Source organism: Bacteroides sp. OM05-12 (assembly GCF_003438995.1).
Classification (GTDB): Bacteria; Bacteroidota; Bacteroidia; order Bacteroidales; family Bacteroidaceae; genus Bacteroides.
Genome location: NZ_QSUN01000002.1, coordinates 173,015 through 403,700, shown reverse-complemented (window position 1 = coordinate 403,700; position 230,686 = coordinate 173,015). Strand labels below are relative to the sequence as shown.

Here is a 230,686-nt window from a genome sequence, read left to right as displayed (position 1 = left end):
CTTTCCTACCTTGTCCTCAACAGAGCTGGGAGGTGTATATTCCCCATTTTTATACGTTCCACCCAATACGCCTTCACAATTTTTTCCGTCAAGCTCAATCAACTTGAAAGTAATGGTGTTTGTGCCCAATCCTTTGGTGATTACTTTTACCGGACCGCTTTGCACCTGAGCAGCATTGATTTTCACCTTCTCCGGTTTATCGCCAGCCCATTCCAAACCATCTTCACTAATGTAACCTAACGCAACATCATTAAACTTAAACTCATCAAGTCCATAGATGAAACTGTTCTTTTTTACATCTTCTGCCATAATTTATAAAGTATTTAAAAGTTAATAATATCCCTGCGTCCACCATCTTCATGGCATATATTCGGATCATGTCCACAGGAAGTTTTTTGTTTCGTTTTTGATTCGTTGCAAACATACGACGATAAAAATACTTCCGTCGCCAAAGTTGCAGCCGTTGCACAGGAGTATGTAACTGTTATACGCATCCTTGCAACTATTCCATGCTTTCTTGCCTGCCCGCATCTTTAATCGCACTTTTGAGGGTAGAAAACATTTATTCATTTAAAAAAGAAGAAATATGAGAAAGAAACTCTATCAGGACATCCTGACCTGTCTGAAATCACTGACAGATGAAAACGGTGCACCTCTATTCAAAACGACCGGACTTTGGAGCGGTAATTCGGAAACAGGCACACCGTCCGTCGCTATGCCTGCCGTGTTAATGGAATGTGGAGAAAGTGTCTGGAAAACATTAGGAGGAGGTAGCCAGGAAGCACTGCTCACTCTGAAACTGCATATCCTTACTGCTCCTACCGAAGATACTTCGGAAGATACATCCACAGAGCAAATCCTAAACGCGTTCGAGCTATCCGGACGTGTATATACGGCGCTGTTATCAATGCGCATTGACAGGAACGCTCCGCACAATATGCGACGAACTGCTTCCATTGCCACTTTCTCCGCAGAAGGCTTCATGGACAACACAGACACCTATCAATTACTTACGGTAGAATGATAGAGAAGAAGTCTTGAACAGCTTCGCTTGATGGGTAAAAAGGGGTGTTAAGCCCCTTTTCTCATACTGAATCAGTCTGTTCTCCATCCTTAATTCTTCATTCTTAATTATTAATTATCTTATACACCTCTTGTAATTCCCGCTTCTTATTTTCCAATTCTACATAAAGTGCCTGTCGTCTGTCCACTAACTTCACAAAAGTAGTACGGTTCATATTCCCGGCAAATATTTGTACATGGATCTCGTCCAATTCTTCCGGGATGGCATCCAAACGTTCCAGAATCTTATTAATCCTATCGATACGATGTTGTTCTACGCTGCTCATAACTTATTCCTTTCTATTTTTAGTTAATTAATATCGGTTCTCTCCTATTATTGTTTATCACCTGTCTCTATTTGCCTGTTCTTGATTCCCCATGTTCTTTCGCCCACAGCATCGCCTGATACAATGATTTGGCATACAGGGAGAGTTCTTTTATGTTGGTGATAAACTCCACACGCAGGGCAGCGCGCATGGCGGTGGCCCACAGTTCTTTGTTCGACTTCATACTCATGATGTTTCTGTTTATTAAAAGGTTATGTTATCGGTATGTTTTTGCATAAATAGGCGTGATTGTCGGGTATTACCACTGCACTGACGGAGGAACCCGCATCTTTGCATTGTCAAAATCGCGAATGAGACAAACGGATAAAAACAATTTATGAATCAGGAGAGGCGGACGGGAAGCCGGCTACCGAAAAACGGGGATCGAGCTCCCTGCCTCTCCACAAAACTTTAAAAGATTATGAGTGTAAAATTTAGTGCAGTACCTATGAAAAACCCGCAAAAGCGGGATGAAAGTCCACGTTACTATGCCTTGGCGCAAGCCCGCAGCACGGTGGATATCAATTATATCGCCGACGAGATAGCTTACTCGTCATCACTGACCGAAGGCGATGTGCTCAACGTGTTGCGTGGCTTGATAAAGATCACGCAAAAGCATTTGGCTGACGGTGACATCGTGTCGCTGGGTGATTTCGGAACGTTCCAACTCGCCGTGTCTACCAAAACGCCGACCGACAATGAGAAGGATTTCACCGCCCAGAATATCAACAAGGCACACATCCGTTTCCGTCCCGGAGTAATGCTCAACGAGGTCACCAGCTCGAAGCATCTGACGTTTGAGAAGACCGTCACTGTAAAAGCCAGACGGGAAGCGGAAAAGAAACTCCGTGAGGAAAAAGATTCGCCGGAGGTGAAGCCTACGGAATAAAAAGCTTTATTAGATAGAGAGTTGTTCAATGGAAAATTGAAAATATGACGCCCCAAACTCCTCCTCTGTTTATAGAGGAGGTGTCGCGCAGCGACGGAGGAGTTCTTTAAGTTGAACGTTACTCAATGAAAAATTAATAGTTGAAAATTAAAGGGGGAGCTAAGGCTTCTCCTTTGTTTATATAGAGGCGTGCGCAAAAGCAAAGGTTATACATAAAGATACTTTAGGCACGAATTACGCGGATTACACGGAAAAGAAGAGAATCTATATTTTTCCGCGTAATCTGCGTAATCCGTGCCTTAAAAAAGTACACATATACTTTCAGTCAATTAACGCAGAGGAATTAGCAAGAACAAGGTTCGCGGATAACGCTGATTGGGCGGATGAAGACGGATTCTTAAATTATTAATCCGTTTTAATCAGTTCAATCCGCGTTATCAGCGAACCTTGTTCTTACATCAAATGACTTAACACAGATGCGGGTCAATATGGATTCCATGACCCTTATTCACCCGCATTCCCTATATCAATACGTACTCAAAGTACCTACTCCACTCAATTCCCAACTACTGCAACTTTCGTTCTGACACCGTTCACATCCACGATATAGACTCCCGGATGGAAAGACGACATGTTCACTTGCTTTTCCTGTGTCATCAGCAGACGTGCTCCCTCTACGCTGTAAACAGCCACTTCCACATCTCCTTCCGCACGGATATAAAGCACATCTGCCACGGGATTCGGATAAACGGAAACAGAACCGTCCACTGTATTCTTTTCTAAGCCTGTACCGGCATCCGAATAGTGATATACAAACTTCCAGTAATCCCATTCCGTACCGTCTGCCACGTAGCTGCGTGTCTCTGTAATCTTATGGTATGGTCTGTCGCCAATCCACATGATTATATTCTCAGCAGGCACGGTATAATCGAAGCTGCAACCATCTCCCCAGTTAGGAATGAAAGCCTCTCCATCCCATCGATAGGCAAGTTTTTCCACGCGAACCGTATCCTGCTCGAATTTGTAGGTAAAACGACTGACATTCACCCAATCATCTTCTGACGTTCCCTGTCCGGTCTGGTAATAGGAGTCAACGATATTCTGGTTATTATCATAAATATATTCTTCACTTACTTCAGCCAGCTTCTTATTTTCAACGGTGTACTCGTATATCCAATATCTGGAGCCTTTCAGGTTGCCAGCTTCATTGTATTCGTATTTTTCCTCGTAACAGTTTACCCATGCACCTACATCCGGATTATCCTGACGCTCGAAAGCGTAAGTAATCTGTCCGTTCGCATCAAATTCTTTGGTAAGCTCTCCCTTCAACTCCTTGTTCGTATCATCTGTATAGAAGTAAGTCTTGCGGAAAAGTTTCGTACCGCCATTATCCAGTGGTGTATAAACAAATTCCATATCCACCGCCTTTTTGTAGCCCTCCAATGTTTTTGCCGTGTAAGCCACTTCATAGATTTCGCGGTTTTGATCATCATACCGGAAGTCCGTTTTCCCGTTGTAGAGCACTGCTCCGTTATATTCTTCCACGCCTACCCAAGATTGTAGCGTCTTGTTCCAGAACTTCTCTTCCTGAACCGTAATCAGGTTATTCTCGAATGTTTGTTCCACCCGGTGATGGTTCAACCAAGTTTTTGTTTCCGGCTGCCAGATGGAGAAGCTCCAATAAAGTTGATTTCCATTATCGTCATATCCATATTCTTGCTTTTCACCTGTAGGTGTCCAGTCTGTACCGTCCCATGTATAACCTTCCCAACTTGTTTGCCGGCCTTTCGCATCATAACTCACTTTATTATGATTTGCGTAAACCCACTCGGAGTTGTCCTCATCATACCGGTAAAGCATTTCTTCTATGATATTTCCACGGTCATCATACGTATAAATACCTTTTTCGGAAGGAATCCACTTGCCGGATACATAATTGGAGATAACTTGAGATATACCCAGTTTACGGTCATTATAAGTAAATTCATACTTCTGACCTCCGTCGTTGTACATCGTATTTATACCCCACTGACTGAGACAATAACTGTCTTCATCCCACTCGTAACCGTATTCTTCGGCACTTATCCACTTTTTTGTAGCATAATCCCATACGTAATTGGTACGGAGCTTTGGCAAATTCCGCTCGTCATAGGTAAAGCACTGACGGCTAAAGTTTTCGTTCGTTGAGTTTACTACGGCCACTATGCTGTCCAAACGCTGTTTCGTAGATTCTTTTGCCAATGCACGCAAGCCTGCCTCGTCCAGCCAACTACCCAGTTGCAAGCCTTCCTTGAGGGTCTGTTGAGATTCGGAAACCATTTTGGCTTTCACATCGGCAGCCGAACGCTCTTGCCGGTTTATACCCACCCGTTCTGCGGGTTGCTGGATTTTCATTTTCAGTTTCAGAGGTTCCGACTTCAGGTTATTCCCAAACGGATTTACTGTGTTTCCATTTCCTGCCCATACAGATACTGCCAGACATACGCTAAAAAGTAAAGCTATTCTTTTCATAAGCTCAAGTTTTTAATTTTTTGAATGAAATAATTTGCTAGCAATGCATAGGGCAAACGTAGAGATTATTATTTCATTCTCCAAATCCGTCTTTTTTCAATTCATGAATTGCAAAAAGAAACACCCTCTTCCCGTGCCATTTTCTGGTAAATGGAGGGAGGAATACCCGTTATCTTACGAAAGGCGCGGATAAAAGTGGACTGTGATTTATAGCCTACGCTCTCCGCTATTGCCTGAATCGTATAGTTTCCGTAGTGCTCGGCATCCATCAGACGCACCCGCGCTTCCTGAATACGGTACTCGTTGATAAAGTCGCTGAAATTCTTCCCGCAGTTCTCGTTAATGACCTGAGAGACGTATTTATAGTTGGAGTGCACCAGTTCCGCCAGGCGTTCCAGTGAGAAGTCTTCCTCGCAGAAAGCTAGCGTCTGCTCCATCACTTCCTGAATGGACAGGAGCAGCGATTGCTTCTGTTCGTCATTCAGTTTGCTGGTCTGATACTTCGCGGATTTACCGTCCGACCCATCTCTGTCCGATTCGGAGAGTATCTCCGTCTGCCGCTCCTTATAACGCCCCAACTCCGACTGCAACGAAGCAATCTTCTGTTCATACTCTTTGCAACGCAGTTTCCTCTGCGCATCCGAGAGCAGTACCTTCTGGTTCATCTGGAAAAGGTTGTGATACGAGTTCTGGATGCTTTTCTTCTGCCGGTACACCACGAACAGCAGGGCGGAGATCAGGAGCAGACCGATTGCTATGCCCGACAAAGCCCGGCGTTGCTGACGCACTTTCTCCTCTTTTATCTTCCGTGCTATTTGCAACTCGGTAATCTCTTGGTTCGTTTTTTCCAGTTCATAGAGAAACTGCATGTTCCTGATACGGTAAAACTCGCGGACGTTGTAGATGGAGTCCGTGATAGACAGGAATTTGCTCTTGTAATAGTGGGTTTTCCGTTCGTCCTTATCCTTATAATAATCGGAGTAGACTTTCAACGTCTGCACATAAAGCTGCGTGAAATCATTCTTCCGGGCAAGCTCGTTGCACAGCCCCAAATAATGCAGGACGGAATCCTGACGCCCCAGCAATCCGTACGTCTGATAAAGTTGCTCGTAGGCGTAACAGCGATATTCCGGCAGATGGGTATAATCGGCGGCTTTGGAAAAATAACGCACCGCTTCCTCATACTTGTTCTCACTCGCCAAAATGAGTCCCCAGTTAAAGTATGAAATATAAATTTTAGTCGTATCGCCCGGTTGCATCAGCTTCTCGGCCATCTTATAATACTCTTTCGCCTTGTCCGTCTCCTTGATAAAGCTGCACATACCCGTCAGGTTCGAGAGCAGGTCGCATTCCACCTTCCGGTTGGGGTATTTCTCATGGAAACCGTAGCCGGTCTCATAATAATTGATTCCCCGTTCATAATCGCCGAAGATGCAGTAGATGTTCCCGATGTTCTTGTAAAAGAGCATCAGATCGGGTTTATTCTTGCAAGATTCACAGATTTTGAGTCCGTTGATATACATTTCCAAAGCGTTCGTATAGCTGCCCTGTTCGTAGTACACATCCCCGGCTTTCAGATATCCGGTGGCACACTCTTCTTTCTCCTCCTCGCTCATGCCCTCACGGAAACGCCCATAGACAATGGAGTAGAGCACGATTGCCGTATCCGTATGCCGTTCTCTCAGGTAGTTGTCTCCCCGTTCGATCACTTGCCCGGACGAGAGGTTCTTCACCTGATTCAACAACGTATCATAGGTTTCCTTATTCTGTGCCGAAAGATTGGTCGTCACCCATAACAGGAGAAACCATGCAAAAAAATACCTCATAGTAGTTCATTCCGTTTTACCTACGCAAATGTATAGTAAAACTTCCAATTATGAGTCGCGGAGGAGCATATTTCTTCAGAAAAAAAGCAGACTTACACCGATATGTCCCGTAAACCGCCAAAAACAAAAGCCCGGAAACGGTTCGTTGTCCGCCGTCCGTACGCCTTTCTCCATTCATTATTTTTTTGTATCTTTGTAGGTATAAAAACAACGATAACACAATTATGAAAGCAATCTATCTGAGCGACCTCGCCCTACAATATTTTCCTCACAGCACCTCTCGTAGCGCGGTAAGTCAACTGCGCCGCTGGATCGTCCTGAACTCCGACCTCACCCTCCGCCTCAAGGAGCTGCACTATCACACGCACCAACGGGCGTTGACGCCCTTGCAGCACGAAGCCGTAGTGGAGTTTCTGGGAGAGCCGTGAGAAGGAGGAAGAACCGTGACTGATTTTTCCCCTCTCCACTTTAGGAAATGTCCAAACAAAGCATAGCCCCGTCAGGGGTGAATTTCCCGTCGCTTCATTTTTCAGTATGTACCGGCAATGTTATTATGCAGCGCGTTATGCCGTATCTTATAGTCATACTCTTTCAATACTCCATCCAGCTTTTTCCTGTACACTAAGGTGGTATATCCTCTCTTAAATGAATCACGCAACACGCTAGAACCGTTTAAACCGATATATTCAACATTTGTAAAGTAGTCAATGTCTCCTATGATAATGATACAGTTTTTCAATTTATCCTTATCAGAATATGGTTTAATGCATGTCTGATTCCCGTTTTTATAATACCAAATTCCCTTTATGGTATCTATCGGTAACTCTTCCTGTTCAAAATGAGTTTTACTTATAATGCCTTCATCCGAAAATATAACATCGGTAAATGCCGGTTTATAATACTTGTAGGTAAACCATATCACACTTATAACCGATACCAGCAAAATAAGTACGGAGATAAAACTAAGTGCATTGGCAAATAGAAGTACCAAAAAGATAATAAATAAGACTATAGTCAAAATGGCTATAATGATTTCGAGGACTTTACCGCCCGGCATGTGGCTGAACTTTTGTGTGTGCATATTGTTTTAAGTTTAAGTTTTTATTCTTCGTAATACGTAAAGACACGCTCGACATAAGGTTTCAGTATACGCCCGAGTCCTGTGCCAAAATCAACATAATCTTTGAAATTCTTTGTTTCAATCCAGTTACCATTCGTATCATAGTCGTAGTCCTGAAAGTCTTTGCAGAGTATTTCAAATCCCGGTTTCTTGTCGATCGGCCTACCTTGTTCATCGTATTTTTCTTGCACGATACTATTGCGGACAACCGTTTTCAGTTTGCCATTCGGATAGTATTCACGTTTACACCAAGACTCCAGCTCTTTATTACCTTCATCGTCAATCCTGTATTCTTCCACAACACGGTTACTGTCACTGTATTCATAGATGAAGTGCGTTTCCGGCATATCGGGGCTCAGCAAATCATACACTTGAGTCTGAGCCAACAGGCCGTTTGCATCGTATTCATAGACTGTCTTTCCCGACAGCTCGCCTATACTATAAAACTCCCTTTTCTCGACCAATAAATCGTGTTCGTTATAATCATATTCGATCATAGCCGGTTTGTAAATCGTGCCGTCTACCTGTTTCGTACGGATAAGATTCCCTCTGTCGTCATAGGTATTTATCTCCCCATGCAGATCACTATACATGACTTCCAACAGCTTCCCGTCGGTATTATATTTGTAGACAACCGTATCATTACTTTTCGGAGAGCTGAGTGCACGTGTATATCCCCAATCCTCATAGGTATAACCGATCTTCCGGATAGCATTTTCTTGCTTGTCGTATTCGTTATATTGAACAAGATTGCCGTCGATATTGAAGCGTAAATGGCAGTGGTGTATTCCGTCCTCTTCCCATTTCTCACCCTTTTTGAATTTCACAGAGAAGAAAGAGGATGCATTCTCCGGGCGATAATAATAAATATCCAGCGTTTTGACTTTTCCATTCAGCCCCATCCTGTCTTTATCGTTGCTGACCGAGTCTACTGCTTGGGGAATAATATATTTTGAAGGAGACTGCCGGCATCCTGTAAACATGGACACGATAAAACTCCCAAAAATCACAAGTATAACTATTTTATTCTTCATGTTTTCTTTGTGCTACAACATTCGTATATTATCAGCAAACGAGCTCACCCATTACCGGCAGATAATTCAAAAACGAAGAAATTCGTTTGGCAATGAATTTCATGTGCAAAGGTATAAAAAGGTTATTACCTGCCAAAAGAGAGAGAGTTTTTTATGTTCCGACTATCATTGCTTGACGAATCAAAAGAGTTTTTAATACCCAAGAACTCTCTTTCTATTCATAGAGGAAGTTCCTATACATTATAGAATAGATACCACTAAACAATATTAAGCTCTTTGAGCTTGAAGTTGGCACTGCTGAAGATAGTGCTTAGCTTCTTCGTTAGGATAATTGAGGGTATAAAGATCGAATCTGTCATCGTAGGATGTGATTGTAAGAAAGCCACATTGGTAGAACATCTTAATATAGCTCAGAGATAAGTAGCTCATCATTAAGAATCCACCAACCTCTACGCCTTCCAAATCCCGAAGGTCATAGTCGCTACCCTTGAGCAGCTCCACGAGGAAGGTCGGCGTACCGGTGGCAAACCAATAGTAAGCGAATGCTTGCTTGGATAGGGCATTGAGCACGCTGAACGGGTTATAGACCCCTTCGGAGTTCTGGCAGAAGTGGTAACCGTCATACGTTCGACGCATACGGTCACGGATATTCTCGTAGGCGACGTTCATTTTCTTAGCAAGGCGTTCCATGTCGGGACGGAAGTTCGCCTCCATCTCCTCATCGGTGATACCGCAGATAGTAGCATATCGCTCATCCATACTGATGTCTTTCAGCTGGTTAAGGTCGCTGAACACGCTCACCTGTCCGAACTTGGTTACGCCTGTCAGGAAGACAAAGCGCAAGTAAGGGTCGGCACTTTTTAGTACACCGTAAAAGGCTTTGAGGGTGTTACGATAGTCATCGCCCAACGGATCGTTGCCGATGGCTTGCAGCATGGGTTTGTCATATTCGTCTACGAGGACAACCACTTGTTTGCCTGTTTGTTCATAGGCACGACGGATGATGCCGTAGAAGCGGTCGGACGGAGAAATCTCGCGTGAGTCCGCTCCATAGATGCTCTCGTAGATGCTGAGGTAACGGTTCAGAATTAGGCTGAGTCCCTCCGGGCGGTCATACTTCTCGGCATTAAGATCCATGTGCAGCACGGGATAGACCGTCCAATCCTTTTCCCACTGCTCGATGGCAAGGCCCTTGAACAGATGCTTCTTGCCCAAGAAATAGGCTTCGAGAGTGGAGAGCAGCAGACTTTTGCCGAAACGACGCGGACGACCGAGAAAGTAGGCACGACCATAGGTTGCCATACGGTAGACGTCAGCAGACTTGTCAACATACAGGAACTCGTCATTGCGTAGTTTCTCGAAACTCTGTATCCCGATGGGGAACTTGCGTAGCGGAAGGAAGTCGTTTGCTGTCATATCGATAGATGCTAATCGGAAATTTGGTTATAATTTATTGCAAAGATAACAAAAATGGTGATAGCTTGGTTCCTTCACCGAGCTTTTTTATGTCCTGTCACCACCGCCGAGCATTATCCGATAGACAGAGGAGGAGCTTTAACTTCTCTCCCTAATTTCCAATTAAAGAAAGCCATAAAGAGGAAAAGCCGATGGTTCGCGGATAACGCTGATGGAGCGGATGAAGACGGATTTCCTTTATTATTAATCCGTTTTTAATCAGCCCAATCAGCGTCATCAGCGAACCTTGTTTTCTAAAAAGCTATCGGAACTTATAAAGAGAAAAAGCCGATGGTACACGGATAACGCTGATGGAGCGGATGAAGACGGATTCCTCTTTTATTATTAATCCGTTTTTAATCAGCCCAATCTGCGTCATCAGCGAAACTTGTTTTCTAAAAAGCTATCGGAACTCATAAAGAGAAAAAACCGATGGTTCGCGGACGACGCGGATGGAGCGGATGAAGACGGATTTCCTTTATTATTAATCCGCTTTAATCAGCCCAATCAGCGTCATCAGCGAACCTTGTTTTCTAAAAAGCTATCGGAACCCATAAAGAGAAAAAGACGATGGTTCGCGGATAACGCGGATGGAGCGGATGAAGACGGATTCCGCTTTTATTATTAATCCGCTTTAATCAGCCAAACCAGCGTCATCAGCGAACCTTGTTTTCTAAAAAACTATCGGAACTCATAAAGAGAAAAAGACGATGGTACGCGGATGACGCGGATTCAACGAATAAAAACGGATTCCTCTTTTATTATTAATCCGCTTTAATCAGCCAAACCAGCGTCATCAGCGAACCTTGTTCCCTAAAAAAACGCTCCCCTAGGCACAATTCACTCTCAACTCCAAATTCTCAACTTATTTAACCACTCCTAAAACGGCTCCTCCTCCTCTCCCTCTCTCTGCATGGGCACTTTGTCAAATTCATAAAAGTGAGTGGTGAACATGTCGAAGCCGCAGATGAGTTTGAGCAGACCGATGTTTCTGCCTTTTGCCACGTCCAACATCGCCGTACCGCCGGTGACGGCATTGCGGAAAGGCTGCGGGTACTGCTTCCCGTACACCTCGGGGCGGTAGATGAGTATCACCACGTCCGCCGCTTCGGCTATCTGGCCGGAATCACGCAGACGGTTGAGCGAAGGTTGCGGATTTTGCGAGTCGCGGTTCAGCTGTGAGAGGGCTATAATCCACACGTCCAACTCCTTAGCCAAGTTCTTGAGCCGTCGCGCCACGTCCGCCATCTGCTGCTCCTTTGTGCTCCCTTTCATGTTCACATTGAGAATTTGGAGATAGTCGATTACCACGCCCGAAATGCCATATTTCAGTTTCATGCTGCGGATGGAAGTGAGGATGACATCCACGTTGGAAGTGCTGCGATCGTCAAAGTAAACCTCCCTGTCGAGTACCCGTGAGACGGTTTCGTCCACACGAGCCAGCTTCACCGGAGGGAGCTGTCCGTAGAGGATTTCGTTGGGCGGGATGCCCGACTCGATCGCCATCATCCTCGCGGCGATCTGCTCCTTTTTCATCTCCATCGAGTAAAACGCCACCCCGCATCCGGCACTCATCACCATCTTTATCGCCAACGAAGTCTTTCCCATCGAGGTTTCTGCGGCTATCACCACCAAATCCGACTTTTGCAGACCGCCCGACTTGGCATCAATCTCACGAAATCCGGTGGGATTGCCCGTCAGTGCCGACTCTCCCGCCAAATTCCGGTCTATCTGCCGGTAGACGCCTTCCACCGCCTCACGCACCGTAGCCACGTTATTGTCGGCATACGTAAGCACATCGTCCAGCCTTTTCCTAGCCTCGGAGAGCACATCGACAATGTCGCTTTCCTCCGAGAAACAGTTGGCGCAGAGGTACTGACCGATGTCGTAAAACCTCCGCCGACGCTCCTTGTCGTGGATCAGACAGGCATGCTGATAGATGTCGAAGCTCACGCTGCCCGCCACGAGCGCGAAACGGTAGGCGTCAAAATCGGACGTCTGTTTGCGCAGTTCGTTGCACACCATCACCATGTCCGGACGGTCGCCGCGCTCGCTCACTGCCAGTATCGCCCGATAGATTTGTTGGTGAAACTCGTCGTAAAAGGTGTCCGGCGTCAGTATCTCGCGCACCTCGTCGAGTGCGGAACGCTCGGTCATAATCGTGCCCAACACCAGTTTCTCCGCTTCAAAATCATGGGGCATCTCCCTGTTATTGTTATTTTCTTTGGTTTTCATAAGACTTGAATTAGTGGAAAATAAAAAAGCCGATGGTACACGGACGACACGGATGGAGCGGATGAAGACGGATTTCTTTTATTATATAATCCGTTTTAATCAGCCCAATCTGCGTCATCAGCGAACCTAGCTCTTCTAAAAGCTATCGGAAATAATAAAGATTTTTTAGGCGCGGATTACACTGATTACACGGAAAAGATCGTTATATTTAAAAAAGCCGATGGTACACGGACGACACGGATGGAACGGATGAAGACGGATTCTTCTTTTAATTATTAATCCGTTTTAATCAGCCCAATCAGCGTCATCAGCGAACCTTGCTCTTCTAAAAGCTATCGGAAATTATAAAATGTAAGAACTCCTCCGTCACTCCGTGACACCTCCTCTATAAACAGAGGAGGAGCTTAGGATAGCGTCGCTTGGCGAATCAAGAGGGTGTGCGCCCCCAAAAACTCTCCCTCTGTTTATAGAGGGAGTACCCCGAAGGGGGGAGGGAGTTCTTTCTATTGTGGAAAACGGTAAACGAAAGAACCCCCTACCCATACTCCTTCTTCGCCCAGTTCAAGACCGTTCGATAGAGGTTGGTATATCGCTTGCGGAGATCCTTCCGGTTCTCAATCTGCTCGATGATGTCCGCAATCTGTTTGCCCGTATATTTCTCTTTCAACTTATTAAACTCTTTTTCAGTAAGTTGGGATGTGAAATGCTGAGGATTGCTGCAATAAGGCGCTTTCTTTTTTATCCACTCTTGGAAGCGGACAAAGTCCGAATCTTCCGTGCCGGAACCCACCGCTCCTTTTGCCGTTATATCTGCGAAAAGACTACCTGTATCGGCATTTCCGGCATGCGACACCTCGTTCGGACACGCCTCTGCGGGAGGGGGACAAACGGGAGAAACGGACAATTCCGGCTTTACAGAGACTTCTGTCGAATCCGCAAGGGCAAATGAAGAAGATTTATCTTCTTTCTTATCTCCGTAAGGAGATTCTTTCTTGTTTACTTTACTTTCCTCTACTTTACTTTGCGACAAAATGTCGACATTTTCTCCCGCTAAATCGACATTTTCTTCCAACACACGTACATGTTTCATTTCAGACACGTCGATCAGCAACAATTCCTTGTAGACGTCCACCCGTCTTCTGCGATAGGCAGCCTCGAAAAAACGTTGCTGTATGCCGACGGAAGTCAGCACCCCGAAACGTTCGAATATCTCCCTGTGAAAAAACTCCCTCCGAACCAGCTCGTTCACCACACCTACCACCATTGGGTAATCACACTCGCCACCAATACGTTTGGCAAAAAGCAACGCTTCGTCCTCACCGAACTTGCAACAATATCCCGTGCTGTAAATCCGGCAGAGCAGACGTATCACGACATTCTCGCCTTTCATCCCGAACAGTGCGCCGACAAACTGAATCTTGTCATTCTCAAAAAAAGACGTATCAAAGGGGAAATAGTCCAATCCTTTCTTCTTAACAGCCATATTGTAATGTTTTATTTAATCCGTAACACAGTGGTATAACCGGGACACACCACCTCCGACACACGAAACTTGAGGTCCATCCTGCCTTGCAGCTCTTTCGTGAGACGGGCATACCGGTTTCTGCGCGACGCCTCCGTCCGGACACCGTTGTGACGGCTCTTTTCGTAAGGAATCTTAACAACGTCGCCCACCTCCATCCGGTCGAACACCCCCGTGGTGGTATAATCCTCTGTAATCTCGATAATCTTTTCCATTCTTCCATCATTTTAATACCGTCCGCACCCGCCCCTGCGGTATGGTTTCACTGCCGGCCGGGACAGTTCACCGCCGTATGCAGAGGGTCAAGGACTACCACTTTCCGGGTGCAACAGTATTGATTTATTTAAACATATCATCCAACTCTCGTTCCAGCCTTTCCCTGTTCCGGCTCATGCAGACGGAAGCCGCCCCAAACACCAGAAAAGAGAGCCAAAACAGCCCGTTAAGGCTCACACAGGTAGCCAGCATCACCAAAAATGCCGTTACCCAAACTGTTATTAAAGGAATTGCTTTCATACTTTTATCAATTACATTGTTAATTACGAATTATGAATTATGAATTACGAACGATGTAAAACGCTTCGCTCTCAACTTAGAGAAAAAGCCGATGGTACACGGACGACACGGATGGAGCGGATGAAGACGGATTTTCTTTATTATTAATCCGCTTTAATCAGCCCAATCAGCGTCATCAGCGAAACTAGCTCTCTAAAAACTATCGGAAATAATAAAGATTTTTCAGGCGCGGATTACGCTGATTACGCGGAAAAGATCATTTGTATTTGTCCGCGTAATCCGTGTTATCCGTGCCTGAAAAAGAATTAAACAATTCTCAACTCTAAACTCTCAATTTAGAAAAAGCCGATGGTACACAGACGACACAGATGGAGCGGATAAAGACGGATTTTCTTTCAATTATTAATCCGCTTTAATCAGCCCTATCAGCGTCATCTGCGAAACTTGCTCTCTAAAAACTATCGGAAATAATAAAGATTTTTCAGGCGCGGATTACGCTGATTACGCGGAAAAGATCATTTGTATTTGTCCGCGTAATCCGTGTTATCCGTGCCTGAAAAAGAATTAAACAATTCTCAACTCTAAACTCTCAATTTAGAAAAAGCCGATGGTACACAGACGACACGGATAGAGCGGATAAAGACGGATTTTCTTTCAATTATTAATCCGCTTTAATCAGCCCAATCAGCGTTATCAGCGAACCTAGCTCTCTAAAAACTATCGGAACCCATAAAGAGAAAAAGCCGATGGTACACGGACGACACGGATGGAGCAGATAAAGACGGATTTTTCTTTATTATTAATCCGCTTTAATCAGCCGAACCAGCGTTATCAGCGAAACTTGCTCTCTAAAAACGCTCCCTTGAGCGATAGCAATCGCCCTCTTAGGCGTTAGCAATCGTCCCCTTGGGCGATGACGATCGCTCCCTTGAGCGATAGCGATCACTCCCTTAGGCGCAATTCACTATTAATTCTCAACTCTCAATTCTTAACTCTCAACTTATAACAGTTCCCGCAAACCGGTCCGACCGGCACTGCACGCAGAGAGCTTACGAAACCGCACGCCCTCCTTGCGGGATTTTATAAAAACATCTCAGCGATACGGACACCCACCCCGCATACTCGCCACCGTGAGGATGATTCTTTCGGCGCTGAAATATCTTGTCACAACAGACGGCCCATGAAGGTCATCGCATCCCTGCTCGCTCCTACTCCCGTCTGCCTGTTTGGAAATTGCCCGGCTTGTTACACCCGATAGATTATACTTGCCACCCTGCCATCCGCCCCCTTCCGGACCTGTAAACTTGCTTCAAACGCCGTACACTTAATCGGCATCTTACTGAAAACAATACGTCAGTATCCGTAAGGCAAACCTCCTGCGAGCGGAAGCAACTTAATCCTTACAATTTCCTATTTATGTATAAGTACGTCAAAGATCACTTCTTTTTCAGTGGACAGGCGGAATATTCCCTACATCCTCTCCTGCCCTTGCGCGGCTAGTACACGGTAATCAGGTTGCCCGCCTTGAAGCTCCTGAACTCTCCGGCTTCGAGGTCGAAGTAGCACACGGTTTTGTAATTCTTCTTTCCCGTGCCTTTCACCTTTTCCGAAGCACCTTTCAGCGTGCCCGTAGCCCTCCTCACCCTGCCGTCCGCTTTCCGGTAAGTGAAGGACACCGGGCCCTCCCTCAGCTTTTTGAGCAGACGATAAATTCTCCATGCCTCCATCAGGCACTCCGACCAGCTTTCCGGCCCGCTTCTCCACATCTCGTGCGCCGTCATCATGACTCCATGTTTGTAATTTTCCTTCATAACCCGTTACTGTTTTTATAGGTGATTAATAATTGTACCCGTAATATTTCTCCCAGAAATCTATCTCCTCCTCAAAAGAAGACAGGCACTCCCGCTTCGTCTCCTCATACCTCTCCAGCACCTCCACCTCCGTCATCAGCAACACCTGCTGATACTCCCTGCACATCCGGTTTAAATCTTCTCTCGTCATCGTTTTAAAATAAATTTGCGATTCCTTTGCTTTTTCAATACTTTACAATTACCTTTGTTGCGCACCGTTGTAACGATCCGACAGTGCAAATATACTAGAAGTTCTATATCTAGCATAGTATTTCTAGTTAATATAAGTTAAGAAGCTAGATTTTCTAATAAACCAAAATAGATATTCTATATGACACTTCGTGAGCGAATGTTCTATCTGATTGATAAAGAAGGTCTTAACCCGAATCAGTTTTATACAATCTCAGGATTAGGAAACGGCTATCTCGACAAGGTAGGTGAAACATTTAGGAAACCGACCATCGAAAAGATACGGCAAAGTTTCCCTCATTGGAATATGGACTGGATTTTGAAGGAAGAAGGCGAACCGTTTATAGAAGTTCTAGAAAAACCGAGAGAAAACACGGAGAGAATCCGGGAAAACCTGGCAGACAGAGTGCCCAACACCGCCCACGCGATAGAGAGCACCGGATTTATGAACGTGCCTCTTATACACGTGCGCGCGCAGTGCGGGTACCTTAACGGTTATGAGGATACGAACTACATCGAAAGCCTCCCCACCCTGCCGGTGATTGTAGACAGGACTTATCACGGGCAATACCGTCTGTTCGAAGCGGAAGGCGACAGCATGGATGATAACACCCGCAACGCCATTTGTGACGGCGACATCGTGCTGGGACGTGAAGTGCAACGCCCCCTATGGCGCTACAAGCTCCACATCAACGACTGGTACTTCATCATCGTGCACCGCACGGACGGCATCACCATCAAGAAAATCACCGAGCACGACGTGGAGCACGGCATCATCACCTGCCATCCGCTCAACGAAATGTTCAAAGACTTCAAAATCTGTCTGGACGAAGTAGCCGAACTCTACAACGTCATCAAGATTGTAGACCGGAGCGCAAGGTTGTAGTCAAAACCTCGCTCTCCATTTTTTATAACCAAGCCACCAATACTCAGATTCTATGATACGACATTTTACACTCAGACTGTTTTTACCTATCCTGTGCGCATTCATTTTCGCGCAAGTCACAAAAGCCGACGAGGTTATTATCGGGCAATTGAAGTACCGGTTGTATGATAACTGGACGGCAGAGGTTTCATCAAAAGACGAGTCCATCAGCGGAGATATTGTTATTCCGGGTGAAATCACGTACAACGACAGTAAATATGCAGTTACCGGAATTGGAACTTTCGGCTTCACTGCTTGTGAAGGCATCACCTCAATTACACTTCCTGTTAACTTGACCTCCATTAGAGCCTTATCTTTCAACTATTGCTCCAATTTAAGAAGTTTCATCGTTCCGGAAGATAATCCGACATTCTGTTCCATAGACGGTGTGGTATTCAGCAAGGATAAAACGGAAGTAACCGTTTTTCCTCCGGGTAAGTCCGACAACTACAATATTCCCGACGGAACCTCTAAGATTGGCAAAACGGCATTTTTTTATTGCACAAATCTAATCTCCGTAACGATTCCCAACAGTGTGTTATCCATTGAAGAAGAAGCCTTTAAAGGATGTCAAAGTCTGACAAACATAACGTTTCCCAATGGTTTGACAACAATCGGATATTCAGCCTTTGAAGGTTGCAAAGGATTAACCGCTATAACGATTCCCGCCAGTGTCACTTCAATTGCTCCGGACTTTATAGAAAAACCGGGTAGATATGGTAGCAATATGTGGGCTTTCAGCGGTTGCAAAAATCTAAAGAAATTTACGGTAGCGGATGATAACCCCAGATATTCAACCATTGACGGAGTCTTGTTTAACAAAGAAAAAACGGAACTGATAGGTTATCCGAATGCCAAATCTCCAACTTATTCTATTCCCAATAGTGTCATTACCATCGGAGAGAATGCTTTTGAAAGATGTTCAGACTTAACCTCCGTTGTAATTTCCGCCAGTGTTGCAAAGATTGATAATTTTGCTTTCACTTATTGCTCCAGCTTAAAATCGGTTACACTGGGTAAGAATGTTACCTCTATCGAATTCGGAGCTTTCTATAATTGCGAAAATCTGGCATCCATTAATATACCCAACAGCATAACTGTGATTAATTCAAGTACATTTGAATATTGTAAAAGCCTTACTTCCATCAATATACCCAACAGTGTACAAACAATCTACAGCCACGCATTCGATGGTTGTGAAAACCTGTCTTCTATCAACATTCCCAACAGCGTGATTAATGTGGATTATGATGCTTTCAAAAATACCGCTTGGTATAACAATCACAAAGACGGGCTTATCTATGCAGGACGGACATTATATGAATACAAAGGTACAATGCCCCAAAACACAACGATTGAGGTGATGGAGAACACGGTTTCTATCTGCGCAAAGGCTTTTATGGATTGCACAGGGCTGACTTCAATCACTCTTCCCAAAGGTCTGACATCCATTAATTGGGCATCATTTCAGAATTGCACAGGATTAAAAGAGATTCACTCGGCAAACCCTACTCCTCCAAGATGCACTAATGAAACGTTCGGGGAAACAGACGCGTCCAACTGCGTTCTTTACGTCCCGTTCAATTCCGAAAGAAGCTATCAAAATGCAGACGGATGGAAAACATTCACCAATATCCGATCCTGCTATTTTGCCTCTGCCAGCCAAACAGCAGGAGGAAAAGTGACGATCAATAACCAGACGATAGGAACGTTAGGACTATCACGCGGAGAATCCGTCACATTCAAAATCACAGCAGACCAAGGTTATTCCATCGACAAAATAACCCTGAACGACAAAGACATCACGAAAAAGCTGATTAACAGCCAATATACAGTTAGCTCTGTCGATGACAACATGAATCTGGATGTCGTATTCAAGAAAGACCAGATAAATATAACCGCCATTTATAACCAGTTGCAAGGAAAGGTCAAACTGAACGACGAGATTATCTCGAACAAGAAAGTCATGCAAGCCTACGAAGAGGCGGTCTTCATGATAATCCCCAACAACGGTCTTGTCATAAAACAAGTTTTGGTGAACGGGCAAGACGTAACATTCGACTTAGAGAACAATGCTTTCTACACGATTGAAAAGCTGACGGAAGACATCGAACTGAAGGCTTTCTTTGATAAGCCGTCCGATATCGCCCTCACCCCCGAAACCGACCGACCCAACATATACGCCGCACACGGCAAGGTGGTCATAGAAAACGCCCCGGAAGGAGAGAAAATATCAATCGTCAATCTCACCGGGCAGCTCGTATATCAGGGTATGGAAACCGAGATACCGTTGGGCAGAGGGTTGTACCTCGTGAGAATAGGAAAGACAGTAAAGAAAGTGATGGCAGAATAAAAACTCAAAACAAAAGATTCTATAAAAACAAATTTAAATAAACAATGACAATGAAAAAGATTCTATTTTTAATCGCAGTAACACTGGCATTTGCCGGATGCAGCAAGGATGACGAAGAAACAACAGAACAAACAGTACTTATCAATGTCAATTATGAATATGAGGGCGGCGATAAGACCTATATAGCCTCTCCTACCTTGGTTCAGCTATACAACTATGACGAAGCGGCAAGCTTTGACAAAGAAGAATCGGTGAGTCAGATGGCAAAAGAGCAAAACATTGTGCTACCCGATGGCACTGCACTCAAACCTGTATATACTTCCGACAGTTACAGCGGTGTGAATACTTTACAGAACATAAAGAATGGAAAATATTTAGCAATCGTCTTTTTCAAACCGGACGGTTATAGTTGGTCATTTCTATACTTTTATGGCTATAAAGAGATTGACGTAACTCCGGAAAACAACATGAAGCTGTACAATCTCACATTTACGTGGGAAAACAATGCGGGAAAATTCATCGCTTTATAATAATAAAACCGAAAGATATAGAATACAGTGCAAAATTAGAAGTTCCGTACATCCGTTTCAGTAGACAGATTACGGAAAGCATAACCCAAATTCCGGTTTCTGTTTCGAGCCCTTTCTTTTGATGGAGAATTTGCATAACTTTATGGATATAAACAAGATAAGGATATGGAAAAGATTATTCAGTTGGACAGTATAGATGCTTACAACAAACTGTACGGATTACCTACCCTGCATCGGGGGTATCTGTCGTAAATTTTAGCGACTCATTTTTGAAGAAACTGCGGAAACTACTTGCTTCTGCACTATGCCAATCCTTTAATCTTATAATTCAGTTCTTTAAGATTGTTTACCAATTCATCAAACGAAACAGATTCTCCATAAATCATATGCAAACGCATATTGTCGTAATCATCTTTCCATTGTTCCATTATGGAAGGCAGAGGAATAATATTGAGTGTAGCCGGATAAAGCATATTATAATCGAAGCCTCGCAATCCTATAAATGTACGGCGATGTTCTATTACCTGACGGTAAAGTTCAGTATCGTTTATCGCACGATTAGCTATTGGGGTGCTTAGCATTTGCCCGATGTCGTACATGTGTCGAGACATACGTTCCACACGAATCAGCTCTTTTGGCTTGGCAAACTCCTCGTGTAGCAGGAACACTTTTTCAAGGAAAGTGCGTTCGGGAAGAACGGCTCGCACATTGAACTTTGGTTCTGTAAAAGGTGCTTTCGGATAGACTTGGTCAACCATCGAATCAAGTGCAACCTCACTTACAGGCTCATTCATTGACCTTCCACTTACTTCCACTTTTACCTTGGGAAGAACATATAAACCGTTCTCTCCTTCAATGGAAAAAGTCAAGACAGAATCATAGTTGATGTTTATGACCTCCGGATCTGTAGTAGTGACAGGCGTTATATCCACATTTACCTTGAACTTTTCTTTTGATATGCCATTTTTGTACAGTTGTTCTGCCAAATCATGTTGCATCGTCTCTCTTACAAAGGAACAAGCTACACGTCGCAACTTGTCGCTGATTTGCGTTTTCGACAATAAACCACTGAATCCAAGATACTCCCGGTCAATAGCAATGTCAATATCCTCCGAAAAGCGATCTATCAGATGCCAGCACTTGCTCAACGATGTACCGCCTTTAAAAGACAAATGGTCTGCATACGGTAAGCTAAACATAGCACGGAGGACAGCCGTTACCCACCAATCCTTTTCTATGATCTCCCGCTGCCGTATATTCAATTCTGTGGAAACACGGTCAAGTATATCTAACCGATCTTCTTTTGACAAGTCTACAAATTTCATCGCTGCAATATCATTTTTACCCATGTCGGAGCCAGTACTATATCGTGTTTGAAGTCTTGTTCCGAAACGTGCTCTGTTATCATCTTTTTTATTTTTGACACCTGTTCTTCCGTTATCAACTTTTCGCCAATCTCTCGCATGGCAATTACAGCCAGTTGCATCAGTTTGGATTGGTAAGCGAAATTGCCCAAATCATTACTGTGACGAAAAGTGATACTCTTCCCCTCGCCAAACTTAACTTGCCGCGCAGAGGCATCTGTTATATAAATAATGTTGGCCGGTACTTGTGTGGACAACCCAAGCTTATTAAGAGCGTAGGCACCGGTTGGTATGATGCGGGCATTGTCTCTTTGCGCTATCTTTTGGGCAATAGTATCTAATGAAGGCTCACGCAGTGTCCCATCCCACTTGTCATACATCGGCACATAATAAATACCTTTAGCAAAGCGGTGCAGTTTTCCATTACGACACAAACGAGTTAATCCCGAACGAACCGCATCAGGAGTACCATACGTTACGAAATCATCAGGAATGAAAATCGTACCATCCTTAGCTTGTTCCACAATGTCATACATGGCCTTGTAAGAACTGTTAGCAGCCATAGTCTTATATTTTGCCACAAAGTTACTAATTTTTTGTGGCAAATCCTGGATATCTAGGGATTTATTTGTTTCTTATGATATTTTATCTTTTCAAAGGCTATAATGACAGGATGGTTTCAACCCACCCATCTCACCGGGCAGCTCATATATCAGGGTATGGAAACCGAGATACCGTTGGGCAGGGAGTTGTACATCGTGAGAGTGGAAAAAGGTGATGAGAAAAGTGATAGTGGAAAAAATTACAGGGATGGAGAACAACCTCATCCTCCCGATTATTCCAAGCCAAACAAGCAAAAGCCACGAAGTAATCACAAAACAGATCAAAGGATAGAGGAAGGCGTTTTTTTACGCTTTCCTCTTTTTGGTTTCATCATTTCCTTTCTTTCGATATATTCCTGCGGGGTATATCCGGTCTTTTCCTTGAACTGAGTGAAAAACGCGCTGCGACTGCGGAAGCCGGAAGCAGCCAACAGGGCATCGCTATTGAGCGCATTGTCGTTCAGTTCGATAAGATGGAGCACGTGTTCCAGACGGAAATGGCTGATAAACGTATAAAACTTCACCTCAAACTCCTTGTTGATAAAACGGGACAGGACGTACTGGCTCACACCAAGAGCCACGGCAACATCTTGCAAGGAAAGCTCCGGATTCAGGTACGGTTTCTTAGTATCGAAATACTCCAGAAGATCGGCCTTCAAGTTCACCATTTTCTCTTTCGGTTGCATATTCCCGTCCAGCTTCGCCCAATTTTCCGTGGGAAGGGAAGCGTACGTAATCTCTTTCTGACGGAAACCGAACCAAAAGATCACCCAGATGGAGAAAAAAGAAAAGATATGGAAAAACATCTTGAAAACGGGTGATGAATTGACCATCCATACACAATCGAAAATTCCAAGCAGGATGAACATCCCCATCATTATCTTTACCCATGAAAGATTGATTCCCTCGACGAAAGAATAATTATCACGGATAAATTGGCTATGCTTACGGTACATCTTCAACACGAACACACCAAGCCAGACATCCAACCCTATCACACACAGGTCGATAAGTATACGCCAAATGACAACCGGCGATGACAGATGAGTGACCACAGACGCATCCATCGAAAGATGGGAACGGGGTGACAACTTATCCAGCAGGCAAATAACCAGTGAAAACGCCAGCCATGCGCTACAAATGATTCCGATAAACTTTTTAGTCAACCGCCGGGGCTGCATCAAAGAAACGAAATAAAACAACACGGTTACGGCTACCCCCAACGAAGCGATGAAATTCACCGGACGCAGGATTTCCCGATGGTCGCTGATCAGATAGCGGTCAAACGTGAGACTGACCGCCATACCCACTCCCATCGCTATAAACACGTATGCCAGCCACCGCTGCGGATGCGTACGCTGACGATTGGCAAGCAGCACAAATGCCGCCGCAAACGAACAGACGATCGGCGTATGGTATAGAAATATTCCCAGATCATTATAATAAATATCCATATCTTTCAAACTTCATTTATTTTTTCTTTTTTCCAAACATCTTCTGCACCCGGATATAACTTCGGAAATTCCCAAAGCCCGACATACATGCCAGTTCCTCGTCACTGAGACGCTCACATTCCGGATCATTCCTCAATCGTTTCATCTCCTGAAGACGGAGCCAGTTTATATATTGCGAGAAATTCATCCCAAACTGCCGGTTGATAAAGCGGGACAGAGTACAACGGTTCGTCTTGAAAGCAACCGCCATATCCGTAATCTTCAATTCCGGGTTCAGATAAGGACGCATCTCACGCATATAACGCTCGAACCGCCTGCGCTTCTGTTCCATTTCCTTCTTATCCTCCTCCTGCATATCCTCTCCCTGTTCCATATCTCCTTCCAACTCCTTCGGATAGAAAATCATGACAAAATTCCCGATTGCCATATTATAGCAGAGAATGGCATGCTGCACCACAAGCATTATCTGCGGAATCAGCAGCAGAAGCGATGAAATCAACACCCGTTTCGGGAAAATTATCGACAGCAGGGAAGGAGGAACCAAAGACAGAGAAATCACCAGCAAAAGCGTAACCCATGACAGTGACGAGCGGTCTGTATTGGCAGAGTAATCGGATACCGTCCGGTGATAGTCCAGCAGTCGCCACCACGCCAGTACGGTATACAAGATATTCCACACGCCACGAAAAATAAGCCGGGAGGTGAACAGGTAGGAATACGCTTCGTAACCCGGCATGATTTCCCCTCTTGAAGTGACAATACGCAGCTGCACGTCAAAAGGCACGAATATCGACCAGACAGCGAATATCCCTACAATTATCAATGGAATAAGATAATGCCAGATCGAGAATCTTCGCTCTCCCGGGCGGTGTGTAAGGGTATAGATGAACTGGTAGAACACTACCTGCCCCCAGAAAAGCCCGATATAATAAAGCTGGTTGATATAAGTGTAAAAAACCGGGTAATAGACATAGATCATTGAGCATCCCCACAGTATGCCAACCAGTCCGAAATAGGCTATCAGCATCCGGTAAAGCGGTTTTTCCTCCGTTTTGATATGATGAAGACGGTAGAGCACCAACATCACCAGACAACTCAGCGAGGAGATAATCGGTGCGGAAAAACCGACATACAGCAGAAATTCCTTCATCATCATGGCTTCGTCGGATTATCGGGGTTATCGGATACGGTGACAGATTCAGCTTCATCACCACGAACTTCCTCACTGATTCTCAAATACACCTGATAGTCCGGGAATCCGGCTTTCGCATAAAGTTTGACCGCCGTTTTCCCCCGGTTACTGGGCAGTTACAGCAGACGCTTCAACTCTTTAAGGCGCAAGCGATTGATATAACCGTTAAAACCGCAACCGTAAGTATCGTTGATAAACCGCGAAAGATAGCTGCGATTGGTTTCAAACACTTCCATCAGATCGGTCAGCCGGAGCTTCGGATTAAGATACATCTTTTTCTTGACGACATGTTTCTCGAACAACTTCTTGCTCAAGCGCGCCTTTTCCACTTGCACAGGGTCACCCGCCCTATTCCACCGAACGTATTTCTTGTTCCGTCCCTCAACATTTTGCGGAGGTTGCTCTACAGAAGGCATTCGCAACTGAACCGGAGAAATGATAAGAGGCAGGAAAAGCAGGGAACGACGGTTGAAAGTGAAGCTGCAAAGATACATGGCTTGCAGCCACGCTGCTGCCGCAGCGATAAGCAATACCCATATACCCGTACGAGGCAGTATGGTAAGGAAGAAAGCTCCCGACCATATAACCGACAGCACAACCAGCATACATGAGAGCCGTAACCACTTCCCCCATAGCTCCTGATTGATACCCTTGTTCTTCCGGAAACAAGCAGCCAATATCCGCAAGGCAAGTATCATATAAATAAGGGTAAGTATAAACTGCATGACAGGAACGCTACGAAACAGCCCCCAAACAGCATCGGCAGGAAGATACAAATAGAGGAATGTGCAAAGCACTCCCAACAAGAAAGGGTATATATAGTGAAAACTGAAATAACACTTCTCTTTATGTCCGGTATCGGTAAGGATTACAACGAAACGGTAATAGAGCACCGGAGCAATATTGAGCGAGAAAACAGTCAGTGGCCATAAGTACACGGAAACTTCCGGCAACGCCAATCCGGTGGATACACCTGAACCGATGACGATGAATGAAAGAAAATAATACATCAGCAGACGTTTGATTCTTTTCTCACGGACGGTTACACTATCTTGCAGGGAAACAGCTTCAATGATGGTACCCACAAGCGCAGTGAACAAAGGTACCAGACAAATAAACAATAATAGCAATGAAGGTTTTTCCATGTTTATAAATGTGTCTGTCTGCAAAGATAAATAAATAAATAAGAAAAACAACAAAAATATAAAACCATAAAAACACAGGCTATAAGGCATAAAACAGGTATTTGCAAGCAGAAGAACTAAATTTCACAAGCAGACGGACTAAAAACACCCTTTTTTACCTTTTAATATATGAAATATATACCTTTTGGCATGGTTATACGAAATTCCGTGCCTGAAAGATAGAAAGTTAAGACTTTTGGCATCTCCTTCCACCGTTACTTCCTGATATACCGGATCAGCCTTGCCGGATTGCCCGCTACAATCGCATCATCCTCCACATCACGGGTTACTACCGCACCCGCTCCCACAATCGCATTCTGCCCGACGGTCACTCCCGGAAGCAGAATCGCACCCGCACCGATCCACGCATTACGCTTTATCACAACAGGTCTTGTATATACGTTATGCCTCAATTCCGGTGCTTCGGGATGGTTCTCGGTAATGACACTGACATTCGGCCCGATGAAAACATCATCCTCGATGGTGATCCCGCCTCTGTCCAGAAAAGTACAACCGGAATTGACAAACACGTTCTTCCCAAACCGGATAAAACGTCCGAACACTGTGTGAAACGGAAGAAACATACGCACCGATTCGTCTATATCCTGTCCGGTCAGTCGGCTGAGCATCATGCGGATTTCACCTGCCGTGTGATATGTCCTGTTCAGCTCCTCCACCAGACGCATACCTCTTTCAAACGCTTCATTCAGTTTCGGATACTCCGGGTCGCTTTCCAAGATAAGCTCTCCGGCTCTCATTCTTTCAAAAACATCTCTCATACTTTTCCCTGTTTTTTGTTTACAGTGCAAAATTAGAAGTTCCGTACATCCGTTTCAGTAGACAAATTACGGAAAGCATAACCCAAATTCCGGTTTCTGTTTCGAGCCCTTTCTTTTGATGGAGAATTTACATAACTTTGCGGATATAAACAAGATAAGGATATGGAAAAGATTATTCAGTTAGACAGTATAGATGCTTACAACAAGCTGTACGGATTGCCTACCCTGCATCCGTTGGTCACGGTAGTAGACCTTACGAAAGCTACCAGTACCGTGAATCATGTTAAAATGAACTACGGAGTATATGCTCTTTTCCTGAAACAAGCCGCCAACTGTACACTGAAATACGGACGACAGTATTACGATTATCAGGAAGGCACGATCGTCTGCTTCGCACCGGGGCAACTCATCGGTGTAGATGCGGAAAAGGATGAGATAAAGAAAGAGGTGTACGGACTGATTTTCCACCCGGACTTGATTCACGGAACGGCGTTAGGACAGAATATAAGCAAGTACACGTATTTCTCTTACGAACAGAACGAAGCCCTGCATCTTTCGGAGCAGGAAAAAACAATCGTAATGGACTGCCTGCACAAGATTCAGCTGGAGATGGAATATCCTGTAGACAGACACAGCAAAGAGCTTCTATCCGTCAACATCGAATTGCTGTTGGATTATTGCCTGCGTTTCTACGACCGTCAGTTCCATACAAGGGAAAAGGTAAATAGCGATATTCTCCGTAAGTTCGAACAACACCTGAACGAATATTTCCGAAACGGAGAATCCCAGAAGAACGGCCTGCCTTCCGTAAGATTCTTTGCAGAGAAAGCCTACCTCTCCCCCGGTTATTTTGGCGACCTTATCAAAAAAGAGACCGGAAAGACAGCGCAAGAGTACATCCAGTCCAAGATAATAGACTTATCGAAACAATATCTTCTCGGCACGCAGCAGAGCATAGGGGAAATAGCCTATTCACTGGGATTCCAATATCCGCAACATTTCTCACGGTTGTTCAAGAGATACGTGGGTTGCACCCCCAACGAGTTTCGGACGATGGAGTGAGGAAGAGGGATTCTGATATATTTCAGAAATAAAAAAAGCAGTTTAAGATTATCTATTTTTCTTTTTATCAAGTAATTGTGATAATTCTTCTTCCACCTCTTCAATGGTAGGCAGTGCTGATTTTAAATTTTCGGGAATAGCTTTACTCAACTGATAATCACTGATTCCTATCGGTTGGGTATAGCCTGTTAAAGAATATTGTGCCACGACTTCATCTTTTCCTTTACAAAGTAATAATCCTATGGTTTTATTATCATTCTCACCTCTCAATTGGTTGTCCACTATATTAACGTAAAAGTTTAACTGTCCGGCATATTCGGGTTTGAATGGGGTAGCTTTCAACTCTGCAACTATATAAGCATGGAGTTTGATATTATATAGAATTAAGTCGGCATAAAAATCACTGTCCCCTACTTGAAAATGTTTCTGTTTTGCCACAAAAGCAAAACCATTTCCCATTTCCAACAAGTATCTTGTAACATGTTCTACAAGCTGTTTTTCAATATCTCTTTCGTCAGCCAGTTCTTTTGTACCCGCTACATCAAAAATATAAGGGTCTTTCAATAGATAATTAGCCAAATCGCTTTGAGGTACAGGTAACGTAGTTGTAAAATTACTGATCTTTTGTGCCTCTATCTGCCGTTTGAACAGATTATTCTCAATTTGTATTTTCAATACATTACTGCTCCAACCAACCTCGACAGATTGTTTTATGTACCAATATTTAGCACCCAAAGACAATGAACTGTCCAATAAAACCAAATGACTTGCCCAATTTACTTTGGAAATAGGTGAATAAATAAAGACGTTCTCTATTTCTTCAATAGAAATCTGCAACATCATAGAGATTGTCTTGTCAATATTCTCTATTTGCGCAGGAAGTTCCTGCGCAATCCTATCCAATTGATTTCTATCTGTTTGAGTTTGCGCAGGAAGTTCCTGCGCAAATCGTAAATCGTCTAACCCTTCGGTTACAGACAGAACTTTATCTATTGTCGGAGTTTCCAATTCCCGATCACAAGAAAGCATCTTTTGTAAAACGTCTATTGAATATAGTCGGGCAAACTGGCACATATATGTAAGATTTCTTGATGAATACCCTTTCTTTTCAGGATAATTCATTTTGATAGCCTGTGAAATCCTGGATATTACTTTACCACCCCAACCTAATCTTTTTTGATGATATAGAATGAAGTTTCCTAGTTTCCAATAATGGAACAGCATTTGAGTGTTAGCAGCAACAATCAATTTTACTTGTGCATGTTCTATTTCAAAACCTATTGCATGAATCAGGGCTTCAAAATCTTTCTTCTCTATAAGACGGTTAAAGTCTTCCATTTCTTTTTATTAGAATTACAGGGCAAAGGTAATCAGAATAAATTATAATCAATTGAATTTATCCATTGCATTTACCTTAATATTATATCCCTAACAATTCATATTACTCCCCCACGTCTTAATACTTCACCGTCACTTCTTCCCGCGTATCTATCCATAGGCGGTAAGTATCCTTGCCTGTCTGCTCCACCTCACCTGCGCTGGCTTTCGGTTTCCGCTTACACGTAAAGGTGAGATAGCCTTTGCCTTCATCCGCTTTCACACGAATGGTCTTCTTATCCATATACACCCGGATATTTCCGTTCGGAGTGGGTACGCTGCCCTCCATCCATTTCAGTCCACCCAAAACGGGAGTGACGGCAAACTCCTTGTAACCCTCTTTTACCGGACGAACGCCCAGACAATACTTGCCAAGCAGATAAACAGGACTTGCTCCCCAAGCATGGCAGAGGCTCTTACCGTAAGGACGACCGTACATCGCCAAATGTTGTGTACCCGTCTCCTCCGGATTATATTTCTCCCAAAACGAAGTAGCTCCCTCACGAAGCATGCCGCCCCAATACGCTTTCATCTCGCCCATCACAGCTTCCTGTTCGCCCAATGCGCAAAGCGCTTCCAACTCATAAAAACGCATGTAGGGAGTAGTGATTTTCAGGATAGAATCATTCAGCAGTACGGAATTCTTAATGGTCTGTTGCTTTTCCGGGTTCAGATAGTTAAAGAACACGGAGAACATATTGGCATAGCGAGTCACAGCATCACTTTGTCTGCCTTGAACGCGATTGTGTACCAAAGCCTGTTTTGCCTCGTTCCAAAACGCAGGTTCTAGTTTGGCACGCAATGCAGAAGCCAATCCGGTATATTTGCTCTTGCCCGCCTCATCATCTACCAGCCCGGCACAGAGCGCCATTGTCTCCAGACTCTTACAGAAAAGCACCTGTTCAAAAGAAAGCTCGCCTTTCTTATCCAGATAGCCGTCCGCCCAGTCCACAAACACCCAGTCGCCCGTCATGCCTTCCACCATACCGTTGGCATTGGTACGTCCGAGCACATAATCCATCATGGTCTGCATACGCGGATAAAGCTGTGTGACGAAATGCTTGTCGCCCGTGTACATATAATAGTCGTACACGCTCAAGAACCAGTAAAAAGTATAATCCATGATGGTATTGCTATGACTTGTCACGGGATCTTTGCCACGAAGCAGCCAGATAGTACGTTTCACCGTTTCACTGTCAAAAAACAAGTAATAGTTCATCAAATAGCTTTGGATAGCGTCACCGCTCCACACCCAGCGGTCGCGCTTGATACCGTCGATGAAAAACTCACGGGTGGTAAGATGCATGGTGTACGCACCGATGTCCCATATACGGTTTATCTCCTCGTCATTGCAACGGAACGAGCCCCGATATTCCTCCGGCAGATACTCGTACTGCATTGCCACTTCACCGATCTGTACATCCGCATCTTTCGTCAGGTATACATAACGGAATGCTTTGGAGTTGCCCATGACATATTCTCCGGTAAGCGGAGTTGTTTCCTTCACGGCAAGATCCGTCACCTGTCCCGGTTCTACCAACAGTTTGTCCAACGTCTCGCAATACTCGGTATCCAAAGCCTCTTCGGGACTCTCCCCGTAGTAGATGTTCACTTGTCCCTTACCCGACAGGTTCTTCACAGTGATGTATCCGAAAGTTTCCTTGCCGAAGTCTATCAGTTCCCCATCTTTCACGGCTTTACGGGAGACTGCTTGCATCGGTTCACGGTTCAAAGAGAACTCGGACGGTTTCTGCGTAGCTCCGTCGAAGTTCCAGCACCCGGCATCCATATACACTGTAGCGGAAGTATCGCTCGCCTTACCGCTTTCGTCAATCCATTCCTTGTCCTCATAGGTCACCTTCCATGAAGAATCGGTGTTCACCGTCTTTCCCTTGACATAAATGGCAGGAGGGGTAGCCTGATTCCACACTTTGATATTCAGACTGTGCTTACCTGCCGGGAGAAGGAATGTTTCGGGCATACCGAACTGTAACTTTCCGTCCAGCTTCACATTGTACTTTCCTTCTGCGGCGATGAAGATTTCTTCCGATTGCGACAGGTCGAGTTTCTTGCTGAACTCCACCACTACATAGTGGCTATCCGTTTTCCAGAACGGAGGGAAAAACGCTCCGCGTTCCGTACGGCGGTTGTTCATCTGGTTGCCCAGCCATATTTCGTAATCTCCCGGATACCAGATCCATGTTTGTGCGGCGGCTGTGGCTGTTAGTGCCAGCGCACCGAGTAAGGTTGTAATTTTGGTTTTCATAATGTTCTTCTTTCTTTTCGGCAGCGAAAAGAAACAAAAGCTGCCGGCTAACGTTACAAAGCTAAAATTCATCCTCTTTCACTAAACAGAACCAAACGCAGCCCTAAAGGGCTTTGAACGAGGTTCTGTTCTTTACGTGAAAAAGGAAGAATTTCTTCACGCTTCTCCACTAAAGGCCGGAGGTTGATTATACTGCTATTATTCTTTTGTTTCTTCTCATGCTTATATCTATATATTACTTCTTTTCAGTCTTTCTTTTCAGCAGCCAAAAGAAACAAAAGCTGCCGGCTAACGTTACAAAGCTAAAATTCATCCTCTTTCACTAAACAGAACCAAACGCAGCCCTAAAGGGCTTTGAACGAGGTTCTGTTCTTTACGTGAAAAAGGAAGAATTTCTTCACGCTTCTCCACTAAAGGCCGGAGGTTGATTATACTGTGCGACTATGATGCTGTGTACAACTTCTTAGCTTCTCCGCTTCTTTTCTTATCTGATTTTAATATTTCTTCTTCCCTGCCAACTAAATAGCTGCCACCTACTTTTTCAAATGCAGGTATTCTTTCTCTAATCCGGCTTTCACCTTGATGCTGTCATTCACCATCGGACCATTGTTTTCCCAGACATTACCGGGGCCATTGGCATTCTGAAGGAACTTCTTCCCTTCCGTCCAGTTGTCTTTTACATTGATGAAAGACGAACCTTCGTCGGTGTAAAGGTAGAACCAATGATGAGGATCATGCGCATAACCCGGTGAATAGATGCTGTGAACGCAGTTTTCCGTTACCTCACTTTTGGGTTGCGAACCCAGTGTATAGATTCCCGCCACATCATACATATGTTTGGCATAATGGTGAATCAGATTGGCATGAACACGGTTGTTACGCATACAGTTCACCGTCTTTGTCCATCCCCATCCCAAGCTGATACCGGAATAGGATACCTCGCATATCTCGTTATGCTCTATGTTGATGTCTTTCACATATCCGGCACAGATAGCCAGACAACCCCAATCCTCGTTCGTGACATCCGTGAAGTAGTTGTTTGCAATGTATTGATGCGAACAAACTTCGCGCAAGTCTGCCGGGTCATACGGATAATGCGTCTCATGTCCTGCCGGAGAGAAGCTGCCCGCTACCAGACCGTTGCCCGCAATGTCACGGAAAAGACAACCTTGCACCTTACCGCCGTGAGCACCGTAAACATAATCCAGTGCGGTAGAACCCATATGCTCGAACGTACAATCGGTAAAGTCTATCGAGTTACCGCAGGAAATCCGAACAGCAGCCGAAGGACGTCCCAGCCAGCCCTGATTATCCAGTTTGTGATTGCCATAGTTACGAATCATCTGCGGACGGAGTTTGTAGCCGTCTGTCAGATACATACCTGCCTGCAAAGGTACATGACCTTTCTGTGAAGGACGCATCCATGTAGTGTGGTGGAACGTTACGTTCTTGAAGATGATATTCTCAACAGGACGGTCTAACGTGCCTTCCACCTGAACCAGTGTCTCTATGGCAGGTACGACAGCCTCAGCATGTTTCATATCTTCTCCCTGACGGGGATAATAGTAAAGTTTACGGGTATAGATGTCGTGATACCACTCGCCGGGTTCATCCAGCAGCTCCATTGCATTGGTGAGATAGAATGCGGAATTATGACCATCCGTCGTCACCATCGGACGGGGCCAGGGATGTTCGAACTGTATCCTGCTCTCCGGATGATGGAAACGGACAGCGGCAGAGTCGCCATGCAGTTCCACCGACTTGATACGGAGAAAAGCTACGCACCACATCTCATGCAGCACCATTTCGGCACGGGGAGCTTTCAGTATCTTCTTCACCGCAGCAGAGGGAACCCATAGAATCTCATTCTTCGGGTCGTTGTTGATGATACGGCTCATCTGTTCAAAATCCGCCACATCACGGGCACGGACGGCTTTCTCACCATTCACCCACAGTTGCCGGAAATCCAGCGGACATCCGTTGAACTCCGGTACATCCGCCACCCACAGTTTGCCTTGTTTCTTCCATCCGCTGATGCGCACCCCACCGCTCAACACGGCGTTTCCATCCGTCTCACCCTGTATGACAGTGGGAGAATCCGGTGTACCGCTATCTTCAGGGCGAAAGAAAAGCGGTTCATACAAGGCATACGTACCGTTTTCCAGACGAATACGGATTCCTCCGTGAATACTCTCATCGTTCAGCCTACGCAGTTCCCTTGCCTGACGCAAAGCGGAAGTCAACGTAGCTTTCGGAGCCTCTTTCGTTCCGGCATTACTGTCATTACCCGATGGAGACACCCAGATGTCTGCCGCCGAGATTGTCATTGATGCCAGTACAAATGCAGTTGTTATCAGTTGTTTCTTCATTTTATTCTTGTATTTTAATCCGATGACCGATTACTTCGCCAAGGGCATCCAAACCGTCATTTCCGCCTTACCTCTGTTTCCCCACGCATAATAAGGAATCAGACGGATATTCACAGGCTTGTCCGCTTTGCCTACTTCCCGGTAGAGCGTGCCATCCCAAGAAGCCTCTTCCGCCAAACGTGCCGTGCCTTCCAATGCAACGACGGAACTTCCGGCAATAACCGTCTTACGGGGAGTCAGCCGGATATCGGCAGGAATCAGTACATCATCTATCCGTTTGCCACCTTCGATGTCCATGCTTTCCAGGCAGTACACCAACGGTCCGCGCTTCACAACCACCTGATTACGGGTTTCCTCTACCAACGGATGAGATTCCAACAGGCGGACGGGCATATCCATCACCAGTTCCACCCGGTCGCCTTTCTTCCACACACGATTCACCTCTACAAACGTATTGGCTTTCAGGTCTGCTTGCACAGGCTCTCCGTTCACTTTCAATATAGCCTTGCCACACCATTCGGGAATACGCAGGTACAACGAAAACGCTTTCTTCTTCGGAGCGCGCTCAAAGGTGAGCTTCACCGTTCCGTCCCAAGGATAATCCGTTTCCTGTATCAACTTCACCTTATCGTTCATGAATGCCGTTTCCAGTTGGTTTCCGGCATAAAGATTGCACCAGATACCTTTGTCGCTCAAGGTATAAGCATAATTCTGAGCCTCGCATACGGTACGCAGTGTGTTGGGAGGACAACAGAAGCAACTGATGTACTCCGTACGTTCTTTCGGCCAGCGAAGCGTATAAGGCAAATCATCACTGATACGCAAAGGATTGGTATAGAAGTAACGCTTCCCGTCCAGACTGATACCGCTCAACACACTGTTGTACAAGCAGGTTTCCACCAAATCGGCATACTTTGCCTCGCCACTGGTCTGGAACATACGCCAGTTGAAAAGCATATTCCCGATGTTGGCACAGGTTTCGTTGTGCGCCGTGCTGTTAGGCAACTGATAAGGACGTCCGTAGCTTTGGTGCACTTTCTGGATGCTGTCCGGCTCATAGCAAGTACCGTCCGGTGAAGTACCGTCATACAACGCACCGCAAGCTCCCGTCACATACATTTTGCGGGTAGTGATGTCTTTCCAGATGCTTTCCAGATTCTCCATCAGAAGTTTCTCACCCGTTTCCGCATAAACATCGGCAACACCCGCATAAAGGTAATTGGCACGCACGGCATGTCCCATCGCCTGTTTCTGGCTACGAAACGGGATACGGTCCTGATTATCGTCCGTTCCGTTCTCCACCATGCCGCGTATGTCGATCAGATTCTTCGACAGTTCCAGATAACGCGGATTACCCGTAGCACGGTACATCTCCACAACCCCCATATAGTGAGAAGGGCAGATAGCATTACGAGCCAGTTCCGCTGAGGCTGTCTCATAGAAATGACACAGGAAATCGGTAGCTTTGACAGCCGCGTCGAAAAGGGTTTTCTTACCCGTTGCACGGTAATGGGTGATACCCGCCATCATAAGGTGTCCCAAATTATAAGTCTCGAAGTTGAGGCGGTTGGCAAAAGCACCTTTCTCATCTTCCGCACCTACTTTCGTGCCTATCACCGTATTTTTATGTGCATTGGAGTGTGTATCGATTCCCTTATTCTTCTCTTCGATGATAACGGGGGTATGAATATATCCGTCCTCGCGTTGTGACTTCACGATATAGCTGATAACATGATCCATCAGTTTATCCAGTTCGGAATCTTTGTTTACGGCATAAACGGCAGCTACGCCCTCGAGCCACTTATACAAATCGCCGTCGTGAAACGGAGGTCCCCAATGTTCACCCGGACAAGCACCGGAAGCAATCTCGAAATTACGGAAACCGTGACTGACTTCGGGTGTATTCCATGTGTTCCACATGCTTTGCAAGCTTGTTCCGCTGTACACCTTGAAACGTTCTCCCCAAAAACCGTCCGTCCACTGCACAGCATCCAGTTCCGTATTCGCCATGCAGGCATATTTACTTCGACTCATATCCGTCAGTCCCGATGATTGTGCCCAAGCACCGGAAGCTACGGCAGAAGCGAGCAATAACAATGATTTTATCCTGTTCATATTTCTATATAATGTTTAATTCAATTCTTTCAAATCAATCTCGGCATACTTGATGCGCTGACGACGCCAAGTATAGATGACATGCACTTTACCGTCCTTTCCCTGTATGACGGACGGATAAGAGTATTGGCTGATGGGACTGTCCTCCAACACCAAGACCGGCGTCCAGTTTATCCCGTCCTCGGAAAGTGCCACGCTCAACGGAGTACGGGGTCCTTTCGGTGTGCCCGGCAAGGTTCTGAAATCATTATAGACAAGCAGATGACGACCGTCTTTCAACGTCACGGCATCCGTACCGGAGTTATTGCTCGGCAAAGAGGTCAAACGAACCTTACTCCATGTGTCGCCATTGTCCGGGCTCCAAGCCTCCGCCAACTGTCCGTTGCGTGTACGGCAAAGCACCTGTAAGCGTCCGTCCTTGTGTTTTAAGATACTCGGTTGTATGGCATAAATAGGTTTCATCCCCTCGCCTTTGATGGCTTCTCCCGCTTCCTGGTCGTCTTTCGCCTCTACCGCTTTTCCCTGCAACTGCGTAGGCAAAGCCAATTCCGCTTCCAACGGTCCTATCTTGCGCCATGTCTTTCCCTTATCATCGGAAATCTCGAAATGGATACGCCATCCGTCCTCTCCTTCCGTACTGGACGGACAAATAATCCGTCCGCCAACGTATTCGGGTTTATTTTTTATCGGACCTAAGAAGCCTTCGGGCAGAGCTTCACGCTTACCCCACGTCTTACCGCCGTCTTTGGAACGTACCAGCCAGCCCGACCAGTCGGATACTTTCAGCCCTATTTTGTAAAACAGCAACAAATCTCCTCCCGGCACTTGAAACAAGACCGGATTCCAACACGCTTTCCGATGATCTTTCGTTTCCGCCGTGACACCTGCCAAAGCAGCCAGCGGATCATTCGGTTTGAACACACCGTCGGCAACCATCTGAGGTGCCGTCCATGCGTCACTGCCTTTTTCCTTACGGCATACCCAGATGCAGCAATCCGGATTGCGTTCTTTCGTTCCTCCGAAGAAAGCGGCTACCAAATCACCTTTCGGTGTCTCCGCAATCGTTGCACCGTGACATTCCGGGAAAGACGCTTCTTCATACAGGAACTCGTCTTTCAGTACCGCTTTGCTGCGTGTAGGTATATCCACACTGTAATGATAACTTCCCGAACCGATCTTCTCCACCCGTCCGTCGGGAAGATGGACTTCGGCAGTCGTATTCACAGGAACGGTTACTTCCCATTCCAGATGCGTCAATGTCTTTTTCCAACGGCTCACCACTTTACCGTAAGGTGTACGGTAAGAAGCATCCGCATGACTGATGCCCTGTATGCTGAAGTCGGGCTTCATCAGGATATGTTTGAAACCTGTATGCTGACGGCTGCTGCGGATACCTCCCAGCGTCTCATAGCACCACGAAATCAAATCGCCGAGTAACATGACATGATTGCCGCTGTTCATTTCGGGATTGGCGGTATTACCGTTCCACAGTTCCCAGATGGTCGTTGCCCCCTGTTCCACCATATAGCCCCAACTAGGATAGGTCTTGTTGGTAGCCAGCAGATAAGCCACATCCGCAAATCCCTTACGGCTCAACTCACGCATGAGCCATTGCACGCCGATTACTCCGCAACTGATGTGTCCCTTGTTCGTGGTGATGATCGTGTTTACCGTATTCTTTACCACGTCATTGATGTATGGTTTCGGAACCAGCCCGAAAGCCAGAGGCAGGATATTTGCCGTCACGGTGTTGTTACCGTAATAAATACTGTCCGGATAAAGCACATGTCCCGGTACGGGCGACGTACCTTTTCCGATAACAAGGAAATGTTCGTTGAAAGCATCTTTCATACGGTGTTCCAAGTCTTCCCACTCCTGCGCATCCTCTTTCAGTCCCAGCACGCTCGAAAAACGATGCATCAGTTGCAACACTTTCAGGTAGTATGCCGTAGCAATCAGCTGTCCGTCCGTCTTGCGGGCAGGGTCTTTACTGTGTATCAGTTCCAATGATTCGGGCGGCACGCACCAGTCGCCGTATCTGTCTTTCGTGATGATATAATCTTCCGTCATGTACTCGTCACGGATATGACGCAACCAACGTTTCATGTCGCCGTAGTGCTTCGCCATCGGCAGTGTATCACCGAATTGCGTGTACATCATGTCACAGGCAAGCGGAAGAGCCGCAGGCCACGTCACATTGTCCGAATAATAGTTCCAGTATGCCGGAGCTACGTCGGGGATGCAACCGTCCTCACGCTGTGCGTCGCAGATATCCATCGTCCACTTGGCATAGAACGGTCCGTTATCGAAGATATAGCTTTCGCCCCAGCATCCCATCGCGTGATCGCCCAGCCAAGGCTGACGCTCGTTGCGTTGCGGACAGTCCACCGGCATTCCTTTATAGTTGCTGCGGATACCCCAGCAGGCATTCCGGTAAATCCGGTTCAATGTTTTATTGGAGCAGGAGAAAGAACCGATAGTCTCCAGATCGTCATTCACCACCTCACCGACAAAATCCGTGAGTACCGGTTTATTCATGCCCGTCACCTCTACATAACGGAAACCGTGATACACGAAACGCGGAGCCCATTCCACTCCTTTCTCATCCCCCCTGCATACGTAGGTATCCGTCACACGGGCATCGCGCAGGTTCCGGACATATAGTTCACCATCCGGCTGTAAAAGTTCCGCAAAACGCAAGCGAATGCTGTCTCCCGCCTGTTGCTTTCTTATCTTTATCCGTATCCAGCCCGCCATGTTCTGTCCCATATCCAAAATATACTTGTCGCCTACTTTCTTGATAGACAGAGGTTTCACCGTATCCACCACTCTCATGTAAGGCATCGTCATCGCACGCGACGTACCAGTAGGGATGCTTACCCGCTGTGCCGCAGCCCAACGGCTGTCGTCATACCCGAACGTGCTCCACGCACCCAATTCCTTACGGGCATCATACTCTTCACCGTCATACTCGTTATTGCTCCGGATAGGTCCGTCGGCAGTCAGCTTCCAAGAATTATCACTTGCCACCACCTCTCTCGTGCCGTCTGTGTATTCGATTATCAAGTCCAGTCGCATCTTCGGATAACCGAAGTTGGGTATCTTATAAGGCTTATAGTTCTGACGCATTGTGTAGAAACGTCCGTTGCCAAGCGTCACGCCGATAGCATTTCTGCCGGCAATCACTTCGGTCACGTCGAACGTATTATAGAGAACCGTCTTCCGATAGTCCGTCGGTGCGGGGGCAAGCACCTGATTTCCAATCCTCTTGCCGTTGATATAAAGCTCATACAGACCAAGCCCGGAGACGTGAACCGTTGCCTGTTTCACCTGTTTCTTCACTTCGAACTCCTTGCGCAGATAGCGGGCGCTCAAACGGCTCCATTGAGTTTCACTGTCCCACTCGGCAGCCTTGTCCATCCCTATCCACTGACCTTTCCAGTTGTTTTCCGACAACAGTCCCATGCTCCATAGGGAAGGCTCGCTCCATGCCGTCTCTCCGGCAGTGGTATAGCTTTTCACTTTCCAGTAGCAACGCACATTGCTTTTCAGCGGTTTGCCCCGATAGAGAACCATATGAGAAGCTCCGCTCCGTACCTTGCCGGAATCCCAAAGGTCTCCCTCTCCGTTTGCCAGTTTCTCCGGCGTAGAGGCTACCAAGATATGATAAGCTGTCTGCATCACGTTCTTCTCCGAAGATTCCAGCATCCAGCTTAAACGGGGTTGACGGACGTCGATGCCCAGAGGAGCATTCATCTGCTCTGTACGGATAGTCGTCACAGACACCGCACCCAGCACTTTCACCGTCACGAACAACGATATTAACAAAACGGATATTCTTATTTTCATGGTCTTTCTATTAATTAATAACGAATAATTTTCATCTACTTGGGCGTTGCCTATCGCTCAAGGGGGCGATCGACATCACTCAAGGGAGCGATCGACATCACTCAAGGGAGCGATCGGCATCACTCAAGGGAGCGTTTTTCCAGTTGAAAGTTGAAGAAGTTGAGAGTTGAAAATTGAGAGTTGAGAGTTATATTTTCTCCATTTTTAATTTTTAATTAAACGATTCTCAATTCAAAAGAACTCCTCCGTCGCTATGCGACACCTCCTCTATAAACAGAGGAGGAGCTGAGCATCCCATTTTCAATTCTCAACTTTCAATTCTCAATTTTCAACTCTCAACTTATTCAACTCAACATACTCTTTCCCTGCATCCACAGCGATAAGTACCTGATCGTTTCCACTGATGTAACCGCCATCATACTGGAAAGTCGTCACCTTACTGTCGAACTCACCGAGATATTGCAACTTACCGTCTTTCGCACCATACCACCATACTTTCTTCTTTGCTCCGCTGATTTTACTCAAATCGACCTGCATGGGACGTCCCGTATAATTGTACACCAACAAGTAATCATTTCCACGAGTGGCAACGGCACGGTCATAACGTTCACCGTTTGTTCCGGCAATAATGCTCTGGTCGGGCACACGCTCAAAGAACGGGAAAGCAAGCATCAGCCTTTTCAGATACTTCATCTGGTTGAAACCCGGATCTTTCATCGCATCCACCCATGTCTTTTTAGAACCGTCCGCACCGAATGAACCGATTACGCCCGGCGTGATAAACTGCATGATGTCATTGTGTCCGTAGGTATGTCCGAATGATCCGGCAAATACCGACCAGTAGGCATAACGGCGTACATCGGCAGCACTCCAGCGTGTTTCGTTCGGATCATGAAGTCCCTGCGGTATATCCTCGTAGATAGGCTCTCCGTCAATGACAGGTTTCATCGGCGTCATAGCCATGCTGCGTTCCACAAAACGCCAGTTATCCTCTTCCGTATTTTCTTCGATAGGATAATCCCCGTCACCGTTACGCTGTCCGTAACGGCGGTGACCGCTTTGAAACATATTAAAGTCCAACCAATCAGCATCATTGAACCAAGTAGCCGAAGTGGTTCTTCCTCTCGGGTGAAACGTCATCAGGTGATTCTTGTCAACGGCACGGATACTCTTTGCCAATGCTTCCCACTCGGCAGTCTTGACATCTCCGCGAATATCACCACCCACCATCCAGATGATGTTCGGAGCATCCTTGTAGCGTTCGGCAAGGAACTTACCGTAAGCCTGCGCATCTTTCACCGTCATCAGACCTTCGGAAACAGGCGTTCCCCAAATGGGAACCATACCGATATAGATGCCGTTCTTCTCGGCTGTCTTGATGATGTAGTCCATGTGATCCCAATAGCCGTACACGCCTTTCTTATTTATCTCCTTGAAGTTGAACCCATCCGGCAGGGAAGACTGACCGTAGCAGTTCATGGAAGGAACACTGTTCATGGTCTGCACTTGCACCACGTTGTAGCCCGCCTGACGACAATGACTCAAATAATAGGCAGCCTCATCACGGTTCAGACGTTCCGGCAGCAGCCATCCCGTCTCACCCAACCAAAAGAAAGGAGTCCCGTTCTCATGCTTGAGATAACGGTTTTCTTCCGATACCTGAAGTTTGCCATTCTCCCACGGCAGATATATCTTATTCTTTTGCGCCTGCAGGCTACCCACAGAAAGTAGGCACGCCGACAGCAGTAATACCAGTTTCTTCTTTTTCATGAAATCCACTTATTTTGATTTGTTATTGTTACTTCTTCAAACATTACTTATTCATCTTCTCGTATTCGATGGCAGCCAAGATGAAGCTACCCACCGACTTCGGGTCATTCTCAATGACCGGCTCGGAAACGTAATACTCGAAACTTCCGTCCCGATACACCTTGTCGCCACCCAGTCCGGCTACCGCGCAACAGTTCGTGATGGTATAAGTACCATCCTCTTCCTGTTTGATGAACTCCTTAATCATCCCGTCGAAAGCCTTCTTCACCGCCGGTTTATACTCCTCTCCGATATACCCCTTATTGATCGCTTTGCTCAGGAAGTAAACGAACAATGCAGAAGCGGAAGACTCGAGATAGTTACCTTTACGATTACCTTGATCCGTCACCTGATACCACACTCCGCTCTTCCCATCCTGATACTTCACGAGGACAGGAGCCAGATTCTTTACCAACGTCAGAATGGTATCTCTCCCGGCAACCGTCTCCGGCATATAATCGAGCACATCCACCAAGGCGGCAGCGTACCAACCGATGCTGCGGCTCCAGAAGTTGGGCGAACAGCCCGTTTCATCATCCGCCCATGCTTGCTCACGGCTTTCGTCCCAACCATGATAATACAATCCGGTTTCCGGATCATACGTTTTACGGGCAATCAGGGTAATCTGGTTCACTACATCCGGATAGACAAGAGAGTCGCCGAACACTTCCCCATATTGCACCAGATAGGGCGATGCCATAAAGATACCGTCCAACCACATCTGATGCGGATAGCGCAGCTTATGCCAGAAACCTCCCTCTGTGGTTCTGGGTTGTTCGGTCATCTGTTTGCGAAGTGTGTCCATCGCTATTTTATACCGATTGTCATGCGTCTGCGCATAGAAGTCGAAAAGTATCTTTCCGGCATTCACATTGTCGATGTTGAACGAAAGATACTTCATGGTTTTTATCTTACCGTCGGCATCAATCAGACTGTCGGCGTAAATCCTGGCATAATTATAATAAGCCGTGTCACCCGTATGTTTCCACTCCTCCAGCATGGACTTGACCACCAATCCATGTGTATAACCCCAATAAGGTTTCTTCGCCTTTTCTATCATCCAAGGTTCCGGGAAACGTTTCATTTCGGAACGCGCCATGCGTTCACTCCACTGTTCTTCCTTTTCCGTCCTGCCGTCGGTACATCCTAAAATTCCTCCCAACAACAGGAAGGCCATCCACCATTTAATCGCTTTATTATTCATAGTTCACTTATTTTCCTACAATGACATATTCCTCTCCCGCTTTCGTATCCAAGTCGTAGAGATAAGTCTTTTTCAATTCCACTCCATTCAGTTTCGCCTGCTCATTTATCAACGGTTTGCGAACGGCAGGCACAGCATACAACGTATTCGGATTGTCGCCTTTCGCTTTTCTCAACCCCTTGCCCGACAACTTCGTCAAGCAGCGCAGACGGCAGTTACCTCCTTTATGCGATTTAACCACCAACCGGTCTACCTTCCCCGCCTTCCAACGGATATCCAACTCGAAACCTCCGCGGGCAATAATGCCTTTTATCTCGCCCTCTTTCCATACATCGGGCAAAGCAGGCAGCAGATAGATAAAGCCGTCATAGCTCTGCATCAACATTTCCACGATTCCGGCAGTACAGCCGAAGTTTCCGTCTATCTGGAAAGGCGGATGAGCATCGAACAGGTTCGGATACGTTCCTCCTTTTTTCTTCTCGTTGCGGACAAGCGTCAGCTGATCCGTTATCAGTTTATAAGCATGATTTCCATCCAGCAGACGTGCCCACAGGCATACTTTCCACCCCATGCTCCATCCCGTAGAGGGGTCGCCCCGATGAATCAGTGAAGTACGGGCGGCATCAAACAGCTCCGGAGTGCGGTAAGGAGAAATCTGATTACTCGGAAACAAGCCGTACAGATGCGATACATGACGATGCACATCTTCCGGGTCATCCCAGTCGAACATCCACTCCTGCAACTGTCCCCAACGACCGATCTGCATCGGAGCCATCTCCGTCAGACGTTGTTCCAGATGGTCGGCAAATCCGGCATCCGTGCCCAGCAAACGCGCTGTGGTAATAATGGAAGTCCACAGGTCGAAAATCAACTGGTTGTCCATCGTGCATCCTCCGGCAGTAGTAGCCTTATCGTTGCTTCCGGCATGCGTATTCTCCGGAGAGTTACTCGGACAAACCACCAGCCATCCGTGTACAGGTTCTTTCACCATGATTTCGTCAAAGAAACGTCCGGCTTCCTTCATGATGGGATAAGCAGAACGCAAGAACTCCACATCGCCCGTATATAAATACCGTTCCCACAAATGACGGCACAGCCATGCACCGCCCGACGGCCACATGCCCGAAGGAGCCTTGTCCAAAGCTCCCGTAATGCGCCAGATATCTGTATTGTGATGAAGTACCCAACCATCGGCTCCATACATGATTTTCGCCGTCTCACGCCCCGTCTCGCTCACCTCTTTCGTAAGGCGCAGCAACGGTTCGTGAAGTTCACTGAGGTTGGTCACCTCAGCAGGCCAATAGTTCATTTCCACATTGATATTGCACGTATATTTGCTATCCCATGAAGGGAACAGTTTATCATTCCAAATGCCCTGCAAGTTGGCAGGCTGCCCGTCCGGTTGTGAGGAACAAATCAGCAGATAACGTCCGAATTGGAAGTAAGTAGCCACCAGATGGGCGTCATTGGTATTCCCGAAATTCTGCACACGCATATCGGTCGTTACCATCTCCTCTTTATTTGCGCCCAAATCCAGTGAGACCCGGTCCATATACTGTTTAAAGAAAGCCACATGGCTTTTCTTCGCTTCCCTATAATCCTGTTTCAGAGCCTTCGTCAGATAATCTTTGGCACGTTGTACCTGATCTCCCGTAATGTCCTGATAATTATTGAAATTCGTGGCAATAGATACATAGACGACGGCTTCATCCGCATTCTCCACCAGAAGTACACCATCCTTACAACAACTATTTCCACCCTTAATTTTAGTCGCCAGCCTTCCCTGAAACTCTACCTTTCCTTTCAGCCCCTCGTGCCATGAGGACACGCCCGAAAGCGTCACGCAATCCCCATCCGTAGCAATCAGTGCATCCTGATGAGGCGTAGTGAGCACAGCATTGAACGTAATCTTACCCGGAGCATCCGCCGTGAGCCTCACCATCACTACCTGATCCGTGAACGAGGTTATCATTTCCCGTCGGTAGTTCACTCCATCCACCCGGTAGCTTACAACGGCACGGGCAGAGTCCAGACTCAACTCCCTGTAATAATTATCATAACGCGCATGTCCCGGAAAAGCAATCCGCAAGTCACCGAAAGTCTGGTAAGGCATACCCGAATTCGTTTTCGCCATCACCTTCTCCGTCGCCAATGTCTGCGCTTCAAGATACTTGCCGGCAAACACCAGTTCACGCACCTTAGGGATGTACTCCAGCGCATCCGGATTCGCATTGTTATTGGGACGTCCCGCCCAAAGCGTTTCCTCATTCAACTGTAACTGCTCCATAGCCGGATTACCGAACACCATAGCTCCCAAACGTCCGTTTCCTAACGGCAACGCTTCCGTCCACACCTGTGCCGGGCAATCATACCACAACTTATACTCCTGTGCAGAGAAACACACGGAAGACGTCGCTAATAAGATGCAGGCACTCAGCACTATTTTCTTTATCGTCATTGGATTCAATCTTTTTGAACTTACTTCATATACATGAAGACGGACGGATATATGTTTTGTACTTATCAGTCTTAAAAAAATAAGAAGGTGTAGTACAAAAAGCCCCCGGTTACGTCCTATATCAAAACCAAAGTAAATAAGGTAGTATGGGAAAATTAAACATGCGTTCCTGGATGCAGGAAATTATCAATAACCCCAAGCGGGTAGCGGTTCCAATTATGACCCATCCGGGTATAGAATATATCAACAAAACCGTACGCGATGCGGTGACAGACGGATGTGCACACGCCGAAGCCATCAAAGTGCTGCAAGAGAAATATCCATCCGCAGCAGCTACGGTCATCATGGACTTAACCGTCGAAGCTGAGGCTTTCGGAGCGGAAATCGTGTTTCCACAACATGAAGTGCCCAGCGTCACAGGTCGTTTGCTCACGGATGAAGCCGCCATCGAGTCACTGGAAGTTCCGGCACTGAACAGGGGACGTATCGCACAATACCTGAAAGCCAATATGCTGGCAGCCAAAAGTATTGCCGACCGCCCTGTACTGGCAGGATGCATCGGACCCTACTCACTGGCGGGACGACTTTACGATATGTCCGAAATCATGATGCTGATTTACATCAATCCGGAAGCAGCCGCCGTCTTGTTACAGAAATGTACGGATTTTATCACCCGTTACTGTTTGGCACTGAAAGCCACCGGAGTGAGCGGAGTCGTGATGGCAGAACCGGCAGCCGGATTGTTATCCAACGAAGATTGCCAACAATATTCATCCGTCTATGTCAAACAAATCATAGACAAGGTTCAGGATGATAACTTTGCCGTCATCCTGCACAACTGCGGTAATACCGGACACTGCACGCAAGCCATGGTCACCACAGGAGCAATGGGCTACCACTTCGGCAACAAGATCAACATGGTAGACGCTTTGAAAGAAGTTCCTGCGGATGCACTTGCCATGGGTAATCTGGACCCCGTAGGCATCTTCAAGATGAGCACGGCGGAACAGGTAAAGCAGGCAACCCTGCAACTATTGAACGAAACAGCCGCTTACCCGAACTTCGTCCTCTCCAGCGGTTGCGACACTCCGCCTCATGTGCCGATGGAAAATATCGACGCATTTTTTGAAGCATTGGAAGAATATAACCAAGGAAAATGAACCGGAATACAAAAGACATCTTTCCTGAGTTCTCGGAATTAGACATTACGCTGAACGACTTATACGAGGCTATGGGGTATGGAGAGCAGACCCCTGATGATGACATACGTCAGTTCAGTGAATTTATCCTGAGTCAGGCAGCCGAACTGATCCACCCGTGTTTCTGTTTCTACCCGGCAGACGGGCAACTGAAAGACGAGACCTTGCAACTATCGTCCGTCACCCTCGACATTGGAAAGATCATCAGCAGACAGTTACGTGGAAGCGAACGTTTCATCATCTTCGCCGCCACTGCCGGACATCAATACGAAGAATGGACAAAGCGGCTGGAAGAAGAAGGTAACCTCGTAGCCCTATACATGGCGGATTCCTTAGGCAGCATCATCGCCGAAAAGACGGCAGACCGGATGGAAGCAGCCCTCGAACAAATGCTCCTGCCGGAAGGATTGCTGCACACCAACCGTTTCAGTCCCGGATATTGCGGCTGGCACGTTTCCGAACAGCAGCGTCTGTTCTCCCTCTTTCCCACCCCGCACCCTTGTGACATCCACCTGACGGATTCCAGTCTGATGCTACCCATCAAGTCGGTCAGCGGAATAATAGGCATCGGAAGCAAAGTAAGAAAACTGGAGTATTCCTGCGGATTGTGTACACTGGAAAGCTGTTACAGACGCCGTATAAAATGAGTAATTACTGACTTCACCTCTTCACCATAAAAGGATAAGTAGTTAGCGGATAAGCAATTAAAGTGAAAGCAGTTCATTTTTTGAACTGCACCCCGAAAAGTAGAATCAAACATTTTCATATCTAAATTTAGAGAACTTGGTTCGCGGATGACGCTGAAAAGGCTGATTATGACGGATTAATAATCTTAAAATCCGTCTTCATCTGCTCAATCCGCGTCATCTGCGAACCATCGGCTTTTTTAATTGAGCTTTAACAGCGGAAGTGACTTGTCACGAAAAATAGTGCCTTCACCCTAACAATCTATCCCCCAACTACTAAAGTGCAATTCGTGATAAGTGAAGGCAAGTCAAAGTAAAAGTTGAATAACAGCTAAATCAACAAAATGAGTGAACGAAAACGTATCATTGGGTAATTAAAAAGATATACGGTCGTTTGATTACGAAGATACGGTCGATTGTTTGCAAACTCCTATCGTTTGCAAACAAACGACCGTATGCTAAACAAGTCTCCAAACCGTTACTTATTTCTATCATCAATCCAAGAAAAACATAAACAGTTATATATCAACAATTTGTAAGGATAATATATACAAAGAGTAGCAAAGCACTAAGCACACTTACAGCACTTATTTACCTAAAAATCAAAGTTTTATTAAGTCTGCATTTATCACGCTTTTTATTTGGATTATCAAAAATTAACTATTACCTTTGTGAAATCAGACCTTAGAACAGACAAACCATAAAAAAGCGATTTTTATCGATTCCTATTCTAAGCATACATACAAAATAAAAACATAAAGGTACACAGCAGCTTGAAAGGAGGAAAAACTAACTGAGTACACGATAAACTAACTATTTTTACTAATCGCTTAAAATCAAACTATTATGAAAAAGCTTGTACTTATTTGTTTAGCATGTGCATATACTGCATTATCTTTCGGACAGATGAAAATAGATTCTTTGGGACAGGTACTGATTAATGACGTGGAAGATCACTTCTATAAACTTATAGGACCTTTTGAACCGGGTGGAGGATCAATACATTTCACAAATACTTCAATTCCACCGGCGCTGACAATGTATAGAATGTTCGCAAAAGCATTCAATTCATACGGTTGTGCCAATTTTGCTACAGAATCAGCTACAAGTACCGCATTAGGGTGTGGTACAGGTGGTTTGATACATTTCTATGTAAAAGGCGATGGCAGTATATATACTGACGAAGGTCTTGTTCAATTATCAGACAGCACTCAAAAAGAGAATATAGAAACACTACCTTCTACAATGGACAAGATTAAACAGCTACGGGGTGTTACATTCAATTATAAACATGACACAGAAAACTCCATTTCCACTTTATCCAACGAAATTGAAACGATAGAAGAACTAGGTGCTACCCCTGAAATCAGTCAGCAAATAGCAGAGGAGCAAAGCCGGAAACGTATCGGACTAGTAGCTCAAGAAGTAGAACAGGTCTTTCCTGAAGTAATCCGTACCTCTTATAGCGGAACGAAAGGTATCATGTATGGAGATTTGGTCGGAGTACTGATTGAGGGCATGAAAGAATTACAAGACAGTCTGAACACCCAAGCCGTACAGATTGCTGAACTTCAACAGCAAATCAATGAAATAAAAGCAACACTATCAGGAGGTTCTCAGCCTAAAAAAGCACCTCAAAGCACTGCAAACAACAAGTTTAAAGACGCCGTGCTCTATCCCAACACGCCCAATCCGTTCAACGAAGAGACCACTATCTCCTACCGCCTGTCGGCAAATGCCGGTACAGCAGCGATTTGTATTTATGATCTGAACGGCAGGCAACTGAAAAGCTATGCTTTGGATGTCAATACGATCAGTGGAGAAGTAAAAATCTCGGCATCGGAACTGATTTCAGGTATGTATATCTATGCCCTGATTATTGACAATCAGGTGATAGATTCTAAGAGAATGACGCTGATAAATTAAAGAGAAACGCCAACAAATATCCATTGTTCTGTATTAAACTGAATTGTAGGGTTGCTTTTCAAAATAACCTATTAATATACAGATACTTTCAAAATATAATGTAGGCTTTTTATTTTATTAATTACATAAAATGTAGGGTATGTGTAGGGGGAACTTTTTCATATTAAAATACACAGGTTTCATATATTTGCTTCATGTTAACCTCAAAAAAATATTATTATGAAATTAAAAACATTTCTGTGTGTAGTTATTACATTCGTTTTTTCACAAACAGTTTTCGGACAACTTAAAGTATCAGAGAACGGTTCTATCTTTATGGGAGAGTTAACTCCTTTTTCCGGAGGCTTTCTTAATATAGGAAGCGCCAGTAAAGTCGGGATTGATATCCGGCCTGAAATCCAGACAGCATGGGGAGATGTAGTCCGTGTAACAATGAAGAAGATCGGAATCGGTGCTTTTGTTGTGAGAAACCGTGATTTTTGGAATACCGGTGGAATGACAACCGATATTGTTTTTCAAGTATTAGGAGATGGCAAGATCTTCACAAGAGGACAATATCTCACACCTTCGGCAACTGCTGCTTCTGTTAATAAAAGCAGAAGTTTGCTTTCATTAAACAGTAGTGTAGTAGACAGGCTAAGACAACTTAACGCAGTAAGTTATCAACCCGAAGTTACAAAAAATGCGAGAGCTGCATCTGCTATCTCTTTAGATTCGATTAGTGAACCGTTGCAAGAGATAGAACTGCAAATGAGTGAAGAAAACAAACGGGAAAAAGTTGGCTTTCTGGCTCAGGAATTAGAGGAGGTATTTCCGAATGTTGTTTATACACTCCCTACCGGTGATAAAGCAATTGCATATACCGAATTGATACCCATATTGGTAGAAGCAATAAAAGAACAACAGACCCGTATCGAATCTTTGGAAACACTTCTTTCGGATTCAAATATGGCATCTCCTAAAAAGGCGAATACCGGCAATTCGGATTCTTCACAAAACATGAAAGACGCCATGCTCTACCCCAACACCCCCAATCCGTTCAACGAAGAGACCACTATCTCCTACCGCCTGTCGGCAAATGCCGGTACAGCAGCGATTTGTATTTATGATCTGAACGGCAGGCAACTGAAAAGCTATGCTTTGGATGTCAATACGATCAGTGGAGAAGTAAAAATCTCGGCATCGGAACTGATTTCAGGTATGTATATCTATGCCCTGATTATTGACAATCAGGTGATAGATTCTAAGAGAATGACGCTGACCGGTCACAATTAAATCAATATTAATCTATCGTTTATGAAAAAATATATATTACTAATAGGTATTTTACTTCCTACCGTTTTGATGGCTCAACTAACCGCTGAGTTCAACATAAACGGAGAAGAAATATCTTTCAATCAGTGGGGTAATTATGATAAAGTAATGTTCGGAGATCAATTTCTGAACGAAATCGGAAAACCGGAACTGCCCTTTGTCACGAAGTCGTTTGTAATCCCCAATAATGTGAGTGTCTCCGAATTACAAATTCAGGTGACAAATGAAAGAAAGCTGTCCGGCTCTTACTATATCTACCCCGCCCAGCCTCCACAGACCGTGAACGAAACGGAACCGATTCCTTTCGTTGAACCTGACGCATCTGTTTATAACTCTTTATCCGCTTATCCGAAAGACACGGCAATAATTGCTTCCGACGGAATCATCCAGGGTTATCATGTAGTAACCATCGCTTATTATCCGATCATCTATATTCCCGGCAATAGAGAGTTATATATCCGCGACCTATCCGTCACTCTGAATTACCGGACGAGCTTTACCGCAACCACTTCCCCCAACATCTCTTATAATCGTGCCCTATTGGCAAAAGGTTATGTAAAAGCGATGGTGGAAAATCCGGAAGATGTAGACCGATATGCCGATAATTCTAACGTAATTCCTCAGAAAGTATCTCTGAACAAAGGGCAAAGTGCAGCCAACACAAGAGGAATCAATATCATGGAAGAGATCATACCCGACTATATCATTATTACCCGGGACAGCCTGAAAGATACTTATAAAAAGCTGGCAGACTGGAAAACAAAAACAGGTATACCAACCCTCATAAAAACACTTGAAGAAATAGAGGTAGACTACAGAGGATCGGATTTACCGGAAAAGATCAGGAATTACCTGTTGGATGTTAAAAAGAGATGGAATGGAAACAGTATGTTCGTCCTGTTAGGAGGTGATACGGATGTTGTTCCGGCAAGATTGGCGTATGGCTACAAAGAACATTCTAATTATACGGCTGATATTTATTATGTGGCAGACAGCGTTAGTTGGAATCCTTCTACTTATAATCTATCTTCTAACTCAGACACAGTTTTCCAATCATCTTCTTATATAGGCAGATTACCATTGAAAACAATTAAAGAAACCTGTACATTTATTAATAAGCTTTTAACTTATGAGAAAGCAAATGATAAAAATGTAGATTATTCTTATTTTGAAAACTCATTAATAGTTGCATCTTTTCTAAATGGTCCAAAGGATACATCAGGAACGTATATAAATGAAATTTTCAATCATTGCTTAAATAGAGGTAATAATTATTGGTATATGTTCGACCATTTTAAATGTACGAGTACAAATGATCATATTTATAAACAAACCTATGATTATTCTGACGCCACCAAAGGAGAAGAACTGAATAAAAATAATTTTTTATCTGCTTTGCAAAATGGACGTAACTACGGACAATTCCATTTCGTATATCATCTAGACCATTCCTGGCAAAGCCATTTAGGAGCTTCAGCAAAAACAAAAGGTATGTATATTTTCAACAAAGATATTGATGATTTACCTGATACTTTCTATCCTAAAGTTATTTTATCAAGTGGATGCCATCCGGGAAGAGTAGATAAAGACTGTATTGCAGAACATTTATTCAAGAAAACTCATGGTGGTGCTGTAGCTTTTTTAGGAAATACGGATGTTGGATGGGCCGAGGAACATTTTCAACTGAAAGAATTTCTGGATATTGCTTTAAAAAAAGATGTCTCTTCAAAAGAACAATATAGTTTAGGTTACATACATTCTAAGACATCTAAAAAATATACACCTTATTGGCGATTCCACCTTCTAGGTGACCCCACAACACTTATGTGGACATCTACCCCTAAAAACCTACAGGTAACAGTCACTCCAAGTTCTATCAACAGCGGAGAAAATGAAATAACTGTTACGGTAAAAAATCTCCCTACGGGACAGCAAGCCACTATCTGCCTGATGAAAGATGAAGAGGCCTATGCCACCCGGATGGTGAATAATGCAACACCCCAGAAGTTCACATTTGCCCCAAATACCTCAGGAACATTGAATGTAACAGTCACAGCACACAATTTCAGACCTTTTGAAACCACTATTCCGGTCAAAGCAAATGAAAATCCGGCGGTTTATATTCAAAATCTGATTTTTGATGATGATAGAGACGGAAACAGCATCGGTGACGGCGACGGACATCTAGATGCAGGAGAAACCATAGAACTAACCATCGACATGAAAAACGGAGGCAGCACTGTGCTCAACAATGCCAAAGGTACACTAAGCTGTAGTTCTCCTTATATCACCTTGCTTAATAGTGCAGCGGAATTCGGAAAAATATCCACGACAGAAACGGTACGTTCAAAAAGTAAATTCAGATTCCATATCGATAAGAATACACCTGAAATTCGGAAAAGTGACTTCGATGCAATAGAATTTACTCTTAAAATAACAGACGGCACGGAACCCATCAACACCAATACATTTAAGATTGATGTCGAGGCTCCGGAACTGGAACTGCGAGATCAGAGTATACTAAATAACGGAAACGACCGATACTTATTTATAGATTTGATGAATGTAGGCAAAGGTTCCGCCACCGGACTTATAGCCCAACTATCTTCCGATCACTCGTCCATTCAAACGATTCAGTCACAACCCTCTTCATATCCGGTTATCGATAGGAATGAAGTAAAAGGAAATACACAAGGCTTTCTATTCCGGATAAATCCTGCCTATCAAATGGATGCCAATGTTTATTTCACATTAACTGTAAGCAATGAATACGGCAAGACATGGACTTTCAATCGATTCAAGCCGTTAGAAAAAGGTAAACAAATAGCAGTCAATAATATAGCGACAACCTCTTCCTATACCACCATTGAATTGAATTGGCCCATAGATACATTATCAACAGGTTATAATGTTTACAGAAGCACCAACGGAAAGTACGAAAACTATGTAAAGTTAAATACCTATCCGCTTACATCTTCTTACTTTCAGGATATGGATGTAACACCGTTTGCAACCTATTATTATAAAATAGCCGGCATATCGAAATCAGGGAATCAGGGACCACTGTCTGAAGCGGTAAAAGGTATGGTTTCTTTTCCACTGATTGAATCGTTTCCTCGTATCATGGAGTCTCAATGTGACTCTTACAGTTCTGTTAATGTAGCAGATATCAACTATGATGGATACCAGGAAATATTTCTTACTACAAAAATTGCATCCAATAAGAAAAGTCTTCTCATCGGATTAACTCATGAAGGTGAAGAGCTATTGAATCCAAATCCTGTATCAATTCACGGAATATGGACTTTTCCAACTATAGTTAGAGGAACTCCGGCTATTGGTGACATAAAGGGAAATGGAGAACAAACATTAATTCTCCCCACTTGGAATGATACTATCTCCCAAAATCAAATATTAAGTTGCCTCTCAATGAAAGACACGGACGGAGATTATATGTTGGATAAATATTGGGAAAATAATACAGGAATGTCTTGTTTTCGAGGTTCCATATTAGCTAATGTAGACAACAGTACGGATGGAAGTCTGGAAATAGTGCAAAAAGGAAATGGAACCTCAAAAGTGAAGATTTTTGATAACGACGGACGTTTAAAATACAGTTTTGGAGAAGGAAGTACTTATTCCATGCCGGCTGTTGCGGATCTTGATAATGACGGAGATAAAGAAATCATTTTCTGTAACAACAATCAAGGAATATCTATTTATCATCATAATGGAACTCTATTTGGAAAAACTGATCCATTTTGGGGAGAAGAAATAGATTTATCATCTTCACCTGTCGTCTGCGATATAGATAATGATGGACGAAAAGAAATAATTGTGGCTCAGAAACGAAGTTATCAAAGTCATATTTATGTTGTCAATCTAGACGGAAAACTTGTTTCCGGATGGGACGGTTCACAAAGCATTGCTTATAGCGGTTCTAATAACAGCGGACTTGATCATATGGTATCCGTCGGAGATATAAATGGAGACGGAAAACTTGAAATAGTAGCATTAGGGACGGATATGATTAAAGCATGGAGTAATAATGGAAAGACAATCTTTACGAAAGATGTAAAATATCTTTTTCCGGATGACGCATATATAGCAAATATAAATGTTCCTATTTTGGCTGACGTAGACGGTGACGCTATTGCAGATATTGTCTTTGGTCTAGACGATAAGATATGTGCATTGCATGGTGATGGCTCTGAAGTTTTGGGATTTCCTCTATATATGAATACAACAATTGCTGGAAATGTTTGCGTTTCAGATATTGACAAAGACGGAAAGAATGAAATAATAGCGATAGATAATAACAATTCCTATGTCTACGCATGGAAGACAAACGGAAATCCGAATGCCATTGAATGGGGAAGTGAACGACATGACAATCATAACACAGGAGAATACGGGACATTCTGCCAACCGAAGTTAATCCACTCTAATACGGTTTGGGATGGGGTAACTCCTTGCGGAAATATCATTGTACAATCCGGTACATTCACAATCCCAGTAGGAAAAACAATGTCATTGAACAAAACATCCAAAATTATTGTTCGCTCCGGAGGTATATTAGTCGTAGACGGCAGTACAATCAATAACGCTTATATCTGGGCACAGGATGGTGGAAAAATTATTTTAAAGAATAATGCGACCATTAACCTAAGAAGCTCCGGAAACTTCATTATAGACAAGAAAGCTATATTAGATAATCAATACAGTGTAATCAATAAATCAACAAACTAAATACATAAGCCTTATGAAAAAGAGTATTCTATTTATATCAACAATGTTAGCCTGCATAACCATGCAGGCACAAACAACACTAACCATTGAAACAACTCCCGGAGAATTGAAGAATGTTATGACACAGGAGCAAATTCAAAGTGTAGAAGATTTGACCTTAACGGGAGGTATGAACAAAGAGGATTTCTACTTTATCAGAGACCAACTTGTAAAACTGAAAAGCATTAATATGAAACAGATAGAAGTAGATACAATACCTGTTAAAGCCTTCTTTGATAAGAAATTGAAAAGTATTATATTACCTATACATATAAAATATATCGATGAAAATGCATTAAATACTAATGCTAGAATATATTTAACAGGACCTTATCCTAAAAGAGCTGCATATATTGGGGGGATTTCATTCATTATAAGTAACGATAACACCTACTGTAAAGAAACAGAAAATGGTATATTTTCTTCTGACGGAAAGATTTTATATGAAACTACTCGCGGAGAAAATAAATTAGATTTTGAAGAAGGTTTGGAAACAATAGAAACTTACGCATTTGTTGACGCATACCTTTATGATTATAGATTCCCAGAATCTTTAAAATATATTAAAAATAAAGCTTTCTATAACCTAATGTGGGGGCATCTAGTTTCCGGTCCTGGAGAACATTCAGATCCAACTATAATCATGAAAGCAAAAGTGCCTCCCGTTCTTGGTGAAAATGCATTTGTCATGTCAAACGAACAATATTGTGAATACCCCTTATCAGTACCAGAAGGCTGCATTGAAATTTATAGAAATGCAGATCCGCAATGGAAAATCTTTAGAATACGGGAAGGAGACCAACCACAAGGTATAGAATCCGTATCAAACCCAAACTTATCTATCATTCGAAGCGGAAACTCTTGGATACTAAACGGAGAGAAAAACATCAGTAAGATAGAAGTATTTAGCACTATCGGAGCTATCATTTTCTCTACAAAGTGTAACGATACACAAGTGGAAATCCCTATGGGAAAAACCTGTGAAGTAGTCTATGCAAGAATTTTATATGCGGACAACACAACAGAAGTGATTAAACTGATTAAATAACTAATACTCCATTCGTATGAAAAAGACTATTACTCTCATATCAACAATGTTTGCCTGCATGGTTATGCAGGCGCAAACAACACTAACCATTGAAACAACTCCCGGAGAATTGAAGAATGTTATGACACAGGAGCAAATTCAAAGTGTGGAAGATTTGACCTTAACGGGAGGTATGAACAAAGAGGATTTCTACTTTATCAGAGATCAACTTGTAAAACTGAAAAGTATTGATATGAAACAGATAGAGGTAGATACAATACCTGTTAAAGCATTTTTTGACAAAGAATTAAGGAGTATTGTATTGCCTATACATATAAAATATATTGATGAGGATGCATTTGAGAATACTAGTGGAAAAATATACTTAACAGGACTTTATCCCAAAAGAGCTGCATATATTGGAAGAACTGCATTTATACTTAGTGATGATAACACTTATTGTAAAGAAACAGAAAATGGAATCTTTTCTTCTGATGGAAAAACGTTATACGAAGCTTTCCAGAATCATGAATTATATTTTGAAGAAGGTTTGGAAACAATAGAAACATACGCATTTGTTGACTCATATCTTTATGATTATAGATTTCCAGAATCTTTAAAGCTAATTAAAGAACACGCTTTTTACAATACATTTTGGGATTTTCCTATAGGTGGCTTTTATCCTTATCCCGATCCAACTATAATCATGAAAGCAAAAGTGCCACCCATTCTTGGAGAAAACGCATTCGTCATGTCCGATTCTTATTCCGAATATCCCCTATCAGTACCGAAAGGATGCGTGGAATCTTATAGAAATGCTGATCCGCAATGGAAAATCTTTAGAATACGGGAAGGAGACCAACCACAAGGTATAGATTCCGTATCAAGCCCAAACTTATCTATCACTCGAAGCGGAAACTCTTGGATACTAAACGGAGAGAAAAACATCAGCAAGATAGAAGTATTTAACACCATCGGAGTCATCATTTTCTCTACAAAGTGTAACGATACACAAGTGGAAATCCCTATGGAAAAAACTGGTGAAGTAGTCTATGCAAGAATTTTATATGCGGACAACACAACAGAAGTGATTAAACTGATTAAATAACTAATACTCAATTCGTATGAAAAAGACTATTACTCTCATATCAACAATGTTAGCCTGCATAACCATGCAGGCACAAACAACACTAACCATTGAAACAACTCCCGGAGAATTGAAGAATATTATGACACAGGAGCAAATTCAAAGTGTGGAAGATTTGACCTTAACAGGTGGTATGAACAAAGAGGATTTCTACTTTATCAGAGACCAACTTGTAAAACTAAAAAGCATTGATATGAAACAGATAGAGGTAGATACAATACCTGTTAAAGCCTTCTTTGATAAAGAATTAAGGACTATTGTATTGCCTATACATATAAAACATATTGATGAAGATGCATTTTACGTTTCTGAAAGAAGAGTATACACAGATATTTATTTAACAGGACCATATCCCAAAAGAGCTGCATATATTGGAGATATTTCATTCATATTAAGTGATGACAATATCTACTGTAAAGAAACAGAAAATGGAATCTTTTCTTCTGATGGAAAAACGTTATATGAAGCTTTCCAGAATCATGAATTATATTTTGAAGAAGGTTTGGAAACAATAGAAACATACGCATTTGTTGACTCATATCTTTATGATTATAGATTTCCAGAATCTTTAAAGCTAATCAAAGAACACGCTTTTTACAATATATTTTGGGATCAGATTATTGGTGGTTTTTATTCTTATCCGGATCCAACTATAATCATGAAAGCCAAAGTGCCACCCATTCTTGGAAAAAACGCATTCGTCATGAACGAACATCCTTCCGAATATCCCCTATCAGTACCAGAAGGATGCGTAGAATCTTATAGAAATGCAGATCCTCAATGGAAAATCTTTAGAATACGGGAAGGAGACCAACCACAAGGTATAGATTCCGTATCAAGCCCAAACTTATCTATCATTCGAAGCGGAAACTCTTGGATACTAAACGGAGAGAAAAACATCAGCAAGATAGAAGTATTTAACACCATCGGAGCCATCATTTTCTCTACAAAGTGTAACGATACACAAGTGGAAATCCCTATGGGAAAAACCAGTGAAGTGGTCTATGCAAGAGTTTTATATGCGGACAACACAACAGAAGTGATTAAACTGATTAAATAACTAATACTCAATTCGTATGAAAAAGACTATTACTCTCATATCAACAATGTTTGCCTGCATAACCATGCAGGCACGAATGGACCTAACTATTGAAACAACTCCCGGAGAATTGAAGAATGTTATGACACAGGAGCAAATTCAAAACGTAGAAGATTTAACCTTAACGGGAGGTATGAACAAAGAGGATTTCTACTTTATCAGAGACCAACTTGTAAAACTGAAAAGCATTAATATGAAACAGATAGAAGTAGATACAATACCTGTTAATGCCTTATTCGGTAAAGAATTGGAAACTATTGTGTTACCTATACATATAAAATATATCGATGAAAATGCATTAAATACGAATGCCAGAATATATTTAACAGGACCTTATCCTAAAAGAGCTGCATATATTGGAGGTATTTCATTTATACTTAGTAATGATAACATCTACTGTAAAAAAACAGAAAATGGTATCTTTTCTTCTGACGGAAAGATTTTATATGAAGCTTTCGAAAACTATAAATTATATTTTGAAGAAGGTTTGGAAATAATAGAAACTTACGCATTCGTTAATGTAGGAGTACGTGATTATAGATTCCCTAAAACTTTAAAAGTCATTAAAGAAAAAGCTTTTTATAATTTAGATTGGTTGATTCCTGTTAGTTTTATGGACTATTCTGATCCAACCATTATCATGAAAGCAAAAGAGCCTCCCGTTCTTGGTGAAAATGCATTTGTCATGTCAGACGAACAATATTGTGAATACCCCTTATCAGTACCAGAAGGCTGCATTGAAATTTATAGAAATGCAGATCCGCAATGGAAAATCTTTAGAATACGGGAAGGAGACCAACCACAAGGTATAGAATCCGTATCAAACCCAAACTTATCTATCACTCGAAGCGGAAACTCTTGGATACTAAACGGAGAGAAAAACATCAGCAAGATAGAAATATTTAGCACTATCGGAGCCCTTATTTTCTCCTCAAAGTGTAACGATACACAAGTGGAAATCCCTATGGGAAAAACCAGTGAAGTGGTCTATGCAAGAGTTTTATATGCGGACAACACGACGGAAGTAATTAAACTGATTAAATAACTAATACTTGATTTGAGTTATAATTAAAGATATATAAACCCCGGGATGACACTACCATAAACAACATCATCCCAGGTCTTTATCATATCTACTCCTTAAAACCCATTAAAGAAGATATACAGTCCTATCATTACTACAATAAGCATGGCCCAGAGGGTTACTACCAAACGTGCCGGCCGGCCTATCTTACCGAAATCAAGTACATTCCGGTTCACTGCGTTCTTATCCAGCAGACTAACAACCACCATCGCTACTGCAATAATGGCAAACAGATAGAATGACAACAGCATGAAGTGCGGCCAAAAATCAAACTGATCGGCAGGAATCACCCATAGATAGAGGATACCGACTCCGATACTGAAAACCGTACCGAATGTGAGAGCCATATTGGCGGCACGAGTAGTTGTTTTCTTCCAAAATACACCAAACAGGAATACTGCCGACATCGGCGGAGCAATAAATCCAAGCACGGACTGGAATACATTAAACAGATTCAATCCCTGTATCGAGTCTATGGCAACCGCGATAAGAATCGAAATCAAAGCTCCCGCTACCGTTACGGTATGTCCCATACGGATAATATGCTTTTGGGTAGCATCGGGATTGATGCGCTTTACATAAATATCCATCGTGAAAACGGTACTCAAAGCATTCAGCGCGGAACCGATCGTGCTCACCAAAGCAGCAGTAAGAACCGCCAACACCAAACCGACCATACCGACCGGGAAAAGATTGGTCACCATCGTCATGTAAGCCTCATCCGGATTATTTAAAGTAGGAAAAAGAGCCAGACAAATGATACCCGGCAAAATATACAAAGGCACATCCAGTATTTTCAGCCATCCGGTGAAGTTAGCCCCTAACTGCCCTTGTTTCAGATTCTTGGCAGCCAAAACGGGTTGTACCATAGACTGATCCGTGCACCAGAACCATACTCCCATGATAGGATACCCCAATATGATAGGCAACCAGGGGAAAGCCGGATCGTCATTCGGAAGAAACAGATTCCAGTAACTATGCGGAACGGCGTCAAACAAAGCCGTAACCCCTCCTACCTTATTCAGTCCGACAATCGTCAAGGTTGCCGAGACAAAGATAAGTAGCAACATCTGAAAGACATTGGTATAGGCCACCGCCTTCAATCCGCCGAGCATGGTAAAAAACGCCGATATAAGTAATAACAAAACAGCCGACTGCCACATGGGCATATCGAATATCTGACGAATCAGGATACCTCCGGCAAACAGCGTCAGTGCCAACCATGAAATCAGAATCGTGACAATAGTGTACCACGCCAGAATATGACGGGTGGACTGTCCGAAACGACGTCCCATAAACTCCGGCAAGGTCATCACTTTCGCACCCAGATAGCGGGGAGCGAAAACAAACGCCAACAGAAATATAAATACAAATGCATACCATGCATAATTGCCCGACACGATACCGGTGGTGAACCCTGCACTAGCGGACGCAATCAACATGGATGGCCCTACATTCGTTCCCCACATGGAAAAGCCGATACTGGGCCATTTCAAGGAATGTTCAGCCAGAAAGAGGCTGCTTCCTTTCTTACGGGTACTGCTTGCCCAAACACCGATTGCTATCAAGATAACAAAATAAACGACAAGTATCCCCCAATCCAATGTATCTAAAAATTGTGTTTTCATAGTAATTATGTCCGATTAATAAACTCCCATTAACTCTTTCGCTTTCAGCACGGCAGTATTGGCATTGTCACTATAACCGTCCGCCCCTATTTCACGGGCATAGTCTTCACTGATAGGAGCCCCTCCTACCATCACCTTCACTTCCTGTCTTATACCCGCCTTTTCCAAAGCGTCGATCACTTCTTTCATGTAGGTCATTGTCGTGGTGAGCAAAGCACTCAGACAAAGAATATCCGCATGATGCTCTTTCACCGCTTCCACAAATTTATCCGACGATACATCGATACCGATATTAATAACCTCAAATCCGCATCCCTCAAGCATGGATGCCACAAGATTCTTGCCTATGTCATGCAAATCGCCTTTCACCGTACCGATAATCACCTTACCGATAGAGACCGAGGCATTGCCCTGCAACAACGGTTTCAACAATTCGAGCGAACCTTTCATGGCACGTCCCGCCATCAACAACTGGGGAACGAATGCCTTTCCATCCTGAAAACGCTGACCGATTTCACCCATCGCCTTTATCATGTAGTTATTAATGATATCCTGCGGCAACGCTCCGTTGGCTATCGCCTGTCTGGTTATCTCCACTGCCGGTTCAAGTTTGCCTGCCACAATCGCATCAAACAAAGGTTTCAAGGCCTCATCTTCATTATGGGAAGCAGTTGTTACTTGAATACTTTCCTGCTGTTGTAGAGGCTTTTCGTCCGCCTCTGCTTCTTTAACTGCTTCCGATGCGGAATTTCTATATTCATCCACTATCTTCATAGCCTGTTCCACTTCTTTTTCATTGTGGAAATCCATTTCAAGATGCACACCGTCAGCCCCGATATTATCCAAGAGAGGTTTCAACTCGTCCAGTGTTACCCAACAAGCCATGACGCTCTTTCCGGCAGCAAGTATCTTCTTATATAAATCGTACCACTTCGGAGAACCTCCCTGCGGCTCACCCACACCCGGAGTCCACTGAATTGCATTCAGTTCTTCTATCTCCAACAATGCCGGAAGATGATGCATAGCCCCTACCCCGTCCAGATGGTATAATGTATAATCTATCTTTTGGCATTGCTCACGGATGAACGGTTGTACAAACCGCCTGTAATCATCCTCGCTGATCATCGTAGAAATGTCACTTTGCAACTTGCTCATCTTACCCGGAGCCCAAGAAGAGAAATAGCAGAACGCCATCTCATCTCCCTCACGGATAATGTCATACAGCTCATCAAAGACTTTAAAGTAAATATCATTGATCTGCTGCATCTGTTGTTCCAGCACTTCCGGCTGCATCACCGTATCCAGCAAGACTTTATCCGTACCCTTCAAGGCAGCCAAAACATCCAGGCCTTCCATCAGGTCGGGCATACCTACATAGTAGTTTCCTTTCGCTTTAGCCTTGCAGGCTTTCAGCAATTCCTTGTGCAATATCCAGTTAGGATGCTCCGGATTAAAAACAATCTCATCATTGAAATCCGGATCGGGATGAATCCAGATGGTATCCTCGCCACCTTCAAACACGCCTCCCAATATGGCTGCCAAAGAGCCCGGTCCTAACTGTGCGTTGGCTACCGGAAGCATATCCGCCATCAGACTGCTGTGAGCTACATACCAATCCAAATATTCCGCTCTCCACTGCGGGTCAAACCATTTCTGATTCAAATCCTTTGCAGGAGCGGGAGCAGGAACATCGGCATGCGGCCTCACACCTTCCTGAAAATGTTCCCACATATTAAGTATAATACCTTTATGATTCCACCAATCAATATAGCGTTGCTTGGTTTCTTCCAAGTTTGTTTTCCACGTCTTCATCTTGCTGTTATTCATTTTGTCCAAATTCCTTTAAAATCATTATCTATTCTCAATGAGACTTGCTTGTTCAGATCCATTTCGTCCGTACACTGCACCTGCTCCGGATAGTAAGGTATCTCCGCTCCTTCACGGACATACACTGGCATTTCATCCAACGGCACTTCCAGATTCTTCAACCAGCGTCCGCCTTCCAAACGTTCTCCGGTAAAGAAGTTCACCCATCTGCCTTCCGGAAGATATACATCCCTACGGTTATCGCCGTTCATGACAGGCGCAACAAGGAAGTCGTCACCGAAATAATATTCATCATCGATATGCCAGCACAACTTATCTTCCGGATGATGGAATATCAGTGCACGAAGCACAGGATAACCCGTCCGGGTAGCCTTCTCACTTTGTTCTATGATATACGGAATCAGGGCATAACGCAGATTCCACCACTTCTTCACAATCGGAGCGATAGCCGGATAACTCCAAGGTTCGCGTTTGCTCGTTCCATGATAGCGGATATGGGAGGAGAACACACCGAACTGAGTCCAGCGCACGTACAAATCATCCGTCACAGGAGAGTTCATGAAGTTCGGAAGGCTATGGAATCCGGGAACATCGTGACTCCAGAAAGCAAAACCGGAGAGTCCGAAGTGAATACCGCCTTTCAACGAACCCGCCATACCGTCCCATGTGCTCGCCGAATCACCGCCCCAATGAAGCGGATAGCGTTGGCAACCCGCCCAAGCGGCACGCGCCCAAATGATACCGTCGCCGGTCACCTCTTTTGTTATTTCATAAGCAGCTTTCTGATAAAGCAATGCATACAGGTTATTCAGGAGTTCGGGCGACATACCATGATATTCGGCATCCATGTGTATATTCTCACCGAAATCCGCTTTTATGCAGGTGACACCCATATCCAACAGATTCTTCAACAAGCCCTTATACCACTCCACAGCCTTAGGATAGGTGAAGTCGATGGTTCCGGCATAATCCAAAGCGGAGAAGTTTGATCCTTCCGAATCCTGCTTCTTTGTCAAAGGGCCGATATAGTTGTTTTCTCTGGCTTCATCTATCTGCTCCGCATCCTCCGCCACGTAAGGCAACTGCCATAGCGAAACGCGGAAACCGTTGTCTTTCAGTTGATGGATAAAGCCTTTCGGATCAGGGAAACGCTCATCATTGAACTTCCATTCGCAAAGCCAGTCGGTCTTGAACCATCCCGTATCCAGATGAATCACATCACACGGATACTGTTCCGCACGCAAGCGGTTACAGATTGCGGTCACCTCGTCGGCACTGAAATAAGTCATACGGCTCATCCATGTTCCGAAGCTCCATAGAGGAGGCATCGACGGGAATCCTGTCAGGCTGCGGTATCCGCAAAGAATCTCTTCGGGAGTGTTTCCACCGATAAGGAACACATCCAGCATGGCTTGGTCACTAAGAAACTGCACCGAACGGGTGGAATGGTCTGCCAAAGACAGCTTGCTATGCGCACTGGTATGGTAAAAAACGCCATACATCCTGCTCGACAGATAGAAAGGTATATTCTTGTAGGCACGACGGTTGTTCACGCCCTGCCCGTCCTGATTCTTCAACTGAAACGTATGTCCGCTGAGATCCATCTTATAGAAACGTTCTCCCGTTCCGGCAAACACCTCGTCCGGCTGACATTCAAAAGAGATCGTCGCCCGTTCCTTATGCCCCTCTTTCACGCAATACGCCAACGGAAGGGCATCATAGCGCGGAGGCGAGAAATGATCGTAAGCACTCAGCCGGATTTCTTTCTTATCATCCGGATAGAAAGTAATGTCAAGCGTCTCCTGAGGAACCGGAAGCAAGTCACTCCAATAATCCAGCACGGGTTCACGCAGATTAATCAATGCACGGCGACGACCTTCGGCATCATAGACGCTCCATTCACCCTTGTCCTCACGAACCGTCAGCGGCTTCTTACGGATATCCGGTGCCAACCGGAGCATTTCGGAACGGTCGGTCATTTCCGCTTCTCCGAAACCGGCAAACAAACGGAGGATATTATGAGTATAATAGCGGATGATAAAGGTGGACTCCTGACGGGGCACAGTTTCATCTGCCGCCATGTCATTCGCCAATTGTTGTTTTTGGAAAGGAACGGTCACGCAGATATCGCCGTCTTTCTCATAGATGGCAGTGGGCTTGCATGCCTTCCAAAGTGCTTCGTCCGTCTTCAACTCCGTATCGAAATCGAGGAAGTCGAACAAATGATAATTCGTTTGTTTCATGAATCGTATATCTTTTACTATTTGTTTCTCAAATACCCGTATTCCGGCAGCAAACCTGCGGCCGATTTAATCTCTTCCGACACCATAGGCCCGTTGTTCGTCCACACATTCACCGGACCGGGACGGTTGGAGTCGAAACGTGCCTCAGGACACCAGTTGTTTTCCACCCGATAGCCGTCTGTAGCTTCATCGAAATAGATGTAGAAAGCACGGTCGTTGGTAGCATAAGGAGCATCCGCCAGATGTTCCAGCCTGTTCTCCGTCATGCTTGAACCGGGCTGGTTGGAAAGCGTGTACAGTCCTCCCGCATCATAAAGCTGACGGGCAAAATGATGCACATAATTGGCATGTATCCGGTTGTTCTTCATCCCGCTGTTCAGAGGCGTCCATCCCCACCCCACACAAATACCGGAGTAGTTTACATGGCTCACCTCGTTGTGCTCGATTGTCACATCTCTCACATAACCCGCGCCTATGCCCACGCAGCCCCAATCCTCATTGGTCACCTCCGTTATCAGATTGTTTGTTATCGATATTCCGGAACAAAGTTCTTTCTTATTCACCGGGATATAAGGTATATGCGTCTCAAAGCCTCCGTCGGGGAAAGCTCCCAACGCCAGAGCCGTTCCGCCAATATCGGTGAAAAGACAGCCCTTGACTTCCGAGTCCGTCACAGCCCATTCATAATCCAGTCCGGTAGCGCCCAGATGACGGAAAGCGCAATTCCGGAAGTCGATGTGATTTGCTCCCCTCACCGTCACGGCAGCTTCCGGACGGGCAATCCACGCCTGATTTTCCAGCTCCGCCTTTTCAGGCAAACCGGGTATCGGCAGCTTATAAGCATCCAGCAGATACATTCCCCCTTGCAGGGTGACGTGTCCTTCGAGTGAAGGGCGATACCAACCCGCATGCTGAAAATCAATACCCTTAAAAGTAATATGGGAAACAGGACGTTCCAACGAACCGTCCACCGTAATTAATTTCTCCACCACAGGAGCTACCACCTCTGCCCGAAGCATATCTTCTCCCTCACGAGGCCAGTAATACACCTGCCCCGACGGATAGTCCTGATACCACTCGCCCGGAGTGTCCAGCAACCGGAGGGCATTGCCCAAGCAGAAAGAAGAACTTCCTTTTTCTCCGTCGATAACCGGCTGAGGCCACGGATGCGCAAACTCCAACTCACTCTCCGGCTGATGGAAAGTAACCCGCGTACGTTCTCCCTGTATATCAAACTCCTTTATCCGCAAGATAGCGATTGCCCAACGCTGATGCACCGTCATTTCCATCCCGCGGGCTTCGTCCAGCCCCTCAATAGCCGGAGTGGATATCCAAATCTCCTCCTTATCCTTGTCAAACGCCAACATCCGTTGCATTTCTCTGGGAGCAAACTGTGTGCTGCGCACTGCCTTAACTCCGTTCACCCACAGTTGGCGAAACTCCGCCAAACGGTTACCCACCAAAGGAGCATCCGCCCTCCATACCTTACCTTTGGCAACAGCAGGCAATCCCGGAATATCTTCCGTCACCCGCTTCCACCCGGTCAACAGTTTCCCTCCACTGATAATAACCTTTGCACCCTCCGCCGCCTCAACAATGGTAGGGCTCTCAGCCGTTCCGCTATCTTCCGGGCGAACCAGCAAAGCCTTCTCCTGCCGATAAACACCTTCTTGCAAAAGCACACGCACACCACCCTGTACGGCAGGATTCGATAAACGTCTCCATTCCCGTGCCCGCTTCAATGCCTGTGCCACTGTACGTAAAGGAGCATCCTTCGTCCCCGCATTCCCGTCATTTCCGGACGGAGACACCCAAACCTCTCCCGCCGTAACCACAGAAAACGCCACAAGAAGCATGCTTATAAATGTAGATAAACGGTATTTCATAGCCTCAATTTCTTCAATCTATAAGAGATAGACGTAGAAAGCAGACTTTTGTAACTGTTTAAAGGCTATATAAATTATAGAAACGATACCGGAGAAGCAAACAACGCATAAGGGAGCGTGATTAGTTTCACAAAATATGAAACTTTTGTTTCATAATATATGGAACTTTTGTTTCATATATTGTGGAACTAATCATTCATCAGGGAGAAGATAAAGGGATGGTAGGAACTATTCTATTTTCTTCCTGCACTGTTCGGCAATTTCAAAGATAGCCGCTACTTTCTCGTCCCCTACTTCCGCATCCATATTGATGCAGCAAAGTCCTGTTAAGTTAAGATTACCTGATTGCCCTACCCGTTCTTCTATGATTTGCTTTAGTTCATCATAGCTGTAACCGTTCAGTTCAACGGGATTCAGACGGATATTCAGGAAAGTTTTCGGAAGTGCCTCGCGTAGTGCTTTTACATCGCCACCCCAACCCAGATCCAAGAAATCCAGATGAGGTACTTTGGCAAAATTGGCTGCATGGCGGTGAGGGTCTGTACCGCAATAATGAATTCCATACGGACGATAGCGTTCACTCCACACCACATCAATCGGCAATAGGAAGGTTTCATAATCCTCTGTCGAGATCATGGTGTGCGAACATTCGGAGTGGATATAAACCGATTTGTCAAGCAAGCGAGCCAAACGGTTCACTGAGATAGAAGACGAGCCTGTCTCACGCTGAATATAACTGAAGAAACGCTCTACAACTCTGCCGATAGCATTAAAATAGGCTCTGGTTTTCTCCGGTTCCATCACCATGTCCATCAATACCATCTCGCCTTTCAGGTCGATAGCCAGATTCAATACACCACCCCAGTTAATATCTCCGCATACGTAACCGTATTTGCCTTTCAGCGATTCAACCAACTTCTGCAATTTACGGAAAGGTTCGCTTCGGAAAGGTTTTTCTTCATCTAACTCCCAGCCCTCTATATGCGGACAAATTACCTGCGGAGCCGAATCGGCAGTATATTCGACGGAACATCCCAACATCTCCGACAAGATATATCCCGCAGCCAGATGAACCGCCCCTACTTGAGGAAGTTCCTTATCATAATCGGCTCCCAAGCCATATTGTCCGAAACGTTCATGTAACTCAATCTCCATACGCCGTTCATCTTCCACCCGACGGAGAGGATGATAGAAGAAATCTTCATCAAAAACAATACCCGTATGCTTATTCCACCAAGAAGGATGGAAGACTATATCTACCGGAAGTTGTTGTGTACTTAACTTTTCCATTATACTTATCTGCTTATTTCTTTGCCGCTTTCTCCGCCTTACGCTTGTTCACATAGTCACGGAATAACTGCCGCCAGTCTCTTCCGTTACTATTCAGGTATTGTTCGCACTGTGTCTTATAGATTTCAAAAACGGCAGAGATCTGCTTCATGCTCTTGTAATCGACAGCCTGCTCACGCGCCTTCTTCAAAAGAGAAACAATATGTTCTTCCTCTTCCTTTGTCAAATCCGGCACGATAGCCTGATAACCTTTCAGTGTGAAAGCTACTTTCCCAACCGTATATTTGTCCAAAATCGTTTCTACCTGTTCTTCCGTAAGTGCTCTGCGCAGTCCATCCATCAGTTTCTTATGTACATCTCCGGGCATAGCGGAATCCGCAATCATCTGACGGTCTAACTGGCTGAGCGGTTTCCCCGTAGACGGATTCATGCCTTCCGGCACGGTGGTATAAGGATGTTGATTGTGCCAGTCACGAACCTGGCGAAGATGGTTATAAATAACAGTCGTCACATATCCCGCTTTCTTATCGTCATTCAAATCGAGAGAAGCAACCCAGTCCGACGCTTTCTTCTCCAAAGCCAAATCAGACTTCAATTCCGCAAAGACATCCCTGTCGAAGTAAGCCGCCACCTTATCAAACGAACGGATTGCACTCTCGGGAAGTAACTCTCCTTTCTCACCAAAACTATACATGGCACTTTCCGGCTCGATGGTTACTTTGCTTTCATCCAGCATCTTTTTATCCAGAGAAAAAGCAGTGATAAAGAAGCTGTACACCGCATTGCGCTTGTTCGGACCAAAATCATGCTTCTCTTTGGGAAGATGCACATTGGTCACTTTGTCCGAAGCATCATAAAAGCCATAGACACGGCGAAGATAAGGATATTCCAACGTTGGGACACTGCTGGTCCAGTCTCCCCCGTCCGAAACGATTAATTGGGGAAGCGGAGCAAACATTGCCGCCAACTCTGCATTACAAGTACCTCCACAGGCCAGTTGGATAGGCATCCCGCTTTCACACGGACAACCGCCATCAAAATGAGAAGCCAGACTTACCACCGGAGCAGAAGCCGTAAACCGTTCATCCAACGCTGTAAGCAGTACCGTATGCGTACCACCTCCCGAACCTCCGTTCGCACCGATTCTGGTCACATCAATATCCTTACGGTTGGCAAGCATATAGTCCAACACAGACAGACCGTTCATTGCCTGAATCACGTGCGCAGCACTGGAACGGTGAGCAGCAGAACCTACCTGCAAGGCAGACTCTCCCCAACCAAACAAGTCATAATCCACACAGACAGCTCCCATACGAGCCAGTGTGCCCATACGTTGTTGCTGGTCTTCCCGATAGCGTCCACCTCCGAAATGACCGTTCGGACAAATAATCAAGGCATGTTTCCCTTTAGAACGGGGTGTATAGATAGAACCGCAAACATACAAACCCGGCAAAGTTTCCAAAGCAAAGTTCTGAACAGTATAACCGTTATATTTACGTATTTTGGAAAGTATCGGTTTGGGATTGTCTACCCGTTTCTTCATCAACGAATCAATACCCAGCCGCATACGCACTTCCTTACGCAAACACGCTTTACGTTCTTCCCATGAAGCCTTATCCGTATATAATGTATTCAAATAAGCAATCAGTTTCTCTCCGTCCGTTTCCGTACGACGGGGATATTCATAAGCTTTCAACTTATACAGATTGCCCGACTGCTTCACAAACTTATAATCAAACGGAGCAAGCACATTGGTCAGCGACTCTTCCACCGAATAAGGACGAATACGAAAGTCGGCATAAGGCAACACTTTGCCCACTGTATCTATATCATACTTCAAACGAATATTAAAGCGGGTCTGAATATCTGCCAACACTTCATTTAAAGGACGTGCAAAGCGGTCCTCATAGGTCAACGTCTGTGCGTTGGCAGACAGACTCGCCATCGCCAACATCATATAAAGAATCTTTTTCATCTATATCGTCTTATAACTTTATTTCTTCTCCATTGACTATCACGTCCGTCATACGGATGCGTTCGCAGTTTTCAAACACACATTTCTCACGGGCATTCTTTACATTAATATCCCGCAATGTAATATCTGTAATCGGGGCCTCTTCCAGACCTACTATTTTAATCGGAGTTTTCACATCTATTGCCGTCAGACCAGAAATATAAATATCACGAAAGACCGGAGTGCGCTCGCTCTTTTCTTCTGCGGGCATCTTGCTGTACTTCAGGTTAAGCACCACAGCTTCCCGCCCTATATTACTCATAACCACATTGCTGACACGAATATCCTCTACGACACCCCCTCTTCCACGAGTAGACTTTACACGTATTCCGCGATCCGTTCCGTCAAATACACAATTACTGATAGTCACCTTACGCACGCTCCCGCTCATTTCACTGCCAATCACAACCCCTCCGTGTCCGGAAAGCATGGTACAGTTGGTAATCGTAATATTCTCACAAGGAACATTCAAACGACGCGCCTGAGCATCCCTGCCTGATTTTATGGTGATACAATCATCGCCTACCGAGATGTGGCAATTACTGATATGAACATCCTTACATGATTCCGGATTGATGCCATCCGTATTCGGAGAGGGTACATTATGAATCGTGATTCCATCCACCGTCACATTCTGACAGAATTCGGGGTTCACCGTCCAGAAAGGAGAATTAACAATCTTAACCCCCTCTATGCGCACGTTCTTACAACGGATAGGTTGAATAAAAGGAGGACGGAAGAAACGACGCTGCAAGGTGGTATGCCAATCTTCATTCGTTTCGGCAGCAAGAGCTTCCACATCATTGGCTTTGTCCCACATCGGCTGATACTTGTTCAAGTCACGTACACCATTCTTGGGCAAGTCCACGAATATACGGAAAAACTCTGTCCACCATGCCTTGCCCTGTCCGTCCAACGTACCTTCCCCTTTAATCGTTATATTCTCTGCATCCACCGCATAAATCAACGGAGAGAAACTTTTCATGACTACACCTTCATGGCGTACTTCCACAAAAGGAAGATAATCATCAAAGTTATCGGAAAACAGTAAAGTAGCTCCGGCTTCCAGCTCCAGCGTTATATTACTCTTCATGTGAATAGCCCCCGTCAGATAAGTCCCTGCCGGGAAGAAAAGAGTTCCTCCCCCCGCACTGTTCAAGCGATCAATTGTTTTATTTATCAGGTTTGTGTTCAACGATTTGCCGTTTGCCTTTGCTCCCGCTTTCTGCATGTCCACACGCTCTGCACGAACCATTAAGAAAGCACAAACACACGCAATGAATAAAATAATCGTCCGTTGCTTCGTCATAATCATATTTTCTTTTTAAATGAATAAGTACCGCTCTTTACTTCTTTCGCTTCCCGGTCACCGGGCAGATAAACCTTTGCCGAGCAATTGACCGGTATCGTTACATTCAGAGTAAACATACCGTCACGATGTGTCCAGTCAACGGCAATAGTCCCATATAGTGACTCATAAGAAGCCTTTACTGCTTCCAAATCTCCCACAGCCTGCGGACGAATCTCCAATTCCCGGAAACCGGTTTTACCGGAAGCATGCTGAATTCCTGCCAAAGATACAAAAAACCATTCATCTATTTGTCCCATCATAAAATGATTCCATGAAGAGCCTTGACGAGGGTCCCACTGTTCCGTCAAAGTGGTAGCTCCAAACTTTAGTTGAAATCCATATCCGGGCGCATCTTCGTGATTGTGCATGGTATACATCAAATCATTCAGCCCGTTACGAGCCAAAGTCTGGAAAAGATAACGGTTGCCTACGTCTCCCGTAGTCAGACGATTGCCATGAGCTTTAATATCTTTCACCAGATTGTCCAATACGGAAGAACGATATTCGGGCAATACCATGTCAAGGAACAACGGCAGTGCATTGCTGCATTGGCTACCTGTACCGTATTGGCAAGTCTCTTTGTTAAAGAACTCCTTGTTAAACGCCTCTTTCACTTCCTGAGCCAACCGGGTATAAAAATCCCTGTCATAGTTGTTCCCTATCATGTCCGCAGCTTTAGCTACATAACATATATCCATATAATAGTGCGCTGTTGCCACCAATGGGACGGGTGTATTGCGAGAGAAGCCCGCACGAAAATCTCCATAATCATACCAATCACCCAAACCATGAGAGACAATATGACGGTTGGCACGTGAAGAAAGATAATCCACATAAGCACGCATATTCCGATAGTAATTCCGGATTAAGGAGTCATCCCCGTAATAATCATAATACATAAACGGAAGAATCACCATAGAACTTCCCCACTCCGGAGAATCGGCAAAGACATCCAATCCCGGACCTTCAAAAACCACATATTGCGGTGCGGTAGTAGGTACCAATCCGTCAGGATGCTGCGCATCCGCCATATCCTTAACTATTTTCGGAACCAGTGCCGTCAGGTCATAATTATAAAACAAACCGGGACCATTCAAATGAAGTTGTTCCAACCAGCCCAGTTTTTCACGGTGCGGACAGTCTGTAAAAACCGACTGCATATTGCTTCGTACTGCCTTTCCTATCAGTCTGTGGGCTGCATTAAATATCTTATTAGACGTTTCAAATGTTGAAACGCTACCGGCAGAATTATAGATAAAACAAGACTTAATATCTTTTAGTACAGGCAACTTATCCGGATTCTTTTGTCCCTTCAACACAGCACCCTCCACCTGAATGTACCGGAAACCATAATAAGAGAAACGGGGATGCCAAGTCTCCTCTCCATTACCTTTCAACGTATATTCATAATAATGCTGACGCCCCGTCTGACGTTGGTTTGCAGCACCCTCATCCGTCAATGCCTCCGCAACCAATAGCGTCACCTTCTGCCCTCTCTTACCACGAACCGTTATTTCCGGGAATCCCGCCAGATTTTGCCCCATATCCAACACAAAAGCAGAAGGGGCTACCGTGCGCTTTGTCGACACACAAGCCGCTTTCACTTCTTCCGGTGTTAATTTATGAACGGACTTTATGCCATAACGTTCCATGATCTTTACCGAAGGCGCCTGCTGCGGACATAACTCCCCCTTAGGTACACGTTGCACTACTACCGGACGCCATGCCGTATCATCAAATCCCGGCATATTCCATCCTTTTTGTTCCAAACGCGCGTCATAGTCTTCACCGCCATAGATACAGTTAAAAGTAATCGGACTTAAAGAATATTTCCAATCAGCTCCGGAAAGAACTTCTTTCTGTGTCCCATCCGTGTATTTCATAATCAGTTTAAAAAACAACGTCGGTGCTCCGAAACTAATCTGTAACTTGCGGTAACGCCCTCCCTGAACATTATAAAAGCCATTACCCAAAAGAATCCCGATGGCATTTCCACCTTGATTCAACAAAGAAGTCACATCATATACATTATAATAGACAGTTTTCTCATAGTCACTCCATAATGGTGTGAACTCACCATCGCCTACTTTCTTCCCATTCAAAGAAAATTCATAATGGCCTAATCCACAAACATAAGCAACAGCTTCTTCCAACTGTTTTTCCGCAATAAAATCTTTCCGTAAACAGATACTCTTTTTTGCTAATGTATCTACTGCCGCCCACAGTGCTTTCACTTCCGGCTTCTTCAGTTCCGTACCGTGAAACTTACGTCCGTAAGGCAATTTGGCATCTTCATGGGAGATTGCTCCAATCCATTCCGCATCAAGACAAGAAGTATCGGGAGCCAAACGAAAGATTCCCTCATTGCTCCATTCCGATGGTTTATTCCGTTCATCCCACACTTTCACACGCCAAAGATACTTAGCTCCGGACTGCAATTTCCCACCTTTATAAGAAACCAACTGACTTTGGGAAGAAGCGACTTTTCCGCTTTCCCACACAGTAACTCGTTGCCCGTTTTGCAGTTTATATACTTCCACCTCATAAGCAGATTGCATAGCACCATTCTCGCTTGCTTTCATCTGCCATCCGAAACGCGGTTGTCCGGAAACAACGGCAAGCGGATCAACCATCATCTCGCAAGTTACCTTTGTTACTTCCAGAGCATTGACAATACCCATAGAAGTAACTAAAAATAACCCTAACAATATAATATACCTTCTATTCATTCAAACTTCAAATTATAACGGACAAATCAATCTGCCTAATGTATCCAAATGCCCGGCTTTCTTCCCGTCGACCAATACACTCAATCCTTTTCCCTGATGATAGCGACTGCCATCTTTATCCCATATAATGGTAAGATTATGCCCATGATACAATATATTATCCAGACAGAACCAATCCCATTTTCCTTCCGGAATCAACGGATTCACTTCAACCATGTCATCTATTCTGGGACGCAAACCTACCAAGCCTGTTATTATCAAATCATTAAATGTGGAATGATTATAATAGCGACTGCGTTCCTGGTCTCCTTTCAACCAATACCCCGTCACCTCATCCAGATACTCACCGATATAAGGACGTCCGCGATGATATTGGGACTCGACATACAATTCCATCTGACGGAAATATACACTATCGGAGAGTACGGACTGCGGATAGTTATTCATAAAGTTTGCCATACCAGTCAATGTCTGTGCCGAAGCAAAAGGCCAGATAGCACCGTCCCACTCACATTTTCCGACCCCATGCGTACGAAATTCCGGATGACGACGTTCGGCAGTAGTCAATCCGTAAGGAGCGGAGAAACCACCCTCATCAACAATCTGCTTCCATGCAACATCAAATTTCCCACCGGCAGGCAGATTAAAATACCAAGGGATATACCCTATTGCTTCCCGTACATTCGCTGAAGAATCCTTGCGCATTGTTTCAAAGAAGTCATGACGCGTGTTCCACAGCTTATCCTGTACCAACTGTTTTAAAGTATCGGCCTTTAGCCCGTAAGTCATAGCCATCCCTTCATTCCCTGTCAGAATTCCGATAGTTGAAAGTGCTTTTGCATTACCATACATATAGCTGTTAATGGTAGGACGTGCATACTTTTTCTTGCGTCCCCCGCTTATGGACTCTTCCATTCCATCCTGTACATCACCCTGCCAATACAAGCCATTCGATAACCGGTGTGTACTTTCCCAGCGCTTATATTCGGCATCCAAATCCGGTATCATATCCACTAAAAAAGCCTTATCTCCATTCACCAGGTAACGGTTAAAAACAGCATCGGCATTCCATGAACTGAACTTTTCCATTTTCTTCATCGGACCACCCTCGTTGCCACGATACCAAGTGTGGATAATCTGATTCAGATAATCTTGATTGCGTAACCAGCGACTTTCATAAATGTGGTGACCGATGGCACAAGCTATCAGGTTATATTTATCTGCATAAGAACGATTCACCAGAAATTCCGTCATGCCGTAACCGACAGGAGTATTCTTAATATGCTTACGTAAACTCCACCAGCGGAAGTAATACATTTCTTCAAAATTCTTTTGAGGACATTCAAACAATGGGATATTCTCCTTCATCCATGCTGAGGCTTCGGAATTGGGAATAGCCTGTACTATATTCTCATCCTCCATCGTATTGAAATAATCTGCATAGTGACTGAAATTATCATACTTCAAAATGGCGGCGGAAGCATCCTTATCTGTTGATTTTGTCTGGACATTTGCAATCCGGTAAATACTTAAAGGCTCTTGCCCACCTGCATCAGGCAAATCATAAGTTTGGTCGGCGGGAGTCTCCGGTGTCGGAAAATCACGCACGTTTCCCGTACGGAACACGACGCGTTCGATAGAATGAACAGGCGCATACAACATGCGGAGTCCCACTTTCTTACCATCTACAAAAATCTGTATATTTCTATCCTCCGTAGATATTACCGCCTCTACATGGTACACCTTTCCCGGTTCATACTTCATCAAGTTAGTAAAACGAGCCCCACCTTTGGCACGGAATACACCATCATTTGTCAATTCAAGACGAGAGCAGGCGACTCCGTTTTCATCGACAAATTCAATTTGGAACGTTCCTTTATCATTTTGTTCCACCATCATATCGAACGATACGGTAAGAAGACGCGATGCCGAAATTTTCCTTTCTACTTTTGCATAGTCAAAAGGATCTTTATCCTGCAAAGTCAGCCACGTTTTACCGTCTTTCTTCTCTAAAGAAACAGGAGCCCAAACAGGTGAATAGATATTCCAGTCCGTCAACTCCGATAACCGGCTATAAGCGTTAAAATCATCATTTGCTTGTTCGCTCGCATTTATTTTTACAGGAACAGGAATACGGGAAACCCACATATCCTCTTTATTCATACTGTATGTTATCCACATATCTCCATCTTCCGGAACTCCATTACCCTCCTGAATACCACGTACATATTGAGGACCATAAGACTTATAGTTTCCACCATAACGCATTGGAGTAATTTCACCGTTTACCAGATTCAATGTCGTATATTCCAGCCCATCCTTACTTAACGAGATAGCCAACGGCCAACGGAATTCCGAAGGATTATACACCGTAGCATAAGTACCGTCACTCAAGCGTTGTCCCCAAATCTTTGCATTACTATTTACAAAACCTTTCGCCCGAAGTACCGGTTCCGCCCACGTGTTACCGCCATCCTCACTAATAGATGTCAAAGCATGCTTCCATAAGCTGGCGATACGTCCGTCAGGAAGGGTATAGCAATTAAAAGCTTTATATCTTTTCTTTAACGGAAGGATTGGATCTTCCCTGTCGGCTTCCTCCACCCATTGCATACGATACAAGGGATTATCCAAAATCTCCTGACAAGCCTTCACGAACTCTTTATCCTTACTTTTTTTGAAATAAGGATAGTCCGTATTCTTCTCATTAAAGCCATGATTATAGTAAATAAAATAAATAGGACCGTATGTTCCGTCCTTCTTGATTTCACGAACGACACGACCGATACCATTTCCATCATTGGGATCATCTTTCTTATCCAAAGCAACCCCATAATTCGCCATCGTAATCAAACGCCCCGATTTGGAGACATAGAATCCTACACGCTGATGCATGATAGCGATCAGATCTTTTGCTTTTACACCGGGACGACTCTCTTTGGAATAACCGTCCGGCACTTTATACGGAGGGAAAATAATAACCGGATTTGTCCAATTATATCCATCTTTGGAAGTCATCAGAAAAGTCTGGGAGGGAGGCACATGTTCATCGGAAACATCGGACAAATATTGCAAATAGAATTGTCCGTTCCAATAAGCCAGCATCGGCTGATGATTATAGGTCCACCCATCGCCATTGGAGGCATCCGGATATTCCCTGTTAGCCCGCACCACCTGTATGTTATGTACACCGACTACGGGAGATAATTGTCCGTCATGATAAGCAGGATTGGAAAGTTCCGTTCCTGTGTAGTGAATTCTATCTTGTGCATGAACAGCCCCCAAAGGCATCAAAGCCGTAAGAAGCAATATAGCAAGTTTGGTCATTCTTTTAATTATTTATTTTGATTCCTAATCAGATTTGCAACAACAAAAGCCGGTGCTTTAAAGATTGTGCCATGCTTATGTCCTTCCGGCATACTTATGTTATCCGTTTCATCCGTGAAACTTATAAAATCTTTCGTCTTCATTGCTCCAAATTTCTTCTCACGATAAGCATCATAATAAATATAATATTCATCCCCGACTTTGGCAACCGTAGGACCTTCACAGAACTCAGGAGTAAAAGCCTCCGATGTTGGTCCGAAAGGTCCGGTAGGAGATTCTCCGAAAGCTACTTTTATATCACGGCAATTACGGGTATTGTCTTTCACCACCAACACATAATCTTTAACCGCACGTTTCACCAATACGGCATCGATAGAGCTATATCCGGGATCATAATAAAGTTTCGTATCGGATATGGTATTAAAATCTTTTGTCGTAATATAATACAGACGATGGTTATTATACTCATCCTCTATACCTTTCTCAAATTTAAACGGTACACACGATGCCCATATTACTATAAACTCATCTTTTTCATCATCATAAAACAATTCAGGTGCCCAAACATTAACAGCCGTACTGTCATGTTCCATAACGGGAATAAACTTTTCTTCCGACCAATGAATCAAATCCTTTGAGTTGGCATAACCAAAACCTTGATCTCCTTTCCAACTGGAAGTCCAAACCAAATGATACGTTCCATCCGCAGAACGCACAATAGAAGGATCACGCATTATTTTCTGCGTACCTACCTCAGGCTTTAGCCATGTTCCGGCAATACTATCCCAATGTATACCATCTTTGCTATAAATAAAGCGAAGCCCTTCATCAGCCGGTTCATGAAAAGAAGTGGATACATAAAACTCCTTTTCTGTCTGGCAGGAGAACAGTAATACCATGCAAACTCCCACTAATAATTTCCCTATTCCTATCATTTGAAGAAGTAATATTATATTTTTTATTCTAAATCTTATAGAGAGACGGAAATAGATACAAAATGTACCCATCAACATAAAAGAAAACGGTTTCGAAAGATTACAACTTTCGAAACCGTCATTAACTAACCTAATAACTAAACAAACCTATTACTTTTATAATAAAGACGGGAAAATCCGGGCTATGTACTCATCAATGCCATCACTTTGTATTTTAACAAGAATTATTTCTGAAACTTCACTGCGCTACGATATCCTTCCGTATCAACAACCCATAATATATAAGTTCCATCAAAAAGCCGGGAAAGATTTACATGATGGTAATTACCTGATAATTTCTCCATTATGCAGCACCTGCCTTGCATATCAAAAATATGTAGACCAACCAAAGGTCGCTCACTATTCAATATCAAAACATTATCTTTTATCTCATATTCAAAATTCATCGGATGAGATTCTTTTATGGAAGTCGGCTCTGATAATTCGCCTTCTATATTCTCTCCCATCAGAGAACAAAGATAAACTTCCAAAGCCGTATAACCTTCCGGAGTAACATAATTGCGATCTTCTGAATTATTCGGATCCAATCCTTTTAATATTTCCCATTCATCCGGCATGCCATCACCATCCGTATCATAATTTCCTCCACGTGGTGTATAAGATGGATAATCAATATAACCAATTCCACCCTCTACGTTAGTAGGATCATCAATGATACCCAATCCTGCACCTTTAACACCCCCAAACGTAGCAGTTCCATCTTTCGTTTCACGAATAATGCGGCGTTCTATAGAATCTCTGTTCACACAACCAACTTTAGCTAGAACCGTTTGAAATGCTTTTTCCGCACTTTCTATGTTATCATGCATCGTATATGCTTTCCAATCAAATTTATATTTACGGAAGAAATTAACCGGTTGAATAAAAGTATCCACTCTCATTTCCGATATTGTATAATAGTCAGTATTATCAATTGTAACCCCTTTCCAGTTATCTTTCGTCAATTCATCGCTACCTTCCATTACATTACCCGCAAAATACCATTTGGGAATATCAATCGTTTTCCCCATACTCGGCGCATCTACCGTTTGGTTAAAGAAGTTCCATTTCTTTTTATCGGGTTTATAAATCAAAGTTGCAGGACCGGGTTTATAATAATTCCCCACAAAATTTGTTTCACTTTGATGATATTTGGTATTGGAAACATTAATCTCTCCTCCATGAGCCGCATTGATATAGTTATAGTTTACATTGTTTATATATTCCACATACGCCACATAGTCTGTGCTCTGCGCACCACTAAAACGTGGAGTACGGGCATTGTTATGTGCAAGTAAACAATGATGCATAGTGGCTTGGGATCCTCCGAAACAGATTCCATAGCCACGATCTCCTTTGTGATGTCCGGCCCTAAAAAGCCCTTCATGGACAATACAATGCTGCAATGTTATAAAATGCGAGTCACTGGTGGTAGACATTTCTTCACCCGACCATCCCAATGAACAGTGGTCAATAATAACATTCGCTATATTTTCGGCTCCTAAAGTTTGATCTCCTACCGCTGATCCGGTTTCATCCGTACCAATACCACAACGAAAACGCATATTACGAATAATCATATTCTCGGAAAAGCCTAACAACACTTTATGTCCGCTTATACAGATCCCTTCTCCTGGGGCTGTTTGCCCGGCAATAGTTACTCCCGCTGTACGCCGTATTGATAATATTTTTTTCAATCGAATATGTCCGCTTACATTAAAAACTATTGTTATCGGCTCATTCGGATATTGATTTACAGCCCACCGTAAACTTCCAGGAGAGGTATTTAATGTGTCATCTTCCAATGTAGTAACTGTTACCACTTTACCGCCACGACCTCCCGTTGCGAACTTTCCAAAACCTTCCGCCGTAGGAAAAGCAGGTATATTTTGTATAGCTGTGGGGTAATCAAAATCCTGAGAAAAAGCACCCAGGCAATAAAGGTATATAAACATACACCCGAATAATTTAGACAATGCAAAAGTTTTCATAAATACAATCTAAAAGTTAATCTTCTATAAAGAGGACGGCATAAAAATAAATATGTACTCACAAAAAACAGCAGATCGAATATCCCAATCTGCTGTTCTCTAAATATATTTAATCAAATAATCAAGTTAAAAAAGACTTTCCTGAATTTTACAATGTGCCTCCTCTGGCTTTAACGCGTTTTGCCCATTCCTCCCTTTCTTTCGTCAAATCATATCCTCTTTTGGAAAGGTAGTTATTAATACGTCCTTTATACTTGCCAAATGCCTCATGTTTCTTTTTGGAGTTTTCTGCATCCATCGCAAACTCGCGGGCTTCAACCAACCAAGCATATATCTGTGCCTTTTCTTCTTCTTTGAGGGTAGGAATCATATCAAGCGTAGCTTCATAAGTCACTTTAACAACTCCATACGTCATTCCGTCTTTTACCGCCTCAACCTGCTTATCCGTAATCCATAAAGAAAGATCCGCCGGAAAAGCAAAATGTGAACGATAAAGAGCAGCATCGGCAGCATCACGGGCAGACTTTATCGCATTCTCTTTTGCCTCACCCTGAAGTGTTTCTTTCGCTGTTTTTATGAAAGCATCCCTTTTCTCATAGATATCATTCAATTCAAAATAACGGTTAGCAATAATCTTTGTTACCTCATTGCATACATTCCGGTCGGTAACACCTAATTTCTCAACAATCTTCTCCGAACGCTGCACGATTGCGTTTACGTATTCAGGATTTCTGTTTAAAGAATCCAGCTCCACAGCTTCAACTGAAAAGACAGACAGTATGGTTACCCATACTGTCAATCCTATCATTTTAATAAATCGATTATCCATCATCTTTCTATCACATTAATTTACCTTTTTCAGCCAACGTATCATAATTGTTCTTCAAATCAGTCCAATCAATCTTGTTCTTAGTGCTGATTCCATTGATATATTTCTCAATATTCGTATATCCGTCACCGGTACAATCTTTGTTCGCATCACTCGGATCATTCGGGTTCAAACCATTTGCAATCTCCCATTCATCCGGCATACCGTCATTATCCGAATCCACATACGGGGTTCCTTTATATTCCGGATAACCGCCCATCTGACGAATATCAGTTATGATACCTTGTTTATAAGAATCCTTCGGTAAACGACGATATTTAAAATATCCGTCTTCATCTTGTGATTTTGGAGCCAATCCCCACTTATTGCCATAAGCATCTTTCGGAAGTTTCTTTTCATAATAAGGTTGTCCTGTTTTAACCTCTTCGATAACACGTTCGTCTACAATATCACGACAAGGAATAGTTGCCCCTGCATACTTCAAGACATAATCATACGCATCATTTGCCGACATTATATTAATATAAGGCATAACAAACGGCTCATTGGTACGCATATACTCAGTATATCCGTCTGTATTCGGCTGTTCTTCAATTTGAATACCGCCATTCCAATTATCCTTAGTTATTTCCGGATAGCCTTCCATGATGTTACCATCCGCAAATACACGACCATAAACTTTATGATCCAGTTTGCTACGACCTGATTCCGGTTTCAAGATACGATGTCCTACGTTTGTATCTTTCGGAGTAGCAGGTCCCGGCTTGTAGTAATTGTTAATCATATTGAACATAGCTGTATAGTCACCACCATCCGAAGAACGGTGTACCCAGTTAAACACGACATTATTTACAAAGTTGAAAATACCGTTCCAACCGATAGAGGGATTACGTCCTGCATTACTTGCCCATAAGTTACGCATGAAAGCACAGTTCTCTCCACCTAATGTACTACCAAAGGCATGATTGTAAGTATCCAGAGCTTTCGCAGAAATTGTATTCTGAATGGTTACATTTACAGTCGGGTATTTCTCCGATCTTGTCTCATATTGTCCTTCACTCGGATCATACATATGACGATAGAAAGAAATATTCTCATCCAATCCCCATGAACAAGAACAATGGTCTATCATGATATTTCCAATCGGGTTACCACCAAAAGAGTCATCACGGTGATAAACATTGGTTTCACCTCTACGGAAACGCATATGACGAACGACTACATCATGTGTATCCACCCAAAAAGATTCCCCCGCAATACAAACACCATCACCCGGTGCAGTCTGTCCTGCAATCGTAACATAAGGAGCACGAACGATAATCGGAGATTTCAAGCGTATAATACCTGAAACATTAAACACGATAATACGCGCACCACCTGTCTCACAAGCCTCACGGAATGAGCCCGGACCACGATCATTCAGATTAGTAACAGTTATCACCTTTCCGCCACGACCTCCGAAGCTATACATACCGCCACCTTCAGCACCAGGGAAAGACGGAATTTTAGCTTGAGGCAGATCATAAGGACGCGAAGCCCATGGAATATACGGACGTCCCTCTCTGGCCTCTTTCTCAACAATGGGTAATGCTTTTGCCCAAGCTTCATCCGAGAGGCGACGTTCTTCCGTTATCATCTTTGTATAAGCATCTTTAGCCTCCTGTGTTAGCTGGGGATACTGCGCATAAACGACAGATGTAGTTCCCATCATTATCGCCAAACAAATACTACTGACTGTTTTCTTTTTCATTATAAAAAATTATTTAAGTTCATCACTATACCTTATTGTACAGAAAAGACGTCTTGTTTACTCACATGTACTCATTCAAGAATCAAAAATAGAATAAAATAGCTAACTAAAAAAATGGAGGCAGACTTTTAAAAAGCTGTCTCCATATAAAAATTGTTATCTTAAATTAGACTCAATAAGCTACTATTTCTTTATAAACTTTACTGTTTTGCATGAGTCTCCTAATTGTATCTTTAAGAAATATACACCCATTGGCAAAGATGAGACATCAAGTTTACACGCCACATTTCCGGAAATATTCAACACATTTGTCAATACCTGATTTCCATAAGCATTCATTAACTGGATACCGGCATCTCCGGCAATTCTACTTGAAATATATAAATAATCAGCTACCGGATTAGGATAAACATTAACCGCATATTGTTTTTCTTCTAGAACAGAGTCAACACCAGACGAATGATTTCCAACTTTTACACCTATACTTCTTGTCAAAGAAGACCCCTCTGCATCTGTAACAGTAAAATCGACATAGATTATTCCTCCAAAACTTGATTCGGGAGTTACTTTCATTACGCTACCCTCTATTGGTGCTGTAGCATTATCCATTTTAGCGACTGTATAAACAGGATTCTTTTCAAATCCACGAGTATATTGTGCTAAATCGACTTCAACAGTCTCTCCGGGATTAACCTCATAGTGCGGTGTCGCCATCCAGTGCAAATATTCCTCTAGATTTGTATATCCGTCCATATTATCATCAGCATTTGAATCAGAGAAATCACCCTCCGGTGAATTCGGATTTAATCCAAACATCTCTTCCCACCAATTAGGAAGTCCGTCTCTATCTGTATCGAACTCATCTAAATTGATTGTTATTTCAGGATAATCTTCATAACCGCCAACATCTTCTTGGGAATCAGGAAAACCGGGTTTACCAGATTTACTACCAACGCAAGAATAGGTCCCGTCCAAAGTTTCCGTAATGACACGTACATCATGATCATCAAAAATAGGTAAAGTACAACCAACATCAGAAAGAACACTTTTGTAAGCATCTGAAGCCGATTCTATCTTTGCATGGGATTCAAAAAAAGGCTCGTTCACCCAAACATCCCAATTCAATACCTGTCCGCCACTCAATGTATATGTTCTTCCTTCTTTATTATTTGTCCCATCATAGACCACTTCTCCATTCGGTTCTGTCATAACATTGCCGGAATAAAAATAACTTTGAGAACCTGTCCCAGCACCTTCCAATTGGGCATTTAATAAATAAAGTTGTTTTGTTCCGGCACCTTTTTTATAATAATTATTCACAAAATTAACTTCATAAGCTCCACCATCTGTAGCCCGACCACCCCAATTATACACTACATTATTGAAAATGTCCAATCTTCCGGCATAGGCTCCTGTTCCATCTAGCCCACCGGCCAAACTCCAGTTACGACCATAGCAATGAGCTAACAGATTATGATGAAAACTACCTATATCTCCTCCGATACTTGCAGCAAAACCATGTTCTTTTCCTGCCGGATAATTTTTATGTCCGGCGACATTCAACGCTTCTGCCAGCATCGTTTTCTGCAAAGTAAAGTTCTTCCCCGAACGAGAACTAAAAACTTCATCTATAGCCCAGCTAAAAGAATTATGATCGAAGATACAATGCTCTGCGCCATTCATTCCAGAAGCATCAAAAGTCCTTCCTGAACCTACACGCACACGGATAAAACGCATAATCCCATCTGTAACACCGCTAAAGCCAAAAGGAGCTCCTTTTACACATATTCCTTTCCCAGGAGACGTTTGCCCGGCAATTGTTATATTAGAATGAGCTAATGTCAAACGATCTTCCAAAGAAATAATTCCCGATACGGCAAATAAAATTGTACGAGCACCAACATTATTGGTTATAGCCTCACGCAGACTACCCGGCCCATTATCATTCAAGTTCGTAACATAAATAACTTTTCCACCACGACCACCACGAGCAAAGCGTCCATATCCTTCCGCTTCAGGAAAAGCCAAATGCCGAGGCATAAAACTCCATACCTCTCCTTTAGTAATTGTCCCATCCGCTTCAACTTCATCAACACGCCAATAATAGGTATTCATGCTATAAAGATTGGTAACAGGAAATTCTGTTATAGATTGGCTTCCTTTATAACAAGAAACAGAATTTTTATCTGCATTTGTAACCAAATCTAAATCCGTACCAAAATAGATCTCATGCGCAACAGCATTCTCGGCCGCAACCCAACTTAAAATGCAGCTACCATCGTCCGCATTTGTATGATAATCCATATTCGCAGGCAATGGAGATTTAGCCTGCCTCACTATATTAGGTTCATCCAATGAGAAACCATTTATAATTACATTTAAAGAAGATGCCTTAGAATTATAATCAGGAGCAAACAGAAAATCAACCGGAGTATCTTTTTTAGCCTCAAATGATATATATGCACTTTGTGCATCATAAGTAGAAAGAGCCCGATTAGTCGGAGATAAATTCTCCACAATCAGTTCTCCATTCACATAAATATTAATGTCACTAAAAGTCTTGTCGTCCGGGCTATCCAACGTATTATGATAAGTAAGTAACGTATGCTTTCCCGGTTCCAATCCTTTAATTGTCAATCTAATTTCACCACCACGTTCTCCATCTTTCACAGTAAGTCCATCACATACTAAACGTGCATAATTAGGTGCCTGAATTCCAGCTTTATACCAATGAGATTTTAAAGAACTACCAGAAGAATTAGCTCCATTGGCAATAGTGAATTCTATACCTTCAATTATTTTTGTCTCTACTTTGCATTCAACCACAGGCCATGCATAATAGCCAGATTCATGTACTTCCGTTTCCGGCCTGCCATTCATATCAAAATCAACCTTTATAATAGAAGACAACTGAGCATTCATATTAGGTAATATGAATAAGGCTAATAAGAATAAAAGATTTCTCATAATGTCATTTCTCTATTTTAATATAGAATGAAAATGAAAATGAGAGTATGCATAAGTGGCACACTCTCATTCTCCTATTTATTCAACAGGTATATTATTTAACTAATACCTTACTTACAGTATTACCGGTTTTAACAAGATAAATGTTTGCAGCAACTGAAATTCCATTAGCTGCTTCTTCAGCAGAAACTGTTGCAATAGTTTGTCCCATTATATTAGTAATAATAACATTCTCAATAGCATTCTCTACAACAATTGTTCCTTCTGTAGCATAAACAAGTGCTTTATTCGTATCTACAGTATTTATATTGTCCGGAGTCTTTGCCGTCACTGTAACAGCAAAATTCATAAAGAAACTGCAACCATTATTTACAACTAATTGATAGTTACTTGTTCCTGCTTCAGGCAGATTTGTATATAAAGTAACTTGCAGTTCTGCATTTACATAATTTTCATCTGTTATTTCCAAAACATTACCATTTTCTGCAGAATAATTATAAGTATAAGGTACATCAACTGTATAATTACCTTCACCATCTTTCGCCTTCACACAACCGCTATTCTTGAAATAATAACCTTCATTTGCTTTCATTGAAGCATCATCTCCTGTTTGGATTGTAATCTTTTCTCCATATTGACCTTGAAGAGCAATAATTATAGAAGATTCCTCTGACTGTTTTACTTCTGCATTTTGTGATATTGTTGCACCTTCAGTTGCACCCTCAGGAAGTATCCAAGCAGGAGCTGTTACTGTTACGGCAAAGTTCATAAAGAAGTTACAACCATTATTGATAGCTAATTTATAATTGCTTGCCTCTGTAGTAGGAAGATTTGCAAATAAAGTAACTTGCAATTCCGCATTTACATAATCTGCCTCCGTTATCTCCAATACATTACCATTTTCTGCAGAGTAATTATAAGTGTAAGGTACATCAATTGTATAATTACCTTCACTATCTTTTGCTTTCACACAACCGTTATTCTTGAAATAATAACCTGTATTCGCTTTCATTGTAGCATCATCATCGGTTTGGATTGTGATCTTTTCTCCATATTGACCTTGAAGAGCAAAAACGATAGGAGACTCTTGTGATTTCTTCACTTCAGCATTCTGTGAAATGGTTTTACCTTCAGTTGCACCTGTAGGAAGTGTCCAAGCAGGAGCCGTTACATTTACATTAAAGTCAAGATAAAAACGACATCCATTATTGATTTCCAATTGATAAGAACTCTTCTTTGTAGTAACTTTAGCAAATAAAGTAACTTGCAATTCTGCATTTACATAATTCGCATCCGTTATTTTAAGGATATTTCCATCTCCTTCTTTAAAGCTATAAGAATAAGGTACATCAATTGTATATTCTCCATTTTCATCTTTCGCTTTCACAGAACCGTTTTCACCTGCTTCTTTGAAATAATAATCTGTTTTATTTTTCATTTCTGTATCACCACCCGTCTGAATAGTTATACTTGTTCCTTGTTTACCTTGAATATTGAAAACAATAGGAGATTCCTCGTCTTTCTTCACATCTACATCTTGTTTCAAAGTAGCATTTTCAATTGCTCCGTCAGGAGAAACCCATGAAGTAGCTTCATAAACACCGGTAATATTGTCAATACCGATAATCGGTTCAAATACATCAGAGCTTGCGTCAGTAGTAGCAGGTGCATAAAGGATCACACTAACTTTTTTATTCATTATCTTTGACTGACTAATACCTAAAAGTTCTGTTACATTAATTGTCTGACGATTAATTTCTCCGGTTGTGCTACTAGTAGTATAAACATTTGTAGCGATATAAGTCTCTTTATTAAAGATACTATTTTTGTTACTAGAGCTAGTTATAGTATCTAACATCATAATTTCATTATCCGCAGCATCTTTTGTAATATAAGGATAAGTTATATTATCTAAAACAAGTAACATTTTATAAGCAGCAGCCTTACCAGTAGTTCCCGGATGTAAAGTCACTATATCAAAACTCAAATCAGATTTAATAGTCTGAAATGCGTCCTGAAGTTTTATCCCAAATGAGATAACTTTATTTTTACCTCCCATACCTCCCCAATAAGCATAGACTTGATCTTTAGCATCAGTACCGGGTACATCCAACAGTACAGATGCCGCTTTATTCTTTCCTTCCGTCGGATCTGCAACACTCAAAGAATCCATTAAATCTGTTACATCTCTAAAACGCACTACCTGTATTTGTTGTCCTTGATTCTGACTCTTACAGTCATTAGAAAAGAACGGATCTAAAGTTGTTTTATCCAAACCAACAGAAGCAGAATAAATACCTTTAGGATTTGCTTTTATTTTCTCATGATAGTTTTTTGTAGTATTAAAATGCATTAGAAATTGATAATCTCCATTATCCAATGGAATTTTAGTCTGATAACCAAAAGCCTCGTCTGCTTTATTGGGTTCAATCTGTGCATTTGCAGTAAACATCATACCACACAATGCAACCGCAAGTAAAATTTGTTTCTTCATATTATTACAAGTTTAAAATTAAACAAACATTTTAAATTAAATTCACTTTATATAGAGACGAAATCTCATTTATTCTGTACTCATTATTTTTATAATAATCTTCTGATAATAAGCCTTTAGCTCCACACATTAAAAATATAAAAACGGATACACCTTATTGTAGTTTATCGCAAATAAGTTCATCTTTCAGTCTTAACCATTTCCATCTGATTTATTGCATATTATACTGAAAGATCGAATCTTTCAGTTAAAGGATAGGGGTATAAACAGAGAGTTATTTTATTACTTTTCGGCTGAATCTTTTCAAAATGAAAGGTTCAGTATTACTAATTGATAATCAATAAGATACAATAAAACTGAAAGATTGAAAGATAAAAGAGAATATTTCTATTTTTAATGGATATTTTCATCAAAAAAATGATTTTCCACCAAAGGAATAAGAGTTCAGCCAAGTATAAGCACTTCGGAAAGTCTACAAAATTCAACTTTGATATTTTCCACAAACACCCCGATGTTTTTTAGAAATCACCAGAGTTATTAAAAAGACATCAATACGGTTATAGACAAAGATACGGTCGATTGTTTACAAACTCCTATCGTTTGTAAACAATCGACCGTATGACAAAACTAAAAAAAGCTACCTAATGGTAGCTTTTCAGTATCATATACTTTATACTAATATTATAAAGCTACTTTCATGTTTTTTACAACACCGTTGTCAGCAGTTGCTTTAACAACATAAACGCCTTTTGGTAAACCAGCCAAACTAATTCCGTTACCATATTCTTGTTTTACAACATTTCCACCAACGGAATAAATTTCAATATTAGCATTGGCGGTCAGGCTAAGTTCATCACCTGATCTTGTAATATAGAACATCTCTGCTTTTTCTGAATCTATACTATTGGCACTACCACCATCAACACCTGAGAAAATCTTTATCTGATGAATACGTACAGTTTGCCATTGTGCTAATGGATCAACAGGTTTATACCATATTTTAGGTTCACCCGTAGCTGGATCAATCTCACTAGTAGTAATACCTTCGCCATCAGTGCCATCCCATATTCTCCAACGCAAAGAAATCAACTGATCCGGTTCACCCTCTAAGCCAATTAGTTCCTCAAATGTATAGCCTTGTTCTGAAAAAGTCGTATAATTATACCAATCTACTGTTTTCAAGTCACTAACTTCATAATGCAGTTCTTGCCATTCACCATCTCCCACTTTAACATCCATTTTAACTCCACGTCCCCAAGCAGTAGATGAATAAGCCCACTGAACACGTTCAACAGCAGGAATATTATTTATCTCAATATATCCGTGACGACTCACCTCCGGAGCTTCAGCAGATGCCGGCATACGAGACAATTCGATAAAACCCGGCTTATCCCAAAGTATATTTTGATATACCGTATTATCATTTAATGAACATGGATTATTCTTACCACTAGGATCTTCTCCCCATTCTACTTTTTTAGTATAGGCGCTATTATACATTGTAGGAGCAAATGCACACATATGATAAGTTACAGTAGTAGTTTTTCCACTAGGTTCACCATTTAGTAAAAGAGGAGTTTCAAACGTTCCATTTGAAAAATCAGTATCAGCAGCATTCGATTTGCCATCTTCTCCTGTAAATTTAGGCAAAGAAGGATCTGTTAACTGTTCAGCATCAATATCAATAATTTTATACCAATCAGAATTTCCCCAAGTTCCATTGGGAGTTTGGTAATCACACTGTCCTGCCGCATTTATTGAAAAAGCAGCCATTGCAGACACTAAAAACAATTTAGTAACATCTTTCATGATTTTCTATTTTTTAATTAAACGATTCAATTTTATAATATGACGCAGATAAAAAAAAGATGTACTCATTCCCATCTAAAAAAATGAGAACGAGCACTTCTTATTTTATTTCTTTATAAATTTAACTGTCTTTACAATCTGATCTGTGCCTTCATTGGCTACTAAAATATAATTACCAGGAGCTAATGATGCAATATCTATTGCAGAATTAACATTATTATCTACTAATACTTTTACACCAATAAGATTATATATAGAAACCTTTTTCACTGGTTCTGAAGACGATAAATTCAATCTATCACTATCTACCCAAACCTGTACTAAAAGTTCCTTAGCATCATGGGACTGTATACCATTAGCTGCAAAATTCAAAGAAGTTTCTTCTCCTACCAATCCATTCAAATAGGCTTCTAGTGCCGTATATCCTTCCTCATTCACCCAATTGCGGTCATCAGCATTCGTCGGGTCTAAACCATTAGCCGACTCCCATGCATCATCCATTCCATCATTATCGGCATCAGTGATTCCCCCTTCTGTCTTGTAGTTCGGATATCCACCAGCCTGATCCGGAGTATCTAATATACCATTGTTTCCATACTGACAATTACCGGTTCTCACTTCATCGACAACACGTGCGTCTACAGCATCACGTGGGAAAGCACCTGCTGAAGTCAATACAGATTGATAAGCATCCTCAGCACTCTCATAATTCAAATAAGAATATGTTTTATAATCAAACGGATAAGATGGGTGGCGTTCAATAGGGATAATAATTGTATCAACCTTTATTTCTTCCATTGTATACCCAGAGTCCTCACTCCTTACTCCTTGCCAATTATTTGCCGTAACTTCCGGATTACCTTCCATTACATTCCCACTCAAATGCCACTTTGAAGGTCCTCTAGAAACAGCATCCTCTCTGGCGTAAGAAGGACAAACGAAATATTGTTTTCCTGTACCAAGTGCCGGTCCCGGCTTATAATAATTATTCAACATGTTACATTCATGCACCGAATATTTCTTATTTCCGGTATTCTCTCCTCCATAAACAGAATTTGATCTTCCCCAGTTAAAATTCACATTATTAATATATTCAATGAAAACAATAAGATCCGTATTACGAGCTCCGTTAAAACGGCAACTACGAGAGCTGTTATTTGCCAACAAATTATGATGATAGGTTGCCTGAGATCCCCCCCATTGCATTCCATATCCACGTGCGCCCTTTGAATGACCCGCATTATATAGTCCTTCATGAATAATACACCATTGTACTGTATGGAATTTGTCATCAAAAGTATTGATATTTTCTTCTACAGACCAGCCGAACGTACAATGGTCGATAATAAAGTTTTCACAATTCTCTGCACCTAAAGCATTCTGAGCAACTACATTTCCCGCAGCATCAAACTGCCCCGTTCTGAAACGAAGATGACGTATAATAAAATTCTTAGATCCTCCCAAGTTAACTTTATTCCCACTAATACAAATTCCATCTCCCGGAGCCGTTTGTCCCGCAAGGGTCAATCCATCACGTTTGACACGCAATTCTTGTTTCAACTCAATACGCCCGGATACTCCGAAAACAACAGTTAAAGGTTCATTAGGATACTGTGCCAATGCCCAACGCAAAGAACCCTGAATATTTCCTATCGAATCATCTTCTAAAGTCGTTACAGTAACAACTTGTCCACCACGACCTCCTTTTGAAAATTTACCAAATCCTTCTGCTGTAGGAAATGCAAGAGTCTGAGCAGAAAGTCCATTAGCGCATAGTAATAAAGCAACTGCTAATGTTAGTTTTTTAAATAATTTAATCATAATCTCTTCTTTTTTATTGTATCACTATTTTCTGAAAATAACTATCATTTTGTTCATCTGTCAGTTTCAAGATATAAATCCCATTATTAGCTTCCACTACAAATGAATCTTGGAACGAAGAGAAAGCAATACATACCCCATTCAAAGTAAATAATTCAGCTTTAGCATTTCCATTCCAACTAATATTTTTACCGTCTACTTTAACATTCCATTGAGAAACAGCCATATCCTCCATAGATGAAACAGTTCCCTCCAAACGGGCTGTACTTAGTCTACCCATCTCATCTATTGTTTTAACACTATACTTACCTTCACCATCAGTTTCATCAGTATAAGTTGTTTTCGTAGTTATAGCGATAAGCTTATCACCCTTCAAAACAATATAACCTACAGCACCGTTAACGGTTCCCCATGTTAAGGCTTTATTGGAAACAGTCAAGAAACCCGGTTCCTGAGGTGCAACACACAAAGATACAGGATCATAAGGATCATTTGCTTTAGCTCTATCATATACATATTCTGGTGTTAATAAGTTCTCAGCATCCTCTTTAGGCAATTGGAAACTCCAAGATGCACGTTGACTTACGTCTAATAGATTACCTTCGGCATCCATACTATTATATTCTGCAAAACAGGCTGTAGTTTCATTTCCTCCCCATTCCTGCCAGCCTTTAGCCGTAATATGCGATCCTAACTTACAATTTAAATAAAAAATACCGGAGTTTTCACTCCACGGACGTCCTAAATAACATTGGTCTTTAACATCATCATTTGCAGTTAAATCACAATTACGAAAAATAAATCCTAATTTTAAAACCTTTCCACACGCAGTCTTTGATTTTGGTATTGAAGCAAAACAATCTTCCGGAGCTGCAACATATCCGCCTCTTACATGATGGATGCTACAGTCGTCAAAGAAAATAATTCCACCGGCGTAAATAAAATCAACAGCTCCTTCTATCCAACAATCTTTAAAATAAGAACGAGTTCCTTTTTTAGAACGGAAAGTATCCTGAAATCCTAGAATACGACAATTCTTGAAAGTTTGTTTATCATTCCCGGTAAACAAAGCCTCTGCTTGCCCTACATTACCTGCAGTATTTTGAATAGTCAGGTTCTCAGCATAAAAATCTTTTGCATACACTTGAAATGTAACAATATCATAAAAAGTGAGTCCGTTATCAGCCCGATGACCATTAGAAGATATAACTACTCCTTCTGCACTTTCTCCGATCAAGCTTATCATTTTGCTTGATTCTACATCTTTTGAGCCAATGGATACACGTTCTTCATACAAACCGTTTTTAACAAAAATCAAAGAACGTTCATTATCCGGACACGCATCTATTGCAGCCTGAATTGATGTATGTGTTCCAGTCCCATCAGTTGCAACAATGCAACGAAAAGGTTCTTGAGAATAAACATTTACTGACATTCCCAATGAAATAATAAATAACAAAAAAGTAATACATGTATATTTCATAGCAAATAAATTAAAACCGAATAACAAGGTAAATAAAATTCACCCCGTTATTCCATTAAGTTACTAATAATTATTCAAACGGGTTAAACTCTCCTCTTGGCCAACCGTAATTCTGCTTGACAGCTAAACTACGAGTTAGAATTCCATCTGGAATATCAAAGAAATTATAATTTCCCGCTGTTGTAGCTCTTAACTCCTCTTCAGTTGGAACACACAAATAATTTATAGGCATTGCTTTAGGAGGAATTGCTGCTTGAGCAATCTTCATATATTTACTCAAGTCATCCATACTAATCTCATCTCTTATCTCTTTAAACTTTGTAATACTTATTTTATCAGGATTTAAAGTATTAAAGCTAACCTTAGATTTCCACCCACTCATATACTGTCCATTAAATTTTGGAGTTTTAGGACCTAAATCTGATGAAAACATATTCCAACGACGTAAATCATAGAAACGTTTATTTTCAAACGCTAATTCAATAAAACGTTCATTCATAACAATTTCAATTGGTGTATATCCAGCTGCCTCATAAGACGTAATACCATAACTACCATCGACACCTGCTGCGATACCTGCCCTCTTACGTAATTGTTTAAGGCAGTCATACCCTTTCTCTTTATTATTAGTCATAATTGCACATTCTGCCAAATTAAGTAATACTTCAGCATAACGCATTTCAACCCAATCCGTAGGTGTCTTATCTAAAGTCGTAATCTCCGGATTCACCATTTTACGGCAATAAAATCCTGTAGATGTCGCATAGCTTGTCGACTCACCAGAACTATAAGTCCACTGCCTTGCTCCTAAATAAGTACATCCATTATAAACAATAGTAGAATAAAAACGAGGATCACGATCTTTCCAATAATCTATATCTTTTCTATCTCCCGTATAAACAGAACCATCATTCATAGGAAAAGCTGCCACTAAATTCCAAGACGGCAAATTAGAAGGAATCTGCTTTGTGCCAGTTAAATTCTCCGGACGCACACTTTGCTCATACTTATGAGTTAAATTTTCACCTGTAACAGTATACTTTCTAACTAATAAAACCTCAACATTATTTTCCGTTGTAAAAATCTTATTCAGATCAGTAGCAACAGGCCAAGAACTCGTTTGAGGAGTAGTGATATCCATCAATTTTACACCATCTGCCAAGCAGATACTATCAGCCTTCAAATTTGCACGATAAGCATCTTCCCAACGTTCAATATCTTGAGTTGGATTAAACTGTGGACTCGCATAGAATGTGAGTACACGACCTAAGAAAGCTGCTGCTGAAGCTTTTGTTACACGACCAGCATCCGCACCTAACCACTTACTAGGAAGATATTCCATTGCTAAATTTAAGTCTTCTTTGATAAACTGGATACATTCAGATGTAGTATTACGTTTTGCATTCAATAAGTCATCTGAACTATCATAACCCACCACATCTTTCATATAAGGTACTCCCCCATGCATTACTATCATTTTCCAATGTTGAAAAGCACGAAAGAAATAAAATTGCCCCAAGATATTATTCCTTTCTTCACCTCGCAACGCTGAATTTTTCATATTATTCAACCCGATATTAATATAGCGGATTGCTTGATAGTTCAGAGCAGAAAAAGCAGAAACAGAACCTAGGTTCAAAGAACCTAAAAGCATATCAGGAGTATCAGACCCAACCGCCTCATCACTAAGACCTGAAGATGTAAGTGTCCCTGTAATATTATCACCTCCAAATGTAGGCATACAAGCATTATATACATTATTTACATAAAGTGTCGAAGATTTATAAGAATCCCAAATTGCAGGGTTAATCGCAGATTCATCTTTCACATCCAAAAAGTCACTGCATGCGCTAAATATCGGTACAACAACGCACAGCAGGATTATTTTATTTAATGATTTCATATATTTTATTATAAGCTGATGTTTATACCAAAATTAAATGTTCTAATCTGAGGATAATCAGACCAATATCCTACACTTGCATCTTTATACGGATAGGGATTAATAATTGTCCAAAGATTGGTACCAGTAAAGAATACACGCAATTGCTCTAACCCTATCTTCTTAACAAATTGTCTTGGAATGCTATAAGATATATTTAAATTACGCAAACGCAATGTATGTCCATCTCGCATCCAAAAATCAGAACGCAAAGAACGACCGGAATAATTATCTAAACGAGGATATTTTGCATTTTGATTAGCTAAAGCAATCGTACCATCTCCATTCTGTACTAAAGTACAATAATTACCATACCATTCTTTCAACTGATTTGAAGTTGCAGAAAGGAAATCTCCGCTACGCTTTCCCCCTGAAGCATCGGTATAAAATCCTTTATCAAAAATAACATCATTCCCAAATGAACCATTCAATAAAGCTTCTACTTTCAAATCTTTCCAAGAAAAGCCCAATGTTATTCCATACGTATAAGGAGGAGTACTATATTTACTAATATAACGCGTATCATCATCAGTAATTATACCATCAGGTTTTCCATCATGTCTCACGCCATTTTCATCAACATAAGAAGGGCTACCCAAATCTTCAAACATTAACATACCCGGAGCGAAATTTTCTTCCAATATATTTCCAACTTTTATTATTCCATTCGGATCACTCAAATGACTACGTAAATAGCTCTTGTAATTTTCTACATCTTCCCAAGTACGAGCAATTCCTAAACAATGATAGCCCGTTTCTCCACCTCTAACTCTACCATTTTCATCTCGCCAAGTGCCTATTATACCTGGATTCTGATATTTACGAATAACTTTGCTTGAATTCCATGACCAATTAGCCTTTGCCGTTATCCCCCAATCTTTATTCAACTGTTTTTGATAACCTAATTCTAATTCAATTCCCCAAGCATTTTGAATACCATAATTCAACTTCGGAGTATTACCACTAACACCTGAAGATTGAGGAAAAGTACTTTTTGCATCATCAAGAATATCAAAGGTATGCTTAAAAAAGCCATCTACACTAAAATTCAAACAATTCAAAAAACGCATATCAACGCCAGCATTAAAATTATCAGTTTTTTCCCACGTTGACAAAATATAAACCAGTCCTTCCAATTTAGGGCGTATTCCTAAAACAGGAACATCTGTCCCAAGTGCATATTTATAACCTACACTTTCGTAAAATTCACGCCACTGCCCCAAAACGGCTTTGTCGTTACCTAAACGTCCATAAGAAGCACGCAATTTCAAATTATCCATAAAATTCACATTATCTTTAAACCAAGATTCTTCAGAAATCTTCCAGCCTAAAGATACAGAAGGAAAAAATCCCCAACGATGACCGGGAGCAAAATTTGTAGACGCTTCATAGCGCGCTGCTGCCTCAACAAAATAACGATCACCATATGAATAATTCAAACGAGCAATATATGATTGACGACGATCTTCCGTATTAGGAGATGCAGCTCCAGTTGAATATGTTTTGAAAGCCTCCATAGAGTCCCATCCATCAATCTCCATATCACTTTTAGATACGGACATTGAGTTTCCACCTGTTCTTGACTGCTCGTACACGGCCATAACACTAACATCATGTTTTCCAAATGTTCGACTATAAGATATAGACGGATTCAACTGATATCCAAAAGCAAAATTAGATCCGGCTTCATATTTTTCTGCATTTGTAAAGAGGGTAGAAGGATTATCCTCATTAAGTACATTTGTCGGAATATACAAACTTGATTCCATCCCAATGAAATTGTAAACATTATAAGATTTAGCAATTTGCTTACTTGAAGAAGAAGTCCTATTATAATTAAACGATAAACCGACCTTCAGTCCCTTCACCCATTTAATATCATAGTCCAATCTTGCTCCAATAGAAATATCATCAGAACGTGTATTTTTTTGAGAACCAGAACGAAGAATCTCAAGAGGATGAGAACCTGTAGAAGATACTCCATTACCAACTGGTTTTCCATCAAGATAAGAGGGATACCAACGTGGCATACGCACCAAATTACTAAAAGTACCATACATTCGGTCCGGCTCTGCATCTTTCTCATTCAATGGCATTTCAGAAGAACGTGTTGAATAATTTACAGAAAAACTACCTTTCAACTCTTTTGTAAAATTCACATCCAAACCACTTCTAACATTAAACTTATTTGTATTCAAATTTGCAAAATTACCATCTGCCCACATATAAGAACCACCAATAAAATAGCTTATTTTATCACTACCTCCGGAAACATTCAACGTATGACGAGTATTCTGAGCATTCTTCCAAGCTTCGTCCAACCAATTATAATTTAGCCCTTTCAATGTTTCTAATTCTGCATCACTAAAGCGAATATGACCTTCGACAGGTTCAGCAACCAACATTTCATCTTTATACATGTCATTCATAGCTACCCCTTGTTCATAGGCACTCATCATCTCTGGCATTTTCACTCCTTGCGAAAATCCATAAGAACCGGAATAATTAATCCGAGTTTTACCTTCTTTTCCTTTTTTAGTAGTAACCAATACAACACCACCAGCGCCACGTACACCATAAACTGCAGCTTGAGCATCTTTCAATATTGAAATATTATCTACTTCAGAAGGGTCCAAAGCATTAAAAGCATCTGCATCCCGAATAAATCCATCAATAACATACAAAGGAGGTTCTGCATTCCAAGAGCCACTTGTACGAATTTTTAAGGTTGGTGTCCCCAATGGATTACCCGTAGCTTCACCAATTGACACACCCGGCATAGCTCCCATCAGTACAGAAGCCAAGTTCGTCGCAGGGATATCTTCCAAATCTTTCATTTTAACGCTTGATACTGCTCCTGTCAAATTCGCGCGTTTTACCGTACCATAACCAACAACTACAACTTCATCCAAAACTTCAGTGTCTTCTTTTAATACAATCTTCAAAGATTGTCCTGCTTTCGGAGTAATAAATTGACGTTCATAACCAATAAAAGAGACTACAAGTTGAGTATTCGCAGGTATTGACAATGAGAAGTTTCCATCAATATCAGTTATCGTTCCTGTAGTACCTCCTTTTGCTGCAATACTGGCTCCAATAATCGGTTCACCATTTACATCTACAACTGTACCTTTTACAGTTATTTGCTGTTGATTCACATTCTGGGTTGTTTCCACACCATCTGCAGCCCAAGTTACTGTAGGAGATGCAATTAAACACGAACATAGAATCAAAGCAGCACAAAGTGGTTTACGCAAATTAGTTTCATGCATAAACCGTTTCTTGCTCCTTTTCTGATCCATAGAATTAATAATTAAAGGCATATTTACTTTTGAAATATATTTTTTAAATAAGTTACATTCTCTCCAAAATTCTTTTTTACGTTCCTGACATCATCTTTATTTCTGGAACGCTCTACAACAAGCCAACCTTTCCATCTCATCTTATCCAATATTTTTTTAACTTTCTTCATATCCAAACGATCATTGTAAGGTAAAGTCACTCCATCCGTGTCTGTACAATGAATTTGGCAAATACGTTCTTTACCTAGTATTTTTAACTCTTTGTATAGGTTTCTCCCTGCTTCAAGAGCATTTTGAAATTTAAAATATATCTTTATGCCGGGCGAATCAATCTCTTTCAATAGTTCTATTTCTTCCTTAGCAGTCAAAGAAGTTTCAATACCGATTACTACTCCATCTTTTTCCGCCATATCCCCCACTACTCTTAAACGGGCAACTAATTCCGGACGAATTTCCGGATTATTTTTTAAATCACCACCAAATCCCAACGGTAAAAAAGCAACTTTTACTCCCATGACTTTCATTGTGTTCAAGCAATCTTGAACTAAGTCCTTATAATTTGGTCTTGTTACAAATGACTGCCCATAAAAACCGGACATGGCAATTGATGATATCTCAATATTATTTTCTAATGCTTTTTCTTTGAACAGTTCTTGAAAATACACTTCCCGCAATTTATTATCAAAAGAGTCTCTTTTTCCCAAACTACCCATATCTAACTCCAAGCCATCACAACCCAACTCTTTTGCCAATTGAAAAGCACCAATTTTCTGGCGTTTAAGAATCATCCAATCACAAACAGCAATTTTATAACGCTCTTTCTTTTCTAATGCTTTTCTAGTACCGGCTAAAACATTTTGTGAAGGAATAGCTATAATTGCTAATATCACATATAATATATATCTAGATAAATTGGTTGTCATAAGAATAAAATCCTATTAGATTTCGGTTTTAACTTCTATACTTTCAAGTATCCAATTTTTCAAGTCTTCCTTTTCAGACAAAAGTAATCCTGAATCGATATCCGAAGGAGCTAATAAAACAGCCTTTGCTTCTTCAAATGTATCTCTGTCTTCCGGATGTTTTTCATAATAAATATCCCAATCAGAATCTTTCTCCTTAGACCCATCCAAGACATATCTAATGAAGCTATCATCCTTTAAGAAATCTTCCACTGTATTTAACATTCCAATATTCATATTCTCGGTTTTATACATAGAGGACGATGCAAGTTAATTTGTGTACTCAATTAAAACAAATAATCCGGAAATATTTTATATATCCGGACTATTGAACCATTACCTACTGAAAATACCCTAAAAATCCTATCAAATAAATAGCAAAAACTAACACCAAAACTTATTACCTTTTTAAACTAACCATGAAAAGCTTATCTAACCACTATAAACAAAAACTTTTTTTAATGAGAACTTTACTATTCCAGCTTAACAAGTCTCAACATCTTATCCTGCAATACTCTTTAACTTAGACAATCCACGATGCATTAAATTACGAACAGATTGATAATTCATATTCATAATTTCACAAATATCCTCGTACTTTCTTTCCTCTATATAATATAAAGTCAATGCCTCACGCTGGCGTGGAGACAATTGGTTTAACAAACGTTTTACCAAACAGTTATTAACCTGTTCTCTTTCCTGATTCAAATAGTTATTTTCCACATCATCATGAGATACAGGATTTAATTCTTCAACCTCTGCATCGGAAACATAAACTCTTTTACGGATTTCATCACATAATCTATTCTTTAAAGAAATAAAAAGATATGATTTAAAATTCTCAATATGATTTAGTTCCGCTTGCTTTGTATATATCTTAACAAATACGTCGTGTATACAATCCTTCAATAATTCTCTATCTGTAGTCAGTTTACAACCATAATTAAAGAGAATATTAATATTCAAATCATATAATCTGGAAAAAGCGTTCACATCCCCAGATTGAAATGCTAATAATAAAGTAGTCATTGCAGACTCATCATTCTTCCCTGCCATCATAGTATTATTATTGTTAGTTTGTTGCATCACAGTATTATTTCATTTTGATTAATTTCGATAATGCAAAACTAGCGAGGAAGTAGTGAATCCATTGGTAATTTTTGGTTATTGGAACGAAAAAGCAGACACTATGCTTTATAACATGTTTACCGAATATTACATATTTTAATAGTAAAGCCTCACCAGTATAATACCAATGAGGCTTTTTGTATCAAATCTTATGAAACCAATAAATGCCTTCTTTATTCTCAGGAATTTTAAGATTATATATATCTTTAATTTTCAATGATTTATTTATCAGCTCAATTCTACCATTAGATGGATTAACATATTTCAATATGTATTTTCCCGGAGATAATTTCAAAGGAATATCTCCGCCAGATTGGGAATAAATGATAGCTCCAATATCAGATTTTACCATTTTCTTATAGAAATCAGTACCAGTTTCTTCCACTTCCATACATGCGGCATCTCTTAAAAACATCGAATCATTTACAAAAATTGACGGGCAAGAACCTCCTGCCATAAATATAGCCCATGCCATTGCCGGATAATTTTGTGCATAGAAAGTAACTGCTTTCTGAGGATATTTAGTTCTATATTCGTGTACAGCTTTATATGCTTCCGAGAAAGTAATCTTCCCGACTTTCATTTTACGCATATGCTGACGAGGTGCCATGTTTTTTCCTCCTTCAGGAGCATAAAGCGTACCATCACTTTTATAATGCCAATAGCGTATATCAATAATATCAACAATAGCAGAGCGTTTCGGATCACTTAAAATAGCATCTTGCACATCTTTAGTGGTACTTAACGCAACCGATGCATGTTTACCTGTTTCTGCCTCCCATTCTGCTATTATGTCCAACCAGAATTGTACAAAGTGTAAAGGTCCGGTAAATTCGGCACTTATTAACTGAACTACATTTTCATTATCGGCAAAGTTATCAAGACATTGACGAATATACTGTCTATGTAGTTCTCTCCTTACCGGATGATTTATATCATAAAACATATCAGCCATAAAAATCCGTTTGTCTCCAGCAAAAGGAACCGGTTCCGGAAAATCCGTACTATTGATATTGTTTGCTGTTCTCCAAGGACAGTCAACCCAATGTGCTCCCGCCTCTAAAATATTATGCTGAAAATAATTTTCATGGAACAACAATAATCCGTTTTGCGATGCCTTATCCGCAAATTCTTTTAAACGCGCCCAATACCAAGCATTAGGTTGGGTTAAATCATATTTACTTAAACCTTCCCAAGCCGTACCTTCGCCACTCCGTTTAAAAGGTTGTTCATAGAAAGGTCCCCATACATCTCCGTCACGACGACGAATGCGTTCATGGTCATCTCTTCTTCGATCATACCAAAGACCATAATTATGATCAAGTACCAATAGATTATAGCGTTTCATGTAATCAATAACCGAATCAATACGATCTGTCAATCCAAGTCCCTCTCTATCCGGTACAAATCGGGTAATATGCGGTTTGGCTTTCGGTAAAAAATTAGTTTTCAACTTGCCGTTCCACCAAGGAACTTCATGCTTACCTCCTACTAACAATTCACCGTTCATCTGAATACGCCCGTCAACGATTGCAATATGATTCTTTATTATCGGCTTAACTGGAGAATTATATTTAATCTGTTCTATCGTTTTTAAATTCCCGGAAGATATTTCCGCATCAAAGGGAGCTTGATCTATCCAATGTTCCAACGTCAGTTTCGGGATATATGCTTTTTTCGCCCATTCCATAGCTACTTCAACAGTAGGACTACTACTAGCTTCAGCTTCTACCGGAAGAATACGCGAACGTTTGTCACAGTTCCTACCTAACCGTTCTTCCAACTGAGCATAGAAAAAACTTCTTGGTTTCACATGATTATTGGACTCAGCCCATTCACCATTGCCGGAAAACTGCGCCCAACAACCATAAGCACGATTAACCGCATCTTTTGCCGGAGAATAACATTCAATCTCTGCCGCAGTACATTGCCAAAATAAACTATTAGCCGTATTCCATCCCGCACCGTTTTTATCTTGTCCCAGATTTTTATATGAAAGATTATGCCCGTCTATGTTTACGACATCAAACAACAATCCACATGCCCAAGAATCAATCGAGCCACTAAATCCCAAAGATTCTTTTGACTCACACTGCACAAAAGCATTCGGTCCCGGTGCACAATAGCCAACAGAAAAGTCATGAATGCCATGTTCTGAATAGCAACGCTGAAACAAGGTCTGCTGTCCCATTGTATAAAATGTACATCTACGCATTCCTCCGATTTCGGAGATAGGATTTTTAGATATACAATCTTCAACGGTAACTTTGGATGCTGTATGCTGCAAAATAACAGCACTTCCTGCAAACTGTCTGAAGTTCATTCTTCTAACCCAACAATTTTCAGCATTTTCTACTGATATACCAGTCCAGCAATGGTCTTCATCTTTCATGTATTTCTTATCATAATCAGAAACTAAAGTCATATTTTCTACTCCTACATTCCCGATTCTGCCATTCCACGTATAACGCAATATCTTTGATCCACCATATTCTGCATCTAGTGCCACCGTCAAAGGAGCATCCAATGTTAACTGGCCGGCTTCGATATCAGATACCGTTCGATCCCAATGCAAGTCCATATCTCCGGGCTTCCAACCCAAAGCACTGATTCCACCACCATAAATATCACAACCTACAGATGCAATCCATTCTTTCGTCGAAGGTCGCACAACCATCACCCTATCTCCTTTTTTCAAAGAAACTCCTAAAGGTATCCGTATACAGCAAGAATTGACCGGAAGATAAGATGACAAAACATCTATCGTATCGTGTACAACTTTATCATCTATTCCTTCTATCCTTAACAAAGCCCCTCTATCAACTCCTTCTTTTATCAATATTGTTTTATCTCTATCCATACCCCGAAGAACGACCCCGGAAGCAGAGATATGCAGACCTTGTTTCAGCGAGAATGTTCCTTTATCTAAAAGAATTGCTCCCCTAAACCCGTCTTTATCAGGAATTAATGAGGATACGTAATCAATCGCCCTCTGAATCCTAATAGAATTATCTCCTGCCTGCCATGGGATAAATACCACATTCTTTACATCAGGAATACCTTGTTCAGAACTCTTATAACCACAAAAAGAGAAATCGAGTATACGATTTCCCTTTTCATCCTGTTGATAGGTAATTTTATTATCTTTTACCTCTAAAGCAAAGTTTTGTGCACAGACCTGCACAAAAGTTATGCTTAACAGTCCGATTAATACTATCTTCAAATCAAATAACTTCATCATAATAAACTTTTGCGTTTAGCCAATGTATCATAATTGTTTTTCACATCAGTCCAATCAATTTTCTTTTTGGTATCCATACCATTTATATACTTTTCAATATTAGTATAGCCGTCTCCATTACAATCTTTCACAGCATCTGAAGGATCATTGGGATTCAAACCGTTTTTTAATTCCCACTCATCCGGCATACCATCATTGTCTGAATCAAGATAAGGTTCACCTTTATATTCAGGAAAGCCTCCTACCTGACGAATATCCGTAATTATACCTTGTTTATAAGAATCAACCGGAAGACGCCTTTTCACATACGGCGAAACAAATTCGGGAGCATCCTCCACATAAATGGCTTTACCTGTCCTAACCGTCTTTATAACACGAGTATCTACAGCATCTCTTTTTGGAAAAGTAGCACCAACATTAGACAAAACGAAATCATAAGCCTTTTTAGTATCCATAATAGTAACATCAGGCATATCAAACGGTTGGTCTACCTTTATATTTTTCATGTGTTCTCCTGCATGGGCTTCATCAAATACTTGTATGCCTCCGTCCCAATTATTCTTAGTAACCTTACTGTTACCATGCACAATATTTCCATGAACATAAGCTTTACCAAATGACAGAGGTTTGCTCTTATCCCTACCGGCTTCCGGTTTGAGAATACGATAGGAAACAGGTTTATCCAACGGAGTAATAGGTCCCGGCTTGTAATAGTTATTAATAATATTAAAGGAACTGGTATTATCTCCTCCGTCAACGGAACGGTTCCACCAATTATAAATAACATTATTCACAAAATTAAAACCACCATTCATGCCAACAGAGCAATTACGACTAATATTTGAAGCAAACAAATTACGGCAGAACATACTATTATGTCCACCGATAGTAGCTCCAAACGCATGATTATAAGTATCCAAGGCTTCTGAAAAGATGGAATTCTGAATTGTGATATTAACTGTCGGAAGTTTCACCCCGTGTCCTTTCTCATCACGATTATATACATGGCGATAAATAGACATATTTTCATCCAATCCCCAACTTGTAGAACAATGGTCTATAATAATATTCCCTACAGCATTGCCACCCACCGCATCATCACGAAAAGCAACATCCTGAGCTCCGCGACGAAAACGCATATGACGAATAACGACATCATGAGTATCTATCAAAAAGGAAGCACCTGTTACACAAACCCCATCACCGGGAGCTGTTTGTCCGGCTATAGTTACATAAGGAGCACGAAGACTGATAGGAGATTCCAAACGAATTACTCCGGATACATTAAATACAATGATACGGGCACCGCCTGTTTCGCAAGCTTCCCGAAATGTTCCCGGACCGGCATCTTCCAATGAAGTCACCACAATTACTTTCCCACCACGGCCTCCGGCAGTATAAGCACCTCCACCTTCAGCGCCCGGAAATGCAGGAATATTATTTTTTAATAAATCTTCCGGTTTAGAAGCCCAAGGTTTATAGGGACGTCCTTTAGTTACCTCTTCCAAAACCACCGGCAATGCTTTTTCCCATGCTTCATCCGATTTTTGTTCAAACTCCGCCTCTTGACGAGCACCTCTCTCCTTCACCGAATCCGGTATAATCGGATATTGTGCAGCTAGTGGTAATACAGAAGCCGTCAAAACCAATAGTGTAAAAACTTTCTTAATGTTTGTCATCTTATTTATTCCAAAATTTATAATAAAAGACGATTAAGAAAGGCTTTTGTAACCTAAACACCTAAACTTTCCTCCACTCATTCATATACTCCCTTGGCGTTTGGTTGTATTTCTTACGGAAACATTTTCCATAATAACCGGAATCTTTAAAACCTACGGCAAAAGCAATCTCCGAGATACTCAAGCTCGTATTTTTAATTAGCTCAACAGACTTATTCAAGCGAATTTCTTTTACCAGATCCACAGGAGCAAGTCCGGTTAAACTCTTTAACTTTTTAAAGAATGCAGAACGGCTTAAACCTATATTGGCAGCAATCGTATCAATATTAAAGTCACTATTATCCAGATTTTCCTCAATCACCTGATGAATCTTTTCCAATAACTGAACATCTTTCTTTACCAGATATTGTTCATAGTTATTTTCATCCTGCTCATCCGTTTGTTGCCACATCTTTTCACGGAATATCTTCCGCTCATTCAATAACTGCTCAACACGCGCAAGCAAATACTCCTTACTAAAAGGCTTGGTAATATATGCATTTGCTCCCATGCTAATGGCTCTGGTCTTAGATTCATCATTACTTTTTGCCGTTAATATAATCACAGGGATATGACTTATCTGGAAGTCTTTACGAATACATTGCAACATTTCTATTCCATCCATTTCCGGCATCATCTGATCTGTAACTACAATATCAGGATGATATAAATGTACCTTCTTCAGACCCTCCACACCATTGTTTGCAAGATATACATTAAACTTATCTTCCAGTTGCAATTTTATCAGTTTTCCTAAATCTTTATTATCCTCGACTAATAACAAACTGGGCAATGAAGAATCAACCGCTTCCTGTTCTTCTTCACTATCCGTCGTCGTTCCTTTTCTTTCCGACAATGTCTTATCTTCCACATTTTCTTCACTCAAATAGAAATCGACTTCACCCGGCTTATAATGCTCTTTACCTTGCTTTAATTCAATTGTAAACGCAGCTCCATGAGGTTGCAGGTTCTCTGCTTTAATAACTCCATGATGTAGAATTATAATTTCTTTAGATAAAGCCAATCCAATTCCTGTACCTTGATAATACGCATTCTGAGCATTTGTTCCCTGTGAAAAGCGTTCGAATATTTCCGATATTTTATTTTGAGGAATACCGACGCCCGTATCTTCTATCCGGATGAAATAGCCTTTTCTATCCTCCGAAACTCCTGCCGAGACAAAAATACTCCCCCCGGAAGGAGTAAATTTAAATGCATTCGAGATTACATTCCGAATCACGATTCCTAATTTTTCCTTATCCGCCCACAAGAGAATTGTTTCATCAGGAATCTGAAAAGAATAACTGATTTCATTTTCTTCCGAAAGGATTCTAAATTCTTTTTCAAAAGAATCAAGCATTTCATTCAGATTGATTTGAGATATATGCAGACGCATCTTACCATTCTGTATCTTTCTAAAATCCAAAATTTGGTTCACCAACTGCAACATCTGATCCGTATTCCTCTCCATCAACTCTACATACTGGATACCCTTGGGAGATAAATCTTCTTTCTCTTTCAGTTCTTGTATCGGTCCTTTTATCAACGTCAACGGGGTACGAAGTTCATGGGAGATATTAGTAAAGAACTTGATCTTCAATTCCGAAAGCTTTTGTTCAATATAAACATCATTCTTCATTCTGATCATCAATAGAGACAGCCTTATTCCGACCACAAGCAATACCACACCTAAAATGGCATATATTGTATAAGCCCACCAACTCAGCCACCAAGGAGGTAAAATGAAAATAGACAATATAGTTTCCGAAACCTGATCCGGGCTAGCTTCATCAATCGTTCTTACTTTAAATACGTAGTCTCCCGGAGGAACATTTGTATAAGAGGCAATACGGTTCTTACCATTATAATGCCACTCCTTTTCGTATCCTTCCAATATATATTCATAGGAGACACGATTCTGATTACTAAAATTCAAGGCGGCAAATTCAATGGTAAACATCGATTGATTATAATTCAATGTTATCGAATCTACATACTTAATGGACTTTGTTATGATGGGATTATCTACAAAACTGCGGAGATCCTTATTAGAAACACGAAAGTCAACAATATAAGTCTTATAATTACAATCCAATGTTTCCAGCCTATCCGGTGAGAAAATAAGAATGCCCTGTTTACAACCCAGCCACAAATCTCCGTCCAATGTCCGCAAGGCACTGCATTCTTCCATCTTGACATTAAACAATCCATCATATTTATCATAGTTACGGAAATGTTCTGTTTCTTTGTTGAAACGAGATAATCCACTTTCAGTGGCAAACCACAGGTTATTTTCGTTGTCTTCCACAATAGACATCACAACGTCATTATTCAGTCCTTCCCGAATACCATAAGATTTAAATATAGGCTTATGCGTTTCTTTATCATATCTTATCAATTTATTTAATCCGCCTCCAAAAACACTTACCCAAATTTGAGACGAGGCATCTTTAAAAAGCACATAAATATCATTATCCGCAACATTTGAACTCGCACTTTCCTTTCTGTATGTCTCAAAGACTATTTCATCGGGAGCAGAAAAATTACTATCAAAAGACATCAAACCATCCATTGTTCCAACCCATATCCTTCCCTCTTCATCTTCAACCATATTACGTACTTCCATGTATAGTCCGTAAGGTGGATAACGTTTCAGACCATTATGCTTATGAATAAATACAACGCCACTCGATTCCTCTTGAAGTAAATTCAGACCACCTCCCAACAAGCCTATCCATATTCTGCCTTTACTGTCCTGAAAGGTAAAATACACGTCATTACTACTAATGGAAGAAGGATTATTAGGTTCATTCTTATATCGAGTAAATTTAAGACCATCCGGTGAATTAATATCGGGTTCCGCTTTCACAAGCCCATCTCCTTTCGTAGAAAACCAAAGATTTCCTTTATTATCCTCCATGATATGATAGACACTTCCGAACTTAAAATTATTGGTAGAAAAGATCTGTTTAAGCTGACCATTCTTATCCAACCGATATAAATCCTGCCAACGGGTTCCCACCCATATATCGCCATTTTTTGCTTGGAACAACGCTCTTATCCCGCTGGAAGAGGCATTACCACCCTGTTGAGAATTGGAAAAAGAACGCGGGTCAAATAAACGGAACTGTTTCTTCGGAAAGTTCACACGGTATACCCCTAAGGTAGTGGAAGAAAGCCAAAGTATTCCATCCTTATCCAATAATAGACCAAAGAATAACATATTCGACTGATCCTCGGAAAATTGCTTTAATTGATTTAAGCGGCTCATCGCCAATGTTTCCCTGTCGAATATTAAAACTTCTCCCCCCGGAGTCAAAAAGAAAATGCCTTGTTCACCGGCATCTTGTACCCCAAACTCACAGATATTAGCTCCCTTAGGAAAAGAGTAATATTGGTTGTTTTTATTCAACGGATCATAATAGATTACACCTCTCTCACCTAATACAAACCAAATCTTATCATACTTATCGACAAAGGAGTGTGTAACATCAACTTCCGGCACAGATAATGTAAGTTTCTGTAATTGTTTATAACCTAAATTATATTCATAGACTCCCTGCCCCGCTACACTCAAATAAACCATCCCGGATTCTGTTACCAATAAGTTCTTTATCGCATGCGTTATTTCAGGAAGAACATACTTATTTACTAAACCACTTTGAGGATCAATGCTATAAAAATGTCCATTCTTATCGCCCAACCACAATAACTTATCCGCACCAAAGGCACATGTAAATAAATCATCTTCAGTCGCCATTATTTTCTTCCGAATGAAATCAACCGGTTTGGATTGCAGTGCTTTGCCTTTATCGTATGAAAGTATCTTATAGTCAAGTCCTATCCATGTCAGATATTCTTCCGTCTCACAAAAGACATTATGCTTCAAACGCATATCATAGACGTTAACATCTGCCCGGGAATCATGCAGAGGACGAATCGTTATCTTCCCGTCCTTATCCGTAGAAGCAAGCAAAAGACTTTTATCTTTTGTCAATAAAAGAATTTCCCCGTTTCTTGTATTCTGAACTTTAATAACCTGGATGTTTTCCAGATATTCCTTCATATCGTCATATACGGCATGGAAATTCTCATGCACTTTATCGAAGACATAAAGTTTACGATCAATCGTCTTTATCCAAAGGAAACCATTTTTATCTTCAACAATACGCTGTATCTTACGTGGAGGAATATCCGAATAATAGCCGTCCCTATTATTATAGGTTTTCATTTTTACACCGTCAAAGCAACACAGACCATACCATGTACCAAACCATATAAACCCATCTTTCCCTTTCAAGGTACAATTCACAATGTTGTTCGGTAATCCCTGGTCAACAGTATAATGCTCCACAATCATATTGGGATAAGCAAAAATAGAGGGATAAATATAAAGAAGTAATAGTATTAAAAATAAGAGTCGTCTCATTTATAAATGCATTATAAAATTATCTTTTTCAAAGGTAGTAAAAGTTTGTAATATATCTGTTTTTTCCCTGCAATATATTTGTTTTTAAAGCCATTTTTAAAAGATATAGTTTTCTTTATCAACAATACTATCATGTTTTTATACCCCCTACTGAAAATTTGTCGCGGAGCTCACTATCAGCACTTTATCTTTCAAAAAGCCCCAAAATAGAAAACTTGTGACATCACTCGCCCTTATGTGTGCTGAAAATTTGTCGCGCTTTTTGCATGGTATATAAAAACACCCTACATCTTCATGCTTGACGCACTACGTCTTCCGGTAGGATACCCTACGTCTTTCGGGAGACAAGTACGGACGAATCCGGTTAATCATCAAGAAAGAATTCAATACTCACCCAAAGGCGAATCCTTATCCGTACTTGTCCCTGCATTATTTATTCTTCTGATTTTACTCCGAATTCCGTTTGTTGCCGTTCCACTTCCAATAATAACTTTAATCTTTCCTCCTCCGACAAGATCGGTTGTTTGGATGTTCGATCCATCTCACCCGTCACCATTTCAGTATTTATTGCTTTTTGCTGTTCCACGAAACAGAAAGGAAGGATTGCCGGGACACTTTCAAATTCAATTTCGGCAGAAGTGGGGGCATGTGTACCTTCAAATTGCACGCGAGCTTTGACCTTAATCTTTCCGGCCTTGCGGGTAGAGCGAATCAATACAGGTGCAGAACCAAATTCTACCGCCCGCGGATTTGCATTAATGGAAGCGTCACCGATTATTTCAGCTTCCCCTTCTACCGTGAAAACAATATTTTCTTTAGCCAAGCGACGAACATTGCCGTTGTCATCCGTAACCTCTGCTACCACCACTATAAAATCCGACCCATCAGCAACTAAAGGCTGCCCCTGTGTATCCACGTACAAGCGAAGTTTAGTTGAACGACGGGAAGGCATCTTTTTCTGTGTACAAACCACTTTACCATCTATGATTCCTTCTGCTACAAAATTCACCTTCTGCCAATTCTTCTCCGTATAACTATAACCGCGAGCCTCCCAAAAGTCCCATACATTCTCAAATACGACAGGCGCATTCGGCAGATGCCCTTTTGCATGCACAACCGGTTTTGTCCAACTCTTTGTACCGTCATAAACAGAAAGACGCACGGAATCGCAATTACTGAATATGACTACATCTTTATCAGAAAACGGCGACATTTCATGAGCAATATATACCATCGGGCCGCAATCTGCCAAGGGATGCTTCAGGTCCGCAGCAGTCTGACTTCTAAACATATAATAAGCATACTTGGGCTGACGGAAAGCATCAAATATTCCTCCCCAATAGGGATCGGGATGATAGCCACGTTGATGATCGAACGGATGCCACTGGGCTCCACCGATGAACTTTCCGGTAGTATGATATAGTTCATCATAACTTCTTGCCAAAGATAAAGACTGTACCAACAGCGGACGTTCGCCCCAACTACGACTCGCGCGATTGTTATTATTATGCGCATACCAATCGTCTACATTTTCACCAAATTCACGGGTAAATATACATTGTTCCGGTGCATCCGGTTTCTCATCATCACCGGGCCAGCCATAAACCACATCATAGTTCTCTCTCACTCCGGCGGAATGAACGTCGGCGGCCGCTACCGGGCGTCCCGGATACGGATACTCATCTTTGGTTATCTGCAAAGCCTCCAAAGCAAAATCCAAAGGATAACGGGTTTCGTTCAAAATAGGCTCCCACATCAATACAGAGGGGTGATTACGATCCCGACGGATAATCTGACGGGTATTTTCGTGCACAAGCAGCGCAAATTCCGGATCTTTATTCCAATATTGCCATCCGGGAGTAGCTACGATAACAAACATCCCCAACTCATCGCAAGCATCCATAAACGAAGGGTCCTGCGGATAATGAGCCACACGAATAATACGGCAACCCGCATCCCGGAGCTTCTTTGCATCTCTCCAATGCCCCGAATTAGGAAGCGCATTGCCCACATAAGCAAAATCCTGATGACGATTGGCACCGATCAACTGCCCGAAAGGTTTTCCATTCAGCCAAAAGCCATCTTTTCCTTTAAATTCAGCCTTACGGATACCCACACGGGTTATCCCCCCGTCTATATATTTACCTTTTTCTTTAACCCTCGATTCCACCCGATATAAATAAGGAGAATCCGGCGACCACAGTTGTGGCTTATTTACAACCAACTTCTGCTTTACAGTTCTTGTCTCACCCGCTTTTAGAGTGACACTACCGGATATTTGTTTAATCAACTTCCCCCCGGCATCGGTAAAAGCCGTTTCCACTGATACATTCCGCATTCCGGAACCATCATTTCTTACTTCCGTATCTACGTATACTTCCGCACTCTTCTCACTGATTTTATCATAATGCACAAAAACCCCTCCACCGGCAACTCTACCGGATTCAACCGCATCAGTAATGACAACCGCAGACTTGGCAATCATCCATACATCCCGGTAGATACCGCCATGATAAGCAAAATCCAATGTATATTGGCGTTTACCGGGAGGAAAAGTTTTATCATCACTGTTATCCGCCAATACGGCTATTAAGCATGAATCTCCGGCATGCACGCCGTTCTCGGTCAGATTTATACTAAAAGGTAAGTATCCTCCCAAATGCTCTTTTACCAACTTGCCATTCAAATAAACACTTTGCTTCCCCATAACAGCTTCAAAATGAATCGAAACATTTTGTCCTTTGGTCTCAGCGGGAATGACAAAACGCTTACGATACCAGACAATTCCCTGATAGTTACGGCAACCACTGGCTTCGGCCGGCATCAATTCCACCGTATGGGGAGTGGATACGATTTCCCAAGCGGAATCATCAAAAGAAACACTTTCAGCTCCTTGTACATCACCTTTATAATAACGCCACCCGGGATTGAAATTATAAATCTGCCGTCCACTTCCCTGCAACGGAATAAAACCTGCAACGGAAATCTCCGGCCGGTAACTTTCCACACCATGCATCAATGAAGGGAACAATAAAAGCGTCAGGAGAAATAATACATTCTTCATGGATATACTCATTTTTTTAATTTATCATTAATTCAACATCTTTCCGGCGATTGGAAGGTAAGACAACAAGCCGCACTATTTTTCCATCCTTCAATTCCGCTTCCACAGTGGTCTTTCCGGGAGCATGCAACTTGAAATGCACATTCCACTCTTTCGGCCATGCAGGGAAAAGGTATATTTTCTCACCTTTCGTCTGCAAAAGCATTTCCTGCAAACCAATCATGCCGCTACCTCCCCAATTATGGTCTGGTGTCCAATCATAACCCGGTCCCCAAAATGCAGGAAAGCGATGAGGGCCGTCCGCCAACTTCAAAAGAGACAAACGACGGGCTTCATCCGTCAAGCCCAAACATGCCGCCCAGATATTATCTTGTTTCCAGCCTGTATGTGTACGAAACTTTAAAGCATCCGGATCATATAAATAAGTATTACGGGCTACCCCCATCCCTTCTCTTCCCACGCCATACATGCGCCATGGGAATACCGGATAAAGTTGAGGCGTTTCTACGTTGTTTATACGCTCCCAAGTCTTGGCAGGAGCAATCATCTCTTTTCCGTCCACTATACGCAAAGGAACAGGCGGAATGGTATTCAACATATCCGGCTTATCTCCATACGTTTCCAAAACCGTACGCAGGGCAGCAATAGTACTGGCCGCATTATTTGTCATCTTATAAGTTTCACAGGCAGAACCCGGAAATAGGATCAGATGTCCGTCTCCATCCAAGACTTTGCTTCCTCTGCGAGCCGCCCTATACCGGTAATGTTCATCAAAGAAAGTAAGTACACTCTCTATCAGAGGAAGGTATTTATCAATATCGGCACCGGCATAAATCTTTGTCTCCAAAATCATCTGGCAGAACTCCAGCACAGTGTCCCATTCATATTCCAACCATGCATTATATTCTACTCCTTTATCGAAATAGTCAGGACGTTTGAATCCATATTCGGCAGGATTCGGCAAGCCGAAGTTCTCCAACTGTTCGGCAAAACAGGCTCCGGCATGCTGCCAATACACTAAACTTCTTAACTCGGCATTAGGTAACATACGGTGATAGCAATCAAACTGGGAAAGCATCATATCAAAGTCTCCGCTTTTCAGCATCGGCCAATACACCAGACGTTGGTTTTGCGCAGTCATCGTCCCCCCGCCCCATTTACGATAATCGGGAGTGAAAGACTGCTTTTCATCGACAAAGCATGGATCGAAAGTAAAAAGACCACCGTTGAACTTTGTCGGATACATCCCATAAGCATTACATCCCAGCATATACCGGAATAAAGTATAGTTACGCGTTATATTCTCCGATTCCCCTTCTCCAACGATAAAGCTGCGTTGCCAGAATTCATTCCACCATCGACGGGTATTCTTTTTATCTTTCTGTAAGGATATAGAAGATATGGTTCGGTTCAAGCCAACCTCCCATTCATCGACGGAAGGCGTTTGAAGAGTATGCAAAGCGATTGTCACATGCTGCTTCTTGATTGGTTCCCGCGTTTTAAAACACCAGCTACGATAATCAGTTCCGGCATAAACACTATCCTGTACTCCGGTAAACGAAAAGTTGTCCGACCACATTCTGCCTCCGGAAATCAAATTCTCCAAAGGATTCATCATACGAGACTTCACTCCCTCCAGTCCTTGTTGAGACACAGCAACATCGAATACTGTTTTCTCCGGATTATGATGATAAAACGTAACCGCATTATCTTTTATATAAACCGAATCGGCAGTAGTCACCTGATTTTTGGGTGTTGCCCATTTATAAGAGTTTTGTTGTCCCTCCCCTTTACGTACAGCCCTATCCTGATAACGCCAATTCTCATAGAATAATTCGGCTTCTACAGGCTGCCTGCTATCAATATCCAAATGCACAACCGGACGAAACACGTCTGCCCAAAGCTGCACAGTAGTTCCTCCGGCGGAAATCTCGACATATCCATCGTTGAGCTTCAACTCCTGACGAAAATCGACTGCACTCGAAAAAGGATTCGGGAAGAGACGGAGACGAACACGGCCTTGCTTCAACAAACAATTATGTTCATCAAAAGTACCGCTCCTACTCAAGTAAAAGAGTATATCACCATTCTCCACCCACACATTCATCCCGATATCACCGCCTCCGCAAGGCATTGATTCGGAAGAATTGCGACTGGGAGTATTCCAAACGACATTGGCATGCCCACTACCTAAAGCAGACACGCCAATCATCACCAACAAACTAATTACAAGAAGTTTCTTCATAAAAACTACCAATTATCCGAACGGAAAGAAGACAAAGGCAAACCGTCACAAAAGACATCTCCATCCACATAGTTATCAAATGCGTAACGAACAGCTACGGGATGCGGTACCTTGTCACTCTTTACATACATTTTACTGCGCACAATCCACGCCTTAGCAGGATAAAACACTTTATCTTCACCTGCCACAGAAAATAATTTCGATTCAAAACAATTCTTTCCGGCAATCCACATATCCGCACGTTCAAAACTTACGATTACCGTATCTCCCTGTACTTCCATCGATTTATAATAAGGGCTTTCACTTACCACTCCTTCCACGCCGTAAGTCTTTGTCAAAGCCAATAGCCCCAGACGTTCCCCGGCAATTTTCTTCTTAGCCGGATGGATGCCTTTCTCCATACCTGCATCCAACAACACAGCCATACCCGTATTCGGCACGCGGTGCTCCACTTGTGACTGAGCCTCCCTGATAAGAGCGGATTGAACCGGTTCTTTTCCCTCCTCGGTAATCAAGGCATACTCATAAGGAGCTATCTGACAATAATAGAACGGGAAGTCTCCCTGTTTCCATTCGGAACGCCAACCATTAATCAAAGCAGAAAACATATCGGCATAAGTAGCCGGACGATTTGTATTATCTTCACCCTGATACCAAATCACTCCCTTCATGGTTATTCCTATCAACGGATGAAGCATACCGTTATATAATACGGTCGGAGTACGATTCTTAGACTTTATATCTTCGGGCTTCCGAGGTATCTTTGCATCCGGGAATGCTTTCAGCCATTCCGGAGTCATCCATGCTTCACATGCCGAGCCGCCCCACGATGCAACAATCAAACCAACCGGAACATCCAGCATTTCATTCAGCAAGCGACCGAAATAATAAGCAGTGGCACTGAAATCCCGAACGGAAACCGGACTCGCTTCCTGCCATGTTCCGGTAACATCTGTTTGCGGTTCAAAAGCCGCATTCCTTTTCACCGTAAATAATCGCATATTGGGATTCCTACTTTTCAGGATATCCATATTAGCCCCTTCCACCGGCTGATTCTTGAAACCTTTCATCGGCATCTCCATGTTACTCTGTCCGGAACAAATCCATAACTCACCGATAAGGACATTATTTAATGTGGTTACCTTTCCGTCATTGAAAGTCAACGTATAAGGTCCTCCTGCTTTAGGAGTTACCACACTTAGTTTCCATTCACCTTTATCATCAGAGCGAGTAGTATATTGTTTGTTATCCCATCCGGTAACGACCGTCACTTGTTTCTTCGGAGTAGCCGTGCCCCATAAGTTAGCATTCGTTTGTTGCTGCATTACCATGCCGTCCGAAAAGAAAGCAGGAAGTTTTACCTCAGCTTTTACTGTCGCAAAAGACAGCACTGCTATCGAAGCTATCAAGATTCTTAATTTATTTGTCATATCTTCTGTCTATTTATTGTTCTTCTATGATATGTAACGGTCCCATTAAACCCGCCTCAAGCAAAACATCTTCTTTCATGCGATATTTGCCATTCGTCCATATATCCTTAAACGGAGCTTTGCCTTTATCCGCCCCCTTAATCGCATTTGCCCAAGTATTCGCAACCTCTATCTCAATGGCATTCTCACCTTTTTTGATTGCTTCCGTTATTTCCACACGTAAAGGTGCTGTCCATACAGTTCCGCAATCTTGTCCGTTTATACGTACCGTTGCAAGATTGGCAACTTTGCCCAAATCAAGATAAATACGCGTTTTATCATCATTCCCTTTCCATTGGAAAACAGAACGATAAACCGCAGTACCGCTATAATAACGGATGGCATCCTCTGACTCTTTACTCCAATCAAAGAAAGTATTCCGGATGACGGTTTTATTTATTGCAGGGAATTCCACTTCCCATTTCTCCGCAACAAGAGACGATGACGTTTCATTTTTATTATCGCTATACTCAATACCTTGGGAAGCAACACGAGGAATCACGATAAAGACGGATTCATCAGCCGCCAACTTTACATCAACCGACATACGTCCATTCTCCTGTTTCCACGAAGACGCTTTTCTTATTTCTCCATTTACGGGATTCCATAACTCCGGCTGTCCTTCGGCAATACGTAAAGAAACCGAAACCGTCCTATCCTTTTCCTGTTGATTCGCAATAAAATAGATATCCGCTTCCTCACCCCGGCGATGTGTCCACGCAATATCTTCAGGGACAATCACATCACGTTCCAAACCATAAACAGAGAAGTCTTCTGCCGTATAAGGTAATTCGGGAATGACAACACCTGCTTTACGCAGAGCGTCTATCTTAGCCTGCACTTCTTTGGATAAAGGTAGATTATCCGGACTCATCGGATGAGGCAAGGGTAAGACTAAAACTTTATAGGATGCTCCACCGGGAAGTATCATTCTTCCGTCTTTCGCTTCGGCAAGACGAAGCAATGCATCACGATTGAAACTATCATAAGTATATCCGCGCATCGGATTGACCCACTCTTCAGGGTCAGCCATATTAGCCGAATGAAATACACCGACCGGCATTTCTCTTTGTGGTTCACCTACATTCGCCAAACGTATTCTTTCACGTTCCACACGTTCTTTTCCAAAGATTCCCGGTAAAGACGGAACTAACCTATCCGGCAATATAGAACGGCGCGGCATTTCTTCACCGGTAAAGACAGCAATATCAATTACGGGAACACCATACTGCAATAAAGCCTGACAACGAGTCGTATAATCTACAAACGCCTTACCTTGTTTCCACCAGGTCTGGTCACGTTGAAAGAACAATCCGATGCCATCCAAAGTCATTCCCGGCTTGCGGTCCATATAAGGGTTATGAGTATATACATGATAGAACATCTTATTAATACCCAATGCAAAGTTACGGTCAAGCAGAGTTTTTAACATACCCGGATGTTCATCCCACGTACCGCGTACCTGAGTAAATCCCTCTGACTGCACCAGCCGTTTACCATAAATATGTGCTCCGCTAATGGCATCGAGCATATCATTCGGTTTATCATGCGTGGGACTTCGTAACCAAAACTCTCCCATCGGACGGTCTACTGCCTGGTAATGCAGCAGCCCATCACTCACCATTGTAGGAGAAACACACTCGGCTGAAAATTCACAATCATACTTCTTTGCCTGTTCTGCCAACACCTTATAAAAGACATCCAATACAAGCTCTGAAATAGTAGTCCGGACGTCGCGAAGCACATTCTCCGAAACTTCGGCACTCTCCATCGGTATACCTGCCAACAGAGGAAGATAAGGCATCAGATCATAGCCTCTGCGAACACAGAATTCTGCGGCAAAGTTATCACTCCAATTCTGCGAACCGCATTCCCAGCTATCTACGTGCATGAACTTCAATACCCGACGTGCCAAAACCGGGTCGGTGGCAGTAAAGGCCTTACCGAACCAATTATCAAATTGTTTTCTAACGGCAACTGCGTTAAACTTATCACATTCCAATCCCTTACCGGCTCCTCCGGTTGCATTGGTATGTCCGGTTGCCGTATGCCCCATACGGAGAAGCTTCCATGTTCCTTTTGGCAAACGCGCCGTAAGCACTCCGTCTTTCATAGAAGCTGTCAGGTTTATCAGATTCTCCTTCTTAATACAATCTGTCTGAGGAACTTCACTATCCGTAGTACGTGCCGCAACACGCCACACCAGTCCCGCTTTTCCTTCCCATTGACTTATCTTCGGTTCACTACCCGGTATCAAGGCTTTTATCTTCAGATTCGGTTTCCACTTAGCCGCATCCATATCTTCACATCCCGGCTCACTGCCTTCGGGCGTCCAATAGAAACGAAAATAGCGTGCCGTAGTAGCAGGGATTACATGCGTCGAGTTCTCATCCGTATTTTGCCATCCCTGACGAGCCGGAACAAGCTGTTTCACAAACCGGAAATTTACGCCATCATCACTTGCCATCACTTTCAAACGATGCGCCTGATAATTGTTTCCGGTAAGAACAATTTCTATATTCCGACAGGTAAATGGTTCTTTATATGCGTATTGTATCCAGAAGCCGCCATCTTTGGGAGCCAATGAATAATAATCTTTGGCGGAAGCGGCAAAACCTGTTCCGTCTTTTGTGGGAGTTATTCCTTCGGAAGTAGTAATGACAGGCGGCTCATCTTGCACTTTCACGGAATAAGGCAGTGCATACAGAGCTATATCTTCATAATATCCTTCATAGCTTTCAGGTTGGGGTAAAGTGATTTTTACCTTTCCGCCCTTAACAATCGTATCACTCCAAACAACCTTTTGCATGGACTCTTTCGGAGTAATCCACGGTCCTCCTGCCAAAGCAAAGCCATCACAAATATGCATACCCAGCTTTAGCCCTAAACTATCCGCTACTTGCATACTGTAACGCACCATTTCCCACCATTCGGGAGTCAACTGTGACACCGCATCCGGATATTCCGACCATTGTTCGGGAGACTTAATAGGCATGAGGTATGTACCGCCCAGTCCTACTTCATGCATTGCTTCGAGATCTGCTTTTATTCCCTCTTTAGAAACAGCTCCATACATCCAATACCAAAAACACCACGGTTTTGCTTCCTCAGGAGGATGCGCGAAACGGTTTTGAAGAACGGTTTGAGCTTTCGTACCCGAAACAAAAAGCAAAAACATCAATAAGGTTATATAATAACGGTAATACTTCATAATGTTTATGTTTGTCTGATAAAATAGACGGTAAACAGGGCTTTATGTACTCAAACGAACAGGGGTTATTCATCTTCCTACTGCTTATTCTCATATATATCGATATCTGCTATTCAACATACGGTCCTTTGTTTGCAAACGATAGGAGTTTGTAAACAAAGGACCGTATGTTTGTTTTTAGTCGTCTCTACGTTTTTTTCAAACATCCTGATAGTTTAAAAAATATCGTGATGATTTCTTACAGACTCTATTGATAATTTTACAAATTTACAGATGGAAACAATATAAAGAACGAATTACTCTCAAATAACCTTCAATCCTTCAGTTTATGAATTATTATTTGGTTATCATTGTTTTATCCTGAACCTTTCGCTGGAAAAAGTTTCAGTTGGCAAAGGCTTTGAATAAACATCCTGAAGGATTCCATCTTTCAGCCTAATTCACTATGTATCAACATGAAATTGGCAAACTGAAGGATGAAGCTTATAGACAATAGTAAACCAGAGAGCACATAAAAAGAAAGATTTATGTTTATGATTAGCGGTGATATCAGGATTTAGCAGGAGATTTCAAAAAACTCATATAGAATAGATCTATTCAAAAACTGGAAATGAATAAAAAATTAAAAGATAAATGAGGTTATCTTCAAAATATTTCATATATTTGACAACTATAAAAGGTCAAATGAAATATTTAATTTACATATCACTTTTTATTTTCATTTCTCAGCTAAATGCTCAATCTTATAGTTTAGAACAAGGTAGAGCAGACTTTCAGAGAAACAGAAATTCTTTAACTAAACCGATACCTACTAATACTCAAAAATATTTCGATATTGCTATCAACGAAATAGAGCAAATGTTGAAAGGAGAAGAAACGTTGAACTTCAAAAGAGCGGTTTATCTTGTAGAAAATGCTTATTATGAAGGTAAAACTAATTGGGAAGAGTATAATAATGAGATATTGAGGATAAAGTTTGTTCTCAATAAAATGATTGATGACCGTAATCTACGACAATATAAAACAGCAGGGAATTGGGCTGTATTCACTTATATGTCGGATAGTATTCCAGAAAATAACTTCAAGCCCTATCTGTATGACTTTGAGAATTTCATGAGTGATTCGGACAGGGAAAGTTATATGGTATCGCGCCTTTTGAAAACCAAAAAAGGAAATTGTAGGGCATTGCCTTATCTTTATAAGATATTAGCCGATGAAGTTGGAGTAGAGGCATTTATAGCAATTGCACCGATGCACTGTTATGTAAAGCATAGGGATGAACAAGGGAATTGGTGGAATTTAGAAATGACAACAGGCTCCTTTTCCCGTTCAAGCTTTATTATGGAAACATTTAATGTTTCTGAAGTCGCAATAAAAAGTGGATTATTTATGAAACCATTGTCAACGATTGAATCTGTTGCCTATTGCATATATGACCTGTTGGGTTATTATGAAGACAAAACGGGAAGATACTCCGATGACTTTGTCAAAAGGTGTTACGAAATAGGATTACAATACTATCCCAATAGTCAATTACAGATTATCAAGTTAAATGATCTGCAATTCCGATTAAGTAATAAAATGATTAAAAAAGGAATGAAAAATTATAGTGAGATAGTAAATTATCCCGAACTAATGAAAGAATTTGAAATCATGAATACCACCTCTAAGTATCTTTCAGAAATTGGCTACACTACAATGAGGAACGAAGATTATGAAAAAATGGTTCATGATGTAAAAAATAAACAGACAAAATTAAATTCTAAGAAATAATATCAATTCAAATAATGGAATGAATATGAAAAAGATTATTCTATTTTTGGCAACAATGATGTTTGGTGTGTTAAGCGTCCTTGCACAAACACCTTACGACAACTTTGCGCCTGAACAAAGCGTAAAGTCAATGATTAAATTGCCTGAAATGCAATTTAAAGTAACAAATACAGATCCAAGCAGCGAAATAAGTTGTGTTGAATTTGATAAAAACACATCATCCTTGAATCTATTGGATGAGAATGATAATGTAATCAAAACACTTGCGTTTAATCCAAATGAAAAGAAATTTTTAACAATGGATCCACTTGCCGAAAAATACTATAATATTAGTCCGTATGCGTATTGTGCAAACAATCCAATAAGACATATCGATCCGGATGGTACAACTATTCAAGTATATGATTATGCAGATAATCAAAAAATTGCTTATGAGTGGAGAGATTACCAAGGTATTTGGGGATTCTATGATAATAATAACGCACTTTATGCAGGCAATAATACATTTATTGGGCAATTATCTGAAGCATTGAATGGATTGATGAACGGAGGAAATGTAGGACACGATCTTGTTAGTGGATTGGCTAATCATTCTAATGTTATTACAATATGGCAACGTAACAACAGTGCGGCAATAGGAAATGATGTAGGCTGGAATCCAACTGGAGTAATTCCTAATAATAGAGGTGTAGAAGACGTTCTTACTACTGCAGGATTACAGAATAACCCAATGATAAATTTAGGACATGAATTAGCCCATATTGAATATAATTGGAATAAAGAGATTTCTAAGACATGGTTTAATATGACAGTTGATAGAAAAGGAAATCTGACACAACGCCCAATATCAACCTCGGAAATATATACTACGCATATCGAAAACCAGTTAAGATCAGAAAATAATTTGCCGTTACGTACCTATTACGGAAAAGACCAGAATGGAAATAGTATAGGACCTCGCATAATTATTCCAGCTACTAGAGCCAGTCGTTTTTATAACTCGCAAGGAACAACAAATTATAGTCCGTTGAAACGAGGTGTTATTCCTTACATTTATTAATATAGCCATGAGAAATTTAATTTTATTATTTTGTTGGATGATATTTATCGAAAATGCTCATACGCAAACCAAAATTGTAGATTTTTCCTCTGCAATAACCTCTACCCCTCTCGAAAAAAAAACGCTTGTGATGGATGTTGTCTATAATAATGGCGAATTTAATACTGTAAAAAAGCGGTTTGTAAAAAGTAAAAAAACATCAAAAGACATCAAAAGCGAATACAGCCTGATGGGGAAAATAATAGACAGTCTAGGATTGATTGACTATAAGACTGACACGATATACATTTTATCGACATACTATTTTAACTCTCTCGTATCAGAAATATTCAAAACATCAAAAGACACTTTCAATATTATCAAGAATATACAAGGAGAATATAGTATTCAGGCTTTGGAGGATTATTATATTAACATTTCAGAAGATGAAAAGAACTCTGATTTTGTGCTATATGAAACTATATTTTCATGGAATATTGATTTATTGATTCGACTTATAAAGTCCTCCGGAGGACCATTGGGTAGTGAATATTTTATGTCAGCAACAAGAATTATCTTGAAAGATAATCAAGTTTTAAAGAAAGATATTATTAATTTTGAGCCTACATTGCATTGGAAATTGGAATAATTATTAAGCGTTTTGCATTAACATCTTACAAAAAAATGTGTTTAATCCGAATGATTTTTTATGATGGATCACTTATTGAGAAATTCCTTAAAGGTCATTTTATCTACTCAAAGCATATATCAAGATTGAAATGCATCCGAAAAGCTCTTAAAACAAGCTTTTCGGAAAAGCAACTAATTAAAACTATTCAAACCTCAATACAATCCGTCCTTTCTGCTGACCGTCTACCCATTTCGGTTGAGAGGAAGGACCGCATAAGTCAGTTGTATTCACTTTATTACGTACCGGAGGAATTACATTCAATACAGAAATTCCACTTTCCGGGAAAGTATAGAGCTGACGGTCACGCCCATCACGAGGTTGATAAACTCCGATATATGAATCAGGGGTCTCATTCTGAATACAAATAGTACCTTCCTGAGTCTTGATATTCATCCATGTAACATGGGCAAAATAACCTTTAAATTCAGGATACGTAAATGTTTCACCCGGAATAGGGTCGTTGTAGTCGTTTTCCCATAAGCCATATTGCGGACCATGCAAACGATTTTGCCATACACGGTAAGGACCGTCGCCCAACCAGCGTTTACTAATCACCTTATCTTCCGGATAATCAAAACAGATACCCATCATATCGACCACTCCGCTAAAGTTATACAGATAATCCAACGTGACAGTCCCATCCGGTGCTATTGTCCACTGTGCTTTATCCATATTCCCCAATTTATAATTGGCAGTTACCACAAGATTGTTATCATCTTCTTTAACATCCAAACCGGTAAATACAGCCGCTTCCGGGAATGCCTCATAAACACGTTCCTTAGACCTGGCATCTTTGTCGTCATGATTATAGAACTGATCCAAAGAGCGGTCACCTCGACGTGCTCCGATAAAACGCGGACCATTTGCCAAATTGATAGTTCTATTGCCTATATTGACACCTTTCAATTGCCCGTCTTCCTTGCAGAATGTAAAGGTGCGTCCGTTAGCAGAAACCGTCAGGGATTGTTCTGTTTCTTTATAAGTAGGTTTTGCTCCCTGAGAAGCCAAAACAGCAGTCCCTTTCTGATTATGTAACGGATAACTCCAAGTAAAGAGTTCATTACCATACACATCTATCACTGTTATCATTAAAGCATCCGCATCATCCTTTACAACAGGAACAGCTAAAGTGCCCGCACTATGAGGAGCGATATTACCACCCTTTACTTCACCCTGTTTCAATACTTTCATATCCCCTTTTTCATTATATTCAGGGAACTTCACACGCTTCCACACGAAACGACAGGTATTCAGATTAAGAAAGTCATAGCGGTTCTCCAAGTACAATGTACCATCAAAATCGGCATCTATCCTTGTATTCATTATCTGTACGGGACACCATATCTGTTTAACCGTATAATAACTTCCTTCCTTTTCATGATGAGGTCCTACAATACCGTCAGCACCGAAATTTCCTTGATTATCAATGAAACCATCCATATCCACACGTTTCACACCTTCATCAGCCAATACCCAAAGGAAACCGCCGATGCAGCGAGGATGCTTACGCATCATTTCCCAATAATCCCAAAGTCCGGCTCCGTGTCCCCCGTCATATAAGCCATGTAAGAATTCCGTAGGCATGAATATTTGCGGAAGACGCATATAATTCTGGCTCTCCCCATAAGAACGATAGTGCATGGTTTCAAAGCCACTGAAGTTCCCCTGCGGATGCAATACCGGACGAAGTTGAGGATCATATTTATGGAATTCACCATCCAGTTCCGTATTCCAGCCTTTTTCATTGCCATTGCTCCACCAGATAACAGAAGGGTGATTTACATCACGTTCAACCAGACTTTTCACCAAAGGCACTCCGATTGCCGTATCATATTTCCCATGCCATCCGGTCAATTCATTCATTACGTATAATCCCAGCGAATCACATACATAAAGGAAATCCGGGTCTGCGGGATAATGGCTCAAACGAACTGAGTTCATATTCATACTCTTTATCAGCAATACATCCTCAATATTCTTGGCTTTGCTCAAAGTACGGCCTGTTTCGGGTCGGAAGCTATGACGATTCACACCACGGATATTCACACGTACACCATTGATATAAAGTCCATCGCTTTCACGAACCTCAATCGTACGGAAACCAAACTTCTCAGACTCCTGATGTAACGCTTTCCCCTCTTTATCCAATAAAGTAAACTGAGCTGTATAAAGGTTAGGCGTTTCAGCTGTCCACAGAGCCGGAGAGTTGACTTTTAAATCAACATTCGCCCAATCACTGCCGGCTTTCAACGAAGTAACACCTTCTGCTACTTTTTTGCCCTTCATATCCAAAAGCACCGTTCGTACCGATGCACCCGGAGAAGCGATATTCGTATAACAATTAGCTTTAAAAGTACCGTCAGCTTTAGCGTCTATTGCAAAATGACGGATATTCACAGCGGGTTTTGCACGCAAAAACACCGGACGAAACAGTCCACCGAAGTTCCAATAGTCCGCCCGCCGTTCAGCCAGATTCACACTTCCGTTCTCACTATCCTTACTAACAGTTACCTCTAAGATATTTTTCTTCCCAAAATTGACGCGGTCGGTTACATCCGCAACAAACCGGTAAAAACCTCCCTGATGCTTGCCAACCGCTTTACGCCCGTTTATTTTCGCTTCAGTATCTGTCATGGAAGCTTCAAAAACCAGTTCCACCTGCTTACCTCTCCATTCTGCCGGTATGGTAAACTCATATTTATATAGTCCTTTTTCTTTTGCTATTCCTTCAGGAAAAGCAATTCCATAGAAACGCATTCCATATTGAAAAGTGCCATATCCCTGTAACTCCCAACAGGAAGGAACACCTATCTTCCCCCACTTACCGGAATTACGACCATCCGTACACATAAAGTCCCATTCAACCATATCATCACATCCATGTCCGGATAAATATTGTAGTTCTGTTTTAGGAGGCTGATTCTGTGCCTGCATACTCAAAGAACTTAATGCCAAAGCCAATGTTATTAACTTATGGTATAAAGTTATTCGTCTATTCATCATATATTTATATTTTATTTATTACTTAAACAAAGTCTTCTATATATACCCAAAGACGGGGGTGCATCCCGTTTGTACCCATCAAGAGGTATTCTCTATCCCATACGGTTATTTTGCACGCTCCAATCTGATATGCAATTTATGCGCTTCCTTTTTAATGGCATATTTTTTAAGTACGCCCGGTCCGCAGCTACTATTTCCAAGTCCTAGAACAGCGGCATCAAGATTCAATATCACTTCCGGACGCTCTTTCAAATCACAATCATGTGTCGTATTATACAAGTCCTTCACCGTATAATGCAGTGCAGAAGCGGAAAAAGTCTTTTCAACCGCCATAATCTTCACACCGTTCCCTTTTACATTCGTCAATGTGAGATAGCGGACTTCTTCTTTATTACCACTCTCTTGCGGACGTGGATAATGCGTATATTGTTCGCTAACATCAGCACTCCAAAGACCAATATCACAAGAGGTTTTACGGTCAGGATAATTTTCCCAAGGGCCACGACCATACCAAGTAAAATTCTTCAAAGCCGGATCTATCGGCAAAGCGATTCCCAATCGGGGTAATTCCGGTAAACTACCTTCAGGGGTGAATATCGCCTGTAAATCAATTGTCCCGTCTGATAAAACGACATAAGTCAAATCTGTAATAACAGAACCGGAAAGATAGGTATATACGGACTTTGTATGGATAAGCACAGAACCATCAGCCTGTCGTTCCCAAGTCAGAGGAGAATATGCTTGTTCCGGAGAGTCCAAACGATGATTTATCCAGTCTTTAGCCAGCCAATTACCAAAACTCTTATCATTATCCGTTGGTGCACGGAACGCCTGAACTTCAGGAATAACAGGAAAAGCAGAAAAAGGATATAAGATTCGTTGCGAACCATATTCAAGTAAACTCATTGAACTGTCTTCTATCCGCCAAGACATATTAAAATCCTTTCCCTTTATACATAATAGTCCATTCTCTTCACGAACTTGCAACGTACCTCTATTTGTCAGTGTAATATCCGGCAATGCGGCTTCTTGCAAACAAAACTGTTCACTAGCGACTTCATATCCGGCTTTTGCCCAAAGTGCATCTTCCTTCAATATAAGACTAAAACGTAAACGTACATCCGATTCCGGTTTCCAGCTACTTCTTAAAGAAGCAGGCAAAGAAACAGATGCACTGTCTCCCGGAGCAATTTCCGGTAACGCCAGTTCGCCTTGCTTCTTTATCTTTCCATCTATCGAAAGCGTCCACAAACAACGATACTGTCCTAAATCCGTATGATGATTCCGGTTTACCGCTATTAACTTATCATTTTCCAGTTTTAACAAGACAGGTTGATAAACCTTTTTCACTTCCCAATACTTCGGTGTTGTTTCCCGATCACTTCGCACAACCCCATTTAAACAAAAAGCCTTTAAATTGGGTTGATCACCGAAATCACCTCCATAAGCAACCATAGTACGTCCATCAGGCAATGTCTTATAAATACCCTGGTCTACCCAATCCCAGATAAAGCCACCAAGCATACGAGGATGGCTGTATATTTCATCCCAATAATCCTTAAAGTTACCCAATGCATTCCCCATACAATGAGCATATTCACTGGTAAGTACCGGGCGGTCATCATCCGTACGTTGAGCTATGCTTAACAAACGTTCCCAACGAGCATTCTCCGCCCGCTCTGCATCGACACCTTCAGCGATACCCGGATTCAGATACTCCTGCTGAACACGAGTATAAAAACGACTGATAACATCTACGGTTTCAGGATCAGGCTGCCCGTCAACTCCCTGAGCTCCTTCATAATGAACCGGACGTGTCGGGTCAAAATCATGCAACCATGCAGATATTGCAGCAAAATTAGGTCCATAACCACTCTCATTGCCCATGCTCCACATGACTACACAAGGATGATTCTTATCACGCTCCGCCATTCGTACAGCTCTATCCAAAAAAGCCGCATGCCAATCGGGATTACTGGCAAGTGTACCACGCAAGCCATGCTCTTCAATATCAGCCTCATCCATTACATATAATCCCAAACTGTCACATAATTCATACCAACGGGGGTGATTCGGATAATGGCTGGTACGAACCGCATTGATATTGGCTTGTTTCATTAGAAGTATATCCTGTAACATCCGTTCTTCCGTCATAACCCTACCCAAACGAGGATCATGTTCATGGCGATTGACTCCGCGAAAACGAACAGGCTGACCATTCACCAATAAACGCCCGTTTGCTATTTCCACACTACGGAAACCGATACGTTGATGAACTTGTTCTACGATTCTGCCCGTACTGTCTTTTAAAGAAAGAAGAAGCGTATACAGTTCAGGAGTTTCGGCCGTCCATAAACGAGGAGAATGAACAACCGTTTTCATACGTCCCATCTTACGAGGCCCCCGTTGAGGAAACCATTCATTCATCACAGATGCTTTATGCTCTAAATCAAGCACCGGCACTGCATCCACATTAAGATGACAAATCACCGTATCATCTACTAACTCTGCACAAACCTTATATCCTTTACCTGTTTGTCCTCCATAGACACTCAGTTCAGGGTCTATTTCCAATGTAAAGTCTTTATAATCTTTATCAGCCAAAGTTCGAACCGTAAAGTCATTGATTCTTATATTCTCCGTATGAAAGAGAGCTATATCCCGATGAATACCACTCATACGCCAGAAATCCTGATCTTCCAGATAAGATCCATCACTAGACCGATAAACCTCAACAGCGATCTGATTCTCCCCTGCCCTTACATACGGAGTAACATTGAATTCACTCGGTTCCATACTTCCCTGGCTATAACCAACTCTTTGACCGTTCACCCAAACATAAAAAGCACTGATCACCCCGTCAAAACGAAGAAAAGTCTGCCCCTGTTTATCCCACCCCACAGGCAAAGTAAATGTACGGCGATATTGTCCCACCGGATTACGTTCTTTATAAGTCGTATATTTCTCTTTCGGTTCTGAAGTTACTTTAGGAGGATCGATACGGAAAGGATAACCGGCAGAGACATAAATAGGCGTGCCATAACCGTTAACTTCCCAATTGGCAGGAACAGGAAATGTAGTCCAACGGCTGTCGTCATAGTCTTCCCGAAAGAAATCTCCGATACGTTCTTCCGGGACGGGAGTCCAACGGAAACGCCACATGCCGTTCAGCGACAAAACCCTATCACCTTGTTTCTCACCATAAGCAATAAAAGCTGCACGAGCCGGTTCACGATTAACTTGAAGTACATGATGATTCTCCCAATCATGTATAATGGATTGTGCTTTGCCATCGCAAAGCACAACACAGATAAAAACAAAAAGGATTAAATAGTTCTTCATAATTACAACTACAAACTACTGTACATCGAGCGCATCAAACGCCAACTTATTCATATCTTCGGCAGAAAGTACCACTTTATAATACCCTGCATTCACATAGGTTCCCGTAGTGGTACTCATCATACGCCATTTCTCCGGAGTATCCGGAAAAGTAATCTTATCATCTTTTAAAACCTGACCATTGGCAGCAATAAACTGCATACGAACCGTTATCGGCTTGCCACTCAGATTCATGTATTTAAAACGAAGAGCATAGACTTGCGCCAATCCTGTGGAAATATTCCATTCGATGCTATTCTTATTTCCTTTTTCAAAGAAGACTCCAGTCTGTTTACGATGTTCTTTCTTCACATATTTTCCTCTGACAATAGCAGCTTCCGCCTCATAAGATACATTCATCCGGGATGTTTTATCTTCCGGTAGAAGCTCTGCCGGAGTTTTTGAAATAGTATCGCGCGAAAAAGATGCCCACATATCAGACGGCACAGGTTCTGAGCTTATCTCTCCGGCTTTCGTGCGTAAAAAAGCAATATCAGTATCGGATACATTCCCTTTCTTCGCAATGGCAATGCCGGATATAATAGCCTGCCCCGCTTTTACCTCAAGGAAATCAACACAAAGCATACCATTCTTCACTAAAACATCCACTACTTTCTTTATCGCAACATCATGTCCTGCTTCCGCCCATAAATCTAAATCGTCAATAACCGTTTCACCATTTACTGCAACGTCAAAGATTCGTAAACCTTCACAGTCTGTTCCGGCACTCCCTCCCGTACCATGCCACGGTTCTACAAAATACAATTCCAAGCGATATTCTCCGTCCTGTAAGGGGAATCGGTAATTTAGTTTATGTCGTCCAAAACGGAAATGTTGAAACAACTTCCAATCACGGGTTCCATGAATGGGATCATTTGTTATACGTTGGCTTGCAAGGTAAGGATTCAAGTCTTTGTACCCCTCTGCCCATGAATGAGAATATTTTGTATTATCCTGTTCCCACACTTGCCCAAACGTATCCGTATAAGCGTCACCGCCACAGTTCACACGATACAAATAAGTGAAACCGTCTTCACCTTTCAACAATGGTTTAGCATCAGAGTAGAGAGTTTCAAAATGAGGAGCTTGCTCTAATCCATTCAGTACCAAAACATCTTCACAAACAACATGTCCTGCATAATAACCGACAGCACGAAGTACGTTATAACGAATATCTCTATTCTCCCACATAAAATGTGTACCTACACCATGTTGCTTTTTCTTTCCCAGAAAAGCATTATCAGCTAAATCATTATAAAGAAGAACCGAATCACAGTTACTATATACTTCAATCGTAGCACGACGACGTCCGATTACGAAACGATCCGCCCAATTATGGGAAACAATATAAACCATCGGATCTCTTGCCGGATCGACATAATTGGCGCGATACATATAATATACATCCAAAGGCTCTTCCCAAGGAGTTACCAAACCTTTATAGTTAAACGGTCCTACTTTATCAATGCGACGTAAAGCCTCGTCCGGCTGACGACGTCCGGGATTGTCATGGCTGCTGAATATCCATTGAAACTGCCCGCAGACACTATCCCGGGCTTGTTCAGCAAGACGTACTTTCATCTCCATAAGCCGACACATACGATCCTCACTCCAAGGAGCATTCGAGTCAAATTCAGTAGGCTCCGTATGGAAATCCAATGTACGCCAAGCCCCATATTCACCATTTAAAAGCTGATTGGGGCGGGACAGTTCATATCCATAGTTACCGGCATCACCGCCATAAGTACCACTCCAATTCTGAACGACGTTCCAATCTGTTCCCTCGCCACCATTACAAGTTGTGACAACACGCATATTACGGGCAGTCGGGTCCATTTCCCGTATAATCTCACTACATTCTTCAGCAAACTCGCGAGGGAGTGTACTTTCGTTCTGCAATCCCCACATCACCACAGAAGGAGAGTTACGACGCTCTTTCACCCATTGGCGAAGCAAGGTTTTAAAGTTTTGACGAAACTCCGGAGTATCATACCAGACATGAGCAGAAAACTGTGTCCAAAACAATACACCTTCTTTATCCCAATATTTCTGATAATCCAAGTTATGGGGTTGATGCGCATCACGAAAAGCATTGAATCCGGCAGAGCGTATCTGTTTTACCCGTGCCGCTACCTGCTCCGAAGTAAAAGCATGGCTTTGTCCAAACTGATGTTCATATTCGCATACACCATTGATAAATACAGGTTTACCATTCAGATAAAAACGTCCGTCTCCATCTGCCCGTTTCACCGGCCAACTAATTGTACGTATACCGAAAGGAGTACTGATTTCATCTGTGGTCTTACCATCCCGCTTAATCATAGAAGCAAGTTTATAAAGGTAAGGATTCTCCGTATCCCAAAGCACAGGATCTTGCACAACTGAAGACTGACGTACCACTTTTGTTTCTCCGGCAGCCAGAGTAACAAGTTCTGCAAGCCTAAAGACCTGACGTCCTTCATCATTACTGAATTTATTAACCAGTTCCACCGTCACGGACTTATCACTGTAATTTTTCAATTCTGTATCAATATAGACGGTCGTTGCCTGATCATTATTCCAAATATGAACACCAAAAGGTTCGATACGCACTTCATCTGTTATCTCCAATAAAACCGGACGGAATAATCCCATCGGTTGGGAACCCTCACTAAATCCCCACTCGGAAGAACATCCCCCACACACCCAAGGCATATCGGAGATCATCTCCGGATGTTCCGCTTTTACTTCCAAGCGGTTGTTTTTACCGGGTTTAAGAGCATCCGTTACATCTAAAGTCAATGTAGTACGGCCAACGGGATGACGGCCATACTCTTTACCGTTTAAAGTAATCGTAGCATAAGTACCAACTCCCTCAAAACGCAAAAAACAACGCTTATCCGATTGATAATCCGGAGCGATGAAGTCTTTAACATACATGGCAGTACCATGAAGATTGCCGTGAGTAAGCTGACGATAACCGTAATAATCATCCCAATTATGAGGTATATTTACCTCTATCGCTTTCTGCATGAACAAGCCTTTCAGATGAGTTGCTTCCGTAAGCCAGGTTTTCCAGCCATTATTCAGTTCCATCACCGTACGCCGGTTCTTTTGATCCGGCTTGGGGAAGCGAACAGAAGAACGTCCCATCGGTTTACTTGTAGCAACTGCTATACCACGCTGTTCGTGATTATTCACTGCACAATAAAAGTGATAAACTACTCCATCATGCTTCACTACATAACTTTTATGAGCAAACAGTTCATCATAACTTTTAGAAGGAGTAATCAAATCTGCTCCCTTCCAATCATACCAATGTACTAAATCATAACTACAAGCAAATGTGTTATAAGCCTTATACTTACGACTGGGATCAAAAGCCGAGAAATAAAACATCACATAGACATCACCCATTTTCTGAATATGGGCATCACCTGTTATTGTACCTTCCGCTTCATGAGCGAAAACCGGATTACCGGCATAACGCTTCCACTTCTTCATATCTTTGGACAGGGCAATCCCTACACGTTCTCCTTTCATACCCGTTTCAGGATGACGTCCACCTGCATTATAGAACATTACGAACGGTACACCGAATGTTTCATCCTTATCCCAATAAACAGTGCTTTTATATTGCGTCAGTTTTTCCCACCACTGTGCATCTTTGTCATGGATAGAAAGAATCGGTTTATCAAGTGATTCCCATTCATGGGGAGTGCCAATATCATCTTTTGTCCATGCAAGACCTACATATAAAGGTGCTGTTACGGCTTCGTATCCCGGTCCTTCACCTCCGATATACGTCATCCAATGTTTATCCTTATACGTTTGTAAAGCATAGCTTCCTCCCCATTCCATATCCGGCAATGCAGGGAATCCGCCTCGTTGACTGCAATCCCACGTCCCGTCACGAAAAGACAATACACGTCCTTTCGTGTTCCAGTGAAGCAAGTCATCACTTTCGGCAAACCAAGTTTCATAACCACGTCCGTCTTTAGCTCCTTTACCGTTATAGATAACATAAGTCATGTACCACTTATTCCCTTCCCTAAATACTGTGGGGCAATCCATTTTATAATTATTATTATCCGGAGCAAGCACAAGACCGTATTTATAAGGAGTCTTCACTTCCTCATAAATATCGGCCATACGTTCCTGAGAAACTTCACGCTGGGCAAAAGTCATTAAAGAAAAAAGAGTTAAGCCCAACGCTATCAGTTGTTTTTTCATATATACAATATATTCATTATCAATAGAACATCCAATCCATTGTTTCCTCGGCTCCAGCAAGGGCTGCATTACGAGGAGTAACGGACTTATCCGTAAAACCTAATACCAAGGTATATCCTTTGGGTAACAGCAGTTTGTGAGTTCCCGCAGGGAAATTGTAACAATGGATATTTGCCAAAGGCATACCTTCTATACGAATAGCGTTTGTTAACTTCGGTTCGGCCTGACCATATTCATTCGCAGCCGCATCGGTTTCTAATTTTGGGGCTTTCGCATACTTTTTCTGATCATCGCGGAAGTAACCCACTAACAGACTTACAGGCGTAACAGCACTGAATTCTATTGTCGTACCCTCATTGCGTTGTTTGTCTCCATCCAAACAAAAAGCAGTCAAACCTTCCAATTCGGGTGCAAGGGCATCCACTTTTCCGGGAACATTAGAGAATAAACCGGCTCCCTTTGTTAGTTTTACAGTCGGAAGATTATTCAACAACTTGACATCAGCAGCAGGTAGAGCTTCAATCTTCACTGTCTCCTCAACAGATTCGCCGTTCTGCTTATTTCTCAGCATATCCAAGTTAGCTTTGAAGTTCTCCAATTCTTTTTCGTAATGCACCAGCATTTCTTCCCATGTCTTATTCGTTCCATTATCTCCTCCGATGGGGATACGACGTTGTGCCGTCTGCATACTGTTAGCATAATAATAATGGTCTTTCGTTAAATCCACCAATTTACGATAATGCTCCAGACTTTGTTCCATGAAAGGTATTGCATCGTCCAGGTTCTGTAAATCCTTACTCCATTGATAGTCCAAAACTAATTTGGCAGCCTTTACCTTTAAATTGAAAGCATAGGCAAATTCACGATAACAATGCATATCATTACGCAAACGTTCAAACTCATCTTTATTTTTAGTAACCTTACTCTGAGCCGCATCAATGGCAGCCACTGCCTTATCACCATGTTCCACTACCTGCGTAATAATATCCAAAGGCAATTCACCTACATGAGGTTCTTTCTTCCATTCCTTCTCCACATATTCAATCAGCTTTTCACCTTCCGGTCCACAGCTTTCATAAAAGCCCGGATAAATCGTATATTTATAAGGATTTACCAATTGACTCATAAACATTCCTAATAACAATGTCTGTCTGTTACCTTCAGTTATGCCGAAACGGCGTAGCAGCTTAGGAGCTATCTCACCGGATTGTTCGTAAGCCTCAAGAATATTTCCGGCAGCCTGAGCATCCATACCATAATAATTACCTAATTGCTCGTCCCAATAAGCGATTTCACTCTGACGCTCGCGATGGCAATTCCATGCATAACGTCCCCAAGTCTTATACCAAATCCAATCACGGTCTAGTTGATATTCGCGTTCTCCATCAGGCAACTTATCTGCCGTATAAGGCCAGTCCCAATAAGAAGCCTGCGGATAAAGGTGAAGCGCATTAGCTCCATGCACATTATGCATCGCTTGTACCGCTTTCTGCACAAAATCAGGCGAACCCCAACGAAATGGTTCCAAGTTGGCCAATATATGAACATTACTGATATGGATACTCCCAAGTGAGCTTAAATCCTTATGAATCTTAGCCCAAGGACCACGAGGTTCATAGGTAGTCAATGATTCACCGTTATACTTATGCATTGTATAAAGATTCTTATATAAAGGTAAAGCTGCATCCATAACCATTTTACAATCCGTATCATGGGCACGAAGCAACAAGGGAGGTTCATCGGTACGCCCTAAAGCCTGCAATCCGTCTTTCACACCGGGAATAATGGTTTCCGTAAACCATTTAACATCATCCTCATACGTATCCATGGCTTCCCCCAGACAAACCAGCAAACCGACATTCGGATATTTCTCGATAAATGCAGCCACCGATTTACGGGTATAATCACTTATCAGAGGAGTAATGGGACGATTACGATCTTGAGTTTTCAGTCCGTAATGATCGGCAAATGGTTTAGACAGAAGAATATTATAAAACATCTGAATGACGAAAATACCACGTTTATCGGCTTCTTCCGTCAGAAAAGAAAACATCTCCTCGTTCTTCTTAAAGGTTTCTTCATCTACCTCAAGCGCAAAAGGATAGTCTTTCAACTTCACTAAAGAAGCAAACGGATGTCCGTTCCATAAATAGAGTGAGTTCATGCGGTTCTCAACCAACATATCCAGATATTTAATCCATTGTTGCTTATCATAAAACCAAGGAAAGTTCTCCGGTGTATACGGATATTCATAAACACCGTGTCCCGGCAGATAAGTAGTTTTCTGCAAACCTACACAAGCTCCGCGAAGCACCATTTCAGGCGCATCTATCAATGATTCGGGAAAATCCAGATTCTTCTTCTCGTTAATATGCTCTATCAATTCGCGACAGCCATAGATAACCCCGCTCCCATCGTGACCACAAACTGTTGTCTGATTACCTTCCGTTGTGATATAAAATCCTTCATTCCTCAAGGTAGAATCACAAAGCTGAGTCAGAATTATCACTTTGTCATCCGGCTGTACGGCATCTTTTGTTTGCAACGAAATAACCTGATAGCCGGCTTTCTCTAATGAGTTTTTTAATTGTTCCGCACCAAACATCATCCTCTTCGATGCATCCGGAGGAGTTACAATACTAACAGTTGTTCTTCCGCACGCACAAAGCAGCATCAGGCAGCAGCCTATCAAGAGTAGTCTTATTTTTGTCATCTTCCCTATTATAAATAAATGATTATTAGTTTTAAGAAGAGACGTGAAAAAGAAGATTTCGTACTCACACACTTCAATATAGTAGCCACATTCACTCACAAATGCTGTACCGCTATATTACAATAAGCTAAATTATAAACCGTAGATAGACTAAAAGATATATTCCTCTACCCCGACATTATATTCATCCAATAGTCTTCGTGAGTCATCTATAAATATTTTCATACGGGAAGCCTCCGCCGGAGTAAGAAGGGCGCGGTCAATACTTACAGGATACAACATATAATTCTTTTTTCCGCTTAATGCGGGACGGGAGGTCCAGACAAGGCTATAACTGCAATCCGTAACCCTAACGATACGATTTCTTTTTGTCAGTTCCAATTTAAGCATTGCCCCACCGTCTGTCCTAAAAACAGACATATTGGAAATAAAGTTTCCTAAAGAATAAACGACTACATTCTTATCCAACGAATGAGGACTGGCACGAAGTTCCATCGGTTGAAGCACATGCGGATGCCCCCCGATAATATGTGTAACCCCCTTAGACAATAACCAGTCAGCCAACTGTTTCTGCTCCTCGTTGGGCAATGATTTATATTCAATTCCCCAATGGATACAGGCAATAATTGCATCAGGACGCATTTCTTTTGCTTTTTGTATATCCTCCGATATGACTTTCTTATCTATATAGTTTACAATATTAGGTGCTTGTACTTCTATGCCGTTCGTGCCATAAGTATAATTCAACAGTGCAATAACAAATCCGTTCTTCTCCAATCGTAAAGGATAAGTCCTTTCCCGTTTTTCCCGGTTTACGTAGGTTCCCGCATGAGGTATCTTCAAAGAGTCGAGCATCAAAACGGTACGTTCGAGCCCCTTTTTACCGGTATCCAGACAATGATTATTTGCCGTTATCAACACATCAAAGCCGGCATCTTTCATCGCATACAAATATTCGTCGGGAGCACTGAATGTAGGATACCCTTTATAGGGTTTACCTCCTAGCGTCACTTCCAGATTTCCAATTGCTATATCCGCTTTACCAATCTCTTCCTTTACATACTTGAAACAGTCGTCATAATCATACCCCCAAGTCGTTTTTGCCGCATCTATCTGTCCCTGATGCTGCATAAGATCACCTGCAAAAAGAAGTGTTATCTTTTCTTGCGAACAAACAGAAAAAGAAATCAGGAGTAATACAAATGAAAGGGAGAGGTGTTTCATAGCGAAAAAGGATATTATAAAAATGCCTAAGGGAGCGTTAGCTATCGCTCAAGGGAGCGTCACCCGATGCCTAAGGGAGCGTTAAGCAACGCCTAAGGGAGCGTTGGCTACCGCTCCCTTAGGCGTTTTTCTTTATTTATAAATGGCTTTCTTACCTGCCAACAAAGTATTCTTCATCAATGAGACAATCGTCATAGGACCTACACCACCCGGTACAGGAGTAATGAAAGAGCACTTCGGTGCAACTTCATCGAACATCACATCACCGGTGAGCTTAAACCCTGATTTTCTAGTGGCATCAGGTACACGGGTCGTACCTACATCTATGATTACCGCTCCTTCCTTCACCATATCTGCTTTTACAAAATTAGGTTGTCCCAACGCAGCAATGATAATATCCGCTTCACGACACTCTTTTACCAAATCTGTTGAACGACTATGGCAAACGGTTACGGTAGCATCTCCCGGATATGCTTTCTGCATCATCAGCATCGCCATCGGTTTTCCTACAATATTACTCCGTCCGAGCACTACGCACTTCTTACCGGAAGTTTCTATCTTATAACGTTTCAACAATTCAAGGATTCCGTTGGGCGTTGCAGAGACATAACAGGGAAGACCGATAGACATACGTCCGACATTGATCGGATGAAATCCGTCCACATCCTTACGGTAATCAATTGTTTCTATCACTTTTTGCTCGGAAATATGCTTGGGCAAAGGCAATTGTACGATGAATCCATCCACATCATCATCCGTATTCAAGTCCTTCACCTTATTAAGAAGTTCCTCTTCGGTCACATCCGATTCATAGCGAATCAAGGTAGACTTGAATCCGCACACTTCGCACGCCTTTACTTTATTGGCAACATAGGTTTCACTTCCACCGTCATGTCCGACAAGGATAGCTGCCAGATGAGGACGTTTACCGCCTTTTGCCACAATCTCGGCAACTTCAGCAGCAATTTCCTGCTTTACCTGTTCCGAAATGGCTTTTCCGTCAATCAGTGTCATAGTAATTGGTTATATTGAATTAAACGTTATCGTTATCTTTTCAGTTTCGGCATCATCTTACCCATTTTGCTACCTGTCACCATCTTCATCATCTTACGGGTCTGGTCAAATTGTTTCAGCAGGCGGTTGACTTCCTGAATGGTCGTTCCGCTACCTTTTGCAATACGTGTACGACGTGATCCGTTCAGAAGTTCAGGATTCGTACGTTCTTTCGGAGTCATCGAATTGATAATCGCTTCAATACTCTTGAATGCATTATCATCAATGTCTATATCTTTGATAGCCTTACTTACACCCGGAATCATGGAAGCCAAATCTTTCAGATTACCCATCTTCTTGATCTGTTGTATTTGAGCCATGAAATCGTTAAAGTCGAACTGATTCTTCGCTATTTTCTTCTGAAGGCGTTTTGCCTCTTCTTCATCGTATTGTTCCTGTGCACGCTCTACCAACGAAACGATATCACCCATACCGAGAATACGGTCTGCCATACGCTCCGGGTGGAATTGATCCACTGCATCGAGCTTCTCACCCGTACCTACAAACTTAATCGGCTTATTGACAACGGAGCGGATAGAAAGAGCCGCACCACCACGAGTGTCACCATCCAGTTTTGTCAACACAACTCCATCGAAATCCAGACGTTCATTAAACTCTTTTGCCGTATTCACCGCATCCTGACCGGTCATAGAGTCTACTACAAACAAAATCTCATCGGGTTCGATACCTGCTTTAATAGCAGCAATCTCGTTCATCATCTGTTCATCGACAGCCAAACGTCCCGCCGTATCGACAATCACCAAATCATAACCTTTTGCTTTTGCCTCTTTGATTGCATTCTGCGCTATTTTTACCGGGTCTTTACTATCCGGCTCGCTATATACAGGCACATCAATCTGTTCGCCCAACACCCTCAACTGTTCGACAGCAGCCGGACGATAGACGTCACACGCTACTAACAACGGTTTCTTGTTGCGTTTGGTCTTTAACATACGTGCCAGTTTTCCGGAGAATGTGGTTTTACCTGAACCCTGCAAACCGGACATCAAGATAACAGCCGGACTACCTTTCAGGTCAATATCAACCGTCTCACCTCCCATCAGCTTCGTCAGCTCATCATGCACGATCTTAACCATCAACTGGCTCGGCTTCACAGCCGTAAGCACGTTTTGTCCGAGTGCTTTCTCCTTAACCGTATCGGTAAATGTCTTTGCTACTTTATAGTTTACGTCAGCATCTAAGAGAGCTTTGCGCACATCTTTCAGCGTTTCTGCCACATTGATTTCGGTGATTTGACCTTCACCTTTCAAAATCTTAAACGACCTCTCCAGTCTGTCACTTAAATTATCGAACATATCTCTTTATTATATTATTACTTCATTTTAAGGCTGCAAAAATAGCAAAATAGATTGAAAGAGCCAAGATACTCACTTATTTATATCTTTTTTATTCCGCCAGTTAGCACATTTCGAAGACACAATCAATGCATCAACAATGATTCGTTTTATAAAATAATAAAAAATAATCCTGTCACCACATTAAGCCGGTAACAGGATTATATTATAACAGTCTTATCAGGTTTACTTCCTAATTCTCACTTTTACAACCTTCCTACTTGATTCATAGTCATTCGTTATAGTAAGAAGATATATTCCTTCCGGTAATTGAGACACATCGATAGTCTCCTGCATACCTTCATATATAACAATACATCTTCCGCTAATATCCTGTAATTCAAGGCGGGTATAATCACCTTCAACTTTCAGATACTCTTTCGCTGGATTTGGGTATACGTGTAATGTATTCAGTTCCTGATAATCAACATTCGATCCGTTACCGAATTCACATGTCACAAGTTCCGAAGATCCTGAATAATATACAGCTTTCACACCTGCCGTATGTTTACCTTTTGTAAGCTCGGCAAACAAGTATTTGCAATCAGTTGTTTCGGACACTTTCTTTCCATCTAAATATACTTCATAAACTACATTAGATTCTTCTTTGATTCTACATACCTTATTCTTATCTTTTGTCCCAATAAGAACATCATCAATCATCAATACGAAGCCATCTGTTGAAACACAATTAATAGTAACATAACGTGCGTCTGCGGGAATTGTATATGAATATTCATTCCAATTATCAGCACTTGGAACTACATTTTGCGCAACCCAAATAAAATCTTCCGGTTCGATGCCAGTCAAAGAATATCCAACATTAAACGGATCAGTATACCCTTCATAATTCGAATATGATTTAGCAAAGAAACTAAATGTAAAATCTTCAATGAACTTCAATTCCGGTGAGATCAGATAATCATTGTTTCCATACTGTGCAGCAAAACATGCCAAAAATTTCGAACCACTATAAGCTCCTATCTCTTCAACATCGGCAACAGAAGGTTCGGTAGATGAAGGATTGAAAACAATAAAAGCCATAGGTTCACCCTCTCCTAAAAAATGACAAGCTGTAAAAGCATAAGTATATCCTTTATCTAAATCCAGATACTGCCATCCAACTTTTCCTGCTGAATTAATGGCAAAATCATCATGGGATTCAAAATCATCGAATATCATTCCGGTCGTATTCCAACTAAAAAGAACTTGCTGATTTTCCTGCTCTTTAACTTGAAGATTGAAAGGAGTTACCATGATTTCCTTCAATACAAATTCATCTGTCACATAATTATTCTCTAATGAGAAATCTCCCTTAGCATCAATCGATTCAAAGCCTTCTTTAACTATAGAGATAGTATAATTACCTTTCCAAAGATTACTAAACAGAACTTTATTCTCATCATTTACTTTTTCTACAAACGTTTTGCCTTTACTATCGGTCAGTGTCACGATAGCATCTTTAGCTGAACCGGATTTATCATTTGTCTTAACTCGTACCGTGACATTCGTTTCCATATTATATGCCCTATAAGGGGTAAATACAGATTTGGAAATTCGTCCGTCAGGATATACCATACTTACAGCATAACAATAAACACCCGGAGCCAATGTTTTCCACGTTTGATCTGTATACTGTGTTTCCGTTATAGGGTTATCTGTAAGCAGTGTCCATTTTTCTGGTGCATTTACATCCTTATCCACCAATCTCCAAATCTTGTACTTCCAGAATCCCGGTTTTTCTTCAGGGTAATCAATATTAACTTGCTCATTAGCCACATACTCATAATTATCGGCTAAAACATACCCGGAAGCTCTTATCAAAGGATTCTTATTAAGCTTCAAGTTTTCCACATAAACAAATTCACCATTTGTATAGTCCAATGCACAAGCATGTGTATTATTCTCAAACGGATATTCCACACTTTCGCCTGAATCCACTCCAAGACCTAAAAAACCGGAATAATTAAGTGCAACCATAAATCCATTCGGTGCATTTATCTGTTCAGGTAAGGTATAATTGTTCCATTGACCATCGGTATTCTTTATATCTTTTACACTATATAAGATTTTATTTGTAGGATTACCAGATGCATCCAAATCGAAAACGAACAAATTCACTACATAATGCGGACCACCTTCGGAAGTCGTGTACCAACTCACCTCAGTTAAAGTTGCAGGCGTATGATATACTGTTCCTAACACAGCTCTGCCTGCTCCAGTAGTTACCCCAAATTGCCCGGAAACATTTCCGTCATCCTTTCTAAAAGATATTGTATTATCAGGAGTCTCCCATGATATTAATAAGCTCTTATCTGAATTCTCCTTTGTAGATGCATTTACTGGTCTATACACAAAATAGTCCAATTTAATTTCACCCAAATCCAAGTTTGCATCTTTCACATTTAACGTTTGTCTGTGAATTTTATACCAATCTTTATAAATAGCCAACTCATAACCATCAGCAACTAAAACATTATCAAATACAAAGTTACCGTTTGAAGAAGTAGTTACTTCCATATTCTCATATCCTGTTATCTTTACTTTAGCCGCTACTACAGGCTGGCCTTCAGGAGTTAAAACAGTACCTTCAATTTTATAAGCAGGCAAATTAGTCATACGTATATTACGTACAGCATTCTCCTGATTAGAAACAACGATATTAGAAGATTGTATATCAGGATAACCATGCAGTGAACATTGAATAGTATATGTTCCATCCGGAATATAATCAAAAGTATATTTACCTTCCGCATCAGTTATTACGGTAGTTTTTCGCTCTAATAAAGTAACACTTACACCTTCCAATGGGGTATTAATCTCATTTTCTACTTTACCACTTATAGTTGTTCCGTCACACTGCATCGTAAAAGAAACAGAACTATTTGAAGTTCCTTGTTTCCCGGTTCCAGTAAAGTCAAACGGATCAGCATAACCACTCCATAACAACACTTTATTGTCTTTGTCATCATTTATATAATACGGAAATTGAATGCCATCATAATAGACTTTCTCCATTGATTGTATCGTGAGAATTGCCAAATTCTTACCAGAATAAATAATATTCTTTTGAAGGACAATATCCAATTCATGTTTTCCCAAGGCTAAAGAGATTGTTCCATCATAAACCAATGTCAAATCCTGCTCACTAATCCAACCATCCTGTGTATTAGAACGCTCTGTATTTCCCATATATATTTTAATAGGAGTGTCTACAATTTCTTTTGTATTTATATTATTGTACAAATAAGATATTTTTTCTATTACACCTCCTGTTTGACCTATTTCTTTTTGGGTATAAATATTCATCGCAGCACTCTTCGTTTCATAGAAATTAAAAGGATGATATTTAGAATAATCACTGCTTATACCTAATTGAATAATTTCAGATGAACCTTTCGGCTGTACATTCACATTAAAAGCTTGTGTAACATTATCTTTAGTTATGGTATCATCGGAAGAAGACACTTCACCTATTATTGATTTCACTTCCGTTGATTTCGGTTGCCATTCTAAAACTATCGTCTTTGATTCCTCAGGTTGAATACTTTCCATTATTTCTTTTTCCGCTAGCACAGCTCCTGTTTCAGAATCTTTTAGAGCAACCTTATATCTCTCTTGAGATTCTGTACCCTTATTCTTAACTGTTAGATTATAACTATAAGTTTTATCAACGATAGGATTTTGATTTCCGTTTACTGAAACGGCTGCAAGATTATGGGGTACAACCGGTTCAATACTAATATCCGTTATATAAAACCACGAGTTACCTCTTTCTGAATATAATTGTATTCCTAAATGATAATCACCAGTCTCTTCAACAGTAAAATTAAAAGTTTGTAAAGTACAATCCGTCGACTCTAATTCAGAAAAATTAGCTATTTCTAATGTCATAGCTTCAGGTGACATATCTTTACCAAGAGTAAATCGGAGCTTATGAGGAGAATAAGAATTATAAAGAAAACTAAATTTATAGATCTGCCCTTTTTCCAAAGTACAACTATGAGCAAGTAGCCAGTCATCAGCAGATAGATTGCCAGTATATGGATAATTCATAGTATACTTTTTCAAAGTATTGTTATAACTTCTACTCCATGTATATTTGTCATTATTACTATTAACTATCATCCATGTATTCATTAGCTCTTCTGTACTGAAATCACAAAAATAAGGAATCGTATTTTGTGGGCCCAACACATAACTACTGGTTTCACTTGCTCCCCCTGTTCCTACAGAATTTATAGAAATAACTTTATATGAATATGTATTTGCCGGGGTAATATCACGGTCAACACAGGTTGTCTCTTTGGAATTCTCTTTAATAACTTTATTATCAGGAAGACGGACAACTTTATAAGTTAAAGAAGACAGATCTGTCCACCCACCATGTTCTCCTTTAGCACCAGCCTCCCAAGAAAGTGTTATCTGATCAAATTTATTTTTAATAAGTTGCAAATTTACGGGAGCTTCAGGCACATCTTTACCAACAAAAAGAGTCATCTCCTTTGCAACGCCATTCCCATTTTCATTTATCGGAATAATCTTGTAAGTAGCGAGCAATCCTGTTTCATCTTTTATATTATCTACAAAAGTCTCTTCTCCTCCGGGGATAGAATTATCTTTAGAATAGATCAACGTTCCATCCCTATACACTTCAACTTTAGTTAATTTCTCTAAGGTCGTATCTCCAAAAGTTTTTGTCGGATTCTTCCATTTTAAAGTAGCACTGCATGCCCCGTTCTTATCAGCTTGGATATTGAGATTATTAACGGCAGATGGGGTATCATCTGCAGAGGCTGTAAACGGAATATACAAACCTGCAATTTCCGCATTGCTACCTAATGCACTAATTGGAGAAACAATGCCAGATTCAACATCTATGATTGTCATAGAAGTTGTTTCATTTATAGAAGATGCAGCCCAATATAGCGTCTTATCCGTATGGTCAAACTCCATACTTTGAAGATAACTTGGCTGTATTTGTGTATCCCCAACTTCATCTACATGACCGTTATTTTTATCTATTTTACAAAATATGCCGGTACGTGAAACCCCATATAACTGCCCACCATAACTACAGGCCAATGTAAAGAAATGCCTATCAAGTTCAAATAGTTTTTGAGAAGAACCATAAGTCAAATCTATTGTATAAAGTGCTGAATTCCCATTATTCAATTTTGCAATGGCATACATCTTATTGGTAGAATAATCATAAGACATATCATTTATCATATAATCAAAACCTGAGAGAGAAGCAACCATTTCCACCCTTTTCGTTTTAAGATCAATTCTATACAAATCACTTGGAATCTCTTTATCATTTACTATTTTAGTAAACGCTACATAATACTTATCTTTTGCGTAAGCACCGGCACTCGCAGTTCTACCTCCTAACGCTTGTACAATACTAAATGATGTAGCACTAGACACATCGAACGATACAACCGTATTCACTTCGTAAAGCAATTCATCATCATAAAGTAAAACTCCATAAGCAGTTTTACTTTGATATAAGCCTTCTCCCAGAGCAATTTCAAAAGTTTTCATTGATTCTGTCGTCGATTTGGAGGTACGGCTGATTGCTCGTCTCCCATCTAGAGGAATTTGCTTCGCATCAAGCAAATTAAAGGAACTACTAAACACAGAAATATTACTTAATAAAAGCAACATTCCAAAAACTACTTTAAAAGTACTTTTGCTCATAGTATTTTCTTTTTGGTTAATATATACGCAAATATATATAATATATTTTAAAAATACAACTGTATTATTAATTTTATTTTAAATAATCAAAACCATAATACTATAGATAGAGCGGTATGACTGATTAGTAGCTGGACAAACTATGAAGTAACAAAACATAATAATTATTACTTCAGGAATTTTATACAATAAGATTCCTGAAGTGATAAAAAGAGTCTCTTTTTAATAAAAAGACCGATTGTAAATGCAGCTAAAACTTTTATATCTTCTTGTTCCGCCAATCACCACGTTTTAGATAAATGTAACTTGTTACAAACAACAATGTATAATACAATATCTCAATGGTAAAGCAAATAGCAATAGGAGCTTTTATATACATGCCTATGAAAACAATATAAGAGACATAAAATACTAAAGTAATCATTTCCAAATATAATGCAGCCTGCGTATTACCTGTCCCGGAAATACCATTGAAATAAACATTTGCAAGGGAAGCCACCAACATCGCCACACATATTACATAAACAGAAGGCACAGCTTGTCGGATCAGTTCTGCCTCATTGGTATAAACCGAAAGTATAGCTTGAGGAAACAAGGATGCAACTACTACACAAACAAACATAATCATAAACGACATCTTTGCAATCTTGCGAATGATAACAAGAACATTTCCGGTTCCTTCCCGTCCGATAGCATTACTCACCAGCGTATTGGAAGTAGTCGCAAGTGAATTTACGGGAATCAACATCATAATATAGATACTTCTCACAATATTGGCTATAGCAAGCTCACGTTGCCCTAAACGTTCTACGGCGACAAAGAATACAAACCATGTCCCCATTGCCAAGAAATACTGCAACATCGTAAAGCAGGAAATATTCAGGATACGCAACAATAATTGCGGATCGAACGAACGGAAATGGTTCAGTCCGTACTTCCTGAAATCAACAGTGATATAAGTATAGATAAAAAAGAAAAGTATGGAACTGGCTTCGGCTATGACAGAAGCTATCGCCGCACCTTTTACTCCCATCTCCGGGAAACCGAACTTACCGAATACAAAGATATAATCCAGTATGATATTGGTAATAGCCATCACTACTGCATTGATCGTCAATACTTTTGTACGGGTGATACCTATATACAGAGCACGAAACATTACATTAACAAAAGAGAAAAAGAAGCCGAAGATACGCCAGTCCAGAAACTCCATTGTAGCATCCAATATCTTATCGGATGAAATCATAACGCCCATGATGGGCTGTGCAAACGCTTTTGAAAAGCCGAACAACATGGTGGCCATCACCAATAGAAAGAAAACACCCTGAATCATTACGGGCCCCACATCAGCATAGCGTCCTTCACCATTACGCCGAGCGATAACAATCTGGGAACCTGTACTGAACCCGAAAGCTATTGTAAAGATACAAATATAAAACAGTCCACCCATTGCAGCAGCTCCAAGTTCAACTTCACCGACTCTTCCCAGAAAAGCCGTATCGGTAACGTTGATAACATTTTGTGCCAGCAAACTTAGAAAAATGGGGTAACTGACATTCCAAATCTGTCTGTTGGTATACATAAAAATAGATGGTCTAGGATTTTAACGGGACAAAGATAGCTATTAAAACTGATCGGGCAAAGATTAAACAAAACATGAATCACCTTATATTTTCAAAAGACATAAAAACGTTTGAAAACAAAGATACGGTCGATCAAAAACAAACGTACGGTCCTTTGTTCACAAACTCCTATCGTTTGCAAACAATCGACCGTATGATAAAAGTATGTAATAGGTAAAAGCCCCACAACTATAGTTCTTTTAGACTTGATTTTAGAAAAAAGGAGTATGACCGATAAACATTAGTATATTTTAAGTCGTAGTATGCTGATATTTCTTTAACTTTGTTTGTTATAAATGGAAAAAGAATTCAATAACGATGAACGAAAGCATTATAAACAAACAATACAAAGAAATTATCAACCTGCTGGATAAACGAAGTTTCAGAGAAGCATTACAAGCAATCGAACTATTGATTTTCGATACACAGGATTGGGAGCTCCGCAGTTCCTTTGAAGAAATATATACCTCTTATCAGTATATGTTACAATATATGCGCCAGGGATCTATCGATCCTGACCGGGACAAGTTATACAATAAACTTCTTTCTACGGCTTATCAGATAGCCGACAAAGCAAGGATTCTAAAACTAACGCCCTCCTCCACAGAATTTTATTTTGACCGCATCCGCTATTATAAACTAATTCCTCTCCGTTCTTTGCCTGAGCTTCAGTTGGAACTGGAAACATATACAGAAGATATAGCTGTGGAGCATCTACTGACCAATGATGCTAATCAAGAAATGAAACTTGATTCTATCCGCAGACGTCACGAACAGGCCTACTCCGAACTATTCTATCGGACATGGTTGTCTGATAAATGGACTGAAACGGATGAAGAAGAAGCCCGTAATTTTCTGACATCTTTACTAGTTCAGATTAATGATTTATCGCTTTTTATCAGTGCTATAACCCTAAGCCTGATGGAATATTTCGATATACGAAAATTTATGCTTTTATTCGATGCTTATCAACATTCATCTAACGAAGTCAACCAACGTGCGTTGGTAGGAATCGCATTAATTGTCTTTATGTATGATGAAAGACTTTCCATCTATCCTGAGGTTGCCGCTCGTATAAATCTGTTGAATGAAGATACCAATTTTTCAAACGAAATGAACCGCATTCAAATTCAGCTATTACGAAGTAGAGAGACAAAAAAGATTGATAAGAAAATGCGTGAGGAAATTATTCCCGAGATGATGAGAAATGTCAATATAAGCCGTAAACTGGATATTGATGACAATGATGAAGAAAATGCTTCAGATGACCAAAATCCCGACTGGGAAGATTGGATGGAACGCTCCGGAATGAATGACAAACTAAAAGAAATGAGCGAATTACAGATGGAAGGGGCAGATGTATATATGAGCACATTCGCTCAACTAAAAACATATCCTTTTTTCCATGATATGGCCAATTGGTTTTATCCGTTCGATGCACAACATTCATCCGTAGTACGGGCATTTTCCACTACTGCAAACAAAAGAAATATTTTATTGGATAGCATTCTGCAATCGGGGTTCTTCTGTAATTCAGATAAATACTCTTTCTGTCTGACTATCACACAAATACCACCCAATCAGCGTGAAATGATGACACAACAGTTTGAAGCACAGAATGAGGCACTTAGCGAAGCTAAACACTATGAAAAGATGTTGGCTTATTCTCAAAGAACGGAAACCATTAGCAATCAATATATCCAGGATTTATACCGCTTCTTTAAGATATATCCGCGCAGACATGAATTCAGGGATTTATTTGAGGAATCATTGAATCTACAATATTGCAAAACACTAAAAGACACATTCAACAATGTGGAACATATGTTTACACTTGCCGGATACTTTTTCGCTAAAGATTATTTATTAGAAGCACTCATGCTTTATCAGGATATAATCAAGGAAACAGAAGGAAATGCAGAGATATATCAAAAAATAGGATACTGCTTCCAAAAAAACAAAAATTACTCCAAAGCTATCGAAGCTTATTTACAGGCAGACTTACTAAAACCGGACAATGTATGGACAAACCGTCACCTGGCTATCAGTTATCGTCAATCCGGACAATATGACAAAGCGTTGGAGTATTATAAAAAAGTAGAAGCAGCTCAATCCGAGAATCTTACAGTAATATTACAGATAGGACTTTGTCTGGCTGAATTAAAACAATACGACGAAGCTCTTGCCTATTTTTTCAAGTTGGAATATCTGGATAATGAATCCATAAAATCACAGCGTGCCATTGCATGGTGTTCATTTGTGACCAGGAAATTTGAACAGGCTATGAAATATTATTCTAAGATATTGGAAAAGAAGCCTCAAATGCAGGATTACTTAAATGCGGGACACGTAGCATGGATTACCGGGAATATAAATACTGCCGTACAGAGATATGCTATTGCCCTAACGTTATCAGATAAAACTGTATTTATTAACCAATTCGATAAAGACAAAGAAATATTATTAAAATTGGGAATTAATAAGAATGACTTCCCATTAATGATAGATTTAATCAAATATAGTGCAGATAGCTTGGAATAAAAGAAAAAAGGGTGTTACAAAGTATATACTTTACAACACCCTAATTTTTATTACTACTCTTTAGTATAACCAACAGGATGATTCATCAATGGTATTTGAGAATCTGTAAGTACTAATGATTTCTTCAAACTTTCAGCATCCATAGAAGCACGGGGAACAGTCTCAAGTCCGACTGACGCACAAAACAATGAAATATTTTCCGAAACAATTCCGGCATCCATCGCTCCCATTAATGTTTTGCGCTGAACATCTTCACCAGGAAAACGTGAAATATCACTTACCAGTACAACAGATACAGGAGCTTCTTTCACAAAATCCTGTCCTCCGGCAACAGCCGGTCTCAAATCCTCAGTAGTTATCCGCTTCAAACTATTTTCTTTGGCATCATATAAATAAGCTCCGTCTTTCATGCAAACGTATATATCTATATCTTGCGCATTTACTGCCGAAGGAGCAGTTCGTTTACCCAATTCCGGCCGATTGATACCATTTGCTGCCCACAACAAATCGGATAAATCAGATAGTCCTAACTCTTTATCACCATATTCACGAACCGACTTACGTATATTTAGAGCCTTCATCACGTTTACCCCCCTCTCCAGATCAGGAGTACTCAATTTTATCACTTCTTGATTTTCCATAATTTTATCCTCTTTGACTTCTTTCGTATTATTCTTGTTAGATGAATTTTCTGCGCAAGCAGAAACAAGTATCCCTACCGCCAATACTAAAAAAAATACAGTCTTAAATGTTCTCATACGTTTATCTTTTTAATTAATGTGATGTAAATATAACGCTGAATATCCTCAAATAGTGCCAATTATAATATTTTTTCACAAAAAAAGTCCACACAATACGTGCAGACTTTTTCTATAACCAAGAACAAAAAATGATTATTCGCTGAAATATCTATTATATAATCCTTCAAAACCCTTTCCGTGACGAGCTTCGTCTTTACACATTTCATGAACGGTATCATGGATTGCATCAAGATTCAGTGCTTTAGCACGTGTAGCTATACGTTTTTTATCTTCGCAAGCACCTTGCTCTGCATCTTTACGTTTCTGAAGGTTTGTTTTTGTATCCCATACACAGTCACCTAAAAGTTCCGCAAACTTGGCAGCATGTTCGGCTTCTTCCCAAGCATATCTTTTGAAAGCTTCCGCAACTTCAGGATAACCTTCACGATCAGCCTGACGACTCATAGCCAAGTACATACCAACTTCTGTGCATTCACCCATAAAATGATTATTCAAATCTTTAATCATCTCTTCGTCACAACCTTTAGCAACACCGATAACATGTTCGTCAGCAAAAGCCATCGGACCATCTTCTGTTTCAACAACTTCTACAAATTTGCTAGCCGGAGCTTTACAAAGAGGACATTTTTCAGGAGCAGCATCACCTTCATGAACGTAACCACATACAGTACATCTAAACTTTTTCATAATCTTCTTTAATTTTAATCGTTAGTCAATATTTTATTTTTCCAAACAGTTCTTACAAGTTCCTTTATAATAATAATGAAGTTCATCTACAGAATGCCCCTCTATATTTGATTCTAAAGTTTCTTTCATAGGTTCAGAAATAGGTAAATCATAAATCTTGCCGCATCTTTTACACAAAAAATGGGCATGCAACGAAGTATCACCATCAAAACAAACATTCTTTTCATCAATAGTCAACATCTGCGCTGCACCTTGTTCGGCAAATAGCTTCAATGTGTTATAAACAGTTGTCTTTGAAAGAGTAGGCATATCTCCGGAAAGAGCCGAATAAATTTCCTCAACCGACGGATGCGTCCTATGTTTCAATAAATAATCCATTACAGCTATCCGTTGCACAGATGGTTTAATATTATAGCCAATCAAATGATTATAAACGTTTATCATTATCCTATCTTCTCCAAATTTGTATTTATTACAATATTATAACGAGTGCGAAGATAGGAAGATATTTTATAAAAACAAATAATTGAAGTCCTTTTTATATATTTTAATCATACCCAAATATCCAACCCCCATATTCATAAAAAGAAATTATGGAGAACGATGAGGAGGTTTAACAATAATAGCTATTTTTGCAACTATATCTAAAATAAAAAGAAGATGAACTACGGTTTTGTAAAAGCAGCAACAGCAATACCTTCTGTAAAAGTAGCTGATTGCAAATATAATGCAGAGCGCATTGAGAGCTTAATAACAATAGCTGAAGGAAAGGGTGTGCAAATCATTGTATTTCCGGAATTATGTGTCACAGCCTATACTTGTGGTGATCTATTTGCTCAGCAATTATTGCTACAGGAAGCAGAAATGGCTTTACTTCAAATCATGAGTAATACCCGCCAACTCGATATTATATCTATTGTCGGTATGCCGGTAACTTTCAATTCCACTTTACTGAACACGGCAGTAGTTATTCAAAAAGGCAAGATATTGGGTATCGTACCCAAAACATATTTGCCTAATTACAAAGAATTTTATGAAATGCGTTGGTTCAGCTCCGCACTCAATATACAAGAAGATACCGTTAGAATATGTGGCCAGTTAGTACCGATCAGTTCTAACCTATTATTTGATACACCGGATACTTGTTTTGGTATTGAAATTTGTGAAGATATGTGGGCACCCATCCCTCCCAGTTCAACACTGGCTCTTAAAGGTGCTGAGATTATTTTCAATCTTTCCGCAGATAACGAAGGCATAGGTAAACATTCTTATTTGCGTTCTCTCATCAGTCAACAATCGGCGCGTACTCTTTCAGGATATGTATTTTCCTCTTGTGGATTCGGAGAGTCAACCACGGATGTCGTATTTGCAGGCAACGGATTAATTTATGAAAACGGTACATTATTGGCTGCGTCGGAACGTTTCTGTTTGGAAGAACAGTTAATTATCAGTGAAATAGATATAGAACGTATTCGTACAGAAAGGCGCATAAACACGACCTTTGCTGCTAATGCTGCTAATTGTTCTGAAACCAAAGCAATACGTCTCAGCACAGAGATGGTCAACAAAAAAGAGTTTGAATTAACACGTACAATAAAACCGCTTCCTTTTGTCCCCTCTGATACCGGATTGAACGAACGCTGTGAGGAGATTTTCTCTATACAAGTATCAGGACTTGCAAAACGACTGATACACACCAACTGTAAAACGACAATAATCGGTATTTCCGGAGGGTTAGATTCTACTTTAGCATTATTAGTTTGCGTCAAAACTTTCGATAAACTAAAATTAGATAGAAAAGGTATCATAGGAATCACTATGCCGGGATTTGGTACTACAGACAGAACCTACCACAATGCACTTGATCTGATGAAATCCCTAGGTGTAACCATTAAAGAAATCAGCATTAAAGATGCATGTATCCAACACTTTAAAGATTTAGAGCATGATATCAATGTACATGATGTGACATACGAAAACTCTCAAGCACGCGAACGTACACAAATCCTCATGGACTTTGCCAATCAAGTAAACGGAATTGTTATCGGTACAGGAGATTTATCTGAATTGGCATTGGGTTGGGCTACCTACAATGGTGATCACATGTCAAATTACGGAGTCAACGGAAGTATTCCTAAAACGCTTGTAAAGTATCTGGTGAAATGGGTTGCATATAATAACGTAGATGAACAATCACGTAATACATTACTCGACATCGTAGATACTCCAATCAGTCCGGAACTAATCCCGGCAGATAATAATGGAAATATCAAACAAAAAACAGAAGACTTAGTCGGTCCATATGAATTACATGATTTTTTCCTCTACTATTTTCTGCGCTTTGGTTTTCGTCCCGCCAAAATATTTTTCTTAGCCAACAAAGCATTTAACGGTAGTTATGACGAAGAAACAATTAAGAAATGGTTGATTACTTTCTTCCGACGTTTCTTTAGTCAACAGTTCAAAAGGTCTTGTCTGCCGGACGGTCCCAAAGTAGGTATTTCCCTAAGTCCTAGAGGCGACTGGAGAATGCCTAGTGATGCGTCTTCAGCTATTTGGCTACAAGAATGTGAAAACTTATAAAATCAATAAAGAGACAAATGGTCTCAATTTTAAAGATTCAATTTGTAGGCAGATAATTTACCTTACTCTGTTTAAGACAAAAAAGATAATATAATTATTATGCATTATTCCAAACCGTTGAATATTAGAACAAAAAGAATCAGAATATCTGTTTTTTATGCTGCGTTTTTACCTATTAAGTAAATATTAATATCTTTGCAAAATACAAATTGCATTCCTTATGAAAATTAAAATCTGGATCATCTGTTTATCCGCTTTATGTGTATCTTGCCTGTCTAATGTCGATGATATTTACAAAGGCGGGAAAGAAGAAGAAAAAATAGACAAAGAAGACTTTTTCAACTTTACTACAACTCAGGCAAATCAACTCATAATTGATTACGGGATGAAAATGCCAACTGTATTCTCATTGTATGACGAGTATCCTTTAGAATTAATTGACAATACTTGGGAATTAAAAAAAATCGCCCCCATTTATTCATCTATAACAGATGAGGATGGAAAGTTCTCTTCCAAAGTTGTTTTCCCTGCTTATTTAAAAGAGGTATGGTTAGTAAGTGAAAACGTATTGGTTGCCTCTCCTATTAAATTAGAATTAAATGCTGAAGGACTAATTTTCAATTACAATAATTATAAAGCAAAATTGGTCACAAAAGCACATTCACGAGCCGTAATCGATGGCATAACATATCCGGATGGTTATGACAGATTGGGCAATTGGGATGCAAATGGAATTCCCAATTATTTGATGCCGCAAAATGAAACACAAAACATACCAAATGCTTTTCTCAAAAGATGTAATTCATTGATAGAAACTACCATATATTCAATGCTTCTTGAAAAGTTCCCTGAATATCGCGCCAAAGAAGGTGAAACGAATGATATGGTAATAACCAAGCCTACAGGTTTGGTAGCTACATATTTTGCGATTTCTTCCACTAGCTGGGAAGATATGGTTGCTTATTATACATATAAAAAAGGAGAAAGTATAGATATAGCTACTGTAAAGAAAACAATATTAATTCCCCGTTCCAGTAAAAATATGCCAGAATCATTAATCGGCAGACAAATAAAACTGAAATATTGGAATCCGGAAACAGAAACATACGAGGATGAATTTCCAGAAGGGACTCACATCGGCTGGGTCCTATTAGGACAGGGATTTGGACTAAATTCTCCACAAGTAACTCGATATTCTAATCCCGAATACAATAAGGATCGGCAACAACGCTCCATCTTATTAAGTGATCCGGAGCTTGATAACTATTTCTTTATGTGTATGGAAGATAATACTGATATGCGTTTTAATGATGTGCAATTTGCCATTACTTCTGACGTTACTTCTTCTATAGAACCAACTCCTTCTATACCTCCCTTTGTAAGTAAAGACGAGACATCTTATGCAATCAAAGGATCATTAGCATTTGAAGATAATTGGCCTTATCAAGGGGATTACGACATGAATGATGTCGTAATTTACTATTCAAGCACTATGGTAACCTCCATTTCAGGCTATAATAAAGGTAATTTGGTACGTACCACTACAACTTTTACTCCTGTAAACAATGGCGCAACTTTCACAAATGGTTTTGGAATTCAATTGGATGACGTAAAAAGGAAAGACATAAGTTCAATAACCGTAAGCAGTGAAGGAAATACAATCAGCAGTGAATTTGCATCCGAATATGAGAAACCTGTTGTAATTCTGTTTTCTGATATAAAATATGTTTTAAATAAGCCTATAACAGTGGCAATAGAATATGCTCCGTTTGTGGCGAACAATGAAAAGGTACAACCACCTTATAATCCGTTTATTTTTGTTAATACACCTTCTCGCGAAGTACATTTATCCGGGTATCTGCCTACAAATAAAGCTGATAACAGTTTGCGTGGAAAAGGAAGCGATTTAAAAATAGATGATAATGGTAATGTAATGTACTATATATCGAAAGACAATATGCCTTTTGCTATCCATCTTGCTAACCAACAATTTATATGGTCGCCAGAAACGACGCCTATCAATCAGTTCTATCCATCTTTTGAATCATGGAGAAAATCTAAAGGAACAACTGATAACGACTGGTATCTGCATCCGGTAAAATAAAAGTCTCATGCTAAACCTGATGTAGTGCAATCACAAGCAACGGCTCTCTTTTTTGTATGTTCCCAGATTAACCGTCGCCTATAAGTTTCATCCTTCAGCTTGTCCAATTCTATATTGATACTGAATGAATTAGCCTGAATGATTCCATCCTTCAGGGTATTACTTAACACTTATCATCGGCTGAATCTTTTTTATGATAAAGGTTCAGTATAATCCACTGATAACCAAGCAATAATTCACGAACTGAAGGATTGAAGGATAAGTGAGAACAATTTGTTTTTTATACTGTTTTTCACTTGTGAATTAGTAAAGTTACCTATGGAGTCTGCAAGAATCTGCCTGATGTTTGAAATAAACACCTTGATGTTTTTTAAAATCATCAGGTTGTTTAAAAAAAACATAAGGACGTTTGTAGATAAAGGTACGGTCGATTATCTACAAACTCCTATCGTTTGCATGCAACCGACTGTATGTTGATAGAGAGACTTATGACTTTACGAAAAAGTTATTTAGGCCTATCCACTATAAATATCGGGTAAGCCTAAATCCCTGATTAAAGAAAAGGCAGAGAATCTTCACCCTCTGCCTTTGAATCAGCAATTATATTTCAATAATTTACTCACGTATTAATTTAATAGTATAGTGATTTTCATTTTCATCAATCACACAAACTTGATACAATCCTTTTGGTAAAGAAGTTACATTAACAGGAACTCTAGTACTATAAAGTTCATTATCACTGATCAACAAACGACCTTGTATATCAAAAATCTGATAAGATGTTACAGGAATTTCCGAAACAATCTCACAATAACCATCAGAAGGATTCGGCTGTATAAGCAAATTCATTATCTCAACTTTCTGATTCGAAGAGGTTATAGAACCTTCACAACCACTAAAAGTCAAATTGTCAACTAATAAGGCATATTTCATTCTGCTTACATGATGTACGGCTATCCAAATATTTTGCCCTATATAGTCTCCCAAAGAATAAGTATAAGTATCCCATTGAGTAGTTGTATGACAAACTTCAGGAGTTAGCCTTTCAAAATCAGTAACAGACGGCAACCCGTCAGTAGTAGCTACTTCAATATAAAAATCAGCAATATCCGAAGAAGTCGAACGAACATCACGGGCTAACATTGAAAATGCAGCATCATCTGCTATTACCTTGACTTTTGGGGAAATAAGCCAATCATCACATGTGTCAGAATTCACTGACATAAATAGTCCATAACGTTTTCCTCCTTCTTCTGCAACTTTAAATGACTTAGATTCTGTCAAAGCAGGAACCGTTATATCCGGATTAAAAGCCAGTAGAGCAACCGGTTCGCCAACAAAAGGATAAGTGTAATTTCCTATTTGATAGGGAATGCCTTTATCACCATCAACAGAAATCCACTCTTTATTCTGACTCGTCACAAACGTTAGATTCTCAAAATCATCACAACTTTCAAAATCCAAATCATTATCACCAGACCGAACAGCATCGAAAATATATACATTATTATCTAAATTTGCATCACCAGCCAACTCTGCTTTTATAATTACCTCATATTTTCCAAAAGCAGACATATTAATCTTTTTATTAAACACATATTCTGAAGATGCTAATGGTTCGATTCTTGCCTCTACTTTTTCAGATACAGTATTACCACCATTTACCTGATAAGATAATATATAGGAATCAATAGGCGCTGTTCCGTTATTCTTAACAAATACTTTAATTGTTGTCAAATTATTCAAAGGAACTACAGCCACCGCTTTATCTACTAAAATGTCATTTGCATTAATTGGAGTGATATTGATATCATCAATACAGAAATCTCCCATATCGGCAATACTAGTAATATGCCAACCCATATAATACACAGCATCCTTTTGGGGAGTAAAAATTTGCGTTACCTCCCCCCCATTTCTTATCAATACCAGCATACTCTTTTTCTCCAACTATTTCAGACATACCTTCAGGAGTTTGATCTAAACCAATAGCAACGTTCCACTTATTCACTTTATCGTTATCCATATTCAAGACATAATATGTTAACTTATAAGATTGTTCTGCCTTCAAATTTAGAGCTTTAGAATATACCCAATGGTTTGCCGCATTAATTGCAGAAGCTTTATATCCCATAGATTGATTGCCAGTATGAGCTATTTTAGTTACAGGAACAATCCAACCTTGATTATCTGCACTCACATCATTAGAAACATTCCAACCAAACAGTTCTTCAGTCTCACTCTCTTCAAATCCCATTTTAAAAGGTATATCCGCAGGTTTTACATGATAAGTAAAAGCTATCTTCGTTGTATCGTTATATTGAACAAAATCACCATCCAAATCAACCCATACTCTTACAGCGTGTAAACCGAATTCACTAAAATCAACACCATTCTTTAACTGATATTGAAAACTCTCTCCGGGTAAAATTTCATGCAGCACTTCTTCTGCTGCCTGTGTTTTGTAGGACGTTTGAGCTGTTACTTTAAATTTATCAAAAGGTTTTAATCCCTTATTCTCTATTACAACAGAAACCTGTGAATGACCATCTAACTTATCCGAAGGAAGTGGAATATAAAGATCCGTCAAACTTGCATCATATTCCGGAGTAAATTGGACTGAAACATTATCAATCTTCAGCGTTGCATAAGTATCGGTAGTCGTAGTATGCCAACCTAAATAATAATCTCCCGACTCTTCAATCTGAATACTTATAGAGACCTCTTCCCATGAGTTTTTATCATAATCTTTAAATTCTTCTAATAGCCGAGTAAACGAGGAAGGTTCAGCAGTAGGGCTAATAGCTATAGAATAATTATGCTTGCTATAACCCGCATTCACATTATATTTTAGTAAATATAAACCTTTTTCCATATGAATAGCAGGAGAAATTAACCAATCATCTGCAATACCAGCTGAAAAACCTCCTGTCTTACATTGAGCAAATGCTCCGGAAAGTGCTCCATATCCTGTACCGATGCTCCATCCATAACTATCATTATGGTTTACAATTTTCCAAAAATCCACATCATCTGTCGGTTCAAACCCTGAGGTATAAGGAATAGAAGCCACCCCTTGAATTAAAATCCGGTCAGATATTGCCTCCAGTCCTTCTACATTCCCAGCCAAAGCTGTTACTTTATATGAGTATCCTCCTAATTTAGTTAGAGTCTCCGTAAAAGACATTTCTGTTTGTTTTTCGGAAATAAGTTGCTCTACGGTTCCTTGCACTCGATATATATTATAAGTAAGATGATTAAAATCAACATATCCACCATTAACAGACTCAGTTGGAGCCTTCCAAGTCAGATTAATCGTTTTTTCATTTTGAGTAATATTCAATTCTTTCACGGCTTTAGGCTGATCATAGCCGGAAAAAGCCTCCACGAAAGCCGGAAAGCCAACCCCTTCATTATTATAAGGAACCAATTTATACAATTGATTACCGGATTTATCTATTTCATCAATATATTCTGCATTCCCACCTACTAATGTTGTCTTTACATCAGCTATCATTTCAGAAGTTCCCATTCTATAAATATAGATACCTGCCAAAGAAGATAAAGTCTCCTCACCAAATGTCTTTGATGGATTAACCCAATTTATTTTAACTTTAAACGGATCAGACACATCAACATTTGCTGTTAAAGAAGAAACTTTCTGCGGAAGCTTCTTATTAATATCCCGCTTAAAATATAAACCCGTAATTTGTGCATCCTCCCCCAAAGTTCCTAGCTTAGTGGGAACGCCCGTTTTATAGTCTATAGTAGTAAACCAACCATAATCCGGCGTTTGTTGTGCCCAATACAAATTATCAGAAATATCAAAAGTCATTGTTTGAAAGGAATTAATAACTGCTAATTTATGCTGCTCTCCTAACTGAGTTGCGATTCCTGTGTTTTTATCAATCTTATAAAAACAACGATATTCTGACATCGCATATAATTCTCCTTTGCTATTACAAGCCAACGTAACCAACGCACCACCTTTCAAATTATCACCAACATCACCTATGATCTTATATTTACCGGTTTCCACATCAATAATACATAAATTGGCTTTCGCCAATCTCTCTGTATTTTCTTCTAGTTCAACCAATCCATACATAGTATTCGTTGTATAATCATAAGCCATATCATGCATATAATAAGGAATAGTCTCCTTTTCCGCTAATTTATTATAATTGGAGGCATCATAAATATTATAAGATGAAGGATATAAGCTTCCATAGTCATCTGCTTCAACCATATAAGCATACAGTTTCCCATCAAAACATTCAGCTGCAGAAATTTGAGGATCACTTACGCTTATTTTTTTCTCCATCTTAATATTAGTCCAATCATCGACAGTGAAAGAAACGAAGCCAAAATTCCCTTTTTTATCTCCCATCTGATAACCATAAATACGAGATTCAGATTCTCCCTGAGCTCTCAATAAGGATTGAAACATCCCTATTAACACGAACATTACAAATAAAAGACAATTCTTTTTCATAAGGCCCTCCTTTTTAAAGTTAACATAAAACAAATATAACTATATTTTAATTAATTTAAAAAGTAAAGTATTCTTTTTATAAAGAAATATTTTTTAATGCAATTTACTCAGAGCCGCCCTTTACTCGAAGGCACTTCATATTTATATATATCACGTTTTATAGCCATCTTTATAGCTCGGGCAAGCGCTTTGAATATACCTTCAATCTTATGATGTTCATTTTCTCCCTCAGCTTTAATATTCAAATTCATTTTTGCAGAATCACTCAATGATTTAAAAAAATGAAGAAACATCTCTGTTGGCATATCGCCTATCTTTTCCCGCTTAAATTCAGCATTCCAAACTAACCATGGACGACCACCGAAATCCAAACATACTTGACAAAGACAATCATCCATTGGAAGACAATAACCGTAACGCTCTATCCCCCGCTTATCTCCTAACGCTTTATATAGGCACTCTCCTAATGCTATGGCTGTATCTTCAATTGTATGATGCTCATCCACATCCAAATCTCCTTTTACATGAATAACCAAATCAATACCGGCATGTTTGCCAATCTGTTCCAACATATGATTAAAAAAGCCCAAGTCTGTTGTAATATCACATTTTCCCGTGCCATCTAAATTCAGAGAAACAGATATATCCGTTTCTTTGGTCGTACGCTGAACCTGTGCCATACGTTCTCCGGCGAAAAGAAATTCTGTTATTTTATCCCAATCAGTAGTGGCAAGAACACATATATCTTCCAGATTCTTACCCCTCAACTCCTCTTCATTCTTTTGCAAGAGAATTGCCTTACAGCCTAAGTTCTTTGCTAATTCTACATCCGTAGAACGGTCACCGATTACAAAAGAGTTCGCTAAATCATACTCCTCACTTTCGAGATACTTGGTCAACATTCCTGTGCAAGGTTTACGTGTCGGTGCATTGTCTTCAGGAAAACTCCGGTCAATTAAAATCTCATCAAATACAATTCCTTCTCCTTCAAATGTCTTCAACATTTTATTATGTGCAGGCCAAAAAGTTTCCTCCGGAAAAGAAGAAGTACCCAGTCCATCTTGATTAGTCACCATAACAAATTCAAAATCAAGTTTATCTCTAATAAAACCGAGATTACGAAAAACTTTCGGATAAAACTCTAATTTCTCCAGCGAATCAAGTTGATAGTCTATAGGAGGTTCAATAACTAAAGTACCGTCACGGTCTATAAAAAGAACTTTCTTCATAAGGCATTATAATTTATCATATTGTTGCAAAGCTTCGATTAATCGAGTATTTTCCAATGTGGTACCGACTGTTATTCTTAGACAATCTTTGCAAAGAGTTACATTCGAACGATTACGAACAATGATACCCTCCTTTACTAAATAGTCATATACCTTTTTTGCATTGGTAACTCTCGCAAGAAAGAAATTAGCATCTGTTGGATAAATATGTACACAACAGTTCAATGCATTGAAATCTTCCATAAGTGAAGTACGCTCTTCTATCAGAATTTTCACCCATCGCTCTACTTCATAATACCTGTGAAGCATTTCCAGAGCTTGTTTTTGTGTAAGAAGATTTACATTATACGGATATTTAATCTTGCTGAATATACTTATTATTTCAGGTGAAGCAAAAGCCATACCCAAACGAATGGCAGCACATCCCCAAGCTTTAGAAAATGTTTGAAGAATGATCAGATTCGAATAATTATCTAATTTAGTTACAAAAGAAGGTTCTTTTGAGAAATCACTATATGCCTCATCCAAAACAACAAGCCCGTCAAATTGATTTAATAACTTTTCTATTTCCGATTTATGGAGGTTATTTCCCGTAGGATTATTAGGAGAACAAAGAAATATCAACTTCGTATGCTCATCTGTAGCATCCATCAATTCAGAAGCATTAAATTGAAATTCACTATTGAGTTTTATCTTTCGATATTCCACATTGTTAATGTCAGCACAAACCTGATACATTCCATAAGTAGGATCAATAGCAACAACATTATCTATAGCGGGTTCGCAAAAAGCACGATATACCAGATCGATAGCTTCATCACTTCCGTTTCCCAGAAATATATTTTCTTCATGTACCTTTTTTATTTTCGCCAATGCCATCTTGACCTCTCTTTGTAACGGATCAGGATAGCGATTATGGGGCTTATTATATGGATTCTCATTTGCATCCAAAAACACGGATGCCTCTACCCCTTGATACTCATCCCTAGCCGAAGAATATGGTTTCAAGTTCCAAATATTTTTTCGGGTTAATTCTTGCAATGTCTTCATTATCTATTTTTATTAGATTATACTTTTCTTGTTTTTAAATACTGCAAACGTACACTTACTGCATTCCGATGTGCATCAAGCAACTCATTTGCAGCCATCACTTCAATGACCGGACCTATCGCTTCAATGCCCTGGCGGGTTATTTCCTGAAAAGTAATCTTACGGATAAAACTATCGAGACTAACTCCGCTATAAGCTTTCGCATATCCATTAGTGGGGAGTGTATGATTAGTTCCGGAAGCATAATCCCCCGCACTTTCAGGAGAATATGCCCCCAAGAATACCGAACCTGCATTAACGATTCTATCAGCAATTTTCATATAATCTTCAGCCTCTATTATTAAGTGTTCCGGAGCATATTCATTGGTCATGTCAATGGCTTCATCAATAGAACGAGCCAAAATCAATTTACTATTACTCAACGACTGTTCTGCAATATCCTTACGGGAAAGATTAACAAGTTGCCGTTCTACTTCCCCGATCACACATTGCAATAGTTCGGAGGAAGTCGTTATCAAAATAGCTTGACTATCCACTCCATGCTCTGCCTGTGATAACAAATCGGCAGCTACAAAAACCGGATTGGCAGAAACATCAGCCAAAACTTCTACTTCGGAAGGACCGGCAGGCATATCAATTGCAACATCGTGCAAACTAACAAGTTGTTTTGCAGCTGTGACATATTGATTACCCGGTCCAAATATCTTATAAACCTTAGGAATACTTTCAGTACCATAAGCCATCGCCCCAATTGCCTGCACTCCTCCCGCTTTAAAGATTTTACTAACACCCGCCATACAAGCAGCATAAAGAATAGCCGGATGAACTTTACCTTCCCGATTAGGAGGAGTACAAAGCACAATTTCTTTACAGCCGGCGATGCGTGCAGGAATTGCCAACATCAATACGGTAGAAAATAACGGTGCTGTGCCACCCGGTATGTATAGTCCGACCTTTTCAATAGCAACTGCCTTTTGCCAACAGGTTACCCCGCTTGTTGTTTCTACTTTCTTTCCTTCAAAATGTTGCGCAGCATGAAATCTCTCTATATTTTTTTGGGCTGATAATATAGCTTGCTTCAAATCATCACTAAGTAATTCTTCTGCTTCTTTCAATTCTTTTTCAGAAACAGAGAGACAGTCAAGCTGGACTCTATCAAACATCACTTCACATTCCAATACTGCTTTATCACCACCATCCCTTATTTTATCCAATATACCGCGAACTGTTTCTGTCAAATCCACAGCATTTAATGAAGGACGTTTCAATATTTCCTTCCATTGAGACTTATCCGGATATTCTATTATTTTCATAAGGCTATCAAATTATCATTTTTTCAATCGGCAAAACCAAAATACCCTCTGCTCCCAATGACTTTAACTTGCCGATAATCTCCCAAAAACATTTTTCATTCAAAACAGTATGTACCGAACACCAACCTTCTTGCGCTAGAGGCATTACTGTCGGGCTCTTCATTCCAGGTAATACAGCAATAATATCTTCTAACTTATCTTTAGGAGCATTCATCAAAACATATTTCTTATCTTCAGCCGTTTTCACAGCATCCATACGAAATAGCAACTCATTCAAAACTTCTTTCTTTTCAGAATTCATATTCTTGTTACCAATCAGCAATGCCTCCGACTTCATCACGACCTCTACTTCTTTCAGGCGATTGCCAACCAAAGTGGAACCCGAACTGACAATGTCGAAGATAGCATCAGCCAAACCAATCCCCGGTGCTACCTCCACAGAACCGGTAATCACGTGAACCTCGGCATCAATGCCATTGTTTCTCATAAATTCATTCAAAATAACAGGATAAGAGGTAGCTACTTTTTTACCCTGAAACCAAGAAAGCCCGGTATATTCAATATCTTTAGGCATAGCCAGAGAAAGCCGACATTTACTAAATCCCAAACGTTTAATGATTTCAGCATCTTCTTGTTTTTCTACAAATTCATTTTCACCGACAATCCCTAAATCGGCAACTCCCGTAGCTACTGACTGGGGAATATCATCATCACGAAGAAATAAAACTTCAATCGGAAAGTTTGATGATTGTACCAATAAAGTACGTTTTGTTGTACTCAACTTAATATCCGACTCTTCCAACAATGCCATTGTTTCCTCAAACAACCGCCCTTTCGCCTGTACTGCAATTCTAAGCATATCTTTTTACCATTTAAATAATTATTCCAAATACAAAAAAAGGCTTACCTCATCGGCAAGCCCCATTTATATCATTCTATACAAAATCATACACGCCCACCGAGTTATTCGTCAGGATAATGATGATGATGTGTAGTAGTTCTAATCATAACTTATAATCTTTAATTCGACAAATGTAAATCATATAATTGATATAAGCAAACATTTATCACAAATAATTATTCAAATCAATAAATTTGTTATTATTATAAGGCTATTTGATAATATTCCCGTTATCTAATCGATATTCTCCATCCTCTACATCACAAGAAACAAAATGCATTTCTTCACGTGCCTTTTCCGGAGAAAAAGTAAAATACGTACATACAGCTTTCGTGCAAAGTTCACCTGCAGAATTATACAGGCAAGCCTCTATCAGAGCCAAGTTCCTACGTTGCTCCTGCAAGCACGCACGCAAAATCAAGAAGGATTCTTCTGTATTTATAGATTTCATAAAACGTGTTTCCATCTTAGATGTAACTCCTCCTGTCTGCAGTTTCCTAAATACCACCCACCCACATATTTCATCTAGTAAGACCGACTGCACACCTCCATGCAAAGTATTAATCCATCCCTGAAATTTCGATTCAGGTCTCCACACACTGACTATTTCGTCTCCATCTTCGTAGAACTCCATTTTAACACCGGCTTCATTATGCGGAGCACAACCAAAGCAGTTATAACCATCCATTCCTCTCCAAGGATTTATTATCTTCTTCATATTTATATCTTATTGCTAATTTTCATAATATGTATATACGCGTTCTTCATATACCGTAGCTATATCATCTACAAATTTAATTCTTTTCTTCCAGTTTCCTTGTTCGTCATTATAAAACTTATACTTATAGCTGACAACAACACTACCCGGATTACAGGTAGTTCCGGAAACAACTTGTCCGGAAGTTGCATATTTATAAGAACAATTACTCTGTAAAGTTCCTGACGGTAAATAAACGGATTCCAATTCTACCTTTCCCTGAAAATTATAAATGCGCATCACCTTATTATATATAACATCTTCTTTAGGATGAATAGGAGAACTTCTTTCAACCAATTGTCCATAGGCATTATACAGATTGTCAAACTCTAAAAAGAGATTGCCCGATTTGTCATAAGTCAATTCTTTCACCAAATTACCCTCCGCATCATATTTATAAGCAGTTTTACTTTTAGGAATATCATTCATGTCATAAACAGACTTATATCTAAGGACCTTATCTTTCCCATATAAATAAACAGCATATCCATCCCGACTTCCATCCCGTCTAAAATAAACTTCTTTCATCAGAGTTCCATCCGGGTCATATTCTTTCTTTATCGTTTTCTGCACGATCCCGGCATCCGAATAAAGTGTTTCCGAAATAATTTTTCCATTCCTATTAAAGTCATAATCCACAAACATTCCTTTTTTATCTCCACGCAAAATCTCCTTGCCACGAGGAATCGCTACATAAGAAGTTTGACGAACTGATTTTACCTTACCTTTCAGCGTTAACAGTTCCCAATCCGTATCATTAAAACCATAGTCAATATCACGTTTAACAATATATTCTTTCTCTCCATCCGTATATTCATCCCTGACAATCCAATTCCCAAACGCATCATACTGATACTGATAAGTTCGGGTCATTCTTTGTTCTTCAGTCTCTCCAGTAGATTTCTCCAAAACGACCTCATTCCTATCATTATATTTACTTATTAAGCGTCCAAGTATACGACCAGTAGAAGCTTTTACCACACATTCTTTCGTATGCGCGTCATCATTATATTTATAAGTCCGCGTTTCTATCAACTCATTTTGCCTTGTTGTCTTTCGCTCCGAAATTAATCTCTGCTTTTCATCATATTTCCAAAAGAGCATATATCCGGAAGTTAAAAGTGTATCAATAAAAAATGATTGAACAGATACCTGATCTATTTTTCCATTATTACCGTATTTATACTCCGTTGTAGAAGATAATTCAGCATCTTTATTATAGGTCTGAATCTTGACAAGCCTATCCTCTTCATCATAATAAAATATTCTTTTAGCTTCTACCAAGGTCTCACCATCAATCTTGTACTCAGCAATTTTATTACCATTAGGATTAAATCTCTCATAAACGACATGATCTACCACCGCACCCGGTTTCCAAACCGTATCCTCCAACACAGCCTCATAAACGGTTGTTTTTATAGACCTAAAGTTTGGTTTCTTTCCCAAATCCTCCGCAAAAGCAGAAAACACACTTAATACAATAAAAAATATAAAAATGACATTTTTCATACGTCCTTAATCAAATATGACATTCAAAGATATACATTATTCCCTAAAAACAAAAGATGCAAGTCCGGCATTTACCGAACCCGCATCTTTTTTATCGCTTATTGAAACTATATTCTTACTTCTTCTCTGCTTTATAATTATCCAGACCGGTCTGCAAGAATTTGATATATTTATCGACATTCTCATCAAAAGCGTATGATTTAGTCAACGGCATACCTTCATTATTTAAAAGTACATAGAACGGTTGTGCGTTTGCTCCGAATTTACTACGTTGCAAATAACTCCACTTATCTCCTATTGTACGTAAAGTACGTTCCGTTCCATTCTCCATTACCTTCATTGGCTCCGGCAAAGCAGTCTTATCATCCACAAAGAGCTGAATCAATACATAATCATTCTGCATAATATCCGCAACTTTAGTATCCGTCCATACAGCCAATTCCATCTTACGGCAGTTCACACAACCATATCCTGTAAAGTCTATCATTGCAGGCTTGCCAACACGTTTTGCATAAGCCATACCTGCATCGTAATCATCAAACTGCGCGTGTACCTCATTGGTATAAAGATTAAAATCCTGTGTATTCATCGGTGGAGCAAACGCACTTACCGCTTTCAACGGTGCTCCCCACAAACCCGGAATCATATAAATAGCAAATGCCAATGAAATCAACGCCATGAAAAAACGGGTGACAGAAACTTTATTATTATCATCATCATGCGGGAATTTAATCTTACCAAGCAAATATAATCCCAACAAGCCAAAAATGACAATCCATAGAGCAAGGAATGTTTCGCGATCAAGAATACCCCAACCATAAGCAAGATCGGCAACAGAAAGGAATTTCAAAGCAAAAGCAAGTTCTAAGAAACCTAAAACGACTTTGATTACATTCATCCAACCGCCTGACTTAGGCATTGACTTCAGCCAAGAAGGAAACATCGCAAAAAGTGTAAACGGCAATGCCAACGCCAAAGCAAACCCAAGCATACCGATAGCCGGGCCAACGACACTTCCAGTCGTAGAAACTTCTACAAGCAGGAATCCTATAATAGGACCCGTACAAGAGAAAGAAACCAACGTCAATGTAAACGCCATTAAGAAAATGCTAAGCATTCCACTTGTAGCTTCCGCCTTACTATCTACTGCATTACTCCATTTTGATGGTAAAGTGATTTCAAATGCCCCAAAGAAAGATGCGGCAAAAACAATCAGCATCAAACAGAACAAGATATTAAACACGGCATTAGTAGACAATGCATTTAAAGCACTGGCACCAAATATCAATGTTACAGCTAAACCTAATACCAAATAAATTACAACGATAGAAGCTCCGTACAACCATGCGTCACGTATACCTTTCTTTTTGTCTTTAGTACGTTTCAAGAAAAAGCTCACCGTCATTGGAATAATAGGCCATACACAAGGAGTGAAAAGAGCAAGCAATCCACCAATAAATCCGGTAAACAAGATATAGATCCATGAACGTTCCTGTGACTGGGTATTAGTTCCTCCAAAAGCATTTAACTGACTGATTACCGGAGTCCACCAATTTGTTTCGCCATTAGCAGCAATAGTTGTATCATCTGCTTTGGCTAAAGCAACCGTATCCTCTTTCTGTTCTTCAACTTCTGTAGAAGACGCTGCTTCTGCTACCGGTTCTTCCACAGCACCGGCTTCTCCCTTACCGGAGAAATTGAAAGGGACTTGAGATGGAGGCAAACAACTCTCATCATTACAAGCACCATACTCCAAATATCCCTCTAAAGCATACTCCTTTCCTGTTATCTTTATTTTTTGAGCCAGCACTGCCGTACCTTCAAAAAAACGCAGATTCATTTCAAACATTTTATCATATTCTGTAGTAACTTTAGAGCGCGGAGTCAGTTTTCCCACTAATTGTGCCCCTTTAAGTACATCCGTATGGAAAGATGCAGATACAGGTCCGTCATCTCCCATATCAACAGAATACACATGCCAACCTTTATCTATTGTTGCTGAAAAAACAATCTCAGCTTCATTGCCTGATATCTTTTTCAACTCTGTTTTCCATTTTACAGGCTCCAATATCTGTGCCTGAGCACCAACTAAACAAAAGAGTAAAACGCTTAATAATATTGTTATTTTTTTCATCACTTTATTAATTTTCCCTAGTTCTTTAGAATTCATAATCTACACACGCACGGCTATCTTTTACATCTTTCAAAAGTCCTGAAGCAGCAACATGATCCGGATGTTTTGCATAAAAGTTCACATCCTCCAAAGAGTCAAACTCGCTATTCAAGGCAATATCAAAAGCCTCCTCCGGATTCATATTCAATCCGACTTCAATTTTTCTGATAACAGAAATTTTTGCAGGAAGAGCTTCAATAGCAGACTTAAAAGCATTCATCACATTAAGCTTTTCCTCCTCTGAAATTGATTTTTTCAGTTTAAATAATACAATGTGTTTAACCATAGGTTGTTTTTTGATTAATTTATTCTACATTTGTGAGTCATATGTGATACAAAAGTAATTTATTTATTTAATATATACTAGAAAATTCATGTTAATAATAGGGATAGCAGGCGGAACAGGTTCCGGAAAGACCACCGTCGTTCGTAAGATTATTGAAAGTCTTCCTGCCGGAGAAGTAGTATTATTGCCACAGGACTCTTATTATAAAGATAGTAGCCACGTACCTGTGGAAGAGAGGCAAAACATTAACTTTGATCACCCGGATGCATTCGAATGGAGTTTGCTATCCAAACACCTAGCTATGCTCAAAGAAGGAAAATGTATTGAACAACCTACTTATTCTTATCTAACTTGCACACGACAGCCGGAAACTATTCATATAGAGCCTCGTGACGTGGTTATCGTTGAAGGGATTCTCGCTTTATGTGATAAAAAGCTCCGTGGTCAAATGGATTTAAAAGTATTTGTCGATGCAGACCCGGATGAACGTCTGATTCGTGTAATCCAACGTGACGTGGTAGAACGAGGACGAACTGCAGAAGCTGTAATGGAAAGATATACCCGCGTTCTAAAACCGATGCATCTGCAATTTATCGAACCAACCAAACGGTATGCCGATCTTATCGTACCTCAAGGGGGAAATAATAAAGTCGCCATCGATATTCTTACCTTATTTATTGAAAAGAATTTAGGTATCAAGAAATAATGTTATAATGCACAAGACCACCCTCATATGCCTTTTAGCCCTTAGTATCTTATCTGCAACAGGTTGCAAAAATAAATCCGGCAGAATAGAAGAAGTGCAGGGTTATGACCTGCCTCAAATAAAAGACAGCGGAGAATTGGTCGTACTCACATTATACAGTTCTACTTCCTACTTTATTTATCGTGGTGAACCGATGGGATTCCAATACGAACTTAGCGAGCAATTTGCCAAATCACTAGGTGTAAAGTTACGTGTAGAAGTAGCTAAAAATGCAGAGGAGCTAATTCACAAACTACTTGCCGGAGAGGGAGATATGATTGCCTATAATCTTCCTGTCACAAAAGAGTGGAAAGACAGTCTGACATATTGCGGAGAAGACATCATTACCCATCAGGTTATTGTACAACGTAATGGCCGACAAGACAAACCTTTAACAGATGTCACACAACTTGTCGATAAAGATGTTTACGTTAAACCCGGAAAATATTATGAACGACTTGTCAATCTGAACGAGGAACTGGGAGGAGGCATACGTATCCATGAAGTAACAAGTGACAGTATCACTGTAGAAGATCTGATAACCCAAGTTGCACAGGGTAAAATAGCATATACGGTAGCGGATAATGACCTTGCACAATTAAATAAGACTTACTATCCTAATTTAAATACAAATCTTTCCATCAGTTTCGACCAACGTTCTTCATGGGCAGTCAGAAAAGACAGTCCGTTACTGGCAGCAGCGGCTAACAAATGGCATCAGGAGAATATGACTTCACCTGCTTATCAAGCCAGTACGAAACGTTATTTCGAAATCAGCAAGGCAATGCCTCATACCTCTATCCTTTCTGTTCGTGACGGGAAAATATCCCATTTCGACAACCTTTTTAAGAAATATGCCAAAGAAATCGGGTGGGACTGGCGTTTACTTGCTTCTCTGGCGTATACAGAATCCAATTTCGACACGACAGCCGTATCATGGGCAGGAGCTAAAGGATTGATGCAACTTATGCCAGCAACGGCACGAGCAATGGGAATACCTCCGGGCAAAGAGCAAAATCCGGAAGAAAGCATAAAAGCAGCCATCAAATATATTGCTTCGACCAATAAAAGCCTGAAGATGATCCCCGACGAAAAGGAACGTATTAATTTCATTCTAGCTTCTTATAACGCCGGATTGGGACACATTTATGATGCAATGGCTTTGGCAGAGAAATACGGAAAGAACAAGTTCGTATGGAAAGATAATGTAGAAAACTTCATCCTCTTGAAAAGTAACGAGGAATACTTCAGTGATCCTGTCTGTAAAAATGGTTATTTCCGTGGCATCGAAACCTACAACTTTGTAAGAGAAATCAACCAAAGACACGAATTCTATCGGAAAAAGATTAAAGGATAGCTAAATTGTTATCAGATTGTAACCTTATTTAGTAAATATCCCCATAAAATAAGGCTTTCCAATTCTATTTTACATTTTTAATGCATATATTTGTCGTTGCAAACAAAAGTTCGGAAACTATTAATAATTTAAACTTTAAGCTTATGAAAACGAATTTTACGATTTTTAGAAACATGCTGGCTGCTGTGCTGATATGCTTGGTTAGCGGAAGTGTTTGGGGACAAAACACTTATGAATTAGTTACAAATAAAGATCAATTAAAAGCCGGTTCTTTTTACTTAATTGTAAATGAGAATAATGCGCAAGCAATTGGATCTGCAACAGATAACAACAGAAAAGGTACAGGTATAACCATCACAGAAAAGAAGATTACTACTATGGTTGCAACCACACCAACAGAAGAAACTCCTTATGAGTTTAAATTAGAAGGTTCTGAAGGCTCATGGAATTTTTATGACATTGCAAATGAAGCTTATTTAAATGCAACTAAGCAAACAAGCAAAAACTATTTGCAAACAAGCAAAAACAAAGACGAATATTCAAATTTCACCATTGATATAACTGACAATATTGCTACAATCATTTGTCCAAACAAAACATCTAGAAATATCATTAAATTTAATCTAAATAAGTCAGGTACAAATACAATATTTTCTTGTTACAGCTCTACAACCGCTAACATGGAAGATATTCAATTATACAAAAAGATTGAATCTATATCAGATGTAGAAGTACCAACTATTTCTCCCACATCTACTAATTTCCTAACTTCACAAGAAGTAACCATCACTCCGGCAGAAGGAACAACCGTATATTACACAACAGATAATTCAGACCCAACAGATGCTTCTACAAAATATACAAATCCTTTCACCGTAACAGCAACCACCACAGTAAAGGCTATTGCTTATAAAGATGGTGAGACAAGTAGTATTGTAAGCGCAACTTATACTAAAATTGAACCTATAACATTAGCTCAATTCAAAGAAAATGCAAGTACAGAAACAGCTTACGTACAATTAACTGATGCTGTAATAACTCACGTAAATGGAAAGAATCTTTATATTCAAGATGCAACGACCGGGCTTCTAATATATAATAGTGCAGCTCCTTTCGATTATAAAGTAGGCAATCGTTTGAATGGTGTAGTCAGTGGTAAACATGATATTTATTTAGGCATCATTCAAATGACTAATCCTGATTTCGGTAAAGTAACAGTAACAGACGGAGAAGCAATTCAACCGGAAGTTGTTACTCTCGCCGAACTTGAAGCTGACGTAGCCGGTTACGAATCTCGTCTGGTTAAAGTAGAAAAGGTAACATTTGACGCTATTGCATTCAATAACAATTCAGCTAATATGACTCAAGGCAGCACCACTGTTGCTATCTATGATATGTCTAAAGCAGCAACTACCCTGCCAGCAAAAGCAGATGTTACAGGATACATCAGAACATTTGCTCCAAGTTCTGGAAATCCTTATACCCAATTTACTATTCGCAATGCAGAAGACATTGTAGAGGTATCTGACGGTACAGTTAGCAATCCGATATTCACTCCGGCGGGAGGTGCTGATGCTAAAAACGCAGTAAAAGTAGAATATGGAACAAAAGTTACTGTAGCATGTGCAACTACCGATGCTAAAGTTTATGATGCAACAACAAATGCAGAGATCACCGAACCAATCGCCATCACTGCTGCTTCACAAGAGATTAAAGCTATAGCTAAAAAAGAATCGATGCAAGATAGTGAAACCATTTCTGCATGGTATTCTGCATACGTAGCTGCTCCTACTTTCTCCAAAGAAGGAAGCGTTGAAGCTGGTACTGAGATTACGATTTCCTCTTCTACCGAAGGAGCATCTATCATTTATACCGTAGGTACAGGTGCCGAACAAACCGCAGTTTCTCCGGTAACTGTTACTATCAATGAAGCTTGCACAATCAAAGCTAAAGCTAAAATCGGTGACTTGACAAGCGAAGAAGTTACAGCCGAATATACCATCTTTACTCCGACCACCACTACGGGAGTATTAGCCGTTAAGTTCACCAAAGAAGAGGTAACTACCTGGTACGCAATGGCACAGACTGCAATGGAAACAGAAGAAGGAAAAGGTGAGAACCTTGATAGAAAAGAGATAGAAGTTATAGAAGGTAAAGCTAAAGCTACGGAAGATTTGGTATGGACCATAGAATCTGACGGTTCAACCACTTATTTAAAAACTAAATCCGGCAAGTACGTTGCCCAAAAGACCGTGGGTGAAACTAAAATCATCCTTACTGATGAACCATATGCTTGGACTACAGAAAAGACCGATGATGTATATATCTTCTCTACACCGGATAATGAATATAGTTTAGCTTACAATAACTCTTATAAGGCATTCAGATGCTATAAAGTTACAACTCTTACCGGAAGTGGTGGAAATGGTTATTCAAGAGAATTCTACATCATGGATCTCTACAACGATGGTCCGGACAACATTGCTGCTAACGAAATTAACGGTCTTAGCGCATACAGCGTGAACGGCGCGCTTATCATCAATACAGACAAAGCACAAACAGTGCAACTGTACAGCATTGAAGGACGTATGGTGACAGCTGTTGAATTAACAGAAGGTGAAAATATAATTAACGGATTGGCAAAAGGTATCTACCTGATGAAAAACCAAAAAGTGATTATAAAATAAACAGGAGTTATTCCTATTAATATAGAAAAGGGTTGGTCTTCACGAAAGGACCAATCCTTTCTTTTTTGCCCAGCTTCAAAGGGTACGAATATTTTTTGTCAATGATCGTTTATGGGCTTAGTTGAAAGCAACTAAATCAGCAGAATAAACAAGCTAAAAGGCCCCAAGCGAATGATGTTTTAAAAGTATCAGATTGATTAAAAAAGACATCAGGTCGTTTGTTGACAAAGGTACGGTCGATTGTTTGCAAACGATAGGAGTTTGTGAACGATCGACCGTATCTTTATTGTCAATCACCTAAGGGAGTGTTGCCTAACACACAAGGGGATGTTGGCTAACGCTCAAGGGAACGATAGCTTACATCTACTGGAGCGTAAGCTAACACTCCCTTAGGCATTTTATCTATTTACCCGACAAATCAGCTATTTACGAATTTACTTTTTTCACCTTCACCTCTTCACGCATTGGAGATAAACAACTGACCTGCAAACCCTAAAAGTGAAGGTACTTTTTTTTATTAAATAATATGCAAACAAATTCCTGAACGATTACATTGAATCGTTTTTTTTCATAGCTTTGTGATAATATAAAAAAATAGCAGGAGGAATTGATATGAAAAATTGGATTAAAGAAGCAACCCTAATCGCCATTGGTTTAATTTTGCTAGGTTATTTTATTAAAAGCGGAATAGATAATTTCAGTAGTAAAGACCGGGTGGTCAATGTAAAAGGACTTGCAGAAATGGAGGTTCCCGCAAATAAAGTTACATGGCCGTTAATGTACAAAGAAGTCGGCAATGACCTGCTCTCTTTATACAATAAGATCAGTACGACAAATGAAGCTATTGTTTCTTTTCTAAAGAAAAATGGCATAACATCACAAGAAATCAGTATTAGTGCACCCGAAATTATCGATATGCAAGCAGAAAGATATGGCAATAATCAAAATCCGTATCGGTACAATGTCACATCTGTCATCACCGTCACCTCCAATCAAGTGGACAAAATACGGAAACTTATTAGTGAACAAAGTGAATTGTTGAAGCAAGGCATCGCTGTTACCGGAGGAGATTATAGATATAATATACAATATGATTATACTGATTTAAACAAAATCAAGCCTCAAATGATAGAAGAAGCAACCAAAAACGCACGTGCGGCAGGCAAAAAATTCGCAAAAGACTCAGACAGTGAATTGGGGAAAATAAAACACGCTTACCAAGGACAATTCACGATCGAAGACAGAGATGCCAATACACCTTACATAAAAAAGGTACGTGTAGTGACCACTATCGATTATTTCCTTGAGGATTAAAGTCCTACCGAGTGCAACTTTTCATTTAAAGTATCTGCCTGAATCGGTTTCGACAAATAATCAGTAAACCCACTGCTCATCACTCTATGCTTATCTTCTGCAAAAGCAAATGCGGTCACGGCGATAATCGGAACTGTGGCCGAAATTTGCCGGATTGCTTCTGCTGCCTGATAGCCATCAACTACCGGCATTCTTAAATCCATTAAAATTGCAGCCGGATTATGTTTAAGGAATAATGAGATTGCCTCTTCCCCATTCCAGGCATGTATCAACTTATACTTTTTCCCTAACAAAGCCTCACAAAGCAAGAAATTATCTTCCATATCTTCTGCGACCAACAATGTTTTCTTTTCATCGGAAGTCACACTTCTGTTTACCTCTTCGGACATAACAAGAGATTGTTCGATTACTACTTCATTGCTGAATGAATTTTCCAAAGGCTGTACAGGCAATGTAAACCAGAAAGTAGATCCTTTTCCTTCCTCTGACTCAACACCAATCTCACCACCTAATTTTTCTACAATCATTCGGCTAATAGATAATCCCAATCCCGTACCTTGCTTCTTAGCATTGAGTTTTGTAAAACGCTCAAAGACCTTGTCCAACTGGTCTTTCGGTATACCGGTTCCCGTATCCGTCACATAAAAACGAATATCAGCATCCCTCACTTCATATCCTAAATGAATTGATCCTTCCGTAGTAAACTTTATGGCATTGGACAAGAAATTAGATATGACCTGTGCCAAACGATTCCTTTCCGTATGTATAACACAAACAGGAAGAGGACAGTTTGAGGTCACTTCCACCGTACTTCCCATATCCGACAAGCGCATACGGAATATTCCCTCAAGCTCATTCACGATCGAATTTATATCAATTTCCGAATAAATAAATTCTAAAGTACCGGCTTCTATCTTCGATAAATCTAAAATATCATTAATCAACTGAAGTAACAAATCACCGTTCTTATTTATTATGTTGATATATGATTCTTTTTCTTCAGCCGTAGTAGCGGCAGCCAATAGAGGAGAAAAACCAATAATTGCACTCAATGGGGTACGAATTTCATGACTCATGTTGGCAAGAAAAGCTGATTTTAGACGGTTAGATTCCTCCGCCGCTAATTGAGCTTTCAACAGTTTCGCTTGATCTTCTTTTTGTTTGGTTATATCATATATGGTCAACAGCATTTCATTCTTTCCGGAGATATGCAAATAAGCACCTGCTACCTGCACATCGCAAGAGACAGAAGAAGTTCTATCCTCTGATGTATAAAGGGTCATTGTGGTCTCTACGCCTGAAAAACCGGCACGTTCTTTAAAGCCTTTCGCTATTGCCGCTCTAATCGGGCACGCCCCACATAGTTCATGCGTGCCACATTCTCCGGCATCCAAAGCATTCTTACAATAAAAAATTTCACCTACTCTCTTCTCCGTGCTTGGTTTAACTTGATTTGTCAGAGAATAAAAATTTGTTTGTTTTACAATAAAATCATCCGAAATCAATAACAAATAAGCATTAATATTATGCCAAATAGCTTCGTCGACTCTGTTTGCTTCCATCATTTCTTCCTGCTTTTCAAGCAATTTATAAGAAAGTTTTTTATTTTGCCTCCAATAAATTGCAATAACAAACAGTAAAGCAATTACCAATAAGATCCATGCGAATATCATAGTAGTTTTATTAAATTCATTTCTCTAGTCGTCAAAAATACAAATAAAAAAACAGAAACGAACGTTTTTAACAAATATCCTTTGTTTTTCTTTTGTTATACAGATTTTCCAAGTAAATTGTTTGTCATTCAAGAAATTAATCATAAATTTGCGCCCGATTTACACATTATCAATATAATGTCTCACTTAATTTATTTATTAACAATTAATTATTAATGGAAAACTTAAAAAACATTGCTCCTATTGAAGACTTCAATTGGGATGCGTATGAAAATGGCGAAACCGCAACAGGAGTTAGCCACGACGAACTTGAAAAAGCATACGACGGTACGCTTAACAAAGTGAATGACCGTGAGGTTGTTGACGGAACTGTAATCGCAATGAACAAACGTGAAGTTGTCGTTAATATCGGTTACAAATCAGACGGTATCATTCCTCTAAATGAATTCCGTTACAATCCTGATTTGAAAGTAGGTGATACAGTAGAAGTATACATCGAAAATCAGGAAGACAAAAAAGGACAATTAATCCTTTCTCACAAAAAAGCACGCGCTACTCGCTCTTGGGATCGTGTTAACGCAGCTCTTGAAAACGAAGAAATTATCAAAGGTTACATCAAGTGCCGCACTAAGGGTGGTATGATTGTTGACGTATTCGGCATCGAAGCATTCTTGCCGGGTTCTCAAATTGATGTTAAACCTATCCGTGACTACGATGTATTTGTAGGAAAAACAATGGAATTCAAAGTGGTTAAGATTAACCAGGAATTCAAAAACGTTGTTGTTTCTCACAAAGCTCTTATTGAAGCTGAACTTGAACAGCAGAAGAAAGAAATCATCGGTAAACTTGAAAAAGGACAAGTTCTCGAAGGAACTGTTAAAAATATCACATCTTACGGTGTATTCATCGACCTTGGTGGCGTAGATGGTTTGATCCATATAACCGACCTTTCTTGGGGACGTGTTAGCGATCCGAAAGAAGTTGTTGAATTGGATCAAAAGCTCAACGTTGTTATCCTTGACTTCGACGATGAAAAGAAACGTATCGCTCTTGGTTTGAAGCAACTTACTCCTCACCCATGGGATGCTCTTGATCCGGACTTGAAAGTTGGCGATCACGTTAAAGGTAAAGTTGTCGTTATGGCTGATTACGGTGCATTCATTGAAATTGCTCCGGGCGTAGAAGGCTTGATTCACGTATCTGAAATGTCTTGGTCACAACATTTACGTTCTGCACAAGACTTTATGAAAGTAGGTGATGAAGTTGAAGCTGTTATCCTGACTCTTGACCGTGATGAACGTAAGATGTCTTTAGGTATCAAACAGTTGAAACAAGATCCTTGGGAAACTATCGAAGAGAAATATCCTGTAGGTTCTAAACATACAGCAAAAGTTCGTAACTTCACTAACTTTGGTGTATTCGTAGAAATCGAAGAAGGTGTTGACGGATTAATCCACATTTCAGACCTTTCTTGGACTAAGAAGATCAAACACCCATCAGAATTTACTCAGATCGGTGCAGACATCGAAGTTCAAGTTCTTGAAATCGATAAAGAAAATCGTCGTTTAAGCCTAGGTCACAAACAATTAGAAGAAAATCCTTGGGATGTATTCGAAACAGTATTCACTGTCGGTTCTGTACACGAAGGAACAATCATCGAAATGTTGGATAAAGGTGCAGTAGTTGCTCTTCCTTACGGTGTTGAAGGTTTCGCTACTCCGAAACATTTAGTAAAAGAAGATGGTGCTCAAGCTCAATTAGATGAGAAACTTGAATTTAAAGTAATCGAATTTAATAAAGACGCTAAGAGAATTATCCTTTCTCACAGCCGTATTTTCGAAGATGCAGCAAAATCAGAAGAAAAAGTAGAAAAGAAAGCTTCTGCTAAAAAGTCAAACAAGAAAGAAGAAGCTCCTGCTATTACTAACCAAGCAGCATCTACTACTCTTGGAGACATCGACGCTCTTGCAGCATTGAAAGAACAGATGGAATCTAAAAAATAATAAGAATACCTTATTATATTAAGGAAAAGACCGACGAAATATTCGTCGGTCTTTTTTTGTTTTATACCTTTGCACAGATAATCAAACGATATATGGAAAAATTTGAAGTTAATATTCTTGGTTGCGGTTCCGCGTTACCTACTACCCGACACTTTGCATCTTCGCAGATTCTAAATATCCGTGAAAAGCTCTTTATGATAGACTGCGGAGAAGGTGCACAAATGCAAATGCGTAAATCAAAATTAAAATTCTCACGCCTAAACCATATATTCATTTCACATCTCCACGGAGACCATTGTTTCGGACTCCCCGGACTGATCTCTACTTTCGGAATGTTGAACAGAACAGCAGAACTACACATCCATGCACATGCTGATTTAGAAACATTACTGACTACACAACTCAACTATTTCTGCAAAAACCTGCCATACAAGGTCATCTTTCACGCAATTGATCCTAGTAAAGAGGCTTTAATATATGAAGATCGCTCCATAACGGTACACAGCATCCCGTTACGACACCGCATCCCTTGCTGTGGATTCTTATTTGCGGAAAAACCACGCCCCAACCATATCCTGCGTGAAATGATTGACTTCTATCAGATTCCTATTTATGAATTAAACAAAATAAAAAACGGAGCTGATTATACAACTCCTCAAGGTGAAATTATCCCAAACAATCGTTTAACCAGCCCTTCATTATCCCCCCGCCGGTATGCTTATTGTTCAGATACTATTTATAAAGAAGACATTATACCACAAATACATGGTGTAGATCTATTATTCCATGAAGCAACATTTGCCGACAGTGAGCTCTCCCGTGCTAAAGAGACCTTTCACACAACAGCCCGACAGGCAGCGGAGATTGCGAGAAAAGCCGAAGTAAAGCAACTAATGTTAGGTCACTTTTCTGCACGTTATGAAGATGAAACGATCCTATTAAAAGAAGCCTCTGAAATATTCTTGAAATGTACATTGGCAAAAGAAAACCTAAGTATAAATATTTAGAAACTTTTTATCATATTGCTTGTTTTATATAAACGAAGTATCTATATTTGTTACGAAGAAAAAGCGAAAGCCTATTGATGAGAAAGTTTACGTTATTTATTTTCTTATTGTTTCTTCTTTTTACTTCTGTAGATAATTTTGCTCAGAGTGGAAAGAGACCGTTAATCGTAGAAAACGAAGTAACGCAAATTGTTCTCACAATAACTGGAAGCACTGTAAGAGTGCAAAATGCAGAAAAAGGCAATACACTAGAGATCTATAATATACTAGGCGTTAAAGTTTCCTCTATAAAGATAGACTCTTCTGATAAGACTATCGCTTTAAATCTTCCTAAAGGATGCTACATACTCAAGATTGGAGATGTAGTTAGAAAAATAGCTATTAAATAGATTATTATTTTCTTATTATTAACTTAAATAATTTAGCTTATGAGACTTTTTACAAAAACATGGATGATGGCAGCTGCTATCTGTATAGCAGGATTTGCTCAAGTAAATGCACAAAATTTAGTACAGAATGGTGATTTTTCTGTTTGGGCTACTGATAAACCAGAATCTTGGTATGTATATGATGCCACAGCTACACAAGTAGATGATGCTTGCCAAATTGTACAAACAAGTACAAGTAAGGGTACATTATTACAACATGTGAATGGTTTAGAGGCAGGGAAACAGTACACTTTCTCTCTTGATTTCAAAGTTGCAACAAAAGGAAGTAAGGATAACGCAGCAGCACGCGTATGGTTCCGTTGGCAAAGATATGCATCTTCTACAGATAAAGAATGGTTAGATCCAGTTGGAGATGATTTGAGCAAAATGCACGGACCTGGTGGTGATACATCTTATTTCGAAGACAAGGAAGGAGAATGGCAAAGTTACTCTGCAACAATTACAGCTCCTGCAAAAACAACAAGTCTAGAATATGAATTCAGAGTATATAATGGCGCTACTGTTCTGTTCAAAAACTGTACTCTAGTTGAAGGCACCAGTTCTTCCATCGAAGCAAATGTTATTGAAACTCCTGCTGCCTATGCTGCTGACGGCGTAGTTTACGTACCCGCAAATGCCGGAGAAAGAATCGTTGTTTCAAATGTAGCCGGACAAACTATCGCAGTTGTAACTGCAGAAGAAGGCGTAACAGCTATCAACAACTTACCTGCTAACCAAATATTGTTAGTAAAAGCTGGTAATAAAGTATCCAAAGTTATTTTCTAAGAAATAACATATAGAAATTAAACAAGAAAAAGCTGAATCATTTTAACTGATTCAGCTTTTTTCTTTTTCCATCAAAAGGCACGGAACAATCAGGTTCATAATTGTTGTCACGTTATAACACCCTACAAAATAAGCTATTCAACGCTAGATTATTCAATAAAACTATTATCTTTGTCCTAAAGATAATGAATCGGAAAATGACGAAACGTCTTTTATCATATATATTGCCGTTCATCTGGCTTCTCTTTCTCGCTTCTTGTAAACAAGATAAAAGAAATATTACAGACTATCCCCAATTATCACAGATCAAAGGGATGGGTAAACATGAATTTGTAATTAATACTAACGAAATCAGGAATATAATAAGAAAAGAAATAAAAACAAATGAAAATCTATCACTGATAGATTCTGTAGTGCTCTCATATTACGAAGATAAAAATAATCCTTTTCTTTGGATTCATGACTTTCAAGAGAAAGACAATCAAACAGATTCATTACTATATTGGCTACAAAATTCAAATTTCCAGCATGGAATTAATCCCCAACTCTTTCCTATCACGGATATTATAAAGAATCGTACCCTTTGGAAAGAATTGAAAATAACAAAAGATAATACCGTAAACCAACTACTCGCAGAACTGGAATACGAACAGACCAAAGCCTGCCTTAATTATACCCAAGTCCTAAACTATGGAATTATACAACCGGGAAAGATTTTAAATAATCTGGAGAATGAAGATCTGAAGTACGGACGTATTCCTAAATTGCCGGATGGAAGCAACAAAAAGAAACAGCTTTATAATATCCAACTAAAAGAATGCAACAAAGAATTCATAGCTCAAGCCATAAATAAAATACATGAAGACGCTTCCGGATACCTACGTGAGATACAACCCCAAAATAGATTCTATAATCATTTACAAAAAGAATATCATATATTGGATAGTCTGATACAAGCAGGAGTAGACTCTTGCGGCAACATGACAGTAACCGAATGCCAGGGAAAAGTCAGGTTAAACATGGAACGCTTGCGTTGGCAACCGCAATTAGAGAAAGGAGATAAATATGTTATGGTAAATGTAGCCGCATTTATGCTACAAGCTATCGACCATGAAAAAGATTCGATTCTGGAAATGCGCGTATGTTGCGGAAGCAAACGGAATAAGACACCACTCCTTGCCAGTACAATCAATCTCATCGAACTAAATCCTTACTGGAATGTGCCCCAATCAATTATTCGTAAAGAAATAATCCCTGCTTTCCGACGTGACAGCAGCTATTTTACCCGTAACCGAATGAAAGTATACGACAGAAACGGTACGCAATTAAACCCTCATGACATAAAATGGTCTAAATATGGAGAAAACATACCTTTCGATGTGCGGCAAGATAACGGAGAAGGAAATTCATTAGGCAGAATAATCTTTCGTTTCCCTAACAAATTTGCCGTTTATCTCCATGACACCCCTTCACGATGGGCATTTATGAGAGCCAATCGTGCTGTGAGTCATGGCTGTGTACGCGTCGAAAAAGCATTGGATTTCGGATTCTTTTTATTGGATAAGAAAGAAGACATCTTAATGGACCGCATCCGGGTTGCTGTTGACAAACCGGCAGAGACGGAAGAAGGTCGAAAATACATAAACAAAAGTAATTATAAAGAAATGAAATATCACGTACTTGAGCAGCATATCCCTGTTTTTTTAGACTATTACACTATGTATTATTCAAAAAACGGAGAATTAAGCTATTGTGAAGATCCTTATCAATTCGACGCTCCACTATTACAAGTATTAGACAGTTTAAACGCCATAAAAAATGAAGATACCCAATGAGTTCCTATAATGAAAAAGAAATAATCGCACTACTCCAAGAGAAAGATAGACAGAAAGAAGCTTTTTCTCGTATCGTAGCACAATATAGCGAACAGTTATACTGGCAAATAAGAAGAATGGTGCTTTTTCATGATGACGCCAACGACCTGTTGCAGAATACTTTCATTAAAGCATGGATAAATATTGACTACTTTCGGGCTGAGGCCAAACTATCCACCTGGCTTTACCGTATTGCCATGAACGAATGCCTGACTTTCTTAAATAAACAACGTGCGGCAAGTACGGTTTCAATAGACGATGCAGAAAGTGAAACGATAGAAAAATTAGAAGGGGATTCTTATTTCTCAGAAGACAAGGCGCAACGTTTATTACAGCGTGCCCTTCTTACTCTACCGGAAAAACAAAGAATGGTGTTCAATCTCAAGTATTATCAAGAGATGAAATATGAGGAGATGTCTGAAATATTCGGGACATCCGTAGGAGCATTAAAAGCATCCTATCATCATGCCGTAAAAAAGATAGAGAATTTTTTTAAAGATTCTTTTTAAACCTTTTCCCGTCAAAGGAGTCTAAATAACAAAGAGGAGATAAAAATGAAAGAGGAAGACAATATTAGAAAGAAAGTCAGTACGGAGAATCCATTCACCGTACCTGAAGGCTATTTTGATAATTTGACTGACGAGATTATGAGTAAACTTCCTGAAAAAGAAGAAATACTCCCAACAAAAGAATTATCCACATGGGCCAAAATACGTCCTTGGCTATATATGGCTGCTATGTTTATCGCCATATTATTACCAATACGCTACATGGTAAATTCCACGAAACCGAAAGACCCGACTTTGGCTATTATAAGTTCTGATAACGAACAAGTAACGGATGAATATATCGATGCTATTTTAGACCATGCGATGATGGATGATTATACGCTTTACAACTATCTGACAGAAGCAGATACGGATATTTATCACAATTAACTATTACCACTATGAGAAAGTTTATTATTACATTGTTCATATTCAGCCTTGCCTGTGGAGCGTGGGCACAAAAAAAAGAATGTCAACGTCTTACCCCCGAAGAGTTTCGTGCAAAACAAGAAGCCTTTATTACTCAGAAAGCCGAATTAAGTAAAGAAGAAGCTACTAAATTCTTTCCTGTCTTCTTTGAATTACAAGCAAAGAAAAAAGAATTGAATGATAAAGCATGGAAAATGATGAAAACCGGAAAGAATCCCAATACTACAGAAATGCAGTATGAGGAGATTGTCAACAATATGCTGGATTCAAAAATACAATCGGCTCAACTGGATAAGGAATACTATAAAAAATTTAAGAAGATACTTTCTGCCAAGCAGATATATAAAGTACAACACGCCGAAATGCGTTTCCACCGTGAACTGTTGAAAGACGTAAACAAAAACAATCAGGGAAACAAAAAATAAGAGGTTAGAATATCCTTTGAATAACATAGATTAAGCCAACTAATTCGTGACGGATTAGTTGGCTTTTTTATTAGTATCCCTAACTAAAAATTAATAAACTAAACAATCATAAAACAACACGTGAAATATAATTGTATTTATCTCCTTGCACCGATACGATATAAATGCCTTTATTTAAGAAAGGAAGATATATAGATTCTTCTTGAGCCACAGACACATTTCCCAACACAGAACTATACATAATTTGTCCATTAGTATTAAAGACACTTATCTTAACATTAGTATTCGCATTCACAAAACAAATACTAAAACCACTAGTTCCCCAATGTTGATATAGAATCACATCTTTGGGACTATCTGCCTGACTTATTGAAGTTCCAAAGTTATTTATAACTTCCTTCAATCCTTTCCAAGCATCTATTTTACCATATCCCCAAATATTGTTCTCTTCATTACCTGTATATTCATCTTTCATAGAAGTCTTCTTTAATACACTTTTTACATCTTCCGGAGTTAATGAAGAATTGGCTTCCAGCCATGTTGCAACAACTCCTGTTATATAAGGTGATGCCATAGAAGTTCCTTGCAATGCTCCATAGTAATAACTTTTATTATTAACAACAATACTTTGCGTCATTACCCCCTTATAATAGCTGTCATCAATTACAGCATCCGAGAAAGAAGATATGATTACAGTTCCCGGAGCTGTAACATCAGGTTTCATTCTACCATCAGAAGTAGGTCCTAAACTTGAAAATCCGGCAATCTTACAAAGTTCATGCTCTGACGTTTTTTTAGTTCCCGAAAGATTAACAAATTCATCTTTAGAAGAATAAGCACCAACTGTGATAATCCGTTTCCCGGTTCCACCTATTTCTCCAATAGTATAATCCGTATCTCCAATTGTCCAACCCGGCATATAATTATCAGTAAAAGATGCCCCTCTCCCATCTATCCATCCATGAACTTCTCCTTCATCTCCCATTACAAACAGTCCGACATAATTACCGTTACCAATCACATCAAAAAATGCTTCTATATAAGCATTCGTCTTATTATTCAAAGGATTTCTCTCTGTATAAATATCAATAAGCCCAACAGCCCCATCCGTATTTACATTTTTCAATGTATACGAGACTTCATTTTCCTCAGACGCATTTATATCGTCAGATAAAAACATCATTTTTCTAGTGTTTCTATTATATACAAACAATCTTATTTTATAAGCCTGATCCGGTTCGCCCCAAAAGTCAATATATCCGAATTTAGCACCAACAGGGAATGATAAAAAAGTCTTCAATGTATCCGTAGGATGCACATACTTAGATACATGCAAGGCTGTTCCTCCTTCATTGCCGGCTGCTCCCACCAGTATTCTACCGGGTCCCTGCAAATCATCACATACCCGATCAAACATAGATGACCCGTCATGGGGTCCGGTGTGTGATCCCAAACTCAAATTAATAACACAAGGCTTATTTTCTTCCTCTGCATAATTAAAGATATATTTAACTCCATCAAGAATAGACACATTGTCACGAGAAACTTCACTAAAAGCCACTAAAGCAAGTTCCGATTCGGGAGCAACCCCATAATAATCTCCCGAATAATCCGATCCGGCAGCGATTCCTGTTACATGAGTCGCGTGCGTCTCATCTTTCAAATCATATTGTGCATTCAAGATATCTTTCTCTGTCTTATATTCAGCACCATAATAAAAGCCATCCGGCAATGGTCCATCCGACTGATTCTGGTCCCAAACTCTTTTTATCCTTAAAGATTTTTCTGTCGGAGAATAGAAATTAATATGTCCATATTCAAATCCTGTATCTACAATACCGACAATAACGCCTTTCCCCTTAAAACCATGTTCCAATTCCACTCCTTGATGCACTTTATCCACATTCCCAAGCGGACGGGCCAGATCCATCTTCTTTTTTACAGGGCACCCGATATCTATGCGCAAAACATCAGGCAAAGAAGCAATCGTTTCAAGAACATCAACCGGAATTCTTGCCGTTACAATATTATTTGCAATGGTATTGATCTGTACTTCATTAGATTTCAAGACTTCTATATCGGCATCTTTACTTAATAGAACAAAAGCATTCACATAGATGCGATTACCCTCTTTCCTCATGACAAAAGATTTCTCCAAACGTTCTTTTGACATTGGATTATCATTACTTTTCTTTAACATAGAAAGAAAATGACGTGTATAAGGTGACATTTTCCCCTCCAATGAATTTTGTCCCCATAGTAGAACAGGAAAAAACAATAATATAAAGAAAAACTTTAATTGTTTCATGTTGGTTCAATTTGTGATTAGTTATCGAACAATAAATTTACTTCTATAATCAATATTATTCCCATTTATAGAAATAATATAAATACCATTATCGATATTTGGCAAGGCAAAACTATATTCATGTTTCATCGGTATATGATTAAAATACTGATTATATACCAATTGGCCATTTACCGTATGAATTGACAGAGTAACATTATTATCTTCTTCCATAAAACGGATTCCAAACTTTCTATTACCCGAACTTGGAGCAAATATGATCTTCTGATAATCAGTTTGTGATTGTATACCGACGCTCAATAAATTCAAAGCTTCTTTTAACCCGTCCCATGCATCTATTTTGCCATATCCCCACATATTTTCATCCATATCCCGACTCTTAACGGCTGTTGATATTAAAATACTCCGCACATCTTCCGGCGTCAAATCAGGATTAGCCTCCAGCCAAGTTGCCAATACTCCGGTAATAAATGGCGCAGACATAGAAGTACCACTCATTACACCATAATAAAACTTACTCCGATCTACCACAGACTCAGAAATCAGTGCAGATTGCTGTGACGGTTGTATCGCCATAACAGAAGAAAAAGAAGATACAATTGCAGCTCCGGGAGCACTGATATCCGGTTTCATTCTGTTATCTGCTGTCGGTCCTAAACTTGAGAAACTTGCAATCTCTCCAACTGTCTGTCCCGTAGTTATTGACTCACCCCCAATATTAGTGTACTCATTTTTAGAAATATATGCCCCCACGGAAATTATTCTTTTCCCTGTACCTCCAACCTCATTCACGGTATATTGCGTATCACCTTCATTCCATCCTTCCACTTCATTATCAGAAAAAAGAGTTTGTTTATCTCCCCAAACATGTACCTTTCCTTTTTCACCCCAAATCATTAATCCTATATAATGGTCCGCAGCAATGGAATTAATCCTAAATTCCAAATAGGCATTGGCTTTATTATTACGGGGATTATTTTCTGTAGTAATACTGATCTTGCCGGAAGCCCCATCCTGAGATTCCGACAATGAATAAACTTTTTGATTTATCTTTGAAACAGTTATAATGTCAGAAGTAAACACCGTCTTATGAGTATTCTTAGAATAAACAACAACCCTCATATCATAAGTTTTGTCAGCTTCCCCCCATATATCTATGCAGGAATAAGAAGGAAAAAAAGTTTTTAAAGTATCACTGGGAGAAATTGTCTTAGAGACATGCAGATTAGTACGTCCCTCATTCCCTGCCGCACCAACTAAAAGCCTCCCTTTTCCTTGTAGATTATCACAGCAAATATCAAATATCGATGTTCCATCATGCGGCCCCAGATACGATCCTAAACTTAAATTTATCACACAAGGTTTATTGACAGACTCCGCATAATCATAAATATATTTAATACCATCAACAATAGCTACATTGTCTGCCGAGTTTTTATTGAGGCTTACCAACACGATATCCGCCTGAGGAGCAACCCCATAATATAGATTCTCCATATCCGCACCTATGGCAATACCGGCCACATGTGTTCCGTGAGTATCGCTCTTTTTATCATACCGGGCAGATAATATATCCGAAATTGTCGAAAGTTCTGTTCCATAAGAAAAATCTTTGGGAGGTATACCGGAAGCATTATTCTGATTCCATACACGTTTTATTCTCAACTCCTCTTTACCTGAAGCATAAAAGTCGATATGCCCATACTCAAAACCTCCGTCAATGATACCAACAACGACATCTTTTCCCATAAAGCTACGAGGCAAATCAATCCCCTGCTGCACTTTATCCACTAAAGTGATCTCCCTCGCCTTATCCAGTTTCTCTTCAACAGGATTTCCAATCTGTACTCTTTTCACATCCGGCAGTGCCGCCACAACTTGAAGGGAGTCAACAGGTACTTGAGCTGTAATAATCTCGCCTAACACAGAATTGACTTTAACACCACATTCCTTAATTCGAACTAAATCACTTCCGTCATTAATTTCTATAAAAGAATTTACATACATTACATGATTAGGTTCTTCCACTCCAGCAGTCTCCTCAAACCTATTTTTCTGCAATTCTCTCTTCTCATATTCAAAAGAAGATAGAAAATGATTCGTATAAGGAGACATCTTCCCGCTATAGTTCTCCTGCCCCCAAAGAAGAGCAGGAAACAATAGCAAAAGGAATAATTTTATATATCGCATATTCAAATAATACATCTATAATATGATTATTTTTCGTGTCACGGTGTTATCTATAGCTACTATATAAATACCTGTATTTAAAATAATCTCCGTTCCATCATTAGATATATTTTTAATTATTTTTCCCGTAAGATCATACACGGTAGCCGATGTAAACTTACCATTTATCTTCATTCTATTCTTTTCTACATAAACTTGTATGTCATCATTCGCCTGAATACTGGATACAGATGTACTGGATGCACTTCCGGTTAGAGATAAAACATCCGAATTATATACTTCACAATTATTGGCTTCTTTTGCATCATAATTTGAGATAAAGGCAAGAATCTTCATATTTTTTGCATTCCACTTAATAGGCACTATATATTCATATTCTTTAGAGAAAGTATCTTCCGATGACAATACGTTATCTCCCCATATATCCGATAAGACATCTCTTATTACATTATCATATTTATAATAGATAACTCCTCCTTCTGCTTCTTGATCCGTACGTACTTTATCTTCCAACATAAATACATTCAAGCGTAAGTTTTCTCCTAATTTCCCAAAGCCTTCAACACCGGTCTTACGCCCTGCTACTTTAAGTTTCAATTTATGGGTAGCCTCATCATAGTCCTTAAATATATCTACAGTAACTAAAGCAGGTTCCAGCGTCAGTCGGGCATCCATCAATCGCCCTAAAAACATTTTTGTTTCCTCACCCCATGTCCATGACCAAGTATATCCATTGAATACCGGAGAGTCAACACTAAAAAATGTTGTGTTCTGAGCTGAGGCCAAATAAGACAGATTAGCCCTATCAATCATCATACCGTTAGCAGAAGCTCCACCGTTATATAGTTTAGTATATGCCTCACTTGCCGGTATTGCAAATTCTTCATCGGGAGCATACCCTGCAAAATGGGTTACCCTGTTTATATTTCTACGTGAAGAGATAGCCGCTTGCATATTGTCTATGATTGTTATAGTATTGGCTATGAACCTCGTTGCAAAATGCTCTACCAGTATTTTCTTTTGAACGAAGTTTTTTCCGCAATTGATTGCCCCTTCCCATACATTGTTCGAAACATCTTCATCTTCTTTCCCATTCAAATTACTTATACTAACTTTCACCGCCTGTTCACCTTCCTGATATGTAACCGCATTTATTGAAATATCTAAAGCATCACCATATTTTATATTCGTATCAGTAAAAGTCTCTTTGACAGGAGATTCATCACCTATTTGATAAGAGACATCAAAACTTTTAATGGTAGCCGTAGCCATATTCCTGACAACAGACGATATTTCAAAAGTTCGTCCCGGTTTCACAAAATGATCCATATAAACAGATTCCAAAGACAAATCATAAAGAGGAAGCTTATCTCCTTCTATCATACCTATGATAGAAAGATTACCAAAATTCTGAATTTCAGATATCTGATGCCATACATTAGCAAGAGCGATCCAACCTCTACCGGCACAAGTAGGTCTGTCATCCGTCATAATAGGCATCGTACCGTTTAAAGAAATCAAACTATAACCGATATAAAACTCCTTACCTTCAATTTCATAAGGTTCTTCCAATTCAATTTCGTCCCAAGTGCTTTCTCCCGTAAATGTGACCTTCTGAGAATAAAACGGTTTTCCTTCTTTTGTATAAGACAGGAATATTTTCGTATTGGAAAAGCCGGAGTTCCCAACACCTATTTTTACTTTTGTCAGTTTATCTCCTTTGAAATTCATTGCAGTTTCTTCCGGAATTTGTATAACAGCTTTCAGGAAATCACTTTTTCCGGTACCAATACCACTGAATATTCTTTCGGAGCAATAACCTAAAGTATATACGGAAGCCCGCTCTTCACCCGAATCAGCAGGCCTTATTTGAGCATTGACACTACCGGTCAATAATAAAAACAAAAAAGAGACTAAGTATATTTTCATAATAGATAGATTTTATAAATGAATGAATTAGCATCCGAAATCGGATGCTAATTCATTATCACTCATCGGATTTAATTATTTTACAATTATATTTCTTGAGATTCTCTTTCCTGATTCAGTCAGGACATTCAAGATATAAGTACCATTCACAACATTATCAAGTTGGAGTTCAGCCTTATCACTACCCATTACCCTCAAAGATTGAATCAGTCGTGAAGATATATCGTACAAGTTTACGTCTTTTATTGTTTCATTCATTCCACTCAGATCAATCATCAAGGAACTACCAGCCTCAACTACAGTAGGATATATGATAGCTCTAGCTCCCATCTCAACATTATTGATGTTATCACCATTCGTTACCTCAATCGGTATATACAGTGTATTTCCACCGTTTAACGCAATAGTCAATGTTGTGGTTCCGACCTTAGTTCCCGCTATTGCATATTCTTTATTATCGGTAGAAGTAATCGTTATACCTTTATCCTTTTCGTAACTCCAGGTAATATCTTCTATCGGATCAATTTCAAATCCATTTTTGTCAAGCGTAACTATAACTTTATCGGTTCCATTGATTCCCATAGAAACTTTACCGGTCACATTTGCAGTAAGTCGAGGTTGCCATGCAAGCACCGGATAACTGATACCATCGGCTATAAACCAATTATCATCAAAGTCCCATCCCAAAGCCAAGTAAGTATCCTCATCCCATAAAGCCTGTTGAGATACACCCTTACCATCATAGCTCATTTCGTTTGTACTATTAACTCTTACCCCATTTATAAGCATTGTTTCAAGAGCATAGTTATGATCCAAATAATTTGCCATATTCGCATTCTCAACACCAATAATACGATATGATTCAGTTCCGTCAATGCGCTGATTGGCAGCAACATTAAAGGTAGCCTGTCCGGAATAACCATTTTCCCCGATTATACCTCCGTGATAACCTCCGCTTCCGGTTACATCACCCAAATTCAAGCAAAAACTGATTACTACGGCTCCACCTCCTACTGTTTGGTTAAAACCGGCAATACCACCATTACCACTGATACCGGTAATTGTACCCATATTATAGCAATCAAATATCTTCGTACTATTTCTTCCTACAATACCACCGGCATATAAATGAGTACTTTCCACTTCTCCTTTATTATAACATTGTTCCAATGTTACGGATTCTATATCTCCGGTATTAGAGCCGGCTACACCCCCAACATATTCATCCGTTCCTTTTACTTTTCCCAGATTATAAGATTTAGCCAGATAACCTGTATTTACTCCGGCAACTCCACCTACAAAATCATGTCCTATAACATTTCCTTCATTACGGGCTAATGTTGTACTCGATTGGTCGTTAACACCAATAACACCACCAACGGCTCCCGTAATACTAGTTTGTTCTATTGTTCCCGTTATATTACCTTTATTATAAACATTGCTGGTTGTTGCTTTCCAACTTCTTCCTACAACTCCTCCCAGATCTATATCAGCGGTAACATCACCGATATTATATGAATTTATCACTTGGGCTTCATCACTAAGTCCGACAACTCCGGAAACATTTTTTAAACCGGTAATATTTCCTGTATTATAACATTCATCAACAGTTCCATTATCAATCAATCCTGTTATTCCCCCTACATATTCCGTATTACTACTTACCTCTCCTTCATTATGTGATTTCTTGATCGAGACATCGAAACTCAAAGCCGCAATTCCACCTACATATCTATATACAGAATTATCAGGAGCATTGGATACGATTTTACCCGTATTTACACATTTCACAATATTGCCGTTATTGTATGCAGAGACTCCGGCAACAAATGCATTTCCCGTAATATCAGCTTCATTCTTACAACTATCTAAAACTGCCCCTTCATTATAGGCTATAACTCCTGCTGCATAACTTATCGCTTGTACCGAACCGGATACTACTATATGTTTAATCAAACAAGGCCCGCTCTGCGCAACAAGAAGTGCAGATTTCTCTTTACCTGTTACCGAACCGTCAACAATCATTATGCTATCTATCACAGCACCATTCACATACCCGAACAAAGCCTGATTATTCGCTTCCGGACGATCTATTTTGAGATTAGTGATTTTATGTCCCTTTCCATTGATAGTACCTTTGAAAGACATAATAGGTTTCCATCCTCCATCTTCCTGATAGCCGGATAAATCAATATCTTCCGCCAAAACAAAATGCTGTTCAAGACAATTACGTACATTATCCAAATGCAAAGGTTTAGTAATAATATAAGGATCTTCAAATGTACCCATACCGCCTCCAAACATTTCTACCGGAATTTCCGATACATTCTTCAATACCGGCCAATAACCGCTTACAAGAATCCATGTATCGTTAAAATCCCATCCCAAAGCTTCGTAAGTAGATTGCTTTCCCAATTCCGCCAATGTCTTATTCAGCCCATTCATGGATTGAGCACCATTCTCCGTCACGGCATTTCCATTCACCAGCATCGTAGACAAAGCATAATTATTCTCTATATTCGTTGCGTCTTGTTTTTCTCCGGCTATCCTAAAAGCGGTGTTGCCCGATAATTCCTTATTGATAGCTACACAACCGGATACAGAAGCATTGATACAAGAACCGACAATACCACCCGTAAAACCTACTTCATTTTCATTCACTATATTACCAAGATTATAAGAATTGGTAATCACAGTAAGGTTAGCACATCCTGCTATTCCACCTATTTTATATCCTCCGTTAATCTTACCCACATTATAACAGTTATCAACAAGGCATTTCCCAAATTTCGCACTCGGTCCCTGTCCCTGATTCCATCCGTAAGCACCACCGATAATACCACCGATAAATCCATATTCGGCTGTTACACTTCCGGCAAAATAACTATCGGATACTACGGCATAAGAACCCAGTCCTAATAAACCGCCTGCCGTACCTCCACTTATCACATTGGCAGAGGAATAACACTCTTGAATACTGAGCCGGTCTGCTTCCGAAACAGAAAAACTTGTAGCCATGTAACCAACAATAGCACCCACATTTTCTGTTCCCCGTACCGAACCGGAATAACTACATTTATAAATATTCACATCATTATTAGTACCGATAAACCCACCTACGCTCTTCTTTCCGATAATCTCACCGGATAAAGAAAGATTCTTGATCTCCGGAACTTTATCAAATAATTGATTTGAATACGTATTTCCTATCAATCCCTGATAGTCAGATTTTGGCCGATTTATCTTCAAGTTCTTTATAGCATATCCCTTGCCATCCAAATAACCACAAAAACGCTCGATCGGCATCCAACCTTCCCCTTCCTGATAAGCAGAAAGGTCAATGTCATTTTGAAGAATAAAATAAGAATCGGCAGATTTGCGTATATTATTAAATTGTTCGGCTGTTAAAATAACATACGGATCTTCTTCCATTCCGGTGCCGCTTGCAAATAAAGGCTCTGGCAGTTCCGAAACTCCGTTTAACTGAGGATAATATCCGATAACAAATGTCCAGTTATCTGTAAAGTCCCAATTTAATCCGCTTTCATAGATATCCTTAGTCTTGATTTCACGGATCGATTTATTTGCTCCATTCAATGAACTTGCATCGTTTTCCGTTACCGTACTACTTCCTACACGCATGGCATCAAGTGCATAATTATTTGTATAGCATGACGAACTGCCCACACTCTGCCCTGCAATACGATTTATAGTTGAAGAACCATATACTTCAGCGTTGAAGGCAATACAATCGGAAACAGGTGTTTCCGCATTCTTTCCGATAATTCCTCCGGCAACACTTTCCGAAGATACATTACCCATATTATAACATTTCGAGATAAGAGCCGTACTCGGATTACTGAACCCGACAATACCGCCTACTTCCTGATTTCCGGACAATTTGCCCGTATTGTAGCAATTGGTCATAGAAGAGTTATCATTAAATCCGACAATTCCACCAATTGAGTTACCGGTTGCCGTCACATCTCCCGTATTAAAACAATTCGTAACAGAAGACGCCATTGTACTGAAACCTGTTATACCGCCAACTTTAACAACACCTTTCACCGTAGCCGTATTATAACATTTCGTAATAGACGCCTCTCCTTCTCCTGTGGAAATCATACCGGCTATGCCTCCCACAAATTGATTGCTTCCCTCTACTGTTCCGGCAAAACTACAATGGGAAATAACACCTGTACATATCCCGGCAATTCCGCCTACACTGGAGCTACCGCCTACTATATCGCCTACGACATGAAGATTCTCTATACGGGACGGATAAAGTACCTGCCCGAAAAGAGCCTGGTACATAGCCGAAGGTCTATTTATTTTAAGATTCTTAATCGTATTTCCCTTACCATTCAAATGTCCGCTGAATCCGCCGATGGGAAGCCAACCTTCTCCCTCCTGATAGCTGCTTAAATCAATATCATTTTGGATAACGTAATTTGAGGTCGGAGATGTACGTATATTAAACAACTGCTCCGCCGTAGTAATGACATACGGATTATTCACACTACCATCTCCACCACCAAATTGTGCTGATACATTATTAATCATTCCTAATAAAAGAAGAGTAATAATCCCGATTCTTTTGGTAAATCTCTTTTTCATAAGCGTTCTTATTATATTAATGTTAGAAAAATGTCTATGCACAAAAATAGACCATCACTTTTACAAAAGTTATAATTTACCCTGTAATAAGACCGAACTTTTCCGTAAAAACACCGAACCTATATAACAGAAATCACCTAAATTCCATCCATTAGATATAATTATAGAGCTTTACATCAAGATTTTATCCCTTTATGCTATGAAAAACCAACAATTTTATTTCATTAACTATGAAAAGCTACTGTTTTGCCGTAATTTTGCATATATTTGAAACAATCTTAAATTTTGTTTCCACAAGTATAGAAATAAAAGGGTATTTCTTATTATTTATATCAAGATGAGGCAATTTATACTTACTATAATTTTTTCTTTTTTGTGCTGTAGTATTCTTATTTCCCAACCGTTGGACAGCATCAACTTTACCAATCTGTCTAAGGAACAAATTGTCGATACGCTTTTGTTCCTATCGAGGCATTACGGTTCCGTGTCACACGAGAAAAGTACCAAATATGCAACCGATGCCATGATTCTTTCTGAAAATATAGATTATGCAAGCGGAAAGATGAAAGCTTATATCACAATGGGAGAAAACAGTAATATGGCCGCCAATTATGTTACTGCCATGGAGTATTTCTTTAAAGCCATGTCTATCGCCCAAAACACACATTCCCAGAAGAATATTGCTCTTATCATGGATAAAATAGGGAACTGTTACCAACGCATTACCGACTTTGAAAGTGCCTCAAACTTCTACAATAACGCATTAGAGATTTATAAAAAACTAGATGACCGGAAAGGTATTATACAATCGCTCATCCATATTGCAGGTGCTTACGGTATGCAAAATGATTGCGATAAAGGACTCAAGTATTACGATCAGGCTTTAGAGATAGCCAACGAAGACAATGACAAGGAACAACTAATCGTAATTTATAACGGAATCGGGAATTGCTACACCATCACGGGCGATTATGACAAAAGCCTTAGTTACTATGAATTGTCATGGAAAGTAGCCCTTGAAGTAAATGACGTAAAGAAGATATCTTCCTTACTAAACAATATCGGAAATATATATCGAATAAAAAATGACTTGGATAAAGCGATAGAATATACGAAAAAAGCCTTCCAGAAAGCCGACTCCATCAATTATAAAGAGATGACTGCCACTAATCTCTATAATCTGTCCGGGATTTATTTCGAAAAGAAAGACTATTCCAAGTCAATGCAATACATAGACAGAGCACGAAAGGAAGCGGAAGAACTGGGTTACATACTACTCAAAATAAAGATATGGGAACAATACGTAAAACTGTATCAGGAACTCGGACAATTCGACAAAGCGAATGAATACCACACGCTTCTTGTGACGGAACAGAATGAAGGACAGAAAATAAACAATGTAGCACGTATAGCCAATTTGCAAGTTCTCTACAACTTAGCAGGCAAGCAACAGCAGGTTCAGGAACTGACGGCTATTACTTTAATGGATAAGCAGAAAATCAGGCGACTGGTTATTTCACTGATTATCATCTCTATCCTACTCATATTGGCTGCATATTCGCTATACTCGAAAGTAAGGTATATCCGCCTGGCCAAAGAGAACCTATTACAGCTTCACAATTTGAAACAACGAGAACAAGAACAAGAAAACGAACAAATCAGGCTTCTCAACGAACAACTCGTATCCGAACGTGAGAAGCATGAATTGGAAATTGAAAAGAACAGGATAGAAAGACAGCAAATAGATGTGCTGCTGGAACAAATCACGATGGAAAAACAACGTGCAGATGCACAACTGGAACAAACCACTCAAGAAAATCTATCTTTACAAGAAGACGTAGCGGGGAAGAACAGGGAATTAGTTTCCATGACGATGCAGATACAACAAAAGAATGAGATATTCAATAAACTGCGTACCGATATTCTGAAGTTAAAAGAAAACCTTTCCGAACAAGCTGTCAACGACATTGTAAAAAGCATAGACCACTCTGCCCGGACAGACAAGGATTGGGATACATTCCTTATGCACTTCAACAATGTGCATACCAATTTCTTCGAAATCCTGCAACAGCTTTATCCCGAACTGACCGAGAAAGACTTGAAGCAGTGCGCTTATATCAAAATGGGACTATCCGTCAAAGAAGTAGCTTCCTTAATGAATATCTCGATTCGTGCGGTGGAAAAAGCAAGAATGAAGATAAAGGCTAAAATGAATCTGGGAACAGAGGTCAATCTAAGTGTACACTTACAACGAATCTCGCCTTAATATCCCGCTCCTACCATGTATTGATACACCACTCGCGAAATATCCGCTATGATTTGTGAGGTAGCTTGTGCACTTTCCTCCGAATCTTTTATGAAAACGGCTATCGTGTACCTCTGTCCATCAGGCAGATATACAAAACCTACATCGTTCGTACCTACTAGCTGACCTTTATCGTTACGGTCTCCCGTCCCGGTCTTATGCCCTATGACGGCATTTGTTTTCTCCAATGGAAGCGGCAACCGGTCTTTTCCCGTTTGGCAGGAAATCATGGTCTGCTTTATGAAGTGCTGATACTCTCTGCCGAAAAGTTCCTTATTCAACAATAGCTCTATGACTTTCGCCGTTTCAAGCGGGGTGCTCCAGTTCAGATAACAAGTATTCATATCCTTGTGCATTTCATCTTCCGTCACTTTGATAGAGAACTGCTCAATACCCAGACTCCGTATGTATTTGTCCGCAGTCTCCGTGCCACCGGTTTGGCTGAAAAGAATGTCACACGCATTATTGTCACTCAAAAGCAATGTATATTCCAATAACTCCTTGATTGAAAGAGAAATATTACCGTCAGGATATTTATCACGGAGAGGACTGTATGTATCAGGCTTTAAATCATCTTTACGAATATAAACAGGTGTATCCAGCGACCGTCCTCTCCTATGACAATCATCGGCAACAGCTAAAGCCTGATGTAATTTAAACACGCTCATCATCGGATACCGGCAATCATTATTCACGACAAGCGTATCCCTGCCGTTCATTATAACAGCGATACCTATCTGTGCTTTTTTATTCGCTATGGTCTCCTGCAATCGCTTTTCCAGCTCTTTTTGTCCCGTTCCCGCCTTCATCAGCAATACAAATAGGCTTAAAATAAAAATGATACTTACCAATCTTTTAGAAATCATCTTCCATCTTTTAGTTTACAATCCTACATTTATTTTCATTTCCCTTCCCGTTTTTGCCCGTCATCCATTATCCTATTTAATGCCACTAAGGACGAAACGCTAAATACATCAGTACGACCAATCAGTTTCATATTTTGTGGAACTTTAGTTTCATATATTGTGAAACTTTTGTTCCATATATTATGAAACAACTGTTCCACAATATATGGAACTAATCATTCTCCAAGACTTTTATGATAACCGTCCCCGAACAAAAGATAATCATCCCCCGATATAATCTTTCAAAGCATCTACATATTCTTCAAAAGCAGTTCGCCCTGCAGAAGTAATGGTACAGGTGGTACGTGTTTTCTTACCAACAAAATATTTATCCACCTTGATATATCCCGCTTCCGATAGTTTGTCCAGTTGCACACTAAGATTACCGGCAGTAGATTGTGTCTTCTCTTTCAAAAAGACAAAGTCTGCTTCCTCCACCCCCATCAGGATGGACATAACCGCCAGCCTGAGTTGGGAATGAAGCAAAGGATTTAATTCTCTGAGCATACGCCCTCCTTTTTCGCCTGTCTGTTCATAACGTGTCCGGGGATAATCAGTACGATAATACTGCTAAGTATATAAGTCAGTAAATAATAATTCCAATCAAATTCTCCTTTAAAGAGCCTGCACAATATAATGATGCTCATCATCAAGCCAAAGGCAGGCAAACGGGACATCCATTTATCACACAAGATATTTCCCATCATACACACACCGATGGAAACATATAAAAGGCTCAACGGAATCATCAACATCCAACCGCCAAATATGAACATCATCATTATTGTTGCAAAGAAAGTGAAACCGATCCCCTTCCAAATTGTAGAAACCATCTTGTCGGTGTAAGTAACCACCGTTCTCGTCTTTTTCCTTTCCCAATAAAATGTAATGCTCCCTCCGATAAGCGGTATCAACCACCATACCCAATTACATTGCGGATTATTATCGGTAAGCAACAACAGGACATAGACCAATATGGTTACTCCCACCATGGTATACCCCCATAGCAGCATACTGTTGCCATCGCCCAGTTCTAATTTTCTTCTCGTATTTTGAATCATGCAGGAAATGAGTTCCAGACTCTCTTTCTCATTTAACTTTTTGTCTTCCATAACTTTCTTCTTTTTAATCGTTCAAAGGAATACTGCTAAACAACCGTGTTATGTCATTCCTCCTTTAAGCATAAAACGGTTTATAATATAAACCATGCATGGCAAAAAATAAAAGAGCTGCGCAATTCTCTTTTATCATACTGCAAATATAAAGTAGTTTATAATATAAACCAAATAATAGAGGAAAAAAATTACATAATGACAAAAAATAAATGATTCAATCAAGATTACGTTTATCCTTATGGATTCAACTAAGACAACAGCCTTAAAAGTCGCGCATCACTTACATTGCTTCAACAAGTCATGTAAGTCTCTCCGTGGCGTACCTAAAGAGATTGCTTTCTCAAAATCAGCTTTCGCCTGCGCTTTCTTCTTTTGCTGCAAATACACATTGCCGCGAAGCACATAAAAATCGGCACTCTCAGGAGACAGACGGATAGCTGCATCCAAATCAAACAGAGCCAAGTCCGGATGTTCCGTTTCCATTTCCAAATCGGCACGTGCCACGAGCAGATTTACATCTTCCGGATGTGTATTCAACAACTGGTTGAATATCTCTAATGCCTGCTGATACTTTTTCTGACGCTGATAAAGCGTTGCCAACCCCATTTGCCCCGTCAGATTCTCCGGATTCAGGCGTACCAAACGGAGATAATCCGTTTCCGCTGATTTATAATCTCTGCGGTTCAAATAAATATAGGCACGATACAACAATGCTTCCTCGTTTTCCCTATCAACGTCCAATGCATTACAATAATCTATATAAGCACGATCTTCTTGTCCCATCTCCAGATACAATGATGCACGGTTCAATAAAATCGGGACACTTAAAGGAGCAAAATTAAGTGCCATGGAATAAGACTCTAGTGCATCTTCCTTATGCCCTAACCGCCTTTGTACCGTACCCAAATTGGAAAACAGGAGGGAATTAAAAGCATTCGCCGGCTCCAGTTTCAGGGCTTTCTTAAAAAGAGTCTCTGCCTGTTCCAAACTATCCGACTCCGCGCACCTCACAGCTTCCTCGTACAACGACTTGTATTCCGTCTGTGCCTGTACCGACAGTGCTGTCATCAACAAAAATAAGAATATAACCTTTTTCATCTATTCAGTTTATTAATCCAACGGGTAAGTATCAAAAGCAAATTCTTCCGTAGACAGATAGCGTTCACCCGTATCCGGCAGTAACGCGACAATCATTTTATCTTTAAATTCCGGTCGCAACGCTATCAGGCGTGCAGCATAAGTTGCCGCACCGGAAGATATTCCGACCAATAAGCCTTCCGTTTGAGCAAGTTCTCTTCCGCCACGTATGGCTTCATCATCCGGTACGGGAATTACTTCATCCACTACGGACGGGTCATAAATCTTCGGAACAAAGTTTGCACCGATACCCTGAATTTTGTGTACACCGGCTTTACCTTCCGTAAGTACAGGAGAGGATGCCGGCTCTACGGCCACGATATAGATATGCGGATTCAACTCTTTCAACCGTGCGGCTACTCCGCAAACAGTTCCTCCGGTTCCCACTCCGGCTACAAAAACATCTATTTTCCCATCGGTATCTTTCCAGATTTCTTCAGCGGTAGTACGTTTGTGTACGGCAGAATTGGCAGGATTCTCAAACTGTTGCAAGATCAATGAACCGGGTATGGAACGGAATAACTCTTCTGCTTTTTCTATCGAACCGTTCATTCCTTTCATTCCGTCGGTCAAAACAATCTCGGCACCATAAGCCTTCAGCAGGTTACGGCGTTCGATGCTCATCGTTTCCGGCATCGTCAATATCAACTTATAACCTTTCACGGAAGCTACCATCGCAAGCCCTACCCCAGTATTGCCGCTGGTAGGTTCTATAATCGTCGCACCGGGTTTCAAGACTCCTTTTTGCTCGGCATCTTCTATCATGGATAATGCCACGCGGTCTTTGACACTTCCCGCAGGATTAAAAAACTCCAATTTACCGATAATAGGGACGGAAAGCTCATATTTCGCACTATAATAGGAAAGCTCCATCAAAGGAGTATTCCCGATAAGATCCGTCAGTTGTTTCGCTATCTTAACCATAATACCTACATATATGTATTCTGCAAAGATACAGAAGAAAACTTTTATCGAATTGCAGTTGTTTGATAAATAATCTATATTTTTAAAGTGCAAAAGACTAAAAAGATAAAAAGGAGAAAGAATTATGGGACATGAACATTCACACTCACATGGGCATAATCATACAATTACGTCACTCAATAAAGCCTTTATCGTTGGCATTGTCTTAAATTTGGTCTTCGTATTGGTAGAATTCGGAGCCGGGTTTTATTTCGATTCTTTGGCATTACTGTCCGATGCAGGGCACAACTTAAGTGATGTCGTCAGTCTGGTACTGGCTTTGCTTGCATTCCGCTTAGCCAAGGTTAAAGCTAATTCCAGATATACATACGGTTACAAAAAGAGCACGGTACTGGTGTCTTTGCTCAATGCCGTTATCCTGCTGGTTGCCGTGGGAGGAATACTTGTAGAGAGTATCAACAAGCTGCAACATCCCGAAGAAGTGCCCGGAGGAGCTATTGCATGGGTAGCGGGAGTGGGGGTAGTGATTAATGCTTTCACCGCATTTCTTTTCATGAAAGACAAGGAGAAAGACTTGAATGTGAAAGGAGCTTATCTGCACATGGCGGCAGATACACTGGTTTCCGTCGGAGTATTGGTCGCCGGACTTATCATTCGCCAAACCGGATGGTACATTATCGACCCGATTATAGGTATTATCATTGCCATTGTCATCTTAATCTCCACATGGGATTTGTTACATGACAGCATACGGCTTTCATTAGACGGTGTGCCCGTCGGCATAGACAGTGAAAAAGTAAAAGAACTTATCTCCCAAATACCGGGAGTAAAAGACATACATCACATGCATATTTGGGCTATCAGTACCACAGAAAATGCCCTGACAGCTCATATCGTTATTGATAATCTGAATAACATGGAGAGTTTGAAGCATGAAATCAAACATACCTTGGAACATTGTGATATCCATCACGCCACACTGGAATTCGAGAGCCGGAAAGAGCATTGTGACAGGGCGTGCGATTGACAGATGTTCAAGGGGAAATCATCTGCCGAATAAAACAATCTTTTGTCATTCTGAGAATGGAACGAAGAAGTAACCATCCTCAGAATGACAAGAGAATCAGGCTTTACGTATATAATCAACAATCCACTGTCCCACTTCTTTCGTGCCATAATGAGCGCCACCTTCTATCTGAATTTCAGGAGTACGCACATTCGCATCCAAAGACGCATCCACTGCTTTGCGGATTAATTGTCCTTCCTCCTTGCAATCGAAATATTCGAAAAGCATAGCCACGGACAAGATTTGTGCCAACGGATTAGCAATATTCCGACCTTTAGCCTGCGGCCATGAACCATGTATCGGTTCGAACACCGGAGTACTCTCACCGGTAGAAGCAGACGGCAAAAGCCCCATAGAACCACTGATACAAGAACCTTCATCCGTCAAGATATCTCCGAAAGTATTCTCCGTCACCATCACATCGAAGAATTTCGGTTCCTGAATCATACGCATGGAAGCATTGTCCACATACATATAATCTGTCGTCACTTCCGGATATTCCGGCGCCATTTCCTGTGCTATCTGACGCCACAAGCGACTGGAAGCAAGAACATTTGCCTTATCTACCACCGTAAGGTGTTTATTACGTTTCATTGCATACTCAAAACCCACTTTCAAGATACGTTCTATTTCAGGACGAGTGTACATATTCGTATCAAACGCTTTATCATTATCCTGATATTTCTCACCGAAATACATACCTCCCGTCAGTTCCCGGATGCAAATAAAATCTGCTCCATCCACCAATTCATCTTTCAGAGGAGACTTATGCAACAAACACTTAAAAGTCTGCACCGGACGGATATTTGCGAAAAGGCCCAGTTTCTTACGCATCGCAAGAAGTCCCTGCTCCGGCCTTACTTTCGCAGTAGGGTCATTATCGAATCTAGGATCACCAACTGCTGAAAACAGTACTGCATCTGCTTCTTTACAGACTTGAAACGTATCTTCCGGGAAAGGGTCGCCTACCTTATCTATCGCATCCGCACCACAAATAGCATATTTATAACTTACCTTATGACCAAATTTCTCACAAACAGCACTTATGACCCCTACTCCCTGTACAGAGATTTCCGGTCCGATACCGTCACCTGCTAACACTGCAATCTTAAAATCCATAGTTTCTTATTTCTTTGTTTTCTTTATTAACCCATCTTTTCATACTCACTTTCCAATATATTCAGCATTTTCACCGTAGCCTTGATGGCAGCTTCCGTCTGGTCGGCGTCTAACCCGCGAGTACGGAAAACTGTATCTTCAAAACTCCATGTTATGACTGTCTGCACAAAAGCATCCGTACGACCACCCGGAGGAATACTCACGGCATAATTGGTCAACATAGGGAATTTACGTCCCAATGTTATCTTATATATTTTACGCAAAGCACGTACAAACGCATCGTATTGTCCATCACCGGAAGAACTCTCTTCATAAGCCTTACCATTGATCTCAATCTTTAAAGTAGCCATTGGCTTCAATCCGTGTGCCAATGTCACAAAGTAACTCAAAAGTTTCACCCGATTACTTGTTCCGTCATGTTTTAACACATCGGAAATAATATAAGGTAAGTCTTCCTGCGTTACCAACTCCTTTTTATCGCCCAGTTCGATGATGCGCTCCGTCACTTTTCTCATGGATTCTTCATCCAAATCGAGCCCCAGACTTTGCAGGTTCTTTTGTATATTGGCTTTGCCGCTGGTTTTGCCTAAGGCATATTCACGAACACGCCCGAAGCGTTCCGGAAGAAGGTCGTTGCAATACAAATTATTTTTATTGTCTCCGTCAGCATGCACGCCCGCAACTTGCGTAAAGACATTCTCACCTACAATAGGTTTATTCGCTGGTATTACAATACCCGAATATGACTCGACGACACGGCTGACATCATTCAGACGACTTTCATCAATATTGGTCACTGCACTGAAATGATCTTTTAAGATAGCCTGAACACTGGCAAGAGGGGCATTACCCGCCCGTTCGCCTAATCCGTTTATAGTAGTATGCAAGCCTTTGCATCCACTTAAAACAGCTGCAAGAACATTACTTACAGCAAGGTCATAATCATTATGGGCATGGAAATCAAAATGTAATTGAGGATAACGTTTTATCATTTTACGCATAAACTCAATGACTTGCAACGGATTGAGAATACCAAGCGTATCAGGCAACATAAACCGTTTGATACTGCTGTGCTGGAGCATATCTATTAATTGAAAGACATAATCCGGCGAATCTTTCATGCCATTGCTCCAATCCTCCAGATAGACATTTACCTCTATCCCCTGTTCGTCCGCATAACGCACTACCGAAAGAATGTCTTCAATATGTTCTTCGGGAGTTTTTTTCAATTGTTCCCTGCAATGTTTCAGCGAGCCCTTGCAAAGCAGATTAATCACACAGCAACCGGCAGACCTGATCCAATCCACAGACGTGTGTCCGTCTACAAAACCAAGCACTTCCACCCGCTGTAAAAGTCCGCGACGGGCAGCCCAATCACAAATCATTTTTACCGCATCAAACTCTCCTTCAGAAACACGGGCGGAGGCAATCTCTACCCTATCGACTTTCAACTCTTCCAGCAATAAACGGGCTATCATCAGTTTTTCATGGGGCACAAAGGAAACTCCGCTGGTCTGCTCACCGTCACGGAGCGTAGTGTCCATAATCTCTACTCTGACGCCTTTTCCCATGCTTCTATCTTGTCTTTGTTGGTCAGAAGATAATCAATATCGTCCAAACCATTCATCAAACAATGTTTCTTATATGCATTAATTTCAAAATGCTCGTTCCTGCCTGTTGCTTTGTTGGTTATCGTTTGTTGCGGAAGATCCACCTCTACTTCCATTTTGGCATTATCATCGATGGAAGCAAAAAGTTCCGCTAAGAAAGATTCACTCACAACTACCGGAAGCACGAAATTATTTAATGCATTATTCCTAAAAATATCTGCAAAGAAACTGGATACAACAACACGGAACCCATATCCTGCTATTGCCCAAGCTGCATGTTCACGACTGGAGCCGGAACCGAAGTTCTTTCCCGCCACTAATATTTTACCCGAATAAACCGGATTATTCAAGACAAATGAATCAATCTTATTACCTTGCTTATCATAACGCCAGTCACGGAAAAGATTATCACCAAAGCCCTCTTTTGTCGTTGCTTTCAGGAAACGCGCCGGAATAATCTGGTCTGTATCTACATTTTCCAAAGGAAGGGGCACACAAGTACTTGTCAGTATATTGAATTTTTCTTTCATTGTTCTTTTATTATAACCGTGAATATTACATTAATTCTCTCGGGTCTGTAATCTTACCTGTTATCGCAGCAGCAGCGGCTACCAACGGACTGGCAAGCAATGTACGCGCTCCCGGCCCCTGACGACCTTCAAAGTTGCGGTTACTGGTGGATACCGAATACTTGCCGGACGGTATTTTATCGTCATTCATCGCCAAGCATGCAGAACATCCCGGCTGACGCAATGTAAATCCGGCATCTTCAAATATTTTATCCAGCCCCTCCTCACGAATCTGTTTCTCCACTTCCCACGATCCGGGAACAAGCCATGTAATAACATGGTCGGCTTTCTTCTTTCCTTTTACCAACGCAGCAAAAGCACGGAAATCTTCAATGCGTCCATTGGTGCAAGAACCCAGAAATACATAATCAATCTGTTTCCCTATCAATAATTCGCCTGCTTCAAAGCCCATATAACCAAGAGACTTTGCATAAGAAATACGTCCGGCTTCAGGTATGCTCTCCATTGTAGGTATATGGCACGTTATCCCCATTCCCATCCCGGGATTCGTACCATAAGTTATCATCGGCTCAATATCTTCCGCATGAAAGGTTATTTCCTTATCAAACACAGCATCGGCATCACTTTTCAAGGTCTTCCAATAAGCAACAGCCTTATCCCATTCAGCTCCTTTCGGAGCATATTCTCTACCTTTTATATATTCAATAGTAGTTTCATCCGGAGCAACCATACCTCCTCTGGCTCCCATTTCAATACTTAAATTACAAAGCGTCAAACGCCCTTCCATTGATAAACTGCGAACTGCTTCTCCGGCATACTCTACAAAATATCCTGTCGCACCACCGGTCGTCATCTTTGAAATAATATAAAGAGCCATATCTTTTGCTGTCACTCCTTTACCCAACTTACCTTCTACATTGATACGCATCGTCTTCGGCTTTGATTGAAGAATACACTGGGAAGCAAGTACCATCTCAACTTCACTTGTACCGATTCCAAAAGCAACCGCCCCCATTGCACCATGCGTTGAAGTATGTGAATCACCACATACAATGGTCATGCCCGGCAATGTTAATCCTCGTTCCGGACCTACCACATGGATAATACCATTTTTAGGATGCATCATACCAAAGTGAGCCAAGCCAAAATCTTTTGCATTTTGTGCCAAGGTGTCAACCTGTGTTTTGGATACTGCATCTTCAATCGGTTTGTCCTGATCATGCGTCGGAGTATTGTGATCAGGCATACAATAAATCCGTTCCGGACGAAAACATTTAATACCTCTCGTCTTTAACCCTGCAAAGGCTTGAGGACTGGTTACCTCATGGCAATAAAGCCGATCTATATAAAGTTGTGTGGGACCATCTTCCACTTTTGTCACTACGTGAGCATCCCAAATCTTGTCAAATAATGTGTTAGCCATCTTCTTTCTTATTTAGTGAACTTATTGATACAATCAATATAGGCTTCTACAGAAGCAGCAACAATATCCGTATTTGCTCCGAAACCATAATAAATTTGTCCATCATACTCTACCTGCATATGCACTTTACCCATATCATCACTACCTTTACTAATCGCCTGAATAGTAAATTCCTTTAAGGTCATATGACGGTTAATAATTTTCTTTAAAGCCTGTATAGCTGCATCCACAGGTCCATTGCCGGACGCTGCCGCCTCAAAACTCTCGCCTGAAATATTTAATCCCAGACTTGCCACAGAGCGAACACCCACACCACTCGTCACCTGAAGATATTCCAGTTTAATACGATGGTTACGACTACGATCTGCACCAGCCAAAACAAGGATATCATCATCATGAATATCTTTCTTCCTGTCGGCTAATTTAAGAAATTCTTCATAAACTTTATCCAATTTATCCTGTTCTAATTCCACACCTAATACAGAAAGGCGATGTTTCAATGCTGCACGTCCGCTACGAGCAGTCAAAACAATTGCATTATCATCGATACCCACATCTTTCGGGTCAATAATCTCATACGTCTCAACATTCTTCAAAACACCGTCTTGATGGATTCCGGAAGAATGAGCAAAAGCATTTCTACCGACTATGGCTTTATTAGGTTGTACCGGCATATTCATTAAGCTCGACACCATTCTGCTTATTGGATAAATTTTGGTCGTATTTATATTCGTCTGAATATTGATATCGTTATGGCTTTTTATGATCATTGCCACTTCTTCAAGTGCCGTATTACCTGCTCGCTCACCAATACCATTAATCGTCACTTCCACTTGTCGCGCACCATTCAGCACTCCACTCATCGTATTAGCAGTAGCCATGCCCAAATCGTTATGACAATGAGTTGAAATAACAGCATTATGGATACCATCAACATGTTCCATCAGATATTTAATTTTTGCACCATACTCCTCCGGCAAACAATAACCTGTCGTATCCGGAATGTTTACGACTGTTGCTCCGGCTTTCACCACAGCTTCAATCACACGGGCCAGATATTCATTATCTGTACGTCCGGCATCCTCTGCATAAAACTCTACATCCTCCACATATCGTTTTGCATACTTTACAGCAGCTACTGCACGTTCTATTATTTCTTCAGGAGTAGAATTAAACTTATATTTGATATGTGAATCCGATGTCCCTATACCCGTATGAATGCGTTTATGTTTCGCATATTTCAGAGCTTCAGCAGCCACATCTATATCTCTTTCCACAGCACGAGTCAATGCACAAATAGTTGGCCATGTAACTGCTTTCGATATTTCAATCACCGAGTTGAAATCACCGGGACTGGAAACAGGAAATCCGGCTTCAATAACATCGACCCCTAATGTTTCCAAGGCCTTGGCTACTTGTATTTTCTCTACTGTATTCAACTGGCATCCCGGCACCTGCTCACCATCCCGAAGGGTGGTATCAAAAATAAATAATCTATCATTCATCTTTCTACTATTAAATTTTACCTAACCGACTTACTATTTACCAAAAAAGCCTTTCGCACATGGAAGTGAGAAAGGCTTTCGTATATTATCAGTTATACATATTTACGCACGACACTCACTTCCACCAAGCCCAGCCAGGAGAATAATAATACCGCACAGCAAAATATGTATAAACATCTTATTCATTCTTTTTCTTGTTTGACAATGCAAAGGTAGAGATTATTTCCAATAAACAAAATAAAATGAAAGTTTTTTGCTTATAAAAATATCATTTTATTTGTTTACAGCTTATTAATCAGGGAATATATCATATAATTAATATGAATCTCTATCTTTTGTTGTAAACGACATAACCATCATAATAAGAAGGATACAGAGAAATCAAGAAAAGAAAAGTGAAAGGAGTGATCCGGCAAGAAAGAATAAACAAAAGTATTATAAATCCAAAGCAAACGTTCTTTGCATATAAAGTATGAATCCTTCCCATAGCCCCTGAAGAATACGATGGATTCAGGACAAGCAGGGAACGACGGTAAGCGTCTATTTCCTGCATTATCAGCATAGCCAGCATATTATTATCATAGTGAAGGGAACACGGGGGAAGGGGGAGGAAGGGAGGGAACGGTACATAACAAAAAAAGAGAGTCCCTTCCGATCACTCGAAAAGGACTCTCTAATAAAACGGCAGCTACCTACTCTCCCACTGTTACGCAGTACCATCGGCGTGACCGGGCTTAACTTCTCTGTTCGGAATGGGAAGAGGTGGAACCCCGGTGCTATAGCCACCTAAAATAAGGCAGACATAATGTACAAAATAAATTCTATCAGTAAGATACTAAACGTATATAAAAACCATCCGCATCTGAAAGAAAGTCGACGGGCAATTAGTAATGCTCGGCTATGATGTTACCATCTTTACACCTGCATCCTATCAACGTTGTCGTCTTCAACGACCCTGAGAAATCTAATCTTGTGGCCGGCTTCGTACTTAGATGCTTTCAGCACTTATCCGATCCAGACTTAGATACCCGGCAATGCACCTGGCGGCACAACCGGTAAACCAGAGGTCTGTCCAACACGGTCCTCTCGTACTAGTGTCAGAGCCACGCAAATTTCATACGCCCACGATAGATAGAGACCGAACTGTCTCACGACGTTCTGAACCCAGCTCGCGTGCCACTTTAATGGGCGAACAGCCCAACCCTTGGGACCTTCTCCAGCCCCAGGATGTGACGAGCCGACATCGAGGTGCCAAACCACTCCGTCGATATGAGCTCTTGGGAGGGATCAGCCTGTTATCCCCGGAGTACCTTTTATCCTTTGAGCGATGTCCCTTCCATACGGAAACACCGGATCACTATGCTCTAGTTTCCTACCTGATCGACCTGTCTGTCTCCCAGTCAAGCGCCCTTATGCCATTACACTCTGCCGACGGTTACCAATCGTCGTGAGGGCACCTTTAGAAGCCTCCGTTACACTTTTGGAGGCGACCACCCCAGTCAAACTACCCACCAAACAGTGTCCCCGTTACAACGGGTTAGAACTCAAATAATCAAAGGGCCGTATTTCAACAGCGGCTCCACAAATACTGGCGTACCTGCTTCAATGCCTCCGGCCTATCCTACACATCAATTACCCAAATTCAATGTTAAGCTATAGTAAAGGTTCACGGGGTCTTTTCGTCCCATCGCGGGTAATCGGCATCTTCACCGATACTACAATTTCACTGAGCTCACGGTTGAGACAGTGTCCAGATCATTACACCATTCGTGCAGGTCGGAACTTACCCGACAAGGAATTTCGCTACCTTAGGACCGTTATAGTTACGGCCGCCGTTTACTGGGGCTTCAATTCAATGCTTCTCTTGCGATGACATCTCCTCTTAACCTTCCAGCACCGGGCAGGTGTCAGGCTGTATACTTGATCTTTCGATTTTGCACAGCCCTGTGTTTTTGTTAAACAGTTGCCTGGACCTATTCTCTGCGCCCTCCCGTCACCGGGTAGGGACCCTTTATTCCGAAGTTACAGGGTCAATTTGCCTAGTTCCTTAACCGTGATTCACTCAAGCGCCTTAGTATATTCAACCCGACTACGTGTGTCCGTTTACGGTACGGGTACCATACAGATTAAGTTTAGCGGATTTTCTTGGGAGTTTGTTTACATGCGCTATTGGATTGTTCGAAGAACGCTCCATACTATCAGGTTCGACTCTGTCGGCGGATTTGCCTGCCAACATCAACATCTACACCCTTCAACCGGCTATTCCGTCAGCCGGCGGCACTATCACTGCTCCGTCCCCACATCACTCTGTATGCTAGTACAGGAATATTAACCTGTTCTGCCATCGGCCTCACCCTTCGGCTGAGCCTTAGGACCCGACTAACCCTGATCCGATTAGCGTTGATCAGGAAACCTTAGTCTTTCGGCGAGGGGGTTTCTCACCCCCTTTATCGTTACTTATACCTACATTTGCTTTTCCATACGCTCCAGAGTACCTCACGATACGCCTTCAACGCTGAATGGAATGCTCCCCTACCAACTTATAGTTCCATAGCTTCGGTAAATAGCTTATACCCGATTATTATCCACGCCAAACTCCTCGACTAGTGAGCTGTTACGCACTCTTTAAATGAATGGCTGCTTCCAAGCCAACATCCTAGCTGTCTTAGCAATCTGACTTCGTTAGTTTAACTTAGCTATTATTTCGGGACCTTAGCTGATGGTCTGGATTCTTCTCCTCTCGGGCACGGACCTTAGCACCCATGCCCTCACTCCTGATCTTAAACTAATGCGCATTCGGAGTTTATCAAGACTTGATAGGCGGTGAAGCCCTCGCATCTTATCAGTCGCTCTACCTCACATTAGTAATAATCAAGGCTGCACCTAAATGCATTTCGGGGAGTACGAGCTATCTCCAAGTTTGATTAGCCTTTCACCCCTACCCTCAACTCATCCAGAAGCTTTTCAACGCTTATTGGTTCGGTCCTCCAGCTAGTGTTACCTAGCCTTCAACCTGGTCAAGGGTAGATCACTTGGTTTCGCGTCTACTACCACCGACTAGACGCCCTATTAAGACTCGCTTTCGCTTCGGCTCCAAGACTCGATGTCTCTTAACCTTGCCGGTGACAGTAACTCGTAGGTTCATTATGCAAAAGGCACGCCGTCACAGCACGAAGCTGCTCCGACCGCTTGTAGGCGCACGGTTTCAGGGACTATTTCACTCTTCTATTCGAAGTGCTTTTCACCTTTCCTTCACAGTACTGGTTCGCTATCGGTCTCTCGGGAGTATTTAGCCTTACCGGATGGTCCCGGCTGGTTCACGCAGAATTCCTCGTGCTCCGCGCTACTCAGGATACCACTAAGGTTCAGATCGCTTCGTGTACGGGCCTGTCACCCTCTATGGAGACACTTTCCAGAATCTTCCACTCACTATCTTTCGTCCTATATCGTGGTCCTACAACCCCAATGATGCCGTAACAACATTGGTTTGGGCTATTCCCCGTTCGCTCGCCACTACTTGGGGAATCATTATTATTTTCTTTTCCTGCAGGTACTAAGATGTTTCAGTTCCCTGCGTTAGCCTCCAACTTTGGTTGGATGATTGGTCTTCAACCAATCGGGTTGTCCCATTCGGAAATCGGTGGATCAAAGATTATTTGCATCTCCCCACCGCTTATCGCAGCTTATCACGTCCTTCATCGCCTCCGAGAGCCAAGGCATCCGCCATGCGCCCTTGCTTACTTTCTTTCAAACGTCACTTGTCATTCCCGTATCGCTACTGAAACAACAGTAATGGTTTGTATATACTTTTAGCTCTTTACTTCTAAAATTTACTTTGGTTGTACATTATGTCAAAGATCGTTTCTCTTATGTATCTTACGTTTCAAAGATAGTGGAGAATAACGGATTCGAACCGTTGACCCTCTGCGTGCAAGGCAGATGCTCTAGCCAGCTGAGCTAATCCCCCTTCATGAATTCCGAATTCCGAATCCCTAATTACGACTTCTTGTCGTAATTCATAATTCCTAATTCGTAATTTAGAAGTAGTCCCAGGCAGAGTTGAACTGCCGACCTCTACATTATCAGTGTAGCGCTCTAACCAACTGAGCTATAGGACTGTCAGTATCAACCTTGCCTTACGGCTCGGCTTCTATCTAATCTCTTTATATTTTAATAAACAACTACCAGTAGTACAAACAAACCAAACCGGAATCATATCGTATAGAATCACTTGTATCAGAGTCATTAAAACTCGTAATTCGTAATTCGTAACTCGTAATTCTAAAAGAACGGCCTCTCCAGAAAGGAGGTGTTCCAGCCGCACCTTCCGGTACGGCTACCTTGTTACGACTTAGCCCCAATCACCAGTTTTACCCTAGGGCGCTCCTTGCGGTTACGCACTTCAGGTACCCCCGGCTTTCATGGCTTGACGGGCGGTGTGTACAAGGCCCGGGAACGTATTCACCGCGCCGTGGCTGATGCGCGATTACTAGCGAATCCAGCTTCGTGGAGTCGGGTTGCAGACTCCAGTCCGAACTGAGAGAGGTTTTGGAGATTAGCATCCGGTCGCCCGGTAGCAGCTTTCTGTACCCCCCATTGTAACACGTGTGTAGCCCCGGACGTAAGGGCCGTGCTGATTTGACGTCATCCCCACCTTCCTCACATCTTACGATGGCAGTCTGATTAGAGTCCTCAGCATCACCTGTTAGTAACTAATCACAAGGGTTGCGCTCGTTATGGCACTTAAGCCGACACCTCACGGCACGAGCTGACGACAACCATGCAGCACCTTCACATCTGCTATTGCTAGCTAATCTGTTTCCAGATTATTCAGATGCAATTCAAGCCCGGGTAAGGTTCCTCGCGTATCATCGAATTAAACCACATGTTCCTCCGCTTGTGCGGGCCCCCGTCAATTCCTTTGAGTTTCACCGTTGCCGGCGTACTCCCCAGGTGGAATACTTAATGCTTTCGCTAGGCCGCTGGCTGTATATCGCCAACAGCGAGTATTCATCGTTTACTGTGTGGACTACCAGGGTATCTAATCCTGTTTGATACCCACACTTTCGTGCCTCAGCGTCAGTTGTACCCTAGTAAGCTGCCTACGCAATCGGAGTTCTTCGTGATATCTAAGCATTTCACCGCTACACCACGAATTCCGCCTACCTCATGTACACTCAAGACTGGCAGTTTCAACTGCAATTTTACGGTTGAGCCGCAAACTTTCACAGCTGACTTAACAGTCCGCCTACGCACCCTTTAAACCCAATAAATCCGGATAACGCTCGGATCCTCCGTATTACCGCGGCTGCTGGCACGGAGTTAGCCGATCCTTATTCGTACGGTACATACAGGCACCTACACGTAGGTGATGTTATTCCCGTATAAAAGAAGTTTACAACCCATAGGGCAGTCATCCTTCACGCTACTTGGCTGGTTCAGGCTCGCGCCCATTGACCAATATTCCTCACTGCTGCCTCCCGTAGGAGTTTGGACCGTGTCTCAGTTCCAATGTGGGGGACCTTCCTCTCAGAACCCCTATCCATCGTTGACTAGGTGGGCCGTTACCCCGCCTACTATCTAATGGAACGCATCCCCATCGTTTACCGAAATTCTTTAATAGCAAAAAGATGTCTTTTCGCTATGCCATCCCGTATTAATCTTCTTTTCAGAAGGCTATCCGGGAGTAAACGGCAGGTTGGATACGTGTTACTCACCCGTGCGCCGGTCGCCATCGGAAGTATTGCTACTCCCATGCTGCCCCTCGACTTGCATGTGTTAAGCCTGTAGCTAGCGTTCATCCTGAGCCAGGATCAAACTCTTCATTGTAAAAGTTTTATATAATTCTGCTCAAGGACCGTTATTTATCAATGTCTAATTGACGGTTTGATTTTTTACCCGAAGCACTCATTTGTTCAAATAAGCACCTCGATCTTGTACTACTTGTATTTAGCCTGTAGCTAGCGTTCATCCTGAGCCAGGATCAAACTCTTCATTGTAAAAGTTTTATGTAATTCTGCTCAAGGACCGTTATTTATCAATGTCTAATTGACGGTTTGATTTTTACCCGAAGCACTCATTTGTTCAAATAAGCACCTCGATCTTGTACTACTTGTATTGTTTATGTAAATCTTTCAAAGAACTCTTGGTTTATGCTTCATTTCTAAAGCGGGTGCAAAGGTAAGGACTTTATTTTTCAAAACCAAAACTTTTCCAGGTTTTTTTCGATCTTTTTTCATCCCCTTGATCAACTCAAGGAAACGTCCGAACTTTTGCGACGTGGGTGCAAAGATAATACCTTTATAACATCAACTCCAAACTTTTCAACAAGTTTTTTTGTTTTATTTTTTAAGGAGGATTACCGTCCCACTCAAGATGTCAATCCAAATACCCCGGCTCTCTTGCGAAGCGGGTGCAAAAGTACAGGCTTTTAAATAATCTGCAAACTTTTATCGCCTTTTTTTAGCGAATAAATGAAACTTTTTTGTAATATGCTGAAAGACAAGGATATTTGGGAAAGTATTTTTTCAGCTTTATGCTAAATAGAAGAAGGGATATACATTATATATTGTGTGCGCGTGATACAATTTTTATCAAAGGATTTTCATTTCTTTTGTGCGTACAAAAGAAACGAAACAAAGAAAAAACGCCGGCTTACGTTGCGAAGCTAAAATATAGCTCCATTTCCTGAACAAAACGAACTCGCTACGCTCAAACAACGTTTTGTTCTTAACGGAAATGAAGCTATATTTCTTCACGCTTCTCCACTAATGCCGGAGATACTCGGGAGAATCTCGCTACGCATTGATGGGAAATCCACTAATGCTGAGAATCTCGCTGCGCATCGATGGGAAATGCTTTCTCTTAATGCGGGGAATCTTGCTGCGCATCGAAGTAGTATGCTATATAGCCTTCCAAGAGAGTTGCTGCGCTTAATACTACTTTTTACTCATCCATTCTTTTTGTACATCGAAACAGGGACAGGCGTTTCCTCCGTATACTTTCAGTTGGTTGTGACCCAGTATGATGATTTTCGGGAACACTTGTTGCAAGGTGGTCACTAAGGCGTTCATCGCCTCACACTGGTGGCGGGTGCGGGTGTCCTTGGGATTGCCGTCGGCATCGCTCCCACCTTCGTAACAGATGCCGATGCTGCACCTGTCGAATCCGTGTGTATGCCGCCCTGCCTCGCTCAACGGCAGGTGCTGCCTTATATGTCCGCTTGCCGATATGTGGAAATGAAAAACGGCGTCTTCTTTCTTGTGCCCGGCACTGCAATGAATGATAAGGTATCTGACCACCCGGTCCGGCTGGCGGTTTGTTCTCCTCGACCTCATCCCATACAGGAACTTAAACCGATGGCACCGGCGATGGAGGTGGCTACTGCGATAATAATTTTGAGGATGGTTCCCCATAGGTTCTTCTTTGATGTTGACATTGTTTTTTTGATTTAAAATGAATAATTTAAGAAACGAGGTTCGCGGATAACGCTGATTCGGCGGATTTATGCGGATCTTATAAATAAAGAATCCGTTGGTATCCGCCATATTCGCATCATCAGCAAACCATCGGGATTTCTTCTTTAAGACGGTTTCACAACCTCTTCTTCCTTCTCCGCTTCGCTCTTATAAGGCGTATACTTCATGGTTTTGCACATACTCACCAGATGGGTGCCGGGTGAGAAGATGACACGGCATCTGCCTACATTCGTATTCTTGAAATCTTTCACCGTATCGGTAGGCTGACCCGTACGCACTGACAGACGGAAGCTACCCAACTTGCCTACTTGTGCCGTGTTACCTTCTTCGAGCACGTTTTTCAATTCGAGCAGGAACTCGGCTATCGTCCCTTCCAACTCTCCGGGGGAATAACTGGAACGTTCGCTGATGCGCTGACAGATTTTCTCTGTATCTACTTTCTTCGCACTGCGTGCCTGGGCATAGTAACGGGGTGACTCATCCATCTTCAACGGATTCTTTCTGGCAATAACTACATACTGTTGCATAATCTTTTGTTTTAAATTAAGAATTAATAATTAAGAACGAAGAAGCGAGGTTCGCGGATAACACTGATTCTGCGGATTTATACGGATTTTATAAATAAAAAAATCTGTTTTTATCCGCTCGATCCGCGTCATCAGCGAACCATCGGCTTTCTTCTGTTTATTGATACTGTTGTAACCGGATTACTTTGCAAAGATACGGCATGCCATTGGTGGGCTGACGGGCGTTGAAGGGATGTGAAAGGGAGAAGGCAATAATAAAAACTAAAGTTGCTTTTACTTTCGTATATCGCTAATAATCAGTATATTTACAGAGTAATAACAACAAAGATACAAGCAAATGGAAAACGAGATATTTACCGTGAGATGTTACAGCAAGTCCGAACTGGCGATGATGTATTTCCCCGAACTTTCTCAGGAGATGGCTTCGCAGAAGCTGAAAAGATGGATCAGGCGGTGCACGCCTCTGATGGGCGAGCTTGCCGAATGTGGTTTTTCCACTTCATCGTGCCGGAAAGACCTTACACCGAGAGAGGTGCGGCTCATTGTGCGGCATTTGGGCGAGCCGTTTTATCCGGAAGAGGTGTAAGCGGCCTTCTATTTTTCAGGCGCGAAATGAGGTTGTCAAAACTATCTCAATTCCCCTGCTTGAGCGGGGCAGGGGGTGTGTGAATTTTCTAACAGTTTAATAAGCAAAGAAAGATCACACACCCCTTAATCCCCGCTCAAGCGGGGAGACTTGAATACTTTGGCTTTCGACACACTCCGCATTCAATTCCCCTGCTTGAGCGGGGGCAGGGGGTGTGTGAATTTTCTAACAGTTTAATAAGCAAAGAAGGATCACACACCCCTTAATCCCCGCTCAAGCGGGGAGACTTGAATGCTTTGGCTTTCGACACACTCCGCATTCCCCATTTTCAACTTTCAATTTTCAATTCCCAACTCCCAACTCTCCACTCTCCACTTATTCAACTCTCACCTAAATAACCTCACATTCTTCATGAGCCACTCCGCAGTGGGAACGTAATCGCCTATTTTCGTCATGCTGCGGTTGTGACCGTAGTACACTTTACCCGTCTCACCGTTACGATGCTTGGCGATGATGCCGATGCCCAGCCCCTCCGTAGCGTATCCGCTCTCCTTGTCGGTCTGGATGCCGGCACGCTTGGGACGGTAGAGCAGCATCACGATGTCCGCATCCTGCTCTATCGCCCCGCTCTCCCTTAAATCGTTGATTTGGGGTATCTGACCGGGACGGCTCTCTGCCTGACGGTTCAACTGGCTGGACACGATGACGGGGCAGTCCAAACGCCTTGCCAGCGCTTTCAGCTTACGGCTGCACTCCGCCACCTCCTGCTCACGGTTTCGCCCGCCGGTCATCACCCGGCAAAGCTGAAGGTAGTCCACCAGCACCAGGCGGCACAGCCCTTTGGCATGGAGCGACTTGGCGGTGAGGCATATCTCGTCGATGCTGATGTAGGGCGTATCGTCCACGTGGATGGGCAGTTGCTTCATCCGCTCGGTGGTGATGCGTGCCGTCTCCAGCTCCGCATCCGTCAGCCGTCCGCCCTTCCACGCATTCGGGTCGATATCGCACTCGGACAGCATCCAGCGGTCGCCCACCTCTCGTGCGGACATCTCCAGGGTGAAGTACACCACGGGCACATCCGCCATAGCCGCCTGCTTGGCGAAAAAGAGGTCGAGCGCCGTCTTTCCGTCACCCGGACGGGCAGCGGTGTAGATGACATTGCCCCGCTGCCAGCCTCCCGTCAGCTCGTCCAAATCCCGCAATCCGGTGGGGATGCCCGTCACACCATTCACCGACTTGCGCATACGCTCCACGCCCTCGCCGAGGGTGACGTCCATCACCTCCGCCATCGTGTGCAGGTTGTTCTGCAAAGGCGTGTCCTCCATCAGGCGGGTCAGTTCTCGCTGCGTGTCGATAATCGTGTCGTACAAATCCACCGTTGGGTCGAGTGCCTGCGCCTGCATCCCGGCGAGCAGCCGTATCAACTCCCTGCGTAGATAATACATCCGCAGGATGTGGCAATGCTGCTCCAGATGCACGGAGCTGGCTAGTTTGCCGGACAGTTGGGCGATGTAGTAAGGCCCTCCCACACGCTCCAGCGCGTCCATCCGTTTCAGTTCCTCGGTCACGGTGAGTATGTCCACCGCCTCTCCACGCCCGTAGAGCGCCATCGCCGCCCGGTAGATTTCCACGTGGATGTCCATGTGGAACATCTCCGGACGAATGATTTTCATTGCTTCGGGCAGGGCGTTGCGCTCTATCAGGCAAGCCCCCAGCACCGCTTCTTCTATCTCGGGGACAGAAGGATTGTTGTTCTCCGTTCGTTTTTCCATGCTCTTAATCAATCAGATAACTCTTGTCCCTTAGATAGTTATACGCTTTTCTCACGTGGCGCACATCGGGCAGGCACATATAATACTGCTCGATATTCTCCAACGCCATCGTCCGTTCACGCAGGTTCATCCGTTTCCACTCCCGTTGCGCGGCGTACTTCTCCATCGGTGTCTGCGCCGTCACGTCGTGATAGCACGTCCAAAACTCCTCGAACATCCGTTCCGCTTTCGTGAGTGGCTTCTCTCCTTCCCCGTCGGACTTGTCGCACGCCTTCCGGTTGGCACACAGTTCCTCGTAATCGACTATCCGCAGGCGATGCGGGCGGCACTTCCTGTCGATGACGATTACTCCTTCCGCCTCCAGCAGTTCGAAGAATCGGCCGGTGTTCCTTCTGCTCCACCCGAACAGCGCGCTCCACTCATTCAGCGTAAGCATCGACGCGCCCCTCTCCAAGAGTTTCCCCCTGACCGTGCGGTCGGAGTAATTCATCTTCGTGAGCATACACAAAAAGGCAAGCGGCTCACTGACCGGACTCTCCTGCGCACCGAATATTTCATTCAACAAACCTCTGGGCACCATCAGATGCCCCCGTCTACCCATACCTACATACCCATTTTTCTTTTTCATTCTGTTGTTATTTTAAGTTATTACTATTATGCCCACTTTCTGCCTACAGATTTGCCCGCTCTAAGCATCAGCTTATCTGCCCGTTAGCAAAAAGTACGCCCTATATTTGCCCACATTTTGCCCATACCCCTTATATAGGTATAAGAAATAAGTAAAGAATTAAAGAAATATTATTAACATAATATTTGGCGGGAGATTTCTTTGGGATAAAGAGTAAAAACCGGAAACAGTTTTGTCCTAGTTTAATTCTGCCGTGAAATGATTATGGAAATTTTATGACTATTATATTTCCCAATTGCACCGCAAAATTCAGCATTTATATTTACTTTTGCGTGTTATTATAATGACACGTTTTATAAACGTCTAACTACTAATCATTTAAAACAAATAAAAGTTATGAATCAATCAAGACAAGAGAAAAAAAAACCTCACTAGCCCCGTCTCCCCCGAATACATAGAGGAAGTAAGCCGCAGTTTCAATGAAAAAATCCAGTACCTGCACCTGCTCAACAATGTAACCTACAATGAGATTGCCGACTTCTCCGACATCAGTAAAAGCTCCGTACGAAATGGTTACCTCACGGGCAATATAACTCTTTCCACTTATCTGAAACTTCTGCTCAGTCACCTGAAGCTGATGCGCTACCATTTTGATTACATCCGTCTCAACCAAAGTGTGATACATTGCATAAAAAATAAGAAACATCTCGTACTGTTGGAGTTGGACGACGAGGAACTGAAAGATTATTCCGCCCCGGCGGTTTTGATGAAAAAGACGGAGTAGCCGGGAAGCGTACGGACATACGGTCGATTGACGACAAACGATAGGAGTTTGTAGGCAATCGACCGTATGTTTGTTTTTAATCGGGCGTATGAGGAGAAGGAAAATATCACGGAGAAATTAAAGAAAGCCGATGGTTCGCGGACAACGCTGATTAGGCGGATGGAGACGGATTCTTTATTTTTTTAATCCGGACTAATTTTCCATCCTTTCCTCCCTTAATTGGTTTTCAAAATTGCACTGTTGATTACTTTGTCGATATTGCTATTATCACGAGAGATTTTCTTTCCAAAGTCAAATGTATAAGCAACCTTTATGTAACCGGTCTGCTGATCGAGCTTACTGATTGCAACATTCTCATAACGATACACTCCCCTATCCATCACAGATTCTTTTTTGCTGTGTCTGACAAAAAGGTTTCTAAACCCACCTTCTATATGCCAGTTATGATGAGTCCAACTTACATAACCACCATATTGAAACGGTTCGGCTCCACGCATCAGGTTCAGATTAAGCCATTTAGTTCTTGACTTGGCAAATACACCACATGAAAAATCACTCCAATAATAATCTATCTGTGCACTGCCGGAGAAGTATTTCAATTCTTCGGGAGTAGATTTGTATTTCACATATACCCAATTGCCTGCTAACTTGATACGTAGATTGTCCGTCACTTTCCATGCGCCCGACAACTGACTTGTGAACGACCGATGTTTGCCCTCGCTCCGAAAAGTTCTTATCAACCTATCATTTTCCATATAGAAATATTCGACGGTAGCATTATTGATTACGTTATACAGAAGATTTGCCCCAATGTTGAATCTTCCAAACTGTCCGCTATAAGTAATCATAGGGGTAGTTTGAAAAGCAATCTTTTGATGGGGATTCCCACGTCTTATTTGCAAAGAATCTATTTGCTGCTCCACTTCGTTCAACTGATCGATTCTTAAATATCCGTTGCCTATAGGACATCCCAGCCTGATTTGCTGATTCTTTGAAGAACGATAAATCAAATTAAAATGCAAGCGGGGTGAAAACTTGTCTTTTCTTTCATCTCCATGCAGTCGATATTGTACATAAGACAGTCCCGGACCGAATCTGAGCGAGAGCTTCTTCCCGAACTTTTGGTTGTACTCCAGAAACAGTAAACTTTCTCCGTCCCAAAAGTGCTGCCATGAAGAATTACTCCCTTTATAATCAACCGTACTGATGGTATGAAGATGATAAGCCTGTATAGTCAACGAATTTTGATGTGCAAATTGAATGCCGTAATTCATAATGACCGAGAAATCAAATAAATCTTCCTTGCTGTTTGTCAAAGTGGAATAGGTATTTTCCCGGTAAGCATAAGCGTAAGAGTTGTTTGCATAGCTACCATGCAAAGTCGTTTCAAGAAACTGTTTGCCGTTTAATTGAAAATAGCCATAAAGTTCCACTCCCGATTTCCACCCCGATTGATTTGTATTTTTGAAACTTTCCTGCTGCTGACCGGAATCAGCATATCCCAACCGACTCCGACTGTAATTATTCGGGACGTCATTACGCACAAAAGACAGTTTGCCTGTAATGGAATGCCTGTCGTTTTGATTGGCTAAATTCAGTTGGGCATATTGGCTATTATTTTTCACTTTACTTTCCAATGTACCCGAATACCTGTCTGTTTCGTGATCCGAAAACACGAAATGTTCTTGCGTATCATCTGTCGTTCCGTCATAATCGCTCATGGAATGACCGGCAAATAAGGAGTAACTGGTGTTATTGTGGGATAATTTGGCTACACCGCTATAATTACCGTTCAAATATCCTATTCTTTGTTCTGCATTCAATGACACATAGCCTCCTGTCTTATATTTTTTCGTAATAAAATTGATGGCTGCCACATCATTCATATATTTCCCGACAGGTACATCAAAATATTCTATCTTTTCAATTTCTTTGGGATACAAGTCACGTACTTCCCGGGCATCCACTTTACGCCCGTCAATATAGAGCGTTGCCTCTCCGCCCAAAGTAGAAACTTTCCCTTTTAAACGATCCACATCTATTTCCGGAATCATTAACCTATAGAGCAGGTCGTATCCCGTAGTCGAATGTTTTATTTGTTTATTATCGGGGTAAATCGAGATCCTATCGTCTTGCCGGACAAAAGAAGTGCCTTTTACCGTAATCTCATTTAATACGACATTATCTGTTTCCAAGACCACAGCAGAGAGCTGCTTATCATTTAGCAATTCCACAGGAAAAACTTTTGCCTGATATCCTATGGAACTTATGCTCAATAAGAATTTTCCTTTTTGCTTAAAACTAATTGAATAAACACCCAAGCTGTCAGTGGAAGTTCCCTGAACAAATGTAGAATCCGGTTTTAGCAAACGCACCGTAACGTAGGGTAACGCTTCATTCTTTTCATTAAGAACCGTACCTGTTACAATTTGCGCCATCATGAGCTGTACAGACCAAAGCAGTAGGACAAATAATATGATTTTTTTCATCGTATTATTTTAAGGTTTGAAATTGTGCTAAGAATTAATTCTACAATCATAGAATTTAAATCTCTCCTATCTTCTATGCAAAATTAGATAATATCTCAACATAAGTATGTTCGATATTATCTAATTATCTTCCGCTATTATCTATTTCAAGCCTACGTTTGACAGCTAAAAGCTTTTTCCGTTACCCTATCAGCTCGTAACTATTAATCTGTATCGGCATATCCAAGTTGTGCAGCACCTTCTCCAGAAGAATGCCTTCGCGGTTGTCATATTCGTAACCGAAAGTGGCACGGATGCCTTGCAGGATGAACTGCGCAGCGCGGTCGAGGGCAATGGGAAGACTGTCTCCCTGCATCAGCGCACCTGTTATGACACTGGTGAAGGTATCGCCCGTGCCGGGATAGTGCGCGGGAAGATACGGACAAGTGACCTTCCAATAACGGTTGCCGCTACGGTTGTAGGCATAGACGGAGGTCATGTGCGGATTGTCTGCCACGGGAACACTGGTGATGATGACAACCTCCGGGCCTTTGTCCGACAGCTCACGCAGATAGAATTTCAGCTCATCATCGGAGATTTCGGTCTGATAAGGTTTATCGAGCAGGTAGAACAGTTCGGTGAGATTGGGCGTGATGACGTCCGCACGATGGATGAGCTTTTGCATCTCGTAGACCATCGTAGCGTCTATATTGGAGTACAGGCGTCCGTTGTCGCCCAGCACGGGGTCGATCACCACCAAGCTGTCCGGCGTGCGGAAATCGCTGATGAATCCGTCCACAATCTGTACCTGACGGGGCGAGCCGAGATAACCAGTATAGAAGGTATCAAACTGTACTTCGAGCTCTTCCCACTCACGGATAATCTTCACCATCTCATCCGTGAGGTCAAGGAACGAGAAGCGGGGATACTGGGTATGGCTGGACAGCACGGCGGTGGGCAGCGGGCAGACCTGAAAGCCCATCGACGACAGGATGGGGATGACAACGGTAAGGGATACGCGACCCACACCGGAAAGGTCATGGACGGCTACTACTTTTTTTACTTTATTGGTATACATAAGGTTCGGTTTATTGTTTTTACAAATATACGGAGAGTTTTTGGGATTTTCATTTCTTTTGTACGAACAAAAGAAACGAAACAAAGAAAAATCGCCGGCTACGTTGCGAAGCTAAAATATAGCTCCATTTCCTGAACAAAACGAACTCGCTACGCTCAAACAGCGTTTTGTTCTTGACGGAAATGAAGCTATATTTCTTTACGCTTCTCCACTGATGCCGGAAATACTCGAGAGAAGCTCGCTGTTTTCGAGAGAATCTCGCTGCGCATCGAAGTAGTATGTCTATTCGCTGCATTCTTTAGACACTCTTGTTTATGATAAACTATTCAAAAGCTCCTCCTCTGTTTATAGAGGAGGTGTCACGAAGTGACGGAGGAGTTTCTTCCATTCTCAATTCTTAACTCTCCATTCTCAACTTAAAGAAAGAACTCCCTCCCCCTGCGGGGACTCCCTCTATAAACAGAGGGAGAGCTTTAACTACTCCTGCGATGATAGTCTAAACGATCTAAAAGCTCCTCTGCTTATAGGGAGAGATTAGGAAAGCATCGCTTGGCGAAACAAAAGAATCCGACACCCCTCCTCCTCTGTTTATAGAGGAGGTGTCGCGAAGCGGCGGAGAAGTTTCTTCCACTCTCAATTCTCAATTAAGAAAACTATTGCAGCGTAAAGATAGCCTCTTGAACATCTTCGGAGTTGGTCCCTACGTATACTTTATAGTCGCCGGCTTCTGTGCCCCATGTATTGTTTTTACGGGTGAAGGCAAGGTCTTCGGCGGTGAGGGCGAACTTCACATCTGCGCTCTCACCTTTCTTTATCATCAGCTTGCGGAACCCTTTCAACTCCTTCACCGGACGGGTGACACTGCCTACCAAGTCTTGCACATAGAGTTGTACAACTTCTTCACCATCATAGTCTCCGGTATTGGTCACGGTGACGGAGACGGTAATCGGTGCGCTGTCTGTCAACGTGGTAGAGCTGACAATCGGTTGGGAGTATTGGAAGGTGGTGTAGCTCAGACCGAAACCGAAAGGATACAACGGTGTGTTGGGTACATCCAGATAACGGCTGGTATATTTCTCATCACCTTGTATGGGGCGTCCGGTATTCTTCATGTTGTAATAAATAGGTACTTGCCCTACGTTGCGGGGGAAAGTCATCGTGAGCTTGCCGGAAGGGTTATAATCTCCGAAAAGCACTTCGGCTACTGCCGGGCCGCCTTCCGTTCCGGGATACCATACGTCGAGAATGGCATTCGCCAATTGGCTTTCACGCTCCAGAGTAAGCGGACGCCCATTCATCAGGACAACCGTAACGGGTACGGGCAATGCTGCCAACTGCGCAAGCAAATCCGTCTGCACACCGGGCACATCGATGTTGGAACGGGAAGCGGCTTCACCACTCAAATCCCAACGCTCGCCCATCACAAACACTACCGCATCGGCATTGCGGGCAGCCGCCACAGCAGCAGGGAAACCGCTTTTATCAGTGCCGTCCACCTTACAACCTTCCACGTAAGTAATCGTAGCCTGCGGTCCGGACTGCCTGCGGATGGCATCCAATATCGTCATGCAACGGGAAGCGTCGCCCGCAGCTTGCCATGAGCCTATCAGGTCGCGCTGCGTATTCGCCAGTTCACCGATGACCACGATGTGTCGGTTGCGTGGCAAAGGCAAGGTTTGCTTCTCATTCTTCAACAACACGAAACTCTTACGCGCCATGTCACGACTCGCCGAGAGGTTTTCGGGTGCATAAATCATCTTCTGCTCTGCTTCGGGATCACAATAGCGATAAGGGTCGTCAAACAATCCCAAACGTACTTTCATGGCAAGAATCCTGCGGACGGCGGTGTCTATCTGACTTTCCTTCACCTTGCCCGCCTTTACGAGCTTCACCAGATAATCACCGTAAGCCATGCTCTCCATATCCATGTCGATACCTGCGTCGATAGACAGCAACGCCGCCTCTTCCCTATCCGCAGCCACGCCGTGAGGCACCAGTTCGTTGATAGCCGTATAATCCGTCACGGCAAAACCTTTGAAGCCCCATTCATCACGCAGGATGGTCTTGAACAGGTAATCGCTGGCAGATGCCGGCACGCCGTCCAACTCATTGAAAGAGGTCATGATACTTCCCACACCTGCATCTACCGCCGCTTTGAACGGTGGAAGATAGATGTCACGCAGTTCGCGGTCGGAGATGTCCACCGTGTGGTAATCGCGCCCCGCCTGTGCCGCGCCGTATGCGGCAAAATGTTTCACACAAGCCAATACGCTGTATTTATCGGCAAGATTATCTCCCTGTATGGCCTTCACACGGACAGCCGCGATGCAACTCCCTAGGAAAGGATCTTCACCGGCACTCTCGGATACACGTCCCCAACGAGGGTCACGCACGATGTCCACCATCGGAGCATACGTCCAGTGGATGCCGGAAGCAGCCGCCTCTACCGCCGAGATATGCGACGCCCGTCCGATGGCTACCGTATCCCATGAGCAACTCTCCCCGAGCGAAATCGGAAACATGGTCTTATGCCCGTGTATCACGTCATACCCGAACAACAAAGGTATCTTCCGCTCTGTCTCCTCGACGGCAATACGTTGCAGCTCACGGGTGTACTTGGTGGTGTGGGCATTGAAGATATTCCCCACCTGTCCGGAACGGATATACTCGGCATAATTGTCGCGCATGGTAGGCCCGGTAACGTCCCAATTACTAGTGAGCAGGCACATCTGCCCTACTTTTTGCTCCAACGTCATCAGCTTCATGACGGAGTCCACACGTTCATAAACTTGTTTATCGTTGCCCCACGGAGTCCGGGGGTAATCGTCGGAGCTTGTGCCGGAACAGCTTCCCAATGCGATGGCGATGGTTCCGATGAATGTTAGGTTCTTAAAGGTCTGTTTCATAATTTATATGTCTAGGTTTTGGTTGTTTATTTGCGCTCTAGCCGCGCAGGCTTTTCATTTCTTTTGTGCGTACAAAAGAAACGAAACAAAGAAAAAACGCCGGCTTACGTTGCGAAGCTAAAATATTCTTCCATTTCCTAAACAAAACGAACTCGCTACGCTCAAACAGCGTTTTGTTCTTTACGGAAATGAAACAATATTTCTTCACGCTTCTCCACTGATGCCGGAAATACTCAGGAGAAGCTCGCTCTTTTCGAGAGAAGCTCGCTGCGCATCGCTCCATGCTACATCCAGAAGAGTCTCACTGCGCATCGAAGTAGTATGTATCTTCGCTGCTTTCTTTAAATACTCCCGTTTATGATAGTCTAAACTACCCAAAAGATCCTCCTCTGTTTATAGAGGAGGTGGCGCGAAGCGACGGAGGAGTTTCTTCCATTCTCAACTCTCAACTCTTAACTCTCAACTTAAGAAAGAACTCCCTCCCCCTACGGGGACTCCCTCTATAAACAGAGGGAGAGCTTGAAATTACGACTGCTTACTGCAACGTAAAATTACTCTTGCTTATGGTAGCCCATCCCTATAAGAGGCGCCGCAAAGCGACGAAGAAGTTTCTTCCACTCTCAACTCTCAATTTATTCAACTCTCAACTTAATAAGAACGACCGACCGTATATTTGTGTTCAATCGCCCGTATCTTTTTTCACCACATACCGCACCCAAAGCATACTACTTCGATGCGAAGCGAGATCCCCAAACTCCCCCTAACCCCACTACCCCAACGAGTTTGCTTGAGAGAACTGCATCATTTACGCAGCGTCAAGCGAATGAACGGGAGGGGCGCGTGAAGAAGGAGGCTTGTTTGAGCGAAGCAAGTTTGCCTCCTTTAGCGTCACGCAGAGAAGGAGCAGCGGAAGAAATGCAGCAGCACGCTCAAACAAACGAGCGTCAATGCAATCGAATCGGAAGTTTATATTCCTTTCCTCCTACTGTCATGGTCAACGTACACACATCATCCCCTGAACGGACAAACTGCGGAAAAGTCAGCATATTTCGCCCTGTATCCGCACGCTCATCCATTGTCCGCACAATTACTCCGTCACGGTTTGTTATCGTAAAGACTGCCTTGCCGGACTGCTCCACATAATACGGTATCATGTAAAGCCCATTGTCCGGATAGCGGCGAATGTCATAAGCATCTTCCACATACTTTCCATGAGCTGCCTCTAAGGTGACGACCACTTCGGGGAAGCCCGTCTTGAACACGGGGGGACGGATACCTGCTACCGCAAGTCCTTTCTGTACATCCCCGTCGCCCATGAACAACTTCCACAGAAGTCCGCTCCGGTAATTCTCTATCATACAAGGAATGGGGAGCTGGTCGATAGCCAAGTAGCTATTGGCAAACCAGTCATAACGGAGACTGAAGGCATCATACGGCCCATACAATCCCCACATCTTATTCCGGTAATTATTATAGATATTCCACAATACCTGCATGGAATACTGAGGCGTATAAGGCATA

144 protein-coding genes, 2 tRNA genes and 3 rRNA genes (2 of these 149 cut by a window edge) are annotated in these 230,686 nt (G+C 41.2%); 38 read left to right on the top strand and 111 right to left on the bottom strand.

Features of this window, described 5'->3' with window-relative positions; translation table 11 throughout:
• Positions 1–309, bottom strand: the 5' portion of a protein-coding gene (locus DXB63_RS03295) for a hypothetical protein (protein WP_122124952.1). The gene continues 186 nt to the left of window position 1, outside the view; only the first 309 of its 495 coding nucleotides appear in the window; it begins with the start codon at positions 307–309; its stop codon lies beyond the left edge, outside the window.
• Positions 310–586: 277 nt separating this feature from the next.
• On the opposite strand from DXB63_RS03295, the gene DXB63_RS03290 reads away from it, so the two are divergent.
• Entirely contained in the window at positions 587–1,024 is a 438-nt protein-coding gene (locus tag DXB63_RS03290; RefSeq protein ID WP_122124951.1) for a hypothetical protein, read from the top strand.
• A gap of 103 nt (positions 1,025–1,127) precedes the next feature.
• Here DXB63_RS03290 and DXB63_RS03285 read toward each other — a convergent pair whose 3' ends face one another.
• Positions 1,128–1,349, bottom strand: a complete 222-nt coding sequence (locus DXB63_RS03285) for a hypothetical protein (protein ID WP_122124950.1) — start codon at positions 1,347–1,349, stop codon at positions 1,128–1,130.
• 67 nt (positions 1,350–1,416) lie between these two features.
• On the bottom strand, positions 1,417–1,578 hold the full coding sequence (locus DXB63_RS17870; RefSeq protein ID WP_158563628.1) for a hypothetical protein: 162 nt from the start codon (positions 1,576–1,578) through the stop codon (positions 1,417–1,419).
• A gap of 231 nt (positions 1,579–1,809) precedes the next feature.
• Here DXB63_RS17870 and DXB63_RS03280 point away from each other — a divergent pair, with 231 nt between their 5' ends.
• The gene (locus DXB63_RS03280) at positions 1,810–2,277 is read left to right on the top strand and encodes an HU family DNA-binding protein (RefSeq protein ID WP_122124949.1); all 468 of its coding nucleotides are present in this window, start codon (positions 1,810–1,812) and stop codon (positions 2,275–2,277) included.
• Positions 2,278–2,832: 555 nt separating this feature from the next.
• On the opposite strand, the gene DXB63_RS03275 is transcribed toward DXB63_RS03280, so the two are convergent.
• Together DXB63_RS03275 and DXB63_RS03270 are read right to left on the bottom strand one after the other, a co-directional pair.
• Positions 2,833–4,788, bottom strand: a complete 1,956-nt coding sequence (locus DXB63_RS03275; protein ID WP_122124948.1) for a T9SS type A sorting domain-containing protein — start codon at positions 4,786–4,788, stop codon at positions 2,833–2,835.
• A 101-nt stretch (positions 4,789–4,889) separates the two neighbouring features.
• Positions 4,890–6,614 carry an AraC family transcriptional regulator gene (locus tag DXB63_RS03270; protein ID WP_122124947.1) on the bottom strand — a complete coding sequence of 575 codons (1,725 nt, stop codon included), beginning with the start codon at positions 6,612–6,614 and terminating at the stop codon, positions 4,890–4,892.
• Between the two features lie 224 nt (positions 6,615–6,838).
• Between DXB63_RS03270 and DXB63_RS03265 the strand changes: the two genes are divergently transcribed.
• Positions 6,839–7,042, top strand: coding sequence for a DUF4248 domain-containing protein (locus DXB63_RS03265; protein WP_122124946.1), 204 nt, complete (start codon positions 6,839–6,841; stop codon positions 7,040–7,042).
• 101 nt (positions 7,043–7,143) lie between these two features.
• Here DXB63_RS03265 and DXB63_RS03260 read toward each other — a convergent pair whose 3' ends face one another.
• The 3 genes from DXB63_RS03260 to DXB63_RS03250 form a co-directional block, all read right to left on the bottom strand.
• Complete coding sequence (locus DXB63_RS03260) at positions 7,144–7,695, bottom strand: hypothetical protein (protein WP_122124945.1); 552 nt, start codon at positions 7,693–7,695, stop codon at positions 7,144–7,146.
• Between the two features lie 20 nt (positions 7,696–7,715).
• Positions 7,716–8,768, bottom strand: a complete 1,053-nt coding sequence (locus DXB63_RS03255) for an RHS repeat domain-containing protein (protein ID WP_122124944.1) — start codon at positions 8,766–8,768, stop codon at positions 7,716–7,718.
• 267 nt (positions 8,769–9,035) lie between these two features.
• Positions 9,036–10,184, bottom strand: a complete 1,149-nt coding sequence (locus DXB63_RS03250; protein ID WP_122124943.1) for an AAA family ATPase — start codon at positions 10,182–10,184, stop codon at positions 9,036–9,038.
• Between the two features lie 54 nt (positions 10,185–10,238).
• Between DXB63_RS03250 and DXB63_RS03245 the strand changes: the two genes are divergently transcribed.
• Positions 10,239–10,442, top strand: coding sequence for a hypothetical protein (locus DXB63_RS03245; RefSeq protein ID WP_122124942.1), 204 nt, complete (start codon positions 10,239–10,241; stop codon positions 10,440–10,442).
• 660 nt (positions 10,443–11,102) lie between these two features.
• On the opposite strand, the gene DXB63_RS03235 is transcribed toward DXB63_RS03245, so the two are convergent.
• The 6 genes from DXB63_RS03235 to DXB63_RS03210 all read right to left on the bottom strand — a co-directional run bounded on the left by DXB63_RS03235 (position 11,103) and on the right by DXB63_RS03210 (position 16,497).
• Complete coding sequence (locus tag DXB63_RS03235; RefSeq protein WP_122124940.1) at positions 11,103–12,458, bottom strand: DnaB-like helicase C-terminal domain-containing protein; 1,356 nt, start codon at positions 12,456–12,458, stop codon at positions 11,103–11,105.
• A 535-nt stretch (positions 12,459–12,993) separates the two neighbouring features.
• The gene (locus DXB63_RS03230; protein WP_122124939.1) at positions 12,994–13,941 is read right to left on the bottom strand and encodes a DUF4373 domain-containing protein; all 948 of its coding nucleotides are present in this window, start codon (positions 13,939–13,941) and stop codon (positions 12,994–12,996) included.
• 11 nt (positions 13,942–13,952) lie between these two features.
• Positions 13,953–14,195, bottom strand: coding sequence for a hypothetical protein (locus DXB63_RS03225; protein WP_122124938.1), 243 nt, complete (start codon positions 14,193–14,195; stop codon positions 13,953–13,955).
• Between the two features lie 124 nt (positions 14,196–14,319).
• Positions 14,320–14,496: a hypothetical protein gene (locus DXB63_RS17865; RefSeq protein WP_158563627.1), complete on the bottom strand. Its 177-nt coding sequence runs from the start codon at positions 14,494–14,496 to the stop codon at positions 14,320–14,322.
• Between the two features lie 1,496 nt (positions 14,497–15,992).
• Positions 15,993–16,307, bottom strand: a complete 315-nt coding sequence (locus DXB63_RS03215; RefSeq protein ID WP_122124936.1) for an SH3 beta-barrel fold-containing protein — start codon at positions 16,305–16,307, stop codon at positions 15,993–15,995.
• 25 nt (positions 16,308–16,332) lie between these two features.
• Positions 16,333–16,497: a 1-aminocyclopropane-1-carboxylate synthase gene (locus DXB63_RS03210; RefSeq protein ID WP_122124935.1), complete on the bottom strand. Its 165-nt coding sequence runs from the start codon at positions 16,495–16,497 to the stop codon at positions 16,333–16,335.
• A 180-nt stretch (positions 16,498–16,677) separates the two neighbouring features.
• Here DXB63_RS03210 and DXB63_RS03205 point away from each other — a divergent pair, with 180 nt between their 5' ends.
• Genes DXB63_RS03205 through DXB63_RS03195 form a run of 3 tightly spaced genes read left to right on the top strand, consistent with a single transcriptional unit; the run spans position 16,678 to position 20,343 of the window.
• The gene (locus DXB63_RS03205; RefSeq protein WP_122124934.1) at positions 16,678–17,421 is read left to right on the top strand and encodes a S24 family peptidase; all 744 of its coding nucleotides are present in this window, start codon (positions 16,678–16,680) and stop codon (positions 17,419–17,421) included.
• 52 nt (positions 17,422–17,473) lie between these two features.
• Entirely contained in the window at positions 17,474–19,813 is a 2,340-nt protein-coding gene (locus DXB63_RS03200) for a leucine-rich repeat domain-containing protein (protein ID WP_122124933.1), read from the top strand.
• Between the two features lie 50 nt (positions 19,814–19,863).
• Positions 19,864–20,343, top strand: coding sequence for a hypothetical protein (locus DXB63_RS03195; protein ID WP_147332251.1), 480 nt, complete (start codon positions 19,864–19,866; stop codon positions 20,341–20,343).
• Between the two features lie 302 nt (positions 20,344–20,645).
• Here the strand turns inward: DXB63_RS03195 and DXB63_RS03190 are convergent, their stop codons facing one another.
• From DXB63_RS03190 to DXB63_RS03165, 6 genes are all read right to left on the bottom strand, one after another.
• The gene (locus DXB63_RS03190) at positions 20,646–21,668 is read right to left on the bottom strand and encodes a nucleotidyl transferase AbiEii/AbiGii toxin family protein (RefSeq protein WP_122124931.1); all 1,023 of its coding nucleotides are present in this window, start codon (positions 21,666–21,668) and stop codon (positions 20,646–20,648) included.
• Complete coding sequence (locus tag DXB63_RS03185) at positions 21,665–22,270, bottom strand: DUF6088 family protein (protein WP_122124930.1); 606 nt, start codon at positions 22,268–22,270, stop codon at positions 21,665–21,667. Before DXB63_RS03185 ends, DXB63_RS03190 begins: the two co-directional genes overlap by 4 nt.
• A gap of 320 nt (positions 22,271–22,590) precedes the next feature.
• Positions 22,591–23,763 (bottom strand): AraC family transcriptional regulator, encoded by a 1,173-nt coding sequence (locus DXB63_RS03180; RefSeq protein WP_122124929.1) that lies wholly within the window; start codon positions 23,761–23,763, stop codon positions 22,591–22,593.
• Positions 23,764–23,779: 16 nt separating this feature from the next.
• On the bottom strand, positions 23,780–24,919 hold the full coding sequence (locus tag DXB63_RS03175) for an AraC family transcriptional regulator (RefSeq protein ID WP_147332250.1): 1,140 nt from the start codon (positions 24,917–24,919) through the stop codon (positions 23,780–23,782).
• 152 nt (positions 24,920–25,071) lie between these two features.
• A complete protein-coding gene (locus DXB63_RS03170; RefSeq protein ID WP_122124927.1) occupies positions 25,072–26,100 on the bottom strand; it encodes a hypothetical protein in 1,029 nt (342 codons plus the stop codon).
• Between the two features lie 254 nt (positions 26,101–26,354).
• Positions 26,355–26,918, bottom strand: a complete 564-nt coding sequence (locus tag DXB63_RS03165) for a sugar O-acetyltransferase (protein ID WP_122124926.1) — start codon at positions 26,916–26,918, stop codon at positions 26,355–26,357.
• A gap of 162 nt (positions 26,919–27,080) precedes the next feature.
• On the opposite strand from DXB63_RS03165, the gene DXB63_RS03160 reads away from it, so the two are divergent.
• Positions 27,081–27,980 carry an AraC family transcriptional regulator gene (locus DXB63_RS03160; RefSeq protein ID WP_122124925.1) on the top strand — a complete coding sequence of 300 codons (900 nt, stop codon included), beginning with the start codon at positions 27,081–27,083 and terminating at the stop codon, positions 27,978–27,980.
• A gap of 48 nt (positions 27,981–28,028) precedes the next feature.
• Here the strand turns inward: DXB63_RS03160 and DXB63_RS03155 are convergent, their stop codons facing one another.
• From DXB63_RS03155 to DXB63_RS03120, 8 genes are all read right to left on the bottom strand, one after another.
• Positions 28,029–29,318 (bottom strand): YhcG family protein, encoded by a 1,290-nt coding sequence (locus DXB63_RS03155; RefSeq protein WP_122124924.1) that lies wholly within the window; start codon positions 29,316–29,318, stop codon positions 28,029–28,031.
• Between the two features lie 118 nt (positions 29,319–29,436).
• Entirely contained in the window at positions 29,437–31,623 is a 2,187-nt protein-coding gene (locus DXB63_RS03150; protein ID WP_122124923.1) for an alpha-L-rhamnosidase C-terminal domain-containing protein, read from the bottom strand.
• A gap of 533 nt (positions 31,624–32,156) precedes the next feature.
• Positions 32,157–33,992 (bottom strand): right-handed parallel beta-helix repeat-containing protein, encoded by a 1,836-nt coding sequence (locus tag DXB63_RS03145; RefSeq protein ID WP_122124922.1) that lies wholly within the window; start codon positions 33,990–33,992, stop codon positions 32,157–32,159.
• A gap of 30 nt (positions 33,993–34,022) precedes the next feature.
• Positions 34,023–36,107, bottom strand: a complete 2,085-nt coding sequence (locus DXB63_RS03140) for a glycoside hydrolase family 127 protein (protein WP_122124921.1) — start codon at positions 36,105–36,107, stop codon at positions 34,023–34,025.
• A gap of 15 nt (positions 36,108–36,122) precedes the next feature.
• Entirely contained in the window at positions 36,123–39,956 is a 3,834-nt protein-coding gene (locus DXB63_RS03135; protein ID WP_122124920.1) for a family 78 glycoside hydrolase catalytic domain, read from the bottom strand.
• Between the two features lie 321 nt (positions 39,957–40,277).
• Complete coding sequence (locus tag DXB63_RS03130) at positions 40,278–41,726, bottom strand: glycoside hydrolase family 140 protein (RefSeq protein ID WP_122124995.1); 1,449 nt, start codon at positions 41,724–41,726, stop codon at positions 40,278–40,280.
• 43 nt (positions 41,727–41,769) lie between these two features.
• Positions 41,770–42,942, bottom strand: coding sequence for a glycoside hydrolase family 105 protein (locus DXB63_RS03125; protein WP_122124994.1), 1,173 nt, complete (start codon positions 42,940–42,942; stop codon positions 41,770–41,772).
• A 34-nt stretch (positions 42,943–42,976) separates the two neighbouring features.
• The gene (locus DXB63_RS03120; RefSeq protein WP_122124919.1) at positions 42,977–45,427 is read right to left on the bottom strand and encodes a glycoside hydrolase N-terminal domain-containing protein; all 2,451 of its coding nucleotides are present in this window, start codon (positions 45,425–45,427) and stop codon (positions 42,977–42,979) included.
• Positions 45,428–45,573: 146 nt separating this feature from the next.
• On the opposite strand from DXB63_RS03120, the gene DXB63_RS03115 reads away from it, so the two are divergent.
• The 9 genes from DXB63_RS03115 (at position 45,574) to DXB63_RS03075 (ending at position 59,658) form a co-directional block, all read left to right on the top strand.
• The gene (locus tag DXB63_RS03115; RefSeq protein WP_122124918.1) at positions 45,574–46,587 is read left to right on the top strand and encodes a uroporphyrinogen decarboxylase family protein; all 1,014 of its coding nucleotides are present in this window, start codon (positions 45,574–45,576) and stop codon (positions 46,585–46,587) included.
• Complete coding sequence (locus DXB63_RS03110; RefSeq protein WP_122124917.1) at positions 46,584–47,273, top strand: vitamin B12 dependent-methionine synthase activation domain-containing protein; 690 nt, start codon at positions 46,584–46,586, stop codon at positions 47,271–47,273. Before DXB63_RS03115 ends, DXB63_RS03110 begins: the two co-directional genes overlap by 4 nt.
• An 885-nt stretch (positions 47,274–48,158) precedes the next feature.
• Positions 48,159–49,238: a tail fiber domain-containing protein gene (locus DXB63_RS03105; protein WP_122124916.1), complete on the top strand. Its 1,080-nt coding sequence runs from the start codon at positions 48,159–48,161 to the stop codon at positions 49,236–49,238.
• Between the two features lie 219 nt (positions 49,239–49,457).
• The gene (locus DXB63_RS03100; RefSeq protein WP_122124915.1) at positions 49,458–50,513 is read left to right on the top strand and encodes a T9SS type A sorting domain-containing protein; all 1,056 of its coding nucleotides are present in this window, start codon (positions 49,458–49,460) and stop codon (positions 50,511–50,513) included.
• Positions 50,514–50,534: 21 nt separating this feature from the next.
• Positions 50,535–55,301, top strand: a complete 4,767-nt coding sequence (locus tag DXB63_RS03095) for a C25 family cysteine peptidase (RefSeq protein ID WP_122124914.1) — start codon at positions 50,535–50,537, stop codon at positions 55,299–55,301.
• 13 nt (positions 55,302–55,314) lie between these two features.
• Positions 55,315–56,388, top strand: a complete 1,074-nt coding sequence (locus DXB63_RS03090) for a leucine-rich repeat protein (protein ID WP_122124913.1) — start codon at positions 55,315–55,317, stop codon at positions 56,386–56,388.
• 16 nt (positions 56,389–56,404) lie between these two features.
• Complete coding sequence (locus DXB63_RS03085; RefSeq protein ID WP_122124912.1) at positions 56,405–57,475, top strand: leucine-rich repeat domain-containing protein; 1,071 nt, start codon at positions 56,405–56,407, stop codon at positions 57,473–57,475.
• Positions 57,476–57,491: 16 nt separating this feature from the next.
• Positions 57,492–58,574 carry a leucine-rich repeat protein gene (locus tag DXB63_RS03080; RefSeq protein ID WP_122124911.1) on the top strand — a complete coding sequence of 361 codons (1,083 nt, stop codon included), beginning with the start codon at positions 57,492–57,494 and terminating at the stop codon, positions 58,572–58,574.
• 16 nt (positions 58,575–58,590) lie between these two features.
• A complete protein-coding gene (locus DXB63_RS03075) occupies positions 58,591–59,658 on the top strand; it encodes a leucine-rich repeat protein (RefSeq protein WP_122124910.1) in 1,068 nt (355 codons plus the stop codon).
• 95 nt (positions 59,659–59,753) lie between these two features.
• Here DXB63_RS03075 and DXB63_RS03070 read toward each other — a convergent pair whose 3' ends face one another.
• From DXB63_RS03070 to DXB63_RS02925, 30 genes are all read right to left on the bottom strand, one after another.
• Positions 59,754–61,325: a sodium:solute symporter gene (locus DXB63_RS03070; protein WP_122124909.1), complete on the bottom strand. Its 1,572-nt coding sequence runs from the start codon at positions 61,323–61,325 to the stop codon at positions 59,754–59,756.
• Positions 61,326–61,340: 15 nt separating this feature from the next.
• A complete protein-coding gene (locus DXB63_RS03065; protein WP_122124993.1) occupies positions 61,341–63,137 on the bottom strand; it encodes a corrinoid protein in 1,797 nt (598 codons plus the stop codon).
• A gap of 11 nt (positions 63,138–63,148) precedes the next feature.
• The gene (locus tag DXB63_RS03060; RefSeq protein WP_122124908.1) at positions 63,149–65,395 is read right to left on the bottom strand and encodes a TIM-barrel domain-containing protein; all 2,247 of its coding nucleotides are present in this window, start codon (positions 65,393–65,395) and stop codon (positions 63,149–63,151) included.
• 17 nt (positions 65,396–65,412) lie between these two features.
• Complete coding sequence (locus tag DXB63_RS03055) at positions 65,413–67,281, bottom strand: right-handed parallel beta-helix repeat-containing protein (RefSeq protein ID WP_122124907.1); 1,869 nt, start codon at positions 67,279–67,281, stop codon at positions 65,413–65,415.
• Positions 67,282–67,509: 228 nt separating this feature from the next.
• Positions 67,510–68,571 (bottom strand): hypothetical protein, encoded by a 1,062-nt coding sequence (locus tag DXB63_RS03050; protein ID WP_122124906.1) that lies wholly within the window; start codon positions 68,569–68,571, stop codon positions 67,510–67,512.
• Positions 68,572–68,584: 13 nt separating this feature from the next.
• Complete coding sequence (locus DXB63_RS03045) at positions 68,585–70,546, bottom strand: DUF3826 domain-containing protein (RefSeq protein ID WP_122124905.1); 1,962 nt, start codon at positions 70,544–70,546, stop codon at positions 68,585–68,587.
• A gap of 10 nt (positions 70,547–70,556) precedes the next feature.
• Positions 70,557–71,894 (bottom strand): glycoside hydrolase family 28 protein, encoded by a 1,338-nt coding sequence (locus DXB63_RS03040; protein ID WP_122124992.1) that lies wholly within the window; start codon positions 71,892–71,894, stop codon positions 70,557–70,559.
• Between the two features lie 2 nt (positions 71,895–71,896).
• Positions 71,897–74,665, bottom strand: a complete 2,769-nt coding sequence (locus DXB63_RS03035; protein WP_122124904.1) for a glycoside hydrolase family 78 protein — start codon at positions 74,663–74,665, stop codon at positions 71,897–71,899.
• A 12-nt stretch (positions 74,666–74,677) separates the two neighbouring features.
• Positions 74,678–77,992, bottom strand: a complete 3,315-nt coding sequence (locus DXB63_RS03030) for a glycosyl hydrolase family 65 protein (RefSeq protein ID WP_122124903.1) — start codon at positions 77,990–77,992, stop codon at positions 74,678–74,680.
• Positions 77,993–78,000: 8 nt separating this feature from the next.
• Positions 78,001–78,927, bottom strand: a complete 927-nt coding sequence (locus DXB63_RS03025) for a glycoside hydrolase family 43 protein (RefSeq protein WP_122124991.1) — start codon at positions 78,925–78,927, stop codon at positions 78,001–78,003.
• 224 nt (positions 78,928–79,151) lie between these two features.
• The gene (locus DXB63_RS03020; RefSeq protein WP_122348076.1) at positions 79,152–80,921 is read right to left on the bottom strand and encodes a pectate lyase; all 1,770 of its coding nucleotides are present in this window, start codon (positions 80,919–80,921) and stop codon (positions 79,152–79,154) included.
• Positions 80,922–81,105: 184 nt separating this feature from the next.
• Complete coding sequence (locus DXB63_RS03015; protein WP_122124901.1) at positions 81,106–81,765, bottom strand: DUF3826 domain-containing protein; 660 nt, start codon at positions 81,763–81,765, stop codon at positions 81,106–81,108.
• A 31-nt stretch (positions 81,766–81,796) separates the two neighbouring features.
• Positions 81,797–83,536, bottom strand: a complete 1,740-nt coding sequence (locus tag DXB63_RS03010; RefSeq protein ID WP_122124900.1) for a thrombospondin type 3 repeat-containing protein — start codon at positions 83,534–83,536, stop codon at positions 81,797–81,799.
• Positions 83,537–83,719: 183 nt separating this feature from the next.
• Positions 83,720–86,503 carry a T9SS type A sorting domain-containing protein gene (locus tag DXB63_RS03005; protein ID WP_122124899.1) on the bottom strand — a complete coding sequence of 928 codons (2,784 nt, stop codon included), beginning with the start codon at positions 86,501–86,503 and terminating at the stop codon, positions 83,720–83,722.
• A 94-nt stretch (positions 86,504–86,597) separates the two neighbouring features.
• Positions 86,598–88,997, bottom strand: coding sequence for a hypothetical protein (locus DXB63_RS03000; RefSeq protein ID WP_122124898.1), 2,400 nt, complete (start codon positions 88,995–88,997; stop codon positions 86,598–86,600).
• Between the two features lie 681 nt (positions 88,998–89,678).
• A complete protein-coding gene (locus DXB63_RS02995) occupies positions 89,679–90,770 on the bottom strand; it encodes a T9SS type A sorting domain-containing protein (protein WP_158563626.1) in 1,092 nt (363 codons plus the stop codon).
• Between the two features lie 141 nt (positions 90,771–90,911).
• Positions 90,912–92,627 (bottom strand): T9SS type A sorting domain-containing protein, encoded by a 1,716-nt coding sequence (locus DXB63_RS02990; protein WP_122124896.1) that lies wholly within the window; start codon positions 92,625–92,627, stop codon positions 90,912–90,914.
• Positions 92,628–92,640: 13 nt separating this feature from the next.
• Entirely contained in the window at positions 92,641–94,110 is a 1,470-nt protein-coding gene (locus DXB63_RS02985) for a pectinesterase family protein (protein ID WP_122124895.1), read from the bottom strand.
• Positions 94,111–94,180: 70 nt separating this feature from the next.
• Positions 94,181–96,013, bottom strand: coding sequence for a RagB/SusD family nutrient uptake outer membrane protein (locus tag DXB63_RS02980; RefSeq protein WP_122124894.1), 1,833 nt, complete (start codon positions 96,011–96,013; stop codon positions 94,181–94,183).
• Positions 96,014–96,021: 8 nt separating this feature from the next.
• The gene (locus tag DXB63_RS02975) at positions 96,022–99,354 is read right to left on the bottom strand and encodes a TonB-dependent receptor (RefSeq protein ID WP_122124990.1); all 3,333 of its coding nucleotides are present in this window, start codon (positions 99,352–99,354) and stop codon (positions 96,022–96,024) included.
• Between the two features lie 23 nt (positions 99,355–99,377).
• Positions 99,378–100,277: a sugar phosphate isomerase/epimerase family protein gene (locus DXB63_RS02970; protein WP_122124893.1), complete on the bottom strand. Its 900-nt coding sequence runs from the start codon at positions 100,275–100,277 to the stop codon at positions 99,378–99,380.
• A 15-nt stretch (positions 100,278–100,292) separates the two neighbouring features.
• Positions 100,293–100,553, bottom strand: a complete 261-nt coding sequence (locus DXB63_RS02965) for a hypothetical protein (protein ID WP_233522750.1) — start codon at positions 100,551–100,553, stop codon at positions 100,293–100,295.
• Positions 100,554–100,817: 264 nt separating this feature from the next.
• On the bottom strand, positions 100,818–101,402 hold the full coding sequence (locus DXB63_RS02960) for an RNA polymerase sigma factor (RefSeq protein ID WP_122124988.1): 585 nt from the start codon (positions 101,400–101,402) through the stop codon (positions 100,818–100,820).
• Positions 101,403–101,586: 184 nt separating this feature from the next.
• Positions 101,587–104,682, bottom strand: coding sequence for a DUF6298 domain-containing protein (locus DXB63_RS02955; protein WP_122124987.1), 3,096 nt, complete (start codon positions 104,680–104,682; stop codon positions 101,587–101,589).
• A complete protein-coding gene (locus tag DXB63_RS02950) occupies positions 104,682–106,364 on the bottom strand; it encodes a polysaccharide lyase (RefSeq protein WP_122124892.1) in 1,683 nt (560 codons plus the stop codon). Before DXB63_RS02950 ends, DXB63_RS02955 begins: the two co-directional genes overlap by 1 nt.
• A gap of 61 nt (positions 106,365–106,425) precedes the next feature.
• On the bottom strand, positions 106,426–110,832 hold the full coding sequence (locus DXB63_RS02945; protein WP_122124891.1) for a two-component regulator propeller domain-containing protein: 4,407 nt from the start codon (positions 110,830–110,832) through the stop codon (positions 106,426–106,428).
• Positions 110,833–111,265: 433 nt separating this feature from the next.
• Positions 111,266–113,896 (bottom strand): glycoside hydrolase family 2 protein, encoded by a 2,631-nt coding sequence (locus tag DXB63_RS02940; RefSeq protein ID WP_199604151.1) that lies wholly within the window; start codon positions 113,894–113,896, stop codon positions 111,266–111,268.
• A 16-nt stretch (positions 113,897–113,912) separates the two neighbouring features.
• A complete protein-coding gene (locus tag DXB63_RS02935) occupies positions 113,913–116,141 on the bottom strand; it encodes a DUF5703 domain-containing protein (protein WP_122124890.1) in 2,229 nt (742 codons plus the stop codon).
• Positions 116,142–116,146: 5 nt separating this feature from the next.
• Positions 116,147–117,571 carry a sialate O-acetylesterase gene (locus tag DXB63_RS02930; RefSeq protein ID WP_122124889.1) on the bottom strand — a complete coding sequence of 475 codons (1,425 nt, stop codon included), beginning with the start codon at positions 117,569–117,571 and terminating at the stop codon, positions 116,147–116,149.
• A 13-nt stretch (positions 117,572–117,584) separates the two neighbouring features.
• On the bottom strand, positions 117,585–120,821 hold the full coding sequence (locus DXB63_RS02925; protein WP_122124888.1) for a glycosyl hydrolase: 3,237 nt from the start codon (positions 120,819–120,821) through the stop codon (positions 117,585–117,587).
• A gap of 684 nt (positions 120,822–121,505) precedes the next feature.
• On the opposite strand from DXB63_RS02925, the gene DXB63_RS02920 reads away from it, so the two are divergent.
• From DXB63_RS02920 to DXB63_RS02910, 3 genes are read left to right on the top strand one after another with little or no spacing between them, the layout of a single operon-like run.
• Positions 121,506–122,594 (top strand): hypothetical protein, encoded by a 1,089-nt coding sequence (locus DXB63_RS02920; protein ID WP_122124887.1) that lies wholly within the window; start codon positions 121,506–121,508, stop codon positions 122,592–122,594.
• A gap of 25 nt (positions 122,595–122,619) precedes the next feature.
• Positions 122,620–123,654, top strand: coding sequence for a M91 family zinc metallopeptidase (locus DXB63_RS02915; RefSeq protein WP_147332249.1), 1,035 nt, complete (start codon positions 122,620–122,622; stop codon positions 123,652–123,654).
• 7 nt (positions 123,655–123,661) lie between these two features.
• Positions 123,662–124,282, top strand: coding sequence for a hypothetical protein (locus DXB63_RS02910; RefSeq protein ID WP_147332248.1), 621 nt, complete (start codon positions 123,662–123,664; stop codon positions 124,280–124,282).
• Positions 124,283–124,465: 183 nt separating this feature from the next.
• Here DXB63_RS02910 and DXB63_RS02905 read toward each other — a convergent pair whose 3' ends face one another.
• From DXB63_RS02905 to DXB63_RS02865, 9 genes are all read right to left on the bottom strand, one after another.
• Positions 124,466–127,258 carry a glycoside hydrolase family 2 TIM barrel-domain containing protein gene (locus DXB63_RS02905; protein WP_122124985.1) on the bottom strand — a complete coding sequence of 931 codons (2,793 nt, stop codon included), beginning with the start codon at positions 127,256–127,258 and terminating at the stop codon, positions 124,466–124,468.
• A gap of 174 nt (positions 127,259–127,432) precedes the next feature.
• Complete coding sequence (locus DXB63_RS02900) at positions 127,433–130,669, bottom strand: glycoside hydrolase family 2 TIM barrel-domain containing protein (protein WP_122124884.1); 3,237 nt, start codon at positions 130,667–130,669, stop codon at positions 127,433–127,435.
• Between the two features lie 15 nt (positions 130,670–130,684).
• Positions 130,685–134,920, bottom strand: a complete 4,236-nt coding sequence (locus tag DXB63_RS02895; RefSeq protein WP_122124984.1) for a malectin domain-containing carbohydrate-binding protein — start codon at positions 134,918–134,920, stop codon at positions 130,685–130,687.
• A gap of 19 nt (positions 134,921–134,939) precedes the next feature.
• Complete coding sequence (locus tag DXB63_RS02890; protein ID WP_158563625.1) at positions 134,940–137,633, bottom strand: glycoside hydrolase family 20 zincin-like fold domain-containing protein; 2,694 nt, start codon at positions 137,631–137,633, stop codon at positions 134,940–134,942.
• A gap of 150 nt (positions 137,634–137,783) precedes the next feature.
• Positions 137,784–138,857, bottom strand: coding sequence for a CapA family protein (locus DXB63_RS02885; RefSeq protein WP_122124883.1), 1,074 nt, complete (start codon positions 138,855–138,857; stop codon positions 137,784–137,786).
• Between the two features lie 132 nt (positions 138,858–138,989).
• Positions 138,990–139,871, bottom strand: coding sequence for a bifunctional methylenetetrahydrofolate dehydrogenase/methenyltetrahydrofolate cyclohydrolase FolD (folD, locus tag DXB63_RS02880; RefSeq protein WP_122124882.1), 882 nt, complete (start codon positions 139,869–139,871; stop codon positions 138,990–138,992).
• A gap of 32 nt (positions 139,872–139,903) precedes the next feature.
• Entirely contained in the window at positions 139,904–141,226 is a 1,323-nt protein-coding gene (ffh, locus tag DXB63_RS02875; protein ID WP_122124881.1) for a signal recognition particle protein, read from the bottom strand.
• Between the two features lie 225 nt (positions 141,227–141,451).
• Entirely contained in the window at positions 141,452–146,968 is a 5,517-nt protein-coding gene (locus DXB63_RS02870) for a carboxypeptidase regulatory-like domain-containing protein (protein WP_122124880.1), read from the bottom strand.
• 259 nt (positions 146,969–147,227) lie between these two features.
• On the bottom strand, positions 147,228–148,550 hold the full coding sequence (locus DXB63_RS02865) for an MATE family efflux transporter (protein WP_122124879.1): 1,323 nt from the start codon (positions 148,548–148,550) through the stop codon (positions 147,228–147,230).
• Positions 148,551–148,908: 358 nt separating this feature from the next.
• On the opposite strand from DXB63_RS02865, the gene DXB63_RS02860 reads away from it, so the two are divergent.
• Entirely contained in the window at positions 148,909–151,131 is a 2,223-nt protein-coding gene (locus DXB63_RS02860; protein WP_122124878.1) for a tetratricopeptide repeat protein, read from the top strand.
• Between the two features lie 53 nt (positions 151,132–151,184).
• On the opposite strand, the gene DXB63_RS02855 is transcribed toward DXB63_RS02860, so the two are convergent.
• From DXB63_RS02855 to DXB63_RS02845, 3 genes are all read right to left on the bottom strand, one after another.
• Complete coding sequence (locus DXB63_RS02855; protein WP_122124982.1) at positions 151,185–151,772, bottom strand: SagB/ThcOx family dehydrogenase; 588 nt, start codon at positions 151,770–151,772, stop codon at positions 151,185–151,187.
• A 252-nt stretch (positions 151,773–152,024) separates the two neighbouring features.
• A complete protein-coding gene (locus tag DXB63_RS02850) occupies positions 152,025–152,579 on the bottom strand; it encodes an NADH peroxidase (protein ID WP_122124877.1) in 555 nt (184 codons plus the stop codon).
• A gap of 33 nt (positions 152,580–152,612) precedes the next feature.
• Positions 152,613–153,023, bottom strand: coding sequence for a Fur family transcriptional regulator (locus DXB63_RS02845; protein WP_122124876.1), 411 nt, complete (start codon positions 153,021–153,023; stop codon positions 152,613–152,615).
• A 216-nt stretch (positions 153,024–153,239) separates the two neighbouring features.
• Here DXB63_RS02845 and DXB63_RS02840 point away from each other — a divergent pair, with 216 nt between their 5' ends.
• Both DXB63_RS02840 and DXB63_RS02835 read left to right on the top strand, forming a co-directional pair.
• Complete coding sequence (locus DXB63_RS02840) at positions 153,240–155,162, top strand: NAD(+) synthase (protein ID WP_122124875.1); 1,923 nt, start codon at positions 153,240–153,242, stop codon at positions 155,160–155,162.
• A gap of 220 nt (positions 155,163–155,382) precedes the next feature.
• Positions 155,383–157,266, top strand: coding sequence for an LruC domain-containing protein (locus DXB63_RS02835; RefSeq protein ID WP_122124874.1), 1,884 nt, complete (start codon positions 155,383–155,385; stop codon positions 157,264–157,266).
• Between the two features lie 615 nt (positions 157,267–157,881).
• Here DXB63_RS02835 and DXB63_RS02830 read toward each other — a convergent pair.
• The 10 genes from DXB63_RS02830 to DXB63_RS02785 form a co-directional block, all read right to left on the bottom strand.
• Positions 157,882–159,129: a T9SS-dependent choice-of-anchor J family protein gene (locus DXB63_RS02830; protein ID WP_199604149.1), complete on the bottom strand. Its 1,248-nt coding sequence runs from the start codon at positions 159,127–159,129 to the stop codon at positions 157,882–157,884.
• On the bottom strand, positions 159,110–161,761 hold the full coding sequence (locus tag DXB63_RS02825; protein ID WP_147332247.1) for a choice-of-anchor J domain-containing protein: 2,652 nt from the start codon (positions 161,759–161,761) through the stop codon (positions 159,110–159,112). The genes DXB63_RS02830 and DXB63_RS02825 overlap by 20 nt, the downstream gene beginning before the upstream one ends.
• Before the next feature lie 107 nt (positions 161,762–161,868).
• Complete coding sequence (gene hisB, locus DXB63_RS02820; protein ID WP_122124871.1) at positions 161,869–162,990, bottom strand: bifunctional histidinol-phosphatase/imidazoleglycerol-phosphate dehydratase HisB; 1,122 nt, start codon at positions 162,988–162,990, stop codon at positions 161,869–161,871.
• Between the two features lie 6 nt (positions 162,991–162,996).
• Entirely contained in the window at positions 162,997–164,040 is a 1,044-nt protein-coding gene (hisC, locus tag DXB63_RS02815; RefSeq protein WP_122124870.1) for a histidinol-phosphate transaminase, read from the bottom strand.
• Positions 164,041–164,057: 17 nt separating this feature from the next.
• Positions 164,058–165,353: a histidinol dehydrogenase gene (hisD, locus tag DXB63_RS02810; RefSeq protein WP_122124869.1), complete on the bottom strand. Its 1,296-nt coding sequence runs from the start codon at positions 165,351–165,353 to the stop codon at positions 164,058–164,060.
• A 7-nt stretch (positions 165,354–165,360) separates the two neighbouring features.
• Positions 165,361–166,212 carry an ATP phosphoribosyltransferase gene (hisG, locus tag DXB63_RS02805; RefSeq protein WP_122124868.1) on the bottom strand — a complete coding sequence of 284 codons (852 nt, stop codon included), beginning with the start codon at positions 166,210–166,212 and terminating at the stop codon, positions 165,361–165,363.
• A gap of 253 nt (positions 166,213–166,465) precedes the next feature.
• Positions 166,466–166,972, bottom strand: a complete 507-nt coding sequence (locus DXB63_RS02800) for a PaaI family thioesterase (RefSeq protein WP_122124867.1) — start codon at positions 166,970–166,972, stop codon at positions 166,466–166,468.
• Between the two features lie 15 nt (positions 166,973–166,987).
• The gene (locus tag DXB63_RS02795; RefSeq protein ID WP_122124866.1) at positions 166,988–168,520 is read right to left on the bottom strand and encodes a hypothetical protein; all 1,533 of its coding nucleotides are present in this window, start codon (positions 168,518–168,520) and stop codon (positions 166,988–166,990) included.
• Positions 168,521–168,635: 115 nt separating this feature from the next.
• On the bottom strand, positions 168,636–170,654 hold the full coding sequence (locus tag DXB63_RS02790) for a protein-disulfide reductase DsbD (RefSeq protein ID WP_122124981.1): 2,019 nt from the start codon (positions 170,652–170,654) through the stop codon (positions 168,636–168,638).
• A 25-nt stretch (positions 170,655–170,679) separates the two neighbouring features.
• Positions 170,680–170,979 (bottom strand): Dabb family protein, encoded by a 300-nt coding sequence (locus DXB63_RS02785; RefSeq protein WP_122124865.1) that lies wholly within the window; start codon positions 170,977–170,979, stop codon positions 170,680–170,682.
• 88 nt (positions 170,980–171,067) lie between these two features.
• On the opposite strand from DXB63_RS02785, the gene udk reads away from it, so the two are divergent.
• The 4 genes from udk (at position 171,068) to DXB63_RS02765 (ending at position 177,082) form a co-directional block, all read left to right on the top strand.
• The gene (gene udk, locus DXB63_RS02780; RefSeq protein ID WP_122124864.1) at positions 171,068–171,685 is read left to right on the top strand and encodes a uridine kinase; all 618 of its coding nucleotides are present in this window, start codon (positions 171,068–171,070) and stop codon (positions 171,683–171,685) included.
• Positions 171,686–171,692: 7 nt separating this feature from the next.
• Entirely contained in the window at positions 171,693–173,081 is a 1,389-nt protein-coding gene (locus DXB63_RS02775; protein WP_122124863.1) for a transglycosylase SLT domain-containing protein, read from the top strand.
• A 143-nt stretch (positions 173,082–173,224) separates the two neighbouring features.
• Complete coding sequence (locus DXB63_RS02770; RefSeq protein WP_158563624.1) at positions 173,225–175,768, top strand: chitobiase/beta-hexosaminidase C-terminal domain-containing protein; 2,544 nt, start codon at positions 173,225–173,227, stop codon at positions 175,766–175,768.
• 612 nt (positions 175,769–176,380) lie between these two features.
• The gene (locus DXB63_RS02765) at positions 176,381–177,082 is read left to right on the top strand and encodes an SIMPL domain-containing protein (protein WP_122124861.1); all 702 of its coding nucleotides are present in this window, start codon (positions 176,381–176,383) and stop codon (positions 177,080–177,082) included.
• Here the strand turns inward: DXB63_RS02765 and DXB63_RS02760 are convergent.
• The gene (locus DXB63_RS02760) at positions 177,079–178,755 is read right to left on the bottom strand and encodes an ATP-binding protein (protein WP_122124860.1); all 1,677 of its coding nucleotides are present in this window, start codon (positions 178,753–178,755) and stop codon (positions 177,079–177,081) included. The two genes, DXB63_RS02765 and DXB63_RS02760, sit on opposite strands and share 4 nt — an antisense overlap.
• Before the next feature lie 215 nt (positions 178,756–178,970).
• Here DXB63_RS02760 and rpsA point away from each other — a divergent pair, with 215 nt between their 5' ends.
• The 8 genes from rpsA (at position 178,971) to DXB63_RS02720 (ending at position 186,255) form a co-directional block, all read left to right on the top strand.
• On the top strand, positions 178,971–180,758 hold the full coding sequence (gene rpsA, locus DXB63_RS02755; RefSeq protein WP_122124859.1) for a 30S ribosomal protein S1: 1,788 nt from the start codon (positions 178,971–178,973) through the stop codon (positions 180,756–180,758).
• 92 nt (positions 180,759–180,850) lie between these two features.
• The gene (locus tag DXB63_RS02750; RefSeq protein ID WP_122124858.1) at positions 180,851–181,765 is read left to right on the top strand and encodes a ribonuclease Z; all 915 of its coding nucleotides are present in this window, start codon (positions 180,851–180,853) and stop codon (positions 181,763–181,765) included.
• 77 nt (positions 181,766–181,842) lie between these two features.
• Positions 181,843–182,154, top strand: a complete 312-nt coding sequence (locus DXB63_RS02745; RefSeq protein WP_122124857.1) for a T9SS type A sorting domain-containing protein — start codon at positions 181,843–181,845, stop codon at positions 182,152–182,154.
• A 39-nt stretch (positions 182,155–182,193) separates the two neighbouring features.
• Positions 182,194–182,979: a hypothetical protein gene (locus tag DXB63_RS02740; protein ID WP_147332246.1), complete on the top strand. Its 786-nt coding sequence runs from the start codon at positions 182,194–182,196 to the stop codon at positions 182,977–182,979.
• 197 nt (positions 182,980–183,176) lie between these two features.
• Positions 183,177–184,814, top strand: a complete 1,638-nt coding sequence (locus tag DXB63_RS02735) for a L,D-transpeptidase family protein (RefSeq protein WP_158563623.1) — start codon at positions 183,177–183,179, stop codon at positions 184,812–184,814.
• Positions 184,811–185,362 (top strand): RNA polymerase sigma factor, encoded by a 552-nt coding sequence (locus tag DXB63_RS02730; protein ID WP_122124854.1) that lies wholly within the window; start codon positions 184,811–184,813, stop codon positions 185,360–185,362. Before DXB63_RS02735 ends, DXB63_RS02730 begins: the two co-directional genes overlap by 4 nt.
• Positions 185,363–185,407: 45 nt before the next feature.
• Entirely contained in the window at positions 185,408–185,791 is a 384-nt protein-coding gene (locus DXB63_RS02725; RefSeq protein ID WP_122124853.1) for a hypothetical protein, read from the top strand.
• A gap of 11 nt (positions 185,792–185,802) precedes the next feature.
• On the top strand, positions 185,803–186,255 hold the full coding sequence (locus DXB63_RS02720; RefSeq protein ID WP_233522748.1) for a hypothetical protein: 453 nt from the start codon (positions 185,803–185,805) through the stop codon (positions 186,253–186,255).
• Between the two features lie 106 nt (positions 186,256–186,361).
• On the opposite strand, the gene DXB63_RS02715 is transcribed toward DXB63_RS02720, so the two are convergent.
• The 4 genes from DXB63_RS02715 to DXB63_RS02700 form a co-directional block, all read right to left on the bottom strand.
• A complete protein-coding gene (locus DXB63_RS02715; protein ID WP_122124852.1) occupies positions 186,362–188,563 on the bottom strand; it encodes a S8 family peptidase in 2,202 nt (733 codons plus the stop codon).
• Positions 188,564–188,584: 21 nt separating this feature from the next.
• Positions 188,585–190,768 (bottom strand): S8 family peptidase, encoded by a 2,184-nt coding sequence (locus DXB63_RS02710; protein ID WP_122124851.1) that lies wholly within the window; start codon positions 190,766–190,768, stop codon positions 188,585–188,587.
• Positions 190,769–192,682, bottom strand: a complete 1,914-nt coding sequence (locus DXB63_RS02705) for an Omp28-related outer membrane protein (protein ID WP_122124850.1) — start codon at positions 192,680–192,682, stop codon at positions 190,769–190,771.
• Positions 192,683–192,757: 75 nt separating this feature from the next.
• Entirely contained in the window at positions 192,758–197,299 is a 4,542-nt protein-coding gene (locus DXB63_RS02700) for a GLUG motif-containing protein (RefSeq protein WP_122124847.1), read from the bottom strand.
• A gap of 373 nt (positions 197,300–197,672) precedes the next feature.
• On the opposite strand from DXB63_RS02700, the gene DXB63_RS02695 reads away from it, so the two are divergent.
• Entirely contained in the window at positions 197,673–199,565 is a 1,893-nt protein-coding gene (locus DXB63_RS02695) for a tetratricopeptide repeat protein (protein ID WP_158563622.1), read from the top strand.
• Here DXB63_RS02695 and bla read toward each other — a convergent pair.
• The 5 genes from bla to cysK form a co-directional block, all read right to left on the bottom strand.
• On the bottom strand, positions 199,562–200,467 hold the full coding sequence (bla, locus tag DXB63_RS02690; protein WP_122124979.1) for a class A beta-lactamase, subclass A2: 906 nt from the start codon (positions 200,465–200,467) through the stop codon (positions 199,562–199,564). The genes DXB63_RS02695 and bla overlap by 4 nt on opposite strands.
• A gap of 264 nt (positions 200,468–200,731) precedes the next feature.
• Positions 200,732–201,016: a transcriptional regulator gene (locus DXB63_RS02685; RefSeq protein WP_122124843.1), complete on the bottom strand. Its 285-nt coding sequence runs from the start codon at positions 201,014–201,016 to the stop codon at positions 200,732–200,734.
• Positions 201,001–201,621, bottom strand: a complete 621-nt coding sequence (locus tag DXB63_RS02680) for a hypothetical protein (protein ID WP_122124841.1) — start codon at positions 201,619–201,621, stop codon at positions 201,001–201,003. The genes DXB63_RS02685 and DXB63_RS02680 overlap by 16 nt, the downstream gene beginning before the upstream one ends.
• Before the next feature lie 279 nt (positions 201,622–201,900).
• Positions 201,901–202,722 (bottom strand): lipopolysaccharide assembly protein LapB, encoded by an 822-nt coding sequence (locus DXB63_RS02675; RefSeq protein WP_122124839.1) that lies wholly within the window; start codon positions 202,720–202,722, stop codon positions 201,901–201,903.
• A gap of 12 nt (positions 202,723–202,734) precedes the next feature.
• Positions 202,735–203,685, bottom strand: coding sequence for a cysteine synthase A (gene cysK, locus DXB63_RS02670; RefSeq protein ID WP_122124838.1), 951 nt, complete (start codon positions 203,683–203,685; stop codon positions 202,735–202,737).
• 124 nt (positions 203,686–203,809) lie between these two features.
• Between cysK and DXB63_RS02665 the strand changes: the two genes are divergently transcribed.
• Positions 203,810–204,712: a cation diffusion facilitator family transporter gene (locus DXB63_RS02665; RefSeq protein WP_122124836.1), complete on the top strand. Its 903-nt coding sequence runs from the start codon at positions 203,810–203,812 to the stop codon at positions 204,710–204,712.
• Positions 204,713–204,808: 96 nt separating this feature from the next.
• Here DXB63_RS02665 and leuB read toward each other — a convergent pair whose 3' ends face one another.
• The 13 genes from leuB to DXB63_RS02600 all read right to left on the bottom strand — a co-directional run bounded on the left by leuB (position 204,809) and on the right by DXB63_RS02600 (position 218,943).
• Positions 204,809–205,870: a 3-isopropylmalate dehydrogenase gene (gene leuB, locus DXB63_RS02660; RefSeq protein ID WP_122124834.1), complete on the bottom strand. Its 1,062-nt coding sequence runs from the start codon at positions 205,868–205,870 to the stop codon at positions 204,809–204,811.
• Between the two features lie 26 nt (positions 205,871–205,896).
• Positions 205,897–207,441 (bottom strand): alpha-isopropylmalate synthase regulatory domain-containing protein, encoded by a 1,545-nt coding sequence (locus tag DXB63_RS02655; protein ID WP_122124833.1) that lies wholly within the window; start codon positions 207,439–207,441, stop codon positions 205,897–205,899.
• Positions 207,420–208,010, bottom strand: coding sequence for a 3-isopropylmalate dehydratase small subunit (gene leuD, locus DXB63_RS02650; protein ID WP_122124832.1), 591 nt, complete (start codon positions 208,008–208,010; stop codon positions 207,420–207,422). Before leuD ends, DXB63_RS02655 begins: the two co-directional genes overlap by 22 nt.
• 25 nt (positions 208,011–208,035) lie before the next feature.
• The gene (gene leuC / locus DXB63_RS02645; RefSeq protein ID WP_122124830.1) at positions 208,036–209,433 is read right to left on the bottom strand and encodes a 3-isopropylmalate dehydratase large subunit; all 1,398 of its coding nucleotides are present in this window, start codon (positions 209,431–209,433) and stop codon (positions 208,036–208,038) included.
• An 8-nt stretch (positions 209,434–209,441) separates the two neighbouring features.
• Positions 209,442–210,938: a 2-isopropylmalate synthase gene (locus DXB63_RS02640; protein WP_122124829.1), complete on the bottom strand. Its 1,497-nt coding sequence runs from the start codon at positions 210,936–210,938 to the stop codon at positions 209,442–209,444.
• 679 nt (positions 210,939–211,617) lie between these two features.
• A 5S ribosomal RNA gene (gene rrf, locus DXB63_RS02630) occupies positions 211,618–211,728 on the bottom strand.
• A gap of 74 nt (positions 211,729–211,802) precedes the next feature.
• Positions 211,803–214,685: ribosomal RNA gene (locus tag DXB63_RS02625) — 23S ribosomal RNA — on the bottom strand.
• A 146-nt stretch (positions 214,686–214,831) separates the two neighbouring features.
• Positions 214,832–214,905: transfer RNA gene (locus tag DXB63_RS02620), tRNA-Ala, on the bottom strand.
• 77 nt (positions 214,906–214,982) lie between these two features.
• Positions 214,983–215,056: transfer RNA gene (locus DXB63_RS02615), tRNA-Ile, on the bottom strand.
• Positions 215,057–215,240: 184 nt separating this feature from the next.
• Positions 215,241–216,767, bottom strand: a 16S ribosomal RNA gene (locus DXB63_RS02610).
• Together the 16S, 23S and 5S rRNA genes with 2 tRNA genes alongside form the textbook arrangement of a ribosomal RNA operon.
• Positions 216,768–217,876: 1,109 nt before the next feature.
• Positions 217,877–218,275, bottom strand: a complete 399-nt coding sequence (locus DXB63_RS02605; RefSeq protein ID WP_158563621.1) for an N-acetylmuramoyl-L-alanine amidase — start codon at positions 218,273–218,275, stop codon at positions 217,877–217,879.
• Positions 218,272–218,376: a smalltalk protein gene (locus tag DXB63_RS17860; protein ID WP_158563620.1), complete on the bottom strand. Its 105-nt coding sequence runs from the start codon at positions 218,374–218,376 to the stop codon at positions 218,272–218,274. Before DXB63_RS17860 ends, DXB63_RS02605 begins: the two co-directional genes overlap by 4 nt.
• Before the next feature lie 144 nt (positions 218,377–218,520).
• The gene (locus DXB63_RS02600) at positions 218,521–218,943 is read right to left on the bottom strand and encodes an HU family DNA-binding protein (RefSeq protein ID WP_233522746.1); all 423 of its coding nucleotides are present in this window, start codon (positions 218,941–218,943) and stop codon (positions 218,521–218,523) included.
• Positions 218,944–219,280: 337 nt separating this feature from the next.
• Here DXB63_RS02600 and DXB63_RS02595 point away from each other — a divergent pair, with 337 nt between their 5' ends.
• Positions 219,281–219,529, top strand: coding sequence for a DUF4248 domain-containing protein (locus DXB63_RS02595; protein ID WP_122124822.1), 249 nt, complete (start codon positions 219,281–219,283; stop codon positions 219,527–219,529).
• A 386-nt stretch (positions 219,530–219,915) separates the two neighbouring features.
• Here the strand turns inward: DXB63_RS02595 and DXB63_RS02590 are convergent, their stop codons facing one another.
• The 8 genes from DXB63_RS02590 to DXB63_RS02560 all read right to left on the bottom strand — a co-directional run.
• Positions 219,916–221,301 carry a replicative DNA helicase gene (locus DXB63_RS02590; RefSeq protein ID WP_122124821.1) on the bottom strand — a complete coding sequence of 462 codons (1,386 nt, stop codon included), beginning with the start codon at positions 221,299–221,301 and terminating at the stop codon, positions 219,916–219,918.
• A 4-nt stretch (positions 221,302–221,305) separates the two neighbouring features.
• Positions 221,306–221,929: a hypothetical protein gene (locus DXB63_RS02585; protein WP_122124820.1), complete on the bottom strand. Its 624-nt coding sequence runs from the start codon at positions 221,927–221,929 to the stop codon at positions 221,306–221,308.
• Positions 221,930–222,323: 394 nt separating this feature from the next.
• Positions 222,324–222,614: a hypothetical protein gene (locus DXB63_RS02580; protein WP_147332245.1), complete on the bottom strand. Its 291-nt coding sequence runs from the start codon at positions 222,612–222,614 to the stop codon at positions 222,324–222,326.
• 314 nt (positions 222,615–222,928) lie between these two features.
• On the bottom strand, positions 222,929–225,202 hold the full coding sequence (locus DXB63_RS02575) for a carboxypeptidase-like regulatory domain-containing protein (RefSeq protein WP_122124817.1): 2,274 nt from the start codon (positions 225,200–225,202) through the stop codon (positions 222,929–222,931).
• A 181-nt stretch (positions 225,203–225,383) separates the two neighbouring features.
• Positions 225,384–226,259, bottom strand: a complete 876-nt coding sequence (locus tag DXB63_RS02570) for a pyridoxamine kinase (protein ID WP_122124816.1) — start codon at positions 226,257–226,259, stop codon at positions 225,384–225,386.
• 653 nt (positions 226,260–226,912) lie between these two features.
• Positions 226,913–229,165 (bottom strand): glycoside hydrolase family 3 N-terminal domain-containing protein, encoded by a 2,253-nt coding sequence (locus tag DXB63_RS02565; RefSeq protein WP_122124815.1) that lies wholly within the window; start codon positions 229,163–229,165, stop codon positions 226,913–226,915.
• Positions 229,166–229,369: 204 nt separating this feature from the next.
• A complete protein-coding gene (locus tag DXB63_RS17855; protein WP_158563619.1) occupies positions 229,370–229,543 on the bottom strand; it encodes a hypothetical protein in 174 nt (57 codons plus the stop codon).
• Positions 229,544–230,109: 566 nt separating this feature from the next.
• Positions 230,110–230,686 carry the 3' end of a glucoamylase family protein gene (locus DXB63_RS02560; protein ID WP_233522744.1) on the bottom strand. Its footprint extends 1,364 nt past the window's final position, so only the last 577 of its 1,941 coding nucleotides appear in the window; the start codon falls outside the window, past its right edge; the stop codon is at positions 230,110–230,112.

Bases quoted from the DNA above. Each gene is read 5' to 3' on its own strand.
- DXB63_RS03290 (WP_122124951.1), top strand. From the start codon at position 587: ATGAGAAAGAAACTCTATCAGGACATCCTGACCTGTCTGAAATCACTG.
- DXB63_RS03285 (WP_122124950.1), bottom strand. From the start codon at position 1,349: ATGAGCAGCGTAGAACAACATCGTATCGATAGGATTAATAAGATTCTG.
- DXB63_RS17870 (WP_158563628.1), bottom strand. From the start codon at position 1,578: ATGAGTATGAAGTCGAACAAAGAACTGTGGGCCACCGCCATGCGCGCT.
- DXB63_RS03280 (WP_122124949.1), top strand. From the start codon at position 1,810: ATGAGTGTAAAATTTAGTGCAGTACCTATGAAAAACCCGCAAAAGCGG.
- DXB63_RS03275 (WP_122124948.1), bottom strand. From the start codon at position 4,788: ATGAAAAGAATAGCTTTACTTTTTAGCGTATGTCTGGCAGTATCTGTA.
- DXB63_RS03270 (WP_122124947.1), bottom strand. From the start codon at position 6,614: ATGAGGTATTTTTTTGCATGGTTTCTCCTGTTATGGGTGACGACCAAT.
- DXB63_RS03265 (WP_122124946.1), top strand. From the start codon at position 6,839: ATGAAAGCAATCTATCTGAGCGACCTCGCCCTACAATATTTTCCTCAC.
- DXB63_RS03260 (WP_122124945.1), bottom strand. From the start codon at position 7,695: ATGCACACACAAAAGTTCAGCCACATGCCGGGCGGTAAAGTCCTCGAA.
- DXB63_RS03255 (WP_122124944.1), bottom strand. From the start codon at position 8,768: ATGAAGAATAAAATAGTTATACTTGTGATTTTTGGGAGTTTTATCGTG.
- DXB63_RS03250 (WP_122124943.1), bottom strand. From the start codon at position 10,184: ATGACAGCAAACGACTTCCTTCCGCTACGCAAGTTCCCCATCGGGATA.
- DXB63_RS03245 (WP_122124942.1), top strand. From the start codon at position 10,239: ATGGTGATAGCTTGGTTCCTTCACCGAGCTTTTTTATGTCCTGTCACC.
- DXB63_RS03235 (WP_122124940.1), bottom strand. From the start codon at position 12,458: ATGAAAACCAAAGAAAATAACAATAACAGGGAGATGCCCCATGATTTT.
- DXB63_RS03230 (WP_122124939.1), bottom strand. From the start codon at position 13,941: ATGGCTGTTAAGAAGAAAGGATTGGACTATTTCCCCTTTGATACGTCT.
- DXB63_RS03225 (WP_122124938.1), bottom strand. From the start codon at position 14,195: ATGGAAAAGATTATCGAGATTACAGAGGATTATACCACCACGGGGGTG.
- DXB63_RS17865 (WP_158563627.1), bottom strand. From the start codon at position 14,496: ATGAAAGCAATTCCTTTAATAACAGTTTGGGTAACGGCATTTTTGGTG.
- DXB63_RS03215 (WP_122124936.1), bottom strand. From the start codon at position 16,307: ATGAAGGAAAATTACAAACATGGAGTCATGATGACGGCGCACGAGATG.
- DXB63_RS03210 (WP_122124935.1), bottom strand. From the start codon at position 16,497: ATGACGAGAGAAGATTTAAACCGGATGTGCAGGGAGTATCAGCAGGTG.
- DXB63_RS03205 (WP_122124934.1), top strand. From the start codon at position 16,678: ATGACACTTCGTGAGCGAATGTTCTATCTGATTGATAAAGAAGGTCTT.
- DXB63_RS03200 (WP_122124933.1), top strand. From the start codon at position 17,474: ATGATACGACATTTTACACTCAGACTGTTTTTACCTATCCTGTGCGCA.
- DXB63_RS03195 (WP_147332251.1), top strand. From the start codon at position 19,864: ATGAAAAAGATTCTATTTTTAATCGCAGTAACACTGGCATTTGCCGGA.
- DXB63_RS03190 (WP_122124931.1), bottom strand. From the start codon at position 21,668: ATGAAATTTGTAGACTTGTCAAAAGAAGATCGGTTAGATATACTTGAC.
- DXB63_RS03185 (WP_122124930.1), bottom strand. From the start codon at position 22,270: ATGGCTGCTAACAGTTCTTACAAGGCCATGTATGACATTGTGGAACAA.
- DXB63_RS03180 (WP_122124929.1), bottom strand. From the start codon at position 23,763: ATGGATATTTATTATAATGATCTGGGAATATTTCTATACCATACGCCG.
- DXB63_RS03175 (WP_147332250.1), bottom strand. From the start codon at position 24,919: ATGATGATGAAGGAATTTCTGCTGTATGTCGGTTTTTCCGCACCGATT.
- DXB63_RS03170 (WP_122124927.1), bottom strand. From the start codon at position 26,100: ATGGAAAAACCTTCATTGCTATTATTGTTTATTTGTCTGGTACCTTTG.
- DXB63_RS03165 (WP_122124926.1), bottom strand. From the start codon at position 26,918: ATGAGAGATGTTTTTGAAAGAATGAGAGCCGGAGAGCTTATCTTGGAA.
- DXB63_RS03160 (WP_122124925.1), top strand. From the start codon at position 27,081: ATGGAAAAGATTATTCAGTTAGACAGTATAGATGCTTACAACAAGCTG.
- DXB63_RS03155 (WP_122124924.1), bottom strand. From the start codon at position 29,318: ATGGAAGACTTTAACCGTCTTATAGAGAAGAAAGATTTTGAAGCCCTG.
- DXB63_RS03150 (WP_122124923.1), bottom strand. From the start codon at position 31,623: ATGAAAACCAAAATTACAACCTTACTCGGTGCGCTGGCACTAACAGCC.
- DXB63_RS03145 (WP_122124922.1), bottom strand. From the start codon at position 33,992: ATGAAGAAACAACTGATAACAACTGCATTTGTACTGGCATCAATGACA.
- DXB63_RS03140 (WP_122124921.1), bottom strand. From the start codon at position 36,107: ATGAACAGGATAAAATCATTGTTATTGCTCGCTTCTGCCGTAGCTTCC.
- DXB63_RS03135 (WP_122124920.1), bottom strand. From the start codon at position 39,956: ATGAAAATAAGAATATCCGTTTTGTTAATATCGTTGTTCGTGACGGTG.
- DXB63_RS03130 (WP_122124995.1), bottom strand. From the start codon at position 41,726: ATGAAAAAGAAGAAACTGGTATTACTGCTGTCGGCGTGCCTACTTTCT.
- DXB63_RS03125 (WP_122124994.1), bottom strand. From the start codon at position 42,942: ATGGCCTTCCTGTTGTTGGGAGGAATTTTAGGATGTACCGACGGCAGG.
- DXB63_RS03120 (WP_122124919.1), bottom strand. From the start codon at position 45,427: ATGACGATAAAGAAAATAGTGCTGAGTGCCTGCATCTTATTAGCGACG.
- DXB63_RS03115 (WP_122124918.1), top strand. From the start codon at position 45,574: ATGGGAAAATTAAACATGCGTTCCTGGATGCAGGAAATTATCAATAAC.
- DXB63_RS03110 (WP_122124917.1), top strand. From the start codon at position 46,584: ATGAACCGGAATACAAAAGACATCTTTCCTGAGTTCTCGGAATTAGAC.
- DXB63_RS03105 (WP_122124916.1), top strand. From the start codon at position 48,159: ATGAAAAAGCTTGTACTTATTTGTTTAGCATGTGCATATACTGCATTA.
- DXB63_RS03100 (WP_122124915.1), top strand. From the start codon at position 49,458: ATGAAATTAAAAACATTTCTGTGTGTAGTTATTACATTCGTTTTTTCA.
- DXB63_RS03095 (WP_122124914.1), top strand. From the start codon at position 50,535: ATGAAAAAATATATATTACTAATAGGTATTTTACTTCCTACCGTTTTG.
- DXB63_RS03090 (WP_122124913.1), top strand. From the start codon at position 55,315: ATGAAAAAGAGTATTCTATTTATATCAACAATGTTAGCCTGCATAACC.
- DXB63_RS03085 (WP_122124912.1), top strand. From the start codon at position 56,405: ATGAAAAAGACTATTACTCTCATATCAACAATGTTTGCCTGCATGGTT.
- DXB63_RS03080 (WP_122124911.1), top strand. From the start codon at position 57,492: ATGAAAAAGACTATTACTCTCATATCAACAATGTTAGCCTGCATAACC.
- DXB63_RS03075 (WP_122124910.1), top strand. From the start codon at position 58,591: ATGAAAAAGACTATTACTCTCATATCAACAATGTTTGCCTGCATAACC.
- DXB63_RS03070 (WP_122124909.1), bottom strand. From the start codon at position 61,325: ATGAAAACACAATTTTTAGATACATTGGATTGGGGGATACTTGTCGTT.
- DXB63_RS03065 (WP_122124993.1), bottom strand. From the start codon at position 63,137: ATGAAGACGTGGAAAACAAACTTGGAAGAAACCAAGCAACGCTATATT.
- DXB63_RS03060 (WP_122124908.1), bottom strand. From the start codon at position 65,395: ATGAAACAAACGAATTATCATTTGTTCGACTTCCTCGATTTCGATACG.
- DXB63_RS03055 (WP_122124907.1), bottom strand. From the start codon at position 67,281: ATGAAATACCGTTTATCTACATTTATAAGCATGCTTCTTGTGGCGTTT.
- DXB63_RS03050 (WP_122124906.1), bottom strand. From the start codon at position 68,571: ATGGAAAAGTTAAGTACACAACAACTTCCGGTAGATATAGTCTTCCAT.
- DXB63_RS03045 (WP_122124905.1), bottom strand. From the start codon at position 70,546: ATGAAAAAGATTCTTTATATGATGTTGGCGATGGCGAGTCTGTCTGCC.
- DXB63_RS03040 (WP_122124992.1), bottom strand. From the start codon at position 71,894: ATGACGAAGCAACGGACGATTATTTTATTCATTGCGTGTGTTTGTGCT.
- DXB63_RS03035 (WP_122124904.1), bottom strand. From the start codon at position 74,665: ATGAATAGAAGGTATATTATATTGTTAGGGTTATTTTTAGTTACTTCT.
- DXB63_RS03030 (WP_122124903.1), bottom strand. From the start codon at position 77,992: ATGACCAAACTTGCTATATTGCTTCTTACGGCTTTGATGCCTTTGGGG.
- DXB63_RS03025 (WP_122124991.1), bottom strand. From the start codon at position 78,927: ATGATAGGAATAGGGAAATTATTAGTGGGAGTTTGCATGGTATTACTG.
- DXB63_RS03020 (WP_122348076.1), bottom strand. From the start codon at position 80,921: ATGTTTATATACCTTTATTGCCTGGGTGCTTTTTCTCAGGATTTTGAT.
- DXB63_RS03015 (WP_122124901.1), bottom strand. From the start codon at position 81,765: ATGATAGGATTGACAGTATGGGTAACCATACTGTCTGTCTTTTCAGTT.
- DXB63_RS03010 (WP_122124900.1), bottom strand. From the start codon at position 83,536: ATGAAAAAGAAAACAGTCAGTAGTATTTGTTTGGCGATAATGATGGGA.
- DXB63_RS03005 (WP_122124899.1), bottom strand. From the start codon at position 86,503: ATGAGAAATCTTTTATTCTTATTAGCCTTATTCATATTACCTAATATG.
- DXB63_RS03000 (WP_122124898.1), bottom strand. From the start codon at position 88,997: ATGAAGAAACAAATTTTACTTGCGGTTGCATTGTGTGGTATGATGTTT.
- DXB63_RS02995 (WP_158563626.1), bottom strand. From the start codon at position 90,770: ATGGCTGCTTTTTCAATAAATGCGGCAGGACAGTGTGATTACCAAACT.
- DXB63_RS02990 (WP_122124896.1), bottom strand. From the start codon at position 92,627: ATGATTAAATTATTTAAAAAACTAACATTAGCAGTTGCTTTATTACTA.
- DXB63_RS02985 (WP_122124895.1), bottom strand. From the start codon at position 94,110: ATGAAATATACATGTATTACTTTTTTGTTATTTATTATTTCATTGGGA.
- DXB63_RS02980 (WP_122124894.1), bottom strand. From the start codon at position 96,013: ATGAAATCATTAAATAAAATAATCCTGCTGTGCGTTGTTGTACCGATA.
- DXB63_RS02975 (WP_122124990.1), bottom strand. From the start codon at position 99,354: ATGGATCAGAAAAGGAGCAAGAAACGGTTTATGCATGAAACTAATTTG.
- DXB63_RS02970 (WP_122124893.1), bottom strand. From the start codon at position 100,277: ATGACAACCAATTTATCTAGATATATATTATATGTGATATTAGCAATT.
- DXB63_RS02965 (WP_233522750.1), bottom strand. From the start codon at position 100,553: ATGAATATTGGAATGTTAAATACAGTGGAAGATTTCTTAAAGGATGAT.
- DXB63_RS02960 (WP_122124988.1), bottom strand. From the start codon at position 101,402: ATGCAACAAACTAACAATAATAATACTATGATGGCAGGGAAGAATGAT.
- DXB63_RS02955 (WP_122124987.1), bottom strand. From the start codon at position 104,682: ATGAAGTTATTTGATTTGAAGATAGTATTAATCGGACTGTTAAGCATA.
- DXB63_RS02950 (WP_122124892.1), bottom strand. From the start codon at position 106,364: ATGACAAACATTAAGAAAGTTTTTACACTATTGGTTTTGACGGCTTCT.
- DXB63_RS02945 (WP_122124891.1), bottom strand. From the start codon at position 110,832: ATGAGACGACTCTTATTTTTAATACTATTACTTCTTTATATTTATCCC.
- DXB63_RS02940 (WP_199604151.1), bottom strand. From the start codon at position 113,896: ATGAAGAATGTATTATTTCTCCTGACGCTTTTATTGTTCCCTTCATTG.
- DXB63_RS02935 (WP_122124890.1), bottom strand. From the start codon at position 116,141: ATGAAGAAACTTCTTGTAATTAGTTTGTTGGTGATGATTGGCGTGTCT.
- DXB63_RS02930 (WP_122124889.1), bottom strand. From the start codon at position 117,571: ATGACAAATAAATTAAGAATCTTGATAGCTTCGATAGCAGTGCTGTCT.
- DXB63_RS02925 (WP_122124888.1), bottom strand. From the start codon at position 120,821: ATGAAGTATTACCGTTATTATATAACCTTATTGATGTTTTTGCTTTTT.
- DXB63_RS02920 (WP_122124887.1), top strand. From the start codon at position 121,506: ATGAAATATTTAATTTACATATCACTTTTTATTTTCATTTCTCAGCTA.
- DXB63_RS02915 (WP_147332249.1), top strand. From the start codon at position 122,620: ATGAAAAAGATTATTCTATTTTTGGCAACAATGATGTTTGGTGTGTTA.
- DXB63_RS02910 (WP_147332248.1), top strand. From the start codon at position 123,662: ATGAGAAATTTAATTTTATTATTTTGTTGGATGATATTTATCGAAAAT.
- DXB63_RS02905 (WP_122124985.1), bottom strand. From the start codon at position 127,258: ATGCAGGCACAGAATCAGCCTCCTAAAACAGAACTACAATATTTATCC.
- DXB63_RS02900 (WP_122124884.1), bottom strand. From the start codon at position 130,669: ATGAAGAACTATTTAATCCTTTTTGTTTTTATCTGTGTTGTGCTTTGC.
- DXB63_RS02895 (WP_122124984.1), bottom strand. From the start codon at position 134,920: ATGAAAAAACAACTGATAGCGTTGGGCTTAACTCTTTTTTCTTTAATG.
- DXB63_RS02890 (WP_158563625.1), bottom strand. From the start codon at position 137,633: ATGACAAAAATAAGACTACTCTTGATAGGCTGCTGCCTGATGCTGCTT.
- DXB63_RS02885 (WP_122124883.1), bottom strand. From the start codon at position 138,857: ATGAAACACCTCTCCCTTTCATTTGTATTACTCCTGATTTCTTTTTCT.
- folD (WP_122124882.1), bottom strand. From the start codon at position 139,871: ATGACACTGATTGACGGAAAAGCCATTTCGGAACAGGTAAAGCAGGAA.
- ffh (WP_122124881.1), bottom strand. From the start codon at position 141,226: ATGTTCGATAATTTAAGTGACAGACTGGAGAGGTCGTTTAAGATTTTG.
- DXB63_RS02870 (WP_122124880.1), bottom strand. From the start codon at position 146,968: ATGAGCAAAAGTACTTTTAAAGTAGTTTTTGGAATGTTGCTTTTATTA.
- DXB63_RS02865 (WP_122124879.1), bottom strand. From the start codon at position 148,550: ATGTATACCAACAGACAGATTTGGAATGTCAGTTACCCCATTTTTCTA.
- DXB63_RS02860 (WP_122124878.1), top strand. From the start codon at position 148,909: ATGAACGAAAGCATTATAAACAAACAATACAAAGAAATTATCAACCTG.
- DXB63_RS02855 (WP_122124982.1), bottom strand. From the start codon at position 151,772: ATGGAAAATCAAGAAGTGATAAAATTGAGTACTCCTGATCTGGAGAGG.
- DXB63_RS02850 (WP_122124877.1), bottom strand. From the start codon at position 152,579: ATGAAAAAGTTTAGATGTACTGTATGTGGTTACGTTCATGAAGGTGAT.
- DXB63_RS02845 (WP_122124876.1), bottom strand. From the start codon at position 153,023: ATGATAAACGTTTATAATCATTTGATTGGCTATAATATTAAACCATCT.
- DXB63_RS02840 (WP_122124875.1), top strand. From the start codon at position 153,240: ATGAACTACGGTTTTGTAAAAGCAGCAACAGCAATACCTTCTGTAAAA.
- DXB63_RS02835 (WP_122124874.1), top strand. From the start codon at position 155,383: ATGAAAATTAAAATCTGGATCATCTGTTTATCCGCTTTATGTGTATCT.
- DXB63_RS02830 (WP_199604149.1), bottom strand. From the start codon at position 159,129: ATGGGTTGGCATATTACTAGTATTGCCGATATGGGAGATTTCTGTATT.
- DXB63_RS02825 (WP_147332247.1), bottom strand. From the start codon at position 161,761: ATGAAAAAGAATTGTCTTTTATTTGTAATGTTCGTGTTAATAGGGATG.
- hisB (WP_122124871.1), bottom strand. From the start codon at position 162,990: ATGAAGAAAGTTCTTTTTATAGACCGTGACGGTACTTTAGTTATTGAA.
- hisC (WP_122124870.1), bottom strand. From the start codon at position 164,040: ATGAAGACATTGCAAGAATTAACCCGAAAAAATATTTGGAACTTGAAA.
- hisD (WP_122124869.1), bottom strand. From the start codon at position 165,353: ATGAAAATAATAGAATATCCGGATAAGTCTCAATGGAAGGAAATATTG.
- hisG (WP_122124868.1), bottom strand. From the start codon at position 166,212: ATGCTTAGAATTGCAGTACAGGCGAAAGGGCGGTTGTTTGAGGAAACA.
- DXB63_RS02800 (WP_122124867.1), bottom strand. From the start codon at position 166,972: ATGAAGAAGATAATAAATCCTTGGAGAGGAATGGATGGTTATAACTGC.
- DXB63_RS02795 (WP_122124866.1), bottom strand. From the start codon at position 168,520: ATGAAAAATGTCATTTTTATATTTTTTATTGTATTAAGTGTGTTTTCT.
- DXB63_RS02790 (WP_122124981.1), bottom strand. From the start codon at position 170,654: ATGAAAAAAATAACAATATTATTAAGCGTTTTACTCTTTTGTTTAGTT.
- DXB63_RS02785 (WP_122124865.1), bottom strand. From the start codon at position 170,979: ATGGTTAAACACATTGTATTATTTAAACTGAAAAAATCAATTTCAGAG.
- udk (WP_122124864.1), top strand. From the start codon at position 171,068: ATGTTAATAATAGGGATAGCAGGCGGAACAGGTTCCGGAAAGACCACC.
- DXB63_RS02775 (WP_122124863.1), top strand. From the start codon at position 171,693: ATGCACAAGACCACCCTCATATGCCTTTTAGCCCTTAGTATCTTATCT.
- DXB63_RS02770 (WP_158563624.1), top strand. From the start codon at position 173,225: ATGAAAACGAATTTTACGATTTTTAGAAACATGCTGGCTGCTGTGCTG.
- DXB63_RS02765 (WP_122124861.1), top strand. From the start codon at position 176,381: ATGAAAAATTGGATTAAAGAAGCAACCCTAATCGCCATTGGTTTAATT.
- DXB63_RS02760 (WP_122124860.1), bottom strand. From the start codon at position 178,755: ATGATATTCGCATGGATCTTATTGGTAATTGCTTTACTGTTTGTTATT.
- rpsA (WP_122124859.1), top strand. From the start codon at position 178,971: ATGGAAAACTTAAAAAACATTGCTCCTATTGAAGACTTCAATTGGGAT.
- DXB63_RS02750 (WP_122124858.1), top strand. From the start codon at position 180,851: ATGGAAAAATTTGAAGTTAATATTCTTGGTTGCGGTTCCGCGTTACCT.
- DXB63_RS02745 (WP_122124857.1), top strand. From the start codon at position 181,843: ATGAGAAAGTTTACGTTATTTATTTTCTTATTGTTTCTTCTTTTTACT.
- DXB63_RS02740 (WP_147332246.1), top strand. From the start codon at position 182,194: ATGAGACTTTTTACAAAAACATGGATGATGGCAGCTGCTATCTGTATA.
- DXB63_RS02735 (WP_158563623.1), top strand. From the start codon at position 183,177: ATGACGAAACGTCTTTTATCATATATATTGCCGTTCATCTGGCTTCTC.
- DXB63_RS02730 (WP_122124854.1), top strand. From the start codon at position 184,811: ATGAGTTCCTATAATGAAAAAGAAATAATCGCACTACTCCAAGAGAAA.
- DXB63_RS02725 (WP_122124853.1), top strand. From the start codon at position 185,408: ATGAAAGAGGAAGACAATATTAGAAAGAAAGTCAGTACGGAGAATCCA.
- DXB63_RS02720 (WP_233522748.1), top strand. From the start codon at position 185,803: ATGAGAAAGTTTATTATTACATTGTTCATATTCAGCCTTGCCTGTGGA.
- DXB63_RS02715 (WP_122124852.1), bottom strand. From the start codon at position 188,563: ATGAAACAATTAAAGTTTTTCTTTATATTATTGTTTTTTCCTGTTCTA.
- DXB63_RS02710 (WP_122124851.1), bottom strand. From the start codon at position 190,768: ATGTATTATTTGAATATGCGATATATAAAATTATTCCTTTTGCTATTG.
- DXB63_RS02705 (WP_122124850.1), bottom strand. From the start codon at position 192,682: ATGAAAATATACTTAGTCTCTTTTTTGTTTTTATTATTGACCGGTAGT.
- DXB63_RS02700 (WP_122124847.1), bottom strand. From the start codon at position 197,299: ATGAAAAAGAGATTTACCAAAAGAATCGGGATTATTACTCTTCTTTTA.
- DXB63_RS02685 (WP_122124843.1), bottom strand. From the start codon at position 201,016: ATGCTCAGAGAATTAAATCCTTTGCTTCATTCCCAACTCAGGCTGGCG.
- DXB63_RS02680 (WP_122124841.1), bottom strand. From the start codon at position 201,621: ATGGAAGACAAAAAGTTAAATGAGAAAGAGAGTCTGGAACTCATTTCC.
- DXB63_RS02675 (WP_122124839.1), bottom strand. From the start codon at position 202,722: ATGAAAAAGGTTATATTCTTATTTTTGTTGATGACAGCACTGTCGGTA.
- cysK (WP_122124838.1), bottom strand. From the start codon at position 203,685: ATGGTTAAGATAGCGAAACAACTGACGGATCTTATCGGGAATACTCCT.
- DXB63_RS02665 (WP_122124836.1), top strand. From the start codon at position 203,810: ATGGGACATGAACATTCACACTCACATGGGCATAATCATACAATTACG.
- leuB (WP_122124834.1), bottom strand. From the start codon at position 205,870: ATGGATTTTAAGATTGCAGTGTTAGCAGGTGACGGTATCGGACCGGAA.
- DXB63_RS02655 (WP_122124833.1), bottom strand. From the start codon at position 207,441: ATGGGAAAAGGCGTCAGAGTAGAGATTATGGACACTACGCTCCGTGAC.
- leuD (WP_122124832.1), bottom strand. From the start codon at position 208,010: ATGAAAGAAAAATTCAATATACTGACAAGTACTTGTGTGCCCCTTCCT.
- leuC (WP_122124830.1), bottom strand. From the start codon at position 209,433: ATGGCTAACACATTATTTGACAAGATTTGGGATGCTCACGTAGTGACA.
- DXB63_RS02640 (WP_122124829.1), bottom strand. From the start codon at position 210,938: ATGAATGATAGATTATTTATTTTTGATACCACCCTTCGGGATGGTGAG.
- DXB63_RS02605 (WP_158563621.1), bottom strand. From the start codon at position 218,275: ATGAGGTCGAGGAGAACAAACCGCCAGCCGGACCGGGTGGTCAGATAC.
- DXB63_RS17860 (WP_158563620.1), bottom strand. From the start codon at position 218,376: ATGTCAACATCAAAGAAGAACCTATGGGGAACCATCCTCAAAATTATT.
- DXB63_RS02600 (WP_233522746.1), bottom strand. From the start codon at position 218,943: ATGCAACAGTATGTAGTTATTGCCAGAAAGAATCCGTTGAAGATGGAT.
- DXB63_RS02595 (WP_122124822.1), top strand. From the start codon at position 219,281: ATGGAAAACGAGATATTTACCGTGAGATGTTACAGCAAGTCCGAACTG.
- DXB63_RS02590 (WP_122124821.1), bottom strand. From the start codon at position 221,301: ATGGAAAAACGAACGGAGAACAACAATCCTTCTGTCCCCGAGATAGAA.
- DXB63_RS02585 (WP_122124820.1), bottom strand. From the start codon at position 221,929: ATGAAAAAGAAAAATGGGTATGTAGGTATGGGTAGACGGGGGCATCTG.
- DXB63_RS02580 (WP_147332245.1), bottom strand. From the start codon at position 222,614: ATGTATCACACTTTGGTTGAGACGGATGTAATCAAAATGGTAGCGCAT.
- DXB63_RS02575 (WP_122124817.1), bottom strand. From the start codon at position 225,202: ATGAAAAAAATCATATTATTTGTCCTACTGCTTTGGTCTGTACAGCTC.
- DXB63_RS02570 (WP_122124816.1), bottom strand. From the start codon at position 226,259: ATGTATACCAATAAAGTAAAAAAAGTAGTAGCCGTCCATGACCTTTCC.
- DXB63_RS02565 (WP_122124815.1), bottom strand. From the start codon at position 229,165: ATGAAACAGACCTTTAAGAACCTAACATTCATCGGAACCATCGCCATC.